At 55.5% G+C, this 225,478-nt stretch carries 236 protein-coding genes, 3 tRNA genes, 9 pseudogenes, 1 riboswitch and 1 other annotated feature (1 of these 250 cut by a window edge); of the genes and pseudogenes, 133 read left to right on the top strand and 115 right to left on the bottom strand.

Translation table 11 applies throughout. The features are described 5' to 3' along the window. Positions 1–595, bottom strand: partial view of an NAD/NADP-dependent octopine/nopaline dehydrogenase family protein gene (locus PY311_RS06915; RefSeq protein ID WP_286147927.1) — the 5' portion only. The gene continues 482 nt to the left of window position 1, outside the view; the window shows 595 of its 1,077 coding nt (coding positions 1–595); its start codon is at positions 593–595; its stop codon lies beyond the left edge, outside the window. 289 nt (positions 596–884) lie between these two features. Between PY311_RS06915 and PY311_RS06910 the strand changes: the two genes are divergently transcribed. The 7 genes from PY311_RS06910 to PY311_RS06880 all read left to right on the top strand — a co-directional run bounded on the left by PY311_RS06910 (position 885) and on the right by PY311_RS06880 (position 8,554). Then, on the top strand, positions 885–1,823 hold the full coding sequence (locus PY311_RS06910; protein ID WP_286147926.1) for a LysR family transcriptional regulator: 939 nt from the start codon (positions 885–887) through the stop codon (positions 1,821–1,823). Positions 1,824–1,924: 101 nt separating this feature from the next. Continuing rightward, a complete protein-coding gene (locus PY311_RS06905) occupies positions 1,925–3,256 on the top strand; it encodes an MATE family efflux transporter (protein ID WP_286147925.1) in 1,332 nt (443 codons plus the stop codon). Positions 3,257–3,268: 12 nt separating this feature from the next. Beyond that, the gene (locus PY311_RS06900) at positions 3,269–3,694 is read left to right on the top strand and encodes a MarR family winged helix-turn-helix transcriptional regulator (RefSeq protein ID WP_286147924.1); all 426 of its coding nucleotides are present in this window, start codon (positions 3,269–3,271) and stop codon (positions 3,692–3,694) included. A gap of 117 nt (positions 3,695–3,811) precedes the next feature. Beyond that, positions 3,812–4,825, top strand: coding sequence for an XdhC family protein (locus PY311_RS06895; protein ID WP_286147922.1), 1,014 nt, complete (start codon positions 3,812–3,814; stop codon positions 4,823–4,825). A gap of 3 nt (positions 4,826–4,828) precedes the next feature. After that, the gene (gene yqeB / locus PY311_RS06890) at positions 4,829–5,626 is read left to right on the top strand and encodes a selenium-dependent molybdenum cofactor biosynthesis protein YqeB (RefSeq protein WP_286147921.1); all 798 of its coding nucleotides are present in this window, start codon (positions 4,829–4,831) and stop codon (positions 5,624–5,626) included. Positions 5,627–5,875: 249 nt separating this feature from the next. Next, a complete protein-coding gene (locus PY311_RS06885) occupies positions 5,876–7,396 on the top strand; it encodes a carbon starvation CstA family protein (RefSeq protein ID WP_286147920.1) in 1,521 nt (506 codons plus the stop codon). 156 nt (positions 7,397–7,552) lie between these two features. Continuing rightward, positions 7,553–8,554 (top strand): ATPase P, encoded by a 1,002-nt coding sequence (locus PY311_RS06880; protein WP_286147919.1) that lies wholly within the window; start codon positions 7,553–7,555, stop codon positions 8,552–8,554. A gap of 34 nt (positions 8,555–8,588) precedes the next feature. On the opposite strand, the gene PY311_RS06875 is transcribed toward PY311_RS06880, so the two are convergent. Beyond that, a complete protein-coding gene (locus tag PY311_RS06875; RefSeq protein ID WP_286147918.1) occupies positions 8,589–9,119 on the bottom strand; it encodes a M48 family metallopeptidase in 531 nt (176 codons plus the stop codon). 128 nt (positions 9,120–9,247) lie between these two features. Here PY311_RS06875 and PY311_RS06870 point away from each other — a divergent pair, with 128 nt between their 5' ends. The 3 genes from PY311_RS06870 (at position 9,248) to proS (ending at position 13,804) form a co-directional block, all read left to right on the top strand. Then, entirely contained in the window at positions 9,248–11,680 is a 2,433-nt protein-coding gene (locus tag PY311_RS06870; protein WP_286147917.1) for a phosphoketolase family protein, read from the top strand. Between the two features lie 153 nt (positions 11,681–11,833). Then, positions 11,834–12,268 carry a divergent PAP2 family protein gene (locus tag PY311_RS06865; RefSeq protein ID WP_286147916.1) on the top strand — a complete coding sequence of 145 codons (435 nt, stop codon included), beginning with the start codon at positions 11,834–11,836 and terminating at the stop codon, positions 12,266–12,268. Positions 12,269–12,367: 99 nt separating this feature from the next. After that, complete coding sequence (proS, locus tag PY311_RS06860) at positions 12,368–13,804, top strand: proline--tRNA ligase (protein WP_286147915.1); 1,437 nt, start codon at positions 12,368–12,370, stop codon at positions 13,802–13,804. 106 nt (positions 13,805–13,910) lie between these two features. On the opposite strand, the gene PY311_RS06855 is transcribed toward proS, so the two are convergent. Continuing rightward, on the bottom strand, positions 13,911–15,095 hold the full coding sequence (locus PY311_RS06855; RefSeq protein WP_286147914.1) for a pyridoxal phosphate-dependent aminotransferase: 1,185 nt from the start codon (positions 15,093–15,095) through the stop codon (positions 13,911–13,913). Between the two features lie 221 nt (positions 15,096–15,316). Between PY311_RS06855 and obgE the strand changes: the two genes are divergently transcribed. Beyond that, positions 15,317–16,603 carry a GTPase ObgE gene (gene obgE / locus PY311_RS06850; protein ID WP_286147913.1) on the top strand — a complete coding sequence of 429 codons (1,287 nt, stop codon included), beginning with the start codon at positions 15,317–15,319 and terminating at the stop codon, positions 16,601–16,603. A gap of 300 nt (positions 16,604–16,903) precedes the next feature. Here the strand turns inward: obgE and PY311_RS06845 are convergent, their stop codons facing one another. After that, a complete protein-coding gene (locus PY311_RS06845) occupies positions 16,904–18,550 on the bottom strand; it encodes a Na+/H+ antiporter NhaC family protein (protein WP_286147912.1) in 1,647 nt (548 codons plus the stop codon). Between the two features lie 100 nt (positions 18,551–18,650). Continuing rightward, positions 18,651–18,825, bottom strand: a riboswitch (Lysine riboswitch). 151 nt (positions 18,826–18,976) lie between these two features. After that, a complete protein-coding gene (locus PY311_RS06840) occupies positions 18,977–20,365 on the bottom strand; it encodes a uracil-xanthine permease family protein (protein WP_286147911.1) in 1,389 nt (462 codons plus the stop codon). Between the two features lie 63 nt (positions 20,366–20,428). On the opposite strand from PY311_RS06840, the gene PY311_RS06835 reads away from it, so the two are divergent. Then, entirely contained in the window at positions 20,429–20,704 is a 276-nt protein-coding gene (locus tag PY311_RS06835) for a hypothetical protein (protein WP_286147910.1), read from the top strand. A 51-nt stretch (positions 20,705–20,755) separates the two neighbouring features. Here PY311_RS06835 and PY311_RS06830 read toward each other — a convergent pair whose 3' ends face one another. Next, on the bottom strand, positions 20,756–21,268 hold the full coding sequence (locus tag PY311_RS06830; RefSeq protein WP_286147909.1) for a shikimate kinase: 513 nt from the start codon (positions 21,266–21,268) through the stop codon (positions 20,756–20,758). Between the two features lie 238 nt (positions 21,269–21,506). Between PY311_RS06830 and PY311_RS06825 the strand changes: the two genes are divergently transcribed. The 4 genes from PY311_RS06825 to PY311_RS06810 all read left to right on the top strand — a co-directional run bounded on the left by PY311_RS06825 (position 21,507) and on the right by PY311_RS06810 (position 25,191). Next, the gene (locus PY311_RS06825; protein WP_286147908.1) at positions 21,507–22,232 is read left to right on the top strand and encodes a GntR family transcriptional regulator; all 726 of its coding nucleotides are present in this window, start codon (positions 21,507–21,509) and stop codon (positions 22,230–22,232) included. 96 nt (positions 22,233–22,328) lie between these two features. After that, the gene (locus PY311_RS06820; RefSeq protein WP_286147907.1) at positions 22,329–23,840 is read left to right on the top strand and encodes an IMP dehydrogenase; all 1,512 of its coding nucleotides are present in this window, start codon (positions 22,329–22,331) and stop codon (positions 23,838–23,840) included. Positions 23,841–23,997: 157 nt separating this feature from the next. After that, positions 23,998–24,537, top strand: a complete 540-nt coding sequence (locus PY311_RS06815) for a phosphatase PAP2 family protein (protein ID WP_286147906.1) — start codon at positions 23,998–24,000, stop codon at positions 24,535–24,537. Between the two features lie 21 nt (positions 24,538–24,558). Continuing rightward, positions 24,559–25,191: a GyrI-like domain-containing protein gene (locus tag PY311_RS06810; protein ID WP_286147905.1), complete on the top strand. Its 633-nt coding sequence runs from the start codon at positions 24,559–24,561 to the stop codon at positions 25,189–25,191. A gap of 121 nt (positions 25,192–25,312) precedes the next feature. Here PY311_RS06810 and PY311_RS06805 read toward each other — a convergent pair whose 3' ends face one another. Next, positions 25,313–25,801, bottom strand: a complete 489-nt coding sequence (locus tag PY311_RS06805) for an HD domain-containing protein (protein ID WP_286147904.1) — start codon at positions 25,799–25,801, stop codon at positions 25,313–25,315. Positions 25,802–26,020: 219 nt separating this feature from the next. Then, positions 26,021–26,267, top strand: a binding site (T-box leader). 93 nt (positions 26,268–26,360) lie between these two features. Here PY311_RS06805 and PY311_RS06800 point away from each other — a divergent pair. Then, on the top strand, positions 26,361–27,752 hold the full coding sequence (locus PY311_RS06800; protein WP_286147903.1) for a TrpB-like pyridoxal phosphate-dependent enzyme: 1,392 nt from the start codon (positions 26,361–26,363) through the stop codon (positions 27,750–27,752). A 62-nt stretch (positions 27,753–27,814) separates the two neighbouring features. On the opposite strand, the gene PY311_RS06795 is transcribed toward PY311_RS06800, so the two are convergent. The 6 genes from PY311_RS06795 to PY311_RS06770 all read right to left on the bottom strand — a co-directional run bounded on the left by PY311_RS06795 (position 27,815) and on the right by PY311_RS06770 (position 34,141). Beyond that, positions 27,815–29,566, bottom strand: coding sequence for a class I adenylate-forming enzyme family protein (locus PY311_RS06795; RefSeq protein WP_286147902.1), 1,752 nt, complete (start codon positions 29,564–29,566; stop codon positions 27,815–27,817). After that, positions 29,556–30,434, bottom strand: coding sequence for a 2-oxo acid dehydrogenase subunit E2 (locus PY311_RS06790; RefSeq protein ID WP_286147900.1), 879 nt, complete (start codon positions 30,432–30,434; stop codon positions 29,556–29,558). The genes PY311_RS06795 and PY311_RS06790 overlap by 11 nt, the downstream gene beginning before the upstream one ends. 119 nt (positions 30,435–30,553) lie before the next feature. Beyond that, positions 30,554–31,963, bottom strand: coding sequence for a glycosyltransferase (locus PY311_RS06785; RefSeq protein WP_286147899.1), 1,410 nt, complete (start codon positions 31,961–31,963; stop codon positions 30,554–30,556). Between the two features lie 47 nt (positions 31,964–32,010). Continuing rightward, positions 32,011–32,592, bottom strand: coding sequence for a manganese efflux pump MntP (locus tag PY311_RS06780; protein ID WP_286147898.1), 582 nt, complete (start codon positions 32,590–32,592; stop codon positions 32,011–32,013). Between the two features lie 15 nt (positions 32,593–32,607). Beyond that, complete coding sequence (gene sfsA / locus PY311_RS06775; RefSeq protein WP_286147897.1) at positions 32,608–33,288, bottom strand: DNA/RNA nuclease SfsA; 681 nt, start codon at positions 33,286–33,288, stop codon at positions 32,608–32,610. Between the two features lie 16 nt (positions 33,289–33,304). Further along, complete coding sequence (locus PY311_RS06770) at positions 33,305–34,141, bottom strand: VanW family protein (protein ID WP_286147896.1); 837 nt, start codon at positions 34,139–34,141, stop codon at positions 33,305–33,307. A gap of 167 nt (positions 34,142–34,308) precedes the next feature. Between PY311_RS06770 and PY311_RS06765 the strand changes: the two genes are divergently transcribed. The 6 genes from PY311_RS06765 to PY311_RS06740 all read left to right on the top strand — a co-directional run bounded on the left by PY311_RS06765 (position 34,309) and on the right by PY311_RS06740 (position 38,581). Next, complete coding sequence (locus tag PY311_RS06765; protein ID WP_286147895.1) at positions 34,309–34,995, top strand: phosphatase PAP2 family protein; 687 nt, start codon at positions 34,309–34,311, stop codon at positions 34,993–34,995. A gap of 105 nt (positions 34,996–35,100) precedes the next feature. Beyond that, positions 35,101–35,934 carry a TrmH family RNA methyltransferase gene (locus tag PY311_RS06760; RefSeq protein ID WP_286147894.1) on the top strand — a complete coding sequence of 278 codons (834 nt, stop codon included), beginning with the start codon at positions 35,101–35,103 and terminating at the stop codon, positions 35,932–35,934. Between the two features lie 81 nt (positions 35,935–36,015). Next, positions 36,016–36,909 (top strand): DUF2238 domain-containing protein, encoded by an 894-nt coding sequence (locus PY311_RS06755; RefSeq protein ID WP_286148000.1) that lies wholly within the window; start codon positions 36,016–36,018, stop codon positions 36,907–36,909. 227 nt (positions 36,910–37,136) lie between these two features. Beyond that, positions 37,137–38,135 (top strand): ribokinase, encoded by a 999-nt coding sequence (locus tag PY311_RS06750; protein WP_286147893.1) that lies wholly within the window; start codon positions 37,137–37,139, stop codon positions 38,133–38,135. A 20-nt stretch (positions 38,136–38,155) separates the two neighbouring features. Further along, positions 38,156–38,395, top strand: a complete 240-nt coding sequence (locus PY311_RS06745; protein WP_286147892.1) for a DUF1653 domain-containing protein — start codon at positions 38,156–38,158, stop codon at positions 38,393–38,395. A 110-nt stretch (positions 38,396–38,505) separates the two neighbouring features. After that, a tRNA-Pro gene (locus PY311_RS06740) sits at positions 38,506–38,581 on the top strand. A 52-nt stretch (positions 38,582–38,633) separates the two neighbouring features. Here PY311_RS06740 and PY311_RS06735 read toward each other — a convergent pair. From PY311_RS06735 to PY311_RS06710, 6 genes are all read right to left on the bottom strand, one after another. Next, a complete protein-coding gene (locus PY311_RS06735; RefSeq protein ID WP_286147891.1) occupies positions 38,634–38,984 on the bottom strand; it encodes a recombinase family protein in 351 nt (116 codons plus the stop codon). A 13-nt stretch (positions 38,985–38,997) separates the two neighbouring features. After that, entirely contained in the window at positions 38,998–40,707 is a 1,710-nt protein-coding gene (locus PY311_RS06730) for a recombinase family protein (protein ID WP_286147890.1), read from the bottom strand. Between the two features lie 92 nt (positions 40,708–40,799). After that, the gene (locus PY311_RS06725) at positions 40,800–40,943 is read right to left on the bottom strand and encodes a hypothetical protein (RefSeq protein WP_165860255.1); all 144 of its coding nucleotides are present in this window, start codon (positions 40,941–40,943) and stop codon (positions 40,800–40,802) included. Positions 40,944–41,260: 317 nt separating this feature from the next. Continuing rightward, positions 41,261–41,683: an RNA polymerase sigma factor gene (locus PY311_RS06720; RefSeq protein ID WP_286147889.1), complete on the bottom strand. Its 423-nt coding sequence runs from the start codon at positions 41,681–41,683 to the stop codon at positions 41,261–41,263. Between the two features lie 443 nt (positions 41,684–42,126). Next, positions 42,127–43,554 carry a hypothetical protein gene (locus tag PY311_RS06715; protein ID WP_286147888.1) on the bottom strand — a complete coding sequence of 476 codons (1,428 nt, stop codon included), beginning with the start codon at positions 43,552–43,554 and terminating at the stop codon, positions 42,127–42,129. 17 nt (positions 43,555–43,571) lie between these two features. Then, positions 43,572–44,108 (bottom strand): sigma-70 family RNA polymerase sigma factor, encoded by a 537-nt coding sequence (locus PY311_RS06710; RefSeq protein WP_118625809.1) that lies wholly within the window; start codon positions 44,106–44,108, stop codon positions 43,572–43,574. A gap of 224 nt (positions 44,109–44,332) precedes the next feature. On the opposite strand from PY311_RS06710, the gene PY311_RS06705 reads away from it, so the two are divergent. Further along, a complete protein-coding gene (locus PY311_RS06705) occupies positions 44,333–44,692 on the top strand; it encodes a helix-turn-helix transcriptional regulator (RefSeq protein ID WP_286147887.1) in 360 nt (119 codons plus the stop codon). A gap of 185 nt (positions 44,693–44,877) precedes the next feature. Here PY311_RS06705 and PY311_RS06700 read toward each other — a convergent pair whose 3' ends face one another. After that, entirely contained in the window at positions 44,878–46,242 is a 1,365-nt protein-coding gene (locus PY311_RS06700) for a relaxase/mobilization nuclease domain-containing protein (protein ID WP_286147886.1), read from the bottom strand. Positions 46,243–46,385: 143 nt separating this feature from the next. Then, positions 46,386–46,673, bottom strand: a complete 288-nt coding sequence (locus PY311_RS06695) for a CD1845 family protein (RefSeq protein WP_286147885.1) — start codon at positions 46,671–46,673, stop codon at positions 46,386–46,388. A 154-nt stretch (positions 46,674–46,827) separates the two neighbouring features. Between PY311_RS06695 and PY311_RS06690 the strand changes: the two genes are divergently transcribed. Further along, complete coding sequence (locus PY311_RS06690; protein ID WP_286147884.1) at positions 46,828–48,009, top strand: hypothetical protein; 1,182 nt, start codon at positions 46,828–46,830, stop codon at positions 48,007–48,009. 69 nt (positions 48,010–48,078) lie between these two features. On the opposite strand, the gene PY311_RS06685 is transcribed toward PY311_RS06690, so the two are convergent. From PY311_RS06685 to PY311_RS06635, 11 genes are all read right to left on the bottom strand, one after another. Further along, complete coding sequence (locus tag PY311_RS06685; RefSeq protein WP_350309709.1) at positions 48,079–48,441, bottom strand: plasmid mobilization protein; 363 nt, start codon at positions 48,439–48,441, stop codon at positions 48,079–48,081. Then, positions 48,438–48,611, bottom strand: coding sequence for a DUF4316 domain-containing protein (locus PY311_RS06680; RefSeq protein ID WP_286147883.1), 174 nt, complete (start codon positions 48,609–48,611; stop codon positions 48,438–48,440). The genes PY311_RS06685 and PY311_RS06680 overlap by 4 nt, the downstream gene beginning before the upstream one ends. Positions 48,612–48,621: 10 nt before the next feature. After that, positions 48,622–49,200, bottom strand: a complete 579-nt coding sequence (locus tag PY311_RS06675) for a defense against restriction DarA-related protein (RefSeq protein WP_286147882.1) — start codon at positions 49,198–49,200, stop codon at positions 48,622–48,624. A gap of 9 nt (positions 49,201–49,209) precedes the next feature. After that, complete coding sequence (locus tag PY311_RS06670) at positions 49,210–50,166, bottom strand: DUF8626 domain-containing protein (RefSeq protein ID WP_286147881.1); 957 nt, start codon at positions 50,164–50,166, stop codon at positions 49,210–49,212. Positions 50,167–50,340: 174 nt separating this feature from the next. Beyond that, positions 50,341–50,691 carry a cysteine-rich VLP domain-containing protein gene (locus PY311_RS06665; protein ID WP_286147880.1) on the bottom strand — a complete coding sequence of 117 codons (351 nt, stop codon included), beginning with the start codon at positions 50,689–50,691 and terminating at the stop codon, positions 50,341–50,343. Then, the gene (locus PY311_RS06660) at positions 50,681–50,866 is read right to left on the bottom strand and encodes a hypothetical protein (protein ID WP_286147879.1); all 186 of its coding nucleotides are present in this window, start codon (positions 50,864–50,866) and stop codon (positions 50,681–50,683) included. The genes PY311_RS06665 and PY311_RS06660 overlap by 11 nt, the downstream gene beginning before the upstream one ends. Next, positions 50,863–51,588 carry a DUF4366 domain-containing protein gene (locus tag PY311_RS06655; RefSeq protein WP_286147878.1) on the bottom strand — a complete coding sequence of 242 codons (726 nt, stop codon included), beginning with the start codon at positions 51,586–51,588 and terminating at the stop codon, positions 50,863–50,865. The genes PY311_RS06660 and PY311_RS06655 overlap by 4 nt, the downstream gene beginning before the upstream one ends. Beyond that, positions 51,585–51,842: a DUF4315 family protein gene (locus PY311_RS06650; RefSeq protein ID WP_286147876.1), complete on the bottom strand. Its 258-nt coding sequence runs from the start codon at positions 51,840–51,842 to the stop codon at positions 51,585–51,587. The genes PY311_RS06655 and PY311_RS06650 overlap by 4 nt, the downstream gene beginning before the upstream one ends. 13 nt (positions 51,843–51,855) lie before the next feature. Next, on the bottom strand, positions 51,856–53,493 hold the full coding sequence (locus tag PY311_RS06645) for a C40 family peptidase (RefSeq protein WP_286147875.1): 1,638 nt from the start codon (positions 53,491–53,493) through the stop codon (positions 51,856–51,858). Beyond that, complete coding sequence (locus tag PY311_RS06640) at positions 53,474–55,849, bottom strand: VirB4-like conjugal transfer ATPase, CD1110 family (protein WP_434059934.1); 2,376 nt, start codon at positions 55,847–55,849, stop codon at positions 53,474–53,476. Before PY311_RS06640 ends, PY311_RS06645 begins: the two co-directional genes overlap by 20 nt. Next, positions 55,812–56,153, bottom strand: coding sequence for a PrgI family protein (locus PY311_RS06635; RefSeq protein WP_286147874.1), 342 nt, complete (start codon positions 56,151–56,153; stop codon positions 55,812–55,814). Before PY311_RS06635 ends, PY311_RS06640 begins: the two co-directional genes overlap by 38 nt. A 130-nt stretch (positions 56,154–56,283) precedes the next feature. On the opposite strand from PY311_RS06635, the gene PY311_RS06630 reads away from it, so the two are divergent. Further along, entirely contained in the window at positions 56,284–56,643 is a 360-nt protein-coding gene (locus PY311_RS06630) for a hypothetical protein (protein WP_286147873.1), read from the top strand. 68 nt (positions 56,644–56,711) lie between these two features. On the opposite strand, the gene PY311_RS06625 is transcribed toward PY311_RS06630, so the two are convergent. From PY311_RS06625 to PY311_RS06490, 28 genes and pseudogenes are all read right to left on the bottom strand, one after another. After that, positions 56,712–57,578 (bottom strand): VirB6/TrbL-like conjugal transfer protein, CD1112 family, encoded by an 867-nt coding sequence (locus PY311_RS06625; RefSeq protein ID WP_286147872.1) that lies wholly within the window; start codon positions 57,576–57,578, stop codon positions 56,712–56,714. A gap of 11 nt (positions 57,579–57,589) precedes the next feature. Further along, positions 57,590–57,682: pseudogene (locus PY311_RS12655) on the bottom strand (Maff2 family mobile element protein); the annotation flags it as partial. Positions 57,683–57,769: 87 nt separating this feature from the next. Continuing rightward, the gene (locus tag PY311_RS06615; protein ID WP_002605633.1) at positions 57,770–59,380 is read right to left on the bottom strand and encodes a recombinase family protein; all 1,611 of its coding nucleotides are present in this window, start codon (positions 59,378–59,380) and stop codon (positions 57,770–57,772) included. Between the two features lie 99 nt (positions 59,381–59,479). Continuing rightward, on the bottom strand, positions 59,480–59,662 hold the full coding sequence (locus PY311_RS06610) for a transposon-encoded TnpW family protein (protein WP_002605634.1): 183 nt from the start codon (positions 59,660–59,662) through the stop codon (positions 59,480–59,482). Beyond that, positions 59,659–60,516 (bottom strand): ATP-binding protein, encoded by an 858-nt coding sequence (locus tag PY311_RS06605; RefSeq protein WP_002605635.1) that lies wholly within the window; start codon positions 60,514–60,516, stop codon positions 59,659–59,661. Before PY311_RS06605 ends, PY311_RS06610 begins: the two co-directional genes overlap by 4 nt. After that, on the bottom strand, positions 60,513–61,271 hold the full coding sequence (locus tag PY311_RS06600; protein ID WP_002605636.1) for a phage replisome organizer N-terminal domain-containing protein: 759 nt from the start codon (positions 61,269–61,271) through the stop codon (positions 60,513–60,515). Before PY311_RS06600 ends, PY311_RS06605 begins: the two co-directional genes overlap by 4 nt. Next, positions 61,261–61,452 (bottom strand): hypothetical protein, encoded by a 192-nt coding sequence (locus tag PY311_RS06595; RefSeq protein WP_286147871.1) that lies wholly within the window; start codon positions 61,450–61,452, stop codon positions 61,261–61,263. The genes PY311_RS06600 and PY311_RS06595 overlap by 11 nt, the downstream gene beginning before the upstream one ends. A 186-nt stretch (positions 61,453–61,638) precedes the next feature. Beyond that, complete coding sequence (locus tag PY311_RS06590) at positions 61,639–63,261, bottom strand: relaxase/mobilization nuclease domain-containing protein (RefSeq protein ID WP_002602093.1); 1,623 nt, start codon at positions 63,259–63,261, stop codon at positions 61,639–61,641. Further along, positions 63,233–63,631, bottom strand: a complete 399-nt coding sequence (locus PY311_RS06585) for a plasmid mobilization protein (protein ID WP_002602094.1) — start codon at positions 63,629–63,631, stop codon at positions 63,233–63,235. Before PY311_RS06585 ends, PY311_RS06590 begins: the two co-directional genes overlap by 29 nt. A 533-nt stretch (positions 63,632–64,164) precedes the next feature. Beyond that, a complete protein-coding gene (locus PY311_RS06580; protein WP_003505336.1) occupies positions 64,165–64,368 on the bottom strand; it encodes a helix-turn-helix domain-containing protein in 204 nt (67 codons plus the stop codon). Beyond that, positions 64,358–64,504: a hypothetical protein gene (locus PY311_RS06575; protein WP_434059933.1), complete on the bottom strand. Its 147-nt coding sequence runs from the start codon at positions 64,502–64,504 to the stop codon at positions 64,358–64,360. The genes PY311_RS06580 and PY311_RS06575 overlap by 11 nt, the downstream gene beginning before the upstream one ends. A gap of 33 nt (positions 64,505–64,537) precedes the next feature. After that, on the bottom strand, positions 64,538–65,758 hold the full coding sequence (gene tet(40) / locus PY311_RS06570) for a tetracycline efflux MFS transporter Tet(40) (protein WP_286147866.1): 1,221 nt from the start codon (positions 65,756–65,758) through the stop codon (positions 64,538–64,540). A 50-nt stretch (positions 65,759–65,808) separates the two neighbouring features. Next, entirely contained in the window at positions 65,809–67,728 is a 1,920-nt protein-coding gene (gene tet(W) / locus PY311_RS06565) for a tetracycline resistance ribosomal protection protein Tet(W) (protein ID WP_069988272.1), read from the bottom strand. An 846-nt stretch (positions 67,729–68,574) separates the two neighbouring features. After that, positions 68,575–68,703: pseudogene (locus tag PY311_RS06560) on the bottom strand (Maff2 family mobile element protein); the annotation flags it as partial. 93 nt (positions 68,704–68,796) lie between these two features. After that, a pseudogene (locus PY311_RS06555) lies at positions 68,797–70,344 on the bottom strand (VirD4-like conjugal transfer protein, CD1115 family); the annotation flags it as partial. 85 nt (positions 70,345–70,429) lie between these two features. Beyond that, positions 70,430–72,331, bottom strand: a complete 1,902-nt coding sequence (locus tag PY311_RS06550; RefSeq protein ID WP_286147864.1) for an AAA family ATPase — start codon at positions 72,329–72,331, stop codon at positions 70,430–70,432. Positions 72,332–72,347: 16 nt separating this feature from the next. After that, the gene (mobQ, locus tag PY311_RS06545; protein ID WP_434059936.1) at positions 72,348–73,859 is read right to left on the bottom strand and encodes a MobQ family relaxase; all 1,512 of its coding nucleotides are present in this window, start codon (positions 73,857–73,859) and stop codon (positions 72,348–72,350) included. Positions 73,860–74,092: 233 nt separating this feature from the next. Then, on the bottom strand, positions 74,093–74,386 hold the full coding sequence (locus PY311_RS06540) for a DUF3847 domain-containing protein (protein ID WP_286147863.1): 294 nt from the start codon (positions 74,384–74,386) through the stop codon (positions 74,093–74,095). Between the two features lie 124 nt (positions 74,387–74,510). Then, entirely contained in the window at positions 74,511–74,822 is a 312-nt protein-coding gene (locus PY311_RS06535; protein WP_286147861.1) for a hypothetical protein, read from the bottom strand. 83 nt (positions 74,823–74,905) lie between these two features. Then, positions 74,906–75,202 (bottom strand): hypothetical protein, encoded by a 297-nt coding sequence (locus tag PY311_RS06530; protein WP_286147860.1) that lies wholly within the window; start codon positions 75,200–75,202, stop codon positions 74,906–74,908. A gap of 133 nt (positions 75,203–75,335) precedes the next feature. Next, positions 75,336–75,527 carry a transposon-encoded TnpW family protein gene (locus PY311_RS06525; protein WP_286147859.1) on the bottom strand — a complete coding sequence of 64 codons (192 nt, stop codon included), beginning with the start codon at positions 75,525–75,527 and terminating at the stop codon, positions 75,336–75,338. 79 nt (positions 75,528–75,606) lie between these two features. Further along, positions 75,607–77,478, bottom strand: coding sequence for a recombinase family protein (locus tag PY311_RS06520; protein ID WP_055061394.1), 1,872 nt, complete (start codon positions 77,476–77,478; stop codon positions 75,607–75,609). A gap of 32 nt (positions 77,479–77,510) precedes the next feature. Next, positions 77,511–77,810: pseudogene (locus PY311_RS06515) on the bottom strand (conjugal transfer protein TraG); the annotation flags it as partial. Continuing rightward, the gene (locus PY311_RS06510; protein WP_286147857.1) at positions 77,797–78,231 is read right to left on the bottom strand and encodes a PcfB family protein; all 435 of its coding nucleotides are present in this window, start codon (positions 78,229–78,231) and stop codon (positions 77,797–77,799) included. The gene PY311_RS06510 and the pseudogene PY311_RS06515, both read right to left, overlap by 14 nt. 97 nt (positions 78,232–78,328) lie before the next feature. Then, complete coding sequence (locus tag PY311_RS06505) at positions 78,329–79,036, bottom strand: antirestriction protein ArdA (protein ID WP_286147856.1); 708 nt, start codon at positions 79,034–79,036, stop codon at positions 78,329–78,331. Continuing rightward, positions 79,023–80,108 carry a DNA cytosine methyltransferase gene (locus PY311_RS06500; RefSeq protein WP_286147855.1) on the bottom strand — a complete coding sequence of 362 codons (1,086 nt, stop codon included), beginning with the start codon at positions 80,106–80,108 and terminating at the stop codon, positions 79,023–79,025. The genes PY311_RS06505 and PY311_RS06500 overlap by 14 nt, the downstream gene beginning before the upstream one ends. Before the next feature lies 1 nt (position 80,109). Then, positions 80,110–80,451: a DUF7768 domain-containing protein gene (locus tag PY311_RS06495; RefSeq protein WP_186879311.1), complete on the bottom strand. Its 342-nt coding sequence runs from the start codon at positions 80,449–80,451 to the stop codon at positions 80,110–80,112. A gap of 279 nt (positions 80,452–80,730) precedes the next feature. Beyond that, a complete protein-coding gene (locus PY311_RS06490; RefSeq protein ID WP_286147854.1) occupies positions 80,731–82,197 on the bottom strand; it encodes a ParB/RepB/Spo0J family partition protein in 1,467 nt (488 codons plus the stop codon). A gap of 210 nt (positions 82,198–82,407) precedes the next feature. Between PY311_RS06490 and PY311_RS06485 the strand changes: the two genes are divergently transcribed. The 5 genes from PY311_RS06485 to PY311_RS06465 all read left to right on the top strand — a co-directional run bounded on the left by PY311_RS06485 (position 82,408) and on the right by PY311_RS06465 (position 86,167). After that, positions 82,408–82,854, top strand: coding sequence for a DUF6978 family protein (locus tag PY311_RS06485; RefSeq protein ID WP_286147853.1), 447 nt, complete (start codon positions 82,408–82,410; stop codon positions 82,852–82,854). Between the two features lie 18 nt (positions 82,855–82,872). Continuing rightward, the gene (locus PY311_RS06480; RefSeq protein ID WP_286147852.1) at positions 82,873–83,631 is read left to right on the top strand and encodes a DUF1829 domain-containing protein; all 759 of its coding nucleotides are present in this window, start codon (positions 82,873–82,875) and stop codon (positions 83,629–83,631) included. A gap of 529 nt (positions 83,632–84,160) precedes the next feature. Continuing rightward, on the top strand, positions 84,161–84,850 hold the full coding sequence (locus PY311_RS06475; RefSeq protein WP_286147851.1) for a hypothetical protein: 690 nt from the start codon (positions 84,161–84,163) through the stop codon (positions 84,848–84,850). A 73-nt stretch (positions 84,851–84,923) separates the two neighbouring features. Continuing rightward, positions 84,924–85,625 (top strand): hypothetical protein, encoded by a 702-nt coding sequence (locus tag PY311_RS06470; protein WP_286147850.1) that lies wholly within the window; start codon positions 84,924–84,926, stop codon positions 85,623–85,625. Continuing rightward, complete coding sequence (locus PY311_RS06465) at positions 85,622–86,167, top strand: hypothetical protein (RefSeq protein WP_286147849.1); 546 nt, start codon at positions 85,622–85,624, stop codon at positions 86,165–86,167. The genes PY311_RS06470 and PY311_RS06465 overlap by 4 nt, the downstream gene beginning before the upstream one ends. Here the strand turns inward: PY311_RS06465 and PY311_RS06460 are convergent. After that, on the bottom strand, positions 86,140–86,865 hold the full coding sequence (locus PY311_RS06460) for an ABC transporter transmembrane domain-containing protein (RefSeq protein WP_286147995.1): 726 nt from the start codon (positions 86,863–86,865) through the stop codon (positions 86,140–86,142). The genes PY311_RS06465 and PY311_RS06460 overlap by 28 nt on opposite strands. 156 nt (positions 86,866–87,021) lie before the next feature. Here PY311_RS06460 and PY311_RS06455 point away from each other — a divergent pair, with 156 nt between their 5' ends. From PY311_RS06455 to PY311_RS06325, 28 genes are all read left to right on the top strand, one after another. Continuing rightward, a complete protein-coding gene (locus PY311_RS06455; protein ID WP_286147848.1) occupies positions 87,022–87,945 on the top strand; it encodes a helix-turn-helix domain-containing protein in 924 nt (307 codons plus the stop codon). 108 nt (positions 87,946–88,053) lie between these two features. Continuing rightward, positions 88,054–88,353 (top strand): hypothetical protein, encoded by a 300-nt coding sequence (locus PY311_RS06450; RefSeq protein WP_434059932.1) that lies wholly within the window; start codon positions 88,054–88,056, stop codon positions 88,351–88,353. Positions 88,354–88,394: 41 nt separating this feature from the next. Then, positions 88,395–88,793 carry a hypothetical protein gene (locus PY311_RS06445; protein WP_286147847.1) on the top strand — a complete coding sequence of 133 codons (399 nt, stop codon included), beginning with the start codon at positions 88,395–88,397 and terminating at the stop codon, positions 88,791–88,793. Between the two features lie 194 nt (positions 88,794–88,987). Further along, complete coding sequence (locus PY311_RS06440; protein ID WP_286147846.1) at positions 88,988–89,566, top strand: TetR/AcrR family transcriptional regulator; 579 nt, start codon at positions 88,988–88,990, stop codon at positions 89,564–89,566. A gap of 116 nt (positions 89,567–89,682) precedes the next feature. Continuing rightward, entirely contained in the window at positions 89,683–90,297 is a 615-nt protein-coding gene (locus tag PY311_RS06435) for a class I SAM-dependent methyltransferase (protein ID WP_286147845.1), read from the top strand. 3 nt (positions 90,298–90,300) lie between these two features. After that, positions 90,301–91,089: an alpha/beta fold hydrolase gene (locus tag PY311_RS06430; RefSeq protein ID WP_286147844.1), complete on the top strand. Its 789-nt coding sequence runs from the start codon at positions 90,301–90,303 to the stop codon at positions 91,087–91,089. A gap of 1 nt (position 91,090) precedes the next feature. Then, positions 91,091–91,882, top strand: coding sequence for a class I SAM-dependent methyltransferase (locus tag PY311_RS06425; protein ID WP_286147843.1), 792 nt, complete (start codon positions 91,091–91,093; stop codon positions 91,880–91,882). A 3-nt stretch (positions 91,883–91,885) separates the two neighbouring features. Then, positions 91,886–92,503, top strand: coding sequence for a class I SAM-dependent methyltransferase (locus tag PY311_RS06420; RefSeq protein ID WP_286147842.1), 618 nt, complete (start codon positions 91,886–91,888; stop codon positions 92,501–92,503). A 3-nt stretch (positions 92,504–92,506) separates the two neighbouring features. Further along, on the top strand, positions 92,507–92,992 hold the full coding sequence (locus PY311_RS06415; RefSeq protein WP_286147841.1) for a hypothetical protein: 486 nt from the start codon (positions 92,507–92,509) through the stop codon (positions 92,990–92,992). A gap of 13 nt (positions 92,993–93,005) precedes the next feature. Then, positions 93,006–93,869: an MBL fold metallo-hydrolase gene (locus PY311_RS06410; protein ID WP_286147840.1), complete on the top strand. Its 864-nt coding sequence runs from the start codon at positions 93,006–93,008 to the stop codon at positions 93,867–93,869. Continuing rightward, a complete protein-coding gene (locus tag PY311_RS06405) occupies positions 93,866–94,390 on the top strand; it encodes an alpha/beta fold hydrolase (RefSeq protein ID WP_350309707.1) in 525 nt (174 codons plus the stop codon). Before PY311_RS06410 ends, PY311_RS06405 begins: the two co-directional genes overlap by 4 nt. Continuing rightward, positions 94,357–94,641, top strand: a complete 285-nt coding sequence (locus PY311_RS12645; protein ID WP_350309706.1) for a hypothetical protein — start codon at positions 94,357–94,359, stop codon at positions 94,639–94,641. The genes PY311_RS06405 and PY311_RS12645 overlap by 34 nt, the downstream gene beginning before the upstream one ends. After that, entirely contained in the window at positions 94,638–95,570 is a 933-nt protein-coding gene (locus tag PY311_RS06400) for an acyl-CoA thioester hydrolase/BAAT C-terminal domain-containing protein (protein WP_286147839.1), read from the top strand. Before PY311_RS12645 ends, PY311_RS06400 begins: the two co-directional genes overlap by 4 nt. Before the next feature lies 1 nt (position 95,571). Next, positions 95,572–96,204 carry an L-2-amino-thiazoline-4-carboxylic acid hydrolase gene (locus PY311_RS06395; protein WP_286147837.1) on the top strand — a complete coding sequence of 211 codons (633 nt, stop codon included), beginning with the start codon at positions 95,572–95,574 and terminating at the stop codon, positions 96,202–96,204. A 6-nt stretch (positions 96,205–96,210) separates the two neighbouring features. Next, entirely contained in the window at positions 96,211–96,816 is a 606-nt protein-coding gene (locus PY311_RS06390; RefSeq protein ID WP_286147836.1) for an L-2-amino-thiazoline-4-carboxylic acid hydrolase, read from the top strand. Positions 96,817–96,833: 17 nt separating this feature from the next. Next, positions 96,834–97,616 carry an alpha/beta fold hydrolase gene (locus PY311_RS06385; protein ID WP_286147835.1) on the top strand — a complete coding sequence of 261 codons (783 nt, stop codon included), beginning with the start codon at positions 96,834–96,836 and terminating at the stop codon, positions 97,614–97,616. 6 nt (positions 97,617–97,622) lie between these two features. Next, positions 97,623–98,096, top strand: a complete 474-nt coding sequence (locus PY311_RS06380) for a hypothetical protein (protein ID WP_286147834.1) — start codon at positions 97,623–97,625, stop codon at positions 98,094–98,096. Then, on the top strand, positions 98,039–98,263 hold the full coding sequence (locus tag PY311_RS06375) for a hypothetical protein (RefSeq protein WP_286147833.1): 225 nt from the start codon (positions 98,039–98,041) through the stop codon (positions 98,261–98,263). The genes PY311_RS06380 and PY311_RS06375 overlap by 58 nt, the downstream gene beginning before the upstream one ends. After that, positions 98,260–98,751, top strand: coding sequence for a hypothetical protein (locus PY311_RS06370; protein ID WP_286147832.1), 492 nt, complete (start codon positions 98,260–98,262; stop codon positions 98,749–98,751). The genes PY311_RS06375 and PY311_RS06370 overlap by 4 nt, the downstream gene beginning before the upstream one ends. Positions 98,752–98,795: 44 nt before the next feature. After that, a complete protein-coding gene (locus PY311_RS06365; RefSeq protein ID WP_286147831.1) occupies positions 98,796–98,987 on the top strand; it encodes a hypothetical protein in 192 nt (63 codons plus the stop codon). An 18-nt stretch (positions 98,988–99,005) separates the two neighbouring features. After that, complete coding sequence (locus PY311_RS06360) at positions 99,006–99,302, top strand: hypothetical protein (RefSeq protein WP_286147830.1); 297 nt, start codon at positions 99,006–99,008, stop codon at positions 99,300–99,302. A gap of 77 nt (positions 99,303–99,379) precedes the next feature. Continuing rightward, positions 99,380–99,859: a hypothetical protein gene (locus PY311_RS06355; RefSeq protein WP_286147829.1), complete on the top strand. Its 480-nt coding sequence runs from the start codon at positions 99,380–99,382 to the stop codon at positions 99,857–99,859. Positions 99,860–99,918: 59 nt separating this feature from the next. Further along, complete coding sequence (locus PY311_RS06350) at positions 99,919–100,626, top strand: DUF6796 family protein (protein WP_286147828.1); 708 nt, start codon at positions 99,919–99,921, stop codon at positions 100,624–100,626. A gap of 228 nt (positions 100,627–100,854) precedes the next feature. Further along, complete coding sequence (locus PY311_RS06345; RefSeq protein ID WP_286147827.1) at positions 100,855–101,646, top strand: class I SAM-dependent methyltransferase; 792 nt, start codon at positions 100,855–100,857, stop codon at positions 101,644–101,646. Positions 101,647–101,798: 152 nt separating this feature from the next. Further along, on the top strand, positions 101,799–102,431 hold the full coding sequence (locus PY311_RS06340) for an L-2-amino-thiazoline-4-carboxylic acid hydrolase (RefSeq protein ID WP_286147826.1): 633 nt from the start codon (positions 101,799–101,801) through the stop codon (positions 102,429–102,431). 139 nt (positions 102,432–102,570) lie between these two features. Beyond that, positions 102,571–104,340 (top strand): ABC transporter ATP-binding protein, encoded by a 1,770-nt coding sequence (locus PY311_RS06335; protein WP_286147825.1) that lies wholly within the window; start codon positions 102,571–102,573, stop codon positions 104,338–104,340. 2 nt (positions 104,341–104,342) lie between these two features. Continuing rightward, a complete protein-coding gene (locus PY311_RS06330; RefSeq protein WP_286147824.1) occupies positions 104,343–106,070 on the top strand; it encodes an ABC transporter ATP-binding protein in 1,728 nt (575 codons plus the stop codon). A 180-nt stretch (positions 106,071–106,250) separates the two neighbouring features. Next, positions 106,251–106,547 (top strand): hypothetical protein, encoded by a 297-nt coding sequence (locus tag PY311_RS06325; RefSeq protein ID WP_286147823.1) that lies wholly within the window; start codon positions 106,251–106,253, stop codon positions 106,545–106,547. Positions 106,548–106,585: 38 nt separating this feature from the next. Here PY311_RS06325 and PY311_RS06320 read toward each other — a convergent pair whose 3' ends face one another. After that, complete coding sequence (locus PY311_RS06320; RefSeq protein WP_286147822.1) at positions 106,586–107,902, bottom strand: sensor histidine kinase; 1,317 nt, start codon at positions 107,900–107,902, stop codon at positions 106,586–106,588. After that, on the bottom strand, positions 107,902–108,624 hold the full coding sequence (locus PY311_RS06315; protein ID WP_286147821.1) for a LytR/AlgR family response regulator transcription factor: 723 nt from the start codon (positions 108,622–108,624) through the stop codon (positions 107,902–107,904). Before PY311_RS06315 ends, PY311_RS06320 begins: the two co-directional genes overlap by 1 nt. A 190-nt stretch (positions 108,625–108,814) precedes the next feature. On the opposite strand from PY311_RS06315, the gene PY311_RS06310 reads away from it, so the two are divergent. Continuing rightward, positions 108,815–109,174, top strand: a complete 360-nt coding sequence (locus tag PY311_RS06310; RefSeq protein WP_350309705.1) for a response regulator — start codon at positions 108,815–108,817, stop codon at positions 109,172–109,174. 149 nt (positions 109,175–109,323) lie between these two features. Continuing rightward, positions 109,324–111,288, top strand: coding sequence for a hypothetical protein (locus PY311_RS06305; protein WP_434059935.1), 1,965 nt, complete (start codon positions 109,324–109,326; stop codon positions 111,286–111,288). A 679-nt stretch (positions 111,289–111,967) separates the two neighbouring features. On the opposite strand, the gene PY311_RS06300 is transcribed toward PY311_RS06305, so the two are convergent. Further along, on the bottom strand, positions 111,968–112,477 hold the full coding sequence (locus PY311_RS06300; RefSeq protein ID WP_349148736.1) for a ferritin: 510 nt from the start codon (positions 112,475–112,477) through the stop codon (positions 111,968–111,970). Further along, positions 112,474–112,653 carry a helix-turn-helix domain-containing protein gene (locus PY311_RS06295; protein WP_177610631.1) on the bottom strand — a complete coding sequence of 60 codons (180 nt, stop codon included), beginning with the start codon at positions 112,651–112,653 and terminating at the stop codon, positions 112,474–112,476. The genes PY311_RS06300 and PY311_RS06295 overlap by 4 nt, the downstream gene beginning before the upstream one ends. Positions 112,654–112,849: 196 nt before the next feature. Here PY311_RS06295 and PY311_RS06290 point away from each other — a divergent pair, with 196 nt between their 5' ends. From PY311_RS06290 to trxB, 4 genes are all read left to right on the top strand, one after another. Next, entirely contained in the window at positions 112,850–113,272 is a 423-nt protein-coding gene (locus tag PY311_RS06290) for a rhodanese-like domain-containing protein (RefSeq protein ID WP_286147819.1), read from the top strand. A gap of 2 nt (positions 113,273–113,274) precedes the next feature. Next, positions 113,275–113,766, top strand: a complete 492-nt coding sequence (locus PY311_RS06285) for an RrF2 family transcriptional regulator (RefSeq protein ID WP_286147818.1) — start codon at positions 113,275–113,277, stop codon at positions 113,764–113,766. Positions 113,767–113,956: 190 nt separating this feature from the next. Then, the gene (gene trxA, locus PY311_RS06280) at positions 113,957–114,280 is read left to right on the top strand and encodes a thioredoxin (RefSeq protein ID WP_286147817.1); all 324 of its coding nucleotides are present in this window, start codon (positions 113,957–113,959) and stop codon (positions 114,278–114,280) included. A 14-nt stretch (positions 114,281–114,294) separates the two neighbouring features. Continuing rightward, positions 114,295–115,224, top strand: coding sequence for a thioredoxin-disulfide reductase (gene trxB / locus PY311_RS06275; RefSeq protein WP_286147816.1), 930 nt, complete (start codon positions 114,295–114,297; stop codon positions 115,222–115,224). Positions 115,225–115,583: 359 nt separating this feature from the next. Here trxB and PY311_RS06270 read toward each other — a convergent pair whose 3' ends face one another. From PY311_RS06270 to PY311_RS06180, 19 genes are all read right to left on the bottom strand, one after another. Continuing rightward, positions 115,584–116,765, bottom strand: coding sequence for an FprA family A-type flavoprotein (locus PY311_RS06270; protein ID WP_286147814.1), 1,182 nt, complete (start codon positions 116,763–116,765; stop codon positions 115,584–115,586). A gap of 128 nt (positions 116,766–116,893) precedes the next feature. Continuing rightward, a complete protein-coding gene (locus PY311_RS06265) occupies positions 116,894–117,757 on the bottom strand; it encodes a nitroreductase family protein (protein WP_177694919.1) in 864 nt (287 codons plus the stop codon). 36 nt (positions 117,758–117,793) lie between these two features. Then, the gene (locus PY311_RS06260; protein WP_286147813.1) at positions 117,794–118,837 is read right to left on the bottom strand and encodes a ribonucleotide-diphosphate reductase subunit beta; all 1,044 of its coding nucleotides are present in this window, start codon (positions 118,835–118,837) and stop codon (positions 117,794–117,796) included. A gap of 10 nt (positions 118,838–118,847) precedes the next feature. After that, positions 118,848–121,364 (bottom strand): ribonucleoside-diphosphate reductase subunit alpha, encoded by a 2,517-nt coding sequence (locus PY311_RS06255; RefSeq protein WP_286147812.1) that lies wholly within the window; start codon positions 121,362–121,364, stop codon positions 118,848–118,850. A 165-nt stretch (positions 121,365–121,529) separates the two neighbouring features. Next, positions 121,530–122,741, bottom strand: a complete 1,212-nt coding sequence (locus tag PY311_RS06250) for an FprA family A-type flavoprotein (protein WP_286147811.1) — start codon at positions 122,739–122,741, stop codon at positions 121,530–121,532. 22 nt (positions 122,742–122,763) lie between these two features. Continuing rightward, positions 122,764–124,677 (bottom strand): acyl-CoA dehydrogenase family protein, encoded by a 1,914-nt coding sequence (locus PY311_RS06245; protein WP_286147810.1) that lies wholly within the window; start codon positions 124,675–124,677, stop codon positions 122,764–122,766. Positions 124,678–124,699: 22 nt separating this feature from the next. Beyond that, positions 124,700–125,131: an RrF2 family transcriptional regulator gene (locus tag PY311_RS06240; protein ID WP_286147809.1), complete on the bottom strand. Its 432-nt coding sequence runs from the start codon at positions 125,129–125,131 to the stop codon at positions 124,700–124,702. A 354-nt stretch (positions 125,132–125,485) separates the two neighbouring features. Next, positions 125,486–126,157, bottom strand: coding sequence for a GTP pyrophosphokinase (locus tag PY311_RS06235; RefSeq protein ID WP_286147808.1), 672 nt, complete (start codon positions 126,155–126,157; stop codon positions 125,486–125,488). After that, positions 126,154–127,848: an FAD-dependent oxidoreductase gene (locus tag PY311_RS06230; protein ID WP_286147807.1), complete on the bottom strand. Its 1,695-nt coding sequence runs from the start codon at positions 127,846–127,848 to the stop codon at positions 126,154–126,156. The genes PY311_RS06235 and PY311_RS06230 overlap by 4 nt, the downstream gene beginning before the upstream one ends. Then, positions 127,845–128,165 carry a thioredoxin gene (gene trxA / locus PY311_RS06225; protein WP_286147806.1) on the bottom strand — a complete coding sequence of 107 codons (321 nt, stop codon included), beginning with the start codon at positions 128,163–128,165 and terminating at the stop codon, positions 127,845–127,847. Before trxA (PY311_RS06225) ends, PY311_RS06230 begins: the two co-directional genes overlap by 4 nt. 25 nt (positions 128,166–128,190) lie before the next feature. Beyond that, positions 128,191–128,772, bottom strand: coding sequence for a 4Fe-4S binding protein (locus PY311_RS06220; protein WP_286147805.1), 582 nt, complete (start codon positions 128,770–128,772; stop codon positions 128,191–128,193). Further along, positions 128,769–128,972, bottom strand: coding sequence for a 4Fe-4S binding protein (locus tag PY311_RS06215; RefSeq protein ID WP_286147804.1), 204 nt, complete (start codon positions 128,970–128,972; stop codon positions 128,769–128,771). Before PY311_RS06215 ends, PY311_RS06220 begins: the two co-directional genes overlap by 4 nt. Positions 128,973–128,984: 12 nt before the next feature. Beyond that, entirely contained in the window at positions 128,985–129,209 is a 225-nt protein-coding gene (locus PY311_RS06210) for a ferredoxin-thioredoxin reductase catalytic domain-containing protein (protein ID WP_286147992.1), read from the bottom strand. 146 nt (positions 129,210–129,355) lie between these two features. Then, positions 129,356–129,514, bottom strand: coding sequence for a rubredoxin (locus tag PY311_RS06205; RefSeq protein WP_055200402.1), 159 nt, complete (start codon positions 129,512–129,514; stop codon positions 129,356–129,358). Between the two features lie 89 nt (positions 129,515–129,603). Further along, positions 129,604–129,816 (bottom strand): DUF6219 family protein, encoded by a 213-nt coding sequence (locus tag PY311_RS06200; RefSeq protein ID WP_107000761.1) that lies wholly within the window; start codon positions 129,814–129,816, stop codon positions 129,604–129,606. A 76-nt stretch (positions 129,817–129,892) separates the two neighbouring features. Beyond that, positions 129,893–130,267 carry a desulfoferrodoxin family protein gene (locus tag PY311_RS06195; protein ID WP_286147803.1) on the bottom strand — a complete coding sequence of 125 codons (375 nt, stop codon included), beginning with the start codon at positions 130,265–130,267 and terminating at the stop codon, positions 129,893–129,895. Between the two features lie 20 nt (positions 130,268–130,287). After that, on the bottom strand, positions 130,288–130,830 hold the full coding sequence (rbr, locus tag PY311_RS06190) for a rubrerythrin (protein WP_286147802.1): 543 nt from the start codon (positions 130,828–130,830) through the stop codon (positions 130,288–130,290). Between the two features lie 79 nt (positions 130,831–130,909). Then, positions 130,910–131,617 carry a Crp/Fnr family transcriptional regulator gene (locus tag PY311_RS06185; protein WP_350309704.1) on the bottom strand — a complete coding sequence of 236 codons (708 nt, stop codon included), beginning with the start codon at positions 131,615–131,617 and terminating at the stop codon, positions 130,910–130,912. Beyond that, entirely contained in the window at positions 131,568–132,347 is a 780-nt protein-coding gene (locus PY311_RS06180) for a DUF134 domain-containing protein (protein WP_286147801.1), read from the bottom strand. The genes PY311_RS06185 and PY311_RS06180 overlap by 50 nt, the downstream gene beginning before the upstream one ends. Before the next feature lie 418 nt (positions 132,348–132,765). Here PY311_RS06180 and PY311_RS06175 point away from each other — a divergent pair, with 418 nt between their 5' ends. Together PY311_RS06175 and PY311_RS06170 are read left to right on the top strand one after the other, a co-directional pair. Continuing rightward, positions 132,766–133,014, top strand: coding sequence for a helix-turn-helix domain-containing protein (locus PY311_RS06175; protein ID WP_434059931.1), 249 nt, complete (start codon positions 132,766–132,768; stop codon positions 133,012–133,014). Positions 133,015–133,346: 332 nt separating this feature from the next. Beyond that, entirely contained in the window at positions 133,347–133,652 is a 306-nt protein-coding gene (locus PY311_RS06170; RefSeq protein WP_177717473.1) for a helix-turn-helix domain-containing protein, read from the top strand. 581 nt (positions 133,653–134,233) lie between these two features. Here the strand turns inward: PY311_RS06170 and PY311_RS06165 are convergent. Next, the gene (locus tag PY311_RS06165; RefSeq protein ID WP_286147800.1) at positions 134,234–134,638 is read right to left on the bottom strand and encodes a hypothetical protein; all 405 of its coding nucleotides are present in this window, start codon (positions 134,636–134,638) and stop codon (positions 134,234–134,236) included. On the opposite strand from PY311_RS06165, the gene PY311_RS06160 reads away from it, so the two are divergent. From PY311_RS06160 to PY311_RS06120, 10 genes and pseudogenes are all read left to right on the top strand, one after another. Next, a complete protein-coding gene (locus tag PY311_RS06160; RefSeq protein WP_350309712.1) occupies positions 134,537–135,055 on the top strand; it encodes a bacterial transcriptional activator domain-containing protein in 519 nt (172 codons plus the stop codon). The genes PY311_RS06165 and PY311_RS06160 overlap by 102 nt on opposite strands. A 463-nt stretch (positions 135,056–135,518) precedes the next feature. Beyond that, complete coding sequence (locus tag PY311_RS06155; protein WP_286147799.1) at positions 135,519–135,980, top strand: RNA polymerase sigma factor; 462 nt, start codon at positions 135,519–135,521, stop codon at positions 135,978–135,980. A 641-nt stretch (positions 135,981–136,621) separates the two neighbouring features. Continuing rightward, positions 136,622–136,765 carry a hypothetical protein gene (locus PY311_RS06150; protein ID WP_286147798.1) on the top strand — a complete coding sequence of 48 codons (144 nt, stop codon included), beginning with the start codon at positions 136,622–136,624 and terminating at the stop codon, positions 136,763–136,765. A gap of 75 nt (positions 136,766–136,840) precedes the next feature. Next, positions 136,841–138,442, top strand: a complete 1,602-nt coding sequence (locus PY311_RS06145; protein ID WP_286147797.1) for a recombinase family protein — start codon at positions 136,841–136,843, stop codon at positions 138,440–138,442. Next, positions 138,442–139,185: a recombinase family protein gene (locus tag PY311_RS06140; protein ID WP_286147796.1), complete on the top strand. Its 744-nt coding sequence runs from the start codon at positions 138,442–138,444 to the stop codon at positions 139,183–139,185. Before PY311_RS06145 ends, PY311_RS06140 begins: the two co-directional genes overlap by 1 nt. Beyond that, on the top strand, positions 139,182–140,801 hold the full coding sequence (locus PY311_RS06135; RefSeq protein ID WP_286147795.1) for a recombinase family protein: 1,620 nt from the start codon (positions 139,182–139,184) through the stop codon (positions 140,799–140,801). The genes PY311_RS06140 and PY311_RS06135 overlap by 4 nt, the downstream gene beginning before the upstream one ends. A 14-nt stretch (positions 140,802–140,815) precedes the next feature. After that, on the top strand, positions 140,816–141,562 hold the full coding sequence (locus tag PY311_RS06130; RefSeq protein WP_286147794.1) for a metallophosphoesterase family protein: 747 nt from the start codon (positions 140,816–140,818) through the stop codon (positions 141,560–141,562). After that, positions 141,516–142,049 (top strand): annotated as a pseudogene (locus tag PY311_RS12640) (DUF1016 N-terminal domain-containing protein); the annotation flags it as partial. The gene PY311_RS06130 and the pseudogene PY311_RS12640, both read left to right, overlap by 47 nt. 88 nt (positions 142,050–142,137) lie before the next feature. Further along, positions 142,138–142,620 carry a low molecular weight protein-tyrosine-phosphatase gene (locus tag PY311_RS06125; RefSeq protein WP_213540496.1) on the top strand — a complete coding sequence of 161 codons (483 nt, stop codon included), beginning with the start codon at positions 142,138–142,140 and terminating at the stop codon, positions 142,618–142,620. Further along, positions 142,595–143,488 (top strand): BRO-N domain-containing protein, encoded by an 894-nt coding sequence (locus tag PY311_RS06120; RefSeq protein ID WP_350309703.1) that lies wholly within the window; start codon positions 142,595–142,597, stop codon positions 143,486–143,488. The genes PY311_RS06125 and PY311_RS06120 overlap by 26 nt, the downstream gene beginning before the upstream one ends. A gap of 235 nt (positions 143,489–143,723) precedes the next feature. Here PY311_RS06120 and PY311_RS12780 read toward each other — a convergent pair. After that, positions 143,724–143,984, bottom strand: a pseudogene (locus tag PY311_RS12780) (tyrosine-type recombinase/integrase); the annotation flags it as partial. 470 nt (positions 143,985–144,454) lie between these two features. Here PY311_RS12780 and PY311_RS06110 point away from each other — a divergent pair. Then, entirely contained in the window at positions 144,455–144,715 is a 261-nt protein-coding gene (locus PY311_RS06110; protein WP_286147789.1) for a hypothetical protein, read from the top strand. A gap of 31 nt (positions 144,716–144,746) precedes the next feature. On the opposite strand, the gene PY311_RS06105 is transcribed toward PY311_RS06110, so the two are convergent. The 4 genes from PY311_RS06105 to glmM all read right to left on the bottom strand — a co-directional run bounded on the left by PY311_RS06105 (position 144,747) and on the right by glmM (position 150,977). Next, positions 144,747–146,375 carry an S-layer homology domain-containing protein gene (locus PY311_RS06105; RefSeq protein ID WP_286147788.1) on the bottom strand — a complete coding sequence of 543 codons (1,629 nt, stop codon included), beginning with the start codon at positions 146,373–146,375 and terminating at the stop codon, positions 144,747–144,749. Positions 146,376–146,783: 408 nt separating this feature from the next. Beyond that, positions 146,784–148,622: a glutamine--fructose-6-phosphate transaminase (isomerizing) gene (gene glmS, locus PY311_RS06100; RefSeq protein ID WP_286147787.1), complete on the bottom strand. Its 1,839-nt coding sequence runs from the start codon at positions 148,620–148,622 to the stop codon at positions 146,784–146,786. Positions 148,623–148,932: 310 nt separating this feature from the next. Further along, on the bottom strand, positions 148,933–149,613 hold the full coding sequence (locus PY311_RS06095; protein WP_286147785.1) for an acyltransferase: 681 nt from the start codon (positions 149,611–149,613) through the stop codon (positions 148,933–148,935). Then, the gene (glmM, locus tag PY311_RS06090; protein ID WP_286147784.1) at positions 149,613–150,977 is read right to left on the bottom strand and encodes a phosphoglucosamine mutase; all 1,365 of its coding nucleotides are present in this window, start codon (positions 150,975–150,977) and stop codon (positions 149,613–149,615) included. The genes PY311_RS06095 and glmM overlap by 1 nt, the downstream gene beginning before the upstream one ends. 177 nt (positions 150,978–151,154) lie before the next feature. Between glmM and PY311_RS06085 the strand changes: the two genes are divergently transcribed. Next, positions 151,155–151,832, top strand: coding sequence for a DUF421 domain-containing protein (locus PY311_RS06085; RefSeq protein WP_286147783.1), 678 nt, complete (start codon positions 151,155–151,157; stop codon positions 151,830–151,832). After that, complete coding sequence (locus PY311_RS06080; protein WP_286147782.1) at positions 151,829–152,212, top strand: DUF4363 family protein; 384 nt, start codon at positions 151,829–151,831, stop codon at positions 152,210–152,212. The genes PY311_RS06085 and PY311_RS06080 overlap by 4 nt, the downstream gene beginning before the upstream one ends. A gap of 1 nt (position 152,213) precedes the next feature. Here the strand turns inward: PY311_RS06080 and nrdR are convergent, their stop codons facing one another. The 7 genes from nrdR to PY311_RS06045 all read right to left on the bottom strand — a co-directional run bounded on the left by nrdR (position 152,214) and on the right by PY311_RS06045 (position 157,194). Beyond that, positions 152,214–152,669 (bottom strand): transcriptional regulator NrdR, encoded by a 456-nt coding sequence (gene nrdR, locus PY311_RS06075; RefSeq protein ID WP_286147781.1) that lies wholly within the window; start codon positions 152,667–152,669, stop codon positions 152,214–152,216. Between the two features lie 109 nt (positions 152,670–152,778). After that, positions 152,779–153,294, bottom strand: a complete 516-nt coding sequence (locus PY311_RS06070; RefSeq protein WP_286147780.1) for a hypothetical protein — start codon at positions 153,292–153,294, stop codon at positions 152,779–152,781. A 71-nt stretch (positions 153,295–153,365) separates the two neighbouring features. Next, positions 153,366–153,842 (bottom strand): hypothetical protein, encoded by a 477-nt coding sequence (locus PY311_RS06065; RefSeq protein ID WP_286147779.1) that lies wholly within the window; start codon positions 153,840–153,842, stop codon positions 153,366–153,368. Positions 153,843–153,964: 122 nt separating this feature from the next. Next, positions 153,965–154,333 carry a type II toxin-antitoxin system PemK/MazF family toxin gene (locus tag PY311_RS06060; protein WP_286147778.1) on the bottom strand — a complete coding sequence of 123 codons (369 nt, stop codon included), beginning with the start codon at positions 154,331–154,333 and terminating at the stop codon, positions 153,965–153,967. Positions 154,334–154,506: 173 nt separating this feature from the next. Continuing rightward, positions 154,507–155,673, bottom strand: coding sequence for an alanine racemase (alr, locus tag PY311_RS06055; protein ID WP_286147777.1), 1,167 nt, complete (start codon positions 155,671–155,673; stop codon positions 154,507–154,509). 14 nt (positions 155,674–155,687) lie between these two features. After that, positions 155,688–156,314 carry a hypothetical protein gene (locus PY311_RS06050; protein WP_286147776.1) on the bottom strand — a complete coding sequence of 209 codons (627 nt, stop codon included), beginning with the start codon at positions 156,312–156,314 and terminating at the stop codon, positions 155,688–155,690. 13 nt (positions 156,315–156,327) lie between these two features. Further along, positions 156,328–157,194, bottom strand: coding sequence for an NAD(P)H-hydrate dehydratase (locus PY311_RS06045; RefSeq protein ID WP_286147775.1), 867 nt, complete (start codon positions 157,192–157,194; stop codon positions 156,328–156,330). A 427-nt stretch (positions 157,195–157,621) separates the two neighbouring features. On the opposite strand from PY311_RS06045, the gene pheS reads away from it, so the two are divergent. From pheS to PY311_RS06030, 3 genes are all read left to right on the top strand, one after another. Then, positions 157,622–158,647: a phenylalanine--tRNA ligase subunit alpha gene (pheS, locus tag PY311_RS06040; RefSeq protein WP_286147989.1), complete on the top strand. Its 1,026-nt coding sequence runs from the start codon at positions 157,622–157,624 to the stop codon at positions 158,645–158,647. Positions 158,648–158,840: 193 nt separating this feature from the next. Further along, the gene (pheT, locus tag PY311_RS06035; protein ID WP_286147774.1) at positions 158,841–161,528 is read left to right on the top strand and encodes a phenylalanine--tRNA ligase subunit beta; all 2,688 of its coding nucleotides are present in this window, start codon (positions 158,841–158,843) and stop codon (positions 161,526–161,528) included. 421 nt (positions 161,529–161,949) lie between these two features. Further along, a complete protein-coding gene (locus PY311_RS06030; RefSeq protein ID WP_286147773.1) occupies positions 161,950–162,195 on the top strand; it encodes an IreB family regulatory phosphoprotein in 246 nt (81 codons plus the stop codon). A 102-nt stretch (positions 162,196–162,297) separates the two neighbouring features. Here PY311_RS06030 and pckA read toward each other — a convergent pair whose 3' ends face one another. The 7 genes and pseudogenes from pckA to PY311_RS05995 all read right to left on the bottom strand — a co-directional run bounded on the left by pckA (position 162,298) and on the right by PY311_RS05995 (position 169,574). Then, on the bottom strand, positions 162,298–163,860 hold the full coding sequence (pckA, locus tag PY311_RS06025) for a phosphoenolpyruvate carboxykinase (ATP) (protein WP_286147772.1): 1,563 nt from the start codon (positions 163,858–163,860) through the stop codon (positions 162,298–162,300). Between the two features lie 23 nt (positions 163,861–163,883). Continuing rightward, positions 163,884–165,341: a pyruvate carboxylase subunit B gene (locus tag PY311_RS06020; RefSeq protein WP_286147771.1), complete on the bottom strand. Its 1,458-nt coding sequence runs from the start codon at positions 165,339–165,341 to the stop codon at positions 163,884–163,886. A gap of 12 nt (positions 165,342–165,353) precedes the next feature. Next, positions 165,354–166,778: pseudogene (locus PY311_RS06015) on the bottom strand (sodium ion-translocating decarboxylase subunit beta). An 18-nt stretch (positions 166,779–166,796) separates the two neighbouring features. Then, a complete protein-coding gene (locus PY311_RS06010) occupies positions 166,797–167,138 on the bottom strand; it encodes a biotin/lipoyl-containing protein (RefSeq protein ID WP_286147770.1) in 342 nt (113 codons plus the stop codon). A 20-nt stretch (positions 167,139–167,158) separates the two neighbouring features. Beyond that, positions 167,159–167,419, bottom strand: coding sequence for an OadG family protein (locus PY311_RS06005; RefSeq protein WP_286147769.1), 261 nt, complete (start codon positions 167,417–167,419; stop codon positions 167,159–167,161). 33 nt (positions 167,420–167,452) lie between these two features. Then, positions 167,453–168,619 (bottom strand): glycerate kinase family protein, encoded by a 1,167-nt coding sequence (locus tag PY311_RS06000; protein ID WP_350309702.1) that lies wholly within the window; start codon positions 168,617–168,619, stop codon positions 167,453–167,455. Further along, on the bottom strand, positions 168,606–169,574 hold the full coding sequence (locus tag PY311_RS05995; protein WP_286147987.1) for a D-2-hydroxyacid dehydrogenase: 969 nt from the start codon (positions 169,572–169,574) through the stop codon (positions 168,606–168,608). Before PY311_RS05995 ends, PY311_RS06000 begins: the two co-directional genes overlap by 14 nt. Positions 169,575–169,860: 286 nt before the next feature. Here PY311_RS05995 and PY311_RS05990 point away from each other — a divergent pair, with 286 nt between their 5' ends. The 5 genes from PY311_RS05990 to PY311_RS05970 all read left to right on the top strand — a co-directional run bounded on the left by PY311_RS05990 (position 169,861) and on the right by PY311_RS05970 (position 173,719). Continuing rightward, positions 169,861–170,154, top strand: a complete 294-nt coding sequence (locus PY311_RS05990; RefSeq protein WP_286147768.1) for a hypothetical protein — start codon at positions 169,861–169,863, stop codon at positions 170,152–170,154. 40 nt (positions 170,155–170,194) lie between these two features. Further along, positions 170,195–171,094, top strand: a complete 900-nt coding sequence (locus PY311_RS05985) for a C40 family peptidase (protein ID WP_286147767.1) — start codon at positions 170,195–170,197, stop codon at positions 171,092–171,094. Between the two features lie 172 nt (positions 171,095–171,266). Further along, entirely contained in the window at positions 171,267–171,503 is a 237-nt protein-coding gene (locus PY311_RS05980; RefSeq protein ID WP_286147766.1) for an AbrB/MazE/SpoVT family DNA-binding domain-containing protein, read from the top strand. Beyond that, positions 171,500–172,780, top strand: a complete 1,281-nt coding sequence (locus tag PY311_RS05975; RefSeq protein ID WP_286147765.1) for a methionine gamma-lyase family protein — start codon at positions 171,500–171,502, stop codon at positions 172,778–172,780. The genes PY311_RS05980 and PY311_RS05975 overlap by 4 nt, the downstream gene beginning before the upstream one ends. A gap of 30 nt (positions 172,781–172,810) precedes the next feature. Further along, positions 172,811–173,719 carry a DMT family transporter gene (locus tag PY311_RS05970; protein ID WP_286147764.1) on the top strand — a complete coding sequence of 303 codons (909 nt, stop codon included), beginning with the start codon at positions 172,811–172,813 and terminating at the stop codon, positions 173,717–173,719. A gap of 56 nt (positions 173,720–173,775) precedes the next feature. Here PY311_RS05970 and PY311_RS05965 read toward each other — a convergent pair whose 3' ends face one another. From PY311_RS05965 to PY311_RS05940, 6 genes are all read right to left on the bottom strand, one after another. Next, positions 173,776–174,915, bottom strand: coding sequence for a hypothetical protein (locus PY311_RS05965; RefSeq protein ID WP_286147763.1), 1,140 nt, complete (start codon positions 174,913–174,915; stop codon positions 173,776–173,778). 61 nt (positions 174,916–174,976) lie between these two features. Then, a complete protein-coding gene (locus PY311_RS05960; protein WP_286147986.1) occupies positions 174,977–175,927 on the bottom strand; it encodes a ComEC/Rec2 family competence protein in 951 nt (316 codons plus the stop codon). 176 nt (positions 175,928–176,103) lie between these two features. Beyond that, positions 176,104–178,050, bottom strand: a complete 1,947-nt coding sequence (locus PY311_RS05955) for a CvpA family protein (protein WP_286147762.1) — start codon at positions 178,048–178,050, stop codon at positions 176,104–176,106. A 142-nt stretch (positions 178,051–178,192) separates the two neighbouring features. After that, positions 178,193–180,658, bottom strand: a complete 2,466-nt coding sequence (locus PY311_RS05950; protein ID WP_286147761.1) for an ATP-dependent Clp protease ATP-binding subunit — start codon at positions 180,656–180,658, stop codon at positions 178,193–178,195. A 51-nt stretch (positions 180,659–180,709) separates the two neighbouring features. Next, positions 180,710–181,225, bottom strand: a complete 516-nt coding sequence (locus tag PY311_RS05945) for a UvrB/UvrC motif-containing protein (RefSeq protein ID WP_286147760.1) — start codon at positions 181,223–181,225, stop codon at positions 180,710–180,712. A gap of 66 nt (positions 181,226–181,291) precedes the next feature. Further along, positions 181,292–181,744 carry a CtsR family transcriptional regulator gene (locus tag PY311_RS05940; protein WP_286147759.1) on the bottom strand — a complete coding sequence of 151 codons (453 nt, stop codon included), beginning with the start codon at positions 181,742–181,744 and terminating at the stop codon, positions 181,292–181,294. 336 nt (positions 181,745–182,080) lie between these two features. Here PY311_RS05940 and fdxA point away from each other — a divergent pair, with 336 nt between their 5' ends. From fdxA to rsmI, 3 genes are all read left to right on the top strand, one after another. After that, complete coding sequence (gene fdxA / locus PY311_RS05935; protein WP_286147758.1) at positions 182,081–182,254, top strand: 4Fe-4S ferredoxin; 174 nt, start codon at positions 182,081–182,083, stop codon at positions 182,252–182,254. A gap of 129 nt (positions 182,255–182,383) precedes the next feature. Then, a complete protein-coding gene (locus PY311_RS05930) occupies positions 182,384–183,112 on the top strand; it encodes a tRNA1(Val) (adenine(37)-N6)-methyltransferase (RefSeq protein ID WP_286147757.1) in 729 nt (242 codons plus the stop codon). Positions 183,113–183,114: 2 nt separating this feature from the next. Then, positions 183,115–183,945, top strand: coding sequence for a 16S rRNA (cytidine(1402)-2'-O)-methyltransferase (rsmI, locus tag PY311_RS05925; RefSeq protein ID WP_286147756.1), 831 nt, complete (start codon positions 183,115–183,117; stop codon positions 183,943–183,945). Positions 183,946–184,065: 120 nt separating this feature from the next. On the opposite strand, the gene PY311_RS05920 is transcribed toward rsmI, so the two are convergent. Next, positions 184,066–184,929 carry a rhomboid family intramembrane serine protease gene (locus PY311_RS05920; protein ID WP_286147755.1) on the bottom strand — a complete coding sequence of 288 codons (864 nt, stop codon included), beginning with the start codon at positions 184,927–184,929 and terminating at the stop codon, positions 184,066–184,068. 204 nt (positions 184,930–185,133) lie between these two features. Here PY311_RS05920 and PY311_RS05915 point away from each other — a divergent pair. The 6 genes from PY311_RS05915 to PY311_RS05890 all read left to right on the top strand — a co-directional run bounded on the left by PY311_RS05915 (position 185,134) and on the right by PY311_RS05890 (position 188,025). Beyond that, positions 185,134–185,221 (top strand) — tRNA-Ser (locus PY311_RS05915). Positions 185,222–185,245: 24 nt separating this feature from the next. Beyond that, a tRNA-Ser gene (locus PY311_RS05910) sits at positions 185,246–185,338 on the top strand. A gap of 365 nt (positions 185,339–185,703) precedes the next feature. Continuing rightward, a complete protein-coding gene (locus PY311_RS05905) occupies positions 185,704–186,381 on the top strand; it encodes a hypothetical protein (protein ID WP_286147754.1) in 678 nt (225 codons plus the stop codon). Between the two features lie 58 nt (positions 186,382–186,439). Next, positions 186,440–186,673, top strand: a complete 234-nt coding sequence (locus PY311_RS05900) for a hypothetical protein (protein ID WP_286147753.1) — start codon at positions 186,440–186,442, stop codon at positions 186,671–186,673. After that, the gene (locus PY311_RS05895) at positions 186,648–187,835 is read left to right on the top strand and encodes an antirestriction protein ArdA (protein WP_286147752.1); all 1,188 of its coding nucleotides are present in this window, start codon (positions 186,648–186,650) and stop codon (positions 187,833–187,835) included. The genes PY311_RS05900 and PY311_RS05895 overlap by 26 nt, the downstream gene beginning before the upstream one ends. Before the next feature lie 34 nt (positions 187,836–187,869). Continuing rightward, the gene (locus tag PY311_RS05890) at positions 187,870–188,025 is read left to right on the top strand and encodes a hypothetical protein (RefSeq protein WP_286147751.1); all 156 of its coding nucleotides are present in this window, start codon (positions 187,870–187,872) and stop codon (positions 188,023–188,025) included. A gap of 62 nt (positions 188,026–188,087) precedes the next feature. Here PY311_RS05890 and PY311_RS05885 read toward each other — a convergent pair whose 3' ends face one another. Then, positions 188,088–188,531 (bottom strand): GNAT family N-acetyltransferase, encoded by a 444-nt coding sequence (locus PY311_RS05885; protein WP_187013521.1) that lies wholly within the window; start codon positions 188,529–188,531, stop codon positions 188,088–188,090. Positions 188,532–188,626: 95 nt separating this feature from the next. On the opposite strand from PY311_RS05885, the gene PY311_RS05880 reads away from it, so the two are divergent. The 3 genes from PY311_RS05880 to PY311_RS05870 are packed head-to-tail and all read left to right on the top strand — an operon-like array spanning position 188,627 to position 191,503. Beyond that, a complete protein-coding gene (locus tag PY311_RS05880; protein WP_286147750.1) occupies positions 188,627–189,331 on the top strand; it encodes a hypothetical protein in 705 nt (234 codons plus the stop codon). Further along, positions 189,328–190,308, top strand: a complete 981-nt coding sequence (locus PY311_RS05875) for a DUF4314 domain-containing protein (RefSeq protein WP_286147749.1) — start codon at positions 189,328–189,330, stop codon at positions 190,306–190,308. The genes PY311_RS05880 and PY311_RS05875 overlap by 4 nt, the downstream gene beginning before the upstream one ends. Continuing rightward, positions 190,301–191,503: an antirestriction protein ArdA gene (locus PY311_RS05870; protein WP_286147748.1), complete on the top strand. Its 1,203-nt coding sequence runs from the start codon at positions 190,301–190,303 to the stop codon at positions 191,501–191,503. Before PY311_RS05875 ends, PY311_RS05870 begins: the two co-directional genes overlap by 8 nt. A gap of 34 nt (positions 191,504–191,537) precedes the next feature. Here the strand turns inward: PY311_RS05870 and PY311_RS05865 are convergent, their stop codons facing one another. Together PY311_RS05865 and PY311_RS05860 are read right to left on the bottom strand one after the other, a co-directional pair. After that, positions 191,538–191,771 carry a hypothetical protein gene (locus PY311_RS05865; RefSeq protein WP_256264570.1) on the bottom strand — a complete coding sequence of 78 codons (234 nt, stop codon included), beginning with the start codon at positions 191,769–191,771 and terminating at the stop codon, positions 191,538–191,540. A 132-nt stretch (positions 191,772–191,903) separates the two neighbouring features. Further along, positions 191,904–192,227, bottom strand: a complete 324-nt coding sequence (locus tag PY311_RS05860) for a helix-turn-helix domain-containing protein (protein WP_256264569.1) — start codon at positions 192,225–192,227, stop codon at positions 191,904–191,906. Positions 192,228–192,441: 214 nt separating this feature from the next. Here PY311_RS05860 and PY311_RS05855 point away from each other — a divergent pair, with 214 nt between their 5' ends. The 33 genes and pseudogenes from PY311_RS05855 (at position 192,442) to PY311_RS05690 (ending at position 224,625) form a co-directional block, all read left to right on the top strand. Beyond that, complete coding sequence (locus PY311_RS05855) at positions 192,442–192,750, top strand: hypothetical protein (protein ID WP_187013526.1); 309 nt, start codon at positions 192,442–192,444, stop codon at positions 192,748–192,750. Next, on the top strand, positions 192,747–193,709 hold the full coding sequence (locus tag PY311_RS05850; protein WP_286147745.1) for a DNA adenine methylase: 963 nt from the start codon (positions 192,747–192,749) through the stop codon (positions 193,707–193,709). The genes PY311_RS05855 and PY311_RS05850 overlap by 4 nt, the downstream gene beginning before the upstream one ends. 29 nt (positions 193,710–193,738) lie before the next feature. After that, the gene (locus PY311_RS05845) at positions 193,739–194,260 is read left to right on the top strand and encodes a hypothetical protein (RefSeq protein ID WP_286147744.1); all 522 of its coding nucleotides are present in this window, start codon (positions 193,739–193,741) and stop codon (positions 194,258–194,260) included. Next, positions 194,257–194,988: a DUF3849 domain-containing protein gene (locus PY311_RS05840; RefSeq protein ID WP_286147743.1), complete on the top strand. Its 732-nt coding sequence runs from the start codon at positions 194,257–194,259 to the stop codon at positions 194,986–194,988. Before PY311_RS05845 ends, PY311_RS05840 begins: the two co-directional genes overlap by 4 nt. A 13-nt stretch (positions 194,989–195,001) precedes the next feature. Continuing rightward, positions 195,002–195,622: a hypothetical protein gene (locus PY311_RS05835; RefSeq protein WP_286147742.1), complete on the top strand. Its 621-nt coding sequence runs from the start codon at positions 195,002–195,004 to the stop codon at positions 195,620–195,622. A 4-nt stretch (positions 195,623–195,626) separates the two neighbouring features. Further along, on the top strand, positions 195,627–196,544 hold the full coding sequence (locus PY311_RS05830; RefSeq protein ID WP_286147741.1) for a cell wall anchor protein: 918 nt from the start codon (positions 195,627–195,629) through the stop codon (positions 196,542–196,544). Beyond that, positions 196,541–197,323 carry a class D sortase gene (locus tag PY311_RS05825; RefSeq protein WP_286147740.1) on the top strand — a complete coding sequence of 261 codons (783 nt, stop codon included), beginning with the start codon at positions 196,541–196,543 and terminating at the stop codon, positions 197,321–197,323. The genes PY311_RS05830 and PY311_RS05825 overlap by 4 nt, the downstream gene beginning before the upstream one ends. A 113-nt stretch (positions 197,324–197,436) precedes the next feature. After that, positions 197,437–198,405, top strand: coding sequence for a CAP domain-containing protein (locus tag PY311_RS05820; protein WP_286147739.1), 969 nt, complete (start codon positions 197,437–197,439; stop codon positions 198,403–198,405). 292 nt (positions 198,406–198,697) lie between these two features. Beyond that, positions 198,698–203,983, top strand: coding sequence for a SpaA isopeptide-forming pilin-related protein (locus tag PY311_RS05815; protein WP_286147738.1), 5,286 nt, complete (start codon positions 198,698–198,700; stop codon positions 203,981–203,983). Between the two features lie 82 nt (positions 203,984–204,065). Further along, positions 204,066–204,383 (top strand): DUF3852 domain-containing protein, encoded by a 318-nt coding sequence (locus PY311_RS05810; RefSeq protein ID WP_455723108.1) that lies wholly within the window; start codon positions 204,066–204,068, stop codon positions 204,381–204,383. A 77-nt stretch (positions 204,384–204,460) separates the two neighbouring features. Beyond that, positions 204,461–204,805: a nucleotidyltransferase domain-containing protein gene (locus tag PY311_RS05805; protein WP_187015153.1), complete on the top strand. Its 345-nt coding sequence runs from the start codon at positions 204,461–204,463 to the stop codon at positions 204,803–204,805. Then, positions 204,774–205,202 carry a HEPN domain-containing protein gene (locus PY311_RS05800; protein ID WP_187015152.1) on the top strand — a complete coding sequence of 143 codons (429 nt, stop codon included), beginning with the start codon at positions 204,774–204,776 and terminating at the stop codon, positions 205,200–205,202. The genes PY311_RS05805 and PY311_RS05800 overlap by 32 nt, the downstream gene beginning before the upstream one ends. A 71-nt stretch (positions 205,203–205,273) precedes the next feature. Beyond that, positions 205,274–206,170, top strand: coding sequence for a conjugal transfer protein TrbL family protein (locus PY311_RS05795; RefSeq protein WP_286147985.1), 897 nt, complete (start codon positions 205,274–205,276; stop codon positions 206,168–206,170). A 12-nt stretch (positions 206,171–206,182) separates the two neighbouring features. After that, positions 206,183–206,572, top strand: a pseudogene (locus PY311_RS05790) (DNA cytosine methyltransferase); the annotation flags it as partial. A 699-nt stretch (positions 206,573–207,271) separates the two neighbouring features. Next, positions 207,272–209,152: a group II intron reverse transcriptase/maturase gene (gene ltrA / locus PY311_RS05785; protein WP_286147736.1), complete on the top strand. Its 1,881-nt coding sequence runs from the start codon at positions 207,272–207,274 to the stop codon at positions 209,150–209,152. A 197-nt stretch (positions 209,153–209,349) separates the two neighbouring features. Next, on the top strand, positions 209,350–209,610 hold the full coding sequence (locus PY311_RS05780; RefSeq protein WP_286147735.1) for a hypothetical protein: 261 nt from the start codon (positions 209,350–209,352) through the stop codon (positions 209,608–209,610). Then, positions 209,611–211,017 (top strand): DNA cytosine methyltransferase, encoded by a 1,407-nt coding sequence (locus PY311_RS05775; protein WP_286147734.1) that lies wholly within the window; start codon positions 209,611–209,613, stop codon positions 211,015–211,017. A 116-nt stretch (positions 211,018–211,133) separates the two neighbouring features. Continuing rightward, entirely contained in the window at positions 211,134–211,445 is a 312-nt protein-coding gene (locus PY311_RS05770) for a hypothetical protein (RefSeq protein ID WP_286147733.1), read from the top strand. Between the two features lie 62 nt (positions 211,446–211,507). After that, positions 211,508–211,771, top strand: a complete 264-nt coding sequence (locus PY311_RS05765) for a hypothetical protein (protein ID WP_286147732.1) — start codon at positions 211,508–211,510, stop codon at positions 211,769–211,771. After that, complete coding sequence (locus PY311_RS05760) at positions 211,768–212,346, top strand: hypothetical protein (protein WP_286147731.1); 579 nt, start codon at positions 211,768–211,770, stop codon at positions 212,344–212,346. Before PY311_RS05765 ends, PY311_RS05760 begins: the two co-directional genes overlap by 4 nt. Next, a complete protein-coding gene (locus tag PY311_RS05755; RefSeq protein ID WP_286147730.1) occupies positions 212,339–214,168 on the top strand; it encodes a VirB4 family type IV secretion system protein in 1,830 nt (609 codons plus the stop codon). Before PY311_RS05760 ends, PY311_RS05755 begins: the two co-directional genes overlap by 8 nt. Then, entirely contained in the window at positions 214,168–215,232 is a 1,065-nt protein-coding gene (locus PY311_RS05750) for a M23 family metallopeptidase (RefSeq protein WP_286147729.1), read from the top strand. The genes PY311_RS05755 and PY311_RS05750 overlap by 1 nt, the downstream gene beginning before the upstream one ends. A gap of 16 nt (positions 215,233–215,248) precedes the next feature. Then, positions 215,249–215,554: a hypothetical protein gene (locus PY311_RS05745; protein WP_286147728.1), complete on the top strand. Its 306-nt coding sequence runs from the start codon at positions 215,249–215,251 to the stop codon at positions 215,552–215,554. A 128-nt stretch (positions 215,555–215,682) separates the two neighbouring features. Beyond that, entirely contained in the window at positions 215,683–216,474 is a 792-nt protein-coding gene (locus PY311_RS12635; RefSeq protein ID WP_350309701.1) for a hypothetical protein, read from the top strand. A gap of 21 nt (positions 216,475–216,495) precedes the next feature. After that, positions 216,496–216,774, top strand: coding sequence for a DUF6103 family protein (locus PY311_RS05735; RefSeq protein ID WP_286147726.1), 279 nt, complete (start codon positions 216,496–216,498; stop codon positions 216,772–216,774). A 1-nt stretch (position 216,775) separates the two neighbouring features. Then, positions 216,776–217,789 (top strand): hypothetical protein, encoded by a 1,014-nt coding sequence (locus PY311_RS05730; RefSeq protein ID WP_286147725.1) that lies wholly within the window; start codon positions 216,776–216,778, stop codon positions 217,787–217,789. 283 nt (positions 217,790–218,072) lie between these two features. Then, positions 218,073–218,495, top strand: coding sequence for a hypothetical protein (locus PY311_RS05725; RefSeq protein WP_286147724.1), 423 nt, complete (start codon positions 218,073–218,075; stop codon positions 218,493–218,495). Positions 218,496–218,975: 480 nt separating this feature from the next. Beyond that, entirely contained in the window at positions 218,976–219,422 is a 447-nt protein-coding gene (locus tag PY311_RS05720; protein WP_286147723.1) for a hypothetical protein, read from the top strand. Continuing rightward, a complete protein-coding gene (mobP3, locus tag PY311_RS05715) occupies positions 219,404–220,996 on the top strand; it encodes a MobP3 family relaxase (RefSeq protein ID WP_286147722.1) in 1,593 nt (530 codons plus the stop codon). Before PY311_RS05720 ends, mobP3 begins: the two co-directional genes overlap by 19 nt. A 29-nt stretch (positions 220,997–221,025) precedes the next feature. Further along, positions 221,026–221,919 carry a DUF3991 and toprim domain-containing protein gene (locus PY311_RS05710; RefSeq protein WP_286147721.1) on the top strand — a complete coding sequence of 298 codons (894 nt, stop codon included), beginning with the start codon at positions 221,026–221,028 and terminating at the stop codon, positions 221,917–221,919. A gap of 62 nt (positions 221,920–221,981) precedes the next feature. Then, entirely contained in the window at positions 221,982–223,784 is a 1,803-nt protein-coding gene (locus PY311_RS05705) for a type IV secretory system conjugative DNA transfer family protein (protein WP_286147984.1), read from the top strand. Continuing rightward, positions 223,781–224,074 (top strand): helix-turn-helix domain-containing protein, encoded by a 294-nt coding sequence (locus PY311_RS05700; protein ID WP_286147720.1) that lies wholly within the window; start codon positions 223,781–223,783, stop codon positions 224,072–224,074. The genes PY311_RS05705 and PY311_RS05700 overlap by 4 nt, the downstream gene beginning before the upstream one ends. A gap of 206 nt (positions 224,075–224,280) precedes the next feature. Continuing rightward, positions 224,281–224,625, top strand: a complete 345-nt coding sequence (locus PY311_RS05690) for a hypothetical protein (protein WP_215688154.1) — start codon at positions 224,281–224,283, stop codon at positions 224,623–224,625. Positions 224,626–224,945: 320 nt separating this feature from the next. Here the strand turns inward: PY311_RS05690 and PY311_RS05685 are convergent. Next, positions 224,946–225,478: pseudogene (locus PY311_RS05685) on the bottom strand (TraX family protein); the annotation flags it as partial.

The raw sequence follows: 225,478 nt of genomic DNA, 5'->3' as shown, positions 1-225,478 counted from the left end.
ACATGGCACCGGCGCCCTCAAAGCCGGTTTCCAGCACGTTGGCGGCAGGATTCAGGCAGGGGAAGATGGGACCCAGTACCTCCAGCAGCTTCGTCACATCACCGGCAGGCAGCGTTGCCACGGGGACATGAACCTTCAGACCGGTGTGCAGGATGTTGCCGATCTCATAGCTCCGGCAGCCGTACATCAGGTCACCAGCCTCGGCAATGATCAGTTCCTTGCCGCAGCCGTTCTCACCGCGCAGCACATTGGCAATCTCCAGTGCGCCGCCGCAGTGGCCGGGGTTCAACATCACGATCTGGCCATCTTTCAGATAGGGCTTGATCTGCGCAGCAATGCTGCCGTGAGCGTCCGTGGTAGAAACGATCATCACCACGTCCACATCCGTCATGACCTCCTCGATGCTGTCGGTGATGACAGCAGGCTTGGCCTCGCACTCGATGACGCCGGTGACCTTAATGGTATCCAGCTCCTGAAGACGGTGAATCTTCTCCTTATCAATATCATACAGTCTGGTGGTATAGCCCTTGTCGGTCAAAATGGCGGCCATACTCTGTCCGCCAGCGCCGGCACCGATGATCGCAAACTTCAACATCACGTTTACCCTCCTGTTTGATTTTCGCATCTGTCTCTTAGCTTGATTTTGTCAAAGGTATGCGATATAATATTTGTATCTTACCACATTTTTGTCAAAAGCGGATATATGCGAAAATTGTCACTACTTATGACAATTTGATATGGGTGCGCTGACAGGCACACAATCCACCGGACGGTTGTTTTTTGACGCTGCTCGGCGCTGCTTTCCGCACAGGTGCCCGGCTTGCCGGGCAGGTGTTTTTCCGCGCGCATTTTTGGAAGTTTGAGACAGGGGGAAAGCGTTCCAAATGACATTTCTTCAGCTTACATTCGCGGTGGAGGTCGCAAACAGCACCTCCATCAACAAGGCCGCCGAGCGGCTCTATACGTCCCAGAGCAACATCAGCAACAGCATCAAGGCTCTGGAGGACGAGCTCGGCATCAAAATCTTTGACCGCACGAAAAAGGGTATCTCCGTCACGGAGCCCGGCCGGGAATTTCTCAGCTACGCCCGGGAGATTCTGGACAAGATGGACTTTGTGGAGGACCTTTATAAAAAGAGCCGCTTCCGGCAGGAATATTTCAGTGTTTCCTCCATGCGCTCCTATTTTCTCAGCTATCCCATCACCCGCCTGTGGCCCGAAATCGAAAAGGGCTACAACGGACACCGCATTTATGTCCGGCTGAAGAAGCAGTCCTTCAACGATGTCATGGACGATGTGCAGTATGGCCACTCCGACCTTGGCATCGTGTTCCTGACCCGTGCTCACCAGCAACGGGTGCAGCGGCTGTGCAGCGCAAAGGCGCTGGAATATCACGAGCTGGGTGAGAGCCACATCAGCCTTGTCATGCGGGAGGACCACCCCATTCACGATACCGCCGACCCGGAGGAGCGCCTCGCCCACATCGCGGATTACCCTTATGTTGTTTCCGAGGTCTCTGAGAGCTTCGGCCGCTTTTATGACGATTCCTCCCCCTCCATCCACCATCTTTTCGAGGAGCCGCCCAAATGCGTGATCTCCATCAATGACAGTGCCGGCAGTCAGGACATTGTGGCAAACAGCAACAGCTTTTTCATCAGCTCTACCGTCTGGCAGCACCCACAGCATTATGACTTCACCTCCATTCCGCTGGAGGAAAATGATGACAACATTCTGACACATTATTATATACTGCGGAAGGGCGCCCACCATCCCCTGACAGAGCTGTATATCGAGGAGCTGAAAAAAATGTTCGGCAAGCTCTGAGTCCCCGCTGCTCGCTGCACAAAATTTTAACTTGACTCATGTCCGAAATCGTACTATACTCCGTTGGTACGATTTCGGACATTATTTTTAAGGAGCCAAGCATGAACATTCAATTATCCGAGCATTTTACCTACAGCAAGCTGCTGAAATTCACACTCCCCTCCATGGTCATGATGGTATTTACCTCTATTTATGGCGTGGTGGACGGTGTATTCGTTTCCAATTATGTGGGCTCTGACTCCTTCGCCGCTGTGAACCTCATCATGCCGTTTCTGATGATCTTAGGCGCGGTGGGCTTTATGCTGGGCAGCGGCGGCAGCGCACTGGTGTCCTATACGCTGGGAACCGGCGACAGCAAACGGGCCAATGAGATTTTTTCCCTGCTGATCTACGTGCTCATCGGGCTGGGTGCGGTATTTACCGTCGGCGGCATTTTGTTTTTAGCGCCCATGTCCCGCTTTCTGGGCGCGGATGAGACCATGCTTCCCATCTGTGTCAGCTATGGGCGCATCGTTCTCTCCGCAATGATTCCCTTTATGCTGCAAAGCACGTTCCAGAGCTTTCTTGTCACGGCGGAGCGGCCCAATCTGGGGCTTTACGTCACCGTGGCCGCCGGTGTTGCCAACATGGTACTGGACACACTGTTCATCGCCGTTTTCAAGTGGGGCGTCATCGGCGCCGCGCTGGCCACCGCTATCAGTCAGTGGATCGGCGGCGTGGTCCCCCTGCTGTATTTCGCCCTTCCCAATAAAAGTAAGCTCCACCTGTGCCGCACCCAATTCGACCTGCGTTCTTTGATAAAGGCCAGCACCAACGGCGCTTCGGAGTTTATGACGAACATCTCCATGTCCATCGTCACCATGCTCTATAACTGGCAGCTCATGCGCCTGATGGGTGCGGACGGTGTAGCGGTCTACGGCGTCATCATGTATGTGAACTTCATCTTCGCGGCCATTTTCCTCGGCTACTCCATGGGAAGCGCCCCCATTGTAGGCTATCACTACGGTGCCGGAAATCAGGACGAGCTGCGGGGCCTGCTGCGAAAAAGCCTGCGGCTCATCGCCCTTATGAGCGTGGTGCTGACCGCCGCCGCGCTGCTGCTGGCAAGACCGCTGTCCATGATCTTTGTGTCCTATGACGCGGTGCTGCTGGCCGTGACTGTCCGGGCATTTTCCATCTATTCCTTCTCCTTCCTGCTGTGCGGCTACAATATTTACGCTTCCTCCTTCTTCACCGCCCTGAATGACGGCTTTACCTCCGCCCTCATCTCCTTTGCCCGGACGCTGATCTTCGAGGTATCCGCTGTTTTGCTGCTGCCGCTGGTCCTCGGCACGGACGGTGTGTGGAGCGCTGTGATCGTAGCGGAGCTCGCAGCGCTGGTGCTCTCCGCCACCTGCCTCGTGCGGAAGCGGAAAAAGTACGGCTACGCATAAGGAGGAACCACCATGAAAAATATGTTCCAGCAGATCAACCAGCTTGACCGGCAGATCGGCAGTATCTACCATGAGGCCGCTTTGAAAATGGGATTTTCCGACAGTGAGCTCTGGATTTTGTACGCGCTCTCCGTCAGCGCCGCCGGCTGCCGCCAGACGGAGCTGTGTCAATCCACCGGCATGACAAAAACCACCGTCAATTCCGCGCTGAAAAAAATGGAGGAAGCCGGTGTACTCTACCGGGCTCCCGGCAGTGGCCGCAATACACTGGTATTTCTCACAGAGCAGGGCGCCGCGCTGGCGGAGCGGACGGTGTGCCGCCTCATCAAAGCCGAAAACGAGATTTATGAGGGCTGGACGCCGGAGGAACAGTCCGTATTTCTGCGGCTGAACCGTGATTTTATGGAAAAGCTGGACGCTTGGGCCAAAACGCTCTGAGCCACCCCCGCCGTACAGGCACTGTGCGGCGGGGATTTTCGTATCTGCTTGCATTTTCGTGTATCGTTTGTTATTCTTTTCTCAGAATATCGAATGAAAGCACAGGGAGGGAACACCATGCAGACGATCATGCGCCAGCTTCTTTATAGCATTGCGGCGGGGGCGGATACCGTTCTGGTGACCATCGCCGCACAGACAGGCTCCGCCCCGCGGGGCGTGGGCAGCCAAATGCTGGTAGGGCCGCAGGGGCGGCTCTGCGGCACAATCGGCGGTGGCCGGGTGGAGCTTTGCTCCGAAGAAACCGCCATGGAACTGTTGACCCGGCACAGCTCCGCTCTGCGGCACTTCGGTCTGGACCTGACTCAAAGTCCGGACAGCCTGAGCATGGCCTGCGGCGGCGCGGTCACGGTGCTGTTCCAATTTATCCCCGGCGGCGACGCCCTGTGGCAAAGGCTGGCGGAAACGGTGCTGGCACGGCTGGAACACGCCCGCCCCGGCTGGCTGGTGCTGCGGGCGGAGGGCTCCGCCCCCGCTCTGCTGGACGAGCAGGGTACGCCGCTGGTGGGTGCCTTTGCAAGCGCTCATCTCCCCATCCGCCCCGCCGTATTGACTGATGGTGTCCTCTGCCTCCCCCTGCCTGTTGGGGAGCGGGTGGTGATTTTCGGCGCGGGCCACATTGCCCGGGCGCTGGTTCCCTTGCTGCGGACCGTTAATTTCCGGCCCGTGGTCTTTGATGACCGGCCGAACTATGCAGATGCCGCCGCGTTCCCGGCGGCTGAGGCCGTTATCTGCGGCGATTTCCGAAATATTGAAGCCTCCCTGCCCCTTTTCGCCGGGGATTACACCGCCGTGATGACCAGCGGCCACCTCCATGATTTAGAGGTGGAGGCCCAGCTCTTACAGCGGGATCTGGCCTATGTGGGCGTCATCGGCTCCCGCTCCAAAATCGCCGTGGTCAGCCAACGTCTGCGGGAGCTGGGAATCTCAGAGGAGGCGATTGCCTCTGTCCACACCCCCATCGGCACCGCTATCCGTGCGGAAACGCCGGAGGAGATTGCTGTCAGCATTGCTGGTGAGCTGATTTATGTGCGGGCCATCCGCCGGGACGCCGCTGGGCAGAAGGGAGTTTAGGTCATGCCGCTTATTATCATCCGCGGCGCGGGGGATATTGCCTCCGGCATCGCGCTGCGGCTCCACCGGTCAGGCTATTCCATCATCATGACGGACCTCCCTGCTCCCACCTCTATCCGCCGGACCGTCTGCTTTTCCGAGGCGCTGCGGCTGGGCCTCTGCACCGTGGAGGATGTCACCGCCGTTCGGGCCGACGGGACTGAAAATGCTTTGTCCCTTGCGGAGCGGGGGCAGATCGCCGTTCTGGCAGACCCGGAGGGCAGGTGTATTCATCAACTGCGTCCCGCCGCTGTGGTGGACGCCATTCTCGCGAAGCGGAATTTAGGCACTGCTATCACGGACGCCCCGGTGGTCATCGGCATCGGCCCCGGCTTCACCGTCGGCGTTGACTGCCACGCCGCCGTGGAAACCATGCGGGGCCACACGCTGGGGCGAACGCTGTACAGCGGCAGTCCGCTGCCCAACACCGGCATTCCCGGCGAGATCGGCGGCAAAAGCGCCCAGCGGGTACTCCGGGCACCGGCGGCAGGTGTCTTTACACCCTGCATGGAAATTGGACAGTTGGTCCGGGCCAGAGACATCGCCGCCACCGTAAACGGTGTTCCCATGGTCTGCACCATCGATGGCTGCCTCCGGGGATTGCTGCAGGCGGGACTGGAGGTATTCCCCGGCATGAAATGCGGCGATGTGGACCCCCGGGGACAGGCCGCCAACTGCACCACCGCCTCGGATAAGGCGCTGGCCGTGGGCGGCGGCGTGCTGGAGGCGCTGCTGCATTTCCGCTGTTCGCCGACACTGTAGGGCATTTTGTGCGCTTGCCGCGTCCTCTTTGTCCGATTTTACTGACTGCATCTTTTCTCAACATTGCTTCTATTAATATCTCGGAATTATATTGCCTTTTTTGACAAAATTCTAAAGAATTTTTTAGTTTTATTGACGATTGACCTTTTCATTTTATATGGTAATATATTGGCCGAAAGTGAATGTAAACGTTTTTATACTCATTTTTCGCTCAATAACCGTGTTAAAAAATGGAAGGAGAGTTCAACAATGATCAGTTTTCTCATCTGTCTGGCAATTCTGATCGGCGGCTACTTCATCTACGGCTCTCTGGTGGAGCGGACCTTCGGGCCCGATGACCGCGAGACCCCTGCTGTCAAAATCAATGACGGCGTGGACTACGTGGTTCTTCCCCAGTGGAAGCTGTTTATGATTCAACTGCTGAACATTGCCGGCCTTGGCCCCATCTTTGGTGCCCTTCAGGGCGCTCTGTGGGGGCCCATCGTGTTTTTGTGGATTACGTTCGGCACCATCTTCGCCGGCGGTGTTCACGATTACTTCTCCGGCATGATGAGTGAGCGCAACAGCGGTGCCTCTATCTCTGAGATCGCCGGCATTTATCTGGGCGGCTTCATGAAGAACGTCATGCGCGTGTTCAGCGTGGTGCTGCTTATCATGGTGGGCACCGTGTTCGCTGTCGGCCCCGCCGGCCTTATCGTGACCCTGTTCAAAAACAGCGGCGCCTCCGGCATTGTCACTACCACCTTGTTCTGGCTGATTCTCGTGCTGGTGTACTACTTTATCGCCACATTCCTGTCTATCGATAAGATCATCGGCAAAATCTATCCCCTGTTCGGCATCTGCCTGATCATCATGGCTGTGGGCGTTGCCATCGGCATCTTTGTCAAGCCTGAGTACACCATTCCCGAAATTTGGAACAACTTCCGCTCCATGCATCCCTCCGGCACTCCGGTGTGGAGCTTTATGTTCATCACCGTGGCCTGCGGCGCAATTTCCGGTTTCCACGCCACCCAGAGCCCTCTGATGGCCCGCTGCATGAAAAGTGAGAAGCAGGGCCACTTCGTGTTCTACGGTGCCATGGTGTGCGAGGGCATTATCGCTTTGATTTGGGCCGCTGCCGGCTGCGCGCTGTATGAGGTCACTGGCGGCCTGAACACCGGCCTTGCCGCTGCCCTTGCCAACGGTCAGTCTGCCGCTATCTACGATGTCTGCTCCAAGACCATGGGCGGCATCGGCATTGCCCTTGCTATGCTGGGCGTTATCGCCTGCCCCATCACCTCCGGCGATACGGCTTTCCGTTCCGCCCGTCTGGTGCTGGCCGACTGGTTCCATGTGGAGCAGAAGTCCATGGTGGGCCGCCTGAAACTCTGCATCCCTGTGCTGGGCGTCGGTGCCATCCTCGGTATCGGCAACGCGCTGGGTGCCATCGACTATACCGTTATCTGGCGTTACTTCAGTTGGACGAACCAGACCCTTGCCATGATCGTGCTGTGGGCCGCTTCCATGTATCTGTTCTACGATAAGAAGAACTACTGGATCACCGCTGTCCCCGCAACGTTCATGAGCGCTGTGTCCGTGACATACTTCCTGCTGGGCAATGAGTGCCTCGGCCAGTTCCTCAACACCAAGACCGCAGACGGTGCCATTGTGTACAACACCGCTGTGGCCTACCCCATCGGTGTTCTGGTGGCTGCCCTGTTCCTTGGCATCTTCCTGTACAGCATCAAGAAGCGGGATGTGAAGCCCCAGTATGAGACACTGGGCAAGTAAGCTCCTTTTGTAACTGAAAAGCGGCGGAAAGACTCTCTCCTTTCCGCCGCTTTTGGCAATTTAACGTGGAAAGGATCATACGGCAATCCGCCTGATGCTTTCTGCGCTGAATCGACCTTAATTTCCATTTTAATTTTTCAATACGGAGGTACCCCTATGGCACTCACCCCTGTACAGCTCGGCACCGCCGCCATCGCAAAGGATACTATAAAGGCGGACAAGGCAGCCTGCAAGCCCTTCGGCCCCTGCGGCGTTGGGAAAGCGGCGCTGTATATCGGCACATATTTTATCGACCGCTATTATTATATCGCGCTGGACTCCGTGCAGCGGGTGTTCAAGCGGGTGGCCATGAGCCGCGGCGGCTTCAGCGGCCACGGCGTATTCGGTGCCATCCCCTATCTGGTGGTGCAGTATGACAACGGCTCCGAAAAGCAGTGTGCCTTCAAGCACGAGGAGGATGTGGATGCCCTGCTTGGCTATATGGCGCAGGTGCGCCCCAGTATCCCCATCCACAGTGAGGAGGCGGAACGGCGTCTTGCGGAAAAGGCTCGTGAGGAGGAGGCACGCTACCTCAAGGAGCTGACGCCGCAGGCGCAGTCCGCCCGGGAAGCGCTGGAGGATGCCAAAACCTTTTTGGCTGGTTATCCCCAGCTGACCGGCCGCTTGTCCGCCTCCGCCCGTGCGCTGCGAATCAATCAGCATACCAATCCGGCCCATAAGTGGATCGCGCTGGCCATCGTGCTGGCCGGTCTCATTGCCGCGATTTACGGAATTCTCGCATGGCGGCGGCACGAGGGCTTCGGGATGTACTTTACGCTGCTGGGCCTTGCGGTGGTCTTCCTGTTCTCCGGCACACAGGTCATCCCCACCATGAAAAATAACCGCCGCGCCGTGACGCGGGCATGGGCGGACGCCCAGAATGCGCTGGCAAATGTTCTGCCGGAACGCTTCCCCCTCCCGGCCCGGTACGCCCACCCCATTGTCCTTGACCGTATGATTCGCGTCCTGCGGGAAGGCCGCGCCCAAAGCGCGGACGAGGCGTTATCCGTGGTCAAGACCGATTTGAAGGCCCTGACCTCCGATGTGCAGGTCTCGCAGGAGGAATACGATGAGGTGGTGGCTGTCAAGCCCATGTTCCTTGTCAGCGATTATCAGTAAGAAAAGCGCGGAGGTCAATGACCTCTGCGCTTTTTTATACCAGCAGCCTTTTCCGTTCCCGCCAATCCGGGAGATACCGCTCCAGCAGCGCGTAAAAGCGCGGCCCGTGGTTCATTTCCTGGATATGGCACAACTCATGGACCACCACAAGGTCAACGGCCTCCATGGGGCTTCGCATGAGGTAACATGAAAAGCATAGACTATGCTTGCTGCTGCAGCTTCCATACCGCTTTTTCGCTGTGGTGATTTTGATACCGGCGGGCCGTACGCCCATGACCGTACTCCAATAGGCCACGCGCTCCGGCAGCACCGCCCAGGCCGCCGCCTTCAGTGCTTCGGTCTCCTCCGGTGTGGGCTCCGGCAGGGCTGGCGATGCCCGGAGCTTTTCCAAGTGCTTTTCGATCCAGTCCTCATGAGCGGCCACAAAGCGGTCGATTTCCCGCTTGGCAAGGCGCATGGGGGCGCGGACCAGCAGCGTCCCATCCTTTTTCAGCTCCAGCGCCAGCGTTTTGCGGCGGGAGCGCAGCAATCCATACTCTCTCATAAGTGCAGTATAGCACTGCATATTCCTATTTGTAAAGTACGGCTAATTGTAAACATTTTTCGCAAAGCGTCTGTTTTACAAGCATTTATATTGACTTCATCATTGCAAGCAGTATACTAAATTCATAAATCTAAACAGGAGGAGTGTTTATGCCCGCTAAAAAGAAAACCGCGCCGGCCAAGCCCGCCACAAGGACCCGCAGCAGTGCCCGGCTCTCTAAGAAGCCGCCGCTGACCCCGACGCAGCTCAAGCAGATCGATGCCTATTGGCGCGCCGCCAATTATTTGACCGCCTGCCAGCTCTATCTGCTGGACAATCCGCTGCTGGAGCGTCCCCTGACCGCCGCCGATTTGAAGCAGACTATCGTAGGCCACTGGGGCACCTGCCCGGGCCAGAACTTTATTTATACGCACCTTGACCGGGTCATCAAGCGGGACGATCTGGACATGATTTACCTCTCCGGCCCCGGCCACGGCGGCAACGCCATGGTGGCGCAGGACTGGCTGGATGGCAGCTATACGGAGATCTATCCCAACATCACCCGGGACAAGGACGGTATGCGGAAGCTGTTCAAGCGCTTCTCCTTCCCCGGCGGCATCCCCAGCCATGTGGCGCCGGAGACTCCCGGCTCCATCCATGAGGGCGGTGAGCTGGGCTATTCTCTGGCCCACGCTTTCGGCGCCGTGGCGGACAACCCGGACCTCATTGCCGCCTGCGTGGTGGGCGACGGTGAGGCTGAGACCGGCCCGCTGGCAACCTCGTGGCACGGCAATAAATTCATGAACCCCATCACCGACGGTACCGTGCTGCCCATTCTGCACCTCAATGGCTTCAAAATCGCCAATCCCACCATCTTCTCCCGCATGAGCCACGAGGAGGTGGACTGCTTCTTCCGGGGCTGCGGCTGGGAGCCCCGCTTCGTGGAGGGCAGCGATCCCGCCGAAATGCACCAGAAGATGGCCGCCACCGTGGACTGGGCCATCCGTGAAATTCAACGCATTCGTAAGCACGCCCGCTCCACAGGCAACACCAGCCGTCCCCGCTGGCCCATGATCGTCCTGCGGACGCCCAAGGGCTGGACTGGCCCCAAGGAGGTGGACGGTCACATTCTGGAGGGAAGCTGGCGGGCGCATCAGGTTCCCATCTCCATGGGCCCCGACACGGAAAAGCACCTGCCGGAGCTGGAGGCGTGGCTGCGCTCCTATAAGCCGGAGGAGCTGTTCAACCCGGACGGTACCCCTGTAGAGCTCATCACCTCCTTCCCGCCCACCGGCGCCCGCCGCATGGGCGCGAACCCCCATGCCAACGGCGGTCTGCTGCTCCGGGACCTCCGCACACCGGACTTCCGGGATTACGCGGTGGACGTCAAGGCCCCCGGCACCGTGGAGGCACAGGATATGTACGTCCTCGGCACCTATGTCCGGGATGTGATGAAGCTGAACATGGACGCCCGGAACTTCCGCATTTTCGCGCCGGATGAAACGGCCTCTAACCGGCTTCAGGCGGTCTTTGACGTCACCGGCCGGCGGTTCCTTGACCCGCAGCTTCCCAATATTGACGAAAATCTGGACCCGGATGGCCGGGTCATGGACTCCATGCTCTCCGAGCATTTCTGTGAGGGCTTTTTGGAAGGTTATCTGCTGACGGGCCGCCATGGCTTCTTCGACAGCTACGAGGCCTTCATCCGCATTGTGGACTCCATGTTCTCTCAGCACGCCAAGTGGCTGAAAATGTGCAACGAGCTGCCTTGGCGGCAGGACATTGCCTCGCTGAACTATATTCTGGCCTCTAACGTCTGGCAGCAGGACCACAATGGCTTCACCCATCAGGACCCCGGCTTCCTTGACCATGTGGCCAACAAGAAGGCGGATGTGGTGCGGATGTACCTGCCGCCGGATGCCAACTGCCTGCTCAGCTGCTTTGACCACTGCATCAAGAGCCGGAACTATGTAAACGTCATCGTGGCCAGTAAGCATCCCCGTCCCCAGTGGCTCACCATGGATCAGGCGGTGAAGCACTGCACGCAGGGTATCGGCATCTGGGAATGGGCCTCCAATGACGCGGGCTGCGAGCCGGATGTGGTCATGGCCTGCTGCGGCGATACGCCCACGCTGGAAACGCTGGCCGCTGTCAGCATTCTGCGCCGGGAGCTGCCGGAGCTGAAGATTCGGGTGGTAAACGTGGTGGACCTGATGAAGCTCCAGCCCCACACAGAGCATCCCCACGGCCTGACAGACGAATCCTATGACGGGCTGTTCACCAAGGATAAGCCCATCATCTTCGCCTATCACGGCTATCCCACCCTGATTCATGAACTGACCTACCGCCGCCACAACAAAAATCTCCATGTCCGGGGTTATAAGGAGGAGGGCACCATCACCACGCCCTTTGATATGCGCGTCCTGAACAATATTGACCGCTTTGACCTTGTCATCGACACCGTGCGCCGCCTGCCCCAGCTTGGCAACCGTGGCGCCTACCTCGTGCAGAAAATGTACGATAAGCTGGTGGAGCACCGCCAGTACATTCGGGACAACGGCGTGGACCTGCCGGAGATTCGCAGCTGGAAGTGGGATGGCTAAGCTCCCCTCCGGTTTTACCGAACAACCTCATCGCCGGGAGCCGCAAAGCGGCTCCCGGCTTTTTCGCGCTCGGCTTCGCTTTCCAAAAAAATTGACACGGCCTTAACATCTGGTGTATAGTAAAAGCGTCAATAATTTCTCGGGAGGCGTATCATGCTGCAAGAGCTGCTCCGCAATCACCTGCTGATCAACGCGCTGCTGGCGTGGGCCACGGCGCAGATTTTAAAATTCATCATTTATCTGGCGGTAACCCGCACGCTCGACTGGGATCGCCTTCTGGGTGACGGTGGAATGCCCAGCGGTCACTCTGCCACCGTGACCGCACTGGCGGTGACCTCCGGTCTGGAATACGGCTATGACTCCCCCGTTTTTGCCGTGTGCGTGATCCTGGCCGTCATCGTCATGCATGACGCCATGGGCGTCCGTCGGGAGGCGGGACGCCATGCCAAGGCCATCAATGAGCTGCTGGAAATGCTTGACAGCGAGGAGACGCCGGAGGTGAAGCTGAAGGAGTTCCTGGGCCACACGCCTATGCAGGTGTGCTGCGGTGCGGTGCTGGGCTTTATCGTTGCTCTGGCCCTGGGGTGAAATGGTTGACAACAGGGGAAAAAGACGATAAAATAAGACGTTATGAGTTCAAAGGAGGCTATTTGCCTCCAATTCTGGAATAAAGTTGAGGGAAGAATCATGGCACAGGACAAAAAAGTGGAACAGATCACCAGTATGGAGGACGATTTCGCCCAGTGGTATACGGACATCTGCAAGAAGGCGGAGTTGATCGACTATTCCAGCGTGAAGGGATTTATGATCCTGCGTCCATACGGCTACGCCATCTGGGAGAACATTCAGCGGATCATGGACGGGGAATTTAAAAAAACCGGCCACGAAAACGTGGCGATGCCCGCGCTGATCCCGGAGAGCCTGCTGAAAAAGGAAGGCGAACTGGTCAACGGCTTTGCCCCTGAGGTGGCTTGGGTCACCATGGGCGGCAGCGACAAGCTGGAGGAGCGGCTGGCTTTCCGCCCCACCTCTGAGACCATGTTCTGCGACCACTGGCACAGCGTCCTTCAGACCTATCGCCAGCTCCCCATGCTCTATAACCAGTGGTGCTCCGTGATCCGCTGGGAAAAGACCACCCGCCCCTTCCTGCGCAGCCGGGAATTCTGGTGGCAGGAGGGCCACACCATCCACGAGACCGCTGAGGAGGCTATGGCAGAAACGGAGCAGCAGCTCAACTGCTATGCTGACTTTTGCCGCGATGCGCTGGCCATGCCGGTAGTCAAGGGCCGCAAGACCGACAAGGAGAAGTTTGCCGGCGCTGAGGCCACCTATACCATCGAGAGCATGATGAAGGACCGTAAGGCCCTCCAGTCCGGCACCAGCCATTATTTCGGAGACAAGTTCTCCCGGGCCTACGATGTGACCTTCACCGGCCGGGACAACAAGCTGCAATATCCCTTCCAGACCTCTTGGGGCACCACCACCCGGCTCATCGGCGCGGTCATCATGACCCACGGCGATAACAACGGTCTGGTGCTGCCTCCCGCCATCGCCCCCATTCAGGTGGTGGTGATCCCCGTGGCGGCCCACAAGCCCGGTGTGCTGGAAGCGGCTGCTGAGATCAAGACCCGTCTGGAGGCTGCCGGCCTGCGGGTGAAGCTGGACGATTCCGACAACTCTCCCGGCTGGAAGTTCGCCGAGTATGAGATGAAGGGTGTGCCCGTCCGGGTGGAGATCGGCCCCCGCGATCTGGAAAAGGGACATTGCTGTCTGGCCCGCCGTGATACCGGCGAAAAGAGCTTTGTCGCTTTGGATGAACTGGAAAGCCAGGTGCAGAGCCTGCTGACCGCCGTTCACGACAACCTGTATGCTCAGGCGGAAAAGAACCTGGAGGACAACACTTTCGACCTGAACTCCTGGCAGGAGGTCAAGGAGATGGTGGAGACCAAGGGCGGCTTTGCCCGGACCAAGTGGTGCGGCAAGCTGGAGTGCGAGCTGAAGATGAAGGAACTGGCAGGCGTTTCCAGCCGCTGCATGCCGCTCAAGCAGTCCGGCACCGAGGGCGTTTGCCCCGTCTGCGGCGAGAAGTGCACCACTGATATCTACTGGGGCGTAGCGTACTAAGTCCCTCCGAAAAATTCAACAGCCGCCCTTTTTGAAGAAAGGGCGGCTGTTTTCTGTCTTTACAGCAAGGTCCCCGGCTCCCTTGAAAGGAAACCGGGGACTTACTTTACTTTTTATACGAATCTGCCAGCGCCTTGAAGCGAGGCAGCGCCCGCTGAATCATCTCCGTCTGGACGCAGTAGGCGATCCGGAAGTGGCCGGGAGCGCCGAAGCCACTGCCGGGGACCAACAGCAGGTCGAATTTTTTGGCTCGCTCGCTGAACGCCATGTCATCCGGTTCCAGTGACCGGGGGAACAGGTAGAAGGCTCCACCGGGCTGGACCACATGGTAGCCCATCTCCCGGAGAGCGTCCGTCAGCAGTGTGCAGTTGCGCTCGTAGACGCTGATGTCGCTGGTGAGGTCGCAGCACTCCGCCGTAACCTGCTGGAAAAGACTTGGCGCGTTGACATAGCCCAGAGAACGCCCCGCACCGGCCACAGCAGCGGAGACGGAAACCGCGTCCGTGGTCTGCTTCGGCACCAGCACATAGCCCAGCCGCTCGCCCGGCAGGGACAGGGACTTGGAGAAGGAGTAGCAGACAATGGTATCCTGATAAATGGACGGGACCCAAGGCACCTCCACACCGTCAAAGGCGATCTCCCGATAGGGCTCATCGGAAATGAGGTAAATAGGGTGGCCGTACAGTGCCTCCTTGGCCCGCAGAATCGCCGCCAGCGTCTCCAACGTCTGCCGGGAGTAAACCACACCGGAGGGATTGTTGGGAGAGTTGATGACCACGCCCTTTGTCCGGCAGTTCACAGCCTTTTCAAAGGCAGTAAAGTCGATTTGGAATTGCTCGATCTCCGGCGCGATCACCTGCACCTTGCCCCGGGCTCCCTCAATAAATACCTTGTATTCCGGAAAATAGGGTGCAAAGAGGATGTATTCATCGCCGGGACAGGTCAGGCCGTTGAACACGCAGCACAGGGAGGCTGCCGCGCCTACCGTCAGATACAGCTCGTCCGCCGTATAGTGCTCACCGAAGCGGCGGTTCAGGGAATCGGCAATGCGCTGCCGGGCACCGGTATCACCGGGGGCGCTGGTGTAGCAGTGGATGGTATCCCCCTGCTCCCGCAGCAGGCGGATGGCAGTCTCATTTACGGCAGCGGGTGCCGGTACGCTGGGGTTGCCCAGGGAAAAGTCAAACACATTCTCCGCGCCTACCTCCGCCGCCCGTTGGCGGCCATACTCAAACAGCTCCCGAATCACGGAGCGGGCAGTTCCTAACTGGAGCATACGCTGGGAAACCATAGCAAATCCTCCCGATACAGAATAGATTAATTGCGCTTATTACAGTTATCATACCATTCCCGGCAAGCGCTGTAAATCGGCGGCTGCACCAATCAACGGCCCCTTTCCCCCGCTTTTTTGGTTCCTTTTCACCGCTGCTCTTGACGTTTGCTCCGTTTTTCGCTAAAATGCTTATAATTGGGTAGAATATTGAAAACTTCAGATACAGAGAGGCATTTTGAATGGCAACAACATTTATTGATAAGGCCCGAATCACCGTTCGGGCCGGAAACGGCGGCAACGGCGCCGTGGCCTTCCACCGGGAAAAATACGTGGCAGCCGGCGGGCCGGACGGCGGCGATGGCGGCAAGGGCGGCTCCATCATTTTGCAGGTGGACGATAATCTCTCCACCCTGATGGACTTCCGCTATAAGCGCAAGTATATCGCCGAAAACGGCATAGACGGTCAGGGCGGCCGCAAATCCGGCAAGGATGGCGCCAATCTGCTCATTCGTGTCCCCCGTGGCACGCTGGTGCGGGACGCGGAAACCAACGAGATCATCAAGGATATGAGCGGCAGCGAGCCCTACGTGCTCTGCAAGGGCGGCCGGGGCGGCTGGGGCAATATGCACTTTGCAACGCCCACCCGTCAGGTTCCCCGTTTTGCCAAGGCGGGTCTGCCCGGTGAGAGCCACGATGTATTCTTAGAGCTGAAGCTGCTGGCAGATGTGGGCCTCATCGGCTTCCCCAATGTGGGCAAGTCCACACTGCTCTCTGTTGTCTCCAAGGCACAGCCTAAGATCGCCAACTACCACTTTACCACCCTGTACCCCAATTTAGGCGTTGTATGGGTGGACGAGGGCGTTTCCTTCGTCATGGCCGACATTCCCGGAATCATTGAGGGTGCCAGCGAGGGCGCCGGTCTCGGCCACGATTTTCTGCGCCACATTGACCGCTGCCGCCTGCTGGTCCACGTGGTAGATGTTTCCGGCAGTGAGGGCCGGGACCCGGTGGCAGACTTTGACGCTATTAACGCCGAGCTGTCCCAATACAGCCCCGACCTTGCCAAGCGGCCCCAAATCGTCGCCGCCAACAAGGTGGATATCATAGCTGATCCCGAAAATCTGGAGCGGCTTCGCGCCCATGTGGAGGCCAAGGGCTTCCCCCTGCTGGAGATCTCCGCCGCAGCGCATCAGGGGACGCGGGAGCTGGTAAGCCGTGTGGCCGAGATGCTCTCCACCCTGCCGCCGGTGACGGTCTACGAGTCGGAATACGTTCCCAAGCCCCCGGTGGTGGATACCTCCGCCCCGCTGGATATTCAGCGGATGGATGACGGGCATACGTGGCTCATTCAGGGGCCGTGGCTCCAGCGGCTCATGGCCAACGTCAACTTCGACGATTACGAGAGTCGGATGTGGTTCGACAAGGCCCTGCGGGAGACTGGGCTATACCAGCAGCTTGAGGAACGGGGCATTGAGGATGGCGATACCGTTTCTCTGGATGGCTACGAATTTGAGTATCAGCGCTGAGAGCGTCTGTTTTGAAGCATATTCAACGTAATAAGTAAAGCCTGCATGGCCAATGGCCATGCAGGCTTGAGACTGTCGATAAAGTGGTAAATCCTCCGCAACGGTAAGGAAGGGTGTGCGCGGGAAACCCAAGAAGGGTGTCCTGCGCCATTGAAATCCTTAGTTTTCAGAACTTTTATGAAGTTCTGAAAACTTGTTCAGCGGGGAGAAAAGACTTTTTCGACACGCTAAAGCCTGCATGGCCATTGGCCATGCAGGCTTTTTGATTGCCCTTGGAAATACGCCTATCGTAAGCTGGCCTTATTGAATCGGCTCACGGGAAAGGGCCCTTTTCCGTTCGATACTGCGGAGGGCAAACAGCACGCCCAGCATCAGGGCAAGGCTCACCGCCCATGTGATATACACATTCTGCACAAAACCCGCCACGATGAAGCCCACCACGCAGACACACGCCACCGTCAGCACATAGGGAAGCTGTGTGGCCACATGGTCAAGGTGATTGCACTGCGCGCCCGCAGAGGCCATGATGGAAGTATCGGAAATGGGAGAGCAGTGGTCGCCCATCACGGCACCGGCACAGCAGGCGGAAATACCGATAATAAGCAGCTCGCTGGAGGCAGGGAAAATCGCCGTGACTATGGGAATGAGAATGCCGAAGGTCCCCCATGAGGTGCCGGAGGCAAAGGCCAGCACACAGGCCACGAGGAAAATCACAGCCGGCAGCATGGAGTACAGCGCGGAGGCCGCGCCCTCCATTAGATCGTGGACATAAACGCTGGCGCCCAGTGACGTAATAGTAGCTTTCAGAGAAACTGCCAGCGTCAGAATCAGGATGGGAGAGATCATGGCGTTGAAGCCCTTGGGAATGCAGTCCATAGCGTCCTTAAACGTAATGACCCGCCGAAGCAGCAGATAAATTACCGTAAACAGCAGCGCAATAATGCCGCCCCATGGCAGGCCGATAAAAGCATCCGTATTGCCGAAGGCGCCGATGAAATCCCCGGCGCAGTCCGTACCGCCCCATGCGTCCACGCCGAAGAAGCCGCCCACATAGATCATGCCCACCGTGCAGCAGATGATCAGCACCGCCACAGGGAGCAGCAGGTCGATGACTCTCCCCTTGGGGTTGATCTTTTCATCCTCCTCAGACTTCAGCGCCCCCAGCTCACCGGTCTCCCGGGCGAGGCGCTCAAAGTCCTTCATGGGGCCGTAATCAAACTGCATCATGGAAAGGCCGATGATAAACACAAACGTCAGCAGGGAATAGAGATTATAGGGGATGGCCTTGATGAAAAGCTGGATGCCGCTGATGCCGGTATCTAAGCCCTCCGCCGTGGAGGAAACCGCCGCCGCCCATGAGGAAATGGGGGCAATCATGCACACCGGCGCGGCGGTCGCGTCAATGAGATAGGCCAGCTTAGGACGGGAAATGCGATGACTGTCCGTCACCGGGCGCATGACCGTGCCGACGGTGAGGCAGTTGAAGTAATCGTCAATGAAGATGAGGATACCCAGCACAAAGGTGGCAAGGGACGCGCCCACCTTTGTCTTGATGTTCTTCGAGGCCCAGCGGCCAAAGGCGGCGGAGCCGCCGGCAGCGTTCACCAATGCTACGATGATGCCCAGCAGCACCAAAAACAGGAAAATGCCGGCGTTGTCGGAAATTGCGGCCACCAAGCCATCGTTGACGATCATATCCAGCGCTCCGATGGGGGAAAAGCCCTTTGCGAACAGCGCCCCCACCACAATACCGATAAAGAGGGAGCTGTAGGCCTCCTTGGTAATAAGCGCCAGCGTGATAGCGATCACCGGCGGCAGCAGCGCCCAGACCGTACCGTACAGGCTGCCGGCAGCGGCCTCCTCACCGGCAGCCAGCACCGGGACGCCCAGCAGAGCGGCGGCCAATGCGGCCAGCAGTGCTGCGCGCAGGACAGAATGCTTCTTCATGGAATTTCTCCTTTCGTTTTCCGCTTCCAATATGGCGGAGCATGAAAAAATGGGGGCATGACGCACGCCATGCCCCCATTTGAGACCTCAACTTCAAATAGACCACAACAGCGCTCCGCCCGCCTCCGGGCGACAGTCTGCCAGATCTTCTCCGACAGCCCAGATACCGGTCCATCAGGCAAACAGACCGGTTCTTCGGCGGCTGACCCTTTTTCCGTCCTCCGTTGCCTGTCTCCCGGACGGATACTCTTATCAGCCGCGCCTCTATCATGCCTTATTCACTTGGTTCTGCTCTCATTATAGGGCATTTTTGCCCCTTGTCAACGCCTTTTCCGCAGAATTTTCCCATTTCCCGGCAAAATACGGAGTGCCGGACATCTGGCGCTCCGTATTTGCATAGTTCTTCTGTTTCTGCGGGACGGACGCTCAATAGCTGCCGAGGTCGGCGGACTTGTCACCTGTGACGCTGACGCCGAACTCATAATCGTTGCCAGGCAGAATGGCGTTGAGGATCACGCCGCACAGCGCCGCAATGGCAAGGCCGGACAGCGTTACCGCCGCGCCGCCCACGGTGAAGGTCACACCACCCACGGAGCTGAAGCCAAGGCCGCTGACAAACATCACCGCCGCAATAATAAGGTTGCGAGACTTGGTGAGATCCACCTGATTTTCCACAATGTTGCGGACGCCCACAGCGGAGATCATGCCATAGAGGATGAAGCTGACGCCGCCCACGATGGCGGAGGGAATGGAGTTCACCAGCGCGTCAAACTTGGGAGAGAAGCTGAGAATGATGGCGTAGATGGCCGCCAGCCGGATGACCCGGGGATCGTAGACCTTGGAAAGCGCCAGTACGCCGGTATTCTCACCGTAGGTGGTGTTGGCAGGGCCGCCGAACAGGCCCGCAAAGGCCGTTGCCAGACCATCGCCCATCAGGGTGCGGTGCAGACCGGGGTCCTCGATGAAGTTATTGCCGGTGGTGGAGGAAATGGCGGAGATGTCGCCGATGTGCTCCATCATGGCGGCAATGGCGATGGGTGCCATCACTAAAATGGCGGAAATATCAAACTTTGCAAGGATGAACTTCTGGAGGCCCACCAGATGCGCCTCGCTGACAGCGGTAAAATTCACCAGCGGCTGCATGACGCCGTTGGCGTCCGGCAGCTCCGCGCCGCAGAACGTGGCGATGACCGCCACAAGATAGCTGCCGACCACACCCAGCAGAATGGGGATAATCTTCACCATGCCCTTGCCCCAGATGTTGGCAACCACGATGATGGCCATGGCCACCAATGCCAGCCACCAGCAGGTCTGGGCGTTGGTAATGGCGGAGCCGGAGAGGTTCAATCCGATCATGATGATCATGGGGCCGGTAACGATGGGAGGGAAATAGCGCATAACGGTCTTGGCACCCAGAACCTTGAAAAGCAGCGCCAGCACCAGATACAAAAGGCCCGCAATAACGATGCCGCCCAGCGCGTAGGCCAGCTTCAGCTCCGGGTCAAAACCCTCGTAGGCCGGCATGGAGGCCACTGTGGAAAAGCCGCCGAGATAGGCAAACGAGGACCCGAGGAACGCGGGAACCTTGAATTTCGTGCACACATGGAACAGCAGCGTACCGAGACCCGCCATCAGCAGCGTGGTCTGGATGCTCAGCGGCAGACCGTAGCCCTGCACCAAAATCGGCACCAGCACCGTGGCGCCGAACATAGCGAATAAATGCTGCAGCCCCAGCACCAGCATCCGGGGTGCCCCCAGCACCCGGGCGTCGGTCACAGCCTCCTGTCCCAAAACCGGCTTCTTTTTCTCGTTCATCTTTGTTCTCCTCTCATACACACAAAATTTCTATCTGATATTTTTTTAATAGACACACTAAAAATGGGCAAAAAAAATACCGGCACCAATAGCCGGTCAAAAGGAAACGAAAATCAAAAGGGAATCGCAGATGGGAAGCCGTTCTGTTTTGTTCCGCAGCAAATGCATCGGTTTCCCCTCCCTTATCAATTCATTGGGCCTATTATACAGGAGCATTTTTCGGTTTGCAAGCCTTTTTTTGACAGCTTCTGCCAAAAAATCACCGACAGCTTTATTCAAAATGTCGATTTTACGGTTGCTCCGCAGCTTTTTTCCAATAGCCATCGGCTCTACCGATGATATGCCCGCAGCGGCGGAACAGCCGGAGAAACCGGCTGTTCCGCTTTTCCGCTACGCCTGCAGACCCACTGTCCGCATGACCTCCTCTACCAGTTGGGCAGTATCGTCCTCGCCCTCCCGGCTGGCCACGATGAGGTCGGCATATTTTGCGTACAGCCCACGGCGCTCCTCATAAATTTCCCGCAGCGGCATCCCCTTGGGGGCCGCGATGCCACGGTCATAAAGGTCCTTCGGCATCCGCTTTTGTATCTCGTCAAAGGGCGTCTGGAGCCAAACCACCACACTGCCCTCCTTCAGATGGGCCATGGCCTCCGGATAGAGCACCATGCTGCCGCCGGTGGCGATGACGGTGTGGGTCCACTCCAGCTCCCGTCCCACCTGATTTTCGATTTTATAAAAAGTCTCCAGTCCGTCCTGACGCAGAATATCCGGCAGCGTTTTTCCCGCCGCCTCCACGATCAGATCGTCCACATCCACAAAGCCATAATCCAGTCGGGCCGCCAATGCCTGCCCCACGGTGCTCTTGCCCGTACCCGGCATACCGATCAAAACAATATTATCCATACTTGGGCCTCCCTTACATGATCCTGTCCCATTTTACTTTTGTCGAAGACATTTGTCCATCGTTAAAGTACACAAAGAATTTGTGCCAATAGATTGACCTTTCCCGACAGGGCAGACAACCCCGCCACAGGTACGCGGACAAAATCTGTTGAATTTGTGTATTGCAAAATGGCAGCGCATTTTGTAAAATAGTCAGAAAATGGTATTACCTATTCTTTATTGGCAAGGAGGCCCCTATATGAACGAAAAGCCCCGTCAGGCCAAAAGCATCCGCGCGCAGCTATTGACCGCCATGCGGGAGGGGGAATACGCCCATTGCGACCGTCTCCCCCGTGAAAGCGTGCTTTCCGAGCGATTGGGAATCAGCCGCACGCAGCTACGGGATATTTTAGCGTCGCTGGACCGGGAGGGCTTCATCACCCGGCGGCACGGCGTCGGCACCGTCATCAACCGCCATGTCTTGGGGGCACAGGCCCGCATGGACATTGAGGTGGAGTTCATGGATATGATTCGCCAGAGCGGCCGCACCCCCGGGCTGGCCTTTGTCCGCGCCGCCGAGCTTCTGGCGGATGATCGCATCGCCGCCAAGCTGGGAATCTCCGCCGGAACGCCGCTGCTGCGAATCTCCCGGCTCTGCACCGCTGATGGCCGTCCCGCTATTTACTGTGAGGACATGGTGGAAAAATCCCGCCTCCGGCGCGTCTATACCAATGCGGAGCTGCGTCAGCCCATCTTCGGCTTTTTGCAGGAGGTCTGCGGTATCTCCCCCTATATGGACCTGACAGACCTGCGGCCCTTAACGGCAGATGCGTTTCTTGCCGATATTTTTCAGGTCCCGCAGGGAACGCCGCTGCTGAATATGGACGAGGTGGACTATGACATCGACGGTGTGCCGGTGTTCGTCTCCAGCGAATATTTTGCCGATGGCATCTTCCGCCACACCGTTCTGCGGAAAAAGCTGTAAGCCCCCTGCCCTGTCCGCTTGACCTTTCCGCATTTTTGCGGTATCATCGATTTTAACATTTTATCAGTCAATTTCACGGAAAGAGGTAATTTTTATATGGCGTATTTCTTCCAGGAACCCTCTCACACCTTCAGCGAGTATCTGCTGGTGCCCGGCTATTCCTCTGAGCACTGCATCCCCTCTAATGTTTCCCTGAAAACCCCGGTGGTCCGGTTCAAAAAGGGCGAGGAATGCCCCCTGACCATGAACGTCCCCATGGTCTCCGCCGTGATGCAGGCTGTGTCCGGCGAGCAGATGGGCATTGCCTTAGCCAAGGAGGGCGGCATTGCCTTTATTTATGTCTCCCAGTCCATTGAGTCTCAGGCGGCCATGGTCCGCCGGGTCAAGAACTACAAGGCGGGCTTTGTCATCAGCGATTCCAACCTCCGGGTGACGGATACTCTGGCGGATGTGCTGGCTCTGAAGCAGCGCACCGGCCACTCCACCATGGCTGTCACGGATGACGGCACCGGCACCGGCAAGATGCTGGGTCTGGTCACCAGCCGTGATTACCGGGTCAGCCGCATGGAGCCAGACGCCAAGGTGGCGGATTTCATGACCCCGGTGGAAAAGATCATTTCCGCCCCGGAGGGCACCAGCCTGAAAATCGCCAATGACATTATCTGGGACCACAAGCTCAACGCCCTGCCTATTCTCTCTGAGGACGGTCATCTGGTGAGCTTTGTGTTCCGCAAGGACTACGATTCCCACAAGGGCAATCCTCTGGAGTTGCTGGACAGCCAGAAGCGCTACGTGGTGGGCGCCGGCATCAATACCCGGGACTACGAGCAGCGGGTGCCCGCGCTGGTGGACGCCGGTGTGGATGTGCTGGTCATGGACTCCTCCGAGGGCTATTCCTATTGGCAGAAGCACTGCCTTGAGTGGATTCGCTCCAAGTATGGCAACACGGTCAAGGTAGGCGCCGGCAACGTGGTGGATGGCGAGGGCTTCCGTTTCCTGGCAGACGCTGGCGCCGACTTTGTGAAGATTGGCATTGGCGGCGGCTCCATCTGCATCACCCGCGAGACCAAGGGCATCGGCCGCGGTCAGGCCACAGCCGTGATCGATGTGGCCGCCGAGCGGGACAAGTATTTTGAGGAAACCGGCATCTATGTCCCCATCTGCGCCGATGGTGGCATCGTGCAGGATTACCACATCACGCTGGCACTGGCCATGGGCGCGGATTTCTGTATGCTGGGCCGCTACTTCTCCCGGTTTGACGAATCCCCCACCAGCAAGATTTTGGTGGGCGGCAGCTATATGAAGGAATACTGGGGCGAGGGCAGCGCCCGCGCCCGGAACTGGCAGCGCTATGATCTGGGCGGCGCCGCCAAGCTGAGCTTTGAAGAAGGCGTGGATTCCTACGTTCCCTATGCCGGTGCACTGGCAGACGGTATGGCCACCACACTGGCCAAGGTCCGCTCCACCATGTGCAACTGCGGCGCGCTCACCATTCCCGAGCTGCGGGAAAAGGCCAAGCTGACGCTGGTTTCCGCCACCTCTATTGTCGAGGGCGGCGCACACGATGTGCTCCTGAAGGATACCTCCAACAGCGGCGGGAGAAGCTAACTGGTTCTCCCCGCAAATACTAAATTCATAACAAATCTCCGGGTGCTTTGGCACTCGGAGATTTGCATTTTATGATACGGCGGTAAACTCCGCTTTTCATTTTACGGCGAATATGATATGATAGCTCCATTGTTGACTGGCAAGGAGATGAGCACACGTGCAGGCTGCGGAGCTGGCGATTTTGAATTGGATACAGGCGCATCTGCGCTGCGGGCTTTTAGACACAATGCTCCCATGGGTAACGCACCTGTGTGACCATGGGGAGATTTGGATTCTGCTGGCCGCTATGCTGCTGGCATTTCCGAAAACCAGACGAGCCGGGGCCTGCGTGGCCTGTGCGCTGGTGCTGGACTTGCTGCTGTGCAACATCTGGCTCAAGCCCATGATCGGCCGGATACGGCCCTTTGCGGTCAATCCGGCGGTGTCACTGCTGATTGCACCGCCTACAGATGCCTCGTTCCCCTCCGGGCATACGGCGGCGTCCTTTGCCGCCATGCTGGCACTGAACCGAGCGGGCAGCAGCCTCTGGAGGCCCGCGCTGGTGCTGGCGCTTCTCATCGCCTTCTCCCGGTTGTACCTTTACGCTCACTGGCCCACCGATGTACTGGGCGGTGCCGCAGTCGGCGCGCTGGCAGGCTGGCTGGGAGCAAGGCTGGTACAATTTTTGTCTGAAAAGTACCGAACACGCAGACTGTGATTTTTATTGGTGGAGGTCATCATGGCTTTTGATTTCAAGAAGGCATACAAAGCGCTTTATATGCCCCAAAATGTACCGGAGCTGATTACCGTTCCTCCGGCCAACTATATCGCTGTCCGGGGCCACGGCGACCCCAATGAGGAGGGCGGCGCGTACAAACAGGCGATTGAAATTTTGTATTCCGTTGCCTATACCCTGAAAATGAGCTATAAAACAGAGCATCAGATTAAGGGCTTCTTTGAGTATGTTGTCCCGCCGCTGGAGGGCTTTTGGTGGCAGGAGGGCACGGACAGCGCGGATTATACGAATAAATCCGCATTCAACTGGATTTCCGTGCTCCGTCTGCCGGATTTTGTGACGGAGGCAGATGTCCACTGGGCTGTGGAGACGGCGTCTAAAAAGAAAAAGTTAGACTGCTCCCCGGTGGAATTTATGACCATAGACGAGGGGCTGTGTGTTCAGATGATGCACCTCGGCTCTTATGACGATGAACCGGCAAGCGTTGCGAAAATGGACGCATTTCTATCTGAAAACGGTCTTGTCAACGATTTCAGCTCCGAGCGACTTCATCATGAAATTTATCTATCCGACGCAAGAAGGGTTGCCCCTGAAAAGCGCAAAACCGTGATTCGCCATCCCGTTAAAAGGGGCTGATTTTCCCACCGGACAGCAAACCGATAACAGCATAAACGGCATGACCTCCCTTTGGGTCATGCCGTTTATCTATTGGTTCTTTATAAATACTCCTGGCAATGCCGCCAAAACGCCGCTGGCATCATTTGCGGCTCAGCAGTGTGCGGAATTTTCTCGCGGGGGATGTCCGCACACAGTCCCACACCTCCCGTGTGGCGCAGATTTTATCCGCACAGGTGACCACTACGCTCTCCTTATACTTCGGCGGCGTAGGGTTCAGAGGGAACATATGCCGGTGGATGATATTCGCCTCAATGGGATTTAAGCCGAAATCCCGCTCTGCATTCTCCATGGCTCTCCGGGCATGGTAAAAGCCGTGGAGCCTATGGTCATCGTTGTGCTCCCGCCAATTATACAAAAAATAATCGTGGAGCAGCGCACCGCGAACCAGACTGCGCCAATCCACGTCCCAGCCCCATTTTCGGGCCAGACGGATACTGCAAAGCGCCACGGCCACGGAATGATCGAAGCAGGTGGTACTGCCGTGCTGAGGAATTTCCCGCTCCCGGGCCATGGTAGGCGAACGCAGGATGTCCCCGCCGTATTCCCAGAGCATTTCCTGATCGGTCATATCCATCGCCTCCTTTCACTCTGTTCCTGATTATAGAGGGCGGCTCACGGATTGTCCAGAGAAAAAGCAGACAGAGCTGACCTGTTTTCCGCCTCTATTCTTGTGCACTTTATTCATTATTTTTCTTATATCCTTTAAAAAATTCTGTTTTTTGGATAAACTCGCAAAATCAGTCTTGACAAATGTCCGCGTCAGGCGTAAACTGCGCTCAAGTTCAAAGCAAAACCGATGACACGGAGTAAGTACACAGAAGTGCGTTCCCCGCAGCGAGCTGCCGGCAGTGAGAGGGCAGCGGGAGGGTATCTGTGGAATGGACCGTGGAGGGCGGGCCGAACAGCGCAGCTTAGTAGGCACCGACGGGCTTTTCCCCCGTTACCAAGGAAGGATGTGTGTTGGCACATCGCCGAGCGGACGTTTATCGTCAATTTGGGTGGCACCGCAGAAGTTTCAGACTTTTGTCCCAAAAGAACCTATTCATGAGGTCCTTTTGTGGATGGAGGTCTTTTTTTGATGCCTTCTCCGCCCGGACCCGTTACGAGTTATGAAAGGAGAACGCACTATGGCAGCCGAAAAGAACAACATTCCCTACAAGATTTACCTCTCTGAAGATGAGATGCCCAAGGCATGGTACAATGTCCGGGCGAATATGAAGGTCAAGCCCGCTCCTCTGCTGAACCCCGGCACCGGAAAGCCCATGAGCTTTGACGATCTGCGCCCGGTATTCTGCGATGAGCTGATTCGCCAGGAGCTGGACAACGATGACCGGGAAATCCCCATTCCCCAGGAAATCCTGGATTTCTACAAAATGTACCGTCCCTCTCCCCTGGTACGGGCCTACTGCTTGGAAAAGGCGCTGGGGACTCCCGCTAAAATTTACTACAAATTCGAGGGCAACAACACCTCCGGCTCCCACAAGCTGAACAGCGCCATTGCCCAGGCCTATTACGCCAAGCAGCAGGGGCTCAAGGGCGTCACCACCGAGACCGGTGCCGGTCAGTGGGGCACGGCCCTGTCCATGGCCTGCGCGTATCTGGGGCTGGACTGCAAGGTGTTCATGGTGAAGGTCAGCTACGAGCAAAAGCCCTTCCGCCGGGAGGTCATGCGGACCTACGGCGCCTCCGTGACCCCCTCCCCCTCTGAGACCACCGCCATCGGCCGCAAAATTCTGCAGGAGCATCCCGGCACCACCGGCTCTCTTGGCTGCGCCATTTCCGAGGCCGTGGAGGTTGCCACCTCCACCCCCGGCTACCGCTATGTGCTGGGCAGCGTGCTCAATCAGGTGCTGCTGCACCAGAGCATTATCGGCCTTGAGACCAAGGCGGCACTGGATAAGTACAACATCGTGCCGGACATCATCATCGGCTGTGCCGGCGGCGGCAGCAACCTCGGCGGCCTCATCTCCCCCTTCATGGGCGAAAAGCTCCGGGGTGAGAAGGACTACCGCTTCATCGCCGTGGAGCCCGCCTCCTGCCCCAGCTTCACCCGCGGCAAATTTGCCTACGATTTCTGCGACACCGGCATGGTGTGCCCCCTCGCCAAAATGTACACCCTCGGCAGCAACTTCATTCCCTCTCCCAGCCACGCCGGCGGTCTGCGGTATCATGGCATGAGCAGCATCCTCTCCCAGCTCTACCATGACGGCTACATGGAGGCCGTTTCCGTAGAGCAGACCAAGGTCTTTGAGGCGGCGGAGCAGTTCGCCCGCATTGAGGGCATCCTTCCCGCACCGGAGTCCAGCCACGCCATCCGGGTGGCCATTGACGAGGCCATGAAGTGCAAGGAGACTGGCGAAGCCAAGACCATTGTGTTCGGTCTTACCGGCACCGGCTACTTCGATATGGTGGCCTATGAGAAGTTCCACAACGGTCAGATGACGGACTACATCCCCACTGACGAGGAGCTTGCAACCAGCTTTGCAACGCTGCCCAAGGTCCCTGGTCAAGAGGGCTGAGCTTTCCGCATATAAAATCCCAGCCCCGCTGAAAAAATCAGCAGGGCCGGGATTTTTGCTTTTTATTCCGCTTTGGCCTCAGTGGGGTCCGCCGCGGCAGCCAGCTTTTTCAGCTCTTCCTCCTCCAGCACCCGGTAGGCCACCTTACCCACCAGCGTTTTCGGAAGCTCCGCCCGGAATTCGATATCATAGGGCATGGCGTACTTCGCCACATTTTTCTTGAGATAGGCCATGAGCACGTCCCGTGTTTCCTCGTTGGCCGGGACGCCGGGCTTCAGCATAACGAAGGCTTTCACCTTCTGCATTTTCAGCTTGTCCGGCACGCCGATGACACAGCTCATCTGCACCAGCTCATGAGCGTCCAGAATATTCTCCATTTGAGAGGGATACACATTGTAGCCGCTGGTGACGATCATACGCTTGATACGCTGCTTGAAATAGACAAAGCCATCGCTGTCCATATACCCCAGATCACCGGTGTGTACCCATGTCAATCCATCGGCATGGGTCTGGAGCGTTGCGGCGGTCTCCTCCGGGTGATGGAGATAGCCCATCATCACTGTGGGACCGGCAAGGCAGATTTCACCATCCGTGCCGTAGGGCACCTCGTTTTGTGTGCCATGCTCTACAATTTTATAGTATGTATCCGGGAACGGGATGCCGATGGACCCCTCCCGGGAGATGTGATACGGCGTCAGGCAGGAGGCGGTGACGCACTCCGTCAAGCCGTAGCCCTCCCGCACCTGAATGGTGGCGTGGTGGTCAAAAAGGAATTTATCGAACCGCTTCTTCAGCTCCACGGAAAGACTGTCGCCGCCGGAGTAAACGCCCTTGAGGCAGCTCAAATCAGCGTTTTTCATTTTCGGCAGCCGCAGCAGCGCCTCATAGAGCGTCGGTACACCGGCAATGAGGTTGCAGCGGTATTTTAACAGCAGCTTTGCATAGCTGTCCGGCGTGAACCGGGGCACAAGGATGCAGCAGCCGCCGTTGACCAGCATGGAATGGATGGACACACCCAGTCCGAAGCCGTGGAACATCGGCATCACCGCCAGCATTTTATCGCCGGGACGGAACATGGGATTGGTGGCAATGATCTGTGCGCCCAGCGCGTTGAAGTTCAGATTGGTGAGCTGGATTCCCTTTGTCACGCCGGTGGTGCCGCCGGAGTAGAGAATCACCGCCTCATCTTGTGCTTTTTTCTCCGCCTTATACCTCCAGTGGTACGCCAGGCCACGGCGCAGAAACTCGTGCCACCGCAGCACCGGCGCGTCCTTGGGGATACGGGCCTGCTTGCGGCCCTCAGTGAGCATATAGCCCACCCGCACCGGCCGGGACAGGGCGTCCGGGATGGAGGCCAGAATGATATTGTCCAGCGTCACGTTCTGGCGGATGGCCTCAAATTTATGGTAGAACTGGTCCAGCGTCACTGCAAAGAGAGAGCCGGACTCCTTGAGGTAAAACTCGATCTCATTCTCACTGGAGAGGGGATGAATCATATTGGCCGTAGCGCCCACAAGATTGATGGCGTAGAACATGGTGACTGCCTGCGGGCAGTTCGGCATGGCCATGGTGATTTTATCGCCGGGGCGGACGCCGATGGCCTTCAGCGCACGGGCACAGAGGTTGATCTCCGCCACCAGCGCACGGTAGCTGGTCTTCCGGCCCATAAACACATAGGCGGGATAGCTCGGGTACTTCTGCGCGCAGCGCTCCACCGCCTCATACATCGTACAGTCGGGATATTGCAGATGCTCCGGCACCACGCCGTAAAACGCCAGCCACGGCGCCTTTACCTTTGTCGCTTCAACACTCAAAATCAACAGCCTCCTTCAAGGGTTTTTCCAGCAGCTCCGGATTTGCCAGCAAATACTGCACCAGCTTCAAAGAACGTCCAAAATAAAAACCATCCGCCACCCGCTCGTCCAGCGTGATACCGATGTCCACCATATCCCGCACACTGCGGGAACCGTCCGGGGCGATCTTTTCCTCCTTGCGGAGCGTGCCGATGGCGATCATGATGGAATTGGTTCCATAATTATTCAGGTGGTGGTACACGCTGGGACAGCGGATGCTGCCTAAGTTCGTAAGGAACACGCTGGCAAAGTTGGGATCGTCCTCCCGGAGCTCATCCGGCACTTTCCCGTAAAAGTCCAAAATTTTTAAAATCCGGAAAAACAGCATCAAAAACCACCGGGGCAGATGCTTTAAGATATCCATGGCCCCGTTGGCACCGCCGCTTTTCTCTGTCCGTGCCTGATGCACCTTGCCTACCACCTGATGCGTCACGGCGGTCAGCGTCCAGTCCTCCGGCGCTGTCGCCACCACCAGCCGCTCCTCGCTGTGGTCCTCAAACCGCTTCTTCGCCACAAAGCCCAGCGTGATGTCATAGCGCTGGTAGTATCTGCGGCCGGAGATATAGCGGTTCAAATCCGGACGGAAATACACGGTTTTGGCAACAGCCATGAGAATGCAGTGGAACAGCGTTGCCCGGTATTCCTCCTCATGCTGGTTTTTCCCCTCAATGTACCGCAGTGTTTCCGTTACATCAAAGGGCATATTGACATAGACCTCCGCATCCGTGCGCTTGTCCATCAGATGCGGCATAATGGTGTGCAACCCGTCCAGATCACGGACCCAATATGCGTCCCGCCGGTCCCCCCGGCGCTTTTTACGTTCTTCCATATACGCTCCTAATTATTCACAGTCCGCGCCCAAAAAATGGGACGCCGCGTGTATTCTACCACGCCGCGTCCCATTTGTCAGCCATATTTCCGCTTTTTTAGGAGAAATCTGTCAGGCACTCAAAGATACCGGTCCAGCTTCTGCCACAGAGCCTCGCCCTTTTGCTTCAGCTCCGAACGGAAGCTGCGCCGCTCCTCGCGGCGTTCCTCCCGGCGCTCCTCATATTCCCCCTTATGCTCCTCCCAGCCCTCCCGGGAGCGCTCCGCCAAACCATCTCCCAGATTGCGGAGCCGGGCCAGCGTTTCCATCATAGTCCCCTGCGCGTTCAAAAAGCCATCCATCGGCTTGTGGTGCTCATCGTACCGCCCCATGCGGTAGTTCTCCATCACGATGCCGTAGCGGTCCTCGGCCCGCTTTACGGCATCCGCCCACGAGAGGTACAGCCGCTCACCGGCCTGTCGGCCCACCTCGGCCATGCATTCCGGCGTCCGGCAGATTGCCTGCAGCTTAGACGCCATGGCACCGGCATTTTCCTCAATCAAAAAGCCTGTTTCACCATCTACTACGCCCTCGGCGGCGCAGCTCTCCTTGATGAGCACCGCCGCAAGGTCGCTGGCCGCCGCCTCACGGACCACAAGGCCGTTGGTATCATAGCTGGAGGGGAACAAAAACAGGTCCGCCCGGCAGTACCACGCCCGCAGCGTCTCCCGCTGAGAGATGGCCCCGGTGAAAATGCACTTATTGCCCAGCGGCTTTGCGTATTCCTGCACCTCTGACGCGTCGGCGCCGTTGCCGATAAACACCATGCGGAAATCCTCCCCTCCGGCCGCAAGCAGCCGCAGCGCGTCCAGAATGATTCTAAGGCCCTTGTACCACATCATGCGGCCCACGAACAAAAATACCGGCACGCCCTCCGGCAGGTCATACCCTGCGGTGGCAGCGGCAATGTCCGCCTCGCTGACCCGGCCCCGTGGCATATCCACGCCGTTTTCCATGACATGATAATCGCCCTGATAGCCGATGGAGCGCAGATTCTCCCCCGCGCCATGGCTGACGACCCATACCTCGTCGCACGCGGAAATATTGGCCGCCAGAAGATACAGCGCGCTCTCCTGCAGCAGTCTGCCCCGGATGAGCTTAGCCACATCCACATCGAATTTTGTGTGATATGTAAACACCAGCGGTGCGTCCACCACCTCCCGGATGGACCGGGCCAAAATGGTGGACATCACCGGGCAATGGCTGTGCAACAGATCGATCTTTTCGCTTTTCAGCCGCCGCAGCGTTTCCGGGGAAAAGGGATAACCCGCAAGATACCCGAACAGCCGCCGGGTATCCACACTGGGGTAGCGTACGACCGGGAACGAAAACCGGCTGTCATCAGCCTCCGGGTGCTCCGGTGTCACCACGATGGCTCGGTCTCCCAGCTTTGTCAGCTCCTGGGCGTAGTTGACAACGGTATTGGCCACGCCGTCGATCAGCGGCGGAAAGGAATCGTTCAAAAGGCAGATGCTCTTGGGTGCCTTCATACTCTATTCTCCTTTGTATTATTCTGTTCCGTACAGGCCCGCAGGACTTAAAAGCCGATAAGTCCCAAATGCTCCAACAGGATTTTAACGCCCAGCAGCATCAAGATCACGCCGCCGGTCAACTCCGCCCGCTTTTTGTACCGGGCGCCGAACCAGCAGCCCACCGCCACACCCGCAAGGGAAATGCAGAACGTGGTGGTGCCGATGATGCCGCAGGCAGGCAGAATGGCGGTATCAAGAAACGCGAAAGTAATTCCGATTGCCAGAGCATCAATGCTGGTAGCGATAGCCATGAGAAAAAGTTTCTTGTGGTCCAGACCCGCGCCGATGGCGGCGTCCTCGGCCTCGTCCTCCTCGCCGGAGAGAGCCTCCCGCAGCATATTGCCGCCGATGAGCATCAGCAGGATGAAGGCGACCCAGTGGTCAAAGCTCTGGATTCGGGCCGCGAACTGAGAGCCCAGCATCCAGCCGATAAACGGCATAAGCGCCTGAAAGCCGCCGAAATACAATCCCACCGTCAAGGCATGGCCCCATTTGATCCTCGTCATGGACAGGCCCTGACAGATCGCTACGGCGAAGGCGTCCATCGACAGTCCCACGCCGATGAGGAACAGCTCAAGAAAACCCATACTGATGTAAGCCTCCTACAGGATCACCGGAACTTCTCTGCGAATTTTAAGACAGTCCGGTGCCACATCACAGTCATAGGCCAGCACCCGCACCCCATGGGCCGCCGCGTCCCGCAGGGCGGAGCCGAAGTCGGGCTGTGTTGCGTCATTGGGGGCGACGCTGGCAATATCTTCTATTTGTATCACAAAAAAGAGTGTCGCGTCAAGCCCATCCGCCGCAGCCCGCTGCAGCTCCCGGATGTGCTTGACGCCCCGCTCCGTGGGGGCGTCCGGGAACAGGGCGTTTCCGTTTTCCTCCAGTGTGACGCCCTTGACCTCCACCAGATGCGGTCCACGGGGCGTTTCCAAGCAAAAGTCCAGCCGGGAAGCACCGTAGACGAACTCCGGACGGATAGCGGTGACCTCCGGCGCAAAGCCGCCGGACGCCGCCCACTCATGGAACACCTTATTCGGCGCCTGCGCGTCCATGTTGATCAAAATGCCGCCCTTATCTACCGCAATGAGGTCATAGGCCGTTTTCCGAGCGGGATTGGCTCCCTTTTCCAGATAGACCGTACACCCCGGCACTAAAAGCTCCCGGCAGCGGCCCGTATTCTTCACATGGACGGTCTCCACGCTGCCGTCCAGTTCCACATGGGCGATAAAACGGTTAGGGCGGTCGATGAATTTCGCCGCCCGGACATTCTGATAGTGCATTGCTGTCTCCTTCGTATCATTCGCCATCCGCAGGCGCGGCTGGCAGCAGGGGGCTGTACATCATGATGGCATCGTTGGTGCAGAGGTACTGCTCCTCCAAAAGCGCACCGGACAGGCCATACACCTCCCGCCAAAGCTGGTTGTGCCGGATATAGCCGCCCCAGGCGGCCTGGTCGATTCGGGCATCCCGTTCCAGAACCCGGAAGCGGAGAGCGGGCGGCTCCACGGAATACCATGCCCCCTCCAGATGGGTCTCCCCCACCCGCAGGCACAGCTGATACGGACGGTCCGTGTCATTGCGGATCATGAGATCCCGGTGGGGATAGGCACAGGTGGCCCCGCTGCCGAAGGGCTGGGTGCGGTTGGCGTCCGGGAACACGTCATGAGAGTGGCGGTAGCGCTCTGTCACCGTCAGGGGTGTGTGGAGGGTCATCCAGAAAATCAGATTGGACAGCTGGCACAGCCCACCGCCAATATCCCCGCCGATCTGTCCCAGAAACAGCACCATGCCCTCCTTGTAGCCCTTTCGGGCGGTGGGTTTTCCGATAAGCTTCCAATAGCTGAAGGTCTCGCCGGGATGCAGAATCAGTCCGTCCAATCGCTTCACGGCCAGATTCAGGTTCGTCACCTTATTCTCCTGCCAGGCCATTTCTTCTCCCCGGAGGTGACGCATAAGCGGCGTGGCGTGGGAGAACTGGACGCAGGGGAGCCGCTCTTCCCTCCGAATCTTTGCCCAACGGTACTTGGGCGAACACCACAGCAGATATCGTTTTCCGGTGTAATACGCCTTTCCCAGCCGCAGGCGCAGCCAGCTGCGTCGGATGGGCGGGCGCAGATCCATCTTCGTATCCACAACGTCTCCCCCTTTCATTTTTCTTAGTATGCCATACTGCCCGCTCCAAATCCACAACAAAGCGGTAACAATCGTGCTTTGTTCAGAAAATGTTAAAAGATTATTCATTCTTTTTTTGACAGAACCTCCTATAATCTCCCCGTACAAAACCAGAGAGGAGGTTTTTCATGCACCCGTTTCACCGCTTTGCGCAGCTGCCGGACCTCCGGCGCTTCGGCCATCTGCGGCTGCTGCTGTTCTGGCCGCTGTTCAGCCTTACCTTCTATGCGCTGGAGCACCTCCGCCCGCCAGTCTATTATCACCCTATGCGCTGCGCGCTGGACGCTATGATTCCCTTTTGCCGCTGGTTTGTAATTCCCTACGTTTTCTGGTTCCTTTTTGTGGCGGGGATGCTGGCTTGGACCGCCCTGCGGGATGTTCCCGCCTTCCGGCGGATGATGAAATTCATTATCCTGACATATTCCTTCGCCCTGCTGACATATTGGCTTTTTCCCAACTGTCAGCATTTAAGGCCTGTTCTCTCCGGCAATGATGTCCTGACGCGGCTGGTGTCCATGCTGTACCGCTCGGATACCAATACCAACGTCTGCCCCTCTATCCATGTCATCGGCTCTTTCGCCGTGTACTTCGCCGCCCGGGATTCTCGAATGCTTTCTAAGCCGCCCATCCGTCTGACGGTATTTATCCTCACGGTGCTCATCAGCATATCCACGGTGTTTCTAAAGCAGCACTCTGTTCTGGACGTGCTGGCCGGGCTGCTGGTCTGCGCCGCGGCGTACCCCATGATCTATCCCCTGCCCGCCCATCATGCGCTGCCCGCACCGGCGGTCATGCAAAAGCGCACGGTCCTGTAGCCTCCGCTCCTCCGCCCTTGGCGGGGGAGCTTTTTCATGCCTTGCCTTTCGGGCCCGCTTCCTATATAATGAATGGAAATTGACATTACCATCAGGAGGCCCGCTATGGCTCATATGATCCCCATCACCGATTTTCAAGCCCCGGAGTTGGACATTTACGCCCGCCTGACCGAAAACCAGCTCCTGAACCGGGCCGACCCGGCCAACGCCCTGTTCGTGGCGGAAAGTCCGCTGGTCATCGGCCGGGCGCTGGACGCTGGCTGCGTGCCGGTCTCGTTTCTGATGGAGACTAGGCACACCACCGGCAAGGGTGCGGCGCTGCTGGAGCGCTGTACCGCCGATATTCCGGTCTACGCGGCGGAGCTGGAGGTTCTGACCCAGCTCACCGGCTTTCACCTGACCCGGGGGATGCTCTGTGCCATGCGGCGGCCTCCGCTGCCTACAGTAGAGGCGATCTGCGCCAAGGCGCGGCGCATCGCCGTGCTGGAAAACGTGATGAACCCCACGAATATCGGCGCGATTTTCCGCTCCGCCGCCGCGCTGGGAATGGACGCCGTGCTCCTCACCGCCGCCGGCAGCGATCCGCTGTATCGCCGGTCCAGCCGGGTGAGCATGGGAAACGTCTTCCTCGTACCGTGGACCTATCTGCCGGAGGACGCGGACTGGACTGCGCTGCTGCACCAATACGGCTTCAAAACCGCCGCCATGGCGCTGCGGGCCGACTCCATCCGCCTGAATGATGCCCGCCTTGCCGCCGAGCCCAAGCTGGCCGTTGTCATGGGGACCGAGGGAGATGGTCTTGTCGCCGACACCATCGCCCACTGTGACTACACCGTGATGATTCCCATGAGCCACGGTGTCGATTCTCTGAATGTGGCCGCCGCCAGCGCCGTTGCCTTTTACCAGCTTGGCCTCATGAGCCGCCCCGATTCCGATTGAGCGCCTTGCTTTACAGCAGAACTTATGTTAAGATACTACAAAAAACAGGCGACTGCCGGAACGGAGAAATGATTGAAGAAAATGAAAAAGGAACGCGGCTGGCTGAAAAAAACCTTTAAGCAGGCCATGGCACAGGAGCTTCGAGAGCACAAAAGCTCCTTCATCGTCTTTTACACACTGCGGGTGCTGGTCATCATCACGCTGGTGCGCCAGATTTTTCTGCACAACTATGAGGGCGCGTTTTTCTGCGTGCTGACCATCGCTCTGCTGTACGTCCCAAGCTGGGTGCAGGTGCGGCTGCGAATCGAGCTGCCTCCGCCGCTGGAGATCACCATTCTCTGCTTCATTTTCGCGGCGGAGATTTTGGGCGAGGTCAACGCCTTCTATGTCAACGTCCCCAACTGGGACACCATGCTCCACACCATCAACGGCTTTCTGGCCGCAGCCGTTGGCTTTTCCATGGTTCTGCTGCTCAATGACAACGAAAAGCTCACCTTTGACCTCTCGCCCTTCTTTTTGGCTCTGGTGGCCTTTTGCTTTTCCATGACCATCGGCGTCCTGTGGGAGTTTTTCGAGTTCGGCATGGACTGGTTCTTCCACTCCGATATGCAGCGGGATACCGTCATCAACGCCATTTACTCCGCCAGTCTAGACCCCACCCGCAGCAACAAGGTGGTAGCGGTGAAGGGGATTTACGATGTAGTCATCAACGGTGAGGAGCTTGGAATGGGCGGCTATCTGGACATCGGCCTCATTGACACTATGAAGGACCTGCTGGTGAATTTCGTGGGCGCTGTGGTATTCTCCGTCACCGGCTTTTTCTACGCCCGCAGCAAGGGCACAAAACGGACGCCGGCCCAGAGCTTCGTCCCCAGCAAGAAAACAGCGGAGCAGGATTATCTGCGTCAGGCCCGGGAAAGTGGAAACAGCGCCGCTCCCGAGGCAACACCCGACGCCACCGATGATAAACCGTAAAAAATCATTCCGTCTGCGGACTCCGAGAGGCTGTCCGCAGACGGAATTTTATTTTCACGCGCCGGAACAGGCCTTTGCCTTTCCACTTTTCATAGTGAAGATTGTATATTTATTTAATCGTTTTCCGGCGGCTTTTTCAGAAAGCTCTTGTATCTTTTTCCCAATCCGCTATAATATGAATAAAGTACGTCAGAGGCCGTGATCCTCTGTAGAGCAGGAGCTATGCTATGGTACATCAGAAACCCCGCATTTTGGTTGTCGGCAGCTTTGTTATGGATGTCATCGCCACAACGGAGCAAGTCCCCGGCCCCGGACAAACGGTTTACGGGAAGTCCTTCCACACCGCCCCCGGCGGCAAGGGCGCCAATCAGGCCCTTCAGTGTGCGCGGCTGGGCGCGGAGGTCACAATGGTCGGCTGCGTGGGGGATGATCTGTTTGGCCGCCAGCTCTTGGAACCGCTGCAAAATGCAGGCGTGGATACCGGCCATGTCATCGTTCGTCCGGACTGCCACTCCGGCGTAGGCCATGTAACGCTGGCTGTTTCCGGCCACACGGCCCAGAACCGCATCATCGTCATTCCCGGCGCTAACCTGACGCTGAAGGCATCTGAGGTGTCATGGCTGCGGGAACAAATCGCGGAGTATGACCTTGTGCTGTTACAGCTCGAAATTCCTCTGGAGGTCAATCTGGCTGTGGCCCGGTTTGCCAGGGAGGCCGGTGTGCCTGTTATCCTGAACCCCGCCCCGGCGGCAGAGCTGAATGATACTCTGCTCAGTCTGGTCTCGTGGCTGATTCCCAATGAGCAGGAAGCCTCACAGGAGACCCATTTACCGCTCCGCATAGAGGAAACAGGCCCTCTGGACGCGGACCTTCGGGCCATTGCCGCAGCACTGCGCGCCAAGGGCGTCGCACATACGGTCATCACACTTGGGGGCTTCGGCTCCGCTGTGGCGGAGCCATCCGGCCCCCGGTACATCCCCTGCGTCCGCATGGAGCACGTAGCCGACCCCACCGCAGCCGGGGACTCTTTTGTGGGAGCTCTGTCCGTTGGGCTTTCCATCGGCCTTTCAGCGGACGATGCGCTGACCTTTGCCAGCCACACCGCCGCCATCACGGTCTCCCGTCTGGGCGCCATGCCCTCCCTTCCCATGCTGGACGAGGTTCTAACCCTGATGCAGGAGCGTGGCAGCACTCTTGATCCCGCACCGTTCCGCGCTTTGCGCTAAACCATAAACGGAGGTATTTTATGGACGCTCTGCCTGCGCTTCTTCCCGGCCGGTACCGGCACTTCAAGGGTAATGAATACCGGCTTTTGTATGTTGCCCATCATTCTGAAACCATGGAACCCATGGTGGTCTATCAGGCGCTCTACGGCCAACGCGGCATTTGGGTACGTCCCGCCTCTATGTGGTGCGAGATCGTGGACCGCGACGGTTATCACGGCCCACGTTTTACTCTGGTAGAAGCAGATGGGCGAGACACTTGATCCCCGCCGGTCTTAATTTTCAAAATTTTTCGACTTTTTTGAAAATAGGGCTTGCATTCTGCGGAAAACTATGTTAGTATGTATAAGCTGACTTCGAGAGTTCAGCTTATCCGGGTGTAGCGCAGTTGGTAGCGCACTTGACTGGGGGTCAAGGGGTCGTGAGTTCAAGTCTCGCCACTCGGACCATGCAGAGTGTCCTTATAGGATCTGAGTATCCTGTAATGGACACTCTGCTTTTTTATGTAGAAAATGGTGAAAAGCCGGAGCTGTCGGTGCTCACCCGTTCCCGCAGGCACAGCAGCTTGACCTTATGCTCGGTCAGCAGGTCGATGTACTGCTTTGTCATGCCCCAATCCCGCCCTATACGGTCAAGGCTGCTTATCAGCACCACATCCACCTTTCCGGCAAGAACAGCCTCCATCACCTCTTGCAAAGCCGGACGGTCAAGGGTCATTCCAGAGCCATGCTCGGCGGCAGCACCAACGATGGTGTACCCGGCTTGCTTCGCATAGCGGCGAAGCTCCTCGGCCTGCCGTTCCAAAGAAAAGCTATCATCGCGAGCGACGCGGCAATAGAAATAGGCTTTCATCGTGTCGTACCTCCTATACTGCAACCTGTTCCGGGGCGTAGCTGAGTGCTACGCCTTTTCTTGTTTCCATGATAATGTCGGCCTCCGGGATCTTCCGGCGATCCGGCACATCAAAGGCACCGATGCAGTTATAGTGAATAACGACGCGCTGGTTGGTAATGCCGTCCTGCTTTTCAGCGTGGTACACCTCGATATGGTCGATCAGTTCCGCGACCATGCGCTTTGTAATGGTAGTCGCATCCGTGTACCGCCGTACCGTTTCAAGGAAATCGTCAATGTCCATGCGCTTGCTCTCGTCCTTTTTCAGCTCCAGCCGCAGAGCTTTGATTTTCTTTGCGTTTTCGCCCTGCTCTTGTTCATAGCGTTTGGACATTTTGGCAAACCGGGCATCGTCGATCTTTCCCGCTACATTGTCCTCATAGAGCCGTTCAAAGAGCATATCCAGCTCCCGGTCACGGGTGGTCAGAGCGTCCAGCTCCTGCTGCTTGCGGATGCGTCCATTTTCCGCCACCTTTGCCGAGTGTCCGATCATGACTTTGATAAAGTCATTTTCGTATTCGCTGGCAAAGCAGGCCAGCCGCTTGACCTCATACAAAACGACCTGCTCCAAGAAGTCCAGTCGGATATAGTGCGTCTTGCTGCACTTGCGATAGCCGGAGTTGTGGTTCTGACAACTGAAAAACTTGATGTCGTGGTTGTTCTGGTTGAAGTGGAAATTGAGATTGCCGCCGCACTCCGGGCATTTCAGCAGCCCGGAGAATACGCTGGGCTCCTGCGTGACCGTGGGCTTTTTGCGGCGCGTTCCTTTTTGGAGCGCCTGCACCTTTTCCCAAGTCTGGCGGTCAATGATGGCTTCATGGACATTGAGGAAGATCGCCCGGTTCTCCTCCGGGTTCTCGATCCGTTTTTTCATCTTGTAGGACTTGGAGTAGCTTTTGAAGTTGATGACATCACCGCAGTATTCCTGCAAGGTAAGGATCTTCTTGACGGTGGTATGCCCCCACTTGGTAGGCTCCACGGTGCTTTTCGACCCGCCCCGGCTTGTTCCACGGCTGCGCCAGTAGTAGGTGGGATTGACCACGCCATCGGCGGCAAGGCGGGCGGCGATTTCCGCCAGCCCGTACCCCTCCAGCGCCATACGGTAGATCCGGCGCACCACCTCGGCGGCTTCTTGCTCTATCACCCAAAAGCGGGGATCGTCCGGGTTCTTGATGTAGCCGTAGGGCGGCGGAGAGAGCGGAACGCCTGCGTTACCTTTCATCTTGTTCACGATCCGGCGCTTCTTGGAAATGTCCTTGGCGTAATACTCGTTCATAATGTTCTTGAACGGAGTAAAATCGTCCTCGCCCTCGTCACTGTCCACGCCGTCGGAAACGGCCACCAGCCGTATATCGTGGAGTGGGGAAAATTCCTCGGTCAGCTTGCCGACCTCAATGTAGTTGCGCCCCAGCCGGGAAAGGTCTTTGACGAACACCGCCGAGATGTACCCGGCCTCGATAGCCGTCAGCATCTTCTGAAAGCCGGGACGCTTCATGGTCGTTCCAGTGATGCCATCGTCTACAAAGAAAACCGTGTCGGTATAGCCCTTGTCCTTGGCGGCCTTTTGGAGTATCTTCCTCTGATTTTGGATGCTGTTGGACTCGCTGTCCATATTATCGTCACGGCTCAGTCGGCAGTAGAGAGCGGCTGTGCCGAGTTCGTGTTTTTTGCTTGACTGTTTCATATAAACCTCCTCTCTGGCAGTCAAGCAAGAGGTCATTCATCCTGACTATATTATACCTCGCCTGACCGCCCATGTTAAGGATGTCGATGGGGTTATACCGGCTCCAAGTCAGCCAGCATCAGCTTCAAAAGGATGTCACGCATCAGCTCTCCCGTTTCCTTGTAAACAGGCGTGACGATGAAGCGGATCTTTCCGATATGGTACACATATTCTTCCGCAGCGGGCTTTTCAGTCATGGCGTCCTCCTTTCACAGATGCAAAACAAAATCATAGTTCTCCCTGTTGTCCATTGGGAAAGCAAACAGGCCAGCACTCTTGCCGGGTGCTGGCCTGCGGCTTATGACCTTGGGACGAAATGTCCCAAGGTGTTTTTGACAGTTGGGAGCGCCGCACCCGCTCCTGTTGGCCTGTCATAAGACAGCTCATATTCAATGCGGCGCTCCCTCACAGCGGATAGCGACGATCCGTGACGGAGCATCAACTACTTTGCTGCGGAAAAGTGAAAACTACTTCTCATATACCAAGGACAAAAATCGGGCAAATGGAGCCTCACTCACAGAACTTTTTTCAAATATTTTTTCATAGCAACCATGCCGCGCTTTACCGAGCGCCGGACAACGCTCTTGTCCACGCCTTGCTCCCGGGCGATCTGGCGGTAGCTCTTGCCGAGAATCAGATGCGCCTCCACCCGGATGCCCTGCACCTCCGGCAGAGAGTTGATGGCGTTCCACAGGTGGACGAACAGCTCCATGCGATCCAGAAGCTCCTGCGGCGTCGGTTCATGCAGGCAGGCCGAGTATTCGATCCCATCGTCACAGTCGAGGGAATACTGTGCCTTGTTGCGGGTCGTGCGCCGCTGATGGGCTGCTTCATACAGCTTGTCCGCCTTCAGCTCGGCGGCCACTTCGTCGGAAACTTCGATGTATTCATCATGGGTGTACCAAGTGTAAAAGTCCTTCAGATTGATGGTCGTCATTTGTATTTCCTCCATTCGGTTCATGTGTGGGTGGGTGAACAGAACGGAGGAACGGCGGGGATCGGCAGCCGGGGCTGGCTGCTTTGGGACAAATTGTCCCAAGGTGCAGGCATATAAAAACGCCCGCATAGCAGGACGCTATACGGACGCAAGCAAATAAATTTCTTGTTACATGATGTTTAATTTCACTTTCAAAGCCGGACTGCTCCGATGGAGGGGCTACGCTTTTTTTAGCTGGTGCAGATCATTAACGCTATGAAAAAGTAAAATGGACACGGCAGATGAACCTCCCATCGGCTGCCGTGTCCCTGCAAGTCGTCATAGGTTTGCAAGCACAAAGAAACGGCGGCTCTGAAACTCAAAGCCGCCGCTTCATAGGCGTGTTGATAGACTGCTGTACGACGGCTTTTTTTCTTTTGCCGTCGTGCGGCAGAGCAGATTATTTAATCATTCCAGTTGGGCTCACCAACTTCATAGTTCTGGTCTGCAACAGAATTATTGGGGTCATCATAGCAGCTTTCGGTGGTCAATCGGTACTCCGATAAGCTATCACGAGTGTACGGCTTATTTTCCGGTTTATTCGATGCATCAGTTTCGGTCATAGTCTCTGTCATTCCGTGTCCCATACCATCTCTATAACCGAGAAGCGATCCCATGTTATCTCGATAGTAGTTATAAATGTTCTGAACGCGCTCCCAGACCTGTTCGTCAAAATAAACATCGCTTCTCTGGCTAACCATGCTTTCTACATACTGGCGGAGATCGGAATAGAACAGGTCACTGACATCATAGCAGACATACTGTTCATCTTCATAAATCTTGTACTGCTCCATCTGTTCAAATGTCATAAGTTGGCCGCGGATAAGGGCATAGTCCTGCGTGGTTTCGATTTCATTTTTTTCGTACGTGAAAACATAAATCAAAGGTATATCCACGCCACCGTCGATTTCGCCTTTGTGCTGCGGGATGTAGGCGCTTAAAACCATCGCACATTCCTCAGCAGAGGAGCCAATCATTTTGTCATATCCGTCTGTTGAGCGGCGATGCAGACCTGTTAACTGCAACTGCATATCCGTAGGCACAGTACGATCAAAAATGACGCTTTCATCGCTGTCAATCAAAGTTAACTCATCAGGAGACACGGAGGGTACGATGGTTATATCCAGTTGTCCCAGCAACTTCCGGCACTGTTCCAGATATTCGTCAGCGAGTTGATTTCTCTCGTTAACATCTAAGGTGTAGCTTTCAAAGTATGGTCTTAATTCTTTTGCAATTTTTGCTACGAGTTCCGGGTCAGCGGCAATGGGAGTAATCGGTGTTGGGTCAACTTTTTCGGTCGGGATAGGTTCTGCAAACTCAACAGGACACATCCAATCCTGCCCGAACACGAAGTTGTTGTTCGTCAATACGAAATAGTACCAGTCATCGTCTAAAATCGGCGTTTCCAGTAGCGACATATCGTAGGCCCCTGAAAGGTCAATTTCCATCGTACCACTTGAATGAGCAGGTATTGTGGTGTTATTGAATGACACCTTTTTCGAAAGAGGTTTAACTTCTTCGCTGGTAGACCAACGCATTAGTTTAAGGGCAGATTGAAAATCAAGCTCTTTGTCAGACCTGTTTTCTACTTGAACGAAAACCACGCCGTTTCCCTCGTATGTGGCCGCCAGAGAAAGGTCATCCCCTGACAGAGAGGAAAACATACTGATTGCAAAAGCGGTCATGGTTAAGCAACAGCCAACCACCGCCGCTAAAACAGTAACAGTCCTAATGGAGTGTCGCAAAGGCTTTCGGGAAGTCAGTTCAACCCCGGTTTTTTCTTCAAACGAACTTTTGATATTTCGCAAATGTGCTTGATTAAAAGAACTCACTAAAGTAACCTCCATTTCTAATTTGCCAATATCGCACGGAGCTTTTGTTTTGTGCGATATAGGTGGTTTTCAACTTGTTTAACGGGCATATCGAGGGCAACTGCAATTTCTTTTGGCTTTTGGTCGTAGTAATATCGGCGGATCAGTATTTCTTGTTCCGGCTCACCTAATGCTCGTACTGCTGAAATAAGCATACGCTTTGTTTCGCTATCCATCATGCCGTCACAAATATCTGTCTGCTCAATAAAAACCGTATCATCGAGGGGAACAGCATTATTTTTTGACAAATCCCGATACTTGTCGATGGCCTGACTTCTTGCAACCACGGAAAGCCAAACTTTTAGTGTCCCTCGCTGTGGGTCATACTTTTCCGGGTGCTTCCACAAGTACACAAAAACATCAGCAACACATTCTTCAATGTCCTGGTCAGATGCAACATTGTGTAAAATAGAGCTTGCGATTGACCACATCAGTTTTGAGTATTTCGTTATCACATGGTTAATAGCTTCCTCGTTTCCGTGCTTGATCGCACCAACAACTTTTTCATCACTCAAAAACTTCACCTCTTGTCATCGGAACTTCATTGAATTAACCGGTCAATAATAGTACGGTCAAAAAGCAAAAAACACTCAAAAATATTTTGTTGTATGCCTAATCATATTTCAAAGCTGTATAGTAAGCAAGTTTGTGATGCGAAATTAAATATGTGGTAGAATGAAATTCAACACCGTTCAAATGCTATTACCTGAAATGTAAAATTACATCAGGTGGTGATACTATGAAAATTGAACGGGACGAGCGGAAATTTGACTTCCACGGAATCGGACTTGCTATCAAGAAAGCCCGTGAGCGTGAGGGCATGACGCAGGAGCAATTAGGATACATTGTTGACCGCGATCCGCGTACCATTATGTATCACGAAAATGACGGACAACATCCGAGCCTAAACGCCTTTTACCAAATGGTAACCATGTTCGGTATCTCTGTTGACGAATATTTTTATCCTGATATGGGAGCCGATGAAGCCGCAAAGAAGCGGATCAACATTCAACTTAATTCTCTCAACGAAAGCGAACTGCGGCTCGTCGAGGGTATTATCAATGCAATCATAGAAAACCGTGAAACGGAGGGAGCGTAAGAAACGGCGCTGCCTCCGTTTTTTCATGGGGTTTCCGGGGTACGCACTAACGGCAAGCAGGGCAAGTGTAGCCACACTTGCTATTTTTGCATCCCGGCGGGCTGCAAAAACGCTTGTTGGGGAGCCTCCCCAAACCCAGCTTTGGGACATTTTGTCCCAAAGTAATTTGTCTGCGTCACCGTGCGCTATCGCTCCTGTTCCTTTTTGCGCTGGCTATCCGTGACGCCCAACAGATAGTCAATGTTGGCCTTGACCGCCACGGCCTGCCGCATTTCCTCCTGCGCCGAGCGGTACTCGGTATAGAGCGCCTTTTTCCGCGCCGCCAGTTGGCGGCGTTTTTCTTTTAGCTCTGCCATCTTGGGCAGCTTTTCACCGCCCAGCAGTTCTCCCATCGTGGCCTTGGCTGCCCGGTAGTCCGCCAACTCCGCTTCATGCTCGGCAAGGTATTTCCGGCTGTACTTTGTAGCCTTGTACCCGTCAAAGACGGGGCGGGTCTTGGCGTACCGCACCACGGCTCCCATCAGCTCGGAGGTTACGGACAGGTCAGCCTCCGTCCGCCGGAGTTGCTCGGTCAGCGCGTGAAAGCGGGAAACGGCGTCCTCGGCCTTGGCGGAGAGTTGGTCATACTCGGTGATATTCTGCTCCTGCATGAATTGAAGCGCCGCCGCCATCTGTTTTAGGTTATAGACCTTTGCCCACCGCGCATAGGCCGTACCCTTACCGGAGCGCAGCCGCTCCCGTATATCCACGATAAGATTGACACGGCGAGGGGCAGCAGGCACAGGAACAGGCTGCTCCGGGATCGGTCGCGCCCCGGCGATGACAGCCTTGATGTCCTCGGGATCGTAGCCGTCCCCGAGGGTAGACGCTCGAAGCCGGGTCGCCCGCTCCTGCCCCGGAACAAGAAAAGAGATCACACCGCCGCGCCCATGCTTGACCATGAAGCCGGACGCCTCCATGAGCCGGAGAAAAGCATCAAAATCGGCGGGGCGTTTGGCAAGAGCTTCATTGATGGCAAGCCGCAGCTGCTCCTTGTATGAGGGCTGCCGCGCTGTCCCCAGCCACGCCCCGTAATGGAGAAATCGCCCCTTGCTGTGCAGCTTGGGATCGGTGATGACGGTCAGATCATTTTCAAGGCAAATGCGGTCAGAGAGCCGCCGCACCGCACGGCCAGAGCCGATAAAGTCCCGGAACTTCCGGGTGCAGTCCAGCGAGGTCGAGTTGTAATAAATGTGATTGTGGATGTGCGCCTTGTCTATGTGGGTGGCAACGAAAAAGGCATACTTCCCCTTTGTCCAGCGCATCACCGTTTCATAGCCGATGCGGTTGGCCTCCTCCGGCGTGATCTCCCCGGGCTTGAATGACTGGCGGATTTGATAGCACAGCACATCCGCGTCCCGCCGCTGCTCCCGGCCTGTGGCGGCTTTGTACTTGGCCTTGCTCAAAAGGAACTCGGCATCGGCGGTCATGTGGTCGCAGCCGTAGGACGAGATCAATTCGCCGCCCTCGGTCTTATCTGGGTTTTGCCCGTAGTCAAACCGTTCTTTCAAGGACTGCGCGATGGTTTCGCCCTTGCTGATTTTGTGCTTCTTGTAGTAGGTTGTGGCCGTAGGCAGCCCTCCTTCCGATATGACAAACGGTGGCTGTGGTCAGCCGCCGTTGTTCCTGCTTTGGGACATTTTGTCCCGAAGTATCAGCCGGTGATGAAATCCCGCAGGGCGAACTTGGCCGAGTGCTGCTTGTCCACCAGCCACTCAGCGATGGCGGGAACGCCAAAGGGAGAAACGAGGAACGCAAGGACGAGGAACACGATCCCGCCCATCGTCTGTCCGCCGACGAACAGAATAAGTGAGAGCAGCGTCAGCACAATGCAGCCCAGTTCGCACACGGCGGACGCCACGCAGAACAGGAATGTGACCATAGCGGCCAGCAGGGACAGCGCCACCATCACGGGGGCGGCAAGGATTTTGAGAACGATCATAGCAGCTACCTCCTGTAAAAGTTGATAGTTTTTTCTACCAAATTATAACTCCGCCCATATATGCAGACAAGGATGCCTTGATATAAAATCGATAGACTTATGTGTTTAAACATGGTAAAATATAGCGGAAACTGTACTTCAAGGAGTGAATAATATGAAAAAACATCGCATATTTTCGACATTGATTGAAAGCCAAAAGAAAAGTTATGAGTTGATTATGACATCCGTCCTAATTGCTATTGGCGTAAATCTATTGTCAACAGGCATTGTTGAGTTGCTTGGAATTCAAAACAAGGGAATCATCTTAATTGTTATTGGAATGTTTATTTCTATTGGAGTTGTTGTTAGGATTTCAACCTCCAAAATAAACGAGCTGAACCAAACGACTAAAATCAACGGTTTTGTTATTTATGATGAGGAAAGCCATAAGCTTATTGGTGTTCCCGAGTACGGCATATCAACTGATATGGTAGAATATTTAGATTGTGCATTTGCCGAAAATAAAGCGTTGGAAAAACTGTGGAACAACGAAAGTATAAGCCAGTTTCGGATTGTGGGCGGGAAGCCGGGAGAGCAAGCGATAGGAGTTGCAACACATAGTGGCGCTCTATTTATTGAATTGTTGGAATACTGTATTATCCATAAGCTGTCATTACACTTGTCGGAATTTTTTAACAATTCAGATGATAAGAAGTGCGTTCGAGAGTTTCAGCGAAATGACATTCCAGAGGTTTTGCTTAGTAATCGGTTCCTTAAGCTTTTTTCAGAGGATATGGCTAATCGTGAAATTTTTGCTTGTCACGATGCCCCCTTGGGAAATAACAAAGATACTGGGACAATCGTATATGCTCGGAACTCGTCCGGTGGGTATTATGATAGATTTGATTTGACTTTGCCTGAAAGAAGTACAATCTCCAGAAAAAACAAGAATGAGATTGTTATTGAAACTCCCATACTTACACTAACAGTCTCTTGTTTGTTTGGCGGTTTTAGCACCATCCTCAAGAGCGGTTTCTATAGGTATTACTTAGGCATTGCAATCCCCCAAAAAAGCTACAACAATTATGGGTTTAATGTTGAAGTTAATGTGAAATTCAAGATTAAATCTCTGTTTTCAAAAGAAAAAGAAGTCTATTATGCATGGATTGACAGTTTCTTGGATGAACTTTCCAGCTATATCGGTAAGGATGACTTCTTTGTTAGGATTGACTGGGATTCTGTTTATACCATGCTGCGTTGCAATAATAATGCGAACAAGCTTGCATCACTCCCAAAGGAGGTAGCGAAGCCCAAGGAACAAGGGGAACCAAGCTACATCATCGAGAAAAATATATAGTTAATCAGCATATAAGTCTTTTGTGTAGGCAGTTGTAAAAAATATCAGCAAAAAGGAGGGGTACAACTATTAGCGTTGTACCCCTCCACATAATATGTCGGTTACTACGGCTAATTTTTTAATCAGCTCGGACAGCGGCTCCCAAAGGTCGGCATAGTCCTTTTGGAGCGCCGTGATCTCCGAGGGATAGATGCCGTAGGTGTTGGCATGGACGGCCACTTGGTTTAGGTTGTTGGCACACCGCCGCTGCAAGGCCACCAGCTCCCGGATGTCCGAGAGGTCAACATGGAGGACATAGCCGTTGAGTGCCATTTTCCGCATATAGGCTCCCATGTTGGAGATCCCGGCCTCGGCCATGCGGTCAGCGATCAACGCCTGCTCCTCCGGCGTCACCATCACATGAAGATGGACAGAACGCCGCCTTTTTGTCAACGCTCCTCACGCTCCCGGCTCCGGCGCTTGGGTGGGTGTTCCCGCACCCTGTCCAGCGGCTTTTCCTCCGGGAGCGGCACAGGCAGATTGTTGATGATACCGTCGATCATGTTCCCGTTCTGCTCCATCGCAAGCTCGGCGTTCCTGTTGGGATTGTGTTCCTGCTCCATAAATATCCTCCTATCTGTCGCCCCGGTCAGGGGCATTTTTCTTTGGGGCGGATTGTCCCCGGTCAGCCTCGGCCTGTTTTGCGGCGGTTTTCATTTGCTCCCGAATGGAACGGGGCCTGTCGGGATTGTCAGGTGCAGGCCGCAGCTCATAGTCATCTGCCTGTTTTTCCGTCAATGGCCGTGTGTAGGTCAAATGCCCCCACGCCAGAAATGCCCCATTTTCAACCGGGACGCGCTGATCGTAGTTGACGATCTCATCCGGGGCGTTGCGGGGCGGCTTGGGGAATGTCCCCATGTCCACGGGACGCTGGGTAGAATAATACTTGTAAAGGCCGGGAGCCTCGGTCTGCTTGACACCGACATTGTAAAGGCGCTGGTACTCCTGCACCCGCGCCGCAAAGTCCTGTTCCAAAGCGGCACGGTCGCTGCCGTAATGCCCCCATTCATACTGCCGCTGGCCGTCCTTGTCATCATAGCAAGCCCATGTGACATAGGGCGAGGGAGCGGTAGGATGATGCCCCAGCGCAAAGCCCCTGCCGTTTTCCAGCATGACGGCCTTGATGATCTCATAGCCTTGGTTTTTGTCCATATACCCTCCTCACCGTGATACATCCTTTTCCGCCCGTTTCGCAAAGGGCTGAAGCTGATAGGGGCTTTTACCGTCCTCCGGACGCAGGAAGTCCAGCCTTGCGGCGGCACGGATGGCGTTCTGGTTGAGCTGCCGCTGCCATGCCCCTTGGCTGGGCGCCCACTTGAAGCCCTCGCTTTTGAGCGCCTGCCGGGTGTCGGCGTCCGGCTTATCCTCAAAAATGAGCTGCAAGCGGTTCTCTGCCTCGTTGACCTTGGCCTCCCCGCCGAGGAATGTCCAGCCCACGAACTCGGCCTTATGGCTCAGATCTTCGATGCGCTGGCGCACACGGCGGATATTGGCGTTATTGTTGGTGAGCAGATAGGACGGAAACGGAACGGGGTCTTTGCGCCAGTCTTGGGACATAGACGCCTTGACCTTTTCCACCTGCTCCGCCGTCAGCTCGGGGCAGTCCTCCAGCGTCTTGTGCTTGCGGTAGTAGGCATTGACCGCCTTCATCATAGTCTGCTGAGACTCCATTCCCTCCAGCTTTTTTGTGAGCTTTTCCACGGCAAGGTCATCGTCGGCGCTGATACCGCCCCGACCTGTGGAGCGGATCTTGTCCAACAGCTTTTCAATTTCGGCATACTCGCCGTAGTTGCGATCCCGGGCGGCGTTCTGCTTGGCCTTTTTCGCCACGGGGAAATTGCCGCCCCCGGTAATCAGAATAGACGGCACACGGGCGTCAATGGCGTTGCGCTCATTGAGATTTTCCGCCAGCCTGCGGGCGTAGCGGTCAACAAGGGCGTCGATCTTATCATGGTACATGGGATCGACCTGCGCTTTCTGCTTCTCTGCCAGCGCATAGGCTTCATCCACCATCGCCCGGTAGCCTGCTGTGGCCGAGCCGGGGGCATAGTCGGAATAGCTGTTCATATCCTTTGCCCGTTTTGCCGCCGCCTCGCTGATCTCATAATATTTAGGCATAATTCCTCCTCTCAACCGGGACTTCGGGACAAAATGTCCCAAAGCCCCGGCGCTTGGATGTGGAAAGCATTTCTGTGAAAACAGGGGTAGACGGGAAAACATATCGCCCACCCCAAAAGCGCCCCGGAAAAGCCTTGTAAATGCAGGTATTTTCCGGGGCTACTTTTCCACGCACTACCTCCGTTTGCGGCGCATATACGCCCGCTTCTGCTCCCGCAGGGCAGCCCCGGCGCAGGCCGGGGAGCAGTACCGCTGCCGCCCGTCCGGGAGAAATGCCCTGCCGCATACCGGGCAAGGCCGGGTTTCTGTGATACGCTCCACGGTCAGCGACCTTTCCAGCACAGGATCAAGGGGCAGCACCGCCGAACGAAAATAGCGGCAATAAGCGCCCGTCCAGCACTTGCCCAGCATATAGCAGGGACAGTCCAGCGGCAGGCAGCCAGCGTCCTTGTCATAATTGGCGCACCATCGCTTCACAAGGGAGCGGATCGCCGTCTTTTCCTGCCGGGTCAATTCACGGCTCATTTTTCTCTCCCGTCTTTGGCTTGAGCTGTTCCCGGTAGCAGAACACGCAGCCGATCCCGCGCCAGTAGGGGCAGCCGTCGCAGTGGGAGCCTTTGGGCGGCAGGTTGGGCGGAGCGCCCTTAAAGTAGCTCTTTTCTTTCATAAAGTCCTCATAAGGACTGTTGGTAAATCTCATTCCTCGCCCTCGCTTTCCGTTTCGTCCTCGTCCTCCCAAGGCGGGGTATCGTCATAATCGTCGCCATAGTCCTCCGCAGCGTCGGCGGCCTGCTGCTTTTTGGGGCGGTAGATCTTAAAATACCAGCCAGCACCACCGCCGATGACCGCCACGGCCAGCACCAGCAGGAGCGTCCCGCCGCTGCCCGTAGCCTTGGGCTGCTCCGGCTCGGGGTCAGGCTCCGGCTCTACCACAGGCACAGGTTCGGGAGCCTTGCCTTGGCACTCGCCCATGTTCACGGCGCAGACGGTGCAATCTGTGTTGATAGCACCCACGGCGCATTTGTCCGCGCAGGCACACTCCGGCAGCTCATCGCCCGCCGCCTGCATCGCCGCCAGCAGGTCAGCCTCGTCCACCATATTCAAAAAGTAGGTCTGATACTGCTCGCCGTCCTCGTCGGTGGGCTTGTCATAGTCAATGACGATGTAAAAGGTGTTGCCGCCGCTGGTCTGCACCGTGATGAACTGCTTATTGGTGGCCTTGTCATAGAGCAGGTCACGGGTCACAAGGTTGCCGTCCTCGGCGAAGCCCTCGCTGGGGTCAACGGTTTCCGTGGGCAGCGCCTCCACCGGGGCAAGGCCGTCCCATTCCTCGCCGCCTCCGGCGTAGGCCGTGACCGCCATGCCGCACATCAAAACAGCGGCGCAGAGCGCCGCCGTCAGTTTCTTCATCCACTTGTTCATTCGCTGTCCTCCTTGTCTGTGGGATCGGACTTCGGGACAATCTGTCCCAAAGTGCCGCCGCTCTTGATGGTCTGAAGCAGCACGGGCAGGTCGGTGAGCGAAACGCTCATGCCGCGCACGATCTCCACGATCTCGCTGTTCTCGGCCTCCAGCTTTTTCTGTTCCAGCTCCTTGAGCCGTGCCTGCTGCTCGTTGATCTTGGCCATGACCTTTTCAATCTCGGCCTGAATTTTTGCGCTTTTGGAGATAGCCATAAAAAACCTCCTGTCAAAATAGTTTTCCGTAGGCGTAGAAATGGGACTGCCAGTAGCTCGTGTTGAGGTTGGTGTAGCTGATGGGGTCGCCACAATGAAGCATCCAGCCGTCGCCAACATAAATGCCGCAATGGGAGATCCCCGGCGTGTCATAAGTCCCCGTGAAGAACACCAAGTCGCCGGGTTTGGGGCTGCTTGTCCGGGTGGAGATGTTGTATAGTCCCTGCGCCCCCAGCCGCCCGAAGTCCCAGCCGCATTGGTTGTAAACATAGCTGACGAAGCCGGAGCAGTCAAAGGATGTGGACGGGCTGCTGCCGCCCCAAACATAGGGGTATCCCACATACTTCTCCGCTTCTTTCAGAAGGGCGGCAAAGGTTTCATCGGCAAGATAGTCCTCGGGGATCTCATGTGCCGGGGGCTTGTTGGTGTACTTACCCACATAGGGCGAGGACGGGAACAGGTCGGGGCGGTTGCCCAGCGTCGCCATGTATAAGGCATACCGGGACAGGGTTTCCTCGCCCATGATGTAAACGGGCAGATGGGAGAGATTGAAGTTTTCCAGCGTGACATAGCAGATGTAATAGTTGTATGGAACTTCTACATCGTAGTCGTTGCCCTCGCTGTTCGTCCTTGTGACCGTGCGGTAGCGTACCTCGACAACCACATCCTCGGTCAAAATGTACTGGCGGTCAAAGAGCATTTGGAGCGTCCCCCGCATCTCGTCCAGCGTCCACTCGCCCTCATGGAGCGCGCAAACGATGGATAGCAGCACATAGGGATCGTGTTCGATGGTGTCGAGGTCAAAATGATACTCGTCATAATCGTGGGTACGGGTGTAGGTGTCGAGGTAGTGTTGCAGCTCGTCCTCCAGAGCGCAATAGGCGGCCTCCGCCCCCAGCAGGTCAGCGTTATCGGCGGCATAGGTGGACGCGCCGATGGCTCCGGCCACGCCGTTGCCCACCGTTACCAGCGAGGACATACACGATTGCAGCACCACCAGCAGAAGAAACGCCGCCAGCAGCAGGAGCAGCCCGCCGGGGTGTTCCTTGATGTAGGCGGACACTCTTTCTGTCAGCTTGCCCGTGACGGACGCCGTACCCTCGGCAGCCTTGCCGGTCTGTCTGGCAGCCTCCCGCGCCTGCTTTGCGTACTGGCGCTTGATCTTCTGCTTTTGCAGATACCGGGACACCGCGCCGCCCTCCTGCATTTCCGGGTGTTCCTCCACGGTCTTGCGATAGTAATAATCCGCCGTGGCCTTGATGTGCTTGCTCTCGGCACGCTCCACGGCCTTTGCCGGGTGTTCCCGGATGGCCTTGCGGAGCTTGCGCCTGCCGAAGCGGTACACGGACTCCGCCGCCAGCTCGGAACGGTGTGCGCCCTCCGTGCCGACATTTTCATGCTCGACCTCATAGAGCTTGCCATGCACAAAGCTGTGGACGCCGTGTCCGGCGGTGTGGGCAAGACGCTTGACCGCACCGGGCTTTTTCGGCGGCTTCTGCTTTGCCAGCTTCTCCCGGGCGGTGTCCAGCTTCTCGCCCCGGCGCTCCATCCGCAGCTTGGACGCCGCCGTTTGCTCCTGCCGGCTTTTCCGCCGAAACTTGGACTTCGGGACATTTTGTCCCGAAGTGGGGTTACTCGTCTGTTCGCTCATGGGCAAGATCCTCCGGGCGGGTCGTCAGCAAGTCATAGATCTCTCCTCGGGGGAAACGGTCTACAAACGGGATGGTGACATTCCCATAGAACAGCAAGCCCTCGCCGGAATTGGAGTGCGTGATATAGGAGAGCTGATGCTCGGAAATGCCAAGCTGCTTTGCCAAGATCGCACGGTCGCTCTGCGCCTGCGACAGCAACACCATGAAGTCGGTGTTGTCCAGAATGTTCTCGATCTCCCGGCTGGCCAGCAGGTCTTTCACATTCTGCGTCAGCGCCGAGGGGACACAGCCCTTTTTGCGGAGCATTTTCCAGACCGCCACAAAGTAGCTGGCCGTCAGCGGATCACGGAGCAGGATGTGGAACTCGTCAAAGTAGCACCAAGTCGCCACGCCCTCGGCATGGTTGGCGTTTACCGCCGCCGTGACAAATTCATTGGTGGTGTGCATGGCGATTTTGCGGAGGTTTTCACCCAAGCCCTTTAGGACGATGCAGACCACACGGGAATTGAGGTCAACATTCGTGGGATGGTTGAAAAGGTTGAGAGAGCCTGTGCAGTAAAGCTCCAGCGCCGTCGCCACCCGCCGCGCCTCCGGCTCTGGCTGGCGCAGCAGCTCCTCATACAGATCTTGCAGCAGCGGCGTTTTGGCCGTTTCCAGTCCCAGCGCCATCTCCCGGTACACCAGCCGCACACAGCGGTCAATGACGGTTTTCTCGATGGGCTGCAAGCCCTCCTTTCCGCCTACGATCAGCTCACACAGGGACAGCAGAAAATCCGCCTTCATGGAAAGCGGACTGTCCTCGTCGTTGATGTTCATTTGTAAATCCATAGGCGAAATGTGGTGCGGGCTGTCCGGGGCGATCTCGATGACCTGACCGCCCAGCCGCTCCACCAGCGGGGCATATTCGCCCATCGGGTCAACCACGATGATACGGTCATTGGTGGCGAGGAACACATTGATCAGCTCACGCTTGGCGGCAAAGCTCTTGCCGCTGCCCGTAGAGCCAAGATACATTCCGTTGGCGGATTTGAGTTTTTTGCGGTCAGCCATGATGACATTGTTGGAAAGGGCGTTCATGCCGTAGTAAAGTGCCTGCCCGTCCATGCGAAGCTCCCGGGTCATAAAGGGAATGAAAATAGCCGTGGAGCTGGTGGTCATGCCCCGCTGAATTTCAATGCCGTTGTAACCGAGAGCCAGCGAGGACACAAACCCCGGTTCCTGCTGCCAGTCCAGACGGCGCAGGGCGCAGTTGTATTTCTGCGCGATGCCGCTCACCGTGAACACATCGTTTTCAAGCCGCTGCCGGGTGGGAGCGAGGTTCACCACCGTAAAGGTCAGCAGGAACATTCGCTCGTTGCGGCTTTGCAGGTCGGAGAGCAGCTCGGCGGCGTCCTTGGAAAAGGTAATGAGGTCGGGCGGTAATATCTCCATGTCGTACCCGGCACGGACAGCCTTTTTCTGCTCCTCCGCCTTCATACGGCCTATGTCGGAGATCTTTCCCTTGATCGTCTTAATGGCCTTGAGTTGGTCTACCGTCTGAATGTGCATGGTGACGGTCAGCTCGGCGTCCAGCTCCAGAATCTCCGCCAGCAGCTTATCCGAAAGCTCCGACGCCATGATCTGCAAATAGGACGCCGCGCCCCACATCTGGCCGACACGGAAAGTCCGGCTCTGCCGAAAGTCGAAACTGTCCGGGGCGATGTAGTCCTTTGTCCCCATGCCCGTCTTGGGAATGTCTTTCCACGCAAAGCGGAACGGCTCACGCCCGCCGGGATGCATCTGCCCATGCAGCACCGCCAGCCGATCCCGGCCATCCAGCGGGCGGGACTGGACGCCCAGCCGTTTCAGATTGCCCATGACATCCGCCTCCACGCGCCCCAGCCGTGGACGCGCCTCTGCCACGCCCTCGGCGGGCAAGCTAAAGGTGATGTACTTATACCGCTCAATGCCGTTGTTGCTCTTGGCAATCTGGCCTTTGAGCATTTCCACATACTCGCCCCGGATGCTGTTGAAGTCATCCTCCTGCGCCGGGATATTCACTTTGTAGCGGTTGGCGTTCCGGCTGCGGCGGTTGACAAAGGAAAGCTGGAACGGCAGAGAGCTGTCAAAATAATTCAGGCACGCGCTCCACCCGCTGATAATGGCAGTCTGATCCTCCGTGGACGCCACGGCATAATTGATGTCCTCATATTCCAGCGTCTTTGTGTAAAGCCCGCCGGGGAGCTGGCAGATCCCGTCCGGGTGCATAGCGATATAAGGAATGGTTTGCTGGGCGGATAGCGCCCGGTGCTTATTTGCGTTTTTCTGCTTTTTTGCTTTACTCAATAGGCTCCTCCTTTCGCGCAAATGGGGCATAGATATTTTCCGTTCGGTACGGGCGGATGCCGGGGCGGGTAAACTTGACCCGGATGATATTGCGGATCACCTTTTCAAAGGGCAGTCCGTCCTTTTCGTACATCGCCAGCAGAAACGCCGGGAGCATGATCGCCAGCATAGCGAACAGCGCCCCGGTGTTGCCGATGGCCTGCCGGGTCAAAAGATAGGCCGGAACGCCGATAGCAGCCCCCATGCCAAAGCAGATTAGCTGCCGCTTGGTGAGATTAAACGCGATCTTTGTCTTGATTTTGGAAAGGTCATTTGGGACATTCACATAGGGCATCAGTCTGTCACCTCCAGTTTGGGACAATTTGTCCCAAAGATAATATTGTGGTTTCTTTTGTTGACGTGATATAATCGATGTCGAAGATAGCTGATAACCAAAAAACTGTATTGATATAAGGAGAGAAATTATGAAGTCCAAAAATGAGTTAGCCAAAGTTTCTTCTCGTCAACCAGCAAAGACGCCTAACGACTTAAGGGATGCACTTCAGTTAGTTGCAGATATGACGGGTGATGCCAAAAGGGCTGCAGAAGAAAATTCTTTGACATCTGCTGGTAAACCGAAATCCGAGTTAAGAGGTGCAACTAAAATTACAAATAGACTTAAGGAGGAGGGTATTGAAGCACATAAGAGAGGCCTTGTTCCAAAGCCGAATATGGAAGGGGGTCTTAAGAATAACGATATGCATGTTGCTGCCAAAGCCGCTTTAGAAGGTCTGAAATTATCTGAACAGCAACCCAAAAGTCTTCCGGATGGACATGACGAATAACACATTCTGTCGTTCCGATTAATTAGGAGATGCGATTTCTACTACGGGCCAAATTGGCCCGTAGTTTTTTAATGTGCGCCGAAGATGCTCTTTGCCACAGAGCCGGTTTTGAACAGGCAGAAGCAGAGCAGCACGGAATAGCCCATGCAGCCCCATATCGCGCCGATGGGGTCGCCGCCCGTGGCGATGCCCTGTATCAGCACCGCATAAATGGCAACACAGACGAGAATCAATAGCCCTTGAAAGCCCACGGCAAACAGGGACTTCAAATAGTTCTGCCCGGTATTGCCCAGCTCCCGGTTGGAGAGCGTGGCAACGGGGATGGGGGCTAAGCTGGTCAGTAGGTATATCTCGATCATGCGGCCATAGACGATAACGAAAATCACAATATTGATCGCCCACATGGTCACATGAATGAGCAGGGATTGCAGCCACAGCCCCAGCAGAGAGCCAAGCCCCAGCGTTTCCAGCGTGGCCTCCAAGTCGGCAAGCATGGCCTCTGAAATATCCGTTGAGCCTTGCACGATCCCGGCTGCCCGGGCGATGACGCTTTGGGACACATCGAACACGGCCATGACGATATTGAAAGTGTTGGACAAAATCAAAATGGCGCAGGCCGTTTTGAATATCCACTTGAAAAAGATCCAGTAGTCCAGATCGTGCAGGTTGTTCTTTTCGATAATGAGTTGGATCAGCTCATAGGTGGCAACGAAGGTGAGGATCAGACCGGCAATCGGCAGTATCACCGTTTCAGAAAGCTGCCGGATCAGGGAGAACACCCCGGCGTTCCATGCCGCCGGGGTGGTTCCCACTTGCACCGCAATCTCTCCGACACGGGAATTAACCGTATCAAAAAGCCCCGTGAGGTTGCCCATGATACCCTCGATCAGCAGCTCTTTTAGCCAGTCTGTTAGCCAGTCGGTGAGAAATCCCATGCTTTACGCCCTTAAAACAGGGTGGACAGCAGAGGGATCAGGGTCGTACCCAGCACGATGATGCCGCCGCCCGCCATGAGCTGTTTCATGCCCTGTGACTTTGCTGATGTGTGATAAAGAAGTAGTAGAAGTGTAAAAAATTTTGCCGTTCCTATCCGGCGTTTGCGCATTGCGCCGGATAGGTCGGGCGGTCATTCGGGCAGGTCTACCTTGCCAACGAAAGAGTAATAAATATCAATGTCCTGTCTGCGTGTGCCGTTCTCGTCATAGCTGCACTCATGCACAACGATTTTCTCCACAAACTCACGCAAAAGGGTAGGGGTAAGTTCTTCAAAGCTGGTGTACTTGCGGACAACATTCATAAACTTTTCTGCGTTTACCGTGGCTTCCTGCGCTTTGGAAAGCTCTGCCCGGATAGCGGCGGCTCTCTCTTTCAGTTCTTTCTGCTCGGCTTCATAGTCTGCCGACAGCTCCGTGAAACGCTCGTCTGAAATGCGCCCGGTCACGCTGTCCTCATACAGCCGCTTGAAGATAGCGGATAACTCGCTGATACGCTTCTCGGCGGCTTCCAGCTCCTTTTTCCTTGCGGCGTTCCTGCGCTTGCCCCCGTCCTCGTTCTGCTCGATCAGCAGCTTCATAAACCGGGCTTCGTGCTTCGCTGCATAGCTGGTGACTTTCCGCAGATTGTCGGTCACTCCGGCGGTCAACAGGTCGGTGCGGATAAAGTGCGCCGTACAGTCACGGGTACGCTTCTTGTAGCTCCCGCAGATATAACAATCCTGCTTGCGGGTGGCGTTCTGGTAACGCTGCTGGTAAAGGACGCTGCCGCAGTCGGCACAAAAGAGTATGCCGGAGAATAAGCCCACTTCATCATAGCGGTTCGGGCGTTTGCGCTGCTTGCGTAACTCCTGCACACGCTCCCACATCTGGGTGTCAATGATAGGCTCATGGTGGTTCTCGAAAATCGCCTGTTTCTCAATGGGGTTCTCTACGCTGTGCTTGGTCTTGTAGGACGGCTTCTCCGTCTTGAAGTTTACCAGACAGCCCGTGTACTCCCTGTTTTCAAGGATATGTACCACGGTATTGGTCGCCCACTTGCACTCATAGCCGGGGTGGTAGCGGCGGGTGCTTCCCGTCCGACGGTATTCCAGCGTTCCCGGCGTGGGGATCTCCTGCTCTGTGAGCATACGGGCTATCTTGGTCGGCCCGTTCCCGGCAAGGCACAAGCTGTAAATCTGCCGCACAACAGGGGCGGCTTCCCCGTCAATGATAAAATTTTCGTCCTCGTCCATAAAGTAGCCGTATACGGGTTTGCTCGTGACGGGCTTCCCGCTCATACCCTTAGACCGTTTTACTGCTTTGATTTTCTTGCTCGTATCTCTCACCAGCCATTCGTTAAAAATGTTCCGCAGAGGGGCAAAATCATTGTCGCCCTGTGCGCTGTCCACTCCGTCATTGATAGCGATAAAGCGGACGCCTTTCTGTGGGAAAATCATTTCCGTATACATTCCCACTTGCAGATAGTTTCGCCCTAACCGTGACATATCCTTGACGATAACGGTGCCGACTTTTCCGGCTTCAATGTCCGCAAGCATGGCTTGAAAACCGGGTCTTTGGAAGTTCGCCCCAGAATAACCGTCATCTGTGTACCATTGCAGATTGGAAAAGCCGTTCTGCTTCGCATAGGTTTCAAGAATACGCTTCTGGTTTGAAATAGAATTGCTCTCACCTTGCAGCTCGTCCTCGTGGGATAATCTCGGATAAAGGGCGGTAATAAGGTTTCGGGTGGTCTGTCTTAACATAGTGTCCTCCATTTCCGACAGCCAGCCCCACTATTCCGTATACTATCATACCACACGCCGGGGCTGGCTGTACAGTCCTTTCTGCTTCTTTACGTCCCGTCAAATTGCCGATTTTTGTGTAGCAGCTTCCGCTTCCAGCACTTTCAGCATTTTATCGGCGGCGGTGGCGGTGGTGTCCTGCTTGAAATAGCCGGAAACGACAAGGACAGAATTACCTATGCGGATTTCCGTCACGCAATCCGGGCGGCGGGTGCTGCGGTCATTCTTTGGGGTGTTGGTCATAGGCGGCTCTCCTTTCTGTTCATCAGCTTTTTCAGTTGTCCCATTTTCTCCTGCGCCGTGGCTTTTCGGAAGTTGCTCCCGGTAAAGCGGACAGGAGAACACATTTCAATCAGACGGTCATAAATGCGGGCGTGGGCGGTGTCCTCCGGGTGCTGCAAGTCCTCCAGCGTGAGATTAGTCGTGACGATCAGCGGCCTGCCGCTGCGGTAACGGCTGTCAATCACGTTGTAGACCTGCTCTAAGCCGTATTCCGTTCCCCGTTCCATTCCAAAATCGTCAAGGATAAGCAGCGGGAAGCTGCAAAGTCGGGAGATATATTCATTCCTGCCCTCAAAGCTGGCGGCAAGGTCACCCAATATCAATGCAAAGTTTGTCATGCACACGGGGATTTCACGCTCCATAAGGGCATTTGCGATACAGCCCGCAAAATAGCTCTTGCCTGTGCCAACGCCGCCCCATAGCAGATAGCCAATGTTGCGCTCTTTCATGGTTTCCCAGTTCTCCACATAGAAATGGGCGTGTTCCATTTGCGGGCACTTGCCGTTGTCGTTCTCAAACGTCCAGCCCTGCATAGCCGGGTCTGTAAAGCCCCGCCGCTTCAACCGCTCGACAGTTTCAAGGTGACTGCGCTGTTTCTCTGCGGCTTCCCGTTCCTCACGCTCTGCCCGCTGGCAGTCACATTCTGCCGGGTGGCGGTCACGCCCCAGCCATGCGGCGGTTTCTTTGGGGAAATAGCCCTCTTTGGGCTTGTGGCACTTCCCGCAGTATAAAAGCCCGTCCTCGCCGGTGTAGTCCTCCGGCTCCGGCGTGGTGTCGGTCATATTCAAAATCATTTCATCAAATCCATTCGTCATAAGCTCTCGCCCTCCTTACAGGTATAATCGGGTATGCCCTTTTTCGGGGCTTTCTTGGCTGCGTCCTCCTGCGCCCACTTGAAAATCGTGGCTGCATGGCTCTTGTATTTCCTCCCGCTGGAAGCGATATGGCAGGATAGGCGGTCAATGTAATACTCCCACTTGCCGGGAAGCTCTGTTTTCAGCCCGTCAAGCTCCGTATCGGAAAGAATGACATTGTGGTATCTGCCATAGGCGGCGGGGGCGGGGTGTCCCGTTTCTAACTCTCTCTCTTTTTCTATTTCTATATCTATCTCTTTCTCTATCTCTATCTCTGGTGGACAAATGTCCGCTCGATATGGTGGACATTTGTCCGCCCCTGTCTGCGGCAGGGCTTTTTGTTCCTGCAAAGCCAGCCGCGCCCTGCGCTTGCGCTCCCCCTCGGTAGAGGACTGGCCGATTAAAAGCTCAATGTTGCTCATGTAGAGTGCGCCGCTTGGCAAAGGCTCCACAAGCCCCAGCTTCATAAAGATTTTCAAAGCTCTCTCTACGGTACCTACCTGCTGGCGGGTAATGGTCGCAATCATCTGGGCGGTGTAGGGGATATTCTCGTCAAGCTGCAATTTCCCGCCGTTTTTCAGCGATTTCAAGTACAGCTTCAAGAGAATGTTGGAATAGATAACGCCGTCCTGCATACTTTCCAGCAGAACGATTGCATCATCGTCAAAATAGCTCTCTTTCAGCTTGAGGTAGTAATATTTGCGGTTATCTGCCATAGGCTGCGTCCTCCTTTTTCCAGCGTTTGGAATAATAGCGAGGGCATAGTATGATAACCGCCCGGAAGCTCTGTTTGCAGTTACGGGTGCAGCCCCGGCATAGGTCGTTGTAAGTGATACGGTTGCGGTGGTTGAGGAAGAAAGACCATTCCAGCCGCCGCTTCTTGCTCATTCTCGGCAATGGTAAGCTCCTTTCTGCCGTTCCTATCGGTGTAGCGGGATAGGGGGCATTTTCTGTATGTTCTCGGTATCATTTTCGGGCTTTTTCTGCCCTGTAAGCCCCGTTTGGAAGTCGGGGAGTATTGCGGTAAGGGTTCATATCATACCTGTATTTTTGTAGGGTTTCGGTATCATTTCGGGGCGGTCTTTAACGCTCCTGTTCACGCTTTTTCTGCTGGCTCGGTGCGCCCCTTAAAATCTGGTCGATATTGCGTCTGACTGTCTGAAGCTCCTGCGCCCGCTGGCGTTTCTCCCGGTAGTCGTTATATCCGGCGTTCTTCTGGACGGTAAGCTGCTCAATCTCCCTTTGCAGGGCTTTGCTGGCTGGCAGCTTGGTTATTCCATGCTCCCGGAAATAACGGGCGGCTGTGTCCGCTATGATAAAATCGCTTTCGTGCTGTTCCCGGTAGGCTCTCCGGGCTTTCTCCGATTTCTGCGCTTTCAGACCGTCACGGGCGGGCTTCGTGCCGATATAGCCCAAAAGGTTGCGCTGCAATTCCTTTTTCTCCCGGATAGCGGCTTCCAGCCCTTTCAGTCCGGCAAGGCTCTCCTGCGTGGCGGTGTTGGCTGCGGAAATGGCAGCGTCCAGCTCGTCCGGGGAAGAAAAGCCATACTGCTGGTAGAGCATGAGGGTAGCCGACATCTGTTTGAGGTTGTGCATGGTCGCCCACTTCTCATAGCCCCGTCCTTTCCCCTCGGCTCGCTTGGCGGCTATGTCTACCATGCGCTGTACAGCGTCATTGTTCGGGGCGTTTTTCGCTTCTTTTTTCGTCCGTAAGCGGTCTTTGATACTGCCGGGGTATTCCGCTATGGCTGCGGGTTTTTCGGCGGCTCTGGCGGCGTTCTGCTCCAAAACGGAGAGGACAGCAGCCCGGTCAAAATCGTCCCCCAGCTTCCGGGCGGTAATTGGCTTCGTCCTGTCCGGCGTGAGGTAACTTAGCCGCCCCCGGCTCTCCTTGACGGTCACACCATGCCGGAGAAGCAGGGCGGCAAACTCATCAAAGCCGGAAGCAGCGGCAAGGGCTTCCCGGATAGTCCGGCGCAGCTTCGCCTTATCCGTTTCAAACTTGGTCTGCCGGGGCGCGATACCGTCCGCAGCAATAGGGGCGTTGGCTCTGTCAAGGGCAGCCTGTCCTTTCTTCTGCGCCCAATACTCACGCTCGGTAATGCGTTCTTTGCTGCCGTTCAAAAGGTCTATCTGGTAAAGCCCCTCGCTGTGGCACATCTCCATGACTTCGGCTTTCAGATAGTTCATAGCTGCGTCCGTACAGCGGTGCTTGCAGCCTGCTTTCCTGTCCGCTGGCCTGTCCATGTGGGGCAGCATGGGAACCTCCGCAATCCGCAGACTGTTAATGACGATATGCACATGGATATTTTCGGTGTGGCTGTGTCCGTCCGGGTGGGTGCAGACAAGGGCCTGGTGTCCGGGGAAATGCTCGGCGCAGAACTTCTCGCCCAGCTCCTGCGCCCGATCAACGGTCAAGCCGTTGTCCGGGCCGTCCCGTGGGTCAAAGCTGATGATGTAGTGGTGGCTCTTTACGTCCTCCCGTTTCTGGTTCTTGCCGTAGCGGAGATTGGAGCGCATACAGGCAACGGCAAAATCCTCCCCGCCACAATTCAGAGAGGATATGCGGTAGTCTACCCTCGGTATGAGCCGCCCGTCTGCGTCAAGGGTGGGCTTCATGGTAAACTCGTCATGCTCGAATGTGAGGTATTTTTCAGCGTCCCCGTAGTTGGCATTTTTAGAGCTGATATGTTTGAGTATCGCCAACGGCTTCACCTACTTTCTGCAAGACTTCAAACTTCAAGGCGGCAAGGTCGGCGGCGGCTCCCCGCACTTCCTTTTCCAGCCCCCGGTAGGGGCTTCCGTATTCGTTCAGGCTCCGGGCAATCTGGTTTAAGTTGCCGCCGATTTTCCCGTACTCTGCCGTGAGCTTGGAGAGGGCGGCAAGCAGCCCGTCATTGACCGGGGAAACGGTGACAATGGGGCGTATGGTCGCTTTCCGTATGGCTTGCCGGATAAACTCGGACTGGCTGATTTCATAAGCCGCCAGCCGCCCGGTGAAGTCGGCGTATTCTTCATCGGTCATGCGGGTCTTTACCACATGACGGCGGTGGGGCGTATTGTATTTCTTTCGCATGGTCTGTGACCTCCTTTCTCGCCCGACAGGGCGCATAGCAGGGTTTGGGGAAGGCACTCCCCAACAAGATTCCCGCAGGGGCAAAAATAAGCGGAGAGCGAATTTTGGCACCTCGGTAGAATCTTGCTCTGAAAAACTCCGGCGTTCCCCGGCTCCCGTCCTTTCCGCTAACAAAACGTTTCAAAAGGGCTTTGCTACCCGCTATTCCGGCTTATCTTGAAAATTTTCCTTTCACTACCTACAACACCACGCAAAGCAAAATGGACGGAGATTTTTAGAATTTCCCCTCTATTCCCTACAACACCACGCAAGCCGGAATAGGCGGACAATGGCAGTATTTTTTTCTTTGATACCCTCTACGGATAAGTAAGGGATTTTGCCAACTGCGGCGGCTATTTTCCCTTTTGTTTTTTCATACTGGGGATTTTCAAAAATGCCAAACAGGAACGAAAAAAAGCAGCAAATCTGTTGAATAGATTTACTGCTTTCTGGTTGCCGGCGAAGCGGCGGTTATTCAGTTGTAGGCGGTAGGGCTATCTCCCAAAGCGGAACTTGAAAATAGCTGTGAGAAGCGTCTGGGTGATGTAGTCCTCTGTATCTTGGTCTACCCGTCCATTCACACGGGCGGCACATTGTATGCGGCGGCGGTAATACTGCAATACAGTTCCCACCGCTTCCGGCTCCCCGCTGGTGGCTTGGACGATTGTTTCATAGGGGAGAAGCCTATTATTTCTCATATGCCATTCCCTCCATTTCCGCTTGGAGCTGCCGTAGGACTTTTCGGATATGGTAGCCCGCTGTGCTGCGGCTGCGCCCGTACTGTCTGCCAATTTCGTGCTGTGGAATACGCTTGAAAAAGGACAGGTAAATCATTTCCCGCTCGTCAGTAAACTTAACTATGCCATATCAATCCCGCTTCTTTCCCGCCACCGGCACTAAGAACAGCGCGGGCAACAGCAGGAAAGCGGTACAGACCAGCCCCCAGGGTATGGACACCTGCTGGGCTACCAGCCCCACAATAGGCCCGCCGATGATCTGCCCGAAAGAGTCCAGCTGTCCGCTGGTGGAAAAGACTGTGGCGCGCATTTTCTCATCCACTTGGTCGTTCATCCAGGCGGCCAGCACAGGCTCCTTGATGGTGCGCATAAGCCCCGCCAGCAGGAACACCAACAACATGAACCAAAAGCTCCGCCCCACCGCGAAGAGAACCAGGAACAGGATATACCCGGCGCTGGTGGACATGACCACACTGGTTCGGCTGACAATCCCTTTTTTCTCCATGCGGGCGATGAGCAACTGAGAAGCCAGAATACCTAAGCCGTTGCCGATAAGACTGATAACACCGAACCAAGTGACGCTGTTCAGCGGCCCGATAACGGGTATTACCGTGTCATCCAGAAAATGAGCGGTGGAGAGCCGGTCAAAGCCTTCACTGGCAAGTCCCCCGCATAGTGTGATTGCTAAGAGCGCCAGCAACACAGGTGCGCCTTTCACAAAGCCCAGGTTGAGCTTGAACAGGCAGACAAAGTCTTTAAGCAAGCCCTGCCGTTCCTCAATAGCAGGGGAGAAGTTGGTTTCTGGCATGATGCGAACCATCACCAGCCCCAACAACAAGCACAAACTGCCCCCCAAGATGACAGGCATTTGCAGGTTTATGTTTCCCAGCAGTGTGCCCAGCACCACGCCCAGAACGCCGCCGATTTGCCCCATTTGACTGCCCCGCAGGAACACCTTGTCTATGGGTTTGTCCTCTTCCTCCGAGGCAATCCACGCCTCCAGAGCGCCGGTGATGAAGGTATCACCGCAACCCCAGACAACCTGGGCCAGCAGAACCGGCGCGAACCACGGTAGCGCACCCTCCATCAGAAAGCCCAGGCCGTAGAGGAACATTCCAATCAGCACCGAGCGCCGACGGCTATACAAATCCGCCACCACACCGGTGGGCATCTCGAACAGAAAGCAGGAGGTCTCCTGAACCGTCCCTACCAGGACAAGCTGGAAAGCATCCAGCTGCACCACCTCCAGGTGGTACACGATGGAAAGCACTGTGGACATAGAAACCGCCAGGGAAGAGACAAATCGGAACAGCAGGTAGACAGAATATGCCTTTGAATTTTTAGCAAACATGAAGTTACATTCTCCTTTCAAATCTCATTTTATATGACTTTTGCAAGCTGTTAAGCTAACTTGTGGAACATATGCCGAACCTTATCTATACGGCTATTCGGGCGGCGGGGCTGGATGACCGGCTGACCGACAGCGGCCTGATATCCTTTCAGCTCTGTAAGGCATACGCTCCGCCCGTTGGTGTAAAAGGCCAGATCAGTACGGTATGCCTGTATACAGCGGGCGGGAATCTCGCCAGTAAAGACAACTTCATCCTTTTTTACCTGGGCCGTTTCGATGGTGGCACAGTATTTCGGTGCATCATGATAAGCCCTGGAAAGGTATTCCTGGGGCGCATAGAGGATGAAGGAGAGATAAGGTTCCAGCAGCTGCGTCCCCGATTCCTTCAATGCCTGTTCCAATACAATCGGGGCCAATGAGCGGAAGTCCGCCGGCGTGCTGACCGGACTGTAATAAAGCCCGTATTCAAAGCAAATCTTACAGTCCGTTACGTTCCAGCCGAACAAGCCCTGCTCCAGCCCGTAACGGATACCATCCCTGACAGCGTTTTGAAAACTCTGGTTCAAGTATCCCAGCGAAACCCGGCTCTCGTATTGTACACCGGAGCCAAGCGAGAGTGGTGTAACAGACAGTCCTATGGATGCCCAAAACGGGTTGGGCGGCACCTCGATATGGATGGTGTGGCTGGCTGCTTTGAGCGGCCGCTCCATATAAATGACGGAGGGTTCCTTTACCACTGTTTCAAGCTTGTATTTTTCCGACAGCAAAGCGGAAACAACCTCCAACTGCACCCGGCCCAAAAAAGAAAGAATGATCTCATGGGTGATGGAATCCACTTCGCAACGCAAAAGCGGGTCAGTATCCGCAAGTTGCGTAAGAGCGTCCAGCAGCCGTTCTCTTTGCGCTGCCGTTTTCGGCGCAATCGTCGTCCGCAGCATGGGGAGGGGGTCCTCACGCCACCTTTTACGAGGGAGCCGGGTTTGGTCCCCTAATACATCGTTTAACCTCACGCTGTCGCTGGGAAGGATAACAATTTCACCCTGATAAGCGGTGTCTGTCCGAACAATTTCCCCTTTGGATGGAATACGCATCTCTGTGATTTTCAGCTTTTCTCTCCCGGCCAGGGCCACCGTATCCCGCAGGCGCAGCGTTCCGCTGTATAACCGTAGATAGACACGCCGCTGGCCGCAATCGGTGTACTCAACCTTGAAAACGCTGCCGCATAGGGCGGCGCCCCCCTGTTCCCCAATCGGTTGGAACAGCCCTGTCACCGCATCCATCAACGGTTGAATGCCAAGGCCATTTTTGGCGCTGCCATGATAGACTGGGAACAGGGAGGCGTCTTGAACCCGCTGCTGTTCCTCCCGCGCAAGTTTTTCCCGGCTGATTGGTTCTCCTGCGATATACTTTTCCAATAATTCATCGTTATTTTCGATGACCGCATCCCATGCTTCTATGTCGGTATTTTCCTCCAGGACTATTTCCGGGGACAGCGACACCGTCTGCTTGATGATAATATCGGCGGAGAGCTTATCCCGAACAGACTGAACCACGCTCTGCAAATCAACGCCAGCCTGGTCGATCTTGTTGATAAAGATAACGGTGGGAATGTTCATTTTCCGCAGGGCATGGAACAGAATACGGGTCTGGGCCTGCACGCCATCTTTAGCGGAGATCACCAAGATGGCCCCATCTAAAACAGCCAAAGAGCGGTACACCTCCGCCAAAAAATCCATGTGGCCGGGCGTATCCACAATGTTAACTTTACATCTGTGCCACTGGAAGGAAGTGACTGCCGCTTGAATGGTAATCCCACGCTGCCGCTCCAAAAACATGGTGTCCGTCCTCGTTGTCCCTTTTTCGACGCTCCCCGGTTCTGAAATGGCTCCGCTGGCATATAGCAGGCTCTCCGTCAAGGTCGTCTTTCCAGCGTCTACATGGGCAAGAATTCCAATATTGATTATTTTCATGTGATTGTCCTCCCTTTACAGCCCCAAAGGGCATAAAAATCCCCAGCAGTAAAATACTTTTACCACTGGGGATTATAAGTTGCGGACATACACATATACAGCATACACCTGTTTGTGATTGCTGTTTTTGGGGATATGTCAAAATTGATAAGGCAAAAGTATTCTTAAATTGGGTACAAAAAACTAAGCCCCTACAAAAGGAGCTATCATAATCCTTTGTTCCCACTATTTGATTATAGTTTTATTTAAGAATACCTTGCCGCATATTTTTTACTCCTTTTCTGGATTAAATCATTGTATCACATCAGTTTTAGGAAAGCAAGTACCTAAAAGAAATTTTTCTTCCCCTTATATGTAACAATCATACCGGCTTCCTAGCGTTCAGAATGTTTTCTGCTGTCTGCTGTGGTGTTTGGTTGGAATTGTCCAACCAAAAGCCGATCCGTGGTGTTGTCTGCATAAATGTATCGTATAAGGTTTCAACCGTAAAGCCGGAATAGCCTGTTTTCTCCCTGTATCGTTCCCTTCCTTTTATTGTTTCCACATCTGGACAAAGAACGACAACCTCAACAGGGTATTTATGCGGCACAAAAAATATGTACATGTAACTAATTCAACACATTTATAATTTGAATAGGGACATTATAGCATTTACTAAATACAAATTCAATGTATACGGAAATAAAGATATAAGGAGTGGGAAGGATTCCGCCGTAGTCGGCATTGTAGGAAAATCCAAAAGTTTAGATTTTCCCACAATGCTTATCTTTTGGTCTTTGGTTCGGAATAGTGTAGTGCTGGCGGTCTATCTCTTGTTTTCGGTTGCTTGCTTCCTTACCGTACATGAGCATTAGCGCCGGGGTTGTCCGAGCCATAGCCCTCCAGCAGATTGACCACGCCCCACACGCCGAGGCCAGCGCCGAGGGCAATCACAAGGGTCTGCAAAGTGGTGATGGCAGAAGTGAAAAACTGCATATAGCCTCCTATTCTCCGGGATATACCCGGCCATGAAAAAAGCCGCCCTTGCGGGCGGCAGCCTACTACCTTGGGACGAAATGTCACAAAGCTCTATACAAAAGCGTCCGGGTCGTCGAGGTCGTCATAGTTGAGGATGTCCTCGTCCTCGTCTGTGAGCGCCTCGTCCGGCACGGACACTTCGTACACCTCACATTCCTCGTTCATGCCCGGCCGCCTGCGGCGGTCAATAAGCCTGTCGAGGTCAAAGGCGTTTTTCACTTTATCGGCCTCCGCCGTAAAGCGATAATTGGGGTGCTGTTTCAAATCGTACTTTCTGGAATAGAACGGCGGCAGGCCCCGAAGCTGCAAAATGCACCGATCTCCGGGCATGGTGGCAAGCTCGCTGGGGGTCATCAGCTCCCGGCCCAGCCGCTGCGTATTCTGGCTGTAGCTTTCGGACTGGCCCCGTGAGTGTCCCTCGGTCTGCATGGAGATGGTGGCCTTACCCAGCCAGTTCTCGGATATTTCCTTGATGGTGGAGCTTTCGCGTCCACCGAGGAACAGCACACTATCCATGTTGCCGAGGATGGTTTCCGCGTTCTTGTCGTAGATGGCCTTGCACTGGGCCAACTGCTGATACAGCAGGCACAGGCTGATCTCACGGGAACGGATGACCGCCACCAGCTTTTCCAAGTTTGGCACCTGCCCGGTGTTGGCCGCCTCATCCCACAGCACCCGCACATGATGGGGCAGCCTGCCGCCGTGAACATTGTCCGCCCGTTCGCACAGGAGATTGAACATCTGCGAAAAGGCCAGCGCCACAAGGAAATTGTAGGTACTGTCCGTGTCGCTGATGCAGAAGAATGTTGCCGTCCGGCGATCTCCCATGCGGTCAAGCTCCAGTTCATCATAGGACATGATCTCCCGAAGCTGGGGAATATCAAAGGGAGCAAGCCGAGCGCCGCAGGAAATCAAAATGCTTTTGGCCGTCTTGCCGCTGCTGAGCTTGTATTTTTTATACTGCTTCACCGCAAAGCAATTCGGCTTGCGCTGTTCCAGCCCCTTGAACATATAGTCCACGGCGTTGAGAAAGTCCTCGTCATCCTCCTTGACCTCCATGCCGGAGATCATGTCCACCAGCGTATTCAGGTTCCGATCCTCCTCCGCACCCTCAAAAATGATGTAGGCAATCAGGGCGCAGTACAGAAGCGTTTCCGCTTTCGTCCAGAACGGATCGCCCTCCTTACCCTCGCCCTTGGTGTTGGAAATGAGGGCGTTGACAAACTTTAGAATGTCCGCCTCGGTCTTGATATACGCCAGCGGGTTATAGTGCATGGATTTTGAAAAATCAATGCTGTTGAACACCTTAATTTTGTAGCCCCGGCGCTGCAAAAAAGCGCCGACCTGCCCCAGCACACCGCCTTTGGGGTCTACCACCACATAGGAAGAATGAGCTTGCAGGAGTTGGGGCGTGAGCCAAAAGCGTGTCTTGCCCGAGCCGGACGAGCCGATGCCGCAGAAATTGAGGTTGCGGGCGTTGGCGGGATTTTTCGGACGGGTGTTCATGGTGAGCCGTTCCGTGGCGGTCAGCAGCATATTGTTTTCAAATTTAGGATCGACAAAGGGCTTGATGTCTTTTTCGTTGCCCCATGAAGCGTTTTGTCAAGTGCTTTTTTGAGTTATTGACGCAAATTATCGTGAAAGTGCGAAAGTGCAAAGTGCAAAGGGTCTGCGTTTTGCACTTTCAGCTTGCGGGTTCGGGTGGCTGCTTCTTCTTGATGAAGTTGTACCATTGACCGCCGACACGCCTTGCGCCTAAAATGCCGCCCATGCCGCGCTTGGCGTTCTGCACCGTCCTCTCGGATATTCCGGCTTCGGCTGCGGCTTTTACAATGTCCTCGCTTGCAAGCTCTTTCCCATCTGCAAGCAGTTCAAGTATCAGCCTTTCCGCTTGCTCGGTTTTGGTGGCGGTGTTGCCGCCCGCGCCGGACAGCAGCTCGTCGGCGGTTATATCGTATTCGCCTATCCACGAAAAGCCCGTTTCCGGGTCAAGGCAAAAGGCAACGGGCTTTCCCTCCGGCGCAAGGGAAGATTTGTCATGGACGATAACGCGCACATTCGGTTCTCGCTTCACGCGCCCGATCAGCAGGACGCTCCTTGCTGCGGCGCGGAAGTCGATGGAACCTAAGCCCCGGTATGCGCTCTGCCCTCCGGCAGCTTTGTTGAGATGTCCGATAAGGATAACGGCGCACCCGGTACGCTCGGCAACATCGGCAAGGCGGCGGAACATGGGGCGCACTTCGTTTGCCCGGTTCATGTCGGTTTTTTCGCCCATGTACGCCTGTATGGGGTCAAGGATAATCAGCCGCGCCCCGTTCTGCGTGATTGCCTTTTCTATGCGCTCATCGGAGAGGGTAAGCTCCCGCTTGGCTTCATCAATCACAAGCACGCGGTCAAGGTCGGCTTCGGCTTCCATCAAGCGGGGCTTGACGGTATCGCCCAAACCGTCCTCGGCGGTCTGGTAAATTACTTGGAATGGCGGCAAGGGCTTCATTCCCGGCAGCGTTCCCCCGGTGGTGCAGGCGGCGGCAAGGCGTAGGGCAAAGGTGGTCTTTCCCTCGCCGGGGTTGCCCTGTACTATGGTTACTTTCCCAAAGGGGATATACGGCTCCCATAGCCATTCAACGGTCTGTGTGTCAACCTCGCTCATGCGGATAATCTCAACGGTTTCTTCCTGCGGCGGCTCTTTCAGTCCATAGACCGCTTCGCGGAGATACTTCCCGTCTGTGATTTCTCCCCTGCGCGTCTGTACCTCATTCCAGTCTTTGAAAAGAGGGATAAGGCGGTGGACGGTCAAGCCCTCCGGCATAAGCTCCACAAGGCGGCTGCAAGCGTCGTTTCCGGCTTGGTCGCTGTCAAGGCAGAGGTAAACGGTCTTGATGTTCGGACGGTCAGAGAGGAAACGCAGCAGGGCTTTTTCTCCCACGCCGCCTAACGCCAGATAGCTTTGCCTCTGCCAGTCCTTTTTGAACAGACAGAGGAAAGATAAGAGGTCTATCGGGGCTTCAAAAACAAACAATCTTTCGCCCTCGCCCCGGTAGCAGAAGTTAAAGGCTTTGTCGCTGCCTTTCACATCAAGCCGGAAGTTTCCCGCCGTTCCCTTGCTGTGGGCGTAGCGCGGTATTCCGTCCTCGTCCCGCCCTATGAATACGGCGTTGTGGTGGGCGGCTTCCTCGTAAATATCCCCGGTGGCAAAGAAAAAGCCCGTCACATCTTCGTCAATGCGGCGGGCGGCTGTGAGGTAGTTCCTCGCTATGCGGTTGTCGGTGCTGCGGGGTGGTAGTCGGAAGTCAGAGAGGGGCGCGGGGCTTGGTCTGTCCGGCGGCGGGGCTGCGCCTTTTTCTCCTGTCAGCATTTCAACGGCTTCGGTAAAGCTCTTGCCGAAAAACTCCATGACAAAATCAATGGGGCCGCCGCCTTTGCTCTGGCTGTGCCTGTACCACTTGTTTCCCCGGATTGTCAGGCTGTCATGCCGCTTCCAGCGGTACTCCTGTCCGGCGCGGGTAAGCTGCTCGCCCAGTCCTTGCAGAAAAGAAACAAGGTCGGCTTGGTTGGCGCGGTCTATCTGTTCTTGGGTGTAATACATAAAAGTTCAACTCCTTTCAGCGGTCTATATCGTGCCGCTTGGTGCGGTTCTGTGTCTGCTCCGGCTGCTCGGCTTTCAGCGCAATATCCACGCATTTGCGTATCTTCTGAAGCTCGGCAACTTCGGCGCGGGCAGCTTTCAGTTTGGTGTAGTCGGTATCTCTCTGCGCTTTGAGGTCAGCGTATTCCTGTTTCCATTCGGAGATAGGCAGCGTCTTTGTATCCGTCAGATTTGCATGGAGATAGCGGCTTGCTGCGTTCCATAGAGTCAGCTCGGCGCGGTGGGCTTCCTCATACTTATCCCGTTTGTTCGTCCAGCCATTTTTCAGCTTTTTCAGTTCGGCATGAATGGGCTTGTACTGCAAATAATTCTCGCCGTTCTCTATCAGCTTTTGCAGCTCTTTCATGCGCTGCTCGGCGGTTTTCATTCCCTCCCGGATTGAATAGGCTCTATCACTGACAGAGGAAAGAGAAGCGTCCAGCTCGTCAAGATTAGAGATACCATGCTCGGAAAGATAGTTGACCGCTGCCGCTATGGTTTTCAGTTCATCGGCTGTGTGCTGTTGTTGCCAACTCTGCGAATACTTCCGGCTCTTTTCTCTCTGAATGCTCAAATACTTCATCAACAGATTTGCAAGGTTGGGAGATTGCGGCGGCTGTTCCGGGGCGGTTTCCCGCGCTTTGAACAGGTCGGCAATCCATTCCTTGAGCTTCCCAATCTGCGCCCGGATTTCCCGGATAAGGCGGTTTGCCTTTTGGATATTTCGGTTCAGTTCGCCTTTCTCGGTGGCGATGCCTTTCTTCTCCATCTGGCAAGCCGCCACGCCCATGTGGACGGTGGGTATTTCGTCTATGCCGCGCTCGGCGTTGCTGCGGTGGTCGATACGCTCCGGGCTTCCGTTTCTCTCCAAAAAGTCGTTGGTAAAGTCAGCCCACGCCTTGCGCCACAAGAGGGTGTTGTCCTTGTCGTTCCAGCCTGTAAGGTCAATTTTGTGCGTCTTGTATCTGCCGCTTGGCAAGCGGATACGCTCACCGTTTTCATCAAGGTCATATTCCTTTTTGGATTTCGCCGCCCATGCTCCGCGCTCGTCAAGTGGTCGCATAGTCAGCATGATATGACAATGGGGGTTGCCGCTGTCGGTGTCGTGAATGGCAAAATCCACACACATTCCTCTGGAAACAAATTGAGAGGAACAGTATTCCCGGACAAGCCGGATCTGTTCCTCTCTGGATAATTCTATGGGGAGCGCTGCGTCAATCTCACGCGCAAGCTGGGCGTTCCCGGCTTTCTCGTAAAGTTCCACGCTGTTCCACAAGGTTGAACGGTCAGAGAAAGAGGGCGGTGCGTGGGGCGGCAGCATGATTTCTGTATGGACAACGCCGCCTTTACGGGTGTAGTCATGGGTCATTCCGTCCCATTCGTTTGTCAGCTTTTCACCGCTTCGGTAGGCGGCTGCGGCAACGGCTGATTTGCCTTTTCCTCGGCTCACAATGCCGATGTTCCAATGGTAAATGGCTATGGGTATCACCTCCCGGATAGGATAATAAAACCCGCAAAAATGGTACAGACGCCAACGGCGGGTGTACTGTTTTTGTGGGTGTGCAGGGATAGCCGCGAAGCGGCGCAAGGGGTGCAGCCCCTTGTTGCGGCAAAGCCGCCATATCGGAGCGCGGGGAAAGCTCCCTGTGCGGAGATAAGCCCTCGGCAGAGCGCACACGCCCGCAAGGGTGTATAAGTGCGCCCTTAGTTCCTAAGGGATTTTCAGCTTGTCGTTTCCTCGGCTCGTTTTCTCAAAAACTCCCGTACCGGCTCACTCGTTAATGCAAGCCGGAGAAGCGCGGCAGCTTCCTCGTCGGTCATGCCCTTTGCTTCCGGCACAATGCTTTCAAAGACCGCGCCCCGGACGATAAGGCGGTGGCTGCGTGTCCTGCGTTCCTCTTTGGATAGCTTCTGACGTAACATCTTTTCCCGGTTTTCAAGCTGCCGGAGTTTCTTCTTTCCGTCCTCAATCTCGGCTTGCAGCTCCTCGCGGGTTTTCTCTCTTGGCTTTGTCATGGTTGGTCGCTCCTTTCTGCTTATGGCTAAAAGAAAAGAGCAGCCGTTTTCTGTACGAAAATAGCTGCTCTCAGTTGGTGTATTCTGTTATTGAGTAGGCGTTATCTGCCCGATAAACTGGAATTTACTCAACTGTAATGCTTGTTGCAACGAGTAAGTTTGTCTGTTCTTCTATTGCACTTTCAATAATTACTTTATCTCCAATTTGGGCATTAGTTTCACAATCCTTTGTTAGCCAAAACTGAATATCTTCATTGTCGGTGGTAATTGAGATATATGCGCGACCTTGGCGATCTCCCTCATTTACTACACTCATAGCACGGTCTGTGACTGTTCCGTAGTAAGTTTTTTCAGACCCCTCTACCAATTTGTTGCCGCAAGCAGCCAAACAAAGGAGCAATACCAAAACCAAAACAAGTGCTATCAATTTTTTCATACAATCACACTCCTTTGTAAAATTCCGATTTGTCGCTCCGTTGCTTGGCTAAAGTATAGCACAAAACTGTGAACCAGTCTACCTCATTTCAACCTGTCAGCGGCATTATTTTCTCTGGCATACCTTCGCGCTGCTTCCCGCCGTTCCTCGCTGTATGGGGCGGTCAGACGGAAAGAGAAACGCCCCTTGCGGATTTCAAACTCCATGCAGCCCGTGTCCGGGTCTGCGTCGGTCTGACGGCACTCGCCGGGGTGGGCTGTGGCATAGGCGGTTAGCCTGTTCTTGAGGTCGGTGTTGTGGGTGCGGATATAGATTAGCGGGTCTTTCTCGTCAAACCAAATATCGGTGGTCTTTTCCTGCTTCGTAAGCCCTGTTCTCATAAACTCTCCTTTCTGCGCCCCTGTTACGCAATAGGGGCATTTTTCGGGTGTTTTTCCCGGCTCTTGACTTGGGAAAAATGAGGATTTTCAAATAGAAACCGCCCGAACAGGGAATATATCGTCGGGGCGGCTGTTATCGCAAGATTTCTGTTTTTTCCGGCTCTTGACCGTCAGACGCGGATAAACGCGAGCTGTCGGCAAGTACCAGTTTGAGCAGCTTGTCGCGGAATGTTTCTGTGCTGCTGTGATTGAAATATAACTCCGCAACAATGGTCTGCCCGTTCCTCTGGGTCGTGATGATACTGTCGGGGGTCTGTTCTGCCATAGGCGGCTCCTTTCTTTGGGCGCAAAAGAGGGATTTCCCGTAGTTCGGAAAATCCCTCTTGGTTGACGGTTATTCTGTTTTACTGTGTGGGCTGTGCGGCTGCCTGTGCCTTTCGCCTTGCCCGGTATTCCCGCGCTTTCATGCGGTCATACTCCCGTTGCTTTTCAAGATTTCTCGCCCGGTACTCCTTTGAATACTGCCGGTGATAGGCGCGGCTCTTTTCCTTTTTGGCTTCTTCGATTTCCTCCCGCATTTGCCGGATTTCCTGCTCGGTCGGTTCTGCAAGCTGTGTCACTTCATTCTCAAACTTGCCGATATAATTGAAATATATGCTGATGTGCTGGATTGCGTATCTCGCCCTTTTCTGGTCGCGCTCATGCACTTCAATCCGGCTGATAAACTCGTTGAGAATGGTGGGTGTAAGGTCGGTAAAGGCGGCATGGCGTTCCGTCAGCTTCAAAAACCTCTGCGCCCGTCCTCCCGCGTTCTCATAAGCGGATAGCTGCTCTTGTAGCGTGGCAAGTTCCGCTTTCAGCGCGTAGTATTCTTCTGAATACTTCTGCGACATCTGCTCATAGCGGTCTTGCGGGATCGTGCCGAGGGCGTTGTCCTCATAGAGCTTGTTCAGCACCTTGTCAATCTGTTCAAGGCGTGTCGTGATTTGCGGAATACGCTTCTGCTGTTTCTTGGTCTGGTCGGTCTGCTGCATGGCAAGGTTCTTTTTCACTAAGGCTTCAAACTCCGCCCGATTGCTGATAGAATAGTCCTCGATTTTCTTCAGCACTTCCGTGATGGTCTGCATGAGCAAGTCCGCGTCCATGATGTGCGGGGAGTGGCATTTAGGGTTCTTGGCTTTTCCCTTGTGGTACTCGCTGCAATAGGCAACATGGCGCTTGCCGCCGTTCCGGTAATCTATACGAATGTGCATTTTTGCGCCGCAGTCCTTACAGAAAAGCAAGCCGGACAGAGGGTGGATTTCCCCGTCCCCGTTGGGGCGTTTGACGGGCGCGTTTTTCAAAATCCGCTGTACGGTTTCAAAATCGCTGCGGCTGATAATCGGCTCATGCACATTTTCTGTGATGTGCCACTGGCTCCGGTCTACATAGTGGTTATGTTTATCCCGGAAATGCTTTGTAGTCTTGAAGTTGACCACATCGCCGCAATACTCCTGCCGTGTGAGGATATTGGTCAAGGTGGCTTTGTTCCACTTGCAGCGGTTATCCTCGTTGAGTGTCTTATTTTTACAGGTTCCCCGCCCGCGGTCTTTCATGTAGAAAGTGGGGGACGGGATTTGTTCCTGTGTCAGATATACGGCGATTTGGTTTCGGTTTTTCCCGTCCAAAAACAGACGGAAAATAAGGCGTACAACCTCGGCGGCTTCCTCGTCGATTATCCAAAAGTCCTTGTTATCCGGGGCTTTGATATAGCCGTAAGGGGCTTCGGTGACAATCGGCTTTCCACTCATGCCTTTGGTCTTAATGCCCGTTTTCACTTTCTTGCTGATGTCCTTTGCATACCACTCCGACATGATATTGATAAAGGGCGCAAACTCCAATGTGTCGGGCTTCTCGCTGTCAATGCCGTTGTTGACCGCGATAAAGCGCACATTGTTCCGTCTGAATATCTCCATCGCATTGCCTACTTGGAGATAGTCGCGCCCCCAGCGGGTAAGGTCTTTCATAATGCAGACACCGATTTTCCCGTTTTCCACATCGTCCATCATGCGGGAGTAGGCGGAACGGTCAAAAAATCTGCCGCTTTCGTCATCGTCGATGTAGTGCCGGATATTGGTCAGGTGCTGCCCTCTGGCATAGTTCTCCAAAAATATTTTTTGGTTCTGTATGCTGTTGCTCTCGCCGCCGTCCCTGTCCTCGTCGCCCACGGAAAGGCGGGAGTAAAGGGCTGTAATTTTGCTATAATCAGTCATGTGCATAACCTCCTGTGCGTCCATGTATGTGTCATTTACACTTAAAATTATGCACTCCAGCGGGCGCTGCCGTATTCCGCATCCCGGCGGTATTTCTTGGCGTTCTTGCTTTTGAAGTAGATCAGCAGGCGGAACACCGCCGCCCCCACAATGCCCACCAGCCAGTCAAAGGGGGCAAGGCCGGGGGCAAAGTCGGCAAAGGCTGCGCCGACAGTCTGACCCAGCCCGATGAATTTATGGGCGAAATCACTGCCTGCCGCCAGACGGTACGCCGTCCCCAGCTTGAGGAACACCCAGCCGATGAACACATAAGGAATGTTGGGCAGCACATATTTACGGAGCTTATCTGTCACCATGCACGGCCTCCTTAATGTGTTCTTTCTGAGGCTTTTCCTTGGCAAGCTGCTGTTCCGCCTGCTTCATCTGTTCGGGGATCGTGGGCTGGCGGGACTTGGCCTTATCCAGCACCTTGCGGGAGTATTCCGAAAAACAGGCGGTCATAGCGTCCGCCTGCCCGGATTTGAAGAACAGCAGGTATTTCCCCGGTTCGGTCTGATAAAAGGCGTAGTCCACATTCCATTTTCGGGCTACCCGGTCAAAGAGCTTCGTGTCCCCGGACAGTTCAAGGCTGTTGGTGGATGTGCCGTGCGCCATGAGCTTTTTCACGGTCTGCTTGCCGTGGGGCGTCTGCTTTGCCCGGTGCGCTTTGGCGATCTTGCGTCCCACCGCCCGGACAACAAAGGCAAGCCCCCGGGCGGTCAGCTTCGACGCTTTCACCGATACGGCAATCGTGCGCCGGGAAATATCCTCGTCTACCAGCCGTCATCGCCTCCTCTCTGATAGAAATATGACCTCGGGACAAAATGTCCCAAGGTCAGCGTTCATCATGCTCCTTTTTCGGGTGCAGGCGTTCGCCCTCCAAAGAGGAACGGTCTATGACCTCCTTGTAGGCCGCCATCTGCTCCCGGATATTCAACTTGGGGTATGCAAAAATGCGGTGTTCGGCGGGAATATCCTCGATCCCGTGGTACACCTCCTTGAAGTCGCCGCTGCGGGTCAGATAGCCCGTGGGGGCAAAGTGGCCGCCCTCATTGATCCGCATATCCCGCCCATAGGCTTCAAAATCGAAGTAAGGCAGCACATTATCCGGCACATCCAGCAGCTCCATGTCCTCCACATAGATGCGCCCCAGCGTTTCATCATCGGTCACGCCGGGGTGCAGATCGTAGCAGTCCAGATTGTGAACGAGGTTGATGATGTCCGCCACGCTGGAAGTGTGGTCGCCCTTGTTGAGTACGGCCTCCAGCGTTTCGATCTCGTCGCTGTCCAACTCGGAAATGAGATGTGCCAGATGGTTCAGCTCGTCCAAGTTTTCATACTCGGTGAGATAGTCGTATAAGCCCATCACATCGCCGTCAAAGGCGGTGATGAAAAACTCCTCATACCGCACACCATCCACGCCGATGTTCTTTAAGAGCGATTGCACCTCCTCCGTGGTGGCCGGAAATTTCAGCGTTTCGCCCACAAACTGCCCCTCGGCGTATTTGCCGAGGTTGGTGATGTAGGCTTCAAATACCGTCATTTGCACCTCCTTTTGTCAGCGCCTCCGCGATCCCCGCCATGATGTACTCGGCACAGGGCAGCGCGATGGCGTTTCCCAATGCTCGGTAGCGGTGGGAGGATAGAATTTCCTCGCCGTCCGCGCCGTACCTTGTCCAGCCCTCCGGCAGCCCCATGAGCCGCTCACATTCCGTTTCCGTGGGAAAGCGGACGCAGCCCCCGACGGGATCGTCCTCATACCAAAAGGCAAAGGGCGAAATGCCGCCCGCTAACAGAGTGGGAAAAGGGTCAGTTGGCAGTCCGAAGCTGTTTCGGAACGCTGTTTCCGTCCGTTCCTTGGCGGACGCCCGCATACGGAAGCATTGAAAGGGTCGGGTGATCGGTATGCGCCGCCCTGCTTCAATAAAAGAGCCTCGATCTCCGCAGGCGGCGGGCAGCCCGCTATCTCTGCCAGATGCAGAAAGTGACTGCATTGTGCGGGGCTTAAAAAGTATTTCGTGGGAGCGCCGTCCTCCAAAGTCTGCCACAAGAAAGATGCGCTGCCGTCGTGCCAGCCGGGGGCTTGCCCAATGCTGGGCGTCCATGAGCCGCCAGCAGAGGTCAGGCGTTCGCCCTCGCACCATTCCGGCTCCTGCCCATCTTCCAGAAGCAGGCATTGAAACATCGGCGTCTGTGAAAGCGGATAGGACGGCTCTAAAATCCATCCGGTCATTTGATGAAAACGCTCCCATGACATTTTCCCAAACAGCGATTGCTGGAAATAGACCATTTGTCGCCTCCCTCATTTCACGGATAATGCGGATGGCTTGAAAAAACAGGCTGGACTTTTCTCCCGCAAGTCCCTTGCGGTTGCCGATCTGCGAGAGATTTTGACACGGTGAGCCAAAGGTGATGATATGGACGGGCGGAAGATCCCGCCCGTCCAGCTTTGTCACATCCCCCAAATGCGCCATATCGGGAAAGTGGCGCTTGGTGATGGAGATAGGGGCTTTTTCGATCTCGCTTGCCCATACCGGCTCAATGCCGCAGCGTACCGCCGCCAGCGGGAACACGCCGATCCCGTCAAACAGGCTCCCCAGCCGGAGCACCGTCATCTTATCTGCGCCCCTGTCCCTTGACGGTCAATATGCCCTCAAGGGTGGTGGCGGTGATCCCGAGCCTCTGGGCAACGGCGATGTCATTTTTCATGGCCTCGGTGACGGTATGACCGCACACCACCAGCACATGAGAACGGCGGAGCAGGTCGCGCCCCATGTCGATGCCGCTCTTATGTTCCTCTGGAACGGCGTCATTGAGGAAAAGGGGCTGATAGAGCGTCGGGCAGATGGGCGAAAAGCCCGCCTCATACACCGTGCGGCAATACTGCGCCGCCAGCTTTGTGTTTTCGTGGTCGCTGCTTACGCCTGCGGCGGTAATGTACGCAAGGGGTCGTTTCATTGTAAAATACCTCCGTTTTGTAATGTAGTAGTTCAACCCAAACCCCACGCCCTTTCCCATTCTTGGGAAAGGGGGCGGCTCTGGAGGATATACCCCCGCCGCTTGCCGGAGAAAAAGCATAGCCGGGACAGGCGGTCAAGGGCTGGCCGCTGAAAACAGCGGTGCGATGCACCCTTGACAGCCCGCTCCCGGCCATGCTGGAATACGGGCGGCGACGGGGGATATAACCACAAGAGCCATTCGGGGAAACGAAAGACCTCGGGACAAAAAGTCCCAAGGTCACTTTTCCAAATCCATTTTCTTTTCGGGCTTGCCCAGCTCGGGCGGCTGCTTGGCCTTCCAGTCATCCAGCAGAGAAATGATCTTGTCTTTCATTTCCCTCGGGGACTTGTCCTTGCCGAAATACTTTTCCAACTCTGCACTATTGATGATCACCTTGTCTACCTCCTTTTTCTCCTGCGACAGAATACCGTCGATCACATCACCGTTGAGCTTGCCGTCCTTGTCCAGCTCTCGCATTTTCTGTGCCTGCGACAACGAGGGCGAGGACTGCTGCCCCTCGATGGACACGGCGATATACCTCTGATTTTTGGGGCGGATGAATGAGATCTCCACCGCCGGGGTGAACGCCAGCTTTTTCTCGTCCACCATTTTCTGCAAATCCGGCACAAGCTCGGTCAGGCGGATATACCGCTGCACCTGCTTGTAGTTCATGCCGTTGCGATCTCCCACGACCTGCGTGGAGCGTTTTCCGGCATCCTTGTCCTCCTCGCCGGGGCGGGAGCCTTGGTGCTTGATGGCCTCCACCTGCATTTTGAGCGACTGCGCCTTTTCCGTGGGCAAAATACGCTCACGGTGGCGGAGGTTGTCATCCGTCATGGCAAGGATGGCTTCATCGTCCGTCATGTTGCGGACGATACACGGCATATTCGCAAATCCGGCAAGCTCGCTTGCCCGCTGGCGGCGGTGTCCGGCGATGATCTCATAGCCGCCATCCTCACGGGGGCGCACCAGCGCAGGCTGATTAACGCCAGCCGCCTTGACCGACTCCACAAGCCCCTGCATTTCCGCATCGTCCCGGACACCAAAGGGGTGATTTTTGAACGGGTGCAGGTCAGACAGGTTGAGATAGACGATCTCCTCTTTTTCGGCGCGGGTGGCGTCACGGGGCGCAGACGGCTCCGGCGTGACCTCCGCACCAGCGGGAGCGCTGCCCTTATCCACGACAGGCTTCTCCGGGGCGGGCTTGCTTTGGGACTTTTTGTCCCGAGGTTTGGGCGGCTTTGCCTTATCGGGAGAGGCCTTGCCATCCTTGGACGGGCGACTTCTGCCGGGCTTGGCGGCCTTGTCCTTTTCCGTGGGCGGCTTCTGCTTGACGGCCTTTTTCTCCTCCTTGGCCGCCTCGTCACGGGCGGCGGCAAAATCCACCACCTTGCCGGAATGTGCCGGGGCGGGGTCGTCCTTGCCGGGAGCGGGCGGCTGCGCCTGTTCCTTTCCAGCCTTGGGGACTTCGGGAGCGGCAGGCTCCTCCACCTCAGCGTGGGTAACAGCATCGGCGAGATCTGGCACGGCCCCGCCCATTTCAAAGAGCGCCGCCTGCCCCTCGTGTTCCAGCATGACCGTCTCCGCGTCAGTCAGCACAGGATCAGGAGTAGGCGGCTCCGGCACGGCGGCAACTTCTACCGTGGGAGCGGGTGCCTCAGTAGGTGAGGCTACATCGGGAATATTTTTCTTATCATCTGCCATTTGCAAACCTCCTTTTTGTGGCATGAAAAAAAGCCAGTCCGCAGACTGGCCGGGTGGAAGTGACCTCCCTTCGTGGTGTTATATATGAAAACGCCGCCCGTTGTCCTGTTGGGCGGCGTTGTTCAGCTAAAAATTTTTGTCGCACATCTCTAAAATATTGAAAAGCATGATAAGTAATGGTAAACTATACAAAAAGGGAGGGATGATCAGTTGAGTTCTAACAAATTGACAGATGCGGAAGCACGCCAACTGCTTGAGATGACGAAGAAATCTCTGGTACAAGAAATCAACTTTCCTACCCGTGGTAATGAGAAAGAATTTGATGTTGTTGGGGATACTAAAAAGGATATTTTTGCAATAAAGATATACCGTGGAAAAATCCAACCGTTCAAGTATAACATTGGCGCCCGAATCAAAAAGAATGGAACAATGTTGTTGGAGCTTCATATCAGCCCGTCTAATGTTCATTACAACCCTAATGGTGAGAAAATTTGTGGTAGCCATTGGCATATATACACAGAAGAATATGGACGCAATTATGCTTTTCCAGCGGAAGATGTCCAAGAAGATGCTTTTGTAGACAACACGATTGCTTTTTTAACGAAGTTTAATGTTGTTGAACAGCCGAATATCAACTATCAACTTGAACTATTGTAATGAAAGGAGGAGTTAATCTTGGATATTCAAAAACTTATTGACGATTACGCAACATGGTTAAAACAGGAAATTACATTTGAAAAAGTAGGAGAATATTACGAGATTACAACTCCTTATTTGGATAGCGCAAATGATTATCTTCAAATCTATGTGCGTCAAATTGGCGATGACATCTACTTTACAGATGATAGCGCTACAATTCGCAATTTGAAGATGGCGGGATTTCAATTTACACCCGCACGAAAAAGCCATCTACAACGGATATTAAATCAGTATGGTGTAAGACTTGATGGCGATGAATTGATTTGTAAGGCCCCGGCTAATTCTTTTGCCCAGAAAAAACATTTATTCATTCAAGCTATGTTGCGAATTGATGATATGTTTGCAATCTCCAAGTCTAAAGTTGCCTCACTCTTTCTTGATGATATTCAAGAGTTCTTTGAGCAGAAAGAGATTTTTTACTCAGATAATGTCCAGTTTACAGGCATTTCGGGATTTGCCCATAACTACGACTTCCTATTGCAACGGACAAAGGCTAAACCAGAGCGTCTATGCCAAGCGGTTAATAACCCCAATAAATCCAGTATGGGGAATATATTGTTTGCTTGGAATGATACTAAGCCTTCACGAAAAAATGACAGTCAACTTGTTGTTATACTGAACGATCAGAATACCGTTGCAAAAGGAGTCGAGGATGCTTTTGCAAACTATGATGTGAAAGTAATTCGATGGAGTCAAAGAGAAAAAGAAGAAAATATCGCCCTTGTTTCTGCTTGATTTCTATACGAAAACGCCGCCCGTTGTCCTGTTGGGCGGCGTTGTTCTCGTCATTTTGAATTTTTAGAATAAATACCTCTTGCCGACTGCCAGCAAACTGTTGATATATCTGCGTTTTCTGAAATCCTATAATTACACTCCGACCATATTAACGAAACGGTATAGATGCGTCTGGCGAAAAGTCAGGCGCATCAACCGTTTCCGGGCTTTTTCAAGCCCGGATTTCTTCTCTCAAACCATAGATGCAAATCGCTGTTTCAGGGCGTCTGCCCCGATTCGAACCGGGCGTTTTCCTGTTTCATGCAGATGCGTTCAGCCAGCGCCCTTTTTCAGCGGTGATTTTTCCGGCTGGCAGCGGTATTTTTCTCAAAAAAGAATCATAAAGATTTGGGCGTCGTTTTGTTGGTCCTGACGGACTAAGAAAGCGGTGCCCTTTTTCATTTCAAAAAGGGCGCTGGTCGCAGCGCCTGCATTTGTAGGTCGGAGCATGATCGCTCCGGCCTTATTTTTTATGCATGGGAGGAGCTATATGAGCATCAGCGCAGAAGAAAAGGTCTGTTACCTCAGAGAAGCAGCAATCGTCCTTGCCAAGGAGGGTTTCCAGTTGGACGAAGTTCACACTGACAGGCTGTGTATCCTGCTTGACGGTGCGCCGCTTTGTGAGGTGACCGATAACGGCGGTATTACCTACCACAATGAGGATATCAACGAGCCGGAACGGATCGCTGCCAAGGACAAGGTGTATGAGATTGTCAGGACCACAGCGGAGTATATGCGGCAGATGGAGATGGCGCCCTTTTTGAAAGCCGACAGTCTGGAGGACGGCTACAAGGTGCTGGCGGATTTCAACGGCACTGTGCTGGCTGGAGTTCAGAGCAAACACGGAGTCCACTTCGTCACATGGGATTGGGCCTATGGGCACACAGGAGTATGTCATGGGCACTATTTCATGGAGAACTATGCAGGAGCCAAACAGGACTTTGCTATCCGCTCCGGGCTGATTCAAAAGGAACGGCTTTTCACCCCAGAGCAGATGACCGAGATTTATCGTTGCTGTGCGGACTCTGTAGACGGAGATTTCTTTGAACTCACGGGAGAGCAGGAAAAAATGATCCGCAGTGTTCAGCAGCAGATTGAGGAGTGTGTGCCGGATTTGGACGAGCGAATCCGGCAGCAGGAAGAAGCCTTGGAACAAGTCGCGCAGCAACAGACAATGTAATATCAAACGGAACGGGCCGGAGTCTTGGCAATAAGATTCCGGCCCTTTTTTCATTTCAGAGAGGAGTTCGCTTATGCCGTACTATTTCATGCGAGACACGCCGCTGCAGGCGTTGGAGCAGTTGATGATGTCTCAGCCCGGTCAAAAGCCCAGAGGTGGTGGAATATACCGCAGCCCATTTCGTTACACGCCCGAAGATGTGGCGTGCGAATACTGCCAGAACTATGTCCGCAAGCATCCGTGCCGCCTATGTGAATGTACCTGCCTGGAGGAGCGAATCGAGGCAGGTGTGCTGGAGCTGAATGCGTTCATGCGGGACTGCTTCACCCCCTCTATGGGGCCGCAGTTCCGAAAAAGGATGCATCAGCAATTTAGAGAGAGGAAACCTCAATTCTTCCAATTCTTCCTGTCCGATGCCCACCGGCGAAGATGGACACATTGGCGAGAGCGCTGCTGGCGTTTGTCCGACCGGAACAAAGCGGCCCTCTTCCTGCTCACGGCATACGAGAGCCTTTGGCGCAGGATGGTCTGGAAATGCGGGAATGACGGCTTTGACTTCCAAAGCGTCCGGCTCGGAGGAATCGAGCCGGAGCTATACAGCGTCTACCAGGCGGCGAAGGCCATTGCGGTCGGCTGCTGTAATATCACTCTCGCAGACCTTGCGTCTCCGGAATTGGTCACAGATGAGGCGTTCCACCTGATCACTGGCGCACTACTGATGGCCAAATACGGAGATGCGGTTTTGAATTTGGAAAAAGGAGTGAATGAAACATGATGATTCAAGCGGTTCTCGGTAATCCCAACCACCCGGAATACGGCGTGGCGACCATCCCATTCCCCATCCCACATGACCAGTACGCACACTGCATGGAGCTGTTGGAGGCATTGGAGATCGGCGACGCGGTCAAGACGGACTGCAAGGTGGAGAAGATCGACAGTTTCTACACTGTCCTGAAACGAGCGGAAATGCTCACGGTCAATGTGGAGGAGCTGAACTATCTCGCCAAGCGGCTGGAAAGCTTCGACACCGGCGAGGCCGCACAGTTTCAGGCAATGGCCCACAAGCTGGAGCTGTTTGAGTTAAAGGATCTCATCAACCTGACCTTCTGCTGCCAGCAGGCTACGGTCATCACCGACTTTTCCGACCTCGCCGCTGTTGGCCGTGACCACTACATGAACCTGCACGGCGGCAGCGCCAAAACAGAGGAACTGGATGCGCTGGATGGCGAGGAAACCGCGCGGCGGCTCATCGAAAGCGGCAGCGGCACGGTGACGCCCTATGGTGTGGTCTACGACAACGGTATGAAATTATACTGATAGACGTACTGTTTGTACTCTTTGATTGAGTTAATCAGAGTTTTGTAATACTGTACAGTTACACCGAAGATTTTTATGATCTGCATTCCTCTGACATATTCTACTGTTGCCGCACTCATTTTTTGAAGCGCCGCTGAATAGCCAGACAGAAATTCAGTACCACCGGACATTTTACGATACTGAAGAACACCAATCACAGTTGTAAGGATCAGGAGAATACCAAGGCGATAGTCTATTGCAAACATCAGCACAAACATTAACACCGGCGTCATAACAGCAGTGACGTTGTCCGGAATCAAATGGGCCACTGTTTTGTGTGTTTCTGCTGCGTTATCATCAATAATTTTTCGAATCTCTCCAGAGCTGTTATGGTCAAAAAAGGAAGAAGAGGCATCCAATAATTTATGAAGCCCATTTTTCCTTAAGTTTGTTTCAAGCCGGAAGCCTAAGTAGTGGGAACACGTTGCCGATGCAATGTTGAGAATGCCTCGTAAAATCATAAGTATGACTACAATAATTGCGTCATACATAGCCTTCTCATATACGGGAATAACCAGAATAGACACAATGGACTGCCACAGAAACCAATATGCTCCCATATATGAGCAGACGGCAGCGGCAGATAGTGCCATGGAGAAATATGCCCAAATTCTTTTATCTTGGACATAATGAAATAGTTTTTTATATAAACTGCGCATTGACTTCAAATATACACCTCTTTTTGCTTAAAAACGGTTTGACATACATCACCTCTTTCATTATAATTAGTTTTAGCTAACTGTAAAGGGCAAAACAGATATAAAGTCTAAACAAGGTATTAATAAATCTAAACGAGGTATCTTTGGGAGGAGCCAATGATAGAAGTTAAACGAGATGATTTCTTTGTTGAATCGATAAAGAATCCAATAGAGTACGGAACATATTATAAGATCAACCTAAAATATGGAACTGGATTTCAATGGACGAGTGAGGTTCACCACGATTTCATCATTACAGCGACAGATATAAGATTTAACCAGGAAACTATGGTCGGAGAACATATTGGGTCTGGTTATGTACTTGCTCTCTATATTAGTGGCGCAGGAGATGAATTCTATCCGTATCAAAATATTTCTCCGAATACATTGCGCTGCTATGAACCATCTGAAAAGTATAAAGCTATTTATCATCCTCAGATTCCATTAAGATGTATTACCGTGCAGGTTGACCAGGAATTTATTGATCAGTATCTCCAGGAAATTTCCGGTGATCTTGAAGTGAACTTTTCTGATTTTCTCAAAGAAAAAGGGAAATTCTATTTACCAAATGTTAATCATGCTATGCAAAGCCTATATGAGTATCTGCTTTCCATGAAAGCGTCCAGAATTACAGTAGAAGCAAAAATATATGAAATCATCTCTTATCTTGCTTCATATTTGAAAGAAAACAGACTAAATGAAGAGAATGGCCAGCCCATTAACAAAACAGATTTGCAGGCATTAGATGAACTAACGCATTACATGGACGAACATTACAGTTTTAATATTACGTTGCAGACGCTTTCCACCATTGCATGTATGAGTGAAAGCAAAATGAAAAAGCTATTTAAGTCAGTTTATAATATGTCCATTACTGAATACATTCAGAGGAAAAGGATCTCTGTAGCCGAGCATATGCTTATTCAGACCGACCTCACCATTGCGGAAATTTCAAGAATTGTTGGATACTCCAACCCCAGTAGATTGATTGAAATATTCAAAAGGTATTATGGATTTACTCCCTCAAAATACAGAAAATAAAAGTGTTATACTAATTTGGATAAACCTAACCCTCTAAAAATCAACCAAATCAATCGTTATGAGGTGACGCATACAAGCGTCACCCCATTTCTTTTTGGAAATTTCATCTTGAAAGCATCTGTGAAGGAGTATAATAAAACCATTGTCAACCCCGATGACGATGACAGCAACCGCGGACAGAATGCCTTTTTCTATGATGCGGCGGAGGGATTGCTCACTTCGGTCATCCTGATGCTGGCGGAGTTTCTGCCGCCGGATGAGGAGCACCCACAGGAGCGCCGGCACATCGTCTCTGTCTTCAAGCTGGTGCAGGATCTGCTGGAGCCCAGCAAGTTAAAGGGCAAGAATCACTTCCAGCTCCTGATGGGCAAGCTGCCGCCTGACCACCTCCGCAGGACACGGGCGTAATTGGATAGAACAGAAAAGCACAGCCGCTCGTTTTCTCTGAGTTGCTGTGCTTCTGCTTCTTCCTGCACCACGCTGAAAAGCGTCTGAACAGCGCGATTTACCGCTTTCTCACCCGCAATGGCATTGACCGTTACGATCCGGCGCGCTTTCTGGACTACAAGCTGGAAGTTCTGCAAATGCTGCTGTACTGTCTGCCGAGGTTCGACCCGGAGCAGGAAACGGAGTTCCTGAAATACGCGAAACACTATGTCCGGGACGGGCCGCTGTTCTGCCGCATGATGGTCGAAGCCGGTTCCTTTGCCAGCCTTGCGGAGTATCGGCACGTGCGGCAGATTGGCGCAATCTATAACAATTCGGCAAAAACCGCGCAGAAGTCATTTCCGAGTTTGCCGTCCAAAGCGGATACAAGGATGAAAGCGTATCTGCGGATGAACTGCTGACCATTGCCCAGCGCAACCACAGCATTGCCGAAGGCGAGATTGCTGAAATCCGTGGTTGTGCCGTTTGAGATGGAAAGGCTGGATCTGATTTGATCATGATGGAAAGCAAAACGACGCCGTTGACAACATCTTCGGCTCGTGCTACAATTTGACTGAAATGAACAATGTGGTCATAAATCCGAGGAGCGTGCGCAGTGGCTTTTACAGATGAACAGAATGAACAGATCCGCAAAGACCTGATCCGGGAAGCCCGGCGCTGCGGCATTACCATCGGGATGCGGAAAACCTCAGTGGAGCAGCTGACAAATTCCGTCGGTATTTCCAAGGGATCGTTTTATAAATTCTTTGATTCCAAGGAGCTGCTGTTTTTCGCCGTGCTGGAGGATATCCATACAGAGTGTTTCGCAGCGGCGCAGAAGTCTTTGCAGGAAAATACAGCCTTATTGCCTACCGACCGCGCGGCAGCGGCGATCCTGGCGGCCTGTCGGTGGCTGGCCGAGACGAAAGCCTTTGTGTTCATCGAAAATGACGCAGATTTTCTTCTGCACCGACTGCCGGAAGAAGTGAAGACCGCCCACTACCACGATGACGAGACGCACATCCGTACCCTGCTGGAGATGGGCGGCCTGCAGCCCAAGGGCGGTATGGCGCTGGCTGCCGCCACAGTGCGGGGCTTGATTTTAACCGTCTCCCATCAGGAGCAGATTGGGGTGCTCTATCCGCAGGTGCTGGAAACGCTGGTGCAGGGCGCCTGCCGGGAGCTATTTGCATAAGCGGAAAAGCCGCAGTGATGCGGCTTTTCAAAAGGGATACAGTTAGCTTACTCTAACTCGCTTGTGTCATCTGTGTGAGTTAGAGGAGTTTAACATCTCGTTGTGAGGGCGAAATCATGAGAAACAGTCAAAATTTCTGGGATAAAAACGCCGGGCGGTACGACCGCTTCATGCGCAAGGACGCAGCGGCTTACGAGCGGCTGTACGAGCTGCTGCGCCCTGTGGTACGGCAAAAAAACGTTCTGGAGCTGGCGACCGGCACAGGGCTGATCGCCAAAAACATTGTAAACAGTGCCGCTCATATTGAGGCCACAGACGCTTCGCCGGAGATGATTGCAGAAGCGAAGCGGGACAACCGATCCGCCAAGCTGCATTTCTCCGTGCAGGATATGTTCTATCTGCCCTATGCTGACCAGTCTTTCGATGTGGTGATCGTGTCCAATGCTTTGCACATTGTACCGGAACCAGAGCGAGCATTGGCGGAAATTCGCCGGGTGCTGAAAGACGACGGCGTGTTGGTTGCGCCGACCTTTACCCACGCAGATAACGCTTTCTTTGGAAGGGTCAAAGCATTTTTCATGAAGCTGGCGGGCTTCCCTCTCCACAGCAAGTGGACAAGCCACGAATACCTGGCATTTCTGCGGGAGAACGGCTGGACGGTGCGGAAAAGCACCGTGCTGAAAGCGTCCTTCCCACTGACTTACGCCGAGTGTGCGAAATCGGAGGGGTGAGCCATGCAGATATTGGAACACGGGCAGGCGCAGGAGCGGACGCTGCTGTTTTTTCCCTGCACGGCAGAGCCGGTGTGGGCTTTTGCCGACACGATCACGCTGCTTTCTCAGAGCTGGCATGTTTTTCAGGTGGTATATGACGGCCATCAGCCGGAGTATCCCGGCGACTTTACCTCCGTGGAGCAGACCGTGGATGAAGTGATCTCCTATTTGAAGATCCACGGCGTCTCCCGTCTGGGTGGGGCCTATGGCTGCTCCATGGGCGGCGCCTGCCTAACCCGTATGCTGGCATTGGGGGAAATGCCCATCGACCGGGCCATTATCGACGGCGGGATCACGCCCTATCAGCTGCTCTACCCGGTGCGAAAGCTGCTGCTTTGGCGGGATATTGTGTCCTTTAAAATGGCGGCGAACAGCCGAAAAATTCTGGAAGCGGCCTTTCCGCCGGAACGGTTCACCCCCGCAGGGCACGACCCCAAAAAGGAGTACGACGCCATGGAAGTCTATCTCAAAACCTTTTCCGATCGGACGATCCGCAATGTATTCTGGTCTGCCAACAACTATGCGCTTCCGAAGCGCTCCGCTAAAATCGGCGCGAAAATCACCTACTGGTACGGCGACGACGAAAAGAAGGATCGCAGGCGGGATATCCGGTTCATCAAGCGCTATTTCCCTAAGGCGCGCATCCATGGCATCCCCAAGATGGCCCATGCGGAGCTGGTGATGGTACACCCGGAAAAATTCTGCCGGTATGCGGAAAAATTTCTGACTACGCAAGCGGAGGAAATATGACATGAGAGAAATAATCAAGCTCTCCGACGTGCCGGAGACCATGCTGCAAACCGTTTATGCAAGGGCGAAAGAGAGCAGCGGCAGAGGTGCGATCCACAACGCAAAAGCGGAAGAACTCATCGAAAAGCTGGACTACGATTTTTCCCTTGCCGACAAAGATACGGCCATGCGCGGCGGCGTCATCGCCCGCACCATTGTGTTGGATCAGCTGACAAAGGCTTGGCTTGGGGCGCATCCCGGCGCGGTGGTGGTCAACATCGCCTGCGGGCTGGATACCCGCTGTTACCGGATGGCAGGTTATGCGCATTGGCATAACCTCGACCTGCCGGAGACGATGGCGGTGCGGGAGAAGTTCCTGCCGGAAAGCGGCGCGATTTCGCAAATCGCTATGTCCGCTATGGACGATTGGGGTGGCAAAATCAGCGAGCAGAATGTACCGGTGCTGATTGTCATTGAGGGACTGACCATGTACCTGAACGCAAAAGATGTGCAGCAAATTTTTAAGGTGATTTCCAGCCGTTTTTCCAAAGCAACCGTATTTGTGGAAACGATGAATCCGATGATTGTGAAGCGCTTTAAGGAAAGATCCATCGAAGGCAGCCATGCAAAATTTACTTGGGGAATCAAGAATGGGAAAGCACTTGCCGAACTGCTGCCGGGTTTTCGATTCGTCGAGGAACACAGCCTGACGGAGGGCATGGCGGTATTTGCACCGATTTATAAACTGCTGGACAAGCTACCCACCGTGCGGAATATTTCCAATAAGATCATCGTTCTGGAAAAGGAGTTGTAGAAGATGTCATTCTTTGAAAACACCCGCAAACCTGTGGGCCTCGGCGGGAAGCTCATGGTCGCCATGATGAATTTGGGTCACAGCCCTGTGGCGCGCTGGGGGCTTCAATTTCTGAATGCTGCGCCGGATGCCAAGGTGCTGGACTGCGGCTGCGGTGGCGGTGCGAACATGAAAAGGCTGCTGAAAAAATGCCCGCAAGGTATCGTGAAGGGCATCGACTATTCGCCCGTCAGCGTGGAGAAGACGAAAAAGGTCAACGAGACCGCCATCGCGGAGGGGCGCTGTGCCGTCCTGCAAGGCAGTGTGGCGGATATGATCTTCGCAGATGATTGGTTTGATGCGGTCACGGCCTTTGAAACGGTCTACTTCTGGCCTGATCTGCCGCAGTGCTTTCGGGAGGTCTGCCGGGTGCTGAAGACCGGCGGAACCTTTCTCATCTGCAACGAGAGCAGTGGCGACACGGACAAGGATGAGAAGTGGACGGAGATCATCGGCGGTATGACCATATACAGCGGCGATGAGCTGAAAACATTTCTGGAAAACGCTGGATTCTGCAATGTTCAAATCCATAAAAACAAAATGGACTGGCTCTGCGTGACAGGACAGAAGCGGGAGGAATAAGGAATGCTGCTGCAAACGATTCTGGAAGGACTGTGGCTGGGCGCACTGCTGGTGGCGGTCTGCGCTGTCGGTATCCGAAAGGGCGCTGTCGGCATGGTGCATCTGTATGGCGAAAAGGTGCAGGAGCGATGCATCGCACTGGGGCTGACCACAAGGGAGAAGATCAAACGGAACGCGCTGCGCTTCAAGGCGATCTGCATTCCAATCTACCTTTTTTATGTGCTTCTTTGCGTGTATGCCATCAACGGCGCACATACATTTTGGGACGGTTTCTGGCAGTGCTTTGTGATCCTGTCCGTGATGAATCTCATCGACCGGTTTGGCATTGACGGCTACTGGGTCGGACACACAGAGGCATGGGTAATCCCGGGGACAGAGAATCTGATGCCGTATATCTCAAAAGCCGATAAGCAAAAGAAATGGCTGTTCGGAACCGTGGGAATGGCCGTGATTTCCCTGCTCCTTGCGGGACTCGGGCTGCTGCTGTAAGGAGGAAATACCGATGTCAAAGAAAGCGACCGAATTTCAGAAAAGAGAAATGAGCAAGATGTACCGCGGCAAGGAGATATTCAAGCCGCTGAACACCGGCTGGGTGGATGAGCGCGTGGCCTGCGCGCGGGAGTGGGTGGCGAACATCTTCTTCTACCGCAAGGGCGACACCACCATCATAATCGATGCCGGGTACAACTACGACCGGCTGGCAGAAAAAATGGGCTGGCTGGGCATCGACCCGCAGTCCATCCGGCACATCCTCATCACTCATCAGGACACCGACCACGTGGGCGCGGTGGAGGCAGACAGCCCCGGTTTGTTCCGGAGCGCAAAGCTCTATATCGGCGAGATTGAAAACCGGTATCTCACCGGCGAGGTGCGGCGAAAAGTCATATATCATCTCTATAAATTGCCGCAGGTCACAATTAACAACGAAAAGGTGCTGCTGCATGACGACGAGACTTTCGAGATTGACGGCATCAAAATTGAGTGCTTTCTCGTCCCCGGCCATACATGGGGGCATATGGTCTATCTCATTGACGACAAATATCTCTTCACCGGCGACACTCTCTGGTTCGGCGCGGACGGCGGCTACAGCTTCATTTCCTCTCTGGCAGAAAGCAACAAACTGGCGGTAAAGTCGCTGGCGGCGCTGGAGCAGAAGCTGCAAAGCCGTGGATTACACCCGCTGTTCCTCACCGGCCACACCGGCTGGACGGACAACTTCGAGTTCGCCTTTGCCCATAAGGACAAGCTTTGCTCACCGTTCCGAAAGCGGGTTCCCGACCCCACCGCGCCTTATGACGCTTATGATGAATCGGACGACACGGAAAAAATGGCAAAGAGCGGGTTCCTGAAGGGAGTGGGAAGATGAAAGTTTATTCCTTCGGTGCGGAGCACGCGCTGGTCATCCTGCTGCTCCCCGGCACCTGCTGCCACTGGAAGGGCAATTTTGGACGGGTCATTCCGCTGCTGGCGGACAGCTATCGCGTTCTCTGCATCAGCTACGACGGCTTCGATGAGACGGAACATACCGAGTTTCCCACTATACTGGAGGAAACAGAGAAAATAGAAACTTACATTCAGGAGCATAGCGGCGGACATATCCGGGCGGCCTACGGCTGCTCGCTGGGCGGCTCCTTTGTAGGGCTGTTGGCGGCGCGGGGGAATATTCATATGGATTACGGAATTCTCGGCAGCTCTGATCTTGACCAAGCATCTCCCATTGCGGCAAAGCTGCAAACAAATCTGCTGCTGCCGCTGATCTACCCGGTGATACGGGGCGGACGGTTCAAGAGTCGATTACTGCAAAACGCCTCACGCAGCGAAAGTCGGAAATGGGCGGTTATGTGCAAGCGTTCATGGAGATGCTCGGCGGCGCACGACCCTATGTGACCGTGCAGAGCTGCAAGAATCAGTTCTATTCCGACCTTGTCACCCCGCTGCCGGACAAGATCAACGTTCCGGGAACAGAGATTCATATTTTCTATGCGCTCAAAATGGGTGAGAAATACCGCGAGCGCTATGAACGGCACTTTGCAAACCCAGTCATTCACGAGCAGGACTTGCAGCACGAGGAGCTGCTGGCCTGTTATCCGGAGCGCTGGGTGCAGTTGGTGAAGGACATTATGGAGGGAAAGCAATGAAGCATCAGCACTTTGATGTGGGAACCGCCGGCTTTTACGGTGCGTATTGGGCGTGTGCCGACGGTTCAGACTGTGCGGTCATCGCGATGATCGGGGATGATCCGGAGGATCAGCTTGCGCGCTCGGCAGTGAAATGGCTTTGCGGGTACGGTGTAAACGTGCTCACAATGTCGCCCGCGAAAAAAGATTACGGACATCATAATTACCCGCTTGAGCGTGTGGAGACGGCAATTTCATGGCTGAAAGCTAACGGTAACAGAAAGATCGGCATTGCCGGTGCATCGACCACCGGAACGCTTGCGCTGACAGCGGCTGCCATGTTCCCGGATATTACCCTGACCATTGCCATGACACCCAGCGATTTTGTGTGGCAGGGTTTCATGCAGGGCAAAAGGGACGGCTGCAAGGAATGGCCGGTCGAGGGCGAGTCGCTGTTCTCCTACCGGGGCAAGCCGCTGCCCTATATGCCGTTTTGCTATCAGCATCCCGACTATTGGCATTGCATCGCCGCCGAAAGCAAACGCGTCGGCGATATGGTAAACTCCCGCAAGCTGTTTGACGATTCCGAGACAGCTCATCCGATCGAGCCGGAAGAATACATTCCCGTTGAAAACATCCGGGGAAAGCTGCTGCTGATCGGCGCGGAGGACGATGCGCTGTGGGACACCGCAAAGTATATCCGCCGGATGGAAAAGCGCCTTGCCGAAAAACCGCATGAATGCGAGATTGAGACGATGGTTTATGCCCACGGCACCCACTTCGTTTTTCCGGAGGGAATGCTGAAAATCATGCTGCCGATTGGCTCCGGTCTATTTGTGAAGTTCGTGTTTCAGGCAGCAAAAAAATATCCGAAGGAATGCCGCCAGACCCGGATAGACATCGAGAAACGGATGTGCCGGGTGTTAGCGGAATGGAAAGGAACAAAGTGAGATGCGTTGGACAGGAAGGCCCATGGCCATGTGGGTGCTGTTTGCTGGCTCCTTTCAAAAGCAGCTGACCGCTGTGCTGGGCTATGATGCAGCTACCGCAAAAGCCATCACGAAAAAGGCAAAGCCGCAATACCGGCAAATCATCCGCAGGCTGCCGGAGTTTGAAAAAGCCGACCGTTTCAAAATGAATCTTGTCAACTGCGCCATGATCGGGGCGTTTGTTCTCTCCATGCCGCAGCGTCCGGAGGTGGACAGGCTGACGGATTACTATGCAAAAGCCATGATGACTGCGCCCATGCAGTGGTTCTGCCGCAAGAGCGGAAAAAGCAAGTTCACCGAAAAGGATATTGCCACTATGAAGGCAACAGCCGCTCTGAAAGCCGCCGACCGCAACCCCTATTCGTGGAACATGGAGTTTTACGAATACCCGGATGGCAGCGGCTACGAGGGACGCTTTACCAAATGCGGCATCTGTGTGCTGATGAAAGAGCTGGGGCTGTACGACCTAACCCCCGCCCTGTGCCATCTGGACTACACCATGAGCGAAGCGGGCGGTGTGACAAATTTTGTGCGGCAGTACACCCTTGCCTTCGGCGGACCCTACTGCGACTGCGGGTACAAAAAGAAAAGGTAACGGACGATGAAGAGGAAGGAAACCTATCTTTCCCGTGATTTCCGGGAGACTGCGGCACTGCGCTTTCCCGCGCGGGCAAAGGAACTGAACACCGCTTTCGATATGCGCCTGAGTGCGCTGCTGGCTGAAAATGCAGATGCAAGCAAGGAAAAGCAGTACCACCTCAAACGGCAGATTTTGCCGGGCATTGCGGCCTACGAGACCTTGCAGCGGGTCATGCCGAAAGAGGAGGCACTGCAAACCGTTCACGGCTATGTGGAGCGCTTGGCGAGAACGAGCCACAAACAGCTTGCCGCCCTGCTGTACATACCGGGGCTTTACCGCCTTGTTCCCGGCGTTTTCGTCAAATCCACCCGGAGCGTTTTCGGCCCGGCGGCGGGCTTTGTCCCAAAAGAACTGCAGACCGGTAACGGCGTCTGGCGTGTGGATATGATAAAGTGTCCCTATCACGACACCTGCACAGAATACGGCTGCCCAGAGCTGTGCCGCTGCTTTTGCGACAGCGACGACATCAGCTACACCGGTCTTCATCCGAAGCTCATTTGGCATCGAACAAAAACGCTGGGGCGCGGCGATGACCGCTGCGACTTCTGCATGAAGGTCGAAAAATAGCCGGGAGGCAGATTGGTATGGACATCAAACGATTCGGCAATAGACAAGGAAAGACCATTATGCTGCTGCACGGAAATCTTATGTGCTGGCGGCAGTTTGAGAATCTGATCCCGCTGCTGGAAAAGAAATTCTGCGTGTATGCCGTCAGTTTCGACGGCTTTGACGGAACAGGCGAAACGACCTACACGACCGCTCAGGCTCAGGCGGACAAGCTGGCGGAATATATTGAAAAAGAACTGGACGGACGGCTGGACCTGCTTTATGCAGAGTCGCTGGGCTGCGGACCGACTATTTTTCTGAAGGCTTCCCCAAACATTCAAATCGGTCGAATGATCCTCAGCGGGCCGGAGTATCTGGATTTTGGCGTGCTGAATCGACTGATTTTGAAGGTCATGCCGCAAAAGCAGTATCGAACGGCACACGAAAAGTATATGCCTGCATGGGCGTTGCGCTTTATGGGGCAGACGGAGCAGGGAATGCAGACCATGCTCCGCCGTATCCCGGATCATATCAGCTTGGAATCCGTCCGGGCCACTTGGGAGGCAGGGCTTTATCTCTATCGGACGGACTTTCCGGTACAGCCCGATGCAAAGGTCGCCTGCTGGTACGGAGAAAAAGAAGGGCATATGAAAAAGGCCATCCAGCGACTGCGGAAGGCATATCCGGGTCTGATCGTCCGCTGCTTCCCCGGTTTTGGTCATGGTGAGATCATCAATCATCCGGCGCTGCTTGCATCGGAGCTGGAACGCTTTCTGACGGATGGCGGAACAGAGAGATGTGCTGAAGAATCAGGAAAGTGAAATACAATGAAAGTTACAACATTGGACGAAAAATCCATCCATGATATCGGTCACGCTTTCGGCTATTACGACTACGGAGAGGAAACGGGAATGTCCGCTGCCTTTTCCGGGAAAGAAGCCACGGCAAACTATATCTGCGCCTATGTGCGCGGGGTGCTGCGGGGCGGCTTTCTGCACACCACCGGCGAGCGGGGCGAGGGCTATATCGCCTACAAGCTGCCGAAGCAGAAACTGGGCGTCAGGACGCTGTGGCCCATTGCAAAGGGGATGCTGCGCAATTCCAGCCTGAAGAGGCTCGTGCACTTCGCTATGGCCATCAAGCGCGGCGGTGTGCCACTGCAAGATCGCATGGACAAGGAGAAGAAGCCGTATATCTTTGTAGGGCTTGTCTGTGTGCGGGAGCAGTATCAGGACAGGGCTATATGCGCAAGGTTATGGATATTGCCTTTGCCGAGGGCAACCGGCTGGGCGTGCCGGTAATTCTGGAGACCGATGCCAAGTCCAAGTGCGACAAATATGTCCATCTGGGCATGGAACTTGCCGGAGTGCGGGACATCGGCGAATTTGGAAAGCTGTATGACCTGATCAAAAAACCGGACGCGGAAAAGCAGCAGTCTGTCAGTACGGAGGCATCAACATCAAAATGAAAATCACGGTTCTTGTAACGCTCATGGTATTTCTGGCATACTTTCTTGTTTTATACGGCGGGGTGGGTTTCATTCAGGACAAGCGTTTTTTCTCATCCGCACCAAAGGAAAATCTGGACGCAATCCCCGATACAAAGGAACGATTTCCCGGCGCACATAGTATCGGCTGGGTGATTGAGATCATTGCCATCCTGCTTTTTCTCGCTGCGGCGGCACTAAGCGTATGGGACGGCGTCAGAAACGGCTTCGGCTTCCTGGACTTCTTTGTGCGGTTTCTCGCCGTGCTCTACGCCATGGAGATCTACGACATCATTTTCTTTGACTGGGTGCTGCTGTGCCACTCCAATTTCTTTCCGCATTTCTATCCGGAGCTGAAGGGCGTGGTCGGTCCGCATATGTTCGGCTATAACAAGCAAACACATATCTGGCACTTTGTGATCTACATTCCCGCCTCCGCTGTGGCAGTGTGGCTTTGCGCGCTGCTTTGAGGACGTGTGACAGAAGCAATCGTTTTGGGAGGCAGAGATTTTCTATGCGTGTGATAAAAAAAGTCCTGCATGAAAAAAGAAAAACAACAGAAGCCCATATCCAGCAGCTTCAGCAGGCGGGGAAACAGGGTGTCCGATATACAGCGATGATGCCGGATATTCCGTTCCTGATGTTGGGGCTAATCAGCGATATTGGCTGGATGATCCACTTGATTGCAGGTGTTATTTACTTTTGAAGAAACGGCTTTTGCCATGTGCTGGACTATGCGGCGCTACTTGCGCTGGCGGGCGTCCTGTTCGGTGTTGCGTATCTAATTTATCTGAACAAGATCCACGAAAAGGAGATTGCCACAAAGCTCCAAAAGAATTTGAGCTTTGGGATAACGGTTTATTCCGGACTGGCAGGGGCGGTTGTCGGAATGACTCAGATCACAACAGCGTGCGTTTCCTCAGTGCTTGTATGGCTCATCGTTGGCGGTGTTCTTAACTTCGTCGCAGGACTGCCAATCTACCTCTCCTTCAAAAAAGAAATTTTCTATGGGGTGCAATGACTTTATGAACCGCAATAGGAGGCGAAGAAAATGGGAGCATATGCCCGATTCGCACGCAGACTGAGAAGGGAAAAACAATGATCATACTGCAATTGTTGATTTATTGCCTGCTGTTTACCGCAATGGTAAAAATCGCTGTGATCGGCGGGGCGGTCAATGGACTGTACTTTTATCCCAAGGAGGTGCAGGACCAAGCCATTGAGCTGGGACTGATCGACCGCAATACGATGAACCGGAAACGAAAGCGCTTTATGATTTCATTTTACATCGTGATGCTTGCTGCTCTTGTGCTGATTATTGGTATGTGGAACAGGGCTTCTATCTTTGGTGAAGCCTATTGGCAGGCGCTGCTGTTTCTTGAGGTCATGAATGTTTACGATGGCGTTGTAATCGACAAGCTATGGGTCGGGCACAGCCAGTTTTGGGTGCTGCCAAGGCTTGAAGATGCGCCGTTCGTGCAGACCTGGCGGCAGGTGCTGAAAAAGCGAAGCATACTGGCGTTGATCTGGGTCGCAGGAGCGGCAATTGTCGGCGGTATTGTCGTTTTGATCTTCTAAGAAGGAGGAAATTGCCAAATGAAAAGCAGAATTACGAACTGCAATTGGAGGTGAGAGAGATGGAAACGAGTGAAAAGTTCCTCCGAGGCTGCATACTCGGTGCGATCGGCGCTGTTCTGATGTCGGCTGGCGATTGGCTGCTGAGCTGCGTTCCGCTTCAGGAAGCGGACACCGGAATGTTTGACCGCGCCTACTATCTGTCCGGCGCTTACGGCCTGTGGCGGTCAGTCCTGACCGTGGGGCTGGGCGCGGTCGGCGGCTTTCTCTATTACTTTGTGGTAAAAGCGCTGAATGCGGACATTGACGCAAAGTATAGGAAAACAAAGTCCGTTCAGTACCTGTGCGGAATTTTCACCGTTGCAGTGGCGCTGACGATCCATACCTGGGTGGCAACCATGGCGTGGTTCACCACCTATCTGGGTCCGCGCATCGGAGAAGAAGCGGCTATCGCGGCGGTCACGGCCTATCAGGACGGCATGCTCCCCGCCATTGCGCCGATGTACGTTCCGATGATACTGGCTTTCGGCATCCATTTCGTGATGCTGCTTGCGGGCAAGACCCGTTATCCCCGGTGGATGCTGGCTTTTCACCCGGTCATATGGAACATTCTGCTGGCAGGCGTCCCGGATATTGCCCAAGCGATGCAGGTGCCTGTCGATACATGGATGTCCGTAATGAGCCAGAGCAGCACGAACAGTGCCATCATGGTCTGGTGCATCGCAGCTGCGGTGTATGAGAAAAAGTACTTCGCGCATCTCGCGGGCTGACAGCGATTGCTGAATTATCTGCGGCTTTTGCAGAAGTGCATCAGAACCGTTTTGCACAACTGTTTCGGAAACTGGATGCAGAGATTCGCACGGTTCCGGGCGGTCATGTAGGCTTTATCGTTCAGGCGGAACGGTATCTTGATTTGATGGAAACATTTTTGCAGAAAATTTTTTGAAGGAAGTCTTTCCGTGAAAAAGCACACCCAATGAAAAAAAGGAGTCTTGCATATGAAACCTGATTACAAAAACTGGATCCCCAAAGGGATGTTGTATTCGTTGATTGCCGGAACAGTGCTGTCGCTTGCGCTGCTGCTCATCTTTGGCGTATTCGGAATCGGTGTGAGCGGAAAACTGCGCATTGCGCTGGGGGTGGTATTCGGCATCGCCTTTGTCATCTGTGCAAAGTACACCGAGTGGTGCGTGCATGCCTATCGGAGCTTTTCCTATGACGGCGAACGCAAGCTCTCAAAGCAGATCATCGAAGGAACCGCGCATTATGTCACCCTGCCAGAGGGCGGCATTGGGCTGGATGTGGGCTGCGGCAGCGGTGCGCTGACCATTGCCTGTGCCAAACGAAACCCGCAGGGAAAAATGATTGGCATCGACCGCTGGGGCAAGGAATATGCTTCCTTCAGTCTGCCGTTGTGCGAAAAGAATGCCGCCGCAGAGGGCGTGACAAATATTTCGTTCCAACGCGGGAACGCTGTGAAGCTGGATTTTCTGGATGAGAGTTTTGATGCGGTGACAAGCAACTATGTCTATCACAACATCACCGGAGAGGATAAGCAGGCGCTTTTGCTGGAAACGCTGCGGGTGTTGAAAAAAGGTGGAACGTTTGCCATCCATGACCTGATGTCTGAGCGGCGATACGGGGATATGCAGGCGTTTGTCCAAAAGCTCAGGGAGATGGGCTATGAGCGTGTGGAACTGATCGATACGACAACGGGCAAATTTATGACCCCCAAGGAAGCCAAACGGCTGATGCTGCACGGTTCGACCCTGTTGGTGGGAAGAAAGTAATCAGTGTGGCATCAGCGAAAGCTGACCGTTCCCTTGCGGAAATTATGTAGGCAAGACTGCTAAGCGGTATATGGATGCAATGATGGCCTGTCCCCTCGGCGGCTGGGCTGCGTTTTTTGGGTCTGCAAATAAATCACGGGAGGAAAAGCGATATGAAATATAACGGTTTTTATTTCTGGATGTTCAAAAGCCCGATGAAAAAGGTTCTGGCAGAGAAATACGGCAGGGAATATGCCGCTGACATCATGAAAAAGAGCAAAAAAGTCTATCGTGAACTGGTCGAGAAAGCGGACGACATCGGTGACGATAACCCAATGGCGTACAACGAGCTGTTTGCCCTTGCCTTTGTCGCACCCTATGTGGCAAGTGAGAAAAAAATCCCGCCGGAAACCGTGCAGGAAATGATGCGCCGCTCACTCTATCATATCAAGTGGTACTTTGCAAAGACCGACTTGAATACCGACAAGGGTAAGGCGGAGAACAAAAAGAGTGTTGTCAAATACGCCAAGTGGTATACGCCCGAAAAGGAGGCGGAATACCCGACCTCCTTCAAGGTGGATTTTGTCGGGCAGCCGTATGAGGGTGCCTGCTACTACCGCATCACCCGCTGCCCCATCTGTTCCTATGCGCGAAATCTCGGTGTTTCCGAACTTATGCCGTTGTTCTGCGAGCTTGACGAAGTGATGATCACGCTTCAGCATGGCGTTCTGCACAGGAAACAGACGCTGGCGAATGGCGGAGAGTATTGCGACTACTTTATTACAGGCAACAAAGAACGACCTTGAATCCTACTTCTGTTTCATCGGTGATGCCTGAATCGGAAAGCAAGGTGCTTCTTCACGATTCCTTTGCCTGGAGCTGCACCATTCCGTGCAGCCGCGATCATACCAGTTTGCATAAAAATTATTTGAAGGAGGTCTTTTCGTGAAAAAACAGTCTGATCTTTCCCGGCTGATGGGTTACGCCGGGAACTACCGATATTTCACCTACGCTTCGTGGGTGTTGTCCGGGGCCAGTGCGCTGGTGGCGCTGGTGCCTTTTGTGTACATCTGGAAGATCCTGCGGGATGTGCTGAACGCGGCGCCAAACTATGCGCAGGCGGTGAACATCCCGCATTACGGCTGGATGGCAGTGTTATTTGCAGTGCTGTCTTACCTTATTTACATTGCGGCGCTGATGTGCTCCCATCTGTCGGCGTTCCGGGTGGCGACCAATCTGCGGCTGGCAGTGTCGGAGCATCTGGCACTGCTGCCGCTGGGCTTTGCCGAGAACTTCGGCAGCGGTAAGCTGCGCAAGATCATCCACGAGAGCACCGGAGCCGCCGAGACCTATCTTGCCCACCAGCTGCCCGACCAGTACAACGCCATCGCCACCCCGGTGGGGCTGCTGGTGCTGCTGTTGGCGTTCGACTGGAGGCTGGGGCTGCTGAGCCTTGCGCCGGTAGTGCTGGCTTTCCTCATTATGGCGACCATGACCGGCAAGCGGATGGTTGAAAAAATGCGGCAGTACGGCAACGCCTTGGAGGCCATGTCCAACGAGGCAGTGGAATACGTCCGGGGCATTCCGGTGGTCAAGACCTTCGGGCAGAGTGTGTTTTCCTTCAAAAAGTTCAAGGCCACCATTGATGAGTACGAAAAGTGGGTCGTCTCCTACACCAAAGACCTGCGCCTGCCCATGATGTTCTACACCGCCGCCGTCAACGGCGTGTTCGCCCTTCTGATTGCAGGCGGGCTGCTGTTCACGATACACGGCGTGACCCCGGAATTTCTGCTGAACCTGCTGTTCTATATCATCATCACGCCGGTGATCTCCCTGACTTTGACCCGCATAATGTACATGAGCGAGAACAAGATGGTGGTAGCGGATGCGCTGACACGCATCGACTCGGTGCTGGAGGCAGCACCCATGCAGGTTCAGGCTGTTCCGCAGCACCCGCAGGATGCTTCTGTCGCGCTACAGAATGTGCATTTCAGCTACGACGGAAAAAACGAGGTTATCAAGGGCGTTTCGCTGGAGATTCAGCCGGGACGGACTGTGGCTTTTGTAGGCCCCTCCGGCGGCGGAAAATCTACGCTGGCAAACCTTGTCTGCCGGTTCTTTGATGTGCAGAGCGGCAGCGTCCGGGTGGGCGGAGCGGATGTGCGGGCAATCCCCAAGGAAGAGCTGATGGATACCATCTCCTTTGTGTTCCAGAACAGCCGCCTGCTCAAGGGCAGCATTCTGGATAATGTCCGTCTGGGCAGACCGCAGGCCACCGAAGCCGAGGTGCTGGCAGCGTTGAAAGCGGCGCAGTGCATGGATATTATAGAAAAGTTCCCGGCGGGCATCCATACCGTTATCGGCACCAAGGGCGTGTATCTGTCCGGCGGCGAGCAGCAGCGCATTGCCATTGCCCGCGCCATGCTGAAAAATGCACCCATCCTGATTCTGGACGAGGCCACCGCTTTTGCCGACCCGGACAATGAAGCTAAGGTGCAGGCAGCCTTTGCCCGGCTTGCCAAGGGCAAAACCGTGCTGATGATCGCACACCGCCTGTCCACCGTAGCCAACGCCGACTGCATCTATGTGGTGCAGGATGGGCAAATTGCAGAATTCGGCACAAAGGACGAGCTGTGCACGCAGAACGGTCTGTTTGCCCGGATGTGGCAGGAGTATCAGGCATCGGTGCAGTGGAAGGTCGCAAAGGAGGGGTAAGGATGATCGAAATAATTCAACACGCCACGGCCAGCTCCCCGGAGGGCGCAAAGGGGCTTGTAAAGGGCATTCTGGCCTGTGCGTTCCAAAATATGGCGTTCATGCTGCCCACCGGGCTGCTGTATCTCCTGGTAAAAGATCTGCTGGCAGGCTCCACGAGCGGGAGAAAAGGTTTTTATCTGCTGGGGTGCCTGGGCTGCTTTGCGCTGATTTTGCTGACCACATGGTTCCAGTACAACGGCACCTATTTTACGACTTATAAAGAGAGCGGCACCCGCCGCCTGACCCTTGCGGAACGGCTGCGCAAGCTGCCCCTGTCCTTTTTCGGCAAGCGGGATCTTGCCGACCTGACCAGCACCATCATGGCAGACTGCGAGGTGCTGGAAAAGGACTGCTCCCACTTCATCCCCGGTCTGTTCGGTTCCCTCATTTCCACGGTGCTCATTGCCCTGAGCCTGTTCGCCTTTAACGGACGTATGGCGCTGGCGGCATTGTGGGTCATCCCGGTATCCGCCGCCATCGTGGTGGGCAGCTACCGGGTGCAGGACAAGGTGCAGGCCAAGACCATGGCGGCGAAAATGGCTTGTGCGGACGGCATTCAGGAGTACATCGAAACCCTCCGGGACCTGAAAGCCAGCAATGCGGAGCAGCGTTATCTGTCCGGTCTTTCCGGCAAAATTCGGGCTGTGGAAAAGCAGTCCATCGCAGCAGAACTGGAAACAGCGCTGTTTGTGTCCTCTGCGAGCATGGTGCTCAAGCTGGGCATTGCATCGGTGGCACTCACCGGCTCGGTGCTGCTGGTGCAGGGCAGTATCGATGTGCTGACCCTGTTTCTGTTCCTGATGGCGGCTTCCCGGATGTATGACCCTATGCAGGGCGCGTTGCAGAATCTGGCGGCGGTCATTGCCATGCGCACCAATGTGGGGCGGATGAACGAGATTCTGGACGCTCCCCTGCAGACCGGCAGCGAGCAGCTGACCAATCAGGGCTGCGATATCGTGTTCGACCATGTGGGCTTTGCCTACAACTCCGGCGAAACGGTGCTGCGGGATGTCTCCTTTACTGCAAGGCAGGGGGAGGTCACGGCACTGGTGGGCCCCTCCGGCGGTGGCAAGACTACCGTTTCCCGGCTGGCGGCACGGTTCTGGGACTACCAGAAGGGCAGCATCACCGTGGGCGGCATGGAGGTTTCTCGAATCGACCCGGAAAGGCTCATGAGCCTGTATTCCATCGTGTTTCAGGATGTGACTCTTTTTGACAACACGATACTGGAAAATATCCGTCTGGGGCGCAAAGGTGCCACCGACGAGGAGGTCCTTGCGGCGGCAAAGCTGGCAAACTGCGAGGAATTTGCCGAAAAGCTGCCGGACAAGTGGAACACGAACATCGGCGAGAATGGCTGCGCCCTTTCCGGCGGCGAGCGTCAGCGCATTTCCATTGCCCGCGCCTTCCTGAAGGATGCGCCCATCATTCTGCTGGACGAGGCCACCGCCAGTCTGGACGTGGAGAACGAAACTGCCATTCAGGAGGCACTTTCCCGGCTCATAAAACACAAAACTGTCCTTATCATCGCCCACCGGATGCGCACCGTAGCCGGGGCGGACAAAATCGTGGTGCTGTCCGACGGCGTGGTGGCTGAGCAGGGTGCGCCCGATGCGCTCTATGCCTGCGATGGACTGTATACCCACATGGTGGATTTGCAGACCGAAAGCCAGAGCTGGGCCATCTGACCCAATTCAAAAACAGCCCCTCGACACAACAAAAAAGGACATCTATTCGAAAGAATAGGTGTCCTTTTTATAAGTACATAACCGCTCAGCCTTGCTGTGCGGTCGCACAGCAGAGACTGCCCGATTTTGAGAGATTGGTCAGTCTCTGCGCTTTTTTTATCAATCAAAGGAGGCGTATCCATGAGCAACGAAATCATGCAGGAAAACACACCATTTGTTGAATGCAGTGCATTCCACCGTGGAATGAGCGTGTTGGAGGCCAATCTGCGAAACACCGAGGATTCAGAAGCTATCATCAGTGGTCTTCTGAAAGGTGCGGCTGAGTTTTATGGCGCATCAAGAGAATGCACAAACTATTTCAAGTGCAATTTTCACCCATTACACCAGGCTACGGTCTCTTTGAATTGCTCCCATGTAATATCTTTGCAAAAACGGCGATCCAGTACATACAGGGATTGCCGGAAGCGAGACTGCTGAAATCTGTGGTCGTGCCGTTTTGGAAAGGCCGGGCATAATTATCCCCGGAGCATGACCCTTGCGCGGAATACGCCGTCCTGATAGGTAACCGTACTCACCCCGCCGGATTTTTCTGCGATGTGACGGACGGACTGAAGTCCGACGCCGTCTCCTTTTCGCTTGGAGGACTGAAAGACACCACCTTTTTCGCGGATGACTCCGTCATAGGTGTTTTCAACCTGAATCAGTGCCAGACTGTTGCCATGCAGATAGGCTGTCAGTTTGATCCTGCGTCGGGCAGGCACGGTGCGCAGGCTGGCTTCCAGCGCATTTTCCAGCAGATTCGAGAGAACCAGACATAGATTGATTTCGTCTACAGGAAGACATTCCGGCAGATCAATCTGCACGGAATACGGGATATTCTCCCGTTTGGCAAGCGCGCAGTAATACCCGACCACGCTGTCTGCCGCCCGGTTTTCGCAGAAATGCATTTCAAGACTTGGAATTCTGGAAACCGCACCGGAGAGATAGGCTTTGATCTTTTCAAGATCCCCTTCTTCTGCAAGGGCAGCGAGCTGACATAGCTGGTGGCGCAGATCGTGCCGCGCCTGCCGTGCTTCCTCAATGGCAGCTTTCAAGCTTTCGTAGCGCTGCTGCTGCATGGAAAGCAGCTGGTTCTCCTGCTGCAATCTCACATTCCGGTTGATGCTGATCGCCATCAGAAGGAAGATTGCGTTGAAGAAAAGCATCAAAAACAAAAGTGCGATGCTGATCACAAAATACCCCTGCAAAACACGCCCGGTATAGAGCGTGTCCGCATACTTGGGGATCATAAACAGATTCAGCGCAATGAACACCAGCGGCAGCACCCAGAAGGAATACCAAGTCTGCGCAAAATTTTCATCCTCGACCATCCTCCGCACGCTGTGCGTCGCAGGATAATAGGCGATGACGGCAAACAGCCAGCAGATCACCTGATAGCAAATCGCAGACCGCAGACAGAACCATGGCGCAGCTTGCGCCTGCGGCAAACCGGCCAGCATAGCGGCATTGATCGCTCTTGAAAGGCTGTTGATACAGGCAAATACCGCACAGATGGACAACGCAATCGTTCCGGATTTCCAAAGCGAAATCCGGAGCGTTTTTATGTAGATCACGACTGCAAGCAAGGTTAGGGCTGCAAGCATCGGCGCAGTCGGCATGCGGCGCGCATAGCACACCACGCCTCCGGCGGCGCAAAGCAGCGCAAGCAGCGGAACAAGCCACAAAACAAGCTTTGACAGCGGCTGCTTTAAGCTGGATTTTACCGGGAAGTAGGCAAGCAGCATGCCGGGAATCACCACGCCGAGCTCCAGAATTGGAGGCAGCAGCTCCATTATGCCATCCGCCCCCTTTGAAGCAAGAACTCCATAAGCGCCTGCCGGGCGCTTTTCAGAAGGTCCTGACTGACAAACACGCGGCTTCCGTCCGCCATGCGGAAGGCGGCGCCTTCCAGATCCTTCGCGTGTTCCAGATTCACGATCACGCCGCGCCCGCACACAAAAAAGCGTGTGTCTTCCTTTAGTGGGGCGATGAACGTCTTGAAGGGTTGGCGTGTGGCAAGCGTCTTTTGAACCGTCGTATGGACGTAGATCAAGTGGGCGAAGTGTTCTGCGTAGACGATGTCCTGATAGCGCAGATGGATCTCGCTTCCATCCACCTTTAGCTCCATATATTTATCCGGCTGCGGTATGCGGGCAAGCAGCTCGTCCGTCAGCGCATCGATGTCCGCTTCGGTAAAGGGCTTGACCAGATAGTGCAGCGCCCGTACCTGAAAGCCCTCCAGCGCATGGTCGGTCGAGGTCGTGGTAAAAACCAGCAGGCAGTCCGTGTTGGTTTTCCGTAGCTTCTTTGCCGCCTCCATGCCCGTCATGCCATCCATATAAATATCCAGAAATGCGGCAGTAAAGGGCGCTTTCCTTGCCGCTTCCAGAAATGTCTCGCCGCTTTCGTATTCCAGAATATCCGCCTGCACATTTCTCCGGTGAAGCTGCTGCTCCAGCCGGTCTTTCAGCAGTGCACGTTCCGCAGCAAGATCATCCACAATCGCAATTCTCATGCAGGGTTCTCTCCTTGTGCTTGAATTCCAAGATAATTATATCACAGCGTGTCGAGGATGACAAAGAACCGCTGTCGGAATTCGTGCCAAAATAGCCCCTTTCGTGCCACGGCGCTTGAAAAAACCGAATGGCCTTTTTATACTGAGCGCAAGCAAAATGCCAAATCGGATGAAGGAAGGAGGGAAATCTGTGTATCGTATTGCCGTGCTGGCAGAACAGGAAGCAGAGCGGCAGCGCTACGCCGAGCAAATTACCCGGTTTTGTGAAGCGAAGGGGCTGTTTCCGCAGGTCATGCAATATGACGACCAGGAACGCTTTTTTGAAACGGCGCAGAAAGAGGCTCCAACCAATGCCGTCATTGCACTTTCCGGAGTGGCAGGACTGAATGCAGCGGAGCATCTTCGCTCCTTATGCCCCGCGTGCCGGATGATCTGGTGCAGTGACCTGGATTTCTCTCTTCACGCCTTCCGGCTGCGAGCCGACTATTTCCTGATGAAGCCGGTTTCCGAGGAAGCATTCCGGCGAGGACTGAATGCCTGGATTGAATAAACGGGCATCGAACCAAACCAAGACAACAAGCACAAAAATGGAGGATATCAATGAAAAAGAAAAAGTTACAATGTTCTGTACCAACCCTTCTGCTGGCCGGTGTGTTGTGCCTGACTTTGGCGGCCTGCGGTGCGAAGCAGTCTTCCGACATGCCTGCATCGGATACAGACTCCGCGGCAAGCGCCGCCCTGCCGGTAAAGGCCATGAATGCCAAGCGTGTCGATGAAAACCCCTATATGGCAAAGAGCGACGCCAACATTCACCACGACGGCTACAATACCGACTCTACGGATGAAGTCTTGCCGCTTGGCATCTATCCAGAGATCAATGTTTCCTATGAAAAAACCAACGCGAACGCTTCGCCTGCCATTTACTTTGACAGCTACGGCCACGCAGTCGTACCGCTGCTCGGCGGCGTCGCCATCCGCGATCTGAATGCCGAAGAGACGAAGACTCTTGGCTATTTCTCTCCGAAGCAGCATGACGGCGGTGGTTATGTCATCCAGAGCTCCTACACGTTCCTTGACTCGGAAAACCGCATCGTCTGCCCCACCAGCAACAACCATGTGCTGATGCTGCGGGCAACCGATGAAGCAGGAAACGTCCTGCCTGAATTTGAAAAGGTACTGGACATTGACATCAAGGCGGCAGCCGAGGCTGCGCTCGGCAAGGAGCTGACGCAGAATCTTCTGTCCGTGGTTTTTGACTACGACGGCAACCTCTGGTTTGCAACCGGCGGCTTCCGCATCTATCCCGAGCGTGAGCAGCAGGGCGTGCTCGGCTACATCGCCCACTCGGCGATTGAGGCGATCCTGAACGGAGAGCAGGCCGACCTTTCGAAGGCCGTCTTCGTCTACGGGCTGGCGCTCGGCGAGGGCGCGGAAAACGGGATTGCCGCCTCCAAGGACGGTGCGGTCATCCTGACAAACCAGAACTGTTATCTGCTGCGTGCCAATAACGGTGTCGAGGCTGTCTGGTGCACACCGTATGAGAGCGTCGGCGCTAAGGTCAGCGGCGAAAACGACAAGACCACCGGCGGCGGTCTTGCCTGGGGCGGCGGCTGCTCCCCGTCGCTGACGCCGGATCTTGTGATGTTCACCGACAACGCAGACCCCGTCAAGCTGCTGGCGCTCGATATGAAGACCGGTAAGATCGTTGCAAGTCTGCCGGTGCTGGACGATCTGCCCGAGGGCTATCAGGTGGCGGTTGAAAACTCTGCCATCGTCTATGACGACAGTGAGGGCACCGTCAGCACTATCGTGTGCAACTGGTTCGGCGCAGGCAGCGCAGGCCTTGCCGATCCCAACAACGACTCTTCCATCCAGAGCTACGCCAACATCTATGATATGAACTGGCTGACAAAGGGCAACTGCATGATCGCGCCCGGCGTCGAACGTGTCGATACCATCAAAACCGATTCCGGCTATGAGATGAAAAGCGTCTGGTGCCGCAATGACTTGAGCGACACGTCAATTATGAAGCTCTCCACCGCAACGGGCTATATTTACGGCTATGTGCAGGATCTGGAAAGCGGCATGTGGCAGTACATCATTCTGGACTTTGCGACCGGCGAGACCGTCTTTACGATGGATGTTTCCAACAAATACGGCTACAACAACATGGCAATTGGTATGTATGCCGGCAACAGCGGCAACGCGCTCTACTGCCCGACGGGCTATCTGGAGCTGCTCAGATTACAGGATCGCTTCGCCTATCTGCCCGAAATGCCGTACCGAGAGGTCGATCTCGATAAGGCCGCGCGGAACGTACTGACACAGGAACAGTTTGAGCAGGCCGGCGGCGAAGGAGCGGTTGCAAGCTGGCGCAACACCGTGACAGTTGAAAACGTCCACCCCAACACGACGGTCTCGTTCCGGATGAACAATCTTTCCGGAAGCGCCGCTGATTTGAAGCTCTATGCCTACGGTGCGGACGGAAAGCTGGCGGAGGTCAGCAAAGAGCTGTGGACGATCACGGATGAAGCCGGGACTGGCGTGGATACCCTGACTGACGGCACACTGTATGAACTGCGTGTCAGCGTCGCAGACGGCGGTGCGTTCGACCTGAGCGAGGCGGAAAAGGAGATCAAAATTTCCGTTGTACTTGCGAAGTAAGACCCAAGGAAGACTCCGGTGCCAAAAGCGCCGGAGACTTCCTCAGCCTGTCAAAAAACCACAAAATCATCCCCGCTTCTGATATTCTGATATAATGAAAGAAACGGGGGTGTGCGCCGGTTCGGTGGCAAGCATATAGCCGGTGGGAATCCGGCCTGGTAAGGCTTGGCAAGCCATCAGTATCGAGTCCTTGGAGCGTCAAAGGCCAACAATGACGTTTAAGCGTAGGACAGAGAGCAGGAAGGCCGTAATGCGAAAGCGTGAAGTGATAGATCTCCGTCATAGAATCAATTGTGTGGGATGGCCATGTGCCTCCGCGGTCATCAACAAGGAACGGTCGCTAACTGCAAGACCGGGAAAACACGCCGGAGTCCAAGAGCACGGCACACCTGACATTGTTATGTTTGTCATACCCGGGAGGCCTGAGTGGCTCCGCAGGAAAAAGAACTGCGGTAGGGAGTATCGGCCAAGCGCCTCGCCCCTTGTCCCATGCACGCCCCAACAATACCGGCGCACCATGAGGGTAACGGTTTCGATCTCCTTTTCCTTGTTCGAGTTCTGAAGTTCATTCTGTTTTATACGCAGTTAGTCTACTCTAACCGTCTGGTGGAAGAAAAGGCAGGCCACCTGTATGCAGTCTGCCTTTTGCCTGATGCGAAAGCCCGCAGACGCGCGGGGCTTACAGCACCAGCGAGGGCGCGGTGTAGACCCGTGCCTTCAGCTCGCTGTTGAGCATATACAGCCCCTTGCTGTCACCGCCGAACAACTCCATCTTGGTGATGAGGTCGGCGGCGTTCTTCTCCTCCTCGCCCTGTTCCTTGATGAACCAGTCCAGCATCTGCATGGCGCGGAAGTCTTTTGCCTCGTATGCGGCGGCGTAGATGGCATCGATGCTGGCGGTGACCAGCTTCTCGTGCTCCAGTGCCTTTTTCAGCGGGGTCATGTGGTCGCCTCGTTCCCACTCCGGCTTTGCGATAGCCTCAAAGGTGACGCCCTCGCCGTTATTCTGCAAATACTGATAAAACAGCATGGCGTGATCCCGTTCCTCCTGCGCCTGTACCCGGTACCAGTTCTCAAAGCCGTCCAGTCCGACGGCGGCGTAGTAGTTGGCAAAGTCCAGATACAGATAGGCGGAGTAGAACTCCTTGTTGATCTGCTCGTTGAGCAGCTTAGATACGTTAGCGTTCATGATACTTCTCCTCCATAAGATTGTCTTTTTCCTGCTCCCGGCAGGCGGGGCAGATATACCGGATCCAGAGCGATGCTGGGATGCTCCCTTTTCATCTCCAGGAACACCTGCTCCGCCGTGGGATGCTGCTGTAGCTCCGTTACGGCGGCCAATATCTCCTCTGCGTATTTTGGCATACCGCCAACCCTCCAAATGCAAGAATGAGTCTTATTCTTTTGCTTTTATTATACCTATATTTTTTTCTCTGTCAACAACCACAAAGGGCCTGTGCTCCAAAAGCTGCCTCGAAGTACCTTGACAGTTTTAACCGTATCTGTTATATTTCAGCATAAACTGTATCAGTAGCAAGCACAGTTACATTGTAGGTTGATTATGCGTCAGATATTACTTTTTGCGGCACTTGCCACCTCGCTTGCGCTGCTGAGCGGCTGCACGCTGTCCAAGACAAAAGCGAACACGGCGGAGGACATGACAGGCAAGGCGGCGTATCATAAGCTCAGCGCCGAGGAAGCCTATGAGATGATGGCCTCGCAGGAGGTCGTGGTGGTGGATGTTCGCACCCGGGAGGAGTACGACGGCGGGCATATTGAAAACGCCGTCCTTGTGCCCAACGAGAGCATCGGGAGCGAAATGCCCGAGGCGCTGCCCGACAAGGAAGCGACGCTGCTGATCTACTGCCGCAGCGGCCGCCGCAGCAAGGATGCTGCACAAAAGCTGCTGGCGCTGGGGTATCAGAGCGTCTACGACTTCGGCGGCGTCATCGACTGGCCCTACGAGCTTGTGAAGGAGGGATGATTGTGGACAGTTCTTTTAATCTGGCCGTCCATGCGCTGATCTGCCTGAGCCACAGTGGACGCTCCCTCAGCAGCGAAGCGCTGGCGGAGAACATCTGCACCAATCCCACCCGCGTCCGCCGGGTGCTGGCGGGGCTGAAAAAGGCGGGAATGGTGGAGACCCGGGAGGGCTTGGACGGCGGCTACCGCCTGACGGCAGACCCCGCAACCCTTTCTCTCCGGCAGGTGGCGGAGGCGGTGAATACCCGCTTTGTGGACTGCGCGTGGCACAGCGGCGACATTGACCGGGACTGCGCCATCTGCTCTGGCATGGCGGGCGTGATGGATGCGCTGTACCGGAGCATGAATGAGGAATGCACCGCCTATCTCTCGCACATTACGATCACGGATATTGAAACACAGCTTTTTACACAGAAAGGGGTTTTGCAAATGGATGAAGCAGCTACGGTCTGTAGAGATCGGCAGGACAGCGTCAGCTCGTACAATCTGATTTGATCATACCCACAGTCGCTTTGGCTCTTGGTATTTTCTGTTTGAACTCCAAAAGCTTTGCAGAGCTCAAGGAGCCTAATCGTACAACCAGAGCAGCGCCGCGCCGATTTTCTCAAATTATGTGACGCCGTCACAGTAAAACCGCTTGTCATGCGGTATACTATACCCAAACAAAGGAAAGGAGCTGACAGATATGGCAGCTATGAATATGAATCAGGAGCAGTTTAAGCAGTTGATCCGGGAGGAAAAGCCTGTTTTGGTGGATTTCTGGGCGCCCTGGTGCGGCTATTGCCGGAGGATTGGCCCTGCGTATGAGAAGATTGGAGAGGAATACGCGGACAGCCTCGTTGTCGGCAAGATCAATATTGACGAGGAGCCGCGGCTGGCGGGGGCCGAGGGGATCGCGGTCATCCCAACTCTTGTGCTGTACCGAAACGGAAAGGCCGTGGATTCCGTCACCGCACCCGGCTCAAAGGCAGAGATCGACCGTTTCATTCAGGAAGCCCTGGCGAAATAACGGAGGGTTCAGATATGAACAACAATCATGTTTATGATATGCTCGTGGTGGGCGGCGGCCCAGGCGGCTACACCGCCGCCCTGTACGCGGCACGGGCGGGGCTGGACACCGTCGTGCTGGAAAAACTGTCCGCCGGTGGGCAGATGGCACTGACCGAGCAGATCGACAACTATCCCGGCTTTGAGGACGGGATCGACGGCTTCTCTCTGGCGGAGAAGATGCAAAAGCAGGCGGAGCGCTTCGGGGTACGCAGCGAATACGCAGAAGTCCTCCGCATGGATCTGACGGCGGTTCCCAAGCTCTTGGAAACCAGTGAGGGGATCTTCCGCGGGAAAACCGTGGTGCTGGCCACCGGCGCAGACCCCAGAACGCTGGGCGTAGCCGGAGAGGCGGAGCTGTTGGGCCGGGGCGTGGCCTACTGCGCCGCCTGCGACGGGATGTTTTACAAGGGCAAAACGGTGGTCGTGGTGGGCGGCGGCAATTCCGCCGCGGCAGATGCCCTCCTTCTCAGCCGCGTGGCAAAAAAGGTGATCCTCGTCCACCGCAGAGACACCCTGCGGGCCACCAAGATCTATCACGAGCCGCTGGCACAGGCCGAAAACGTGGAATTCCGTTGGAACAGCGTCGTTTCCGCGCTGCTTTCCGGGGACAGGCTGACCGGCGTCCGCCTGCGGGACACCGTCACCGGTGAGGAAAGCGTGGTGGACTGCGACGGCGTATTTGTCAGCGTGGGCCGACAGCCCGCCACGGCGCTGGCGGTGGGTCAACTATCGCTGGACGGCGGCGGCTATATCGTGGCCGGAGAGACCACGGAAACCAGTATTCCCGGCGTTTACGCCGTGGGCGACGTGCGGACGAAGCCCCTCCGTCAGGTGGTCACCGCCGTGGCGGACGGCGCAGTGGCAGTCCACATGGCGGAAAAATATATCGCGGAAAACCGATAAGGGAGGTAGATTGAAAAAGCCATGTTTAAGGTCAGGCCGGATACGACCGCAGTGGGGATGCCGACATATCTGCAAGGCGAACTGCCAGAGTGATGGCAGATAAGATAACCCATGTAAGATTGGGAGATATGTTGTCTCTCCATATCCAGTCCACGCAACAGTGTGCAACTGAACACAAAACACAGCCACAGATGTACTCTGCGGCTGTGCTTTTATGCGTTCTCAAGACTCCGGTCTCGCCCCACACCACATCGTGACCTCAACCTGAGATGACGGTACTCTGCCCTTGGGACATAAAGCAGATGAGTAAGACCATCATCTGTACGAGAATAGCTGCAATAGCTGCGGTTTGTTGCAGCTTATTCCGCGCAGAGCTCAGCCACCAGAGCGTCCATCTGCGCCTCACTGGTTTGGTTCAGTGCGCCGCGCAGCGATACCTCCGTTTCACACAGTCGGAGTTCCTTCATCTTTTCCAACTCGGCGCGCATCAGCCGCGCGGCAGCAGGGGCCCAAGAGCCGTTTTCCATGAGGCCGATTCGGCGGTTTCGGAATCCCTTTGTCTGTAAATGTTCCAAAAACTCCTTCATGGGCGGGAACAGTCCTCCGTCATAAGTGGAGCATGCCAACACCAGTTTCCCACAGTAGAATGCGCTGGTCACGGCATAGGAAAGGTCTGTTGCCGTCAGATCGCACATGGTGACTTGCGCACCTTTTCCCTCCAGCTTGCTCTTGAGGGCCTCCGATGCATATGCGGTATTTCCATGGATGGATGCGTGAGCGATCAGGATGCCCTCCGGTTCTTCCGGTTCCCATTGTGACCAGAGATCATAGAGCCGCAGACACTCCTCCAGCCCTTCTGTAAGCACGGGACCATGGAGCGGGCAGATCGTTTGGATCTCCAGCGCGGAGATTTTTTTCAGCAGCGCCTGCACCTGTGCGCCGTATTTCCCAACGATGTTGTAATAATACCGCCGGGCCTGCGGCACCCAGGGGGCACGGGCAGTCCGTTCCAGTGAACCGAAGCGGCCGAAGGCATCCGCCGAGAACAGGATCTTTTCCTCCTCTTCATACGCTGCCATCACCTCCGGCCAGTGCACCATCGGTGCCAGCAGGAAGCGCAGCCGGTGCATACCCAAGGAAAGCGTATCTCCTTCGCCGACCTCCAGCATACGCTCTTCCGACAATGCACCTGTGCCGAAGAACTGCTTGATCAAGGTAAATGTTTTTGCGTTTCCTACGATCTTCATCTCCGGGTACTCTTGCGCTATCCGTATAAGGCTGCCGGAATGATCCGGTTCCATGTGTGTGACCACAAGATAATCGGGGCTGCGCCCCTCCAACACCTGCGCTACATTGGAAAGCCATTCCTCCGCCGCCCGTGCGTCCACGCTGTCCATCACGGCGATTTTCTCGTCCAGAATGACATAGGAGTTGTAGCTCACTCCCATAGGCTGGACGGGGTACTGGTTTTCAAAGAGTGCCAATGTGTTATCATCCACCCCTACATAGCGGATGGCATCTGTTACCGTTCGGATAGCCATATAAAAAATACCTCCTATTTTCCTTAATCAGACTCTGACTGATAGGTTTTTCTTTTCTAATGGAACATACGCTCAACCGCGGATCGACGGTCGCGCATTTTACCGTTGCCTTGCTTCCCCCAGAGTCGTTACATGTGGTACACCGCAGCGGAGCGAAGTCCTTCCGGCAGGCCGTCGGGAGCAGCAGGTGAAAGTTCCCAGCGTACCTGCCCCGCCCACTGGGAGGCGACGGCGGAGAAGTGGAGCATGACAATACCGAGATCCAATGCGGCATCCAAATTATCGGTGTAGGCATCCTCCTGCTGCACCAAATAGATGCTGTGATCCTGCACAAGGAAGCCATAGGGCTGACGGTTGAGATAGCTGGGGGAGAGCGAAGCGGCGTAGAAGGACTGCCAGAGCATATCGTCGTAGAAGTCCATCATCTCGTCAAGCCCAGACTTGTTGCTCCAGCTCCCCATGTGAACCAAATCATGCACGCCCTTTTTGGGCGCGTAGTACTGCTGCTCGGCCCGCACATCGATCTGAGACATACTTAGGATATTCAGCCGCAGCTTTTTTGCGGTCTTTTCCCCGTAGCCAAAGGCAACGATTGCCGCCACCTCTAACGGGGTGGTGAGAGAAAGTGCCTTTTTGATTTTGTCGCTGTCGGTGAAGGTCATCCAGCAGGTGTCAATGTCCAACTCAGTCAGCTTGAGGACGAGATCTTCCATCATGTAGCCGGCGTTGATGGCCGCATAGGAATGCGGGGCAGACATAAGGAGCAGGTAGTGCGGTGCTCCGATGAGAAATTGCTTATAGCCCGCTGAGCTCTCCAGTGCCGGCTGTGCATCCTTGTCCAAGACGATCAACTCCGTTGCAATCTCCGGGACAAGACGGGGGCAGGTCTTTTCATAGTAGGATCGGAGCTGGCCGATAGCCTCGCTCGGAACTTCCTTTTCGCGGAATGCGTGAACGGATCTGCGATTTTGAATCATAGCGCTGTAATTCATAGTAGGGTATCTCCTATTCTGATGTCTTTGATTTTCTTATAAATCGTCTATCAGTGCGGTGCTCTTGGCGTAGGCGGTACTGCGTGCCTCAAAGAAATCGGTCTTGACCATGTTGGCGTCGGCGTACTGGCTGACCCATTCCATGCTCTCCGGTTCGCTCTCAAAGCCCGGATACAATGCGGGATAGCCAAGGCTCGTCCAGCGAAGATTGCCGAGATAGCGGATGTAATCGCTGATCATCTGCCGGTTCAGCCCGGGGATGTCGTCGCCGATCACATAATGCCCCCATGCGATCTCCTGCTCCACGCCCTCACGCATCATCTCACGCAGTGCTTGTACGCTCTCGGCGGTGAACAGTTCCGGCTGCTCCTTTTGCAGCTCCGTGATGATATTGCGGAACAGCCACAAGTGAGTGTTCTCGTCGCGGTTGATATAGCGGATCTCCTGCGCCGAGCCGGACATCTTCCCATTTCGGGAGAGATTGTAGAAGAACATAAAGCCGCTGTAAAAATAGATGCCCTCCAAAATATAGTTCGCCATCATCACGCGCAGCAGCGTGGGAGCGTCCTTCCGCTCCTGAAACTCGTTGTAGCAGTCCCCAATGAAGGTGTTGCGGCGCAGCAGATGCTCGTCCGTTTTCCATTGGTAGAGGATGTCATTGCGCTCCACGGGGGAACAGATGGTGTCGAGCATATAGCTGTAGCTCTGTGAGTGGACACACTCCTGAAACGCCTGAATGGACAGGCAGAGATTGACCTCGTTGGCGGTAATGTAGGCGCCGATATTAGGCAGGTTCGCTGTCTGAATGGAATCCAAAAAGACAAGAAAACTCAGAATTTTATCGTAGGCGCTGCGCTCGGCTGACAACAGGCGGGGATAGTCCTTCACATCCTGCGAGAGATTGATCTCCTCAGGGATCCAAAAGTTGTTCATGGCCTGCCGGTACCAGTCGCTGACCCAAGCGTACTTCATATTGTTGAAGTCGTTGAGGTTGGTGGTATTGCCGCCGATCATGCGCCGCAGGCGCACATCAGGGTCGCCCTCCGGGTTAAAGAGGGGCTTTTTCTTCAGTTCCGTCATGCTATCCTCCTTATGACGAGCAGCTTTCGCAGTCCTCGACCTCAAGGGCCTTGCTGCGGACATAGTAAATGGTCTTGACGCCGACCCTCCACGCCTCTAAATACAGTCTGAGCACCTGACGCATGGAATAGTCATTGGTGATATAGAGATTCATGCTCTGCGCCTGGTCAATATGTCTCTGGCGAAGGCCCGCGGCGCGCACCGACCAGCTTTGGTCGATCAGATGCGCCGCCTTATAGTACCACCATGTATCCATAGAAAGCTCTGGGGCAACGCGGGGCAGCATGCTGCCCTTTTTCTCCTCTAAGAAGAATTTCTTCATAATTGGATCGATGCCCGCCGACGTGCCGGAGAGGATAGATGTGCTGGAGGTCGGTGCGACCGCCAGCAGATAGGCGTTGCGCATTCCCTGCACCGCCACCGTCTCCGCAAGCGCCCGCCACTTTTCGGAGGTATAACCCCGCTTTTCAAAATACGCGCCCGTCTGCCAGTCGCTGCCCTCAAAGAGCGCGTAACGACCCTTTTCCCGTGCCAGTGCTGCGTCCGCCTTGACGGCGGCGTAGTTGATGTGCTCGAACACCGTGTCGGTGAAGGCAAGGTGCTCCTCGCTCTCCCAGCGGATGCCGCGCTTTGCCAGCATGTGGTGGTAGCCGCTGACGCCCAGGCCGATGCTGCGGTACTTCTGATTGGTAAGCCGCGCGTATTCCAACGGGTAGAAGTTGAGGTCGATCACATTATCCAGTGCGCGGATGGCCGTTTCCACCGTGCGTTCCATATAGGCCTCGTCCTCCACCGGCAGATTACCGAGAGACAGACTCGCCAGGTTGCAGACCACAAACTCACCTGGGCGTGTGGCCGTCACCACCACTGTGTCGCCGTTCTCCGTGTGCACCTCAGTGCTGATATGCTCGATGGGTGCCATGTTCTGCGCGATCTCCGTGCAGAGATTGGAGCAATAGATCATTCCCGTGTGGCCGTTTGGGTTCATACGATTTACGCTGTCGCGGTTGAAGGCGAAGGGCGTGCCGGTCTCCACTGCCGAGCGAAGCACCAGCCGCACGATGTCCTTGACGGTGACGCTGCGTTTTTCGATGCGCGGGTCATTGACGCAGTCCAGATACCGCTTCTCCCATTCCGTACCCCAGTAATCCTCCAGTGCGTAGCCCTTGACCGTGAGGATCTCATGCGGACACATGAGATGCCACGGCGCGTCTATGTTTTCCTCCGCCAGTCGCCAGAAGAAATCCGGATAGCACACGGCGGGAAACACATCATGCGCCTTCATGCGGTCGTCGCCGTTGTTAGTGCGCAGTTGAAGGAATTCCGGCAGATCCCGGTGCCATGCGTCTAAGTAAACCGCCACAGCGCCCTGCCGCATCCCCAACTGATCCACCGCCACGGCGGTGTCGTTGACCAGCCGGATCCAGCGGATAATGCCGCCCGCCGCCCCTTGAAAGCCGCGGATGGTGCTGCCTGCGGCGCGCACCTTACCGAAGTACATCCCCATTCCGCCGCCGAATTTAGAGACCTTTGCGAAGTTGTCCAGCGAGCGGTAGATGCCGTCCAGACTGTCCGGCACAGTGTCCACAAAGCAGCTTGAAAGCTGATGGTAGGGCTTTCGTGCGTTGGACATGGTAGGTGTCGCCATCGTGACCTCCATACGGCTGAGCATATCGTAAAAGCGTTTTACCCACCCCATGCGGTCAGAGCCTTCGTTCATAGCAAGATGCAGCGCGATACCCAAAAACATCTCCTGCGGTGTTTCCAGCGGCACGCGGCTGCGTGTCTGGATCACATAGCGTTTGAGCAGCAGGTCAAGGCCGGAGTAGGTGAACAGCTCGTCCCGTTCCGGGCAGAGAAAGTCCTCCGCCATGGCGATCTCCTCGTGGGTATAGTGGGCAAGAATATAGTCACCGTAGAGTCCCTTATCCGTCAGATAGCGAAGCCTGCCATAGAGGTCGCCGATGCCGCGCCCCTCCCATTCCTGTGCGTTGCGACAGCGAAAGGAGTGGTTCAGAAGCCGCGCCGCGATGAACTCCCACTTGGGTGCCTCTGCCGTAGTCAGCTCTACCGCTGCCTTGGTCAGTGCCTCAGCCCGCTCAGCCTCCGTCATGCCCGGGCGACAGAAGCTCTCAAATTTCATTTGAAGCGCCGCGAGGGAGTAGATTTCCTCGGTAAAATCCATCTGGATACGGCGCAGCACCTCGTCAAGCGAGTTATCCCCCACCGTCTGCGCGATGGTATGCCGTACGCGGCGCAGCGCAGACCGCTTTTCGCGATAGAGGATGTACGCCTTTGCCACCTCATAGTATCCGCGCTCCATGAGCGTCCGCTCCACCTCGTCCTGCACACGTTCCACGGTGAGCGGCGCTGCGGCGGCGAGGTTGTCGAGAACGGCGGCGAGGATCTCATTCAGCTCTCTGCTCCCGATCTCCCTGCCCTGTCCATCAAATGCTTTTTTCATGGCGTTGAAAATTTTCTCCTGTTGAAAGGGAACAGACTTCCCGTTTCGTTTTCTGATCTCCATTTCGATCCTCTCATCTTCTCCGGTCACTTCTTATGTCCTTTTGGGCAAAGAGCGGGCAAGCGCAGTATCACGCTTGCCCGCTCTGTTTTTGAAAGCCGGTTTTTCTGCAGCCGACGCGGCGGGGCTGTTTGTTGTCTGTTGTCTTGGTTTTGGCTTCCCTGCCAGTCACTTCATAGATTCCAGAATGGCGTCCGCCAGTGCTTCCAGCTCAGTGCGCTTGTCCGTGCCCATGGACGAGGCGAGGCTGAGCCGCTCGTTGAGCACCGTCATGTTCTTAAGCTCATCGTTGACGAATTTCTGCATGAGGTCGCCGGACTTCACCGCCCATGAGCCGTTTTCAATGATGGCAAAGGTGCGGTTTTGCAGATTCAGCGCCTTCATATCCATGAGGAAGTCATGCATGGCAGGGTAGATGCCGAGGTTGTAGGTCACAGAGGCCAGGACAATGTGACTGTACTTAAATGCCTCGGAGATCAGCTGGGAGACATGAGTGGAGGACACATCGTACATCGCCACCTTGCTCATGCCCTTATCGCAGAGCGATGCCGCCAGCGCCTGCGCCGCGTTCTCCGTGTTGCCGTACATAGAGGCGTAGACGATGAGCACGCCCTGGGTCTCAGGGGCATAGCGGCTCCATGTGTCGTATTTTTCGATGAACCAGCCCAGATCCTTGCGCCACACGGGGCCGTGGAGCGGGCAGATGTACTTGATCTGATCCAAAACGCCGCCGGCCTTTTTCAGCAGGAGCTGGATGTGGGGACCGTACTTGCCCACGATGTTGGTGAGGTAGCGGCGGGCGTCGTCCAGCCAGTCCCGCTCGAAATCCACCTCGTCGGCAAACAGCTTGCCGTCCAGCGCGCCGAAGGTGCCGAAGGCATCGGCGGAAAAGAGGACGCCGTCGGTGACGTCGAGGGTCACCATAGCCTCCGGCCAGTGAACCATAGGCGCGCCCACAAAGGTGACGGTGTGCTTGCCGAAGGAGAAGGTGTCGCCCTCCTTCACCTCGATGCACTCATGTCCGTCCACATGGAAGCCGAACTGCCGCATGAGCATGAAGGCCTTCTCGTTGGAGATCAGCTTCACCTTGGGATGGCGCAGCAAGATCTCCTCAATGCAGGCGGCGTGATCCGGCTCCAGATGGTTAACAACCAGGTAGTCCAGCTCGCGGCCATCCAGCACATACGCCAGATTTTCCAAAAGCTGGCGGCAGGCAGACCAGTCCACCGTGTCAAAGAGCACCGTCTTTTCATCCAGCAGGCAGTAGGAGTTGTAGCTTACGCCCCGGGGAATGGGGAAGCAGTTTTCAAACAGGGCCAGGCGATGGTCGTTGGCGCCCACCCAGTAGAGGTCGTTCGTTACTTTACGCACGCAATACATCTTATCTTACCTCCTTCACGGCTCAAGCCTTTACAAATTGATCCTTCGTCTCCGCGCACTCGGGACACACCCACTCGGCGGGAAGCTGCTCAAAGAGCGTACCCGGCGCGATCTCGCCGTCCTCGTCGCCCAACTCCGGCACATACTCGTAGCCGCAGCCGCTGCAGACATAGCGGTCGCCGATGGGGGCGGGCTTCGGCGGCGTGGGCCGCTTCATCTTTACCATGGGCGGCGCGGGCAGCTTTTCGCCGCTATCCAGCGCAGCGGTGAGCAGGGGCAGGATCTCCTCCACATCACCCACGATGCCGTAGTCGCAGTTCTTGAAGATAGGCGCGTTACCGTTTTTATTGATGGCCACGATGGTGGAGGCATCCTTGATACCCTTGAGGTGCTGGGACGCGCCGGAGATGCCGCAGGCGATGTACAGATTGCCGGTAAACTTCTGCCCGGACATACCCACATAGCGGTTCAGCGGCAGATACTTGAGGGTCTCCGCCACGGGGCGGGAGGATCCGATGGCCGCGCCGGCGGCCTTGGCCAGCGACTCTACCAGTTTCATGTTCTTTTTCTCCCCGATGCCCTTGCCCGCGGAGACCACGCGCTCCGCCTGCGGGATGGGCATATCCATGGGGATGCCCACGGAGAAGTCGTGACCATCCTTCTTCAGCGCCGCCACAAGGTCGGCCACCTGCTGGGCGGCATCCCCCTCCCGGAAGATGGTCTTTTTGCGGATGCCGGTGATGGGCGCGGGTTTCTTGGCCGCCGAACGGCTCTCGCCGCCGGAGCTCTTGCCCAGCCTGCCCACCAGATGAGAGGCGATGACCACCCGCTGGATCTCGTTGGTGCCCTCGTAGATGGTGGTGATCTTGGCGTCGCGGTAGGCCCGTTCCACCTCCATGCCCTTGAGGAAGCCGCTGCCGCCGTGGATCTGCAAGGCGTCGTTGGTGACCTCCAGCGCAATGTCCGAGGCGTACATCTTCGCCATGGCGGACTCCATGCCATAGGGCGCGTGCTGCTCCTTCAGCTCCGCCGCGGAGTAGATGAGGAACCGGGCGCAGCGCAGCTTGGTGGCCATATCCGCCAGCTTGAAGGCGATGCTCTGCTGGGCCGCGATGGGCTTTCCGAACTGAATTCGCTCCTTGGAATAGCTCAGCGCCTGCTCAAACGCGCCCTGGGCAATGCCCAGTGCCTGCGCGGCGATGCCGATGCGTCCGCCGTCCAGCGTGGACATGGCGATCTTGAAGCCGTCCCCCTCCTTGCCCAGCAGGTTTTCCTTGGGAACCTTCACATCGTTGAAGATCAGTTCCGCCGTGGAGGAGGAGCGAATGCCCATCTTGTCATAGTGGTCGCCGAACTCAAAGCCCTTCCAGCCCTTCTCCACGATGAAAGCGGAGATGCCCCGGGTACCGATGTCCGGCGTGGTGACGGCGAAAACCACATAGGTGTCTGCCTTAGGGGCGTTGGTGATGAAGATCTTGCCGCCGTTAAGGAGGTAGTAGTCCCCCTTATCCAGCGCCGTAGTCTCCGTGCCGCCGGCGTCGGATCCGGCGTTGGGCTCCGTGAGGCCAAAGGCCCCGATCTTCTCGCCCTTGGCCAGCGGAACCAGATATTTCTGCTTCTGCTCCTCGGTGCCGTAGGCGAAAATGGGCCACGAGCCGAGGGAGACATGGGCGGAGAGGATGACGCCCGCGCCGCCGTCCACACGGGCCAGTTCCTCCACCGCGATGGCGTAGCTTAGGGCGTCCAGACCGGCGCCGCCATACTCCTTTGGGTAGGGGATGCCCATCCAGCCCAGCTTGCCCAGCTTCTTGACAGCCTCCTCGGGAAACTCATTGTTCTGATCCATCAAAAACGCGAGAGGCTTGATCTCCTCCTCCGCAAAGCTCCGGATCTTCGCGCGCAGCTCTTCGTGCGCCGCCGTGGTTTGAAACAGCATACGGATACCTCCTCTTAAAATTTTACAGCTCGCTTGTATCTTGAGGATCGGATTCGCCGGTCAGCAGCCTGCGCAGGCTCACGGCGTGGAACGCCTCGTCCTGCTTTCGCTGCAAGGCCGCCAGCTGACAGTGGATGGCGCACCGCCCGTGCTCGTCCTGCCAGCGGCACTCATATCCCGGCTCCATGCAGGCGCACAGGACGCCCCGCTCCCCCATGACCCCCATGAGATCGTAGAGAGAGGTCGCGTCCAGATCACAGGATAGCTCACAGCCGCCGAGAGCGCCGCGGCTCACCCGCACCAAATTGCCGGCGGAGAGCTTGCGCAGAATCTGGTAGGCAAACTGATTGGGGATCAATTCCGTTTCCGACATCTCGGCCACCGAATGCTTCTCCCCGTCCAGCAGCACCCGCAAAATGCGCAGCGCGTAGTCCGTCTCTTTGGTGATGATCATGCTCCGCATCCTCTTTTCGCTTGCTTGTTATTGCCATCATATCAATCTTGACAAAATTTGTCAAGATAATTTCAAAAAAATATCGCTTTAACACAGACCGCCCCAGCCCGGGTCAGCTTCGCTTTCCATTCAGCGAAAAGCCATGTTCCTTCCAATTATAGAAGCCGAAAAAACTGTGCCGTGGCAGCCCGCCGAAAGCAGAAAAGACTATGACTGAAAACCAGAAAGCGGAGAAATTGGTTGGGGCTCGCAGGGGGCGCCCACCCAAGGCGGATGCGGCGATCCCTGACAAGCCTAAGCCGTCCAACCGAAACAAGCAATAAAGTGCGTGCTTTTCATTTTATATTCGACACATTATGTTAAGATGTGCAGTAGATGTTCCATTTTGCTGTCCCATTCTCTGCTGGAATCGGCGCACTCTTTCAGCTCATTTTCGATTTCAGTATTTATCGGCAGGTTTTTCTTATAGCGGATGGTATGCTCAAGGCTTGCCCAGAAGTCCATGGCGATTGTACGGAGTTGTATCTCCACCGGCACATGGATCTCTTTTTCCGCAAAGAATACCGGCAGCCGGATCGTCAGGTGCAGACTGCGGTAGCCGTTGGGCTTTGGGTTGGAAATGTAGTCCTTCTCTGTAACTATCTCAATATCAGACTGATCTTTTAAGCACTTTGCCAAAAAGAACACATCCTCCTCGAAAGAGCAGATCACACGCACACCGGCAACATCCATGATATTTGCCTGCATGGTCGGAAAATCCAGAGGAAGTCCGCGCTTCTGCATCTTGTTCATAATGCTGGACGGCGACTTCAAGCGGCTTTTCATACTTTCTATCGGATTGCGGTCATGCTGCAATGAAAACTCTTCGTTCAGAATTTCCAACCTGCTTTCAAGTGCTTTCAGCGCACATCGGTATTGCAGCATGACTTCCTGATACTTGCGATTTTCACTTAAAAGGCGCTGGCATTGCAGATCATCCAAGCCTTTATCTGCCGCAACCGTCAAACCAAATAGATTTTCACTCATAGCTTCTCCATTCCGCAGGGATAGGCGCTCCGCGCTGTCTGCTGCTCTTTTGTTACGACCTGATAAAAACTGTATCCGCCGGAGAGATGGGAACAAGAGAAACCGTACTGCGTCAAAAGCCGACAGGCCAGATAACTGCGAAGCCCTGTCTGGCAATTCACATAGACAGGCTTGTCCCGGTCTAACTCGTCCAAATGCTCCCGCAGATCGTCCAAGGGAATATTCCGAAAGCCGTCCAGATGGCCCCGCTGATACTCCCACTCCGTTCGGACGTCCAGCAGCGCCGCGCTGCCATCGCGGGGCAGGTCGTCCACCTCATCCCAATGGAACTGGCTCACCTTTCCGCTCTCCAAATCCTCGATCATAAAGCCTGCCATGTTGACCGGGTCTTTGGCAGAGGAATAGGGCGGCGCATAGGAAAGGTCAAGCTCCGTCAGTTCCAAAGCTGTCATTTTTGTGCGAATGGCCGTTGCCAGTACATCAATGCGCTTGTCCACGCCGTCGCCGCCAACGATCTGCGCACCCAGCAGCCGCAGGCTTTCTTTTTCATACAGTACCTTCATTGCCATAGACTGTGCGCCGGGATAATAGGTAGCGTGGGATGCTGGGAACAATACGACTTTGTTGTAAGCGATCTCTGCTGCCTGCGCTGCCTTCTCATTGATCCCCGTGGAGGCCGCTGTCAAGCCGAACAGCTTCAGAACAGACGAGCCCTGAGAGCCGGTAAAGCGGCTGTTTCCGCCGCAGATATTGTCAGCGGCAATGCGTCCCTGCTTGTTGGCAGGCCCTGCCAGCGAGATCAACGCTTTCTGGCCGGTCACGAAATGGGTGACCTCTACGGCATCGCCTACAGCATAGATGTCCGGCACGGAGGTTTCCATCCGCTCGTTGACAGCGATGCTGCCACGAATACCAAGCCTGAGTCCGGCTTCTTTTGCCAGATGCGTATCCGGGGTAACACCGATGGCCAGCAGCACCATATCCGAATGCAGCGGCTCACTTTCTTCCAACAGGGTCAGCACGGAATCTCCGTCCTGTCGGAATCCGGTGACGGTTTCACCCAACCGCAGAGCCAGGCTGTGTCTGCGCATTTCCGCATGGACAAAGCTCGCCATATCCGCATCCAGCGGCGCTAATAGCTGCTTCGGGCGCTGAACGATGGTGACGGAAACACCCATCTCCACAAGGTTTTCCGCCATTTCCAGACCGATAAAGCCGCCGCCAGCCAAAACAGCGGTTTTCGGCTTCTGATCCTCAACAAAGCGCCTGATGCGGAGGGTATCCTCCACGGTGCGCAGGGTAAAGACCCGCTCGCTGTCCACGCCGGAAAGCGCAGGAACCGTCGGCTTTGCGCCGGGTGCGAGGAGCAGTTTGTCATAGGTTTCCGTGTAGACCTTTCCACTATCCAATGCGTGAACGGTGACGGTTTTCTCTGCGGGATTGATCGCAGTTACTTCCTGCCGTACCCGCACATCAATGCGAAAACGATCCCAGAAGCTCTCCGGAGTTTGCAGCGTCAGTTCTTCTTGCTCCTTGATCACACCGCCCACATAATACGGCAGGCCGCAGTTGGCATAGGATACATAGCCGCTGCGCTCGATCATGATGATCTGCGCATGTTCATCCAGACGGCGGAGGCGGGCGGCGGCAGACGCGCCTCCGGCCACGCCGCCTACGATCACAACTTTCATCTTGCGCCCTCCACCATGGCGGTGATCTCCGACTTAGGCCGATAGCCCACCGATTTGGCAACGGCCTTTCCATCCTTGAATACGACCAGCATCGGGATACTGGACACCTGAAAACGCATCGCCAGCTCCATCTGCTCGTCCACATTGACCTTGCCCACCTTGAGGGCACCGCTTTTTTCTTCGGCAAGCTCATGCAGTATGGGAGAGAGCATTTTGCACGGTCCGCACCAGTCGGCGTAGAAGTCCAGCAGGACGGGCTTGTCGGAACGCAGTACCTCATTTTCAAAATTCGCAGCAGTAATTTTCAGTTCAGCCATGAGAATGACTCCTTTCGTTGATCTTTTATGATTCTTTGTTTTTCAGCTTGCAAATGCCCTGCGTCATGGTTCCCATGGGGCAAAAGGCGCACCATGTACGGGGCTTGTAGAGCACCATGACGATAAGGCTGATGAGCAGCGAGGTCAGCATCAAGCTATAAAAGCCGAAGCTGAACTGTGCCACCCAATCAGCGACCGTCCCGGCTGTATAAGTCCAGCCCCACGGCACACGGAAGGTCCAGAACAGCTTAATGGTCTCCCGCAGGGACGCGGCCCCCGCCGCCACCAGATAAGTCTGGAACACCATGTTGCCGAACATCGTCAGGAAAAAGATCAAAAAACCATAACGGAACCACTTGGAGGACATCCAGCGGGGTGTGGGCTTGCAGCGGGAGCATTTAAGGTCAGTTCCCAACTTGCTGAACAGCTGTCCCCGGCCGCAGAGGTGGTTGCAAAAGAATTTGTTCCCGCCAAAGATGGCTAAGAACAGCGGCAACAGGAAGTCGATCATGCCCAGCCATGCAAACAGGATATTGAAAAAGCCGAGGGTAAAATAAATGATGGCGCAGACCCAGAGGTAGTCGTACCAATGTTTTGCTTTCTTCATGCCTCGTCCCTCGCTTTCACCTCGATGCAGCCCACGGGACAGAGCCTCGCGCACTTGCCGCAGCCAATGCAGCGTTCTTCCTCTACGGCGGCGTAACAGCCCCGGCGCACCTTGACGGCCCCCAAGGGGCAGGTATTTTCACACACGCCGCAGGCGACGCATCGCGTCTTATCTATGGAAGCCAGTTTCTTTGACAGCATAGCGTTCCTCCCTTAATCCTGCAAGGATTTGTAATAGAGCATACAGTGGCAGTAGCCCTCGAAATCAGGATCGGCAATCTGATTCTTAAACTCTTGGCACATACATTTGGTTGCCTCTGTGCGTTCTCTGCGGCAGGGACAGTATCCGCCGGTGCGCTTGAGTCCTTCCCGGATGGTATTGACAATCTCCTGATCGGGGTTGAGCTTGATTTTCATGTTCGCCACCTCTTTCTTGATTGTGGCTTTATCATACCGCAGGACAAAGCATTTTTCTGTGACGAGGTTACGTTACGGCAAATTTTTATATAAGCGAGAAAGAGCCGTGAAGCGGGATCTTACATACTGCTTCACGGCTCTTTGCTTGTAGGTTTTGTTGTGCTTCCTTACTCAGCCACAGAAAACTGGTCTTTGCCAACTGAACATAAGGGGCATTCAAAATCATCCGGAATATCTTCCCATTTTGTACCCGGTGCAATGCCGCCTTCCGGATAGCCCTTTTCTTCATCGTATTCCCAACCACACACATCACATACATATTTCATAATGAAATTCTCCTTTGATGTTTTTTATTTCGCACACAACATTAGCCCGACTTTATCGTCATCAGAAACAATAACGATTCCTATCTTACTCAAAGAATATCCACAGCTTCCGCTTGTTTTACTCTCTTTGTTTTCTTATTCCCTGAAATCATTTTATGACCCGTATATACTGCCATAACCATGCAGATCAAGGAACTAAGCGCAAGGTACTTATGCGTTGTTTTTGAGCCTTTATATCCAGTGCAAAAAGTTCCAAACATGGTAATTACCGCTCCGATTGACCAATATTTATGTGCTTTCATGACTTGTTTGCCTCCTGCCTGCAATGCATGACATTCAGTTCTCTATGTTGGTTCTAAGATACCATGCGCGGAACGATCACGCTTTCCACAGACTGTGGAGGTTGCAGTAGGCGTAGACCGCCTCGACTTCGTCGCCCTCGCAGAGAGCGAAGCAGACCTCGGGCTTCTCGCCGGGGTGCAGCTCCTTACGCTGATTGCCCTGCTTGGTGTGGAGAGAGACCCACTCGATGTAGTGCTCCGGCAGCATGGGATGCTCCACGGAGCCGACCTTGACATGGACGACGCCGTTTTCCACCGTCCAGACGGGGACGTGCTTTTCAACAGCCGCGTCGGTGGTGCCGGGGACGATCTCGCTCATCGGCTCACCGCAACAGATGACGGGAACGCCCGTGTCCTTGACCTTGGCAATGATATTGCCGCAATGCTTGCAAATGTAAAACTTCTGCTCCATGATTCGTTCTCCTTTTCTCTTTAATAGTTTTCCGCGTGAATTTCAAAGTAGCTCTGGGGATGGTTGCAGGTCGGGCAGACCTCCGGCGCCTTCTCACCGATCACGATATGACCGCAGTTGCGGCACTCCCACACCTTGACCTCGCTCTTGGCAAAGACCTCCGCCGTCTCCACATTGTGCAGCAGGGCACGGTAGCGCTCCTCATGGTGCTTTTCAATGGCGGCTACCAGGCGGAAACGCTGGGCCAGCTCATGGAAACCTTCCTCGTCGGCGGTTTTGGCAAAGCCGTCGTACATATCCGTCCACTCGTAGTTCTCGCCCTCAGCGGCGGAGAGAAGGTTTTCGGCGGTGTCACCAATGCCGTTCAGCTCTTTGAACCAGAGCTTCGCGTGCTCCTTTTCGTTCTCGGCGGTCTTGAGGAACAACGCCGCAATCTGCTCGTAGCCTTCCTTCTTGGCCTTGGATGCAAAATAGGTGTACTTGTTGCGTGCCTCGGACTCACCGGCAAAGGCGGCCATCAGGTTTTTTTCGGTTTGAGTACCTGCGTATTTTGTTTCTTTCATGGTCGACGCTCCTTTCAGCTTTTCTGCTTTTATTGTACCAAATTTATGATTTCTTTCTGTGACAAGGTCACATTTCTTTTTATTTTAGGCGATTTAGTCTGTTCTTATCCCGCAGCGTGATCGCGCCGCGCTTCAACTCCACCAGCCCGTCCTCTGAGAAGTTTTTGAGCATTCGTGCCACTGCCTCCCGCGCCGAGCTGATGTGCTGGGCGATCTGCTCATGGGTCATACGTATCGTGTCGGAGCCGGTACGCTCCGCTTCGGCAAGAAGAAATTCTGCCAGCCGCCGATCCAATCCCTTGAACATGATCTGCTGCATCGCCCACATCACATCAGAAAACCGTTTCGTTGCCAACTCATAGAGGAAGCAGCGGACATATAGATTTTTCTCCTTGAGTGCAGCAATGATATTTGCGGGGATAATCAGAACGTCCATATCCATTCCGGCGGTCATTTGCGTATCAAAGGTGATCTGACTGATCACACAAGAGGCAGAAAGCACGCACAGCTCACCCGGATACAGCCGGAACAATGTGACTTCTCGCCCTTCCTCGGAGAGAAGATAGGTGCGGATCTCGCCGGAAAGGACGAACATCATTCCGAGACATTCATTGTCGCTGCTGTGAACAAATGCGCCCTTTTCATAATGACGGACAAAGGCGCTTCGGCGCAGCGTTTCTTGCTCCTGTTCGGTCAAGGATGACCAGAACGGAAGTTGTGTCAGTGTGCGTTCCATATCAATGGCAGCTATGCTTGCCGCATCCGTGGTCACCGCAGGTGTGCCCATCCTCGCCGTGCTCATGGTCATGGTGGTCACAGTGAACATTGGGGTCGTAGCCCAGATTTCCGTTGAGCAATGCGCTCACCGCCGCATCAGCGTCTCCGCTGACACCGCCGTAGAGCTTGATGCCCGCTTCGGCCAGAGCCGCCTGCGCACCGCCGCCGATGCCTCCGCAAATCAAAGTGTCCACGCCGTTCTGCATCAGGAAGCCTGCCAGTGCGCCGTGACCGCTGCCGTTGGTGTCAACGACTTCCGCATGAACGATTTTGCCGTCCGCAGCTTCATAAAGCTTGAACTGTTCGGTGTGGCCGAAATGCTGAAAGATTTGACCGTTTTCATAGGTAACTGCAATTTTCATAATGGAATCTCCTTTGCAAGTTTTGCCTGATTTTTCCATGTTGGCTCTCTGCATCCGGCAACAGCGGCCGCAGTGGGCTGCCTCCTGTCCTCCGCAGATGCGGTAGTTTCCCCCGGTGATGTGCAGCGGTTTCCCGTGGACAAGACACGCTGCGATCTTGCGCCGTGCGCTTTCGTAAATCTCCTGCACGGTAGAGCGGGAAATATCCATTTGCGCGGCACATTGCTCGTGGGTTTGCTGCTCCAGGTCAACCAGCCGAATGACCTCGTACTCGTCCAGCGTCAGCAGGATCGGCTCGGCATCCTCGCACCCGTTGGGGCAGAAGGTATCAACTTGCGGTGCGCCACAAATCCGACGGCACCGTGGCGGTCTTGGCATGGACGCGCCCCCTTCGTTTTCGGTATATGCCGATTATAGCACGTCGGACAGAAAAATCAATATGGATTTTTAAGAAGCCGCTGTAATTTCTATCCTCATGTAGATGTTGGCTGATAGTCGGAGTCGAAAGCAACATGTGAGCTATCCTCAAGTTAGATACTTTACGAAAAGAAGCGACGCCTGAACGAGTGCCCGTGGCACTCGTTTTTTTGTTGCAATGCAATGCGGGTTAAAACATTTTTGATACGCTATAAACAAACGCAATTCGATAAATGACTTGAACCGCAGAGCAAAAAACATAATTTTCTGTATTATAGCATAAACTCCTGTATGTCTTCAAGGCAAACGGCGTAAAATCGTGGGTTATTTTTCTTCGGTCATCACCTAAAATAATCATAAGATAGGTGGTGAATATCATATGGACACACAATTCGTGCGTGATCGAATTACTCAGCTGAGATTAAAAAAGGGTGTCTCTGAATATCAAATGAGTTATGATCTTGGGCATAGCAGAAGCTATGTTTATAACATATCCTCTGGCAAATCGTTGCCACCTATGGCAGAGTTTCTTCAAATCTGTAACTATTTTGATATTACACCAAGCCAATTCTTCGATGAATCCGAAGAAAATCCCGCACTCCTGCAAACGGCCATTGAAGAATTGTGAAAGCTGAATGACGATGACTTAATGCTCATCATCGGCAATATTCGTCGGCTGACCCGTGAGTGACCATTCCCTGAAATAACATATTTGTAAGTACAGAGAAACCGCAAGGCATCGGTGTATAATCCATGCCTTGCGGGATTTTGCTTTATAGAGGTGATTTGCATTGAAACCTGAGAGAAAAACAATTTGCAGTTCTAACTCTGGGTAATACGCCGGAATTGCATAGTATATCACCACAAAATACACATCATTTGATTTCCATATACCATACTGATGAGTTCTACAAGGATAATCAAATGAGGTGTAAACTAATGACATAGTAGGTGGTATATATGTTCAATGCACAAAACCGAATCCGGCAGCTGATGGCCGAGCGTGGATGGACTATTTATCGATTAGCGCAGGAATCCGGCCTGTCGCAGACAACGATCAGCAATATCTTCAAGAGAAATAATCAACCATCCCTGCCAACGGTAAATGCGATTTGTGACGCTTGCGGGATTACACTGGCGCAGTTCTTTACGGAGAATGATACAGCAAATTCACCTAACGCCAAGAGTGAATTAGATAATAGTGTTGCGGCTCTCAAGGAGGATCAGCGCGAGGCACTTGCCGCATTCATCAAGACAATCGTATAGTACATAACCGCTCAGCCATACTGTGCGGCTCACAGCAGAGGCTGCCCGAGTTACATTGGACAGTCTCTGCATTTTTTACAAATCAAAGGGGGCATATTCATGAGCAGCGAAATCATGCAGGAAACCACACCGCTTGTTGAATGCAGTGCGTTTCATCGTGGAATGAGCGTGTTGGAGGCCAGTCTGCGAAACACCGAGGATTCAGAAGCTATCATAAGTGGCCTTCTGAAAGGTGCAGCTGAGTTTTATGGCGCATCAAGAGCCTCTGTGGTGGAAGCTGACTGGGATCTGGGAATCGGCGTCATTACCTACGAATGGTGCAAAGATGGTGTGCCGGCGCAAAGGAATATGCTCCAGTGCCTGCCCATGGAGAAGTTCCCAAGATGGAGGAAAGCACTTCGGGCCAATAAACCGGTCGTGATTTCTGACTTGCAGAGATTAGAGAAAGTCTATCCAGATGAGGCAGCCTTCTTTCGGGAGTATGGGGTGACTACACTGCTGGCGGCACCATTCTCCAAACGAATTATCAGGGATTCATTGCCGTGGACGATCCGACCCGCTACACGGATGACCCGGTTTTCCTATTCATCGCTTCCTATGCAGTGGTTGTGGAACTCAACGAAATCAAACAGCAGCAGTCCCTGTTGGCAGCAACAAAAGCCTCCAAATACAATCCGGAAGACATCCATATCAATTTCTTTGGCGGCATGGAGATCATCAGCTCCAAAGGGACATTGACCGGAGAAGATATTAAAGCGGATTAGTGCTACCTGCTTCTGGCATATCTCATTCTGAACCACAAAAAGAATTTCACTGTTGACACACTGGCAGAGATCATCTGTCCATACGACGAACTCAATCCGCCATATAAGGTCGTCAATAATATCGTTTACCGCCTGCGGCGTACTCTTTCCGTCATCGGGCTCGACAAGCTGGTCATCGGGAAGAATGGTACATTCCAGATCAATCCCAACTTCAATATCCATACGGATTTCGACCGCTTTGAGGATGCCTGCATTCAGTTGAAAACAGAAGAAAACCCGGATATGCGGCATTCCCTCTACCACAGCGCAGTCGATATGTATAAAGGACAGTTACTCCCAAGATGTGAACATGAGCTGTGGCTGATGCAGTTGTCCATGTACTATCAGTCCCTGTACCTGCAGATCACCAAGGGATATGTCCGCCTGAAGATGGAGTGCAAGGATTATATTCTGGCGCAAAAGACGGCCATTGATGCTCTGCGCTTCGATCCAAAGGATAGCGAACTGAACATGTATGCGATCCTCGCCATGGGATTCCAAGGAAATCTCTCTATGGCGCAGACCTACTATACGGCGGCAAAGCCCTATCTGGCGTTAGAGCATGCCGAGGTCATCAAGAAGTATTTGCACATAAAATGAGAGCTGCTTAATGTCGCTCCGGAGGTTGTAGCAGAGGTTACGCAGTAGGTTGCTCCAGAGGTTACGGAGGAGGTCGTACAGGAGGCTGCGCAGTAGGTTGCAGCTGGGGTCATAGAAAAGTCATACAGCAGGTTGTCCAGCAGGTCACGGTTGAGGTTGCCCGCCCGTTATCATTGGTTATCGGATGCGTCCGATAGATGATGCGGGCGGGTGATTTTTTTGCTGTACAGGAGACGATATTACGCCGTTGGTCACCACAAGGCCGGTTTGCGCCCCTTGTGTACGGATCTGTACGGCCCTCCTGCGCCGCAGACAGCCCATCATTCTAATATTGCGTCCTGCTCCCGGAGCCATTGCGCTCCGGGAGCTTTTTTGCATTTTGGGGCTCCTTTGCCACGCTGCCGTGGCCCTCCGTTTTCGAGATTTGCTTCACCACCAAATCTCGAAAAACGGAGGACAGAAAATGTCGTATCACAATGACCCATATCGGGTTGATTATTTGAAGATATATCCCTGCTTAAAAGAGCGCCCGGATGTGTTGGAAGTCTTAAAGAAAAGCGACCGCAAGATGAAATACATGGAGGTGGATCTGAAAAGCGAACAGCGCAGGAAAAATGCCGAGAATGGTGCGGAGAGTTATGTTCCCAGTAAAGAGGATTCGCTGGAGCGACTCGTATATTCTGCAAAGTGCCAGTTTGCGGACGATGCTGAAGGTATCGAGGATGCCATGATCAAGAAAGACGATTTATGCCGTTTGCGGGCCGCACTGGATCAGTTGAGCGAAGAAGAAAGAGTTCTGATCCATGCACTGTTTTTCGACGAGCGCTCAGAGCGTGAGCTGGAAGAAATGATGGGCGTCCATCGAATGACGATCCACAATCGGAAGATCCGTATCTTACAGAAATTGAAAAAGATGCTGAGATGACAAAAAAGTTTGGTGCAAACGGTGTTTTCAACGGCTAATAGAGTGAGAGGGCTTTGAACCTCCCCCCGCTGCTGATAAATCAGCGGCTTTGCTCCTTGAAAAATACCGCCCAGGTCATATCCGGCAACTTGAATACATTAGCTGGCGGAGCCAGCGTCAGGCCGAGTGCGCGAAGACCACCTGTGCGGAGAAACTCCGCATCAAAGGACGGCCAAGTAAGGTGCAGAGCGATACCCACTCAGGCCAAGGCAGCCTTGGCAAGCTGTCCCCGCCATGATCCCGTCAGCCCATAATGATACTCCTGTACGCAGCTTCGAGAGATCCTCGGAGGGGTGAGAGTCCCGTGATGTGCGCCCGCACAGTTCAAGTTGCCGCCCTGCCTGGGGAAGTAGTGTCGAATACAGGCAAACAAAACCGTAAAGTTCTGGCCGCTCCGGTGATGGGGGCATCTGCTTCCGTTGCCGGAGCGACCACACTCTTGCGGCAGAAGCATGGGAACTGTCTACCCCCTCCTATATTTTTGCATTCGATTCCTTTCTCCTTTGTTCGTCGGTCCAACTATCGCCTCCCCTTGATTCCTTCTTCGGACGGTTCCCATGCTTGTGCCGCAGAGATGGTCAGATACAAGGAGGAGCGCAATTATGAACCCTAATATCAACTTCTATGGAATCGTGATCCTGCTCAGAAAACTCCGGGAATGCGGTATTTTCACCGAAAAAGAACTGAGAAAAATTGCCGCACGGATCGCTGCGGATAACGGTGTTGAAGTCATGTTTTTTCTCTGATTTTCTTCATCTTTCAGTAGCTATTCGGACGCTGTTGTGGTAGTGTTTGTGTTGCAAAAAAGGAGGTGAGCGTACATGGATAAAAAGCGACTGGTAGACGGAACAACAGCCCTGGCAGAAAAGCGGCCTCGTGTTATAAAAATCGAGCCTGCGGAGCGGCCTCAAAATGTGCAGCTGCGGGTCGCTGCCTACACTCGTGTCAGCTCAGACTCCGAGGATCAACTCAATTCCTTTGCCGCTCAGAACCGCTACTACACGGAGCTGATCTCTGGCAAGGCCGAATGGCGCATGGTTGACATCTATGCGGACGAGGGAATCACAGGAACTTCGGTGGCCAAGAGGGATGACTTCCAGCGAATGATGGCGGACTGCCGCCGCGGCCTGATCGACCAGATCCTTGTCAAGTCTATCTCACGCTTTGCCCGTAACACCAAGGACTGCCTCCAGAACATCCGTGAGCTAAAGGAACTGGGTGTCAATGTCCGATTCGAGCGTGAAGGTATCGATACTGTCAATGTGAGCAGCGAACTCATCACCGCCATCTACGCTGCCTTCGCCCAAAAAGAGAGCGAGTCCATCTCAGGTAATATGCGATGGAGCTATCAGCGCAGGATGGAGAGCGGAACATTTCTCCCCTCCTCCATGGCATACGGATACAGGCTCGACGGCAAGAAAATCGTGATAGACCCCGAAGCTGCACTGATAGTCAGCCGTATATTTCAGTGGTATTTGAGCGGAGTGAACAAAACCGAAATTGCAAAGAGGCTTAACGAAGAAGGCGTTCCCAGCGGTCAGCAAAAACAATGGTATGCGGCGGCTGTTCGATACATTCTCACAAATGAGAAAAACACAGGCGATTCATTGTGGCAGAAAACATATACCAGCCATACACTTCCCGCAACCAGGTATAAAAATACTGGGGAGTATGAACAGTTTTATGCGATGGGGACTCATCCTCCAATTATCTCAAAAGAAGCCTTTGAGCAGGCACAGCAATTGGCGCAGAAACGGAAATCCACTTACGGGAAGAAGCTCCGGCGTGAACCATATCCACTATCCCAGAAAATATCATGCGGTCACTGCGGCAGCTCTTATCGCAGAAAAGAACAAGTATCCTCGGCGTATTGGTGCTGTAGAAAACATGATACATCCGTGAATGACTGCCCGATTGCACCCGTCGCAGAGGAAAGCCTCTACGGAGCTTTCTGCCGTCTGTACTACAAGCTGAAGCATCAGAGCATCCCCATTCTGGAACAGATGCTTACAAACCTCCGGCTGATTCGCAATCGCAAGATGCTCTGGAGTCCTGACATCGTTGCCCTGAATAAAAGAATATCAGATCTATCCAGTCAGAATCAGACATTGGCCTTCCTCAAGCAGCAGGGCCTTGTTGATCCTGACATTTTTATAGCCAAAACCAATGAGCTGACCAAACAGCTCCGGCAGGCCAAGCTGGAAAAAGAAAAGCTGATGGATGCCGAGAGCGACATGACCGCCCTGCAAACGCAAGACTTAATAGACCTCTTGGAAGGTGGGCCGGAATTCCTCGACAGCTTTGACGCGGAACTGTTTGGTGAACTCGTTGAGAAAATTATCATAGAGAGTAATGACTCCGTCCGCTTCTGCCTGAAAAATGGGCTGGAGCTGCGGGAGTCCATAGAGAGGACGGTGCGGTGATGGGAAACCGGAAGCAGCCCTTCGGCTACAAGATGGCTCTGGGTAAGATCGTCATACAGGAATCAGAGGCGAAACTTGTGCAGGAGATTTTCCTCCGATATATTGCAGGAGAATCCTTGAATGAGTTGACGGAGTCGCTTCGCCAGCAAGATATCCCATACGACGAGGGACGGCTCTGGAACAAAAATATGGTCGCCCGTATTCTGGCAGACACACGCTACACCGGAGAAAAAGAATATCCCAAGCTCATAGATAAGGAACAGTTCATCGCAGCAAATGAAAAACGCTCAAACAAGCCCCAACTTCCGAAAAAGACAGAAGCCCAAAAGGTGCTGCGTAGGCTCTGCGGTGCACCACCATCTGAGCGGGTGGAACAAAGTGTCACCTACCTGCTCAATGGTCTCGCTAATTACCCGGACCACATACAGCATCGGCGCAGTCCTACGCCAGTCACATATTCCAAAACGCAGGAGGCGCTGGATAATGCTCTGGAGCAGCAGCCAATCGACGAGGATAACGCCAAAGTGCTGATCCTCCGGCTTGCGTCGGAGCAATATGCTGCGCTGGGGGATGAAGAATATGAAACAAATCGCCTCCGGCGCCTCTTCTCAGCATTCGAATGCGCGGCGGAACTGAACGCTGATCTTCTGAAAAGCACCGTGTCCGAGGTGCTGGTGACCCGCCAAAATGTCAAACTGCGATTAAAAAATGGGCAAGTCATAGAAAGGAGCGACCTGCAATGAACGAGGATGCCCCAAGAGTAATTAAGATCCCTGCCAAGCCGGAAGCCACCCGTCAGGCAGAAGCCCGCAGACAGCTCCGGGTGGCAGCTTACTGCCGAGTTTCTACTAAAGAGGAGGATCAGGCAAACAGCTATGAGGTGCAAAAAGAGTACTATACCGATAAAATCATGTCCAACACCGCATGGACAATGGCCGGAATCTTTGCAGACAAGGGCATCACCGGTACCTCAGCCAAGAAGCGTGAGGACTTCATGCGGATGATCCGGCACTGCCGCCAGAAGAAAATCGATGTCATCCTGACCAAATCGGTCTCCCGCTTCTCCCGCAATACGGTGGACTGCCTCTACTATATCCGGGCGCTCAAACAACTTGGCATCGCAGTCATCTTCGAGAAGGAAAACATCAATTCTCTGGAGGAGGACAGTGAGCTGCGAATCACCCTCTCCGGTGCCTTCGCCCAGTCTGAAAGTGAATCTATCTCCGCGAATGTCACATGGGGTAAACGCCGTGCCATGGAAGCCGGAAAGGTCAGCATCCAATATAAAAAGCTGTATGGCTACCGCAAAGGTGAGGATGGTCAGCCGGAGATCATTCCGGAACAGGCCGAAATCGTCCGATGGATCTATGAGCGCTATCTCACCGGAGCCAGCCTGCGGATGATCAAAGAGGAACTGGAACAGCAAGGCGTCAAGTGCTCCGAGGATTCTCCGGAGTGGACCATCTCACGCATCCGAAGCATCCTGCAGAATGAAAAATACTGCGGTGATGTGCTGATGCAGAAGACCTTCCGGCAGGACTTTATCAACCGCAAGGCTATCAAGAATACAGGCCAACTTCCCATGTACCTCATTGAAAATCACCATGAGGGCATTGTCAGCCGTGAAAAGTATGATGCCGTACAGGCGGAGATGGCACGGCGGAATGCAGCAAAGAGCCCCTCCAAGAACGCAGTCACGGGGATGGCCTCCTACGCCAGCAAGTATGCGCTCTCGGAGCGGTTGGTCTGCGGTGAGTGCGGGACCCTGTATCGCCGCTGCACATGGACACGAAACGGGGAAAAACGAGTCGTATGGCGCTGTGTGAGCCGATTGGACTACGGTAAGAAATACTGCCACAATTCGCCCACACTGGATGAAGCACCACTCCAGCAAGCGATCCTCGCAGTCCTGAATACAGCCATGGCTGACAAGAATAGCTTGATTCGGCAGATCACAGCTGCAATGGAAACAGAGCTCATCCCATTCCCTGGTGGCACAATGAGCCTTGGAGATATTGAATGCAGGCTGAGGGTGCTGGAGCAGCAGTTCCAAACACTGCTGGAAAAGGCCACGGATGATCCTGCCGCCTATGGCGGTCAGTTCAAAGAAATACTGGACGAGCAGACTTTCCTGAAGGAAAAACGGTCCGTGATCCTCACGAATAACAACGAACAGGCAAAAGCCAATCAGCGCATCATGGATGCCGCACAGACATTGGAAAACGCATCGCCCCACATTACAGAGTGGGACGAGAGCGCCGTTCGCCAACTGGTGGAGACAGTAAAAATCCTATCCAAGGATGAGGTCGCAGTCACCCTGAAGGGTGGCATTGAGATTTGCCAGAAAATTATGTACTGAAAGAAGGTGGAAAGATGATTTTTGTAACCGGTGATTGCCACGGAAACTTTGAACGCTTCAAGCCGAAATATTTCCCGGAGCAGGCACAAATGACAAAGCGGGACATCGTGATTTGTGCCGGAGACTTTGGTGGTGTGTGGTTTGGAGACGGCCGTGACGAGGCTGCATTGGACTGGCTGGAAAGTCTTCCGTTCACGCTGGCCTTCATCTGCGGGAATCATGAGAACTACGACGCACTGGAACGATATCCGGTGAAAGACTGGCACGGCGGCAAGGTACACCGCATTCGCTCTCATGTCCTGCACCTGATGCGTGGACAGGTCTTCGAGCTGGAAGGCTATCACTTCTTCACCATGGGCGGAGCAAAAAGCCATGATACGGAGGACGGCATTCTGGAACCGGGTGCTCCGGATTTTGAGCGAAAGCTCCTGATGCTGCAGAGAAAGCCCCGAGCGAGGTATCGCATCAATCACATTTCGTGGTGGGCGCAGGAGATGCCTTCTGAGGAGGAGTACGCTGAAGCACGGAAAAATCTGGCCAAGGTCGATTGGGCGGTGGACTATGTTATCACGCACTGCGCTCCCACCAGCATTGCTCTCATGGAAAACCGCCACAATGAGGCAGACCCGCTCACAGATTTCCTGCAGGAGGTCAAGGAGAGAGCACATTATCACTACTGGCTGTTCGGCCATTACCACGACAACCGGGCCATTGATGAAAAGCACATACTGCTCTGGGAGCAGATCGTACAAGTTATCTGAAACAGGTCAAGGCAGAGAAAAACACGGCGATGTTACCGTGTTTTTCTCTGCCTTGAGCGTTGAATCAGGCGCTGTGCGCCGGAAAGGAGAAACTATGAATATCCGAAAGGCTGTGGACTACAGCACAATGTTTGCCACACTGGAATCTGTCATGAAAGCAGATCTACCGCAGATGGAGCTGTACTGCGAAATCGGCAAGGCCGTCTGTGCCCACTCGGAAAAGGGTGCAGCGGTATCTGCTGCGGAGTTCATAAAAGAACAATACCCGGATATGACCGGCTTCTCTCCGCGCAATGTGCGCCGGATGCGGGATTTCTGGCAGTTGTACAGCGGCACGCCGGAACTGCTTGGCGAAGCGCTTCACTTGAATCGGACACAGAACGTTGTGATCATGGAGGCAGAGCTGCCCGCAGAGGAGCGCCGCTGGTACATCCGGCAGGCTACAGCACGGAATCTATCCAAGGCGGAGCTTCTGCGAATGATCGAGGATTCTGCGTATCTGGAAAGTGTTCTCGACGAAAAGGTCGATGTGTGGTATAATGAGGGCAACGATGAGATTTCGGAGAGAACGCAGTATGAAGAGGATCCTGTTTATCTGTCATGGAAATATCTGCCGCAGCCCCATGGCCGAGTTCGTGATGAAGGACTTGGTAAAAAAGGCGGGACTGGCATCGCAATTTCATATCGAATCAGCGGCTACCAGTCGGGAGGAGATCGGCAACCCAGTCTATCCTCCGGCACGGCGCAAGCTGGCCGAGCATGGGATCTCCTGCGAAGGCCATGCCGCACGGCAGTTGACAAATCGGGATTACGACGAATACGATCTCCTGATCGGCATGGACCAGGCCAACCTCAGGGATATGTACCGTATCTGCGGCGGCGACTATGTCGGCAAGATGTCCCTCCTGATGGATCACACCGCCCATCCCGGCAATGTGGCAGACCCATGGTACACCGAGGACTTCGAGGCGACCTGGCAGGATGTGCTGGATGGCTGCCAAGGACTTTTGAAAGAATTCATGACAGAACGAGGTGATTCAAATGGCACAAAACGATAATATCCAACTGTTCGAAGACAAGCGTATTCGAACCGCATGGGATGAGGAAAAGGAAGAATGGTACTTTTCCGTCGTTGATGTGGTAGCTGTGCTGACTGATCAGCCAGATTATCAGGCAGCTCGTAACTACTGGAAGGTAACGAAGAAACGCCTGAAGGATGAGGGAAATGAAACGGTTACAGCTTGTAACCAGTTGAAAATGACCGCTTCGGATGGCAAAAAACGATTGACTGATGTAGCCGATACCGAGCAGCTTCTCCGAATCATCCAGTCTATTCCTTCCCCGAAGGCAGAACCGTTCAAGTTGTGGCTGGCACAGGTCGGTCGAGAGCGTATCGAGGAGACCATCGACCCAGAGCTGACCATTGACCGCGCTCTGGAAACCTATCTCAAGAAGGGTTACAGCCGTGAGTGGATCAATCAGCGGCTGCAGGCTATCCAGGTCCGTAAAGAACTGACGGATGAATGGGATGCCCGCGGTGTGCAGAAAGGCGTAGAGTACGCCATCCTCACGGACGAGATTTCCCGAGCCTGGTCTGGCATGTCCACCTGGCAGTACAAAAATCTGAAGGGCTTGAAAAAGGAAAACCTTCGTGATAACATGACTACGCTGGAACTGGTACTGAATATGCTGGCGGAGGCCACTACCACTCAGTTTTCAAGAGATTGCAAACCAACGACCTTCCAAGAGAATCTGGCAGTTGCCAAAGCAGGTGGCCAGGTTGCCGGGCGAACCAGAAAAGACATTGAGTCTCAGTCAGACACACCGGTCATCTCCCCGAAGAACGCCGCACAGCTTAATCAAGTTGTGACAGATCTGCTGGAAGGCGCAGTCTCTGACACAACTGAAGAATCAAAAGACAAGTGAGTTCTGTGCATCAAGTTTTTCTTGCTGTCATACGACGTTTTTTTAAAGCAAATTTCAAAAAATCTATAGTGTTGCGTTATGACACAGAAAAAGCCTGTAACCGCAATGGTTACAGGCTTTCTTCATACTTGTTTTCGATGGGTTTTCCCTTTAGTTTTCCCTTTACAGCTTCCGAGAAGCGAATTTACGCTTGTTCGGGTGGTAAAGTTTCAGCAAAAAAGATGTCTGGCGAAGGTTATTCGCCAGACACTTTTTCTATAAACTTTTCCATCCTCGCTGCGCTGTTTTGCTTCATTTGGTCTGTGACGTGCCCGTAGACATCTAAGGTGAAGGAAGCAGTTGCATGACCCAGATTGCCTTGTACGGTCTTAATATCATCCCCTGATTGAATCGCAGCAACAGCATAGCTGTGACGTAAATCGTGAAAGCGCGCTTGAGGTAGTCCAATGGATGCTACAATTCGTTTGTATTGATTGTAGATACTATTCGGTGAAACATTTTCAAATTTTTCGATAGCTTGCTTATACGATTTGAGAGCTCGAGGATATGAGGCGAGCCAATGTTGTGTTTTTGCGATAATCTTAGCATCTACAGAATTTTTTGTGGTGCTCCCTGTTCGCTCCGATAATTTCTTTTTTAAGATTTCGACTTGGGGATTGTCTTCCACCTCGGGAAGTTTACATAATTCTTTAATAATATGGGTGCGTTGAACATCGCTGAAACACTTTAAGTTTTCCAACAGAGCAGTTCGCTTGTTAGGAACATTTTTAGGAAAAGGATAAGTAGCATAAGGAATTTTAATATTGTATTCTATTGAATATCCTACACAGTATTTTGCAATCTTACTTCCAGTTAAGCCACTTGCAATATCACCTAAAATGTCTGCTGCAAAAACTAATAGACTTGAATCTCCAAATATGATTATATATAGAGGTTGATATCTTTAACGAGGCTACCAAACAGCGCATGGACGAACTGGACGGTCAGCGGCAGGAACTTAAGAACGCACTGGCTGCCGCCAAACTGAAGGAGGATCTGGGGCTAAAAAAGGAACATTTACTCTACTTCCTTCACAGGTTTTCCGAGATGGATTACGCCGATGAGTCCTGCCAAAAGCGGCAGCCGCACAGTTTTTCTGCTCTGTGGCAGCCGCTTCATATGGATGCCATTCCACAACAAAAGGAAGCCGGCTTGCATTGCAAGCCGGCTTCCTTTTACTTTGATTGACCGTGTGGCCCATTGTCCGCCTGCACACCAATTATCTGCGGATAAACTGCAAATTCATATCCACCCGGCCGTTGATGCCGGCTACCGTGCAACTGCTGGAGAACTGCCAGTAATCCATGTGGTAAGCCAACGTCGGGCACAGCCGCTCGGAGGAGCTGCCCTTATACTCCGGGTACCAACTGATATAATCCGCCAGCGCCCCCTGATCGTACTTCATGTAAGTAACATACGAGCCCGCATAGACCATCGGCGTATAGCCCGCCGCCTTGACCCGCTCGCAGAACGCCACCGCACAGGCCGTGGCCATCTCTGGAGACGTACCGTAGACACGGTAGGTGGAATCGTGCATTTCCCAGTCATAGGCCACCGGCCCGTCGATGTCCAGGCCCTCCAGCAGACTGATGACGTAATCCGCCTCCTCGATAGCCTCCTCAACGGTAATAGCCTGCGCGAAAAAGTACACGCCCGTTTCCAGCCCCGCGTCCAAAGCGCCGCGAATGTTTTCCTCATAGCGGCTGTCGGTATTCAGGCTGCCTGTGCCGTAGCCACGGTAGCCCACCCGAATCATGGCAAAGTCAATATTGTCATTGGCTACAGCATTCCAGTCCACCGTGCCCTGATAGGAGGAAATGTCCACGCCGTAGCGAGTGCGGAACTCATCACCCAGATACTCCAAGCGGTCCGGCTTGTCAAGAGACCACGCAAAATTTAAGTCCGCAAAGGTGTTCAGAGACCGGTCACAGTAAAGCGGCACTTCCTTTCCGCCATAGGTGATGGTGCGGCCCAGCAGCGTGCCGGGCGTATAGACCTCCGAGGGCTGAATGGCCGGCTTCTCCGGCTCTGTGGGCGTATCCGGCTCTGCCGTGCCGCTCTCAAAAATGACCTCCGCCGTGCCGAAATTGCGAATCTCTCCGTAAACCGTGCAGTCAATCAGCGTTACCTTGCCTCTGACGCCCGGCGCCACCAGCAAATCTCCGTCTATCTCCGCCCGGTTCAGTACAGCCCCCTCTGTGGAGCTGACCAAAAGGCTGCCCCGAGCCGTACCTGTCCATTCCACCGTATCCTTCACCAGCGTATTGACCATGTTTCCAAGGATGTTGACGATTTCCGCCCGGGTGATAGGCTCTGTCGGCCGGAAGCGGCCATTGGCAGAATCCGTGATATAGCCCCGGGCCGTAAATTCCGAAACATAGGGGGCCGCATACTCCGCAACCTGTGCCGCATCCTCATAGCTGAGCGAAACGGTCTCCGGCGCAATGCGGAACGCCCGCCCGATCATCGCCACCGCCTGCTGGCGGGTGATGGTACTGTTAGACAGTGCCTTACCCTCATTGCCCAGATACACACCGGCAGCGTGGAGCTTTAAAATAGCATCCTCCCAGTAGGTACCCGGCGTATCGGAAAACGTATCTGCCGGGGAGACCTCCTGAAAATGGAGAAAGCGGTCCAGAATCCCAGCAAACGCACCCCGCGTAATGGAATTATCCGGGCGGAACGTACCGTCATCATAGCCCTGAATGATGCCGTACTCCCCGGACCATTTGTTGATGGACTCCTCCGCCCAATGCCCTGTTGTATCGGTAAAGGCCGACGCGGTCATGGCCGTGCAGCCCACGGCCAGCAAAGCCGCCGCCAGCCAGCCTCCAATCTTCTTTTTCATAATCGCTCCTTTTTCCGTCATACTTCGACGGTCTCTCTCAAAAAAACACCACAGCTCATGGCGAGCTGTGGTGTTATGTCGCCCTACAGGGCAATCATACCAAAAAGGAAAGGAGCGGTCAAGGCAGGCGGCGCAATTTATACAGGAAAAGTTTGGTTACAGCGCGGCTGCGCTCATTTCGAAAATCGCAGCGTTATTCCACCGTGACGCTCTTGGCAAGGTTCCGGGGCTTATCAATGTCGCAGCCATCCCGCAAAAGCATCGCTTTTGCGGGAACCCTGTGATTTTACTCAAATCGCCCGAAATGAATTCGGTCGATTTCAAGATTTTGCGCCGAAAGCGCAAAATACTTGTACGCCGCAGCGGCGGCGCGTCAGCGCGGCTGCGCTCATTTCGAAAATCGCAGCGTTATTCCACCGTGACGCTCTTGGCAAGGTTCCGGGGCTTATCAATGTCGCAGCCGCGCTGGAGGGCCACATAATAGGCGAAGAGCTGCAGCGGCACTACGCCCAAAGACGGCTGCACTACCGCGTGCGCCGCGGGCACTGCCACCGTAGCATCAGCGGTGCGCTCCATTTTCTCACGGAACGGCTCCGTGGTCAGCGCCAGCACCTCGGCCCCCCGGGCCTTGACCTCCACCACGTTGCTCATGGCCTTATCGAAAAGCGGCGCGTAGGTCCCCAGCGCGATGACCAGCGTTCCCGGCTCAATGAGGGAAATGGTGCCGTGCTTCAGCTCACCGGAGGCGTATGCCTCGGAGTGGATATAGCTGATCTCCTTGAGCTTCAGAGAGCCCTCCAAGCCCATGGCGTAATCCAGATTCCGGCCGATGAAGAAAATGGAATTATGATTAAAGTACCGGGAGGCGAAATACTTCACATCCTCCGTGCTGTCCAATACGGTTTGCAGCTTTTCCGGCAGAGTTTCCAGCTCATGCAGGATGGCCGTATATTCCTCACGGGAGACCGTTCCCAGCAGGTCACCGAGATAAAGAGCGATCATGTCCATCAGGGCCAGCTGCGTGGAATATGCCTTTGTGGTAGCCACGGCGATCTCCGGCCCCGCCCATGTATAGAGCACATTGTCCGCCTCACGGGCGATGGAGGAACCCACCACGTTCACAACGGCCAGCGTCCGGCCGCCAAGGCGCTTGGCCTCCCGCAGGGCGGCCATGGTATCCAGCGTTTCGCCGGACTGGCTGATGAAAATCACCAGAGAGTGATCGTCCACCAGCGGATCGCAGTAGCGGAACTCCGAGGCGAGGCACACCTCCACTGGGCGGCGGAGCAGGCGCTCCCAGTTATACTTGCTGACCATGCCCACATGGTAGCTGGAGCCGCAGGCCACGACGAAAATACGGCTAATGCTGCGTACATAGTCCGCTGTCAGGTGCAGGTCATCCAGCACCACCCGTCCGTCCCGGATGCGGGGCGAGACTGTTTTGCGGATAGCCTCCGGCTGCTCAAAAATCTCCTTGAGCATGAAGTGGGGATAGCCGCCCTTTTCTGCGGCGGACACATCCCAGTCCACATGGCTGTGGGGCTTTTCAATGGGCTCCATCTCATCGTTGAACAGGCTCACACCCTCCGCTGTCAGGACTGCGATCTCCCCATCCTCCATGTAAATAACGTCCCGGGTATGCCCGATGACCGCCGTTACATCGGAGGCGATGAAATTTTCCCCCTCGCCGCAGCCGATGATAAGCGGGCTGTCCTTACGGGCGGCGATAAGAGCATTGGGATAGTCGGCACAGATGATGCCGAAAGCGTAGGAGCCCTCAATGCGCCGCAGCACACGGCCCACGGCCTCCAGCATATTATGGCATTCCCGGTAATGGAACTCCAAAAGCTGGGCCACTACTTCCGTGTCCGTTTCTGACTTGAACTTCACGCCGTGGCGCAGAAGCTGCTGCTTGATCTCCATATAGTTTTCGATGATGCCGTTGTGCACCAGCGCGATTCGCCCGTCCTCGCTGACATGGGGGTGTGCGTTGATGTCATTGGGCTCGCCATGGGTAGCCCAGCGGGTATGGCCGATGCCGAGGGTCCCCTCCACATCCGCGCCGCCGTGAATCATGTCCGACAGCACCTGAAGCCGCCCCTTGGACTTATAAATCTGCAGGCCCTTTTCCCCGGACCGCACTGCCACGCCGGCAGAGTCATAGCCCCGGTACTCCATCCGGGACAGGCCCTCCAGCAAAATGGGCGCCGCCTGTTGATGGCCCACATAGCCGATAATACCACACATAAATAAAAATCCTCCTGAAATTGATTTCAAAAGGACAAACGCGCAGAAATTTGTCACTTTCTCGCAGTCAGCATTTCTCTGTTCCGCTGTCGCCCGCGTATTTGTAAATGCTGTCACATGGCTGCGGCCATGGAGGGGTATCCGCCGAATTTTCGATACGCCCCTCACCTCGTTATCCCGCCGGGAAAGCCCCTGCGGGCACATGGCGCTTATGATGGGCCGGGCCCATAGCCTCCTTTCCAGTCTGCGTCTTGATTCATTTTATGTGCAAGGCCCCGGGCGGATACCACCCGGAGGCCGTGACACCTATTTACTTCTTCTCCACGATATGCGCCGCGTCCTTATAGACATGGTTCGCCGGAATGACGCCCCGGACACAGGAGGTGGGGTACACATTTGAGTCCGGGCCAATAACCGTACCGGGATTGAGTACGCTGTTGCAGCCTATCTCCACCCGGTCACCCAGCATGGCGCCCACCTTTTTGCGGCCCGTTTCCACCTGCTCCGCGCCGTCCTTCACCACCACCAGAAGCTTGTCGCTCTTGACATTGGAGGTGATGGAGCCGGCGCCCATGTGGGACTTATAGCCAAGGATAGAATCCCCCACGTAATTATAATGGGGCACCTGCACGTTATCAAAGAGAATCACGTTTTTCAGCTCTGTGGAGTTGCCCACCACGCAGTCATTCCCCACCAGCGCACTGCCCCGGATAAAGGCGCACTGCCGGACCTCCGTGCGGTGGCCGATGATGCAGGGGCCGTGGAGATATGCGCTCTTGAACACCGTTGCGTCCTTGGCCACCCAAACATCCTCCAGCACATTACCGTCCCAGTCTTTCGGGTGGAAATATTCCTCCTCCGGTAGACACCGGCCAAGCTCCAAAATCAAATCGGAGATACCGGCCAGCGCCTCCCACGGGTAAGTAAATTTACTAAGATACACCCCGGCCAGAGAATGCTCCAGCGAATAAAGCTCCTTTACAGTCAGCATTACTTCTTCACCTCGATCAAATGGCCGCTTTTCTCCATGGCGGCGATGATATGGTCCACCCACTTTTCACATTCCTCGGCAGTCCCAGCCTCCGCCATGACCCGGAGTACCGGCTCCGTGCCGCTCTTGCGCAGCAGCACCCGGCCGGAATCCCCCAGTGCGGCGGTGCATTCGTCCACCGCCGCCTGCACGGCGCTGTCCGAAAGCGTAGCGTCTTTATCATCCACCCGGACGTTTTTCAAGACCTGCGGATACATGGAAACGCCGGAGGCCAGCACACTCAGGGGCAGTTGGGTCTCCATCATCACCTCCATGAGCATCAGAGCGGTGATGAGCCCGTCGCCGGTGTGGGCGTATTTGCGGAAAATGATGTGCCCGGACTGCTCGCCGCCCAGCACATAGTCATTTTCCTTCATGTTCTCGTAAACGTAGCGGTCCCCCACCGCGGTCTTTTCATAGCGGATGCCCGCCTTGTCCAGCGCCTTATACAGTCCAAAGTTGCTCATGACCGTTGTGACCAGCGTATTGCCGGGGAGCTGCCCCCGCTCCTTGAGAAACTTGGCGCAGATGTACATGATCTTATCACCGTTCAAAACCTCGCCCCGCTCATCCACGGCAAGGCAGCGGTCGGCATCTCCGTCAAAGGCAAAGCCCACATCCAGATGGTGCTCCCGGACATAGAGCTGAAGTCCCTCAATATGGGTGGAGCCGCAGTCCATGTTGATATTCACGCCGTCCGGCTGGTCATTGATCACGTAGGTCTTGGCTCCCAGCGCGTCAAACACCGCCCGGCCGATCATCCAGGAGCTGCCGTTGGCGCAGTCCAGACCTACCTTGTGCTTTTCAAAGGACCGGGCCGCAAGGCTGGTGAGGTAGCCGATATAGCGGTTGCGGCCGGAATAGAAGTCGATGGTCTTGCCGATCTTCCCCTCCGTGGCCCACGGCAGCGCGGCGGGCTCCCCGTCAATGAACCGCTCCAGCTCCGCCTGCAGCGCGTCCTCCATTTTCTCGCCGATGCCATTCATCAGCTTGATGCCGTTATCATAGAACGGATTGTGGCTGGCGGAGATCATCACGCCGCAGTCAAACCGCTCCGTCCGGGTGATATAGCTGACGCATGGCGTGGTAGTTACGTGCAGCAGATAAGCGTCCGCCCCGGCGGAGGTAATACCCGCCGCCAGCGCGTTTTCAAACATATAGGATGACCGCCGGGTGTCCTTGCCGATGACGATACGGGCCGTGTCATCAGGATGCAGGCGGCTATAGTGCCAGCCAAGAAAGCGTCCTACCTGAAAGGCGTGCTCCGCTGTCAGGTCTACACCAGCCTTGCCCCGAAATCCGTCTGTACCGAAATATTTACCCATAAGAACCGAATGCTCCTTTGATATATTGTTAAAACGCGGCTTCCCGCCGCGGAAACGGCTGTTTTATCTTACCTATTCTCTATAGGAAACGCAAGAGGGAATTTGTGAATTTTCAGGCAGCGCACATAATTTTCCGCTTGCCTGCCCCACACTGTCATAAGAGAGGGGGCATTTGGCATGATCACCGCGCTGCTGCGTACCGTCATTCTTTATTTTCTCATCATGACCGGCCTGCGGCTCATGGGAAAACGCCAGATTGGCGAGCTGGAGCCAAGCGAGCTGGTGCTGACCATGATGATCTCCGACCTTGCCACCGTCCCCATGCAGGACTTTGGGATTCCGCTGCTGGCCGGGGTCATCCCCATTCTGACACTGCTTTCCCTTTCCATGCTGCTCAGTCAGCTATCCCTTTTGAGTCTGCGTTTTCGGGAACTGATGTGCGGCACCCCGTCCATCCTCATCCGAAACGGCAAGCTCCAGCAGGATGCCATGCGGAAAAACCGCTACACGCTGGACGAGCTGCTGGAACAGCTCCGGGGACAGGGCTATGTCTCCGTGGACGAGGTACGCTGGGCCGTACTGGAAAATTCCGGTCAGCTCTCCATTCTGCCGTGGGCGCGGCAGCGGCCCCCCACAGCGGAGGAGCTTGGCCTCACCCCCGAGGAGGACGAGCTGCCCTTCATTCTCATCAACGATGGCCGGATCGTCCGGCGAAATCTTGCCCGCAGCGGGCGGAACGAGGCTTGGCTCCAAAAGGAGCTGCGGCGGACAGGACATTCCGCCGGGGAAATTTTTCTTTTAACGGTGGATGGCAGCGGCAAGGTCCTCTGTATCCCGAAGGAGGCGAAGCCGTGAAGCGTCTGCTTTTGCCGCCGATAGCGGTGCTGTGCGCCCTGCTGGCCCTTTCCCTCTGGAACAGCAGCCACATGGAGCGTCAAACCCGGCGCTGGCGCGCCCAGCTTCAGGAAACAGACCGTCTGGCCCAATCGGAATGCTGGGCCGAGGCGCTGGATTCCCTTTGGGAGAGCTATGATGACTGGACACTCCGGCAGACCTATCTCCACATTGTTTCCCACCATGATGCCGTGGACGATGCGGAGGCCATGTACCGCCGGGCCATGGCCTTTGCCGAAACGCAGGAAATTACGGAGTTTCGTGCAGAACTGTCCGATCTCATGGATCAGCTCCGCCTCATCTCGGAAATGGAAGCGCTGAATATCAGGAATGTGCTATAGCTTACTTCTCCGCCAGGAGCTTATTCAGCTCCGCCATAAAGGTATCAATATCCTTGAACTGCCGGTAAACGGAGGCGAAGCGGACGTAGGCCACCTGATCCACTGACCGCAGACGCTCCATGACCTTCTCGCCGATGTCCGCCGTGCGAATCTCGCGCTCCATGGAGTTCTGGAGCTCCTGCTCGATCTCATCGGCAATGTGCTCCAGCTCCGCTAAAGACACCGGCCGCTTTTCGCAGGCCCGAATCATGCCCCGCAGGACCTTCTGCCGGTCAAAGCTCTGGCGGCTTCCGTCCTTCTTGATGACCACGATGGGGAGGCATTCCACCGTTTCATAGGTGGTAAAGCGCTTGCCGCAGGCAAGGCACTCCCGTCGGCGGCGGATGCTGGCATTTTCATCGGCGGGGCGGGAATCGATGACCTTGCTCTCGGGATGACCGCAAAACGGACACTTCATGGGAAACAACCTCCTGACCGGCGCCCGTGACCCGGGGCCGTTTAAGTATAGAATACCATGATTAGTTTACCATATTTCATTTCCGTTTGGTATCCCTATTTTCATTTTTTTAAAAAACAGGCCACTCCGCGTCATCAAAGGCAAAAATCCAGAAGTCGCTGCCCTTGATCTGCCGAAAGGACGCAAAGCAAAACAGCTCCTCCAGCGGGAACGGCGCATCGTCCGCTCTGGGAAAGGCCAGCAGCAGCCGTCCGTCCACGCGGCAGGTCAAAACTCCCTGCCGCGCTTGAATCGCCCGCAGAAAACGCTCGCTTCGTACCGGAGGTGCTGCCGGGTCTACCGGCAGCCATTGCGGCGTTGCCCGCTCCGGCATCCGGAGTTCTCCCCGCAGAATACGGCCTATGGGCGCGGTCATGCTCCGGGAAAAGCGGCGGCGGAGGTGCAGCCGGTCACCCTCCGGCTCCGGGATGCCGATTCGCAGTGCCCCGCTCTCTCCCACGGCCCACGCACACCACAGTCCCTCCCGCCGGACACAGCTCATATCCAGCACCGTATCCGATGCCGCCGCTTCCACCGTCAGCTCCCCTACGGTCTCCCCTCCCGCCAGAACCGGATACTTGTCCATAGCTCTCCACCTCCGTACGCAAAAAGACCGCCTGCGCGATTCTACGCGCAGACGGTCTTGAATATACCGCGTCAGCCGATGGTATATGTTCCCCGCACCAGCAGCTTCACCGTGTCGGCCCCGGCCTTGACGCCCCGGTTCTCCACAGTCATCATGTACAGATGGTTTGCCGCCAGCGCTCCGCCGCCGCTGAGGGTACTGCCGGAGGTCTCGTCCACCAGCCCCGGAGTGGATGCCGCCACACAGGTCGCAGACCCCACCCGCAGCATAACCTCACAGCCGATGTCGCCGGTGAGGACCTGTCCCTTGGAAAGCGTCACCACGGAAAATTCCATGCCGGCGCCGGACTGGCCCAGTCCGCTGTTCCGCTGGGCGATCTTCTGGTCCACCCTGTCCATGATCTGCCCCATAAACGTTTCGTTCAGGTAGCTCAGCGTGATGAGCGGGTCCGTGGCGGAGCCCGGCTCCACCGCAAGCGAAACGCCGCTCATTGCCACGCAGCTCACTGCCAGCAGCCCTATCAGGCGCAGTCCCCATCTGTTTTTCATATCCTATGTACCTCCCATCCCGCGGGCACAATGCGCTTTCCGCGGAATTTCTTACGTTTTCTATGAAGCCGCCGTTTTTTGTAAGCCGCCCCTGAAAGGTTCCCCTTTCAGGGGACAGTTCCCTACACCAGTTGATCGTGGGGCAGCCCAAAGCTCACCGCAATGGCGGTGTCTACCTTCTCCATCACAGCCTCCTCCACATGGCCCATCCGCTCCCGCAGGCGCTTTTTATCCAGCGTCCGCACCTGCTCCAGCAGGATAATGGAATTGCGGCTGAGGCCGCAGCTTTGATCCACAGGCAGGTCAATATGCGTCGGCAGGCGGGCCTTGCCCGTCTGAGAAGTGATCGCCGCCGCGATAACCGTCGGGCTGTAGCGGTTTCCTGTGTCATTTTGAATGATGAGGACCGGGCGGACGCCGCCCTGCTCGCTGCCCACCACCGGAGAGAGATCGGCATAGTAAATATCGCCGCGCTTCACAGTTGTATCCACAAAGTTCACACTCCGCCGAAAAAAGTACCCGTCACCTGATCGGTGAGGCCACTTTCATTCTCCCACGCCGCTTCGGAATTTATACCAGCGGGGCAAAATTCCGATGTCCCGCCTCCAAAGCATCCTATGCGCCGGACAGGGCCGGAGTGCTATGCAATTCGATTGACGTCCTATTACAGCAAACGCAGGCTGCGCTCTATTTCCTGACCGTTCTCCATATAGACACGCGGTACCCGCTTGTTTACCGCGCAGGTCAGCTCGTAGGGAATTGTATCCAGCAGCGCGGCAAGGCTGCCCACGCTCTGCCGCTGTCCGAACAGCTCCACCGTGTCGCCCACTTTCACTTCCGGTAAATCCGTCAGGTCCACCATGCACATATCCATGCAGATGCGGCCCCGAATCGGTGCCGGGCCGTAGTCCGTCTGCACCGATGCACGGTTGGAAAGCCCCCGGAAAAAGCCGTCCGCGTAGCCTACCGGCAGCACGCCGATACGCGTTTTTCCCTCTGTGCGGAACGTTCTTCCGTAGCTGACGGTGGTATCCGGATCAAAGACCTTAATGGTGGAAATACTGGTTTTCAGGCGCATGACCGGCTTTAGTCCCAGCCGCTCCGCATCACTCCCCTCACCGTAGAGCGCAATACCAGGACGCACCATATCCAGATACATCTCCGGGTAGCGGGTCAGCGCGCCGCTGTTGGTGCAGTGGCGGATGCGGAACGTGCACCCCTTGGCGGCCAGCGCGTCTAAAACGCGGGTGAACACGCCGAACTGCTCCCGGGTGTACGCCTCGTACTCCGCACCGTCCATATCGGACACGGCAAAATGTGTGAAGATACCCTCGGCATCCAGCCCCGGCAGGGCACAGGCCGCCGCAATGGCGTTCACACCGCTTTCAAAATGCTCTCCCCGGACAAGGAAACCCAGCCGGGACATTCCGGTATCCACCTTGATGTGGACCCGCAGCGTTCCACCGCATTTCTGCGCCTCTGCGCTGTATTCCTCAGCCTTGGCCATGGCGGACACCGCCTGTGTGATGTGGTAAGAAATGAGCTGAGGCACCATTTCCGGCGGCGTGTGCCCCAAAATCAAAATTGGCATAGTAATGCCGCCGTGGCGCAGCTCCCGGGCCTCGTCCAGACTGGAGACCGCCAGATAATCCGCCCCCAACTGCTCCAGTTTCCGGGATACCTGCACAGCGCCGTGGCCGTAAGCGTCCGCCTTTACCACGCCCAAATACTTCACACCGTCGCCGATTCGCGTCCGTGCCACTTTATAATTATGTTCCAGCGCATCCAGATCGATCTCCGCCCATGTGCGCCGTAAAATTGCATCCTCCAAAATACTCACCTGTCTTATGTAGATTCGCGGGGCAGCCCCGCCTGCTCTGTTTCCGTTTCGCTGATTATATCACAAAATGAAAAGCTCGTAAACTCCGCTGTTAAAATTGTTTCGCCCTCCACGGCGATCTCCCCCAAAAACGGCGTTCCATCCGCCCGCCGGAGCCAGATTGTTGTCACAATGTCCCCGCCGCCGCTGCCGGTCTGCTCCAGCGCCAGCCGGACGCAGGGGATATCCTGCCGCTCCTCGGTGTTTTCCTCCAGCAGCCACCCCTCCCGCAAAGCATTGAGCATCCGTACCGGCACCGTGGCAGGGGAAATTTGCTCCGCGCTGAGAGGGCCGATGTTCAGGCACAGATCGCTGTATTCCAGCGACCAGTCCGCCTCCCGAAGCACTGCCCGGACCCCGGCCAGCTCCAGCGGCTCCGTCACCTCCACCGTGCTCTCTCCCTCCGGGGCGTAATGGCATTGCAGCGTGGCAGCCCACTCCCGCTGCGCTTCGCCGCAGACAACCTTCATTGTCAGCTCACAGCCGCTCATCTCCCGATAGGCCGCCCGGATGTCCGTTTCCTCCGCCTGCTCCTTGCAGCCGCACAGCAGCAGGCACAGGGCTATCATTGGTACACATTTTCCAATGTGCACCGCGCTCCCTCCGTTATTCCAAAATTTCCCGGATGGCCAGCGGCAGATGCTCTGCAACCGCCTCCGGCATAACGCCGTAAGCTGTCAGCTCCGCTTCCAGCAAATCGCCGGCCCGGCCGTGGAGCCACACGCCCGCTACTGCCGCCTGCACCGCATCGACTCCCTGCGCCAGCAGGGACGCGATGACACCGGTGAGCACATCGCCGCTGCCGCCTTTGGCAAGACCGCTGCCGCCGGTGGTGTTCATCAGCACCTCGCCCGTTGGGGCGGCCGTTACCGTCCCATGGCCCTTCAGCACCAGCACGCAGCCGTGGCGCATGGCAAAGTCCCGCGCCGCCTGCTGCCGATCCCCATGGCTCAGGTCCCCGCCTATGCGGGAAAATTCCACCGCGTGAGGCGTCAACACTGTCACTTTGTCCCGGCGGGCGTCCAGAACATCTATATGCCCGGAAAGTGCGTTTATGCCATCCGCGTCCAGCACCACCGGCTTCTCCGTTCCCAGCAGCGCCCACACCAGCTCCGCCGTTTCATCTCCCCGGCCAAGGCCGGGGCCGAGGGCCAGCACATCGCAGCCTTGCAGACGCTCCCGCAGCAGCGGCAGCGCCCCAAGGCACAGCCGCCCGTCCCGCTCCGGCAGCGGAAACGGCATGGCGGAGCTGCACTTCACCGCCTCGATGGGCCAGATGGACTCCGGTACGCCCACGGACACCAGCCCGCAGCCCGTCCGCACCGCCGCCGACGCCGCAAGATACGGCGCACCGGTGTAGCCCACGGCACCGCCCACGATCAAAACCTTGCCGAACGTCCCCTTATGACCGTCCTCCCGCCGGTGCGGCAGTGCCCGCCGCACCAGCTCCGGCCCGACAAATTGCGTTTCCACCGGCATCGCTCCTTCGTTTTTTCTCTCATTATATATGGCGGTGCCTTTCCGTGCAATCCCTTTCGCAATTTTCCCGCAAAAGTCGGAAAACCGTCATTTTTGCTCTTGCATTTGCCGTCTTTTTGTGGTATATGTAGAAAAGTCATCAGCGATGAAGGGGAAAATAACCCGAAACGCCGCCGCAGAGAGGGTCGGTCACCGGCTGCAAGCCGACCTGCGGACGCTTGGTTTGGTTCGCCCCGGAGCTTCCATGGAGACATGGCGGTCACCCTCCGTTATCAGGGCACAAGTGTGCGCTTTGGCGCAAATTTGGGTGGTACCGCGGAAGTGAGCCTTTCGTCCCAATGTGGGACGGAGGGCTTTTTGTTTTGCACCGCGGCCTGAACCGAACATCCCAATTCCAACAAAAAGGAGTTTTGCTTTTATGATGAAAGAACAACTGGAAGCCATCCGCAATGGCGCGCTGGACTCCATCGTGGGCACGAAGGCCGCGGCGGAACTGGACGCGCTGCGGGTCAAGTACCTGGGCAAAAAGGGCGAGTTGACCGCCGTGCTCAAGCAGATGGGCAGCCTCTCCGCCGAGGAGCGCCCCATCATGGGCCAGATGGCAAACGAGGTCCGTGCCGCCGTGGAAAAGGCCATTGAGTCTCAGGCCGCCATTTTGCAGAAGGCGGCGCTGGAGGCCAAGCTGAAGGCCGAGACGCTGGACATCACCATCCCCGGCAAGGAGGTGGCTCTGGGCCACAAGCACCCCATGTACACCGTGCTGGATGAGATCAAGCAGGTGTTCCTTGACATGGGCTTTGAGATCATGGACGGCCCAGAGATCGAGCTGGAAAGCTACAACTTTACAAAGCTCAACGCCCCTGAGTCCCACCCTTCCCGTGACTGGACGGACACGTTCTATCTCACGGAAGATTCCAAGATTTTGCTGCGGACCCAGACCTCTCCCATGCAGATCAGAGCCATGGAGGAGCACGGCGTACCCATCCGCATGATCTCCCCCGGCCGGGTGTACCGCAAGGACGAGGTGGACGCCACCCACTCCCCCATGTTCCATCAGATCGAGGGTCTGGTGGTGGACAAGGGCGTGACCATGGCAGACCTGAAGGGCACGCTGAACGCCGTGATCAAGAAAATCTACGGCCCCGCCTCCGTCACCCGCTTCCGTCCCCACCACTTCCCCTTCACCGAGCCGAGCTGCGAGGTGGACATCCAGTGCCACAAGTGCGGCGGCAAGGGCTGCCCCACCTGCAAGGGCGAGGGCTGGATCGAAGTGCTGGGCGCCGGTATGGTGCACCCCAAGGTGCTGCGCAACTGCGGCATTGATCCGGACGAGTATTCCGGCTTCGCCTTCGGCATGGGCCTTGAGCGCTTCGCCATGGGCCACTTCAAAATCAGTGACCTGCGCCTGATTTTTGAAAACGACGAGCGGTTCCTGCAGCAGTTCTAATATTCTCGCCAAAATGGCACAGCCATTTTGCGCGGATTTTGCAGAGTGCCGCAGCGCACTCGCCGCAAGCGGCTCGCACGTTTGCACTCTGCGCAGTGTTTTTTGCGACGTACACGCCGTCGCAAAAAACAATTTCAATAATTTGCCGCAGGCGGCAATAAGCACCTCAAGATAATAAAGAGGAGGATAGACAATGATTCTTTCCCGTAAATGGTTAAATGAATTTGTAGATGTTTCCGACATCAGCGACCGTGAGTTTGACGAGGCCATGACCCTCTCCGGCTCCAAGGTGGAAACCGTCACGGCGCTGAACGAGTCTCTGAAAAATGTGGTGGTGGGCCAGATTCTCTCCATGGAGAAACACCCGGACAGCGACCATATGTGGGTCTGCCAGATCGATGTGGGACAGGCGGAGCCTACCCAGATCGTCACCGGCGCATGGAACATCCATGTGGGCGATCTGGTGCCCGTGGCCCAGCATAAGTCCCTGCTCCCCAACGGCACGAAAATTGAAAAGGGCAAGCTCCGGGGCGTGGAGTCCAACGGGATGCTGTGCTCTCTCAAGGAGCTGAACCTCACCGCCGACCACGATTATCCCTACGCCGTCATCACCCCCGCCGCTCTGCTGAACGACTATCACCCGCTGGACAAGGACAAGCCCTCCATCCCCGCCGACATCAAGCCCGGCGATAAGGTGTTCGGCCCCGTGGTCTGCGGCAAGGTGCTGGAATGTGAGGCCCAGCCGAACGGCAGCTTCCACACCACGCTGGATACCGGCAGCGCCACAGCCTGCCCCGATACCGTCTGCTCCAACCTGCGCGCAGGCGATCTGGTGGCTTACAATACCAAGACGGATTCCATCTGCACCCTCTCCGACCTCCATGCGGAGCAGGCGGAGTTCCCCCACTGCATCCCCGACGGTATCTTCGTGCTGCGGGAGGACGTCGCTCCCGGTGAGGATATTGCCAAGGTCATCGGCGCCGACGATCATGTGGTGGAGTTTGAGATCACCCCCAACCGGCCCGACTGCCTCAGCGTCATCGGCCTTGCCCGCGAGGCCAGCGCCACCTTCGGCCGTCCCCTGAAGCTGCACACCCCTGAAGTGAAGGGCTGCGGCGGCTCTATCGCCGAGTTGGTGGATATTGACATCGAGGATGGCGAGCTCTGCCCCCGGTACACCGCCCGGATGGTGAAAAACGTGAAGATTCAGCCATCTCCGGCATGGATGCGGGAACGGCTGCGGAACTCCGGTGTCCGCCCCATCAACAACATCGTGGACATCACGAACTACGTCATGCTGGAATACGGCCAGCCCATGCACGCCTTTGACTTCTCCTGCGTGGAGGGCGGACACATCATCGTCCGCACCGCCCGTGAGGGCGAGACCATTCAGACCTTAGACGGCAATCAGCGGAACCTGACCACCTCCATGCTCTGCATCTGTGACGAGAACAAGCCCGTTTGCGTGGCGGGCGTCATGGGCGGTGCCAACAGTGAGATCGTGGGCGATACCGCCATGGTCCTCTTTGAATCCGCCAACTTCAACGGCACCTCTGTCCACCGCACCGCCGCCGCTCTGAATATGCGTACCGACGCTTCCTCCCGCTATGAAAAGGGTCTGGACCCCATGAACACCCTGAAGGCCGTGGAGCGGGCCTGCGAGCTGGTGGAGCTGCTGGGCGCCGGCGAGGTGGTGGAGGGCGTGATGGACGTCATCGCCAAGGACTCCAACCCCGTCACCGTGAAGCTGGAGCCGGAGAAGGTCAACGGCCTGCTGGGCACCGATGTTTCCCGTGAGGAAATGGTCCGGATTCTGGAAGCTCTGGACTTCAAGGTGGAGGGCGACACCATCCATGTTCCCTCCTGGCGGTCCGACGTGGAGCACTACTCCGACATCGCCGAGGAGGTAGCCCGGTTCTACGGCTACAACAACATCCCCGACACCCTCTCCAACGGCCTCACGGAGCGCCGCGGCTTTACGGAGCTTCAGCAGACGGAGAACCTGCTGGGCGCTGTCTGCCGCGCCGCCGGTTACGATGAGATCATCACCTATTCCTTCATCAGCCCCACCTATTATGATAAGATCGATCTTCCCAAAGACTCTCCGCTGCGGGACTCCCTGAAGATTTTGAACCCGCTGGGCGAGGACACCTCCATCATGCGAACCACCACGTTGCCCTCCATGCTGGAAATTCTCACCCGGAACTACAATTTCCGCAACAAGTCCGCCAAGCTCTATGAACTGGGCCGGGCCTACTTCAAGCGGGCCGACGGACTGGCGGACGAGCCGAAGGTCCTGACACTGGGCGCCTACGGCGATGGTGTGGATTTCTTCTCCCTCAAGGGCGCGGTAGAGGCTGTTTTGAAGCAGCTCCGCATTGAAAATGTCCGCTTTACCGCCGACAGCGAGAATCCCTCCTATCATCCCGGCCGCTGTGCCAAGGTTTTTAGTGGGGACCGTCTGCTGGGTGTCTTGGGCCAGGTCCATCCCCATGTGGCGGGCAACTACGGTGTGGACGCCGAGCTGTATGCCGCCGAGCTGCGGTTCGACGCGCTGTATGAAAGCAAGGGCTCCCAGCCCCTGTATCAGCCCCTGCCCAAGTTCCCCGCCGTCACCCGGGACATTGCCGTTGTCTGCGACAAGGCCGTTCCCGTGGGTGCGCTGGAGGACGCCATCCGCAAGGGTGCCAAGGGGCTTTTGAAGGAGGTTGACCTGTTTGACATCTACACCGGCGTCGGCATTGCTCCGGGCAAAAAGAGCGTGGCTTTCAGTCTGACACTGCGCTCTGATGACCGCAGCCTTACCGCCGAGGAGGCGGATGCCGACGTCCAGAGCATTCTGAATGCCTTGAAGCAGGAATGCGGCGCTGTTTTGCGGTAAGTGCTTCCCTGCCAGCCTCCTCGCCCCGCAGCGCGGGGACGCAGGCTACTGCGTACAAGCGTTCTGCACAGCAGAACCTTGGCGCAGACGGAATTCATTTCCGCCAAGCATTTTAAAGAACAGGGTTCCCGCAGACTGCTTAGCAGTCTGCGGGATGGCGGATGCCGTCGTCCAGAGTATTCTGGACGCTTTGAAGCAGGAGTGCGACGCTGTTTTGCGGTAAGTGCTTCCCTGCTCTCCCCGTCCTATAGCGTGTGGGGGCACCGCTGCCTCTGAAAATTGCCAAAAAGCGCCTGTGGAAAACCACAGGCGCTTTTTCAGGAATGATTATTACCATTTTGTTACATTTCCGTTTTTCCCTTTACTTCTCGTCCTAAACCGAGTATACTATTTTCATACTCAGTAGGAAGGCGGTGTCCGTATGGATGATTTCACCAGAAAATTCAGCATTGTGGACGAAAAGGATGCAGAAATTCGGCACATCCTGACTACCGTCTATCAGGCCCTTGAGGAAAAGGGCTACAATCCCATCAATCAGATTGTGGGCTACATTCTCTCCGAGGACCCCACCTATATCACGAACCACATGGGCGCCCGGACGCTGATTCGCAAGCTGGACCGGGACGAGCTTTTGCAGGTGTTGGTCAAGAAATATCTGGGACAATAAGTTTCAAGAGCCGGTGCAAAATGCCCCGGCTTTTTTATTTATTCTGTTGAAAAGCAAAATACAGCACCTGCTATGAGCGGGTGCTGTATTTTTATATTGTGCTTACACCTTGGGACCTGCGGCCACCACATCGGCGGGCATTTTATTGTATTTCTTGAAGTTCTCCACAAAGGACCTTGCCAGCTCCTTGGCTTTTGCCTCGTAGGCTGCCTTGTCCTTCCATGTGTTGGCGGGAATCATCAGTTCCTCCGGCACATTGGGGCAGCTTGTGGGAACGGCCACGCCGAAATAGGGATCGGTGACAAACTCCGCCTTCTCCAGCTCGCCGTTCAGCGCCGCCGTGACCATCGCACGGGTGTAGCTGAGCTTCATCCGCTTGCCAGTGCCGTTCCAGCCGGTGTTCACCAGATAGACCTTCGCGCCGGACTTTGCCACCTTTTCCGCCAGCATCTTCGCATACACGGAGGGGTCAAGCGGCATAAAGGGCGCGCCGAAGCAGGTAGAGAACGTGGGAACGGGAGAGGTGATGCCCCGCTCCGTACCGGCCAGCTTGGAGGTAAAGCCGGATACGAAATAGTACATAGCCTGCTTTTCATCCAGCCGGGAAATGGGCGGCAGCACGCCGTAGGCGTCCGCTGTCAGGAAAATAACCGTCTTGGGGGTAGCACACACGCCGGGAATGGCCGCATTGGGGATATAGTCCACCGGGTAGCCCACGCGGGTATTCTCCGTCAGGCTGCTGTCGGCATAGTCTGGGCGGCGGGTTTCCGGGTCGACGATCACATTCTCCACCAGCGCGCCGAAGCGGATAGCGCAGTAGATCTCCGGCTCGCTCTCCTCTGTCAAATCGATGCACTTAGCATAGCAGCCGCCCTCAAAGTTGAACACGGACTCATCCGCCCAGCCGTGCTCGTCATCACCGATGAGCTTGCGGTTGGGGTCGGCAGAAAGCGTGGTCTTGCCGGTGCCGGAGAGACCGAAGAAAATAGCGGAATCCCCATCCTTGCCGATGTTGGCGGAGCAATGCATGGGGAACACACCCTCTTTAGGCATCAGATAGTTCATCACGGAGAACACGGACTTCTTGATCTCGCCGGCATACTGGCTGCCGGCAATGAGGACCAGTTTCTTCTCATAGTCAATCATGATGGCCGCCTCGGAATGCGTGTGGTCCCGCTGGGGATCGCACTTGAAGCCGGGGACACAGATGATGGTGAAGTCAGCCTTGTAGTCCGCAAGCTGCTCCGCCGTGGGACGCAGCAAAAGCTGGTGGATAAAGAGATTCTGGCTGGCCAGCTCGTTGACGATGCGGAAGGCCTTGGTATGCCGGGTATCGGCGCCGGCAAAGCCATCAAACACAAAAATCTCCCGGTTCTGGAGATAGGCCACCATTTTTTCATACAGCGCGTCAAACACCGCCTGCGTGGTAGGCACGTTGATCTTGCCCCACGCGATATCGTCATGCACGCCCTCGCTGTCCACGATGAATTTATCGTTGGGAGAGCGGCCGGTGTACTTTCCCGTCCGCACGCACAGGGCGCCGGTATTGCTGAGCTGACCCTCGCCCCGGCGCAGCGCGTGCTCCACCAGCTGGGCCGGCTCCAAATTACGGTAAACAGCCTTGGGATTCAAAATGCCAAGCTGCTCCAAACCATAGGTCTCCATATTCGTTCCTCCTTTATTGATGCTCAGAACTTATACTCCACATACAGCTCCCGGACCGCGTTGGGGTCCTGAGAGGCTCCCACCGCCGGAGCGACAGGTGTACAGGTGTCTTGACAGGTGTCATGTTCCCCGTCCCGCCACGCCAGAAACTTCGGCGCGACCTGCGGGAACAGTGCCAGCGACAGCACATCCTCCTCGGATTTGGCGATTTCCTTGAATTCTTCCTTGTATTTTTCCAACTCCGGGGCGATGTTGTCCGCCGGACGGCAGGTGATGACCTCCTCCGGGTCGATGCCTGCCAGCGCCCGGACCTCCGGGTTTACCTCGCCGGGCAGCGCGCCGTATTCGCCCCGCAGCAGACCCTTGGACTCCTTGGGGAACGTTTTGTATCTGCCGACGATAACGTTCATCACCGCCTGCGTTCCCACGATCTGACTGGTGGGGGTCACCAGCGGCGGATAGCCGAAATCCTTGCGGACTCTGGGAATCTCCGCCAGCACATCGTAATATTTGTCCTCCTTATCGGCCTGCTTGAGCTGAGAGATCAGGTTAGAGAGCATTCCGCCGGGAACCTGATAGAGCAGTGTGTTCGTATCCACCCGCAGCACCTTGGGATCCAGGATCCCCTCGTTTTGCAGACGGGCCGCCACCTTGCGGAAGTGGGCCGCCGCCTCGCTGAGCTTGGACTGATCCAGCCCGGTGTCCCGGACGGTGCCCCGCAGCGTGGCCACCAGAGACTCCGTGGCGGGCTGGGAGGTGCCGTTGGCAAGGGGGGAGAGGGCGGTGTCCACGATGTCCACCCCCGCCATGGCGGCCATGAGGTTCACCATGTCGCCGGTGCCAGTGGTGTTGTGGGTGTGGAGGTGGATGGGGATGGAGCCCGTCTCCTTCAGCCGCTTGATGAGGGAGTAGGCGTCCATGGGCAGCAGGAGGTTGGCCATGTCCTTGACGCAGATGGCGCTGGCGCCCATTTCCTCCAGCGTCTTGGCCAGCTTCACGAAGTAGTCCTCGTTGTGGATGGGGGAGACGGTGTAGCTCATGGTGGCCTCCACCTCGCCGCCATACTTCCGGGTGGACTTAATGGCCTGTTCCAGATTTCGCACGTCATTCAGCGCGTCGAAAATGCGGATGATGTCGATGCCGTTTTCAATGGACTTGCGGCAGAAGGCGTCCACCACATCGTCGGCATAGTGCTTGTAGCCCAGAATGTTCTGGCCACGGAACAGCATTTGCAGCTTCGTGTGCTTCACATGCTGGCGGATGGTCCGCAGCCGCTCCCACGGGTCTTCATTCAGAAAGCGCATACAGGCGTCGAAGGTGGCGCCGCCCCAGCACTCCAGAGAGTAGTAGCCGATGGAATCCAGCATTTCCAGCGCGGGGAGCATATCCTCCGTGGTCATACGGGTGGCCGCCTGAGACTGATGCGCATCCCGAAGAATGGTATCCGTGATAAGCAGGGGCTTCTTCGATAAAAATTCCATAGCTGCCTCCCTTTAGCCGAACAGGCTGATGAGCACACCCGCCGCGATGGCGGAGCCGATGACGCCGGCCACGTTGGGGCCCATGGCGTGCATCAGCAGGAAGTTGCCGGGATTGTACTTCTGGCCCACCATCTGAGACACTCTGGCCGCCATGGGAACGGCGGACACACCGGCGGAGCCGATGAGAGGATTGATCTTCTCCTTGAGGAACAGGTTCATGAACTTGGCAAGCAGCACGCCGCCGGCGGTGCCGAAGCTGAACGCCACCACGCCCATAATCATGATCTTGATGGTCTGGAAGGACAGGAACGTGGTGCCGGTAGCGGTGCAGCCCACGCTGACGCCAAGGAAAATGGTAACGATGTTGATAAGCTCATTCTGCACCGTTTTGCTCAGCCGCTCCGTCACGCCGCACTCCTTAAAGAGATTACCCAGCATCAGGCAGGCAATGAGGGGCGCGGCAGAGGGCACCAGCAGCGCCACGAAAACAGTCACAACAATGGGGAAAACAATCTTTTCCCGCTTGCTGACCTCCCGCAGAGGCTTCATGACGATCTGGCGTTCCTTTTCCGTGGTCAGCAGCTTCATGATGGGCGGCTGAATCACCGGAACCAGCGCCATATAGGAGTAGGCCGCCACGGCAATGGGACCCAGCAGCGCCGGGGCCAGCAGAGCGGTGACAAAAATGGCCGTAGGACCGTCCGCGCCGCCGATGATGCCGATGGCGCTGGATTCCTGACCGGTGAAGCCCATAAGGCGGCAGCCGATAAACGTGACAAAAATACCGAGCTACGCCGCCGCGCCCAGCAGCAGGCTCTTGGGATTGGCGATGAGGGGGCCGAAGTCCGTCATGGCGCCAACGCCCATGAAAATAAGGCAGGGATAAATACCCAGCTTCACACCGAGGTAGAGGATGTCCACCAGTCCCGCGCTGACCGTTACGTCAGAGAGGGTCATGCCGTAGTAGGACGCAGCCTGCTCCGCCTGCACCAGCGCCTCCAACTGTGCGCCAAAGGCGGAAATACCGTCTGTGGCAGACGCGGTGATCTCCGCTATGGTGCTGCTGACCGCCTCCGGGGAGAACATGGTCTGCGCGGCGGTCATGAGCTGCTGCAAATATGGCGAGAGCACATTTTCCGCCACGCCCTGATTGTAAAGCTCCGATAAAAGCTCTGCCGTAATGGGCTTTCCGCCGATAATGTCCCAGTGAATATGCCCGCCGGCAAAGAAAATCTCATGGAACATATTGGCGCCGGGAAGATTGGTGATGAGCATACCGAAAGCAATAGGCACCAGCAGCAGCGGCTCAAATTTCTTCACGATACCAAGATACAGCAAAACACAGGCAATGCCGATCATAACAATGCAGCGCCAGTTACCGTCCTGCGTAAAGAGATAGAATCCCGTATCCTGTAAAAAACGAATGATCGCTTCCATAGGCCGTCCTCCGTTATCTCACTGGAGGACGCACAGCAGCGCGCCGGATTCCACCGCGCTGCCCTTGAAGGTGTGGACGGAAGCGACAACACCGTCCCGGGGGCACATGATCTCGTTTTCCATTTTCATGGCCTCCAAAATCATGAGCACCTCGCCTTTTTTCACGGCCTGACCCGCCGATACGTTCACGGCCAGAATCGTGCCGGGCATGGGGGCGGTGATCTGCTCGCCTGCTGCCGGTGCGGCGGCAGGGGCAGGCGCGGCAGCGGGGGCGGATACGGGGGCAGGGGCCGCGCCGGTGAGCTCCTCCAGCTCTACCTCATAAACAGTCCCGTTCACAGTCACTCTGTACTTTTTCATCTGGAGTTTCTCCCTTCAAATCACACTTTTTTCATGGAAATGATGCGAATGCCGGTAATGTCTGTCCCCAGCTCCTCCGCTAAGGCGGCGGATACGGCGGCCACCAGTTCCGGCGTCACCGTCTGCGGCAGTGCATCGGCACTGCGGCTTGCAGACTGCGCCGGCGCCGGCTTTTTCCCCAGCACCGCGCTCATCAGCTTCGTCAGGATAATGATGCAGACCAGTCCGAAAAAGACCGTCCCCATTCCCATGAGGCAGACAAACCAAAGAGAATAGTCCATAGCGTCCTCCTTTTTCAGCCCCCGCGGGGCGATTTACCGGAAATGCTCCGCCGCGCGCAGCGTCCGCAGAACGTTTTCCAGCGTATATTGATAATTGACCCGGCTGAAGGGCTTGGATTCCGAGTAATCCATGGCCTGACGGTTAATGGAAAACACAGCGGCGATGCCGGAGGCCGGGTCGGCGCTGACGCTCTCCATTTCCTTATCCACGCTGCCGGCGATGACCACCACGGGAACATTTTTCTCCCGCGCCCGCTTGCTTACGCCGCTGATGACCTTGCCGCGGATGCTCTGGCTGTCGAACCGGCCCTCGCCGGTGAGAACGAGGTCGCAGTCCGTCAGCTTCTCGTCAAATTTCACCAAGTCCAGCACCGCCTCGATGCCGGGGCAGAGCTTGCCCTTCAAAAAGGCGAGGATGCCCGCGCCGAAAGCGCCGGCAGCGCCGGAGCCGGGGACCCCCGCCACGGAAACGCCCAGCTCCCGCTGAATCGTCTGGTCCAGCACCTGCAGGCGGTAGTCCAGAAACTCCACCATAGCGGGGTCCGCTCCCTTTTGAGGGCCAAACACGTAGGCCGCGCCGGTGGGGCCGTACATGGGGTTATCAATATCGCACATGGCGGTGAGACTCACATCCCGCAGCAGCCGCCGCGCCCGCCGTGCGTCAATATGGGCGATTTTGTCCAGCGTTCCGCCGGTGGGAATAAACTCCCGGCCCTCTCGGTCCGTAAAGCGGACGCCCAGCGCCGTAGCGCAGCCGCAGCCGCCATCGTTGGTGGCGCTGCCGCCCAATCCCAGCAGAATGCGGGTATTGCCCCGCTCTACCGCGTGGCGGATAAGCTGGCCCACGCCGTAGGTTGTGGTGATGCGGGGGTCCTTGCAGTCATTGGCCAAAGGAAGGCCCGCGCAGGCCGCCATTTCGATCACGGCCTGCTTTTCCTCCAGTTGGAGGTAGGACGCCTCCATGCTCTGCCCAAAGGGGCCCTGCACCCGGACTGTCACCAGTTCGCCGCCGCAGACCTCCTGGAAGCAGGCCACGGTGCCTTCGCCACCGTCCGCCACAGGGATGCACACCAGCTTGCACGCCGGGAACACATTCTGAAAGCTCTCCCGGGCGATCTCACAGATCTCGCCGCTGGAAAGGGACCCCTTGAACGAGTCCGAGATCACAATGCACTTTTTCATGGCCTTACGGATTGACAACGTTCTCCGGCTTTCCTGCAAGGAACGCCTTCACGTTGTTCACGGTGCAGTCCATGATGCGCTGGCGGCTCTCCTTTGCGCCCCAGGACATATGCGGCGTGATGATGCAGTTCTTCGCCTTCAGCAGCGGGTTATCCGCGCGAATCGGCTCCGTGGACACCACATCCAGTCCCGCAGCGGCCAGCTTGCCGCTGTTCAGGGCGTCGGCCAGGTCCTGCTCCACCACCATCTGTCCGCGGCTGTTGTTGATGAGGATGGCACCGTCCTTCATTTTTGCAATATTTTCCTTGTTGATGATGCCAACGTTGAACGGCAGCAGCGGCATCTGGAGACCCAGCACGTCGGACTGGGCAAACAGCTCGTCCAGCGTCACATACTCAACACCCAGCGCGTGGCCCGCGTCCGACTCCCGTGCGTCATAGGCAATGACCCGCATCCCCAGCGCCTTGGCAATCGCGGCGGTATGGATGCCGATGTTGCCGCAGCCAAGCAGACCATAGGTCTTGCCGGCCAGCTCGATGAGGGGATAGTCCCAGTAGCACCAGTCCTCGCCATTGGCCCATCTGCCGGCATAGACCGTTTCGCTGTGGTGGCCGATGTGATGGCAGACCTCCAGCAGCAGCGCGATGGCAAACTGACTGACGGAGCGGGTGCCGTACACCGGGACGTTGCACACAGGGATTCCCTTTTCCTTTGCGTAGGCAATATCAATGACATTGTAACCGGTGGCCTGCACAGCGATGAGCTTCAGGTTGGGGCAGGCGTCAATGACCTTTTTAGAAACAACGCCCTTGTTTGTCACCGCGATGTCGGCATCACCGATACGGCGAAGCATCTCTTCCTCGTCATCCGGAGCGACGCGGTCATACACCGTCAGCTCGCCAAACGCCCGCAAGGGCTCCCAACTCAAATCACCGGGGTTCTCCGCGTATCCGTCTGTTACTACGATCTTCATCATAATAGTAGCCTCCTTATAATTATAATACCCGCAAGCGAATATGCAAGTCCATTTCGTCGCTCCTAATCGGTATCTATACTATAACAGGGCCGGGGCTGTAATTGTAGTAAAAATTCTTTCGCTTTTCTGTAAATTTTACAAAACGCTCCCACGATCCGGATCGTGAATCTCCACACAGGACCGGGGGATGGAGGGGTGGAAATCTTTTCCGGTTTTTCAAATGTTGACAAAGCGGATAAAAGATGTTACAATTTGGTTACATTTTTTTCAAGGAAGTGTTTGCATGGCTGAAACGAAAACCGAAGGCTTGATTTATAAAGGCCACCCGCTGCGCCGAATCGACAATCTGATCTACTACGGCACGATGGCTGATAAATATATTGTCATGATGCAGGTGTTGGAGAGCAAAAAGGAAAACGGACTGGATATAGCCACCAAGGTCTCCCTCCAGCTCCAACTCACCGACCCCACCGTGCGGGCCCGTGACCGGGTGATAAAAAAGAGCGAAAAGAGCAGCTTGTACGAGGCGATGGACTTTGCCTCCATTTGGCTGGAGCGGGCGCTGGCCGGCAAGTAAGCCCCGCCCCATCCCCACACAAAGGAAAGGAAGCGTTTCGATGAAGCTCAGCTTGAAAAAAGCCCTGCGGGCTGCCGTTCTGGCCGCCTTTACCACCATGGCGCTCACCGCCTTTGCCTCCGCTGAGGGGCAGATGGCCATCGGCGCCGGCTGCACCACCGGCAGCTCCCTTCGTCTGCGGGCGGAGGCCAGCACCTCCTCCGGTATTGTGACCACGCTGAATAAATCCGTGGCTGTGGCGCTGCTGGATGACAACATTCCCGGCTGGTATAAAATTGATTATAACGGCAGCACTGGCTACGTGTCCGCCGATTATCTCATTATCGATCAGGATAACATTTTCACCACCTATGGCCGTGTTCCCGAGGGAACGGTCCATGTGCGCTCTGACCCCTCCACCGACAGTGAGAGCCTTGCCACCATTGACGCAGGCACCATTGTCACCGTAAACGGCCTTGTGGACGGTTGGTACTCCGTGACCTGCCAATACGGCACCGAGGGCTACATCCGCAGCGATCTGCTGGTGCTGACCGACAATCCCAGCAGCTCCAACGGCTCCTCTATCGTGGACATCGCCATGCAGCATCTTGGGACCCGCTATGTTTACGGCGGTTCCTCCGCCGGCGGCTTTGACTGCTCCGGCTTCACCATGTACGTATTCAAGCAGGCTGGCTATTCCCTGCCCCACTCCGCCACCAGTCAGTGGCTCAGCGGCATGGGTACGAAAATCTACAGCATTTCCGAGCTTCAGCCCGGCGATTTGGTGTTTTTCAACGATCCCAGCCGCAATAAGGGCAAGGCCTGCTCCCACGCCGGTATCTATATCGGCAACGGCAAGCACATCCACGCCTCCTCCGCCAACAGCGGCGGCGTGATCATCAGCGATATGACCTCCGGCTATTACAATACATATTTTGTCGGCGGCCTCCGTCTCGGCTGAGTTTAATGGACTGCAATCAGTACGGCACACGATTTGTGTGCCGTACTTTTTTGTTGATTTGTTCCAAATTTTCGCAGAAAAACGGTCCTTGGCGGTAATTGGACTTGCCTTTTGCGCGGGCGTCTGCTATATTCATACAAGTATGAAAAATATGATGAAGGGCGGCGGTACGATGCCTGCTGGCAAACACGTTTTGGGACAGGGGAAAAACCGGGTCTTCGGCACTGCCAAGGTCGGTGACCGGGGCCAAATCGTCATTCCGCAGGAGGCCCGCCGGTTTTACGGTATCTCCCCGGGAGACACGCTGCTGATTCTCGGCAACGAGGCCAGCGGCCTTGTGGTGACACGGCCGGAGATTTTGAATGATCTGGCGGATAAGCTATTGGGAAAAGAGGAACAGGATACATGAAAATGGAAGCGATGTACGAGCAGCTTGGCGTCAGCCGGGCTGCATATGAATACGGCGAGGAGGTCCTCGCGTCACTCCGCCCCCGGTTTGATGCCATTGACCAGACCGCTGAGTACAATCAGGCAAAGGTGCTGGCGGCCATGCAGAAAAACCGGGTGAACGCCGCCCACTTCGCCGCCACCACCGGCTACGGCTACGATGACGAGGGCCGGGACAATTTAGAGCGGGTCTATGCCGATGTGTTCCACACGGAGGCAGCGCTGGTGCGGCCTCAGATTACCTGCGGCACCCACGCCCTGACGGTGGCCCTCTCCGCCAATCTGCTGCCGGGGGACGAGCTGCTCTCCCCCGTGGGCGCACCCTACGATACGCTGGAGGAGGTCATCGGCATCCGGGAGAGCAAGTGCTCCCTGAAGGAATACGGCGTGACCTACGCGCAGGCGGACCTGAAGCCGGACGGAACCTTTGACTATGACGCTATCCGCTCCAAGATCAATCCGCGCACCAAGCTCATTACCATTCAGCGCTCCAAGGGCTACGCCACCCGGCCCAGCTTCTCTGTGGACCAGATCGGCGCTCTCATTCGCTTCTGCAAGGAGATCAAGCCGGACGTCAAGGTCATGGTGGACAACTGCTACGGCGAATTTGTGGAGCGCATGGAGCCCTCCGACATGGGCGCCGACATGGTAGTCGGTTCCCTCATCAAAAATCCCGGCGGCGGCCTTGCCCCTATCGGCGGGTACATCTGCGGCACGAAGGAGTGCGTGGAACGCTGCGCCTACCGCCTCTCCGCCCCGGGTCTGGGGCAGGAGGTCGGCGCCAACCTTGGCCTGATGCCCGCGTTTTACCAAGGTCTGTTCCTGTCCCCCACGGTGGTGTCCGGCGCGCTGAAGGGCGCCGTATTTGCCGCCAACATCTATGAAAAGCTGGGCTTTGCCTGCGTTCCCAACGCCACAGAAAGCCGCCATGACATCATTCAGGCGGTGACGCTGGGGAGCCGGGAGGCCATGGTGGCCTTCTGCAAGGGCATTCAGGCCGCCGCACCGGTGGACAGCTACGTGACTCCGGAGCCGTGGGCCATGCCCGGCTATGACAGTGATGTCATCATGGCCGCCGGTGCCTTTGTGCAGGGCAGCTCCATTGAGCTTTCCGCCGACGGTCCCATCCGTGAGCCCTACGCCGTTTATTTTCAGGGCGGCCTGACATGGTATCATGCCAAGCTCGGCATCCTTATGAGCCTCCAAAAGCTGGTGGAGGCCGGAATCGTGACTCTGTAATTCAATCAAAAATAAAGGAGTATTTCCCCTATGTGGCTTTGGCTTTCCCTGATTACCCTCCTGTGCTGGAGCGGCAGCGACCTCTTTTCTAAAATCGGCTGCCGGGATGGCAGCGACAAATACAGCCATTTAAAAATGGTCATCGCCGTAGGCGTGGTCATGGGTCTTCACGCCGCTTACGAGATTTTCGTCGGCGGCACGGAGATCAGTTGGTCCGTGATCTGGACCTATCTGCCGATTTCCCTGCTGTATATCAGCTCTATGGCGCTGGGCTATCTGGGCCTGCGGTACATTGAGCTGTCCGTGTCCTCCCCCATCTGCAATTCCTCCGGTGCGCTGGTGGCGGTGCTGACGCTGCTGTTCGTGGGCGGCGAGGACTACTCCCCGCTGGCCCTGCTTGCCATCGCACTGGTGTGCGTCGGCGCTATCGGCCTCGGCGTGGTGGACGCCACGGAGGACCCAGAGCTTCGGGCGGAGCGGCAGAAGGACGGTAACTACAAATACGCCAAGAGCTTTTTAGCGCTGGCCCTGCCGGTGGCCTACTGCATTCTGGATGCCGCCGGCACCTTTGCCGATAACCGCGTGCTGGAAACGCTGGATGAGGGCAGCGCCAACTGCGCCTATGAGCTGACGTTCCTCGCCGCCGCCGTATTTTGCTTTATCTACGTGGTGCTCATCAAAAAGGACCGGCTGGTGCCGAAAATGGAGGGACCCAAGTATCTGGGCGCCATCTGCGAGACTGCGGGCCAGTTCGCCTATATCTATGCCATCGCGGATACCTCTCACCTTGCCATGTCCGCCCCCATCATTTCCTCCTACTGCGCCGCCTCCGTACTGTGGAGCCGGCTGTTCCTGAAGGAAAAGCTCTCCTGGAAGCACTACGGCATGATCTGTCTGGTGGTCATCGGCATTGCCATCATGGGCATTTTTGACCTGTAAAATTCTCTAACTATCAAAAACAGCTCCCTCTAACCGAGGGGGCTGTTTTTCTTTCTTCAGTGCATCAGGGGCGCCAGCAGTCCCGCCGCAAGGGTGGCGAGGAATGTGGTGGTGACCATGCCGCCCAGCACCATTTTTGCCGCGATCTCGTTCATGAGACGCTGCCGCTCCGCCGCGTCCTCCGTCAGTCCCTCAATAATTTCCTGTGAGATGAGCATATTCATGGGAAAGCCCACCATCACATTCATCCCCAGTGCCATGCTCATCGGCACGGAGATTCCCAGCAGCCGCCCGGTCAGGGTGGATGCCAAAATCGCACCGGCGGTGGACGCCGCCAGCGTCAGCACCAGAATCGGGAGCATTTGGCCGAACATCTCCGGCTTTGCGGAGCCGAAACCCGCGATAACAGAGGACATCAGCAGATAAAAAAGGAACCCGTCGCTTTTGGTCCTTGCCATTTCATCCTTTGCAAGAAAGCCCACGCTTGCCAGCGCCAGACCGATAAGCAGTGCCAGCACATAGCGGGAAACGCCCGTCAGCATTTCCAGCCGGGATGCCGCCCACGCCGCAATATACAGCCGCAGCAGCGCGCCGTACTGCACATCCTTCCAGCGGCGGGGGCGGGACTGCTCCGCAGTCGCCGCCTGTGCGTCCCCCGGCAGTGTCCGCAGACGCTTCGCCTCCCGGCGGATGCACGCCGCCGCCACAGGGCAGCCGATAAGGGCCTGCGTGGTCAGCACCAGCACGGACAGCACAATGACCTGATCGTAGCCCAGCGTCCGCGCCCGCTCCTGTACGATGAGGGCAGCCGCCATACCGCCGGGCAGTCCGCCCACCGCCATATTTACGCCGAACAACCCGCCGATAACCAGAAACACCGCCAATACCTGACCGATGTACGTCATCGCGGCCACCGCCGCCACCCGCCAGTTAGCGGCAAACTGCCGCAGGCTCATGGACGCGCCCATGCTGGCAATGGTCATCAGGATGGCCACCGGGGTAAGCTGCGCCAGTCCCGCCAACTGCTGCAAATCCGCCGGGAGCAAACCGCTCCAGCAGCCGGCCACAAACAACACCCCCGCCATCAAAATCCCCGGCACGGTACCCCGGCAAAGACGCCCCAGCAGCTCTCCCGCGGACAGCAGCAGCAATATCACCACTCCGCTCTGCAAAATATCAAATTCCAACAGCTCCAATGTTCTCTCTCCTTTTCAACAAAAAAGGGCGGCCTGTTCAGCCGCCCTCAAACCAGCCGTTTCATTCCACCTCCAAGTGGACAGACCTGTGAAATTCCGGCTCCACAAGGCCCGGAATTTCCACCGCATCGGTAAAATAGACCTCCTCCGCGTACTCCCGCAGCAGCGACACGATGTATGGGTGCGGCCGCTCGTCCGGCCGCCGGGCCGCTACCGTCACCACCGCCGTTTTCGGCCGCAGATGCTCCAGCAGCTTCCGGGAGGTGGAGGCAAGGGACCCATGATGCGGCACCTTCAGAATATCGCAGGGCGTCAGATTCACCGTTTCCCACACATGGGCGTAGGCGTCTCCGCCCAAAACGATTTCCCGGCCATGGTAATAGAGCCGCTGGCGCAGAGAGCACACATTCATGGATTTTGCCCAGCGGATGAGGTCATAGCCGTTCCGCTCCCCGGCGTATGCAGCGTCGTAGACCTCCCTTTGCCGGCGGTACAGCGCGGGCTCCCCGCAGAGAATATCCATTTTCAGCTCCGGCGTCAACTGCAGCGTGACGGTCTCCGTCCCCGGAATGCAGCAAAACCGCTCAATGCGGTCCGAATGGCTCTGTAGTGCCTTCGTGTAAAGCTGCACACAGCGCAGCGCGTTCCGGGCGGCCTTCGGCAGTCCGTTGTCCTCGTCCGGCTCCAGCTCCGGCGCATTGGGCGGCGGCAGATAGGTTGTTACAAACGTGCCGACCCTGGCGGCGTCCAGCACCCGGCCCAGCCCGCCGATGTGGTCCCTGTGGAAATGCGTTGTCAGCGCCATATCCAGACGCTCCACACCCAGCTCCCGGAGAAAGTCCCCGGCATAGATGCGCTGGGAGCGGGGGTCCAGCTCGCCGGGGTGGTCATCCCGCACAAGGCAGTCATGGCCAAAGTCCACCATCAGCGCGTACCGCTGCTGTCCGTTTTCCAGCTCGCGAATCAGAATGGAATCACCGTTGCCTACGTTGATAAAATCCAGAGCCAGCATCACACGATTCCTTTCTTATTTTGTTGTTTGCACTATACCACACCGGCGCTGTATTTACAACGGAAAGCAGATTTTGTCCTATCCAAAAATTCCCATAGGAATTTGACGGTTCTGACAAGAAAGGCCGACGCGGGGCACTTATGCCCCGCGTCGGCCGTTAGTTACTATTTTCCTATTCAGTTGCTCGCATTATAAAACACATATTCATTGGGGTCTGTCCACCCCAATTCGCCGCCAGCCAGCGATTCCATAGGATCATCTGACGCATTTCGTACCGCGCTTGTATCTGCGTCTGCAACCGGACTATCTCCCAAGTCAGTTTTCTCTTCCGCCGCCGGTTCCTCCGGCGGGGCGGCCACAGCCCGGTTCTCCACCACAATACTCCGAGCGGTGATCCATTGACCGCTGCCGGTCCAGTAGACGGTCACAGAATCTCCCACATTCAGCAGCGGAGCACTGGGAATCGTTGCCGCGCTGGCATACACCAAGAAGCCGTCCTCCCCCTCAAAGCGGAGATAATAAACGCTGGTGCCCTCAATGACCGCGCTGCGAATCTCCGCAATAGTACCTGTCATTTTCTGGAAATCCGTTTCCTCAGGCACCTCTGCGTCTATGCGGTCAATGATGCCGTTATCCAGAAGTGTCTGGCGGTAATTTTTCTCGCAGGCTCCTACCGTCTGCCCGGTCTCCACAATGTTGTACTGTTGGACGTTCACCATGGCGTACATCTTCACCAAACCGTCCTCGCCCTTCAGCGCCATGAAGTACGTGGGCTGATCGGCGATGTTCAGCAGCAGCGGGAACGTGGCGGTGTAGCGCATCTGCTGCACCTGACTCTGAGCGGACTCTCTGGCCGAATTTTCCGTAGCACCGGCACAGGGGTAAAACTTCGTTTCCTTTGTCCGCTGGTTGGAGAGGATAAAGCCGATGTTGGACTGGTCGGAAGTCACAGAGGTGACGCCGGTGTACATATAGACGTCATCGTTGATGGCAATATAGTTCCAGCCATCCGTGGTCAGCGTCACATCCCGCTGGCCGAAATAGGCGTTTAAAAAGCCGTTATGGAACTGGCCGTAATAGTCATACTGCTCCATGATGATATTGGCGGAGTACAGCCGGTCCACCCAAGTAGGCACATCCTCATAGTATTGGCTCTCGCCGGTGATGGCGTTCACCAGCACGGCGCCGTGAATATCCGTGCCGCCGAACAGACCGATGGTCTTGACAACGCGGGGGCAGACCCAGTAGGGCGTTCCCTCCTCGTCGATCTCAAATACCGGCTCATCGAACATCATCGTGGGATAACGGAACCGCAGATGCCGGTTCAGGTTCCGGGAGAAATGCTCCGCCGTGGTGTACTTCATACCCTCGTCCAGCCGGACCACCTCCGCCTCCTGCGTCACCATGTCGATGATGATATAGGCGGGCAGACCGTTAGAGCGGTTGGTGAGCCATTTGATGAGGTCACCATAGGCAAGGCTGGTGACCCGCACCGGGCGGCCCTGATAGTTGATTTGGGTGTAGGAGGGCAGAATTTCAAACTGGGACACCATATCCGCCAGCTCGCCCAGCTTACGGCTGCCGAGACGGGCAGCGGAGTCACTGTCCAGCATGGGAATCTGGTTATAGCGGATTTCCTCCACCTCCGAGGCAAAGTCGCCGGTGGTCAGGGGCAGCAGTTTGCTGTACGCTCCGGCCCGCAGCACCACCCACGAGGCGATGGAGCCAACGGCAACGGCGCATATCAGGGCAATGACCACGAAAAACGGCACGGTGCACTGCTTTTTCACAAAGCCAAGATACCCCTTGGCTCCGGTGCCCTGAAAACCGGAGGTCAGCACCGCGCAACCGCAGTACACGGCGCAGAGCAAAAACACGAAGACATAAAATTCCTCGGCATGGGGATTGAGGACCGGCAGCTCCACATAGAAGTATACCAGTCCCACCACCGCTGTCACAGCAAGGTTGATGAGCGTCCGGGTCAGAGGTGTGCCGATGGGCTTGCGGGGCTTACGCTCCCGCTGGGGCCGGGAATAGCCGGCGTCCTGTCCGCTCTGACCTCCGGGCTGCCAGCCGCCTTGGCCAAAGCCGCCAAAATTGCTGAAATTGAAGGTAAAGGGCATGAAATTGCCCTCCTTTCCGTGATTTTGGATGCAATGTATACAGTATACAGGAAATATATGAACAAATCAAGCGCCGCAAAGCCTCGCGGAGTGAAAAAGCTCCCCGGTGGGATATTCCCATCGGGGAGCTTTTCAAATGTGTTTACTTGGTGACAACCAGCTTGTCATCCTCCACAGTTAGCTTGGCGGTGTCACCCTCCTTCAGCGTACCTTCCAGCAGCTTTTCGGCCACAGCGTCCTCCACCTTGCTCTGGATGGCCCGGCGCAGCGGCCGTGCGCCGTACTTGGGGTCAAAGCCCTCCCGGGCCAGCTCCTTCACGGCGGCGTCGCCGGCGTCCAGATGAATGCCCATGGTCTCCATGCGGGCGGCCACGGTCTTGAGCATCCGGCGGGCAACCTCCTCGATGTCCGGCTCTGTCAGGGCGCGGAACACGATGATATCGTCGATCCGGTTCAGGAACTCCGGGCGGAAGGTCTGGCGCAGCTCGGCCAGAACCGTTTCCTTGGCCTGAGCGTAAGCCTTGTCGGCGTCCGCCTCAGCCTTTTTCTCATCGGCACTGAAGCCCAACTTGGCTCCGGCGGCGGTCAGCGCCTTGGCGCCGATGTTGCTGGTCATGACGATGACGGTGTTCTTGAAGTCCACCGTCCGGCCCTGAGAGTCGGTGATGCGGCCATCGTCCAGAATTTGCAGCAGGATGTTCCACACATCCTCGTGGGCCTTTTCGATCTCATCGAACAGCACCACGGAATAGGGCTTACGCCGCACCTTCTCCGTCAGTTGGCCGCCCTCATCATGGCCCACATAGCCCGGAGGGGAACCGATGAGGCGGGAAACGGTATGCCGCTCCATGTACTCCGACATATCAATGCGGATCATGGCGTTTTCATCGCCGAACATAGCCTCAGCCAGAGACTTGCACAGCTCCGTCTTGCCGACGCCGGTGGGGCCGAGGAACAGGAAGCTGCCGATAGGCCGCTTTGGGTCCTTCAGGCCCACACGGCCGCGGCGGATGGCCCGGGCCACGGCCTTCACGGCCTCGTCCTGACCCACAACACGCTCATGGAGCACATCCTCCATATGCAGCAGCCGTTGGCCCTCGTCCTCCGTCATACGGGTGACGGGGATGCCGGTCCAGCCAGATACCACAGCGGCAATGTCCTCCGCCGTTACGTCCCGGTGCTCCTGATTTGCCTTGCGGCGCTTGTCGCGCTGAATCTCCACCTGCTCCCGGTAGTCCTTTTCAATGTCCCGAAGCTGGGCGGCCTTTTCAAAGTCCTGTGCGGCGATGGCGGCATCCTTGTCCTTGGACAGCGCCGCAATCTTTTCCTCCAGACTTTTCAGCTCATCGGAGGGCTCCTCCTGCTCCATCCGCACCCGGCTGGCGGCCTCGTCCATAAGGTCGATGGCCTTATCCGGCAGGAAACGGTCATTGATATACCGGGCGGACAGGGACACAGCGGCCTCCAGCGCCTCGTCGGTGATGTGCAGCTTGTGGTGCTGCTCATACTTCTCCCGCAGCCCCTTCAAAATCTCCAGCGCCGCCTCCTGACTGGGTTCGCCCACCGTCACCGGCTGGAACCGGCGCTCCAAGGCGGCATCCTTTTCGATATACTTGCGGTACTCGTTCAGAGTTGTGGCGCCGATGATTTGAATCTCGCCCCGGCCCAGCGCGGGCTTAATGATGTTGGCGGCGTCTACGGCGCCCTCGGCGGAGCCTGCGCCCACGATGGTGTGCAGTTCATCAATAAAGAGGATGATGTTGCCGTCCTTCTGGACCTCCTGCATCACCTTCTTGATGCGCTCCTCAAATTCGCCGCGATACTTCGTACCGGCCACCATGCCGGAAAGGTCCAGAGACAGGAGCTTCTTATCCAGCAGATTTTCCGGCACATCGCCCATGACGATCTTCCGGGCCAGCCCCTCGGCAATAGCCGTTTTGCCGACGCCCGGCTCGCCGATGAGGCAGGGGTTGTTTTTCGTGCGGCGGGAGAGAATCTGGATGACCCGCTGAATTTCCTCGTCCCGTCCGATGACGGGGTCCAGCTTGCCGGCGCGGGCGTCGGCGGTCAAGTCGCGGGTGAACTCCGCCAGCGTCTTATTCTTGCCGCTGCCCTCGTCCTTGGCGCCGCTGCCGGCGGCGCGGCCATTATCGGCGGCCTGTGCCCGGGGCGCGGCGTTGAGCTTTTTCATCAGCGCCGTGTAGAGCTGACGGGCATCCACACCGGCAGTCCGCAGAATACGGACAGCCATATTGTTGCCCTCCCGGAGAATTCCGGCCAGCAGGTGCTCCGTGCCGATATAGGCATAGCCGCCCCGGATGGAATCCTCCATGGCCACCTCGATGACCCGTTTGGCTCTGGGGGTCAGCCCTTGGGCGGGGTTGCCGCCGGGCAGACCCGCGCCCACGCTCTTGCGGATGATCTCCGTCAAAAGCTCATCGGTCAAGCCGGCCTCTGTCAATACGGTATGCGCCAGTCCCTCGTCCTCACGCATGAGGCCCAGCAACAGGTGCTCCGTACCCACATAGCCGTGACCCAATTCGCCTGCGGCCTCCTGAGCCAGCCGCAGGGCTTCCTCCGCAGTGGGAGTGAATTTATTTTCATTCATAGTTCAATACCTCTTTTACCTTGGGGTGTGTTCTGCGCTTCGGAAAACGCATCAGGCGCTTTCCTTATGGTCCTTGCGGGCCTCTTTGGCTTCCTTATGGGCCTCCTCCAGCTTGTGGATCTCATCCCGCAGCTGCGCGGCCCGCTCGAAGTTCTCCTCGTGGATAGCTTTCTTCTGCTCCAGCTTCAGTGCGTTGAGCTGACGCAGATAGGAAAACCGGCTCTGCTCCTCGCGGCTCACCAAATCGTCCTTTTTCTCCTCCTGTGCGCTTTCTGCGGCCGGTGCCGCGCCGATGGCGGGCATAGCGTCAAAGAAATCATCGAAGGGGCTCTCCAGCATCCGGTTCATCCGGCCCAGCAGAGAGGGCATGGGGCTGAAGAAATCTCCGAAGAAATCATCGCCGCCGAAAAAGCTGTCTATCATGGACGGCCGCCGCGCAAAGAGCTTCTGGGTGTAGCCCAGCTTCTCCGCACACGCCTGACAAAGATGGTGCTCCTCGGTCCTGCCGTTGATATTGCTCCGGTAAACGAAGGTAACTTCATTCTTACCGCAATTCTCGCATTTCATAATCAATTCCTCCTTGAGACTGTATATAAATTTTTTATTTAACTGTATTGTGTGCTCTCACAGACACTACACCTGTAATATGAGTACCTGCTTGAGAATATCCGCCCGAACGGCGTCCCGCTTTTCTCGCGGTACCTGCCCCAGCGCCTTGTCCCCCACGGCTGTGAGAATCGTCTGACCCAAGGCTCGGTCCATAGCGCCGGACTGTACCAGGTTGCTGAGGATCGCCCGTGCGGAGGACAGGTCCACACTGCCGCCCAGCGAATTGATGACGTGCATCAGAAGTGTCTCACGGTCCACCCGCACCCGTGTGATGCGGATATAGCCGTTGCCGCCCCGGCGGCTTTCCACGATATAGCCCCGCTCCGGTGAGAACCGGGTGGACATTACGTAATTAATCTGACTGGGTACGCAGTTGAACCGCTGCGCCAGATCGCTGCGCTGAACCTCCAGCACACCGTTCTCAGCGGTGTCCAGACTGTCCTGCAGGAAGCTGGCGATCAAATCCGAAATACCCATGTAACTCGTCCTTTCTTCAATAGTCTATTTGACTTTGACTATCTTTAACCTTTTGTTTGATTGTAGTATAGCACCTCCGTTTCAAATGTCAATAGGTAATTTTGACTTTCTTTGACTATTTGTGTAAACAGTTTGTGAACGCCATTTTCACTCACATTTCGCTATTGCAGTTTAAGGACTCTAACCGTGGAAAAGCATGGCTTTTTTATCGGTTTTTCTGATTTTTGTGACATTTTCACAGTTTTCTATTTCTTTGGTAAGAATTTAACAATTCACCCTTGCTTTTTGAAAATTGTATGATACAATGAAGGCACATTCAAATGGAGGTGTATTCTCATGGCTTATAAGATTACTTCTGCTTGCGTCAGCTGCGGTTCCTGCGCGGACGTTTGCCCCGCCGGTGCTATCAGCCAGGGCGATGATCAGTACGTGATCGACGCTGCCGCTTGCTTGGACTGCGGTTCCTGCAGCGACACCTGCCCCAACAGCGCCATCGTCCCCGAGGAATAATTCAGGGATACATAAAAACCGTCTCAGGCCCCATCCTGAGACGGTTTTTTGTTGTCCTTTTTCGGGGCTTGCGCCCGGGGCGGCTTCTGTATATAATATGAATCGATTTTCAGGGGAGGAGGCCGCTTTATGGTACATTGGGAACAACTTTGCCCCGGCGGGTTCCGCTTCGTCTGGGAGGACAGTCTGTTCCGCCCCGGTACGGACTCCTTTCTGCTCTCCTCCCTGCCGCGGCTGCGCCCCAGCCTCCGGGTCTGTGACCTCGGCTGCGGCACCGGGCTTCTGGCGCTGCTGCTGCTTCAGCGGCAGCGTGCGCTTCAGGTCACCGGTATGGATATTCAACCGGCGGCCATTGCTTTGGCGGAGCAGGCCGTCGAGGAAAACGGCCTGACGGACCACCTCTCCTTTTTGTGCGCCGATCTGCGGCAGACACGGCAGCATTTTGTAACCGGCAGCTTTGACCTTGTTGTCTGCAATCCGCCCTACTATCCGCCCTTCAGCGGAAAAATCGCCGCCGATTCCACCCGCCGAACAGCCCGGTCGGAGACTGCGGCCACCCTGACGGACATCTGCGGCGTGGCAGCGTATCTTCTGCGCTGGGGCGGCAGCCTTTGCCTTGTGCACAAGCCGGAGCGGCTGGCGGACGTGATTTGTGCGCTCCGGGCCGCCGCCATGGAGCCAAAGCGGCTGCGGTTCGTCCAGAACCGGGCGGGAGATGCTCCCTCTCTTTTTTTAATAGAGGGCTGCCGGGGCGGAAAACCGGGGCTATCCCTTGAGCCGCCCCTGATTTTGAAAACGGACAGCGGCGCACCCACGGCGGAGTTGGACGCCATTTATTTTCGCACACAGGAGGTCTGAATATGGCTGGTATTTTATATTTGGTGGCAACACCCATCGGCAATCTGGGGGACTTCACCCCCCGGGCGGTGGAAACGCTGGAAAAAGCAGACTTTATCGCCGCCGAGGATACCCGGGTATCCGTGAAGCTGCTGAACCATTTCGGCATCAAAAAGCCGCTGGTAAGCTATCACGAGCATAACCACATCACCGCCGGACAGGCCGTTTTGAACCGGCTGCTGGCAGGCGAAAGCTGTGCGCTGGTAACGGACGCCGGCACTCCCGCCATCTCCGACCCCGGCGAGGATTTGGTGCGGCTGTGCGCGGAAAACGGCGTGGAGGTCCGGGCCGTACCCGGCTGCTGCGCCGCTGTCAACGCGCTGGCAGTCAGCGGTCTGCCTACAGGCCGCTTCACGTTTGAGGGCTTCCTCACCGTCAACAAAAAAAGCCGCCGGGAGCATCTCGATTCCTTGAAGGACGAGACCCGGACCATGATCTTCCACGAGGCCCCGCACAAGCTCCGCACCACGCTGGAGGACCTCTGCGCCGCCTTCGGCCCGGAGCGCCGCATCGCCCTGTGCCGTGAAATAACGAAGCTCCACGAGGAGGTGCGCCGCTGCACACTGGCAGAGGCCATTGCCTACTACGAGGAAAATACCCCCAAGGGGGAGTATGTTTTAGTGGTGGAGGGCGCCGCGCCGAAAACCGGCGCCGCTGTGACGTTAGAGGACGGTGTGGCGCAGGTCTTGACCCTGAAGGAGCAGGGAATGCGCCTGAAGGACGCCGCCAAGGAGGTCGCCGAGCACACGGGACTCTCCAAAAACGAGCTGTACGCCGCTGCGCTGGAGCGGTAAACATTTTCCAAATAACAAAGGAGCCGCAGGCAATCGCCTGCGGCTCCTCTGTTTCACGCTACAGTTTTTATAAAAGAGGCCGGCCATGTGCGGCCTCTGCCGCAGAGGTACATGGTTGCCTTATTCCCGGAAATGCTCATGGTTAAAAATGTGGTCTGAGCAGAAGCAGTGATAGCCCTGACACTTGGAGCAGTAGCGGAATTCCAGCTCCGGGTGGTCGGCGTCCGTGCGGCCGCAGACCTCGCATTTGTGGCGGTAGCCCCGCTCCGCCTCCGTCCGCTTCTGTTGCCGGACAGCGGACTTGAATTGGATGGTCTGCCGGGAGCGCTGCCGGCTCTGGACGCCCAGTGCACGGCTGATGTCCTCCCAAAAGAAAATGACGAAATTCAAAAGCGCCACCACAGCGGCCAGCGCACTGGCAAACATACCGTAGCGCAGCGACCGAACCACGCCCCACGCAAACAGGGCAACATCCGCCCACGCCAGCCACTTCGCCTTCAGCGGAATAATCATGTAAAACATGATCTGCGCGTCCGGGTACAGCGCCGCAAAGGCCAGAAACAGTGTCAGGTTGATGTAGTAGGCGTCGGAAAGGCTCCAGCCGTAGTAGCCCGTGGCAAGGGATAGAATGATCGTGGACAGAATGCTGAGCACCATGCCGCAGAGATAATACAGTGTGAACTTCGCGGTCCCCCACTCCCGCTCCAGCGTGCCGCCCACAAAATAGTAAAATGACAGCATGATCAGCAGAGAAATGGGGTGATAGGTAAACGGCAGCAGCACAAACGTCACCAGCCGCCACAGCTCTCCGTGGAGCACATGGTACAAATCAAACGCCAGAAAGCTCAGCGCCGCCGAGCCCGCGAACATGGATAGGATGTACGTTGCCGCGTTGGCAATCACGATATAGAGCATCAGGTTCGGAATCCCGAAGCGTGGATGGCTGTAGGCGAACCTGTCGATCCACTGGTTGATTTTTTTCAAGGCGATGCCTCCCGTCTTTTGTTTCCCGCGGCCGCCGAGTAAAGCCGCAATATAGGATATTATAACCGCTCCCATCGCAAAAGTCATCTCCATTTTATGAACGATTCGCCCATTTGGAAAAGAAGCTGACTTTTTTGTTGACAAGCCGCCAAAACTATGCTAAACTAAACGAGCGTTTGAGAGGCGGGTGTCCTTTCCTGAAACGGAGAGATGTCCGAGCGGTTGAAGGAACCGGTCTTGAAAACCGGCGAGGCGCAAGTCTCCGTGGGTTCGAATCCCACTCTCTCCGCCATTTTTTCATAAACACCATCGACCTGCGGAAGTACCCAAGAGGCCGAAGGGGCTCCCCTGCTAAGGGAGTAGGCTGGATAAAACCGGCGCGAGGGTTCAAATCCCTCCTTCCGCGCCATAAGGTGGCAACAATTCGGATATTTTAAGCGCAACGCTTAGAATACCAAAGGGTTGCCACCTTTTTTTATTTCAAATTCCGCACTCAGAAAAAAAGATATTTTCGCGTTATTTTGGTAACTGGGGAGATTCGAACTCCCCCTTTCACAGATTCAAAGGCAAAATCCTGAGAAGCGCCCTTTTTGCGGGCGCAGAATAGAGCGATCTTTTCTCAAAATTTCATACGATCTTTCAGGCGTCTGTTTGTTGGTTTCGTCGAAGCCATCAAATAGGCGCCCTTTTTCATTTCACAACTTAATCCATCACCCGGCCGGAGCATTTCAGGATGCTCCGGCTTATTTTTTTGCTTACGAGGAGGACTTCACAATGAACGATCAGAACGAAACCATGCAGCTCCGTTACCTTGAAGAAACCGCCACCCGGCTGCGACAGAACGGTTTCACGGTGGAGCCGATTGAGGATCACCACCTGCCCGTCTGCTGGGAAAAAGGGCGTCTCTGCCGTATCTCCGGCAAGGGCAGCGTGTTGTACCGGCAGGAGTGTGTGGACAGCGTCCGGGCGCAGGATGCGCTGCAAAGCGTCATCGACACCGCCAAAACGACTTCGGAGTACATGGCGATTCTGGAAACCGCGCCGCGGCTCAAAGCCAGCGGTCTCACTGGTGACTACCGCGTCCTTGCTGACTTCGGTGACGCAGTGCTGGCGGCCCACCCCACCGAGCGGGGCGTCCAATTCGTGACTTGGGAGTGGGACTTCGACCGCAAAGGCGTCCATCACGGACATTATTTTCAGGATGACTACGATGCCGCCAAGCGAGACTTCACCGTCCGCGGCGGGCTTGTTCCAAAAGACGCCCTTTTTGAACCGGAGCAGCTTGCAGAGATCTACCGCGCACTGGCTTTTGTCCGCGAACAGGACGAAACCCTTTCGTGCGGACGGGATCGGGATCTGGCGGAGCTGATGGAGCAGGTCGGCAAATCACTGCCGGAAGCCGCTCTGCGGCAGCGGGACGCGCCGGAGCGGGGCACCATGACAATGAAATAAATATCCACGCAGGCCGAGCATTTCTGCTCGGCCTTTTTATTTTAACGAGGAGGAAAAGATGATGGAAATTTACGGCACGATTCAATTCAAGCTCATCCTTCCGCACTTCCCCGGCTTTCAGCAGGAGCCGCTGCCGGAGCCTGTTTGCAGCCGCTCCCCGGAATGTGACGGCTGTCCCTACCCCCGCCACGGCTTTCTCTGCTGGGGCGCGGATGGAACCTGCTTGCGGACACGGATGAACAAAATCAACGGATTGGAGGAAAAAAATGATGTTTCAAGCAATTTTGAGTAATCCCAGTCACCCGGAATACGGCGTGGCGACCATCCCGTTCCCCATCCCCCACGACCAGTACGCGCATTGCATAGAGCTGTTGGAGGCGTTGGAGATCGGCGACGCGCTCAAGACGGACTGCAAGGTAGAGAAGATCGACAGCTTCTACGATGTACTCAAGCGAGTGGAAATGCTCACGGTCAATGTGGAGGAGCTGAACTACCTCGCCAAGCGGCTGGACAGCTTCGACACCGGCGAGGCCGCACAGTTTCAGGCAATGGCCCACAAGCTGGAGCTGTTTGAGTTAAAGGATCTCATCAACCTGACCTTCTGCAGCCAGCAAGCCACAGTCATTACCGACTTTTCCGACCTCGCCGCTGTTGGCCGTGACCACTACATGAACCTGCACGGCGGCAGCGCAAGTGTGGATGAGCTGAACAAACTGGATGGCGAGGAAACCGCGCGGCGGCTCATCGAAAACGGCGGCGGCACGATCACCCCCTACGGCGTAGTCTACGACAACGGCATGAAGTTAGAGCCGGTCTACGACGGTCGGTTCTTTCCCTGCTATTACTATGAGCCGAATGTCATCACCGTTGCGGTGACATCCAAGAGCAAGCCGGAGGACACAGAACACATCACATGGCTGTTTCTCCCCATGGAGCGGGAGGAACTCGATCGCACCCTCCTTCGCGGGGGCATCACAGATCCCACCAATGCCCGCCTGCGGCTGGAGGACAGCCAGCTTCCCAATGAGGTGGATGTCCTTCTGGATATGGAGTACGAAACTCTCTATGATCTTAACGGACTGGCAGAGACGACGGATGGGTTGTCAAATGCGGACATGGAAAAGCTGGGTGCCGTGGTCATGCTGGCAGAGCCAAAGTCCGCGGCACAGATCAAAAACCTTGCGGAAAGCCTCGACCTGTTTGACTTCGCCCCCGGCACACATACGCCGGAGGAGTACGGCAAGTACATGATCCGGCAGTCCGGCCACTTCGAGTATGACGAAAATCTTGACGCTTTTTATGACTATGAAAAGTATGGCACGGAGCGCATGAACGCGGAGGACGGGATGTTCACCGATCGGGGCTATGTTGCCTACAAAGGCTTTTTTCGCATGGAGGAAGTGATGAACGGCAGCCAGAGCAGCCGCATGGAGATGGGAGGGCTTTCACGATGATCATTCGAGCAGAACTGAAGTGTAAGCAGGCAGGATGCGAGGCAGGCCCCTGTGCCGTGGCTGCATGGATTTCGAGAAATACGATCAGGACTGCATGGAAAACGACTGCGTGACAAAAACAGAGTTCGGCCTGCTGCGCCGCTTTGACCCGCCGTTCCCGGTGCAGCAGCAGGAACAGAGGATGATGTAAGCAAAAGCGGCTCGATCCATTTGGAACAAGCCGCTTGCTAAGCAGATAAATCGGGATTGGTTTTATAGAGGCCTTTGCAAATACACCATATCTACAAGGTGTACACCACACTCATATATCGGGTGATCATAATGATCCGTAAAGAAATTTGGCACGATATACGAGCGTACAAAGCCACATTTTTCATAAAAGGGTATCGTCAATGGGCTGTCGCCGGTTCCCACTTGCAGTATCGAAAATTGTCCACGGTATTTTTCAACAAGAAATTCAATCAGTGCTTTGGCATAGCCTTTTCGCTGAAATGGGGGAACTGTAGCAATATTCTTAATTTCAAGTATTCCAGTCCCTTCATCCGTTACGACACACTCGCATTTCACTCCGTCATCATCGAGAACATACATTTTACTTTTATAGAGATAACGGTCAACCATATCTTCCTGCTCATCCGCCAATAGGAGCAAATCAAGATATTGTTTTTTGTTTTCTGTAACTTCTACAATTCTCATCAATCACACCTGCAAATTCCGATTTCTTTACCTCATCATAGCGTATCCCCAGTAATGTGTAAAGCCAAATTCTACACCGAAAGGAGATCTTAACCTTGAAAGATTCAACGCAATTTCATATCCGACCTGCCCGCCCGGAGGAGGCGGGCTTATTTTATGCCCAGCACCCCGAAGAAAATAAGCGCCTTGGCGCTGTCGGCTGTGTCCGCATGGACTTCGGGCGCAGCGGAAACGAGTTCTGGCATACCTGGTGGCCCCGTGGCCCGGAGGAACTGAACAGCCCCGCGTTCAAAGCGGAGTTGCAGCAGATCGTTGGTAAGCTTCGTGAAGATGTGCTGAAAAGCCGCTTCGCGATGGAGCGTTTCTGCTATAACCACGGCGGGAAAATCAACGGTGGCTATGCACAGAACTACGGCTACATCGTGGAAACGGAGCACTACCGGTACTGCCTGCGCTGCAATCCGTCCCCCGGAGATTATAACGGTTATCTGACCTGCTTTGATCTCGATGTGCAGCGGCAGAACATGGCGCGGGACAAGCCGCTGGTCGGCCGTGTGTCCTACGCCAATGGCGACGCGCAGGAGTTTACCGATGCCAAAGCCTTTCTCAAGTGTGTGCGGGAGGAATTGCCGTATCACCCCACCACAGGCTTCCGTTACGAGATGCTGACCGACGATCCCACCGTCCGCAAGCAGGTGGATGACATGATCTTTGACTTCTATGGCGAGGAAAATCCCCGTCAGTTGGAGGAATATCAAAAAATGCCCGATCAGGGCATGACAATGGGAGGAATAAAATGATGGACAGAAAAATGGTGAATTTTATCAAGGAGCAGTATCCCCCCGGCACCCGCATCCGGCTTAATTCGATGGAAGACTCCTACGCGCCCATTCTTCCCGGCACCGAGGGCGAAGTGGACTTTGTGGACGATGAGGGGCAAATTTTTATGAAGTGGAACAATGGCCGCACGCTGCCTCTCATCCCCGGCGAGGACAGCTTCACCGTGCTGCCGCCCAAGCTGACCAGCCTCAAGCTGTATATGCCCTTGACCGCCGATCTCTACGAGCGAAACGAGTACGGCGAATTTGATGACAGCAGCACACTTCTGGAGGGCAGTGAGCTGCGGGGCTATCAGGATCAGATCACGGCGGCGCTGGTGAAAAACCGGATGTCGGAGGAGGCGGAGCGCGGCATCATGCATTGGTATGATGAAGCCGACAGCGTTGACCGCAAGGTGCGCTCCGCCGTCTTCATCGTAGAGGAACGTGACCGGCAGCTCTGGGGCGTGGCGGAATGCCGCGTCGCCGGAAAATTGTCGGATACCGAAATGGATACTTTGAAAGAGTTTATCACCGGACAGGCTTCTGATGGCTGGTGCGAGGGGTTTGAGCAGCGGGAGATTTCCGTGGATGACGGCGGTGAATTGTATGTCCACTTTTGGAATTCGGACGAGTGGAGCATCCAAACGGAGCAGGAGCTTTTCTCCCCCAAGCTGGCGGAGGGTCTGCCGGAGTTGTGCTTCTCCACGCTCCCCGGCACCGGCGAGCTCATCTGCATCAAGCGCGGTGAGAGCGGCTACTACCACAGTGATTGGAACACCAACGATCCCACGCATAATCGTGAACTGGCGGACTATAACAACGAGCGGCTTGGCGTTACCCCCGCACAGGAGAAAGCCATGAAAACGGGCTCCATGTTCGGCTGGAACATCCCCGGTGCGGACCCGAAGGCCTATGAGCAGGGCGGGATGAAAATGGGAGGTCTCGGCCGTGGATAAGAAAATATTTCATGTATATCTTGCGAAAGAAAGCGTACCCAACAACGAATCCTATGCCAAGCTGGACTTGCCCGCCTCCCCGTGGGAGGTGGTGGATGCGCTGGACAAGGTACGGCTGAACGAGGGTGAGCAGTTATACATGGAGATCGAAGACTACGATGCCTTTGAGTATCTCTCGCCCCATTTGGACGGGTTGGACATCAGCCTCAACGAACTGAACGACCTTGCCGCGCTGCTGTCGGTACTGGATGAGGTGCAGGAGGTTGCCTTTGAGGGATTGTTTTCCATAGAGGTGCAGAGAAAAGTAAACGCCAACGGCGGCGTCATCACGCTGCAGGATCTGCGGAATCTGGCGGTCAGCGCAAAAACAGACTGCTATCATGTGGTGGATGCCGCGGATGACGCCCAGCTTGGCCGCTTCTACGCGGAAAATGAATTTATCCCCGAACTGGACGGCGTATCCAACGAGGTATTCGAGATGCTGGACTTCGCCGGCATTGGAAGAATGATGCGGTGCAGTGAAAACGGCGTTTTTGTGAACAGTCTGTATGTGCTGCGGGATGACGAACTGACAACTGCGCCGCCTGTCCAAAAGGCGCTGCCGGGAAAGCCGGGATACCTCTTTCGGCTCACGCTTGGATTGCATCCCGACATTGGCGATGCGCGCACGGTGACACTGGATCTTCCCGCAGCAGAGGCGGAGCTGCTGGACGCGCAGGAACAGCTCGGCGTGGAGGGCTGGGAGGGCGTCACGGTCATTGATTATGACGGGATCATCCCCTATGCGGCGGACTTCACCGACCTGCCCATGGAGCTGGAGGAATTTAACGCCTTCACCAAGGCCGCGCGGGACATTCCGAGATCCGAGGTGCCAAAACTGAAGGCTCTGTTGGAGCAGTTCGAGGTACGGGACATCGAAACCGCCCTGTTCTTGACGGAGCATCTGGCGGACTACGTCCTCACGCCGGACTTGAGTTCCCCGCAGGAAACAGCCATTGACCACCTACGCTTCATGACGGATGACCATTCGGCGGAGCTGCTGCTCTCCCATGTGAACCTCTACGCCTACGGCTGCGACCTCATCAGAGAGGACAACGCCGTGCTCTCGCCCTACGGTCTGCTGCACCGTGCGGACTATCAGCCCATGCTGTCACCAATGCAGGAAACACAGAAAATGGAGATGAAAATGAAATAACACCGCCTTGACCCGTAAAACGGGCAAGAAACTTTCAGAACTCCCCTTCCCGGCATCGCATCGCGGCATAGGTGATGAGATCCTCCGGCGTGAGGACGTTTCCATCACAGGGGATCTCACCCCAGATTTTCCGCGCGGCAGGGGCAGGGTTACACATTGCCATCGCCATAGCCAGACGGATCTCCCTGCGCACCTCTTCCACGGTGGTATGGTGTCTGCGGGCTACTTCCAGCAGAGCTGCTTCGGCACGAATATTCATTTGTTTCATATCGTTCACTCTTTCCTTTTTAGAACGGTTATCGTTCTCGTGGAACTACAATACCACAGGAGTCTACGGGAAACATGTCGAACGCAGTCGAAAAAAACAGAGGTCTGCAAAAAGCAAACCTCTGTCATACTGTTACTGGAATTCAGTGATCAATGCGTCCAGCACATTCATCACCTTACGCTGCCCGTCCGGGGAGAGCGTCTTCAAACGCTCGGAGAGTTCCGTGGCTCGGAGCATCGTCGCCGCGTTCAAACTGTCCTGAAGAAGCTCGTCTGTCCCAACATTGAGCACGTTGGCAATGGCAACCAGCTTTTCCAGCTTTGGCGGCTTCACGCCCCGCTCTACAACGCTCACATGATCCACGCTATAATCCACAGCGGCAGCAAGATCTTCCTGCGTCATGCCGACTCGCTCGCGAGCGGCCTTGATCCGTTTACCCAATGCGACCTGATCCATACGCAATCTCCTTTTGAACGGTATCCGTTCTTAAATTATATGGGAGATAGCGTTTGTTTCACAGGAGCACACGGGGCGATTACCGTTCCGCAAGAACGGAACATTCAGAAAAACAATCACACTCAGGGGCCGTATTCCCGGAGGGGGAAAGCGGCCCCTTCTTTTTTGCGCATTGTCCCTTCCTCCGGGAGTACAACTCCGGAAAGGAGCAAAAATGCGAGAAGAAAAATTATTGAGTTATCTGAAAGGAGCATGTACCGGGCGAAGGTACAGTGCGAGCAGCGCTGCGCTGGAAGCGGCTATAGGGATTAGCGGAACAGATCTTCGAAAACTGGTAAATCGTATGAGACGCAAGGGTGTTCCTATTGGGAGCGATCGATGCGGATACTTCTACGCGGCGACTGCCGGTGAAGTCTACTCCACGATTCAGCAGCTTCAAAACATGGAAAATGGACTTGCGGCAGCAAGACGCGGATTAGAGCGGTCACTGGATGCTTTTCCTTTGAAAGAAGGTGCATCTTGAACAGCTTTATCCCCTGGGTAGGCGGCAAGGGCAAGCTGCTGTGGATCATCAACAAGCTGATGCCGGACCACTATAAGCGTTTCATCGATGTATTCGGCGGCAGCGGCACGGTGACGATAAGCCGTCCTATCCAGCGGGGCTGTATGGAGGTCTACAATGACTACAACGGAAATCTGACGAACCTCTTCTGCTGCGTGAAAAACCGTACCATGGCGCTCTTAGCGGAATTGGGGTTCCTGCCGCTGAACACACGGGATGACTTCAACGTCCTCTATAAATTTTTCTCAAAGGATGAGATCACGGATGATTATCTGCAGGAGGAAATGGATCTGACGGAGGTCTACCTCAAGCCGCCTGACGCAGAAGCCATCCGTGCCCTCATGTTGGAACGCGCGCCACGCGGAGATATTCGCCGTGCCGCGGATTACTTCAAGCTGGTGCGATACAGCTTCAGCGGCGGCGCCAAGTCCTTCGGCGGTAAGCCCTGCGATATCCGCCGTTTCTTCCATCTGATTTGGGAGTGCTCCCGCAGGCTGGCCAATGTTGTCATTGAGAATAAGGACTTTGAGGAGCTGATTCGCCAATATGACAGGAAGAATGCCGTACTTTACTGCGATCCGCCCTACTATATGGCAGAGGGCTGCTATCCGGTAGAGTTCCCGCTGGAGGATCACCAGCGGCTTCACGATGTGCTCATCGGGAGTGAGGGGTACTTTATTGTTTCGTATAACTATCGGGAATACATTTGCGATCTCTATCAAGATGGCTGCTTTATTTTCCGGACCTCGCGCCCAAATAGTATGTCGCAAAGGGCAGGAAGTGAATATGAGGAAATCATCATCACGAACTATGATCCCCGCAAGGCTTGCTGGCAGCTCTCCTTGGAAAACCTGCTGGGCGGTGACGGCGATACCCGCTATGAGATGATCCACGAGCCAAAGTGCCCATTGAAATGTTAAACAAATCAAAAAAAGAGGAGGCAAACATCATGAAATTCCATTTGAACCATGACCCCGCGAACAAGACCCTTACCATTCCCCGTGCCGCGCTGCAGCTCTCCGGCCTTGCAGATGTCAGCGACCTGATCCTCCATACCGACAGCGGCTGTGTTCTGCTGCTGCCGGGAGATCCCACCGTGGCAGAGCTGCTGAAAACCATTTCTCTCATCTCTGCCGTTGCACCGCAGCTGATCTCCCGTCTGGCGGAACGAAGCCAGATGGCAATGGAGGCCGGAATGACGGAAACGGTATGCGGCGCCTGTGAACGCAAACCCCACTGCTCCGGCCTTGAAATTCCACCCTGTCAGCTGGCGGAGGCGGGGATCTCGCCCACTGCCGCGCTGGAGTCCTTTGTAGAGGAGGGCAGAGTCATCGTGCAGGCAGCGGAGAAAACCGCCGCGGATGTGCTCATCGACGATCTGGACGATGATATTCGCACCATGTTGGAGGATTCCGGTGTGCGGATGGAGGGCGTATGCCGCCTGCTGGAAAAGGAGGAGATCTCAGGATGAATGACACCTATCTCTACCCCTACTCCTCTGCCGAGGCGAGAGATCGGAACGAGCTTTCCCTCTGGCGGGAGAGCCACAAGGCAAACATCGCCTGCCGCAACGCCATCGAGGACGCCATCCGTCAGAGCTTCGACGGAATGCATCTGGACAAGAACTGTATCACGCCGGTGCTGGAGGAATACGGCTACAAGCGCACCGCGTGGGTGCTTGCCAACACCCTGCACGAGCTCAAGTGGGACGGACGTTTCGGCCATGCCAACAAGCAGTGGGCGGAGCACGCCTGCATTCCCAAAGACATCAACCACAACAGCGATTTTGTTGTCCGAAGCCATCCGGCCGTGCTGGATGGCTTCGTCACTTTCTACCGCAAGGCAGTGCAGGCGCTGGATCTGTTCGGCGCGGAGCATTGCGTTGGTGACCGTGCGGAGCAGGACTTCACCGGCAAGGTGCTGGTGCTGTCACCGGAGGCGCTGCGGGAGCAGTATTGGGGGCAGGATTACCAACTTCTGTATGCTCGGAGCGGCTTTGGCTGCGAGCCTCATTCCAGTGGTCGCGCAGTCTTTGCCACCTGCCTCTCGGACGGCGAAACAGCCAGATGGAACCGGGAGGATTTCATCGGTGTACTGGATGACAAGTTTCTGCCCGGATGGGCGCGGGAAAAGCTGGAAGAGCTGATGACACAGGAACAGACGGACGCCCTCACTATGGGCGGTATGAAAATGAAGTGAGGAGGATACTTGCATGAGCATGACCTATTACACCGTGGACGATCTTCGGCCCGGAAGATCCGGCTGGGGTGTGAAACGTTTTTCCGCGTTGAATGACGCGATCTCCCATTACCGGTCGCTCCCTATGGATGGGGCCCGCGTCCTCGGCATGGCGGATGATGCCCACGCCTATGAGCTCATCCGCTGTGTGCGTCTTTTCCCCGGCGATGCCCAGGGTGAGGATGTTCTGGCGGCAGATCACTGGCGCGGCGGCTTGGTGAAAAAGGACGCTGCCCTGAAAGACGCGCTGGAGGTTTGCATGGAAAGCCTGCGGCCCCGTTTTCTTCTGGAGCCGGAGCGCCTGATCCCCGTTCCCCAGCGCAAGAAGCTGCGGAAAGAACTGCGGGAGGCCCTTCTCTGGCAGGGCTATGAAGAAAACTACGATTCCGCCATTCGCGCTGTTTTTGTGGGAGGTGCTGGCTGGCTCTCGCCCCAGGATGTGAAAAAGCAGCGGCAGCTTCCTCTGGTGCTGCGCTATCGAGTGGACGGCATGACGAAGGATGGGGCCTACCTCTCCTTAGAAGTGGAGCCTTGGGAATATGACCTCCTGCTGGAGCAGACAAGAGATCACTATAAAATGAAGAAAAGAGGATAACTACATGAAACGAATGCTTTCCCTTTGCGCCGCGGCGCTGTGCCTGACCTTGTCGCTGACGCCCACCGCGCTGGCGGCGGACTTTGAGCCTGCGGTACCGAACGCCAAGGTCTGCTACCCCACCGCCATCGTTCGCAGTGACGATGGCACGGAACTGAAAAAGATCTATGATCTGAGCCCCGAAGACGATCCTACCGGTATCCCCCGCTCGGACTTCCGGCAGGACGGCTTCCACTACACCCTGACGGACCTTTTGAAGCAGGAGCTTCCGGAAAATGAGAGCCGCCAACACACGGAGCACATTTCCGTTGAAAGTGCCAAGAAAGATATGGAATCTGTGTTGGCGCTGCTGCCGCAGGAGCGGGAATTCATCACGGATGACGGTCTCATGGGAACCCTGACGCTCCGACTTGATACCGTGCAGGTGGAGCCGTCCGGCTACGGCACTGCCACCAAGGGAATCTCCACCAAGCGCAGCTATCCTAACCTTGCCGAGCAGGATACGCAGTATCTTCCCAAAACCATTACGGAAAACGGTAAGACCCTGACGCTCACGGACATCCAGTGGCAGACGGACAACACCGCCAATCTGGACGGCTACGCTGTGGCAGACCGCTACACAGCCGTTGCCACCTATTCCGGCAGCGCCACCAGCAGCTATGTGAAAGGCTATACCGTCACGGCGGATTATGTGGGCACGGTCAGCCGGATCGCCCTGAACCGTGTCCGCTATGTCGCCATTTTTGAGGGAACGCCCATCCAGTCCACGGAGCCTGCGGAGACACCCGCCACGGCGTCCGCGTTCCGCTGGTCTTATGTGCTCATTCCCATTGGGATCGTGGCCGCGGCAGGCGCGGGCGTCGGCGGCGCGCTGCTGGTAAAACGCAAAAGAGAAAATGCAAATGAGGAGGATACAGAATGAAAAAGATCATCACCCTTTGCCTGAGCCTTTGCATGACAGCAGCTCTGGCGGCTCCGGCGTATGCGCTGGAATACAGTATCGCCGCGCCGGACGATTATGACTTCGGCAAAGACACATCTATTGAGGTCATCCACACAGCGGACGGCGGCGCTATGAAAAACGCCGACATGAGCAAAAACGCAGCGCTCATTCCGCCTGCTTTCGGCTCGGAGAGCATGAACGCCCTCCACACCGGTGAATACCTCACGCCCAACCTTGCCCCCGGTGGTATTCCCGCGTCCGGCGCGGTCATTGGCGGCAGCGCCTCCGGCGTTGTCACACCCGGCAGCACGGTGAATAGCGGCAGCGGCTATCAGCCCGCCGTGCTGTTCACAGAGGTGACGGGCGACCTCTACTACAAAAACGGCTCCCTCGGCAGGTTGGAGATCCCCTCGCTGGATCTGAGCGTCCGCATTTATCAGGGGACGGACAGCAAGACACTTGCCAAAGGCGTCGGACACTTCGAGGACACCTCCATCTGGAACGGCAACGTCTGCCTCGCCGCTCATAACCGGGGCGTCAACAGCTATTTCGGCCAGATCCACACGCTGGACATCGGGGACAACATCACCCTGACCACCAAGCTGGGCACCCGTACCTACAAGGTGACGGATGTATTCAAGGTCAGCGAAACGGATCGCGGCGGCCTTGCTGACTCCGGTGAAAATATGCTGACGCTCTACACCTGCGTCCGCAACCAGCGGGACCAGCGCTGGTGCGTCACCGCAGCGGAGGTCTGAATCTTTCTCCCTTTTGCCGAATCAGTTCTGTTCGACTTCTGCCCTCCACTTGTGATATGGTGAAGCTGCGAAGAAGATTTTCACACATACATAATTAGAATGGAGGCAGAAAGATGAACGAGAGCAAAAACGTGAGAAAGAATGTCAGTATGATGCTCACAGGCATGGTGATCGGCGCGGCGCTGACCGGCGGCTCTATCGCAGCCGCAGCCGGGATCACGGCGGAACCTACCTGGCAGCCCATCTTTGTGGATGGTCAGCAGGTGGAAATGCAAGCCTACAACATTGCGGGACATAACTATGTGAAGCTGCGGGACATGGGCAAGCAGGTCGGTTTCAATGTTTATTGGAACGCCGGAGTCCAAATCGACACCGGACATCCATACACGGGGATCGCCCCTGCCGCATCCGGCATCCGCGTCAGCAGCTACAAGGGCAGCGCCCTCCGCCCCGGAGACCGCAGCGGCTTGAATATCAGTCCCAGCGCGGATATAAAAAGTGTGGTCTCCACGCAGCCCAATGTCATCCGCGTTGAGAATGCCTCCGGCCTCTGGACCGCAATCGCGGTCAGCAGCGGCACATCCGACGTGGTCGTGACCGATCAGCACGGCCAGACCGCCGCTTTGACGCTGACAGTGGCTGACGGCAAGCAAGGCGCAAGCATTCCGGAATCCGGCGCCAGTCAGACAGACGCGGCACGGCAGGAGATCGTCCGGCTGGTCAATCAGGTACGCCGTGAAAACGGCGCGCCGGAGCTGACGGTCAACGCGGCTCTGATGGACGCGGCGCAGCATTGTGCGTCCCTGCGTGTCACATACCACCAGAACAAGGTGGAGTGCGAGGCGGTAGCGGCTGCTGGGTATCCCCATGGATTTGGATCGAACATCACCGCGTTCGCAAATGTGCCCGCCTCGGAAACCGCAGAGCGGGCAGTGGAAAATTGGCGGAATTCTCCCGGCCACTTCCAGACGATGGTTGACCCTGATTGCGACACCATCGGCGTCGGGGTCTCAACTGATGAGGGCGAAACGATCTGCTTCCTGTTCGTCGGTGATCCCAACGCGCACAATCCCTACGCATAACCTATCCGCAACTCAATATGCTCACATGGCCTTCCAGCTTCATTGCCGGAAGGCCATTTCAGCGTGTCGAAAAAGTTTTTTCTCCCCGCTGAACAAGTTTTCAGAACATTATAAAAGTTCTGAAAACTTAGGATTTCAATGGCGCGGGACACCCTTCTTGGGTTTCCCGCGCACACCCTTCCTTACCGTCGCGGAGAATTCTCTACTTTATCGACAGACTCCATGGCCTTCCTGCTTCATCGCAGGAAGGCCATTTTTTATGAGCAAATCTAAAAAGAAAGGTCAAATAACGATGAAAAAGACATGGCATTCATTGAAAAATCGCGTGACCGCGATGCTGCTGGCCCTGATCTGCGTTCTCGGCCTGCTCCCCACTGCCGCGCTTGCGGCGGGAGCCGACACCATCAAGCTGGAACGGTTCGGCATGAGCGGCGTTTCCTATCAGTCCGCCAGCCTTGGCAGATGCACAATGCACCAGATGTATTACGGCGTGGCCGGGAAGTCCTCCGTGGGCTTCTGCGGGACGAAGGGCGGCGGCATGGGCACCTCCCTGATCGGCCAGACCTGGGGCGATCCGAAGCCCGTCACCGATCCCACCGTTAAAATGATGATGGCCTATTACTACGCCCACTCCCTCGGCATCTTCACGGACAAGGCCCACGCCCTTGGCGTGGATGACATCTGGGATTCCGGTTATAGCTGGTACATGAACGCCTGGGTGCAGGCCATCGTGTGGCGGTATAAGGACGGCTCCCTGGGTGATTCCGCCACCGCCTGTGCGGAGGAATTGATGTACGTCTGGAACTCGCTGAAGGGCGCGAGCTATACCAGCATCGACCAGACCTGCGACGGCGCCACATTCCGGGACCGGGCGAAATATATCCTGGATCTGGGCAAGCAGGATGTTTGGGGCGATTGCGCCGTAAAAGAGTATTCCTTCACCGGCGCTGGCTCTGCCGCCCACCCCGCCAGCACCGTCCAGAGCGTTATGATCGGCAGTCTTACCGTGACAAACGAGCAGTACAAGCTGGTGGTCAAGAAGGTAGACGCCACCAACCCCACCAAGGGCCTTGCCGGAGCGCGGTTCCATGTGGAATCCACCAATGGCTCCTTCTCCAAGGACATCGTCACCGGCGCGGATGGCACCTATACCTTCTCTCCCTTGGACGCCGGAACCTACGCCGTAACGGAAACGGCGGCTCCGAACGGCTACGAGATCGACAACGCGGGGCCTGAATATGTGGTCCTGCCGAATAACGGCAGCAGCACCGTGACGATCACCTTTACAGACACCCCCACCGTCACCGCCACCGGTAAGATCCGCAAGGTGGACGCGGACGATCCCACCAAGGGCCTTGCCGGGGCGGTCATCAAGATCACCGGTGTGGATAACAATTTCACCGGCACCTATACCACCGGAGCGGGCGGCGCGCTCACGGATGTGCCTTGGGATACCATGCCCATCGGCAGCTATGTGGCGGAAGAAATGACGCCGCCCAACGGCTACTCTCTGAGCAAGGACGCTGGCAAAGTCCGTCAGGAATTCTATTGGGACGGCAAAACAGACGTATCGCTCGTTTTTGAGAATGACGCGAAGGTAAAGATCCAGCTCATCAAGCTGACCGACGCCAACGCGCCCCTCCCCGGCGCGGTATTCCACATCCTCCGGGACGGCCAGCTGATCGGCACGGAGGTCACAGACGCCTCCGGCAAAATCACCGTCCCCCATGTGACGGAGGGGATGTACGCCTTTGTGGAGGTCAGCGCCCCTGCGCCCTACGCCAAGCTGACCGCCCCCGTCTGCGCCCATGTGGATCATGCCACCGTCAATGGCGGCGGCACCGTGACCGTAACGGCCAAAGATCAGAAGCTCCCCAATCTGACCATCCAGAAGCTGGATAAGCAGACCAAGCAGCCCATCCCCGGCACCGTTTTTGAGATCAAGGGCATCCATTACGGCTATCATCAGGACGTCACCACCGGGCCGGACGGCAAGGCGGTTCTCACCGCTGTCCCTGTTGACAGCTATGAGGTAAAGGAAATATCCGTCCCTGCCCCCTATGTGGTGGGCGGCGAGACGATCCAGACGATCTACCTCGGCCCCGGTGACGATCAAAACCTCGTATTTGAAAATCTGAAAATGCCCCGGCTGACCGTCACCAAAATCGACGCGGAGGATTCCAAGCCCATCCCCGGCACCGTGTTCACCGTAGAAGGCATCGACAGTGATTTCTCCGCCGATTGGACCACCAGTGAGGACGGCACCGTGACGGACCACGTCGCCCCCGGCAGTTACAAAATTACAGAAAAGTCGGTTCCCGCTCCGTACTACCTGCCCAGTAAAAACGCCGACAGGGAGCAGACCGTCAGCCTGAACGCCGGTGACGAGGTGAATGTCACTTTCAAGAATCGGAAAATGCCACAGCTCACCATCTACAAGAAGGACAGCGTGGCGGGCGCTCCTGTGGAGGGAGCCAAGTTCCACATCACCTACACCAGCAGCGGCGAATCCGCCGAGGCCCCCGGCACCATCGACTATGGAAATATCCTCACAGACGCCAAGGGCGAGATCCGGCTCCATGAGCAGGGTAAGCGGCTCTATCCCGGCGAGTACACTGTGACCGAGGTGGAGCCCGCTCCCGGTTTCCAGATGAAGGAACCCTCCACCCAGAAGATCATCCTCCACGGCAGTGAGAGCAAGACACTGACCTTCCAGAATACCCCGCTGAACGCCATCGTTGTCGAGAAGTACGACAGCGTGACCCATGAGGCTCTCCCCGGCTGCACCTTCCAGCTGCGGTTTTTGGGCGGCACCTCCGGCACCGGCGGCACGACCATCGGGCAGAAGGTCACCGGCAAGAACGGCACCGCCATCTGGACGGGCCTGAAAAGCGGCACCTATATCGTGGAGGAGGTTGACCCTGCCGATGGGTACTCCATCATCAACGCCTCGGAAACGATCTATCTGGCGGACAGCGGTGAGCAGAGTGTTGTCACCGTCCGCTTTGACAACGCCCCGGACGGCATCCTGCTGATTCGCAAGGTCTGTTCCGTGAACCCCAGCGTGACCCTCGCCAACGCGGAATTTAAGATCACCTACGCGGACGGCACGCTGATCGGTGACGCCAATGGCATCTTCCGGACGGACGAGCACGGCGAGATCCGCATCCCCGGCCTGAAACCCGGCAAGAGCGTCATTGTGACGGAAACGAAGGCTCCGGACGGCTATATCATTGATACCCAGAGCCAGACCGTTCAGATCAAGGAGGGCCGCACGGTCAGCCTGACCTTCAAAAATCAGCCCAAGGGTAAGCTCATCATCCAGAAGCGGGACAGCACTACCGGTCAGCCCCTCCCCGGTGCGGAGTTCCGTGTGACCACTGCCGCTGGCTGTGAGGTGGGGCTGGATGGCGTGATCGGCACCGGCACCCTGACGCAGAATGGCATTTTTACCACCGACGGTCAGGGCGAGATCAAAATCACCAATCTGGCTCCCGGCGCTTATGTGCTGACTGAGATCAAGGCCCCGGCAGGGTATGTGATGGATCGTGCGTCCACAAACGTGGTCATCGGCAAAAACGGTGATACGCAGACTGTCATCGTGAAAAACTCCAAGGCCGGAACCCTGGTGATCGACAAGCGGGATTCCCTCACCGGGAAGCCCTTGCAGGGCGTGACCTTCAAGGTGACGACCTCTACCGGCGAGTTTGTACCCGCTGAAAATGGACAGATCAGCAGCAACGGCCTGTACTTCACCGACAAGGATGGCAAAATCACCATCCATGGTGTGGTGGGGACGCTGGTGGTGACGGAAACGGCCACCATTCCCGGCTACACCATCGACGAGGCCAGCCGCACCCAGACGGTGGTAGTCAACCCCAATGACACCCAGGCCCTCCACTTCACCAACACGCCCAGCACCACCCTTGTGATCGAAAAGTATATCGAAGGCACCACAACGCCGCTGAAGGGCGTGACCTTCCTTGTCACCGACAGCTCCGGCGCGGTGGTGGGCAACTCCAACGGAGAGTTCATCACCGATGAAAATGGACGCGTCGTTATCCATGACCTGACCCCTGGCACCACCGTTACGGCGCGGGAGGTCAAGACCGTGGAGGGCTTTGTGCTGGACGGCACGCCGAAATCCATTCTCATCAAGGCGGGCGAGGTGCAGACCCTTCGCTTTTATAATGTCCGCGCGGGCGGGCTTACCGTCATTAAAAAGGACGAAAAAACCGGAGAACGCATCCCCGGTGTCCAGTTCGAGATCCGGAAAATGGATGGCGAGATCGTCGGCACCTTCACCACCGATGAAAACGGCGTGATCTATCTCCCCAAAGCGGAAAATGGATGGTACACCGTGACGGAGCGGAAGGCTGCCGAGGGCTACCGTCTGGATGACACGCCCCATCGGGTCGAGGTCAGGGATGGGCAGACCGCCACGCTGGAGATCACCAACAAGGCCATCTCCGGCATCCTGCTCCACAAGGTCAATGCCGTCACCGGCGAGGGCATCCCCGGCGTGTCCTTCATCCTCTATGACAGCGGCAACGATCCCATCGCGCAGGAAACCAGCGATGACCGGGGCTATGTCCGGTTTGAGGGACTGGAAGATGGCCGCTACTATCTGCGGGAACTGGAGAATGAGGGCTACATCCCCGACACGCAGAAAAAGACCGTGTATGTAAAGTCTGGTGAAACCACGGAAATCGAGTGGAAGAATACCCCAATCACCGGCCAGATCCAAGTGACGAAGGTCAGCGCCGACTACAACGCCATGAACGGCTGGCCTGCCGGGACGCCCATCTCCAACACTGTCTTTGAGATCTACAACGCCCGCACCAATCGGCTGGTGGATACGATCAAGACGGATAAAAACGGCTTGGCGGTGAGTAAACCCCTGCCTTTGGCGCGGTATAAGATCGTGGAATCCAAGGCGGCGGAGTTTTACGGACTGGATAAGACGCCCATTGAGGTAGAAATTGAGTATGCCGGTCAGATCGTCAAGGCAAGCATGGCTAACAAATCCCTCTCAACGAATGTGTCGATCAAGAAAACCGGCTATGTGGAGGTCATGCCGGGGCAGCTTGTCCGCTACAATTTCACCGGTATTGCCAACAATTCCACCACGGCGCTGGAGTCGTTCTACTGGAGAGACACTTTGCCTGTCAAGGCGGTTCGGCTCCAGACCATCTATACTGGCACGTGGAATACTCCCGGAAATTATAAGATCGTGTATCGCACGAATCTCAGCGGCGGTACCTGGCGCACGCTGGCGGATAACCTGAGCACATCCAAAAATTATGTGCTGGATGCTTCCCCCGCGGCGCTGGGGCTTGCCTCCAACGAGTATGTGACGGAGTTTATGGCTGCGTTCGGCATCGTCCCCGCCAACTTCCGGCAGGTGGAGGCCCCTCGCGTGGACTGCAAGGCACTTGCCAAGCTCACCGGCGGTACGCAGTTCGTCAACACGTCGGACGCGGGCGGCGTCTACAACGGGCAGTGGATCATGGCGACCTCCCGCTGGGTCACCCGTGTCTACGCCCCCAGTAAGCCCCTGCCCCGCACCGGTTATTAAGAGCTAACAACAACGGATGCCGCTCCGCAAGGGGCGGCATCCCCATATCAAGGAGGTTAATATCTTGAAACACAAAAAAATCATGATTTTGGCGTTGGCGCTCCTGCTCCTGACCGCGCTCTGCTGCACCTCCGCCCTTGCCGCGGGCGGCGATGTGGCAGGCGCTGTGGAGCAGACATGGAAGGAGGCCGCTACGCAGATTAAAAGCGTGGTGGAGAAGGTGGTGTTCCCGGCGCTGGATATGATCCTCGCCATCGCGTTCTTCGTAAAACTTGGCGGCGCGTATTTTGATTTTCGCCAGCGAGGTCAATTTGAGTGGACCGGCCCCGCTATCCTCTTTGCCTGCCTCATCTTCACCCTGACGGCCCCGAAATACATTTGGAGCATCATTGGGATCTAAAAGGTGCAAGGGTAAAAATCAGTTGCTTATTTTCTGTGTGCTGGGTATAATGGAAATTAGGAAAGGAGGCGGCGCGAATGACAGAATCTGTGAAAAATGAGCTTTCTGATATCTGCCGGATCATTGACGCAACTGTGGATACAGAGAAGATCTATCTTTTCGGCTCATACGCCTATGGTACACCAACCGATGATAGTGACTACGATTTGTGCGTCATTATCCCGGAAAATTCCATGCGTCCGGCAGACGCGGTCAAGGCGATCCGCCGTGCGCTCTTTTCAGCGCAGTCCGTCCCCTTGGATGTAATTGTTTATCGCTCTAACGCATTCCATCAGAGAGCGGAACACGCTTCTCTGGAGCGGAAAATCGCAAGAGAGGGGGTCTTGCTGTATGAGCACCGGCTGGAGCAGCGAATGGCTTGACTTTGCCTATATGGATCTCAGCGCCGCGGAACATCTGCTGACGATGCGTCCGCTGCCTGTGGAAATTATTTGCTATCACTGTGAACAGGCTGCCGAAAAATTTCTAAAAGCCACGCTTGTTCAATTCGACAGAGAGCCGCCCAAAACGCATGACCTTATCCAGCTTTGTAAGCTGTGCTGTGAAGTAGACACGCGATTTGAGCAACTGGCAGACTCCTGTATTGAACTGACGCCATACGGCGTTCAAGTTCGCTATCCATCCAATTTAGAACTGGATGAATCCGACGCCGTCTGCGCATTAAAGGAATGCAGGCTCGTTCAAGACTTTGTTTGCCAGAAACTTGGATATGAACCGGAAAGCAAAGATACCCAAAGCTTTGGACAGACAATGAAATAAGTAAAGACAGCAGTCAAGGCCGTCGCCCGAAAGGGCGGCGGCCTTGTCGCGTCTCCGGAGGTGAATGAACAATATTTATTTGGGATTTTGTCGCCGCGACAGTCCTGGATCAGTTGGTAGATTGGTTCTACGGGCAGATCGTGGGCTTTCTCGGCAACTTCTTTGCCCTCATGGGCAATATGGGCGTAGAGCTGTTCGAGCTGGAATGGGTCAGCGCCATCATTCTCTTTTTCTCCCGCCTTGCGTGGGCACTGTTTACCGTCAGTGTGGTAGTCTGCGCCTTTGAGTGCGGTATCGAATACTCCGCTGGCAGGGGCAATCTCCAGCAGTGCGGGATGAACATCATCAAGGGCTTTCTTGCGGTGAGCCTGTTCACCGTTGTCCCCGTCCGCCTCTACGCTTTATCCGTGTCGCTGCAGGGAACCTTTTCTGCGGGACTCACCGGCTACGGACGGAGCATCGGTGAGGTGGGACAGGACATCATAACGGAGCTCAACGAGATCCAGACCCTTGCCGATGTGGTAAATAGCTCTCACTTCGGCCTTGGCGTCATCACCAGCCCCATTATGCTCCTTTTTTGCGTGATCCTCATGGGCTACGCGGTGCTGAAGGTGTTTTTCGCCAACCTCAAGCGCGGCGGCATCCTGCTCATCCAGATCGCGGTGGGCAGCCTCTATATGTTCAGCGTCCCACGTGGCTATCTGGACGGCTTTATGGGCTGGATGCGGCAGGTCATCGGCTTGTGCCTAACCGCCTTCCTCCAGTCCACCATCCTCGTTGCGGGACTTATGGTATTCAAGGATCACGCGCTCATGGGCGTTGGACTCATGCTCTCCGCTGGCGAAGTGCCGCGCATCGCTGGCAGCTTCGGCTTGGACACCACAACAAAGGCCAATATTACGAGCGCCGTTTATACGGCGCAGGCTGCCGTCAACACCACCCGAACCATCGCCGCGGCGATCAGATGAAAGGGTGATGATATGACCTGGTTAACACAAATCACCATGGGCAGCCTGTTCGACGGTATCGGCGGATTCCCTTTGGCTGCGGTCCGCAACGGCATCACGCCGGTATGGGCGTCGGAGATCGAAGCATTTCCCATTGAGGTGACAAAGCTGCGCTTTCCCGGCATGATCCATGTAGGCGACATCACTAAGCTGCGTGGCGCGGAGCTGCCGCCTGTGGACATCATCTGCGGGGGCAGCCCGTGTCAAGATCTCTCCGTTGCTGGCGCAAGGGCAGGTCTTGTCGGCGCGCGTTCTGGCCTCTTTATGGAGCAGATGCGCATTGTGCGTGAAATGCGGTTGGCAGAGAAAGCCCGTGGCCGGGAGAGCGTCAACATACGGCCGCGCTGGATGTGTTGGGAGAACGGTGCGACACGTTCCTGACTGAAAAGGTCAGGCGCAAGAATGAAAGGATGGTGAAAAAACACTTGCAGAACTAATGGCCTGATGGGTGGAATGATGGGGTAACGCCCTGAAACGCCCACACTGATACTCCGACTGGCGCAGATGAAGCAAACAAATCTGTGTCAGAAGCTCGGTAAAGTCGGCAGAGAGCAACCGTACATCATAATCAATGATACGAAACTTGTCCAGAGGTGGACGATGTTGCCTATATGCCGGGTGTCTCATGCTCATGGTGAGAATGTGTGCAGAACACTGACGAACTTCCGAATGTAAGGGTCTAAACCCAGAATGTGTCGAAAGGCACTACCCGCCATAGCGGGGTGTCCGTGGATGAGTAAAAGTCGTTTTTATGAAAATCCATATACTGTTATAGGCAGTAAGGCGAAAGCTGGACACAGGCTCAAAGGGAGCACCTAAAAGCATGAAATGATAGGGCCATTGGAACGTGGAAAGCTGGGAGCGTGGAGACTGTTGCAGTCAGAGAAACGCTGGGCGGGAATGCATAATCGCCCTTTATCCCAGTGAGAGTAGAGGCACAGTACCGTAGAAATCATGGAAACATGATGGAGGGATAGCCTCAAGTCGAGATAACAGTTAAATTTGAAAACACAATAAACACAGCTTCGAATATGACAAAGAAAATCCGCTGAAAAGGAGTGGATGCCTGTGTTGACTTCGGAGCGGAAGAAACCCAAGAGAAGCAAAATCCGTTATGCGGAGTATTACGACCTGCAAAAGACTTTGGACAGTCTGTATGCCGATAGCTTAAAAGGCAAAGTGTTTGTTCACCTTATGGAACTCATTTCCAGTGAGGAAAATATTAGAATGGCATATCGGACAATCAAAGGAAACACAGGGAGCAGTACCGCAGAAGTAGATAAGCGCACCATACAAGACCTTGCCAAATTGAACGAGGAAAAATATGTGGCGCTGATTCAAAAGCAGTTTAAGAGCTATCACCCCCGCCCTGTCCGCAGGGTGGAAATCCCAAAACCAAACGGGAAAACCCGCCCCCTTGGAATCCCGACCATTGTAGACCGCATCGTGCAGCAATGTGTCCTGCAAGTCTTGGAGCCAATCTGTGAAGCAAAATTTTATGACCATTCCTATGGCTTTAGACCGAATCGCTCCACAGAACATGCCATCGCCAGATGTGACCAGCTAATACAGCTATCGCACCTGTATTATGTTGTGGACATCGATATAAAAGGCTTCTTTGACAATGTAAACCACACAAAGCTGATTCAACAGATGTGGGAAATGGGAATTCAGGATAAACGGCTTCTGTGCATTATTCGGGAAATGCTGAAAGCCCCAATCGTGTTGTCTAACGGAGAAATTCTCCACCCAAGTAAAGGGACACCGCAAGGCGGTATTCTCTCTCCACTGCTGTCCAACATTGTTCTCAATGAACTGGACTGGTGGATAGCGTCGCAGTGGGAATGGATGCCGATGCACGGCAACGCAAAATATACTCGTCTCAACGCAAATGGCAGCATCAACCGTGGCTATCAGTACCGATTGCTGCGTGAAAGCAACCTAAAGCCTGTATTCATCGTTCGATATGCCGACGATTTCAAGCTGTTCTGTCGAAACCGCAAAGACGCATTTTGTTTATATGCGGCAACAACGCAATGGCTAAAGGAGCGGTTGAAACTGGACATCAGCCCAGAAAAATCTAAGGTGGTGAACCTAAAGCGCCACTATTCGGAATATCTGGGATTCAAGATGAAAACACAGCGCAAGGGAGATAAGTATGTCGTTCGGTCTCACATGAGCGACAAAGCGCAGAAAAGGGTAAAAGACCAACTGGCGAAGTGTATTAAGGAAATTCAACATCCGAAAAGCGAGCAAGACCAGCGCAAGCAAATCTTCCGTTACAACTCCATCGTAATTGGAATGCACAATTATTATCGTGTTGCTACCTGCGTCAATCTGGACTTCTCGCCCATTGCATTCGCCATCGGCAAGCAAATGAAAAACCGTTTGGGTAAGCAGGGACTAAGCAAACAGGGTAAATTAGAAAAGGGCTACATCAAGAGTAAATACGGCAACAGCAGCCAAATTCGCTTTCTGAAAGGACATCCGCTTATACCCGCAGGATATATCCGACATAAGAACCCATTGGGGAAAAAACGGAGCATCAATCGCTACACAGAGAGTGGACGAGAGGAAATTCATCGGATGCTTGGTGTCAATATTGAAATTCTCACATGGCTGATGCGTAATCCGAGGCTGGGGCAGTCTGTGGAGTATGCGGACAACCGTATTTCTCTATATGCGGCACAGTATGGAAAATGCGCTGTTACAGGCAGAACGCTCGCACTCCATGAAATTCACTGCCATCACAAGCGGCCTAAGTCGGCAGGCGGAACAGATGCCTACGCAAATTTTGTTATAGTCAGTGAGGGTATCCATCAACTTGTTCATGCCACTGATGAAAAAACCATTTCCCGTCTGCTCCAAACCCTGTTGCTGGATAATCAACAGCGAAATAAGCTCAACAAACTGCGAGAACAAGCAAATCTGAACGCAATCTAAAACCATCTACCCGCAACGAAGTGTGTAAATTGTGTTTGAAACAAAATGCTGTTATGCCGATGGAACGCCGTGTGAGGGGAAACTCTCATGCACGGTGTGGAGTGGGGGAAAATCCGGAGATTGCCTCAAAGGATTACCTATCACTATTACCGGGGGCCTTTTCAAGCGGAAAACCGAAGTATGAGGACTTTCGGATCGTGCTGGAGGAGATCGTGCGGATCTGCTTTCCCAACGAGCTTATCCCAGGCCCCTATCCTTACGGATGGCCCGATGTCGGTGATCTCACGGCAGGCGATATGTTTTCTATTGCGTGGCGCTGTCTGGACGCGCAATTGTGTGGCGTCGCACAGCGTCGCAAGCGCATTTTTCTCCTTGCTGACTTTGCCGGGCCGCTTGCGCCCCAGCTTTTATTTGATGTATTTGACGAAACGGAAAACAGTGAGAAGGAGGTCTCATAGATGTACCGATTCGATACGAACGGGCAGATGACGATGCTTGGGTTAGACACGGCTGAAAGGGGCGGAGCACCGCCCAAGCGCAGACCGGGCAAGTCGGACTCCGAACTGGTTTCGATCCCGTATTTCCACTTGGATCTGCTGTCCTCTCCCGTGGATCTCTTCGGACAGCGCCATTGGGAATTTCGATCTCCATGGCGGGAAGGCAAGAGGCCCCTCAATACCGGGGCCGCGCCCCGCCGCCCGATCCGCGTCTCACTGTCCGGCATACTGGAAGCGTACCCGTCTCTAAAGTATTATTTATCGAAAACCGCCTGTCTGGGCATCCTGCGCCGCGCCTTTGAGCGCGGCAAGGAGCTGCCGAAGATGCTGGCGCGTGCGCTGAAGATCCAAGCGGGGCTCATGAAGCCGGACAGCCAACCTACTGACCTTAAGGCATTTCATGTGAACCAGCGCAATGAGGGCATTGACCTGAACGGCGTGTCCGGTGCATTGATGGCAACCACCAATATGCAGATGCAGACCTTTGTAACACAGCCAAATGGAGCCGCGGAGGGCTTTGACGGCTATGACGGTGTCATGGCCTTTGCCGCCAACCAGCGGGACGAGGTGCGGGATCTGTGCGATGTGGCGGGTGCGCTGGGCGCACAGCCGGGGATGAAACAGCAGACCTTTGTTGCCGGTTTTTCCGCCGGAGCAGGCGCAAAAGCGGGCGGCATTGGATACAACGAATCGGTTGCTCCAACCCTCAAGGGCAGCCCCGGCGGGAACTGTATGCCGTCTGTTTTATGCCTTAATGACCAGGGCGGCAGCGTGATGGAATGCAGCGAAAACGTGTCCGGAACCCTCCGAGCACAGGAGCATGGACACCAACCTCTTGTTTACGAAAATCACGGCATTGACAGTCGCTACACTGGCCCCCACAAGGTAGTGCCCACCATGTCTGCCCGTTATGGCACAGGTGGTAACAATATACCTCTGGTTGAGCAGAACGCTGATACCATTTGTATTTCCGGAAACATTGTAGACCGCCAGCCGCAAAACGGCGGCAACGGTCTTGGCTGTCAGGAGAATTTGGCGTATACATTGACCGCCACAGACCGCCACGCGGTCGTAGAACTTTATCAAAAAACAGTTGGAGCATTATGCCGCGGAGATGAAAAAGGTATCGGTAATCAATACGTCAGTCAGGATAAGTGTATCATCAACGCATCCTGTTCTGAAACACATCACCTCATTCGCCGCCTGACACCTTTGGAATGTGAACGGCTTCAGGGCTTCCCGGACGGCTGGACAGACATCCCCGGCGCGTCGGATAGTGCAAGGTACAAAGCTTTGGGCAACAGCGTGGCGATACCCTGTGTGGAGTTTATTATGTCGCGGATCGCCGCGGCCATGCGGGTAGCATAGCCGCTTTGTTGGTATCGCCGCTGTTTCACGCCGCTTCTTCGTTGGCTTTGGTCATAGCTTTCGCGCTTGCTTTCGGGTATCTTGGCTTTACCATTAAAAAGATCGGAGGAACTGCTATGGCAGAAAAAACGCGCAACCTCTGCGCTGAAATCCCCTTGGAGCTGCATACCAAAGTACGGCAGCGACAGGCGGAATCCGGCGAAACACTGAGCCGGTACATGACCGCGCTCATCACAAAATATTATGAAATGGAGGAAAATGTGAAGATGGACAAGGACAATGTGAGGACGGTGGCGTTTCAGGTGCCCACCGAGTTGTTTGAGCAGCTCAAGGCATACCTCAAGCGGAATGGCATCAAGCAGAACGCCTTCTTCCTGGACTGCATCCGGCAGGCGCTGGCGGAGGATGTCGGCGCCGCTGAAGAATAAGAAATACATCGCGCGAACCGCTGCTGAGATCTTCGGCAGCGGTTTCGCTTTGGAGGAACAAAATGTTTATTTACCCCGAAAACCTGAAAGCCAAGCCCATGCTGTGGCTCTGGCTGCTGCGGGACATCGCCGTGATTGGCATCGGCGCTTTGCTCTCTGTGCTGGCGCTGACCCAGGGTCTCGGCATGGGACTGCTGGTGGTCACGGTGCTGTACGCCTTTCTCACCATTCAGGTGGATGGCTCCAGCATTCTGGATTTCCTGCGCCGTGCCGCTCGCTTTCTCTTTCTATGCCAACAATATTACGAATGGAGGCTGGACCCATGAACCGAAAACAGAAAAAGGAGCTGCGCCAGCAGCAATCGACACGGCAGCTCATGGGCATCGTCCGCGTGACGCCCCACGGCGTCATGACAGATTCCGGAGAGCGGGTCTTCTTCCTGATCCAGCCGGACAACCTCTCCGTCCTGTCCCCGGAGGTCATCCGGGGCCGTATCCGCTCCCTGACCATGCTTCTCAGCACCCAACCAACCTTGGAAATTCTGGCGCTGGACTCCCGCGAATCCTTCCAGCGGAACAAGGAGTATTACCTGCGGCGCTTGGAGGAGGAAACGGAGCCTGCCGTGCGGGAGCTGCTGGAGCGGGACATGGCCCATTTAGACGCCATTCAATTCTCCTCCGCCTCCTCCCGCAAATTTGTACTGGTGCTCCCACTGGATGAAAAAGCCGGTGCGGACGAAAGCGCGCTGCGGCAGTTGGAGAAAGCCATCTGCGACCACGGGCTCTGCGTGCGTCTGGCGGAGGAGCAGGATGTCAAGCGCCTGCTGGCGATCTACTACCGGCAGGATCTCACCACGGAGGTATTCCGTGATTTCGATGGAGAGGAGTATGTACATGGCTAAAAAGAAAACAAAACCGAAAAAGAAGATGCCGGAGCAGGCCCCGCGTCCGAAGGACTTTCTGGATATGATCGCGCCCGCGGCGGTGAAGTTCAACACCGACCATTTTATCCTCGGCAGCCGGTATCATACGGCGATGACACTGAAAAGCTACCCGCCCATGACGGATGAGCTGGCGCTGCTGCGGGGCCTTGGCGATATGGGCGGCGTCAATCTGCGCCTGACGGCGCGGCAGGTCACGCCCGCCGAGGAAGACGCCATCCTCCATGCCGCCACCAACAAAAGCCGCATGGAGCGGAGCAACACCAACGACTACAAGCAGAGCGTCACGGCGGAGGCAAACCTACGGGATATGGCGGAGCTGCTGGCAAAGCAGCGGCAGGAAAAGGAGCCGCTCATCCACTGCGGCGTTTACTTGGATATTGCCGCCACGGATACGGAAAAGCTGCGCGCGGCGCGGGACACGGTATCCGCCCAACTGGTGCGCTCCCGCATGGGCGCCGATCCGCTGCTCCTGCGCCAGCGGGAGGGATTCCTCTCCGCCAACCCCGCGGGCGGCAGCCAACTGGCAAGCTTTGCGGAGCGGGTATTACCCGCGCGCAGCGTTGCCAATCTGTATCCCATGAACTATTCCGGCAAAACCGACCCCAAGGGCTTTTTCATTGGCCGTGACAGGTTTGGCTCCAACATCATCGTGGACTTTGACCGCCGTGCTTCTGACAAGACCAACGCCAGCGCCCTGATCCTTGGCAACACCGGACAGGGCAAAAGTTATCTTCTGAAGCTCCTGCTCTGCAATGTGCGGGAGGCAGGCAAAAGCGTGATCTCTCTGGACTCCGAGCACGAAATGGAGGACGAGTGCCGCGCCCTGGGCGGCTGTTTTTTGGACTACTTAAGCGGGCAGTACCGCATCAACCTGCTGGAGCCCCGCTGCTGGGATGATGGCAGCGGGCCGGAAGACCCGGACGCGCCGGACGCTTTCCGGGGGACGCTGCTCTCTCAGCACATCTCCTTCCTGCGGGATGTGTTCCGCGTTTACAAGGGCTTTGACACGCCCCACATCGACACGTTGGAGCTGATGGTAGAGCGGCTCTATCAAAAGTGGAACATCACCGACCGCACGGACTTTGCCGGAATGCAGCCGACCGATTACCCCATCCTCTCTGATCTCTATGACGCTATTCAGGAAAGCTACGACCATTACGAGGCCGCAGACAGCCTCTACCCGCGAGAGATGCTGCGGGATCTGCTGCTGGGGCTCCATTCCATGTGCCGCGGCGCGGACGCCCGGTTCTTCAATGGGCATACCAATATTGACCGCTCCAAATTCCTTGTTTTCTGCGTCAAGGGGCTGGATAACATGGCGGAAAATCTGCGGAACACCCTGCTGTTCAGCCTGCTGTCCTATATGTCGGATCAGCTTCTGACGCTGGGCAATTCCGTGGCGGCTATTGATGAACTGTACCTGTGGCTGTCCGATCCCACCGTCATCACCTACATCCGCAACGCCCTCAAACGAGTACGAAAAAAGGAATCCGCCCTGTTCCTCGCCAGCCAGAATTTGGAGGACTTCACTCAGCCGGGAATACGGGAGCTGACACGCCCCCTCTTTTCCATCCCCGTCCATCAGTTCATCTTTAACGGCGGCAACGTGGATAAGAAATTCTTCATGGATAACCTCCAACTGGAGGAGTCCGAATATGCCCTGATCCGGGACCCGCAGCGCGGCTCCTGCCTCTACAAGTGCGGCAATGAACGCTATCTATTGCAGGTGCAGGCCCCGGAGTACAAGCAGGCCATCTTCGGAACGGCAGGTGGACGGTAATGGCGGTACCCGTCGCGGCACTGGCGAAGCTCGCCGCTGCCGCGCTCTCGAATGAGGACACCAGGCGAAAGCTGGGCTGGATCGTGGCGGCGATCTGTTCACCGCTGATCCTGACGCTGGCGCTGATTTGCTCTCTGCTCTCCGGCAGCGCGGAGCATAACAATTCCGCCGTTCTGCTGTGCTTCAATGGCGGCAGCATTCCGGACAAAACGCCTGCGGAATATGTTGCTTACATTGAAGATATGCGCCGCAGCTTCACGCTGCTGGACGATGCCATCGCCGCCGTCAATGACATGGCAGAGGGTGAAAGCAGCCTTGACGGTACCCGCGTCAAGGCTGTTTTCTATGCCATTTTCTTTGGAGAGGACGCACCAAGCAGGAGAGCGCATAAGCAGTTCGTGGACTGCTTCGTGACCTACGAGGAACGCACCCGCACCGTTACCAGCGAGGACAGGACGGAAACCGAGGAGAGCTACACCGTGGCGATTCCCGTTGCGGACATATCCGCCGTGTACGGCAATCTTGAAAACGTGCTTCACTTACAGCTCTCCGAGGAGCAGAAGTCCAACGCCGACAGTGTCTACAACCTCGTCCGCTATGGCATAGCCGGAGGTTCAGAGGGCTGGATACCCGGCGCGGATGTGCCGTTTATCGGCGCGGACGGTTTCTGTTCGCCCATCGGTTCAGGCTGGGAGCGCCGTGTCACCTCTGAATTCGGCAACCGCGTCGATCCCATCACCGGGAAGCGCAAGGGACACGGCGGCATGGACTTGGCCGTTCCCACCGGCACGCCCATCCGCGCCGCGCTGCCGGGGACGGTGACGGTCTCCAAGTACAACGCCGGAGGCTATGGCTATTATGTGATGATCGACCACGGCAATGGCCTTGCCACGCTATACGGCCACTGCTCCAAGCTGCTGGCAAAAGTGGGACAGACGGTGGAGGCGGGAGACATCATCGCCCTCTCCGGCAGCACCGGGCGCTCCACCGGGCCGCACCTCCATTTCGAGGTGCGCGTCAACGGGGAACGGACGAATCCGAGGGCGTATCTGCCGAAAGGCTGAAAGGAAGGAAATGATTATGAACATGGCTCGCTACGAGCAGGAAACCATTATCGGCTTCAACGAGGAAGAAAAGACCGCCGGGATTTATACTCACAACAAGGTGCTGCGTCAGAAGCTGGAAGCGCTGGCGCGGGACAGACCGGAGGATTGCAGGCTCGTCAAAGTGTCCCGCAGCGGGCGGGCAGTTGACTACACCATCCCAAAATCATGGATAAGGATCGCGCCAAACAGGGTGCTGTCTGATGCCGAGAAGATACAGCGGCGCAACGCCATAAAAAAGGCCAATTTTGCCCTTGATAATGCCGGACGTCCGCAGGATTGAAACTTCGTGCGACCGCCGGAGGGTAGTGATACCACCCACAACACAAAAACGCCAAAAAAGCATGGAGCACAGCGACATGGAGGCGCTGGGCTTCCAGCTCCGCGACTACTACGAGGAGGTTGAATAATATGGCATACCAAAAAGTATCCAGACCGTCCACGGTCTATCACCTGACGAAAAAGGAACATCTTAACAGCATTCTGGATGACGGCGTGATTCGTCGCTTTGATGATACGGAATGCTGGTTCTGCGAGAGCCTCGATAAGATGCGGGCATACATGGCGCAGACGGTTCTCTGTGAGGGCAAGCCCTATTACGCCGTGGGCGGTCAGCTCTGCCGCTATCCCAAATTCGTGCCGGAGGATTATGTTCTCCTCAAACTCACGCCCCGTGGCTATGAGGATAACTGGTACCGCTGGAATCAGGAGATCCCTCCCGGCAGTTCCAGAGAACTGATGCAGGCAGCAAAAGAATTCTCCATGCTGAAAATCGGCTACCGCGGCGATATGGCGTTCAAGGAACCGGAGGTTATTGATGTGCCGAAATTTCTTTCCGGGGAGATCGTCAGCCATAAGGAACTGACCTCCAGTGAACTGTGGGGGCTGATATTTGAGCGGACCGAGGCAGAGATGGCAGCCCATATGCGCGGGCTGGATCAGCTGGAATGGGATGAACTGATTCAGTCTGCAGCGGAGATATCAGCCATGCAGGTTTGCCGCGGCAGGCTGACGGTACAAGGGGAAAGCCTGCCCAGAGAGGAACATCAATTTTTGCTGCAGGCGGAAAGACCTCTGGAGGTTCTCCGTGAGGCTTGGCTGGAGCATCAGAGCGTAGACGAGGGCGAAATCTTTTCCAGTTTGCTTTCCGGTCTGCGCGAAGAAACACAGAGAATGGAATCCCCGACGATGCAGATGAAATAGGAACGGAGGAATATGCCGACTATGAAAAAAGAAAATGTCACAATCTCATTCGAGAGCGAGCAGCTTGCCGCTCTCGAATTTTCACTTAAAAAGAAGAACACCAGCGTACAGGCGCAACTGGAGGAGCTGCTCAAATGCCTCTACGAATCTGAGGTGCCGGAGCCGGTGCGGGAGTATCTGGACAGCCGCGCGGCGCCCGCTGCCCGTCCCCGCCGTCCGGCAAGACCGGCGAAGGCGCAGACGCGGGAGGAGCCTCCCTCCGCGTTGGCGCAGCCCACTGACGAAAGGAATGGTGAGTGAGATGGCAGATCATGTAGACATCACACTGTGGATCGACCGGCGATGGAAGGATGCCATTGAAAAGCATCTCAAGGATGAAACCTTGCAGGAGCATCTGGAGGATGTGCTGGATGAGCTGTGCAACCAACTCCCGGAGCGCGAGTACGAGCGCATCAGTGCCGAGATCTACGCGGAGGATGCCGCGCGGCGCGCGGAGGAAGAAGCAGCCCGCACCTACGCCGCCTACCATGTGACCGAGCGTGGACAGGAGTGGTACTTCAAGACCTCGCCCGGTGAGGAACTGCTGGATGCCGCAGTAAAGCTGCGCGGCTATGTCACTGCGGAGAAAGGCTCCGCGCCGGATCTGTTCATCAAGCTGTTCGCGGACGGGCAGCCCATCACAGCGGAAGAGTACAACGCGCTCACCGCCCTTCGCATGGAGAACACCGTCAAGGTGCGCGGCGTGTTTGATCTCAACTTCGACAAGCGGGAGTTCTCCGCCGTTCACATCATGGACGGTTGGCAGACCTGGGCGATGCGGGATGTATCCGTGGCGGCGTACCATGCCACCCGGTCACAATTCGCGTCGAGCGATGATCAGTGGCGCAAGTTGCTGGATCATCTGAGCGGTAAGGAAATCACCTCGGCGGGACACCTCTCCGCGCGGATTTTTTCTTTCGGTGATGAGATCATCGAGATGGACGGCAAGCTCAATTTTTATGTGCGGACGGAGTTCGATGTGGATGCAGCCTTCGGCACCTTCGTCTGCACGGATAAAAACGATGACTGGCTCAACATCTACGCCAACTATGACATGGAGAAAAACCGCCCCTGCGACACGCTGGAACTGAATCTCTGCAAAGCGGATGGCACAGAGGAAACCTGGAGCTACCGGCTCAACGCGGCGGAGCGGGAGGTGCTGCTGCAGAAGATGGAGGAATACTGTCAGAAGCAGACTGACATGAGTCTCCGCGACTACGCACAGCAGCTCCGAGAGGAACCGGAACAGCGGCAGGGGCCGGTGATGAAACTGTAGGCACAAACACAGCAAGGCTGAAACGCTCACGGCTGCGGAACCAACAGCGTCCAGGCTGCGCAGCCCAGCGGGGCCGCGGCACCGACGAACCGCGTCAACCCGCCCTCGGCGGGCAGCCGCAGTTCGGCGGCTGTTATTCTGCTCCCTCGGTTTTTCTGCGATATGGAAAGGCGCAAAACCTCACAAAAAATTTTGTTGGATTTCGTGAATAGCTTTCCGACTGCCGCTGTGCCATTGTGTTTGCGCAGCGCGCTACACAAAAAATAAACAGGAGAAATTTGAAATGAATACAGAAGCCGCAATGGAACTACAAATGCGTCTGGCAAAGGAGACGCTGGCAATGCTGGTGATTCATCCAACGTTTGACGTGCAGTTGTACCGTGAGAGCATCATGGAGATCGGTGAGGCGTGGGAACTCCCAGCAGACGCAACGCTGGAGGCGCTCGCACTCATCGAACATGAACGATTGGCGATTCAAAAAGCCGGAGAGGGCGGCGTTGTGCAGCACATTCTTCCGGAAGAAGAACTGCCCATGCATGCTACCGGCACGGAAACACTGGATAATGTATGGGATCTGTTTGAAACATCCCTGCGCACTGAGAGCACGAAAGGGCGCACGGTTCTCTACAACATGGCGAGGACACTGGAAGAAACGCAGAACCTGCTGGACTGGATTGAAAAAACGGAGGAGGAAAAACAGGTGTAACTGCGCCTGACCAGAGCGATTCCATACAGCCGAGCCGCCCCACATGGGGCGGCTCCTCGTTTTCCCCCGTGTTTCGCCGTGTGAGCCGCTGTGTGCGCGGTTCGGGGCTGGGGTGGCGTGTGTACCCGCCGCAGCCTCTTGAAACGAACGTTGCGGCGTTTGTGGGCGATGTGTGAAAAGACCCTGTGAATACCGCTCCGACGATGGGAAACCGAGCCTTTGGGGATGGGTGTTCACCTCCCGGCCATGCCCCATTTCAGAGGGTTTCGCCCCTTATTTGCCCGTTCGATAAAAGCACAAGATAAAGAGAGGTGCCCCTAACTGGGCCCCTCCCAGCCACAAAGCCCCGCAGTGCGGGGCTTTCAGAGATTTGGACAAGGTGCACCTTTTGCGGGTTTTGATGGGAAACAGGTGCACCTTACCCGCAAAAACGCAGGCGTGACAAGAGGTTGCGCCTTTTCAGAAAGGAGTGCTGCAAAAATGCAGGAAAATGACGAAAAGCGGATCGAGCGCACGGTGGTATGGCTGGATGCCAAGTTGGTTCCCCGTATGGACGGCTGGCTGACCGCGGATAATTGCAAAAACCGCAGCGAATTTATCAACAAGGCCCTGCGCTTTTACATGGGCTATCTCGGCACCGAGGACAACACCGCCTACCTCTCGCAAGCCATCCTCACCGCCATTCAGGGTACGCTGGACGACAACAACAATCGGCTCTGCCGTATTCTTTTCAAGTGCGCGGTGGAACTGAATATGCTCTGCCACACCATCGCCGCCCACTTCCGTACCGACCCGATTCACACGCGAGAGCTGCGGGCCTACGCCGTGGATGAGGTGAAGCGCACCAACGGGCAGGTGAGTTTTGAAAGCGCGGTGCGGAGCCAGCGGCGTATAGAGCCGGATGACGCATGGCCCGGATCGTACTGATCTCCCCCTACCTCAAGGGCGGACAGAACGCCGCAAAGCTGGCCCAGCGCACACGCTACGTCGCCACCCGCCCCGGCGTGGAGCTGCTGGCGGATGAGCGCAGTACGCTCCCCACCACGAAAAAGCAGCAGGACTTCATTGCACGGCTGCTGAAGTCCTTCCCCTCCTGCTGGGAACTCATTGAGTACGAGGAATATCTGGATCACCCCACCCAGGGCAGCGCCTCCGCGTTCATCCAGCAGGTGCGGGAAAACTACATGGAGGCGCTGGATCAAAAGGAAAATTTCATCGACTACATCTCCCATCGCCCCGGCGTCCAGAAAGACGGCGAACACGGTCTGTGGGACGCCCACGGCAAGGTACAAAATCTCGCACAAGCGGTGCGGGAGGTGGCGGAGCACACCGGCAACGTGTGGACGCCGGTGATCGCGCTGCGCCGTGAGGATGCGGAGCGGCTGGGCTACGACAGCGCGGAAAGCTGGCGGGCGCTGGTGAATGCCTCCGTCTGCGACATCGCAAAAGCGTATAAGATCCAGCCGAACAACCTGCGCTGGTATGCCGCCTTCCACCAAAAGCCGAACCAGGTGCATATCCACATGATCCTCTTCTCCGCGGACTCAAAGGAAGGGTATCTCACCAAAGAAGGTATCCGGCAGGTGAAGTCCGTCTTCGCCAGACGGATCTATCACGCGGATCGGATGCACATCTACCAGCAAAAGGACATCGCACGGCAGGCGCTCCAGACACGCACTCGCAAGGCAATGGTGGAGTGCATCGCGCAGCTGGAGCATGGCTCGGTGGATAATCCGCGGCTGGAGCAGCTCACCAAGGAGCTGGCGGAACGCCTGCTGACGGTCAAGGGCCGAAAGGTCTACGGCTACCTGCCGCCAAGGGTCAAGGCCATCGTGGATGCAATCGTGGAGGAGCTGGCGAAGGACGAGCGGGTGTCCGCCGCCTATGAAACGTGGCAGACACTCTACGAGCAGGTGTGTCTGGACTACGATCAGCGGCCGCCCAAGCGTCTGCCGCTCTCCCAGCAAAAGGAGTTCCGGAGCGTCCGCAACATGGTCATTCAGGAAACACTGCAATGGATGACGGAGCGGCAGCGGTGTGCGGATGCACAGAGAACTTCTGCCACATCGGTGGAATCCATTTCGCCTGAGAATTCCGCGGCGGCCAAGAAAGCCGAAGTAGAATCCACAGCACCAGCCGTTCCCACACAGCCCAAATTTGACCGTGCGGCGAGTACCGCACCGGAAGATCCCGGCTCCGCTGACGCTGCCGCCTCCAAAGACGCCGTGCCGCCCGTGGGCGAAATGACTCCGACGCACTCACAGCCATCCGGTCAAGCAGGGCAAACCGCACCGGCAGGATCAGATTATCGTGCTCCCACGGTGGGCGAAACCGTCGTGCGGATGCTGCATCACATGAGCAGAATTTTTGAGGATAACAGCAAGATCGACCAGATCCACCGCGGCTTGCAGATCGACCGCAAGCGCCGTCAGGAATTGCGGCGCAAGCGGCTGGCGATGGGACACAAGCCGGACGATCACGAGGAACAGATATTCAGGTAGCGCAAAGCAGAATTTTGAAAGGACACATCATGAGCAAATATATGTATTTCACGCCGGAGGAAAAGGCGCGGGCGCAAAACACAGACCTCGTGTCTCTGCTGCGTGCCCAGGGGGAACGACCCGTGCGCTCCGGCCGGGAGTTCCGTACGCCCAACGATCCCAGCATAACCGTCCGGGGCAACAAATGGTTCGACCATTCCAAACGCGAGGGCGGCTATGCCGTCAGCTTTGTCCAGCGTTATTACCGTCTCCCTTATCAGGAGGCGGTTTTGCTTTTGCTGGGCAGAAAAAACGGAAAATCGTATGAGCAGGCAAAGTCCGCAAAGGAGGCTCCGAAGCCCTTCGCGCTGCCGGAGCCTTACGGAACCATGCGGCGTATGTACGCCTACCTCATGCGTCAGCGCCACATTGACCGGGAGGTCATCTCCTATTTCGTACACGAAAAGCTGCTCTACGAGGACAAGCATCACAACTGCGTTTTCGTGGGGCTGGATGGCAGCGGCGAGGCAAAACACGCCCACATCCGCAGCACCAACAGCGAGGGACGGGTGTTCCGCATGAACATTGAGAGCAGCGCCAGCGAGCACTGTTTTCATAAGAACGGCACGGACAAGTCCCTCTATGTGTTCGAGGCCCCCATCGACCTCCTGTCCCACATCACCCTCTATCCATACGGCTGGCAGGAGCACAGCTACGTTGCCTGCTGCGGGACATCCATCCAGCCGGTGCTGGAACGGCTGCGGCAGAATCCCAAGCTGGACACGGTGTACCTTTGCCTCGACAACGATGAGGCGGGCAATGACGCCTGCGGCCGCATGACGGATACGCTGGAGGACATGGGCTTGGATGTGGAGCGGCTCTGTCCGGTACGCAAGGACTGGAACGACGATCTCCGCGCCAAATTTGAGAGAAAGGAGAACTAACCATGAACGGGGATACATGGATCTTCCTCGCCCTCTGCGGCGCTCTGCTGGTGTTTTTGCTCATGGCATCCTTCCTCTCCAAGAGCTACTCCCTCAACAACATCAAGAGCAAGACGGTGGGCGACGGTCAGCACGGCACGGCGCGGTGGGCGACGCCCAAGGAGATCGGCAAGACCTACCACACCGTACCCTTCCGCCCCCGCCGCTGGCGTAAGGGGAAGGAGCTGCCCACGGAGCAGGGGCTCATCCTCGGCAGCGTGGGCGGCGGAAAACGTAAAAGCAAGGCGGGAATTCTGCTGAAAACCTCCCGCAAGCTGCTGGAAAAGCTGCGCCGTCCTGTGGCGGGAAAGCAGAAACGGAAACCGAAGAAAAAGTCAAAGCTACTCTCAAAAATCAAAAAGGTGATCGAGGAGCAGGGGGATATCCGGGCGCTGGTGGACAGCGACGACATCCACTGTCTGATGATTGGCGCCTCCGGCGTGGGCAAGACGGCGTTTTTCTTGTACCCCAATCTGGAATACGCCTGCGCCTGCGGCATGAGCTTTCTGGCGCTGGACACCAAAGGAGACTTGGCGAGGAATTACGGCGCCATCGCCTCCCGGTACTATGGCTACCGGGTATCCGTCATCGACCTGCGGAATCCCACCCGCTCGGACGGCTTCAACTTTCTGACGCTGATGAATCACTACATGGATCTGGCGAGAGCAGATCCGTCCAACTTGGCGGCGCGGGCCAAGGCGGAGAAGTACGCCAAGATCCTTGCCAAGACAATTATCAGCCCGGACGGTGACGCCTCCCAATACGGTGATAACGCCTACTTCTATGACAGCGCCGAGGGATTGCTGACGGCCGTTGTGTTGCTGCTGGCGGAATTTGTGCCGCCAAAGGACGGAGAGCAGGAAAAGCGGCATATCGTGTCCGCCTTCAAGCTGGTTCAGGATCTGCTGGCGATGCCGAGCTCACGGGGCAGAAACGGTTTTCAACTGCTGGTGGACATTCTGCCGCCGGAGCATAAGGCACGGTGGCTGGCGGGCGCAGCGCTGACAGCGGCGGATCAGGCGATGGCCTCGGTCATGTCCACCGTTCTCTCCCGCCTGAACGCCTTTCTGGATACGGAGCTGGAGCAGGTCATCTGCTACGACAGCCCCATCAACGCGGAGATGTTCGCCTCGGAGAAGTGCGCCATTTTTCTCATTCTGCCGGAGGAAGACCCCGCCAAGAATTTCATCGCGGGTCTTATGATCCAGAACCTCTCCCGTGAGCTGTTCTCCGTGGCGGACGAGCATGACGGCAGGCTCAAGAACCGCGTGGTGCTGTTCTGCGATGAGTTGGGCACCATGCCGCCCTTCGACATCCTGCCCCTGTTCAGTGCGGGCCGCTCCCGCGGGCTGACGCTGGTTCCCATCATCCAGAGCCTTGCCCAACTGGAAAAGAACTACGGAAAAGAGGGCGCGGAGATCATTTGCGACAACTGCCAGGACACCATCTTCGGCGGCTTTTCGCCCCAGAGCAAAACCGCCGAGGCCCTCTCCGCCGCCCTTGGCAGCCGCACGGTGCTCTCCGGCTCCATCAGCCAGGGCAAGGAGAGCAGCCAGTCCTTGCAGATGATGGAGCGCCCGCTCATGACGCCAGACGAATTGAAGTCCATCCCCAAGGGCGAATTTGTGGTGATGAAAACAGGAACACATCCCATGCGGACGAGACTGCGCCTGTTTTTGGATTGGGGCATCACCTTCGACCCAGACGGATACCGGATGCCGGAGCGGGCGGCCAGAAAAATTGCCTATGTGAACCGCGACGAGCTGGCCCACAATATTCAGAACCGACGCGAAAACAGCCCTTACAATACGGAGGATACCAAATGAGCAAATTTAACTTTATTTACGCCGAAGATCTGAGCCACCGGGAAAAGACGGTCTACATCTACCTCCGGGATCGCGCGGACGCCTCCGGCATCTGCTGGCCGGGGATCAAGACCATCGCCGGTGAGTTGGGCCTCTCACCCCGCACCGTCCAGCGGGCCTTGGCAGATCTGGAACACAGGCAGCTCATTGAGAAGCGGCAGCGCCACCGCGCCAACGGCAGCCTGACCAGCAATCTGTACCGTCTGACAGCGGCAAAAACGTCACAGCCTCCCGCCAAGGGGGGACTGTGACCTTTTCTCTCCTAAAAATCTGTCCATAGGGTGGCGTCATCATGGCGCATCCAGAAGAACCTACTCTACCGGAGGATACAGAGCAGAGAAAGAACAAGAATATAAACAATGTTCTTCATGATATAAGTAGGTTCCTGTTGTCTGAAATTCAGAGACGAGCATTTCTCAGTCCCAGATCAGTAAAGCAATACAAGAAGGTCCCGGCGATGGACGCCAAACTGGAGCAGCTGGAGGCCACGCTGAACAACATCAATGTGTTCAACGCAGGCAAGATGCTGGCGCAGCTGCTGCCGGAGGTGGAATCCTTTCAGGCGGAAACACAGCGGCTGCGGGATACCATCGCCCACGAGCGGCGGAACGCAAGCTTCCAGAGGGAGATCAATGCAGATCTGCGAAACGAGTTAAAAGCAGAACGCAGCCACAGCTTTGACCAGAGCATGAAGCTTTCCGAGCTGGAGCGGCGCTGCAAGCGGGCAGAGAAGCTCTTGAGCAAGATCCCACAGGAGGAATTGGATAAATTGCTGCCCAAGCAAAAGGGCTTGGAACGGTAATAAAGCGGCAGGGCCGCCTTGCTGTTGCAAGGCGGCCCTGCCTGGAGATTCCCTTCATTCGTCATCCACCACTTCACGCATAGCGTAACGGGTAAACCGTTATGCCAACATCTTATGTATTTGGAAGCAGTCCCATAACTATCAGCATTATCGCCCCACCGCATACACTTGATAATACAACATATACCTGCTCCCTACTTTTTCCTTGTAAGCTTTCCTTAATTGCTTTTATTGTAAAAACTGGAAATGTAAACCCTAAAAGTATTCCTAATAATTTAATCAAAAAAAAATACATTCACCCTCACTCTTAAAATCTGTTATTAAAAGAACGGATAACAACGCAAAATTGCAAAGAATAAAATGTGTAACGGGTATGCCCAATAATAAATCCACTTTTTCTTACTTCCGTGTTGCCCATTGTACAGGCAAACAAACAAAATAGACAAAAGTGAAAAACACATATTTCGTATTGCCTCAAAAGAAACAACATTGCTATAAATATGTTGCCCATAATAGGGTACGAGTAACACTGCCATTATCACGGCAGAAATTTTAATACTTTTTGCCAGATATAAGAGTGAAATTAAAGCGACACCCCAAATACCATAATCGCAATCTATAAAGCTTGATAGTAAAAATGCTGGTAACGTTGACAAGATTGGAAAAATATTTATTAATATATTCGATTTTGAATTCGCAATTTCGTGATGTTTGAATATATGTGCGCAGGAAATTATCATCCCCATCACATATGAGAACATAAGGGCTACGCTCGGCAAACGCTCTCCAGTGATAAAAGTCAGCAATATCCATTCCATAAAGAGAAAAAGGAGACAAACTGCAAACACAATCA

Source organism: Neopoerus faecalis, assembly GCF_029218125.1.
Classification (GTDB): Bacteria; Bacillota; Clostridia; order Oscillospirales; family Oscillospiraceae; genus Oscillibacter; species Oscillibacter faecalis_A.
Note: the sequence above shows the minus strand (reverse complement) of the source record. Positions and strands in the feature narration are given on the sequence as shown.

What these genes read in the sequence shown, in the direction of transcription:
- PY311_RS06910 (WP_286147926.1), top strand. Translation starts at nt 885, where the DNA reads ATGACATTTCTTCAGCTTACATTCGCGGTGGAGGTCGCAAACAGCACC.
- PY311_RS06905 (WP_286147925.1), top strand. Translation starts at nt 1,925, where the DNA reads ATGAACATTCAATTATCCGAGCATTTTACCTACAGCAAGCTGCTGAAA.
- PY311_RS06900 (WP_286147924.1), top strand. Translation starts at nt 3,269, where the DNA reads ATGAAAAATATGTTCCAGCAGATCAACCAGCTTGACCGGCAGATCGGC.
- PY311_RS06895 (WP_286147922.1), top strand. Translation starts at nt 3,812, where the DNA reads ATGCAGACGATCATGCGCCAGCTTCTTTATAGCATTGCGGCGGGGGCG.
- yqeB (WP_286147921.1), top strand. Translation starts at nt 4,829, where the DNA reads ATGCCGCTTATTATCATCCGCGGCGCGGGGGATATTGCCTCCGGCATC.
- PY311_RS06885 (WP_286147920.1), top strand. Translation starts at nt 5,876, where the DNA reads ATGATCAGTTTTCTCATCTGTCTGGCAATTCTGATCGGCGGCTACTTC.
- PY311_RS06880 (WP_286147919.1), top strand. Translation starts at nt 7,553, where the DNA reads ATGGCACTCACCCCTGTACAGCTCGGCACCGCCGCCATCGCAAAGGAT.
- PY311_RS06875 (WP_286147918.1), bottom strand. Translation starts at nt 9,119, where the DNA reads ATGCAGTGCTATACTGCACTTATGAGAGAGTATGGATTGCTGCGCTCC.
- PY311_RS06870 (WP_286147917.1), top strand. Translation starts at nt 9,248, where the DNA reads ATGCCCGCTAAAAAGAAAACCGCGCCGGCCAAGCCCGCCACAAGGACC.
- PY311_RS06865 (WP_286147916.1), top strand. Translation starts at nt 11,834, where the DNA reads ATGCTGCAAGAGCTGCTCCGCAATCACCTGCTGATCAACGCGCTGCTG.
- proS (WP_286147915.1), top strand. Translation starts at nt 12,368, where the DNA reads ATGGCACAGGACAAAAAAGTGGAACAGATCACCAGTATGGAGGACGAT.
- PY311_RS06855 (WP_286147914.1), bottom strand. Translation starts at nt 15,095, where the DNA reads ATGGTTTCCCAGCGTATGCTCCAGTTAGGAACTGCCCGCTCCGTGATT.
- obgE (WP_286147913.1), top strand. Translation starts at nt 15,317, where the DNA reads ATGGCAACAACATTTATTGATAAGGCCCGAATCACCGTTCGGGCCGGA.
- PY311_RS06845 (WP_286147912.1), bottom strand. Translation starts at nt 18,550, where the DNA reads ATGAAGAAGCATTCTGTCCTGCGCGCAGCACTGCTGGCCGCATTGGCC.
- PY311_RS06840 (WP_286147911.1), bottom strand. Translation starts at nt 20,365, where the DNA reads ATGAACGAGAAAAAGAAGCCGGTTTTGGGACAGGAGGCTGTGACCGAC.
- PY311_RS06835 (WP_286147910.1), top strand. Translation starts at nt 20,429, where the DNA reads ATGGGCAAAAAAAATACCGGCACCAATAGCCGGTCAAAAGGAAACGAA.
- PY311_RS06830 (WP_286147909.1), bottom strand. Translation starts at nt 21,268, where the DNA reads ATGGATAATATTGTTTTGATCGGTATGCCGGGTACGGGCAAGAGCACC.
- PY311_RS06825 (WP_286147908.1), top strand. Translation starts at nt 21,507, where the DNA reads ATGAACGAAAAGCCCCGTCAGGCCAAAAGCATCCGCGCGCAGCTATTG.
- PY311_RS06820 (WP_286147907.1), top strand. Translation starts at nt 22,329, where the DNA reads ATGGCGTATTTCTTCCAGGAACCCTCTCACACCTTCAGCGAGTATCTG.
- PY311_RS06810 (WP_286147905.1), top strand. Translation starts at nt 24,559, where the DNA reads ATGGCTTTTGATTTCAAGAAGGCATACAAAGCGCTTTATATGCCCCAA.
- PY311_RS06805 (WP_286147904.1), bottom strand. Translation starts at nt 25,801, where the DNA reads ATGACCGATCAGGAAATGCTCTGGGAATACGGCGGGGACATCCTGCGT.
- PY311_RS06800 (WP_286147903.1), top strand. Translation starts at nt 26,361, where the DNA reads ATGGCAGCCGAAAAGAACAACATTCCCTACAAGATTTACCTCTCTGAA.
- PY311_RS06790 (WP_286147900.1), bottom strand. Translation starts at nt 30,434, where the DNA reads ATGGAAGAACGTAAAAAGCGCCGGGGGGACCGGCGGGACGCATATTGG.
- PY311_RS06785 (WP_286147899.1), bottom strand. Translation starts at nt 31,963, where the DNA reads ATGAAGGCACCCAAGAGCATCTGCCTTTTGAACGATTCCTTTCCGCCG.
- PY311_RS06780 (WP_286147898.1), bottom strand. Translation starts at nt 32,592, where the DNA reads ATGGGTTTTCTTGAGCTGTTCCTCATCGGCGTGGGACTGTCGATGGAC.
- sfsA (WP_286147897.1), bottom strand. Translation starts at nt 33,288, where the DNA reads ATGCACTATCAGAATGTCCGGGCGGCGAAATTCATCGACCGCCCTAAC.
- PY311_RS06765 (WP_286147895.1), top strand. Translation starts at nt 34,309, where the DNA reads ATGCACCCGTTTCACCGCTTTGCGCAGCTGCCGGACCTCCGGCGCTTC.
- PY311_RS06760 (WP_286147894.1), top strand. Translation starts at nt 35,101, where the DNA reads ATGGCTCATATGATCCCCATCACCGATTTTCAAGCCCCGGAGTTGGAC.
- PY311_RS06755 (WP_286148000.1), top strand. Translation starts at nt 36,016, where the DNA reads ATGAAAAAGGAACGCGGCTGGCTGAAAAAAACCTTTAAGCAGGCCATG.
- PY311_RS06750 (WP_286147893.1), top strand. Translation starts at nt 37,137, where the DNA reads ATGGTACATCAGAAACCCCGCATTTTGGTTGTCGGCAGCTTTGTTATG.
- PY311_RS06745 (WP_286147892.1), top strand. Translation starts at nt 38,156, where the DNA reads ATGGACGCTCTGCCTGCGCTTCTTCCCGGCCGGTACCGGCACTTCAAG.
- PY311_RS06735 (WP_286147891.1), bottom strand. Translation starts at nt 38,984, where the DNA reads ATGAAAGCCTATTTCTATTGCCGCGTCGCTCGCGATGATAGCTTTTCT.
- PY311_RS06730 (WP_286147890.1), bottom strand. Translation starts at nt 40,707, where the DNA reads ATGAAACAGTCAAGCAAAAAACACGAACTCGGCACAGCCGCTCTCTAC.
- PY311_RS06725 (WP_165860255.1), bottom strand. Translation starts at nt 40,943, where the DNA reads ATGACTGAAAAGCCCGCTGCGGAAGAATATGTGTACCATATCGGAAAG.
- PY311_RS06720 (WP_286147889.1), bottom strand. Translation starts at nt 41,683, where the DNA reads ATGACGACCATCAATCTGAAGGACTTTTACACTTGGTACACCCATGAT.
- PY311_RS06705 (WP_286147887.1), top strand. Translation starts at nt 44,333, where the DNA reads ATGAAAATTGAACGGGACGAGCGGAAATTTGACTTCCACGGAATCGGA.
- PY311_RS06695 (WP_286147885.1), bottom strand. Translation starts at nt 46,673, where the DNA reads ATGATCGTTCTCAAAATCCTTGCCGCCCCCGTGATGGTGGCGCTGTCC.
- PY311_RS06690 (WP_286147884.1), top strand. Translation starts at nt 46,828, where the DNA reads ATGAAAAAACATCGCATATTTTCGACATTGATTGAAAGCCAAAAGAAA.
- PY311_RS06680 (WP_286147883.1), bottom strand. Translation starts at nt 48,611, where the DNA reads ATGGAGCAGGAACACAATCCCAACAGGAACGCCGAGCTTGCGATGGAG.
- PY311_RS06675 (WP_286147882.1), bottom strand. Translation starts at nt 49,200, where the DNA reads ATGGACAAAAACCAAGGCTATGAGATCATCAAGGCCGTCATGCTGGAA.
- PY311_RS06670 (WP_286147881.1), bottom strand. Translation starts at nt 50,166, where the DNA reads ATGCCTAAATATTATGAGATCAGCGAGGCGGCGGCAAAACGGGCAAAG.
- PY311_RS06665 (WP_286147880.1), bottom strand. Translation starts at nt 50,691, where the DNA reads ATGAGCCGTGAATTGACCCGGCAGGAAAAGACGGCGATCCGCTCCCTT.
- PY311_RS06660 (WP_286147879.1), bottom strand. Translation starts at nt 50,866, where the DNA reads ATGAGATTTACCAACAGTCCTTATGAGGACTTTATGAAAGAAAAGAGC.
- PY311_RS06655 (WP_286147878.1), bottom strand. Translation starts at nt 51,588, where the DNA reads ATGAACAAGTGGATGAAGAAACTGACGGCGGCGCTCTGCGCCGCTGTT.
- PY311_RS06650 (WP_286147876.1), bottom strand. Translation starts at nt 51,842, where the DNA reads ATGGCTATCTCCAAAAGCGCAAAAATTCAGGCCGAGATTGAAAAGGTC.
- PY311_RS06645 (WP_286147875.1), bottom strand. Translation starts at nt 53,493, where the DNA reads ATGAGCGAACAGACGAGTAACCCCACTTCGGGACAAAATGTCCCGAAG.
- PY311_RS06640 (WP_434059934.1), bottom strand. Translation starts at nt 55,849, where the DNA reads ATGCCCCATTTGCGCGAAAGGAGGAGCCTATTGAGTAAAGCAAAAAAG.
- PY311_RS06635 (WP_286147874.1), bottom strand. Translation starts at nt 56,153, where the DNA reads ATGCCCTATGTGAATGTCCCAAATGACCTTTCCAAAATCAAGACAAAG.
- PY311_RS06630 (WP_286147873.1), top strand. Translation starts at nt 56,284, where the DNA reads ATGAAGTCCAAAAATGAGTTAGCCAAAGTTTCTTCTCGTCAACCAGCA.
- PY311_RS06625 (WP_286147872.1), bottom strand. Translation starts at nt 57,578, where the DNA reads ATGGGATTTCTCACCGACTGGCTAACAGACTGGCTAAAAGAGCTGCTG.
- PY311_RS06615 (WP_002605633.1), bottom strand. Translation starts at nt 59,380, where the DNA reads ATGTTAAGACAGACCACCCGAAACCTTATTACCGCCCTTTATCCGAGA.
- PY311_RS06610 (WP_002605634.1), bottom strand. Translation starts at nt 59,662, where the DNA reads ATGACCAACACCCCAAAGAATGACCGCAGCACCCGCCGCCCGGATTGC.
- PY311_RS06605 (WP_002605635.1), bottom strand. Translation starts at nt 60,516, where the DNA reads ATGACGAATGGATTTGATGAAATGATTTTGAATATGACCGACACCACG.
- PY311_RS06600 (WP_002605636.1), bottom strand. Translation starts at nt 61,271, where the DNA reads ATGGCAGATAACCGCAAATATTACTACCTCAAGCTGAAAGAGAGCTAT.
- PY311_RS06585 (WP_002602094.1), bottom strand. Translation starts at nt 63,631, where the DNA reads ATGCGAAAGAAATACAATACGCCCCACCGCCGTCATGTGGTAAAGACC.
- PY311_RS06580 (WP_003505336.1), bottom strand. Translation starts at nt 64,368, where the DNA reads ATGAGAAATAATAGGCTTCTCCCCTATGAAACAATCGTCCAAGCCACC.
- PY311_RS06575 (WP_434059933.1), bottom strand. Translation starts at nt 64,504, where the DNA reads ATGATTTACCTGTCCTTTTTCAAGCGTATTCCACAGCACGAAATTGGC.
- PY311_RS06550 (WP_286147864.1), bottom strand. Translation starts at nt 72,331, where the DNA reads ATGTATTACACCCAAGAACAGATAGACCGCGCCAACCAAGCCGACCTT.
- PY311_RS06540 (WP_286147863.1), bottom strand. Translation starts at nt 74,386, where the DNA reads ATGACAAAGCCAAGAGAGAAAACCCGCGAGGAGCTGCAAGCCGAGATT.
- PY311_RS06535 (WP_286147861.1), bottom strand. Translation starts at nt 74,822, where the DNA reads ATGAAAAAATTGATAGCACTTGTTTTGGTTTTGGTATTGCTCCTTTGT.
- PY311_RS06530 (WP_286147860.1), bottom strand. Translation starts at nt 75,202, where the DNA reads ATGAGAACAGGGCTTACGAAGCAGGAAAAGACCACCGATATTTGGTTT.
- PY311_RS06525 (WP_286147859.1), bottom strand. Translation starts at nt 75,527, where the DNA reads ATGGCAGAACAGACCCCCGACAGTATCATCACGACCCAGAGGAACGGG.
- PY311_RS06520 (WP_055061394.1), bottom strand. Translation starts at nt 77,478, where the DNA reads ATGGACGCACAGGAGGTTATGCACATGACTGATTATAGCAAAATTACA.
- PY311_RS06505 (WP_286147856.1), bottom strand. Translation starts at nt 79,036, where the DNA reads ATGACGGTATTTGAAGCCTACATCACCAACCTCGGCAAATACGCCGAG.
- PY311_RS06500 (WP_286147855.1), bottom strand. Translation starts at nt 80,108, where the DNA reads ATGACGGTGCTCCGGCTGGGGAGCCTGTTTGACGGGATCGGCGTGTTC.
- PY311_RS06495 (WP_186879311.1), bottom strand. Translation starts at nt 80,451, where the DNA reads ATGAAACGACCCCTTGCGTACATTACCGCCGCAGGCGTAAGCAGCGAC.
- PY311_RS06490 (WP_286147854.1), bottom strand. Translation starts at nt 82,197, where the DNA reads ATGGCAGATGATAAGAAAAATATTCCCGATGTAGCCTCACCTACTGAG.
- PY311_RS06475 (WP_286147851.1), top strand. Translation starts at nt 84,161, where the DNA reads ATGAGCATCAGCGCAGAAGAAAAGGTCTGTTACCTCAGAGAAGCAGCA.
- PY311_RS06470 (WP_286147850.1), top strand. Translation starts at nt 84,924, where the DNA reads ATGCCGTACTATTTCATGCGAGACACGCCGCTGCAGGCGTTGGAGCAG.
- PY311_RS06465 (WP_286147849.1), top strand. Translation starts at nt 85,622, where the DNA reads ATGATGATTCAAGCGGTTCTCGGTAATCCCAACCACCCGGAATACGGC.
- PY311_RS06460 (WP_286147995.1), bottom strand. Translation starts at nt 86,865, where the DNA reads ATGCGCAGTTTATATAAAAAACTATTTCATTATGTCCAAGATAAAAGA.
- PY311_RS06455 (WP_286147848.1), top strand. Translation starts at nt 87,022, where the DNA reads ATGATAGAAGTTAAACGAGATGATTTCTTTGTTGAATCGATAAAGAAT.
- PY311_RS06435 (WP_286147845.1), top strand. Translation starts at nt 89,683, where the DNA reads ATGAGAAACAGTCAAAATTTCTGGGATAAAAACGCCGGGCGGTACGAC.
- PY311_RS06430 (WP_286147844.1), top strand. Translation starts at nt 90,301, where the DNA reads ATGCAGATATTGGAACACGGGCAGGCGCAGGAGCGGACGCTGCTGTTT.
- PY311_RS06425 (WP_286147843.1), top strand. Translation starts at nt 91,091, where the DNA reads ATGAGAGAAATAATCAAGCTCTCCGACGTGCCGGAGACCATGCTGCAA.
- PY311_RS06420 (WP_286147842.1), top strand. Translation starts at nt 91,886, where the DNA reads ATGTCATTCTTTGAAAACACCCGCAAACCTGTGGGCCTCGGCGGGAAG.
- PY311_RS06415 (WP_286147841.1), top strand. Translation starts at nt 92,507, where the DNA reads ATGCTGCTGCAAACGATTCTGGAAGGACTGTGGCTGGGCGCACTGCTG.
- PY311_RS06410 (WP_286147840.1), top strand. Translation starts at nt 93,006, where the DNA reads ATGTCAAAGAAAGCGACCGAATTTCAGAAAAGAGAAATGAGCAAGATG.
- PY311_RS06405 (WP_350309707.1), top strand. Translation starts at nt 93,866, where the DNA reads ATGAAAGTTTATTCCTTCGGTGCGGAGCACGCGCTGGTCATCCTGCTG.
- PY311_RS12645 (WP_350309706.1), top strand. Translation starts at nt 94,357, where the DNA reads ATGGAGATGCTCGGCGGCGCACGACCCTATGTGACCGTGCAGAGCTGC.
- PY311_RS06400 (WP_286147839.1), top strand. Translation starts at nt 94,638, where the DNA reads ATGAAGCATCAGCACTTTGATGTGGGAACCGCCGGCTTTTACGGTGCG.
- PY311_RS06395 (WP_286147837.1), top strand. Translation starts at nt 95,572, where the DNA reads ATGCGTTGGACAGGAAGGCCCATGGCCATGTGGGTGCTGTTTGCTGGC.
- PY311_RS06390 (WP_286147836.1), top strand. Translation starts at nt 96,211, where the DNA reads ATGAAGAGGAAGGAAACCTATCTTTCCCGTGATTTCCGGGAGACTGCG.
- PY311_RS06385 (WP_286147835.1), top strand. Translation starts at nt 96,834, where the DNA reads ATGGACATCAAACGATTCGGCAATAGACAAGGAAAGACCATTATGCTG.
- PY311_RS06380 (WP_286147834.1), top strand. Translation starts at nt 97,623, where the DNA reads ATGAAAGTTACAACATTGGACGAAAAATCCATCCATGATATCGGTCAC.
- PY311_RS06375 (WP_286147833.1), top strand. Translation starts at nt 98,039, where the DNA reads ATGCGCAAGGTTATGGATATTGCCTTTGCCGAGGGCAACCGGCTGGGC.
- PY311_RS06370 (WP_286147832.1), top strand. Translation starts at nt 98,260, where the DNA reads ATGAAAATCACGGTTCTTGTAACGCTCATGGTATTTCTGGCATACTTT.
- PY311_RS06365 (WP_286147831.1), top strand. Translation starts at nt 98,796, where the DNA reads ATGCGTGTGATAAAAAAAGTCCTGCATGAAAAAAGAAAAACAACAGAA.
- PY311_RS06355 (WP_286147829.1), top strand. Translation starts at nt 99,380, where the DNA reads ATGATCATACTGCAATTGTTGATTTATTGCCTGCTGTTTACCGCAATG.
- PY311_RS06350 (WP_286147828.1), top strand. Translation starts at nt 99,919, where the DNA reads ATGGAAACGAGTGAAAAGTTCCTCCGAGGCTGCATACTCGGTGCGATC.
- PY311_RS06345 (WP_286147827.1), top strand. Translation starts at nt 100,855, where the DNA reads ATGAAACCTGATTACAAAAACTGGATCCCCAAAGGGATGTTGTATTCG.
- PY311_RS06340 (WP_286147826.1), top strand. Translation starts at nt 101,799, where the DNA reads ATGAAATATAACGGTTTTTATTTCTGGATGTTCAAAAGCCCGATGAAA.
- PY311_RS06330 (WP_286147824.1), top strand. Translation starts at nt 104,343, where the DNA reads ATGATCGAAATAATTCAACACGCCACGGCCAGCTCCCCGGAGGGCGCA.
- PY311_RS06325 (WP_286147823.1), top strand. Translation starts at nt 106,251, where the DNA reads ATGAGCAACGAAATCATGCAGGAAAACACACCATTTGTTGAATGCAGT.
- PY311_RS06320 (WP_286147822.1), bottom strand. Translation starts at nt 107,902, where the DNA reads ATGGAGCTGCTGCCTCCAATTCTGGAGCTCGGCGTGGTGATTCCCGGC.
- PY311_RS06315 (WP_286147821.1), bottom strand. Translation starts at nt 108,624, where the DNA reads ATGAGAATTGCGATTGTGGATGATCTTGCTGCGGAACGTGCACTGCTG.
- PY311_RS06305 (WP_434059935.1), top strand. Translation starts at nt 109,324, where the DNA reads ATGCCTGCATCGGATACAGACTCCGCGGCAAGCGCCGCCCTGCCGGTA.
- PY311_RS06300 (WP_349148736.1), bottom strand. Translation starts at nt 112,477, where the DNA reads ATGAACGCTAACGTATCTAAGCTGCTCAACGAGCAGATCAACAAGGAG.
- PY311_RS06295 (WP_177610631.1), bottom strand. Translation starts at nt 112,653, where the DNA reads ATGCCAAAATACGCAGAGGAGATATTGGCCGCCGTAACGGAGCTACAG.
- PY311_RS06290 (WP_286147819.1), top strand. Translation starts at nt 112,850, where the DNA reads ATGCGTCAGATATTACTTTTTGCGGCACTTGCCACCTCGCTTGCGCTG.
- trxA (WP_286147817.1), top strand. Translation starts at nt 113,957, where the DNA reads ATGGCAGCTATGAATATGAATCAGGAGCAGTTTAAGCAGTTGATCCGG.
- trxB (WP_286147816.1), top strand. Translation starts at nt 114,295, where the DNA reads ATGAACAACAATCATGTTTATGATATGCTCGTGGTGGGCGGCGGCCCA.
- PY311_RS06270 (WP_286147814.1), bottom strand. Translation starts at nt 116,765, where the DNA reads ATGGCTATCCGAACGGTAACAGATGCCATCCGCTATGTAGGGGTGGAT.
- PY311_RS06265 (WP_177694919.1), bottom strand. Translation starts at nt 117,757, where the DNA reads ATGAATTACAGCGCTATGATTCAAAATCGCAGATCCGTTCACGCATTC.
- PY311_RS06260 (WP_286147813.1), bottom strand. Translation starts at nt 118,837, where the DNA reads ATGACGGAACTGAAGAAAAAGCCCCTCTTTAACCCGGAGGGCGACCCT.
- PY311_RS06255 (WP_286147812.1), bottom strand. Translation starts at nt 121,364, where the DNA reads ATGGAGATCAGAAAACGAAACGGGAAGTCTGTTCCCTTTCAACAGGAG.
- PY311_RS06250 (WP_286147811.1), bottom strand. Translation starts at nt 122,741, where the DNA reads ATGTATTGCGTGCGTAAAGTAACGAACGACCTCTACTGGGTGGGCGCC.
- PY311_RS06245 (WP_286147810.1), bottom strand. Translation starts at nt 124,677, where the DNA reads ATGCTGTTTCAAACCACGGCGGCGCACGAAGAGCTGCGCGCGAAGATC.
- PY311_RS06240 (WP_286147809.1), bottom strand. Translation starts at nt 125,131, where the DNA reads ATGATCATCACCAAAGAGACGGACTACGCGCTGCGCATTTTGCGGGTG.
- PY311_RS06235 (WP_286147808.1), bottom strand. Translation starts at nt 126,157, where the DNA reads ATGAGTGAAAATCTATTTGGTTTGACGGTTGCGGCAGATAAAGGCTTG.
- PY311_RS06230 (WP_286147807.1), bottom strand. Translation starts at nt 127,848, where the DNA reads ATGAAAGTTGTGATCGTAGGCGGCGTGGCCGGAGGCGCGTCTGCCGCC.
- trxA (WP_286147806.1), bottom strand. Translation starts at nt 128,165, where the DNA reads ATGGCTGAACTGAAAATTACTGCTGCGAATTTTGAAAATGAGGTACTG.
- PY311_RS06220 (WP_286147805.1), bottom strand. Translation starts at nt 128,772, where the DNA reads ATGAAGAAAGCAAAACATTGGTACGACTACCTCTGGGTCTGCGCCATC.
- PY311_RS06215 (WP_286147804.1), bottom strand. Translation starts at nt 128,972, where the DNA reads ATGCTGTCAAAGAAACTGGCTTCCATAGATAAGACGCGATGCGTCGCC.
- PY311_RS06205 (WP_055200402.1), bottom strand. Translation starts at nt 129,514, where the DNA reads ATGAAATATGTATGTGATGTGTGTGGTTGGGAATACGATGAAGAAAAG.
- PY311_RS06200 (WP_107000761.1), bottom strand. Translation starts at nt 129,816, where the DNA reads ATGAAAGCACATAAATATTGGTCAATCGGAGCGGTAATTACCATGTTT.
- PY311_RS06195 (WP_286147803.1), bottom strand. Translation starts at nt 130,267, where the DNA reads ATGGAGCAGAAGTTTTACATTTGCAAGCATTGCGGCAATATCATTGCC.
- rbr (WP_286147802.1), bottom strand. Translation starts at nt 130,830, where the DNA reads ATGAAAGAAACAAAATACGCAGGTACTCAAACCGAAAAAAACCTGATG.
- PY311_RS06185 (WP_350309704.1), bottom strand. Translation starts at nt 131,617, where the DNA reads ATGGGCACACCTGCGGTGACCACGGATGCGGCAAGCATAGCTGCCATT.
- PY311_RS06180 (WP_286147801.1), bottom strand. Translation starts at nt 132,347, where the DNA reads ATGCCAAGACCGCCACGGTGCCGTCGGATTTGTGGCGCACCGCAAGTT.
- PY311_RS06175 (WP_434059931.1), top strand. Translation starts at nt 132,766, where the DNA reads ATGGACACACAATTCGTGCGTGATCGAATTACTCAGCTGAGATTAAAA.
- PY311_RS06170 (WP_177717473.1), top strand. Translation starts at nt 133,347, where the DNA reads ATGTTCAATGCACAAAACCGAATCCGGCAGCTGATGGCCGAGCGTGGA.
- PY311_RS06165 (WP_286147800.1), bottom strand. Translation starts at nt 134,638, where the DNA reads ATGGATATTGAAGTTGGGATTGATCTGGAATGTACCATTCTTCCCGAT.
- PY311_RS06155 (WP_286147799.1), top strand. Translation starts at nt 135,519, where the DNA reads ATGTCGTATCACAATGACCCATATCGGGTTGATTATTTGAAGATATAT.
- PY311_RS06150 (WP_286147798.1), top strand. Translation starts at nt 136,622, where the DNA reads ATGAACCCTAATATCAACTTCTATGGAATCGTGATCCTGCTCAGAAAA.
- PY311_RS06145 (WP_286147797.1), top strand. Translation starts at nt 136,841, where the DNA reads ATGGATAAAAAGCGACTGGTAGACGGAACAACAGCCCTGGCAGAAAAG.
- PY311_RS06140 (WP_286147796.1), top strand. Translation starts at nt 138,442, where the DNA reads ATGGGAAACCGGAAGCAGCCCTTCGGCTACAAGATGGCTCTGGGTAAG.
- PY311_RS06135 (WP_286147795.1), top strand. Translation starts at nt 139,182, where the DNA reads ATGAACGAGGATGCCCCAAGAGTAATTAAGATCCCTGCCAAGCCGGAA.
- PY311_RS06130 (WP_286147794.1), top strand. Translation starts at nt 140,816, where the DNA reads ATGATTTTTGTAACCGGTGATTGCCACGGAAACTTTGAACGCTTCAAG.
- PY311_RS06125 (WP_213540496.1), top strand. Translation starts at nt 142,138, where the DNA reads ATGAAGAGGATCCTGTTTATCTGTCATGGAAATATCTGCCGCAGCCCC.
- PY311_RS06110 (WP_286147789.1), top strand. Translation starts at nt 144,455, where the DNA reads ATGGACGAACTGGACGGTCAGCGGCAGGAACTTAAGAACGCACTGGCT.
- PY311_RS06105 (WP_286147788.1), bottom strand. Translation starts at nt 146,375, where the DNA reads ATGAAAAAGAAGATTGGAGGCTGGCTGGCGGCGGCTTTGCTGGCCGTG.
- glmS (WP_286147787.1), bottom strand. Translation starts at nt 148,622, where the DNA reads ATGTGTGGTATTATCGGCTATGTGGGCCATCAACAGGCGGCGCCCATT.
- PY311_RS06095 (WP_286147785.1), bottom strand. Translation starts at nt 149,613, where the DNA reads ATGCTGACTGTAAAGGAGCTTTATTCGCTGGAGCATTCTCTGGCCGGG.
- glmM (WP_286147784.1), bottom strand. Translation starts at nt 150,977, where the DNA reads ATGGGTAAATATTTCGGTACAGACGGATTTCGGGGCAAGGCTGGTGTA.
- PY311_RS06085 (WP_286147783.1), top strand. Translation starts at nt 151,155, where the DNA reads ATGATCACCGCGCTGCTGCGTACCGTCATTCTTTATTTTCTCATCATG.
- nrdR (WP_286147781.1), bottom strand. Translation starts at nt 152,669, where the DNA reads ATGAAGTGTCCGTTTTGCGGTCATCCCGAGAGCAAGGTCATCGATTCC.
- PY311_RS06070 (WP_286147780.1), bottom strand. Translation starts at nt 153,294, where the DNA reads ATGGACAAGTATCCGGTTCTGGCGGGAGGGGAGACCGTAGGGGAGCTG.
- PY311_RS06065 (WP_286147779.1), bottom strand. Translation starts at nt 153,842, where the DNA reads ATGAAAAACAGATGGGGACTGCGCCTGATAGGGCTGCTGGCAGTGAGC.
- pheS (WP_286147989.1), top strand. Translation starts at nt 157,622, where the DNA reads ATGAAAGAACAACTGGAAGCCATCCGCAATGGCGCGCTGGACTCCATC.
- pheT (WP_286147774.1), top strand. Translation starts at nt 158,841, where the DNA reads ATGATTCTTTCCCGTAAATGGTTAAATGAATTTGTAGATGTTTCCGAC.
- PY311_RS06030 (WP_286147773.1), top strand. Translation starts at nt 161,950, where the DNA reads ATGGATGATTTCACCAGAAAATTCAGCATTGTGGACGAAAAGGATGCA.
- pckA (WP_286147772.1), bottom strand. Translation starts at nt 163,860, where the DNA reads ATGGAGACCTATGGTTTGGAGCAGCTTGGCATTTTGAATCCCAAGGCT.
- PY311_RS06020 (WP_286147771.1), bottom strand. Translation starts at nt 165,341, where the DNA reads ATGGAATTTTTATCGAAGAAGCCCCTGCTTATCACGGATACCATTCTT.
- PY311_RS06010 (WP_286147770.1), bottom strand. Translation starts at nt 167,138, where the DNA reads ATGAAAAAGTACAGAGTGACTGTGAACGGGACTGTTTATGAGGTAGAG.
- PY311_RS06005 (WP_286147769.1), bottom strand. Translation starts at nt 167,419, where the DNA reads ATGGACTATTCTCTTTGGTTTGTCTGCCTCATGGGAATGGGGACGGTC.
- PY311_RS05995 (WP_286147987.1), bottom strand. Translation starts at nt 169,574, where the DNA reads ATGAAGATCGTAGTAACAGACGGATACGCGGAGAACCCCGGTGATTTG.
- PY311_RS05990 (WP_286147768.1), top strand. Translation starts at nt 169,861, where the DNA reads ATGGCTGAAACGAAAACCGAAGGCTTGATTTATAAAGGCCACCCGCTG.
- PY311_RS05985 (WP_286147767.1), top strand. Translation starts at nt 170,195, where the DNA reads ATGAAGCTCAGCTTGAAAAAAGCCCTGCGGGCTGCCGTTCTGGCCGCC.
- PY311_RS05980 (WP_286147766.1), top strand. Translation starts at nt 171,267, where the DNA reads ATGCCTGCTGGCAAACACGTTTTGGGACAGGGGAAAAACCGGGTCTTC.
- PY311_RS05975 (WP_286147765.1), top strand. Translation starts at nt 171,500, where the DNA reads ATGAAAATGGAAGCGATGTACGAGCAGCTTGGCGTCAGCCGGGCTGCA.
- PY311_RS05970 (WP_286147764.1), top strand. Translation starts at nt 172,811, where the DNA reads ATGTGGCTTTGGCTTTCCCTGATTACCCTCCTGTGCTGGAGCGGCAGC.
- PY311_RS05960 (WP_286147986.1), bottom strand. Translation starts at nt 175,927, where the DNA reads ATGCTGGCTCTGGATTTTATCAACGTAGGCAACGGTGATTCCATTCTG.
- PY311_RS05955 (WP_286147762.1), bottom strand. Translation starts at nt 178,050, where the DNA reads ATGCCCTTTACCTTCAATTTCAGCAATTTTGGCGGCTTTGGCCAAGGC.
- PY311_RS05950 (WP_286147761.1), bottom strand. Translation starts at nt 180,658, where the DNA reads ATGAATGAAAATAAATTCACTCCCACTGCGGAGGAAGCCCTGCGGCTG.
- PY311_RS05945 (WP_286147760.1), bottom strand. Translation starts at nt 181,225, where the DNA reads ATGAAATGCGAGAATTGCGGTAAGAATGAAGTTACCTTCGTTTACCGG.
- PY311_RS05940 (WP_286147759.1), bottom strand. Translation starts at nt 181,744, where the DNA reads ATGGGTATTTCGGATTTGATCGCCAGCTTCCTGCAGGACAGTCTGGAC.
- fdxA (WP_286147758.1), top strand. Translation starts at nt 182,081, where the DNA reads ATGGCTTATAAGATTACTTCTGCTTGCGTCAGCTGCGGTTCCTGCGCG.
- PY311_RS05930 (WP_286147757.1), top strand. Translation starts at nt 182,384, where the DNA reads ATGGTACATTGGGAACAACTTTGCCCCGGCGGGTTCCGCTTCGTCTGG.
- rsmI (WP_286147756.1), top strand. Translation starts at nt 183,115, where the DNA reads ATGGCTGGTATTTTATATTTGGTGGCAACACCCATCGGCAATCTGGGG.
- PY311_RS05905 (WP_286147754.1), top strand. Translation starts at nt 185,704, where the DNA reads ATGAACGATCAGAACGAAACCATGCAGCTCCGTTACCTTGAAGAAACC.
- PY311_RS05900 (WP_286147753.1), top strand. Translation starts at nt 186,440, where the DNA reads ATGATGGAAATTTACGGCACGATTCAATTCAAGCTCATCCTTCCGCAC.
- PY311_RS05895 (WP_286147752.1), top strand. Translation starts at nt 186,648, where the DNA reads ATGATGTTTCAAGCAATTTTGAGTAATCCCAGTCACCCGGAATACGGC.
- PY311_RS05890 (WP_286147751.1), top strand. Translation starts at nt 187,870, where the DNA reads ATGCGAGGCAGGCCCCTGTGCCGTGGCTGCATGGATTTCGAGAAATAC.
- PY311_RS05885 (WP_187013521.1), bottom strand. Translation starts at nt 188,531, where the DNA reads ATGAGAATTGTAGAAGTTACAGAAAACAAAAAACAATATCTTGATTTG.
- PY311_RS05875 (WP_286147749.1), top strand. Translation starts at nt 189,328, where the DNA reads ATGATGGACAGAAAAATGGTGAATTTTATCAAGGAGCAGTATCCCCCC.
- PY311_RS05865 (WP_256264570.1), bottom strand. Translation starts at nt 191,771, where the DNA reads ATGAAACAAATGAATATTCGTGCCGAAGCAGCTCTGCTGGAAGTAGCC.
- PY311_RS05860 (WP_256264569.1), bottom strand. Translation starts at nt 192,227, where the DNA reads ATGGATCAGGTCGCATTGGGTAAACGGATCAAGGCCGCTCGCGAGCGA.
- PY311_RS05855 (WP_187013526.1), top strand. Translation starts at nt 192,442, where the DNA reads ATGCGAGAAGAAAAATTATTGAGTTATCTGAAAGGAGCATGTACCGGG.
- PY311_RS05845 (WP_286147744.1), top strand. Translation starts at nt 193,739, where the DNA reads ATGAAATTCCATTTGAACCATGACCCCGCGAACAAGACCCTTACCATT.
- PY311_RS05840 (WP_286147743.1), top strand. Translation starts at nt 194,257, where the DNA reads ATGAATGACACCTATCTCTACCCCTACTCCTCTGCCGAGGCGAGAGAT.
- PY311_RS05835 (WP_286147742.1), top strand. Translation starts at nt 195,002, where the DNA reads ATGAGCATGACCTATTACACCGTGGACGATCTTCGGCCCGGAAGATCC.
- PY311_RS05830 (WP_286147741.1), top strand. Translation starts at nt 195,627, where the DNA reads ATGAAACGAATGCTTTCCCTTTGCGCCGCGGCGCTGTGCCTGACCTTG.
- PY311_RS05825 (WP_286147740.1), top strand. Translation starts at nt 196,541, where the DNA reads ATGAAAAAGATCATCACCCTTTGCCTGAGCCTTTGCATGACAGCAGCT.
- PY311_RS05820 (WP_286147739.1), top strand. Translation starts at nt 197,437, where the DNA reads ATGAACGAGAGCAAAAACGTGAGAAAGAATGTCAGTATGATGCTCACA.
- PY311_RS05815 (WP_286147738.1), top strand. Translation starts at nt 198,698, where the DNA reads ATGAAAAAGACATGGCATTCATTGAAAAATCGCGTGACCGCGATGCTG.
- PY311_RS05810 (WP_455723108.1), top strand. Translation starts at nt 204,066, where the DNA reads ATGATTTTGGCGTTGGCGCTCCTGCTCCTGACCGCGCTCTGCTGCACC.
- PY311_RS05805 (WP_187015153.1), top strand. Translation starts at nt 204,461, where the DNA reads ATGACAGAATCTGTGAAAAATGAGCTTTCTGATATCTGCCGGATCATT.
- PY311_RS05800 (WP_187015152.1), top strand. Translation starts at nt 204,774, where the DNA reads ATGAGCACCGGCTGGAGCAGCGAATGGCTTGACTTTGCCTATATGGAT.
- ltrA (WP_286147736.1), top strand. Translation starts at nt 207,272, where the DNA reads ATGCCTGTGTTGACTTCGGAGCGGAAGAAACCCAAGAGAAGCAAAATC.
- PY311_RS05775 (WP_286147734.1), top strand. Translation starts at nt 209,611, where the DNA reads ATGTACCGATTCGATACGAACGGGCAGATGACGATGCTTGGGTTAGAC.
- PY311_RS05770 (WP_286147733.1), top strand. Translation starts at nt 211,134, where the DNA reads ATGGCAGAAAAAACGCGCAACCTCTGCGCTGAAATCCCCTTGGAGCTG.
- PY311_RS05765 (WP_286147732.1), top strand. Translation starts at nt 211,508, where the DNA reads ATGTTTATTTACCCCGAAAACCTGAAAGCCAAGCCCATGCTGTGGCTC.
- PY311_RS05760 (WP_286147731.1), top strand. Translation starts at nt 211,768, where the DNA reads ATGAACCGAAAACAGAAAAAGGAGCTGCGCCAGCAGCAATCGACACGG.
- PY311_RS05755 (WP_286147730.1), top strand. Translation starts at nt 212,339, where the DNA reads ATGGCTAAAAAGAAAACAAAACCGAAAAAGAAGATGCCGGAGCAGGCC.
- PY311_RS05750 (WP_286147729.1), top strand. Translation starts at nt 214,168, where the DNA reads ATGGCGGTACCCGTCGCGGCACTGGCGAAGCTCGCCGCTGCCGCGCTC.
- PY311_RS05745 (WP_286147728.1), top strand. Translation starts at nt 215,249, where the DNA reads ATGAACATGGCTCGCTACGAGCAGGAAACCATTATCGGCTTCAACGAG.
- PY311_RS12635 (WP_350309701.1), top strand. Translation starts at nt 215,683, where the DNA reads ATGGCATACCAAAAAGTATCCAGACCGTCCACGGTCTATCACCTGACG.
- PY311_RS05735 (WP_286147726.1), top strand. Translation starts at nt 216,496, where the DNA reads ATGAAAAAAGAAAATGTCACAATCTCATTCGAGAGCGAGCAGCTTGCC.
- PY311_RS05730 (WP_286147725.1), top strand. Translation starts at nt 216,776, where the DNA reads ATGGCAGATCATGTAGACATCACACTGTGGATCGACCGGCGATGGAAG.
- PY311_RS05725 (WP_286147724.1), top strand. Translation starts at nt 218,073, where the DNA reads ATGAATACAGAAGCCGCAATGGAACTACAAATGCGTCTGGCAAAGGAG.
- PY311_RS05720 (WP_286147723.1), top strand. Translation starts at nt 218,976, where the DNA reads ATGCAGGAAAATGACGAAAAGCGGATCGAGCGCACGGTGGTATGGCTG.
- mobP3 (WP_286147722.1), top strand. Translation starts at nt 219,404, where the DNA reads ATGGCCCGGATCGTACTGATCTCCCCCTACCTCAAGGGCGGACAGAAC.
- PY311_RS05710 (WP_286147721.1), top strand. Translation starts at nt 221,026, where the DNA reads ATGAGCAAATATATGTATTTCACGCCGGAGGAAAAGGCGCGGGCGCAA.
- PY311_RS05705 (WP_286147984.1), top strand. Translation starts at nt 221,982, where the DNA reads ATGGCATCCTTCCTCTCCAAGAGCTACTCCCTCAACAACATCAAGAGC.
- PY311_RS05700 (WP_286147720.1), top strand. Translation starts at nt 223,781, where the DNA reads ATGAGCAAATTTAACTTTATTTACGCCGAAGATCTGAGCCACCGGGAA.
- PY311_RS05690 (WP_215688154.1), top strand. Translation starts at nt 224,281, where the DNA reads ATGGACGCCAAACTGGAGCAGCTGGAGGCCACGCTGAACAACATCAAT.